Raw genomic sequence first — 224853 nt, forward strand, 5'->3', positions numbered from 1 at the left:
GCCCACCCCTACTGTAGACCGCCATTCGCGCCTTGCCGCACTGGCCTTGGCGCTGGCCCTGCCGGCCGATACTGTACTGTATTTGCTGTTGCCAATGTACGCCGAGCAATTTGGCGTAACCCTGGCTGAGGCAGGTATGTTGTTGGCGGCCAATCGCTTGGTGCGCATCGCCGGCTACGGCTTCGTAGCGCGTTTTTATGCCGTGCGTGGTGACCGCCCCACCTGCACGTTGGCGGTAGTGGCCGCAGCTATTTGCGGGTTGGGCTACGCCACGCTGTCCGGTTTTTGGGCCCTGCTGCCGCTGCGGTTGTTGTGGGGGCTGGCGTTTGCCGCGTTGAACCTTTCAACCCAGGCGTTGGCGACGGCCGATGCGGTCGGCGCTGCGCAACGCTCCGGCCGCTCCAGGGCGTTCAGCGCCCTGGGGCCGGTGATCGCCCTGCCGCTCGCGGCGTTGCTGGCTTATCACTATGGGCCGCGTACTATTTTCTGGGTGCTGTGCATCCCCGCGCTGCTTGGGCTAACGGTCACCCGCGGGCTGCCTTCGCTTCGCCACCCGGTACCCATGCGGCGGGGCCTGAAGCTACCCAATAGCCTTGATGTGTGGTCGTTCCTGGAAGGGCTGACGCTGGACGGATTATTCATCATCGGCTTGTCGTACCTGGGCAGCGACCTGTTACCCGGTGGGGCGGTAATGATCGCTGGGGTGATACTGGCCGTAAGGTACCTCGGCGAAATCCTGCTAAGCCCGGTGGGCGGTAGGCTGGCCGAACGGTTCGGCGCTGAAAGGTTGTTGGTCAGCCTGTCGCTGGTAACCTCGGTGGCCCTCATAGGGTTCGGCGCCGGTTGGCTATGGAGTTGCGCGGCAGCCATCGTGGTACTGCGGGCGCTGCAGTTACCGTTGTTGGCCCCCATCGTGGCGCATCGCACGCCGGGCCCGGAACGGGTGCACGCACTGGCTTCGCGCTCTGTATGGCGAGACATCGGCGCCGGTGCGGGGCCGCTGTTGGCCGGGGTGCTGCTGCCGGTGCTCTCGCCCTTTTGGCTATTCAGCGTGCCTGCCCTGCTGCTGGCGGCGGCTGCCATAGCCTGCGGGCGGCGCCCGGCCGCGGTGCAGCAAGGTTCTGCCGCGCAATAAACCCTGGCATACACCTCATACGCACATGGCGACACCGTGCCGGGGGGGACACTTCGAAGTGCTTTGCAAGGCTGGGGCTTCGGGAAAGGAGCCACATGGGAGCGTTCTCTATCGCAGATGATGGTCAGTAACAGCCTTGCTGACCACCGTGGCCCAATCAGTGGCAGCACATGATTTTCTGCACATATTGTCGGGCGCGCCTATCCCTCACCATGGCCAACGCCGATCCTCGTAGTCCAGGTAGAGGTGCTCCCCACTGTGGCGATGGTGCTCCACCACATCGGCCACGCCGCGCACGCTGGCGTCCACATCGATCTCGGCCTCCACTGTGCCATCGAGCGTACCCATAGAGGTGGCAGCCCAACCGGGGTGGATGGTCAGCACCGTGTTTCCCTGCTCGCGGATATCGGCGTAAATGCCCCGCGCGAGGATGTTCAGGGATGCCTTGCTAGCCCTATACAGCTCCAGGCCACCTTCGACGTTGGCTGCAACGCTGCCGCGATGCGAAGACATGAAGGCCAACGCGCCTGGCGTCTTCAGGTGGCCGAGCAGGTTCCGGGCTAGTCGGATCGGGCCAAAGGCATTGACCATCATGATTTGCCGCAGCTCTTCCGCAGTGGCCTGTACCACCGACTGATGCAGCGGGCCAAAAATGCCGGCATTCAGGTAGATCACGTCGAACATGCGTGAGCCCAGGCGCTTCTTAAGCGGCTCGATTTGCTCGGGATCAGTCACATCGATATGACCGACCTGCAGGCGGCCCGGCGCGATACGTCTCACTTCTTCCATGCCCGCCAAGTCCGAGCCGGGAAAGGCCGTGGCAAACACGCTCCAGCCGCGCTGGAGGAATTGTTTGGTGAGTCCAAGGCCCAAGCCACGCTCGGCGGCTACGATCAAGATATCGGGATTGGCCATGATGCATTGCTCCTCAGGTGATAAGTCAAAGCGCTGTATACCCACCGTCGGCGATCAGCACAGTGCCGGTGATGAAACTCGCGCGTGGCGAGGCGAGATAGGCGATGACATCCGCAATCTCATCTGGCCGTGCCACACGGCCGATCGGATGCAGATGGCCGTAGCTCGCCAAGGTGGCGTGGCTGTCTTCCACGATGCCCCTGAGGATATTGGTTTCCACCACACCAGGCGCTACGGCGTTGGCGCGAATGCCGCGACCTCCATATTCAACAGCCAGCACCTTGGTGAGCTGCGCGATGGCCCCCTTCGAGGCGGCATAGGCCGCTAGGTCCGGCATGCCGACCACGCTGACCACCGAGGCCACATTGACGATGGCGCCTTCGCCACGCTCGACCATAATCCGCAGCGCCTCGCGCGAATGCAGGAAGTTGCCGCGGGCATTGGTCGCCATGATCGCGTCCCAGTCCTCGACGGTGGTGTTGAGCATGGGCTTGTTGAGCGTGCGCCCGGCGTTGTTGACCAGCACGTCGAGCTGGCCGAAGGCGTCCAGCGCCTGTGCTACCGCGTTTCGCGCAGTCGCCTCAAGGCCCACGTCGCCTTCCCAGGGCACGACTCGGCCTGCCTCGGCCAAGTCTCGCACGGCCGGGTTGATGTCTTCGGCGACCACGCACATGCCATGCGCGCGCAGCAACATAACGGTCGCGCGGCCGATATCACCGGCCGCGCCTGTGACCAGGGCAACTTTGCCTTGCAGCCCCAGGCTGGTGCCGATGTGCTTTGTGAAGGTGTCCGCGTTGGCGGTGTTGGAGAAAGTATCCATGAGTGTCTTCCACGTGTTCTACGGTGAAGGCTCATGGTAGAGACGGCATCCCTTTTCAGGCTGGCGATAAATCTCTTGATCTTGCCTATTCCTATAAATATATGCCGATGTGCATCATTCTACGCATAGAATGGTGCTCATTCAGGAAGGCATTGAAATGGCCCACTTAACCAGGTCGACACGCCCTGAGATGGTAGCGCGCCTGCTCCGGCTCGCGCCGCGTGCCGGCTACAGCCGTACGGAGCTCGCCGATGTGCGCCTGTTGCGCGCCGATGCGTCGCTGCCGCACACGCCCGTGCTCTACGACGCCTGCATCGTGATTGTCTGCCAAGGGCGAAAGCGCGCCTTCCTCGGCGACCGAACTTACCTATACGATGCCCAGCATTATTTGGTGCTGTCGGTACCATTACCGTTTATTAGCCAAACCGAGGCCACGCCGGACGAGCCGTTGCTGGCCTTGTCGATACGACTGGACTTGGTGATGCTCGCCGACCTTCTGCTGGTGCTAGAAAGGGATCATCCAGCACCGGCGGCAAAGGCGGTCGGCATGGCTTCGACGCCGATGGATGATGGCCTGGGCGATGCAGTCTTGCGCCTACTGCGTGCCTTGGAACATCCGGTCGAGGCCCACGCTCTCGGCTCCGGCCTGCTGCGCGAAATCCACTACCGGATGCTGATCGGCGAGCAGGGGCCGGCGATGCGCGCAGCCCTGGCTCAGCGGGAACACTTCGGTCAGATCGCGCGCGCCATCCGAACGATCCAGACGCGCTTTGGCGAGCACATCGAGGTCGCCGCGCTAGCAAGCGACGCCAACATGAGCGTTCCGTCCTTCCACAATCACTTCAAGGCGGTGACGCAAACCTCACCGATCCAATACCTCAAATCGATGCGCCTACACCATGCGCGCCTATTGATGATTCGAAGCGGCATATCGGCCATTCAAGCCTCCGATCAGGTGGGCTATGAAAGCCCGTCTCAATTCAGCCGGGAGTTCAAGCGCTTCTTCGGACATACACCCAAGGAGGAGGCTCGGCGCATGAGAGAACTTCTGCTAGTCAAGGCTGAGTTGGCCTGGCCCGACTTCGTACCCGATTCAGGCTAAGGGTTAGTTCGGCTTATCGGGTATTGAGCCGGCCCTGTACACGTCGCGCCTTTATGCGGCGGGTAACATCGCGCGTCCAGGACTCTTCAGCACAGTGACGCGTTACGAAGCCCTCGATAGCCGATCGGTGCGCGGCGAGGCGCCGATCAGGCCAAGGCCTTCGAGGAACATCGTGCGATATCACCGATAGCAGCCGGTTGTTCATCGCGTTCAAGTAGAAGATATCGCCGAAGCTCGGTGCGATCACCGACTCAATGCCGTACTGCCCAGCCTTCACACCGCCTGCCCAGTTTGCCCGTCGCGCTCACAGCGAAGTCCCTGGGTTGAACAACAGCGGTTGTTAGGCCTGTCGGTGCTGGAGCCATCGTGAAATAAAAAAACCGCAGGCACAGACCTGCGGTGTTCTTCGACACGCTGGATAGTTATTTTTCGACGAAAGCACGCTCGATCAGGTAGTCACCCGGCTCACGCATGCGTGGGGAAATCTCCAGGCCGAAGCTGTCCAGCACTTCGCTGGTTTCGTCGAGCATGCTCGGGCTGCCGCAGATCATTGCGCGGTCATCACGCGGGTTGATGGGGGGCAGGCCAATGTCATCGAACAATTTGCCATTGCGCATCAAGTCAGTCAGCCGCCCTTGATTGCGAAACGGCTCGCGGGTAACAGTGGGGTAGTAGATGAGCTTTTCCCGCACCGCTTCGCCAAAGAATTCGTTTTGCGGCAGTACCTGGGTGATGAACTGCTCGTAGGCCACCTCGTTGACGTAGCGCACGCCATGAATCAGCACCACTTTCTCGAAGCGCTCGTAGGTTTCCGGGTCTTGGATCACACTCATGAATGGCGCCAGCCCGGTGCCGGTGCTGAGCAGGTACAAATGCTTGCCTGGGTTCAGGTCGTCCAGCACCAAGGTGCCGGTGGGCTTCTTGCTGATCAGCACTTCATCGCCTTCTTTCAAATGCTGCAACTGCGAGGTCAGCGGGCCGTCGGGTACCTTGATGCTGAAGAACTCAAGGTGCTCTTCCCAGTTGGGGCTGGCGATGGAGTAGGCACGCATCAGCGGCCGGCCGCTGGCTTGCTGCAGGCCGATCATCACGAACTGACCATTCTCGAAGCGCAAACCGGGGTCGCGGGTGCACTTGAAGCTGAACAGGGTGTCGTTCCAGTGGTGAACACTGAGAACGCGTTCGTGGTTGAAGTTGCTCATTGACCCAACACTCCAGAGAAAAGGCTGCGCCGCGTGCAGGCGCGATTGCGCGGTATTCTAGAGGCGCGGATAATATCTGTTAAATGGATTATTAAGATATAGGTAATCGGTTATATAGATATGCGATTCACCCTCAGGCAACTTCAAGTGTTTGTCGCCGTCGCCCAGCACGAAAGCGTGTCCAAGGCCGCGGCATTACTGGCTTTGTCGCAGTCGGCGGCAAGTACCGCGATCGCCGAGCTGGAGCGCCAATCGAGCTGCCAACTCTTCGACCGCGCCGGCAAACGCCTGAGCCTCAATGCGCTGGGCCACCAATTGCTGCCCCAGGCGGTGGCCTTGCTGGACCAAGCCAAAGAAATCGAAGACCTGCTGGGCGGCAAATCCGGCTTTGGCTCGCTGGCCGTGGGCGCTACCCTGACGATCGGCAACTACCTGGCCACGCTGCTCATTGGCAGGTACATGCAAGTGCACCCGGAAAGCCAAGTAAAGCTGCATGTGCAGAACACCGCCAATATCGTCCATCAGGTAGCCCAGTACGAAATCGACCTGGGGCTGATCGAGGGGGACTGCAACCATCCAGACATCGAGGTGCAGCCCTGGGTGGAAGACGAGCTCGTCGTATTCTGCGCCCCCGGCCATCGGTTGGCGCAGCGAGGTGAAGCCGACCATAAGGCGTTGGCCGAAGAAGCCTGGATTCTACGGGAACAAGGTTCAGGCACGCGCCTGACCTTCGATCAGGCCATGCGCCATAACCGTTTCAACCTGAACATCCGCCTGGAACTGGAACATACCGAAGCCATCAAGCGGGCGGTGGAATCCGGCTTGGGCATTGGCTGCATCTCTCGGCTGGCCCTGCGCGACGCGTTCCGCCGGGGCAGCCTAGTACCGGTGGCGACACCTGGGCTGGACTTGGCGAGGCAGTTCTTTTTCATCTGGCACAAGCGCAAGTACCAAACCTCGGCGATGCGTGAATTCCTCGAACTGTGCCGTAACTTCACCGCCGGTGCCCAGCGCAGCGACGAGATCGTACTGCCGTCGATTGCCTAATGTGGTGTTTCAGACGTCCGCCCAAGCATTGGCGTGTGAACATTGCTATCGGGCAAGGCGCCATTACGCGCCATGCCACCTTCTGGAACACCACCCTGGGCGAACGGCTCGCGGTTAAACCAATATCACTGCCCACACGGCCCCAATCAGCCCCAGTGCCACGAACTGAGCGGCGCTGCCCATGTCTTTGGCATTCTTCGATAACGGGTGGCGCTCCAGGGAAATACGGTCGATCGCCGCCTCGATGGCCGAGTTCAGCAGTTCTACGATCAACGCCAACAGGCAAGCCATGATCAATACGGCACGTTCCACCCGCGTGACCGGCAATAGAAAAGCCAGCGGCACCAGCACGATGTTCAGCCAAACCAACTGGCGAAACGCCGCCTCGCCGATAAAGGCCGCGCGCAGCCCGTCGAAGGAATAGCCGGCAGCATTGAAAATACGTTTAAGGCCGGTTCGGCCCTTATAAGGAGACATACAAGTGCGCCCTAGCGTCCACAAAAGCGCCGGCACAATAGCCAGGCGCACGTCAAAAAACAGTGAAAACCCCGATCAGGCCAAAGGCACCGACTCCATTTGCTGCAGCAACAGCGCGGCCTGGGTGCGGGTGCGAACCCCCAACTTGCGGAAAATCGCCGTGACGTGCGCCTTTACCGTAGCTTCCGACACGCTCAGCTCGAAAGCGATCTGCTTGTTCAGCAACCCCTCGCACACCATCGTCAACACCCGAAACTGCTGCGGTGTGAGGCTGGCCAAGCCCTCGCTGGCGGCACGCGCTTCGGCCGACAGCGCCACCGCCTCGAAGGCCTGGGGCGGCCACCACTCTTCGCCATCCAGCACGTGGCGCACGGCGGCTTGGATCACCTCGAGGGTGCTGGCCTTGGGAATGAAACCACTGGCGCCGAACTCTCGTGCGCGCACCACTACGCTCGCATCATCTTGGGCAGACACCATCACCACCGGGATCTGTGGGTATTGCCCGCGCAACAGCACCAGGCCGGAGAAACCATAGGCGCCGGGCATGTTCAGGTCGAGCAATACCAAGTCCCAGTCGTTTTTTTCCCCCAGCCAAGTTTCAAGCTCGGCAATGCTCGCCGCTTCGACCAGCCGTACATCGGTACCCAGCCCCAGCGTCAGTGCTTGGCGTAAGGCGCTGCGAAACAGCGGGTGATCATCGGCGATAAGAATGTCGTAAGTGGCCATTGGCTGGATTCTGGTGTAGGGCGCGCCAAGCATGCCGACGCTGGCCGGGGTGGTCAAGGCCGAACGACTCGGGCACAGTGTGGCCCCCTGATTAGGAATGGAACCGCCACTGCCATGCGACGCTCGACGCTGCGCTCCGATGCTCTAATGTTGTTGACCGCGACGATCTGGGGCTCGGCCTTCGTGGCACAAAGCGCTGCCATGGCGCATATCGGCCCGTTTTTGTTTTCCGGGCTGCGCTTTGCCTTGGGCGCAATGTGCCTTGTTCCACTGATACTGCGCCCCGGCCAGATGGCCGGGCAACGGGGCAACCACCGCGGTGTGCTGGTGGGCGGCTGTGCAATGGGCCTGGCGTTGGCACTGGGCATCAACCTGCAGCAAGTGGGGCTGCTGTTTACCAGCGTTACCCACGCAGGGTTCATCACCGGGTTGTATGTGATCATCGTGCCGCTGATCGGCCTGTTGCTCGGGCATGCCACCCATGCCGGTACGTGGGCCGGCGCGCTGCTGGCCGTGCTGGGCATGTACTTGCTAAGTGTCACGGCCGGCATCCAGGTGGCCAGTGGTGACTGGTTGCAACTGTTGGGCGCCTTCGCCTGGGCTGGGCAGGTGCTGCTGGTGGCCATTTTCGCTAACCGCTACGATGCGCTGCGCTTGGCCTTCGTTCAATTTGCGTGCTGCGCAGTGCTAAGCCTGGGGCTCGCGCTTGCGTTCGAACCCATCCACTGGGCAGCCATCGTGGCGGCCGGCCCTGCCCTGCTTTACGGCGGCGTCGTCTCGGTGGGGCTGGGCTATACGCTGCAGGTCATCAGCCAAAAAGGTGCCCAAGCCTCCCACGCCGCGGTGATTTTTTCGCTGGAGGCCGTATTCGCCGCCATAGCCGGCGCGTTGTTCCTGGGCGAAAGCCTGAGCGGGCGGGGTTACCTGGGCTGTGCGCTGATGCTGGCGGGCATGTTGCTGGCGCAGCTATGGCCCAACCGCCAGCCGCGTTTGGCCTGACAGCTCAGCGCCGGTATTATGGACAGCGCGCTGGGGCTGCACGGCCTCGCTGGCCCCAGCATCACCAAGGGTATAGGCTGGTTGCATTTGAACGCCCAGGTGCTGGGCCGGTCCAACGGCCTGCCTTTTCGCCGTGCCACAGGAGAGTTTGATGCTGCGCTTTACCGTTCCGATCCTTGCCTGCCTGTTTGCCGCCCCCCTGGCCGCCCATGCGGCGTCTGCCCAGGATTACAACCTCACCCAGATGCTTCAAAAGGTGGCTAAGGACAGCAGCGTAGGCACCCCGAGGGCCATCAATGAAGACATCCTCGACCAGGGCTTTACCGTGCAAGGCAAAGAGCTGATCGACCACTTGGCCGTACAGCCCGGCCACGCCGAGAAAATGCGGGCCAACCCACAAACGGTTTACCTACAACTGGGTGCCAGCGTGTGCCGCGACGAGGGTTTTCGTAAACTCATGGCCCAAGGCGCGATCATGCGCTATGACTTCACCGAATACAAAACCAAGAAACCGGTAGCGACACACCGCTACACCGCACAAGACTGCGGCATGAAGTAGGGTTTCGGGTGGACAATAACGTGCGGCGCGGCGCAGGCCGGGCTCAATCGTCAAACAGCCGCCCGTTAAGCAAGCGTGAAGCTAATTCGGGCGAGTACCCGCGGTAAACGAGAAAACGCAGTTGCTTGGCCCGTTCCTTGGCGTCGGCGGGCCGTAGGCCACCAAACTTTCGCGCCCACGTAGCGTGCAGTTGGGTGGCCCAGTCGAACGCGCTTTCACGCAGTGCCTGTTCTACATCCCCGCGCGGCAAGCCACGCTGCGATAACGCTTCGCGTATGCGCGCAGGCCCGTACCCAGCACGGGCGCGGGTATTTATAAACGCCTCAAGGTAACGGGCTTCGCTGAGCAAACCGTCTTGGGCCAAGCCGTCCAGCGCGGCCTCGATCAACACATCACTGGCACCGCGCTTGCGCAACTTGCGTTCGAGCTCTACGCGGCCATGTTCGCGCCGCGCGAGCAAGTCCATCGCAGCCCGCCGTACCGCGACGGGCGTATCAAGCGTCGCCATGGGGCTTAGAAGTCATTCTCGGCGCCGGCCAGGTCGCCTTCCTTCTCAGCCGCCACCGCTTTTTTATCGGCCTTGTCGGCTGGGGTGCTGGTGTTCAGCAACTTCTCGCGAATTTGTTTCTCGATGGTGGCTTTCACTTCCGGGTTGTCTTCCAGGTATTTGGCGGCATTTGCCTTACCTTGGCCGATTTTGTTGCCTTGGTAGGCGTACCAGGCGCCAGCCTTGTCGATCAGGCCATTGGCAACACCCAGGTCAATGATTTCACCGTTGAGGTAAATGCCCTTGCCATAGAGAATCTGGAACTCCGCCTGGCGGAACGGCGGCGACACCTTGTTCTTCACAACCTTCACCCGGGTTTCGCTGCCGATCACGTCGTCGCCTTCCTTCACCGAGCCGGTGCGGCGGATATCGAGGCGCACCGAGGCATAGAACTTCAGCGCGTTACCACCTGTGGTGGTTTCCGGACTGCCGAACATGACGCCGATCTTCATGCGGATCTGGTTGATGAAGATAACCAGGCAGTTGGCGTTCTTGATGTTACCGGTGATCTTGCGCAACGCCTGGGACATCAGGCGGGCCTGCAAGCCCACGTGCATGTCGCCCATTTCGCCTTCGATTTCCGCCTTGGGCACCAATGCGGCCACGGAGTCGACGATGATCACGTCAACCGCATTGGAACGCACCAGCATGTCGGTGATTTCCAGCGCTTGTTCACCGGTGTCCGGCTGGGACACCAGCAAGTCGTCGACATTCACCCCCAGCTTGCCGGCGTATTCGGGGTCCAGGGCATGCTCGGCATCGACGAACGCGCAGGTGGCGCCGAGCTTTTGCGCCTGGGCGATGACCGACAGGGTAAGCGTGGTTTTACCGGACGATTCCGGGCCATAGATCTCGACGATCCGCCCCCGTGGCAGGCCGCCAATGCCCAGGGCGATGTCCAGACCCAGGGAGCCGGTGGAGATGGCAGGAATAGCCTGGCGCTCATGGTCGCCCATGCGCATGACCGCGCCTTTACCGAACTGACGTTCAATTTGACCCAGAGCCGCAGCCAAGGCACGCTTTTTGTTGTCGTCCATTAGACCCCTCACGAATTCGATGGTGGGGCGCGGCCCCAATTAACTGTATAAGTAGCCAGTATTATACACAGTCCGTTCGCCTCGCCTACCCCTGGCAGGGATTTTCTCCCACCGCCAGTCGCAACAGCCCTTCGAGCGCCGCCAACACGGTTTGCTGGCGAACGGCCTGGCGGTCGCCGTCGAACTGGCGCCGCTCGGCCCAGGCACCCCGCGCCGAAGCCCAGGCCAGCCAAACCGTGCCCACGGGTTTGTCTGCCGAGCCACCACCGGGCCCGGCGATCCCACTGACGGCGACGCCGAACGTCGCCGCGGAACCGGCCAGGGCGCCCTGCGCCATTGCCACGACCACCTCCCGGCTGACCGCCCCAACGCTGTCGAACAGCGCCGGGTGAACGCCAAGTTGGGCCGTTTTTTGCCGGTTGGAGTAGGTGACGTAACCGGCTTCGAACCAGGCCGAGCTACCGGCTATCCGGGTAATGGCCTCGGCGATGCCGCCGCCGGTGCAGGACTCGGCAGTGGTCACGCTGGCCTTGCCGGCCAGCAGGTGTTCGCCCAGGCGCGAAGCGAGATCAGTGAGCGCTTGCATGGTATAGGCCCCCGAGGCTTGGCAAAGAAACGACGGCAACGACTTTCGGCCCTGCCACCGCTTTTGTCCATGGCCAATGCGCAACAGGCGATGACTGAATTGCCGTACCTACCGGCTCAAGTCGTAGCCAATTGAAATACAGCTCACAGAAAATACACTCACTCGGAGATCATGCGATTGTGGGCACTGCCTGAGCGAAGCCGCAAAGTCGTCGAGGAACTGCTGGTGATCCTCACCGAACAGGGCTAACCACCTCCCCTGCATTAAAGCCCCATGGGCCGTGCAAAACGAACAGGCACCTGGCATGGCTTTGCCGCAGCAAACCGACGCCAGGCTGATCATGCCCCCTAGAGGCCCGGCCTGAGGCAAGGGCAAGCCGACCAGCGACAAGGCAATGAACAGCGCCTTGCGCGTCGATTGTGAAAAAGTTTCGGTAGAAAGCGCCACTGAGCACCACCTGCGCGCCAAGTCGCTGGCCGGCACCAAGATATGGGCAACAACCCACAGAACCCCGGCGGCCGCGCCGCTCCGACGGTGAGCGGCGATTGCGTAAAACCGATATTGCCGCGCCCCAGCAATGCCAAAAAAATCCCTGTAGTATTGGATAAGTGTTCATTGTCAAAAAGACGCCACCGGCTAAGTCCTTGAATGTCCGATCTTTCCAACCATACACCGATGATGCAGCAGTACTGGAGGCTCAAGCAGCAACATCCAGAGCAACTGATGTTCTATCGCATGGGCGATTTCTACGAAATTTTTTATGAGGACGCGAAAAAGGCAGCCAAGCTGCTGGACATCACCCTCACCGCCAGAGGCCAATCAGCCGGGCAGTCGATACCGATGTGCGGCATTCCGTTTCACTCGGTAGAAACCTACCTGGCCAAGTTGGTCAAGCTCGGCGAGTCGGTAGTGATCTGTGAACAGATCGGCGACCCGGCCACCAGCAAAGGCCCGGTGGAGCGCCAGGTGGTGCGGATTATCACCCCCGGCACGATCAGCGACGAAGCCCTGCTCGACGAGCGCCGCGACAACCTGCTGGCGGCCTTGCTGGGGGATGAGCGGTTGTTCGGCCTGGCAGTGCTGGATATCACCAGTGGCCATTTCGCCGTGCAAGAAATAAAAGGCTGGGAAAGCCTGTTGGCAGAGCTGGAGCGCATCAACCCAGTAGAACTGTTGATTCCCGACGATTGGCCGCAAGGCCTGCCGGCCGAGAAGCGCCGGGGTTCACGGCGCCGCGCGCCCTGGGATTTCGACCGCGATACGGCGCGCAAAAGCCTGTGCCAGCAGTTTGGTACCCAAGACCTGAAAGGGTTCGGCTGCGAGCAACTGACGCTCGCCATCGGCGCGGCGGGGTGCCTGCTGGCCTACGCCAAGGAAACCCAGCGAACCGCCCTGCCCCACTTGCGCAGCTTGCGCCATGAACGGCTCGATGACACCGTTGTACTCGACGGCGCCACCCGGCGCAACCTCGAGCTGGACGTGAACCTGGCCGGCGGGCGTGACAACACCCTGCAGTCGGTGCTGGACCGCAGCCAAACCGCCATGGGTAGCCGCCTGCTCAGCCGCTGGCTGAACCGCCCGCTGCGCGACTTAAAGGTGCTACAGGCACGCCAAAGCTCGATCGGCTGTTTGCTCGACGGCTATCGGTTCGAGAGCCTGCAGCCACAGCTCAAGCACATCGGCGACATCGAGCGCATCCTGGCGCGTATCGGCTTGCGCAACGCCCGGCCGCGCGACTTGGCGCGACTGCGCGATGCACTCGCGGCGCTGCCCGAGCTACAAAACCAGATGGCGGACCTTCAGGCACCGCACCTGGCGCAATTAGCGACCATCGCCGGCACCTATCCGGAACTGGCGCAATTGCTTCACAAAGCGATCATCGACAACCCGCCGGCAGTGATTCGCGACGGCGGCGTGCTCAAGGCCGGCTATGACGCAGAACTCGACGAACTGTTGGCCCTGAGCGAAAACGCCGGGCAGTTCCTGATCGACCTGGAGGCGCGCGAAAAAGCCCGCACGGGGCTGGCCAACTTGAAGGTGGGCTACAACCGCGTGCATGGCTACTACATAGAGCTGCCGACCAAGCAGGCCGAAAGCGCCCCGGCTGACTACATTCGCCGGCAGACCTTGAAGGGTGCCGAACGCTTCATCACACCCGAGCTGAAAGCCTTCGAAGATAAAGCGCTGTCAGCGAAAACCCGCGCCCTGGCGCGGGAGAAAATGCTCTACGAAGCGCTGCTGGAAACCCTGATCGGCCACTTGGCACCGCTGCAAGACACCGCCGCGGCATTGGCTGAACTCGATGTACTGAGCAACCTGGCCGAGCGCGCATTGAACCTGGACCTCAACTGCCCGGCCTTCGTCGATACGCCGTGCATCCATATCGACCAGGGCCGCCACCCGGTGGTTGAGCAAGTATTGACGACCCCGTTCGTGGCCAATGACTTGGCCTTGGACAACGACACGCGCATGCTCGTGATCACCGGCCCGAACATGGGCGGTAAATCGACCTACATGCGCCAAACTGCGCTGATCGTGCTACTGGCGCACATAGGCAGCTATGTGCCGGCGGCCGCCTGCGAGCTGTCGCGGGTCGACCGCATTTTTACCCGCATCGGTTCGAGTGACGACTTAGCCGGTGGGCGCTCTACCTTCATGGTAGAAATGAGTGAAACCGCCAATATTCTGCATAATGCCAGCGAACACAGCTTGGTGTTGATGGACGAGGTGGGCCGCGGCACCAGCACCTTCGATGGCCTGTCGCTGGCGTGGGCCGCCGCCGAACGGCTGGCGCAATTGCGCGCCTTCACCCTGTTTGCCACCCATTATTTCGAGCTTACCGTGCTACCAGACAGCGAGCCGGTGGTGGCCAACGTGCATCTTAATGCGACCGAACATAATGATCGGATCGTGTTCTTGCACCACGTGTTGCCAGGGCCGGCCAGCCAAAGTTACGGTTTGGCCGTGGCGCAGTTGGCCGGGGTACCCGGCGGGGTGATTACCCGTGCCCGCGAGCACTTGGCACGGCTGGAAACCTCAAGCCTACCGCGCGAGGCGCCCAAGCAAGCCGCCGGAAAAGCGCCGATACCGCACCAGAGCGACCTGTTCGCCAGTTTGCCGCACCCAGTGATCGATGAGCTGTCACATCTTGACATAGACAGTTTGTCGCCCCGCCAGGCGATCGAAATGCTCTACCAGTGGAAAGCGAAAATCTAACCGGTTGGCCTGCAAACTGCTAGAATCCCGCGCGGTCTGGCGTGCCCCAGGTATTTAGCCTGCCTTGGGGCCGACCACCAGACCCAGCGCGCCCTGCAATTCGGGCTCGCGTTTGCCGCCTGAGGAGAGAATTAGAAATGACCTTCGTCGTCACCGACAACTGCATCAAGTGCAAGTACACCGACTGCGTAGAAGTGTGCCCGGTGGATTGCTTCTACGAAGGCCCGAACTTCCTGGCCATTCACCCGGACGAATGCATCGACTGCGCTCTCTGTGAACCCGAGTGCCCTGCGCAAGCCATTTTCTCGGAGGATGAAGTGCCGGAAGATATGCAGGAATTCATCGCGCTTAACGCTGAGCTTGCAGAGATTTGGCCAAACATTACCGAGCGCAAGCCCCCCTTGCCAGACGCCGAAGAAAACGATGGCGTCAAGGGCAAAATCAAGGACTTGGAGCGCTGACTGGCGCCAGCGCCGCCGCGTGACACCTGCGGGGCTGCTAGGCTTGAATTGCCGATAAATAAAGGGGGTGGGTACATGCCCCTCCCCCTTTACCATTTACGTGACACCGCCATCCGTGGCCAGGCCGCTTCCTGCAGTACCTAGGCGCTCGTCCGTGAGGCCGTGCCCCTCCATGGGCACGCCTTGGATAATACTGGCTATGCAGGTGCGGACAAGTGATTAAGTCTTGCAAAAAAAGACACCGCCACCTTCGTAGCGAACGCACAACTGAAACAATAGCCAGCTATGGCGCCAAACTAAAACGCCGCGTGCTCCAAACGAGCAGGCGGCGTTTTAGTGTGGTGCCTCGGAAGTTCTCACGACGGCGTGGGTGAACAGAACGCCCTACTGGAACAACGCATCGCTCGAGAGCCCGTTCTTTTCGAGTATCTCCCGCAAGCGCTTCAAGCCTTCTACTTGGATCTGCCGCACGCGTTCACGGGTTAGGCCGATTTCGAAGCCCACGTCTTCCAACGTGCTACTCTCATGCCCCCGCAAGCCAAAGCGGCGAACCACCACTTCGCGCTGTTTGTCGGTCAATTCCGATAGCCATTGATCGATGCTGTGCGACAGGTCGTCGTCCTGTAGCAACTCGCAAGGGTCTGTGGGGCGGTCGTCGGTAAGCGTATCGAGCAGGGTTTTGTCCGAATCCGGACCCAGTGACACATCGACCGAAGACACCCGCTCGTTCAACCCAAGCATGCGCTTGACCTCACCCACGGGTTTTTCCAACAGGCTGGCGATCTCCTCGGCCGACGGTTCATGGTCGAGCTTCTGCGTGAGCTCACGGGCTGCGCGCAGGTATACGTTGAGCTCCTTGACCACATGAATAGGCAGACGGATCGTTCGGGTTTGGTTCATGATTGCCCGTTCGATGGTCTGGCGGATCCACCACGTTGCGTAGGTGGAGAAACGAAAGCCCCGCTCAGGGTCAAACTTTTCAACGGCGCGGATCAATCCGAGGTTGCCTTCTTCGATCAGGTCGAGCAGTGACAAGCCACGGTTGACGTACCGCCGCGCAATCTTGACCACCAAGCGCAAGTTGCTTTCGATCATGCGCTTGCGGCCAACGGGGTCGCCCTTTTGCGAGAGGCGCGCAAAATGCACCTCTTGTTCTGGCGACAGCAGGGGGGAAAAACCGATTTCGTTAAGGTACAGCTGCGTGGCATCGAGCGCGCGGCTGTAGTCGATGTATTTGTGCTGTTTAAGCGATGTCGCCTGCCGGGCCTTGCCTCGGGCAGAGCCGATAGGTTCTTCCTCCGACATCGAATCCAGATCGATATCGTTCTCCATCACGAGAACTTCATCGTCGATGTCAAACTCCGGCGCTTCTTTGTTGAGGGCCATTGTTGTAATCCCTTGCTGAGTTCGACCTCAAGCTTTGCGCTGCCATTCATCCGTAGGCGTTGCAAATGCCTGTCCCAGCTACGTGCCAACAGGGGCACCCAAGCAGTCAACGTTGAGGCAAGAACTGCAGAGGGTCCACAGGTTTCCCCTGGCGCCGGATCTCGAAGTGAAGCTTGACGCGATCCGTACCGGTAGAGCCCATTTCGGCAATTGTTTGCCCAGCCTTGACCTGCTGCCCCTCCTGAACCAACAGCCTGCGGTTATGACCGTAGGCGCTCACGTAGGTGTCGCTGTGCTTGATGATCACCAGTTCGCCGTAGCCCCTCAAGCCGCTTCCGGCGTAGACGACTGATCCATCAGACGCAGCAAAAACAGGCTGTCCCAAATTTCCGGCGATATCAATGCCTTTATTCAAACTACCGTTTGAAGCAAATTTGCCGATGAGCGTGCCGTTGGCCGGCCATGTCCACCCAGCGGCGTTACGTTCACCCGCAGGCACCGGCACCGGAGCTGGCACACTAGCGACCGAAGGGTTGGCAGCGGCGGGTGGCGCCGGCTGTGTGCCGTTCGTCGGAGCACCCGTTAGCGGTTTGCGAATAACCGTGGTCTTGAACGAAGAAGATGGCGTAGCGCTGGTTTGGTTGACCACCGTGGCCGGTGCGGTGGCGGCCACTACCGGCGCCCGGGCAGAGGAAGCGCTGTCAAAGCGCAACACCTGCCCAGGGTGGATGGTATATGAGGCATCGATATTGTTACGAGCGGCCAACGCTTTGTAGTCCCAGCCATAGCGGAACGCGATGGAATACAGTGTATCGCCAGGCTTGACCCGGTACTGGCCGGTGGTGACCTGCGGGTTGGGGTTGCTCCGCGACGCGCTGCGATCGACGACTCGCACACCGTTGCCCGGCGAACTGGAACAGCCCGCCAGGAAGGTGGAGAGCACCACTGCGGCCGCCAGAAGCTTGAACGCAAACGCATGTGCTGGCTGCCGAAGGGTTGTCGAGCTCACCCACCACTCCCTATCAAGGTGTCGAAGAAATGTACCGGCATTATAACCGAGCAGCGCCGCCCAATCGCCAGAGCTCCGAAATATCTTCACAAACAAAAACCTGCGTGATGAACATCACGCAATTCCTCTGACCGGCGAGCCCCAGGTTAATTCCGGCGCGGTTCAAGCCAGGGGACCATTGAGCAAGGGCACGAAGCGCACAGAGCCCAAGGTATGGCGGTTGAAGCTGCCATCATCCTCGCGCACGATCAACACCAATTGCTGGACTTCACCGGCACCGACCGGGATCACCATGCGCCCGCCCGGGGCCAACTGATCGAGCAAGGCTTGCGGCACATCGGCGGCCACCGCGGTAACGATGATGCCGTTATAGGGTGCCAGCGCCTGCCACCCTTCCCAGCCATCACCCCAACGGAACACTACGTTACGCAAGTTGAGCCCTTGCAGCCGCTCCTTGGCGCGATCTTGCAACAGCTTGATCCGCTCCACGGAAAACACCCGTTCCACCAGTTGTGACAGCACAGCCGTTTGGTAGCCGGAACCGGTGCCGATTTCCAATACCTTGTCCAATGGCCCCGCCGCCAGCAGCAGCTCGCTCATGCGCGCCACCATGTAAGGTTGGGAGATGGTCTGGTTGTTGCCGATCGGCAGGGCGGTGTTTTCATAGGCGCGGTGGGCCAAGGCTTCGTCGACGAACAGGTGCCGCGGGGTACGGCGGATCACGTCCAACACGCGGTTGTCAGCGATGCCCTCTTCGTACAGGCGCTGGATCAGCCGTTCACGGGTGCGCTGGGAGGTCATGCCGATTCCGCGGTGCGTCAAGTCATCTTGCCCATGCATCAATGCAAGGCCTCCAGCCAACCGCCCAGCGTGTCGAATGCCGGGTGGAACGTGCGATCCAGTTGCAGCGGTGTCACCGACACGTAACCTTGCATCACCGCGTGGAAATCGGTACCGCTGCCGCCATCTTCGGCGTCGCCGGCGGCGGCTATCCAGTAACCCGGTTTGCCCCGCGGGTCGACCACCAGCTTTGGGGCCGCCGCGCGCGCCCGGTGGCCCAGGCGGGTCAGGCGAATGCCCTTGATCTGCGCCAGCGGCAGGCCGGGCACATTAACGTTGAGCACGGTACGTGGCGCCAAGCCCAACCGCCCATGCGCCGCAAGCATCAGCCGCGCGAACCACGCCGCCGTGGCCAAGTGCTCGGGCTGGCGCGACGCCAGCGAAAAGGCATAGGACACGCCGCCGAGAAAGCGCCCTTCGAGCGCTGCGGCAACCGTGCCGGAGTAAATCACGTCGTCGCCGAGGTTAGCCCCCAGGTTGATACCCGAGACGACCACATCCGGTACGTCTGGCAGCAACCCGTTGATACCCAGGTGAATGCAGTCGGTAGGGGTTCCATTGACGCTGATGAAGCCGTTTTCCAGCACATTGGGGTGCAGCGGCCGGTCGATGGTCAGGGCGCTGCCACAGCCGCTCCTGTCCTGGTCGGGCGCGATCACCGTACATTGGGCAACCTCCGCCAGCGCATTGTGTAGCGCGGCGATGCCTGGGGCGGTGACCCCGTCGTCGTTGGAAATCAGAATACGCATGAGCTGTCCGCCTGCCCTACCGCGCCCAGATCGAAAAGCTCACGCACCACGACAGTGGCGAAGCATCCGGGCGGCAGGACGAATTCCAGTTGCAGAATGTCAGGCCCGGGATAATGCCACGACATTCGCCCAATGGGCAGTCGAAGAATGCGACGTTCGTGCGACAGTTGCGCCAGCGCCAACCAATCGCGTAACTCGGGGCTGCTATCAGCCACGCGCTGCTCAAGCTGCGCGGTACCGGCCTGGGCAGGGCTCGGCCCCTGCCCCCAGAGCGGACCGGTAGGGTGCAGGTCGAGTATGGCCAGGCGCGGGTCTTCGCATTCGGCGGGCCCTGCGGGAAAAAAACTGTTGCTGTCGGTGAATGCCAGCAGGTCGCCAGGCTGCGCCTGGTCCCAGTCCCCCCGCTGAACGCGCTCGGCCAGTACACGGTTGAACAGTTGGCTGCGGGCCGCCGACAGCAGCCGAGAGCGCAGGTTGCGCTGCTCGGGCAAGCTGGCCCCTCGCGCATAATGCAGCGCCTGCTCCACGTTACCGCCCCCATGGCCAAAACGCTGCAAGCCGAAGTAGTTGGGCACACCGCGCCCACGCAACAGCTGCAAGCGCGCTTCGACCTGCTCCGGGGCAGCCTGCACATTCGCCAAACGCAACCTGAAGCCATTGGCCGAGTGCGCACCACGTTGTAGTTTGCGCCGGTGGCGGCGCACTTGGAGGATGGCCAAGGCGTCGTCTTCGGCGCGGGCAAGGTCTGGGTCTTGTTTGCCAGGCAAGTGCAGACTGAACCACTGGCGGGTCAGCGCTTGGCGATCTTTGAGCCCGGCGTAGCTGACCAGGCGCAGCGGCACACCCGCGGCGCGCGCCAGGCGGCGGGCCGCTTCTTCGGTATTGAGGTTGCGTTTTTCTACCCACAACCACAGGTGCTCGCCCTCGCCTTCAAGCGGAATGTCGAGCACTTCGTCGACCTGGAAATCTTCGGCAGTGACCTTGAGCTGGGCCACGCCCAAGGCGGGGCCATAGGCTCGCGGGCCGAGCAATTCGGCTTCGCTGATCATGCCGGTTGCAACAGCGCCACGGCGTGCGCCGCGATGCCCTCTTCACGGCCAGTGAAGCCAAGCTTTTCAGTGGTGGTAGCCTTGACGTTGACTTGGTCGAGCGCCACGTGCAGGTCCGCGGCGATCACCTGGCGCATCGCCTCTATGTGCGGCGCCATTTTCGGCGCCTGGGCCACGATGGTGGCGTCTACGTTGCCGACTTTCCAGCCTTTCTCACCCACCAGGCCCAGCACGTGACGCAGCAGCATGCGGCTGTCGGCACCTTTGAAACGCGGGTCGGTGTCCGGAAAATGCCGGCCGATATCACCCAGTGCCGCGGCGCCGAGCAACGCATCGCTTAATGCATGCAGCAGCACGTCACCGTCGGAATGGGCCAAAAGCCCCTGGGTATGGGCGACACGCACCCCACCCAGGGTGATGAAGTCGCCATCGCAGAAGCGGTGCACATCGTAGCCGTGACCAATACGCATAAAGAAAAACGCCCCGATCGAGTCAGGGCGTGGATTCTACCTTAGCTTGGCCAGGATCGCTTACTTCAGCGCTTGGGCATGATGGCGCAAATGGTCATCGATAAAACTGGCGATGAAGTAATAGCTATGGTCGTAGCCGGGTTGCAACCGCAGCGTGATCGGGTGGCCTGCAGCCTTCGCGGCCTGGGCCAGCGCCTCGGGCTTGAGCTGTGTTTCCAGGAAGTCATCGCGGTCGCCTTGGTCGATCAACAGCGGCAACCGCTCGCCGGCGGTTTCGAGCAGCACCGTGGCATCCCATTCGCGCCATTTGGCACGCTCCTCGCCCAGGTAGCGGGAAAACGCTTTTTCGCCCCAGGGGCAATCCATTGGGTGGCTGATGGGCGAAAACGCCGACACCGCGCGATAGCGCCCCGGGTTGCGCAGCGCGCACACCAGCGCGCCATGGCCACCCATAGAGTGGCCGCTAATACTGCGGGCTTGCGAGGCGGGAAAATGCGCCTCGATCAATTGCGGCAGTTCATGCACCACGTAGTCGTGCATGCGGTAGTGCTGCGCCCAGGGCGCCTGGGTGGCGTTAAGGTAAAACCCCGCCCCCAGGCCAAAGTCCCAGGCACCGTCCGGGTCGGCCGGTACCTGGGGGCCACGCGGGCTGGTGTCGGGGGCCACGATGATCAGCCCCAACTCAGCGGCCAGGCGCTGCGCGCCGGCTTTTTGCATGAAGTTTTCATCCGTGCAGGTCAGCCCCGACAGCCAATACAGCACCGGCAGCGTGCCGCCCTGCTCAGCCTGCGGCGGCAGGTACACGGCGAACACCATCTCGCAATCGAGCACGGCCGAGCGGTGCTTGTAGCGCTTGTGCCAGCCGCCGAAACTTTTTTGGCACGAAAGGTTTTCCAGGCTCATGGGGGCCCCTATTGGCTGAGGTTCATACGAGAAACCGACACGGCCGGTGGGCGAGCCTTCAAGGCCGGCCCAACGACCCTCCATTTTCCGTAGAAGGTTTAGAAGTGAATGACGCTACGGATGCTCTTGCCTTCATGCATCAGGTCGAACGCCTTGTTGATGTCTTCCAGCGGCATGGTATGGGTGATGAACGTGTCAAGCGGGATTTCCCCCTTGTCGGCCATGTCTACGTAACTCGGCAACTCAGTGCGGCCTCGCACGCCACCGAATGCCGAGCCGCGCCATACGCGGCCTGTTACCAGCTGGAATGGGCGGGTGGAAATTTCCTGGCCGGCACCGGCCACGCCAATGATCACCGACTCACCCCAGCCCTTGTGGCAGCACTCCAATGCGGCGCGCATCAGTTGGGTATTGCCCACGCACTCGAAGGAAAAATCGACGCCGCCATCGGTCAGCTCGACGATCACCTCTTGGATCGGCCGGTCGTGGTCCTTGGGGTTGACACAGTCGGTAGCCCCCAGTTGCCGGGCGATTTCGAATTTGCTCGGGTTGATGTCCACGGCGATGATGCGGCTGGCCTTGGCCTTGACCGCACCTATGATCGCCGAAAGGCCGATACCGCCCAGGCCGAAGATGGCCACGGTATCGCCCGGCTTGACCTTGGCCGTGTTCAGCACCGCGCCGATGCCGGTGGTCACGCCACAGCCGAGCAGGCAGACTTTCTCCAGCGGCGCTTGCTTGGGGATCTTGGCCACGGAAATTTCTGGAAGCACGGTGTACTCGGAAAAGGTCGAGGTACCCATGTAGTGGAACAGGCTCTGGCCCTGGTAGGAAAACCGGCTAGTGCCGTCGGGCATCAAGCCCTTGCCCTGGGTGGCACGGATAGCCTGGCACAGGTTGGTCTTGCCAGACAGGCAGAACTTGCACTGGCGACATTCGGGGGTATAAAGCGGGATCACATGGTCGCCCACTGCTACCGATGTGACCCCTTCACCCACCGCCTCGACCACCGCGCCACCTTCGTGACCGAGAATCGACGGGAAGATGCCTTCAGGGTCGGCACCCGACAGCGTGTAAGCGTCGGTGTGGCAAACACCACTGGCCACTACCCGCAACAGCACTTCGCCCGCTTTTGGCATGGCGACATCGATTTCAACGATTTCCAGGGGTTTCTTGGCCTCGAACGCCACCGCGGCACGGGACTTGATCATCAATGGGGCTCCACTTCATAGGTGTTTAAGTGTTTCAGTGTAATTCATCGCGGTTTAATGAATAATCGGGCGAATCAGAAAACATTATTGCAAGGCAGGGACAATCATGCCGACGCATCGCTGGGACGGGATCGACGAATTCGTCGCGGTCGCCGAGTGCGGCCAGTTCACCGCCGCCGCCAACCGCCTGGGCGTATCGGCTTCGCACGTGAGCCGCCAAGTGGCACAACTCGAAGAGCGCCTGCAAACCCGCCTGCTTTACCGCAGCACCCGCCGTGTCGCACTGACACAAGCCGGGCATGCTTTTTTGCAGCACTGCCAGCGCCTGCAAGACGGCCGCGAAGAAGCGTTGCGCGCCATCCAAGACCTCAACAGCGAGCCGAAGGGCTTACTGCGCCTGACCTGCGCAGTAGCCTATGGCGAACGCTTCATCGTGCCGCTGTTGAACGACTTCATGGCACGCTACCCGCAATTGCGCTTGGAGGTGGAACTGAGCAACCGCACGTTGGATATCGTGCAGGAAGGCCTGGACTTGGCGATTCGCCTGGGCCGGCTAAGCGACTCACGGCTGGTAGCGGCGCGCCTGGCGCCGCGGCGGATGTACCTATGCGCCTCGCCCAGCTACCTGAGCCACTATGGCCGGCCCCATAGCCTGTCGGAACTGGCACGGCACAACTGCCTGGTCGGTAGCTCCGATCAGTGGCCGCTGTGCGCGCAGGGCCGGGAGTTCACCCAACGGGTACAGGGCAACTGGCGCTGCAACAGCGGCCAGGCGGTACTCGACGCGGCACTCAAGGGCATGGGGCTGTGCCAACTACCTGATTATTACGTGCTCGGACACTTGCGCAGCGGGGCGTTGGTATCGCTGCTCGAAGCGCACCAACCGCCCAATACCGCCGTGTGGGCATTGTACCCGCAACAACGGCACCTCTCGCCGAAGGTGCGCGGGCTGGTCGACCACCTACGCGAAGGCTTGGCGCACCGGCCCGAGTACCAAGGTGCCTCGGAAGTTCGCACAGGCATTGAGGTGTGAATGTTGCGATATGAAAAGGCGCCGCGACGAGTGCGGCAAAGGGGCCTAGCAGCAACAGGCACCGCCGGTGCGACACCCGGCTACCGCCGCCAGCGCAGGCGCAACCACTCAAGGTCTTCCGGGCGGGTGATTTTGATATTGTCGGCGCGCCCTTGCACCAGCCGCGGTGCCAAGCCTGCCCACTCCATCGCCGACGCCTCGTCGGTCACTGCAACGCGGGCCACCAGCGCATCGGCGATGGCCCGTTGCAGTGGCCCAAGGCGAAACATTTGCGGCGTGTAGGCGTGCCATATCACGCTGCGGTCGATGGTCTGCGCCACCCGCCCCTGGGTGTCGGCGCGCTTGAGCGTATCGTGGGCGGGCACCGCCAGCAGCCCGCCGACCGGGTCGCCCGCCAGTGTGGCCAACAACTCATCGAGGTCACTGCGCGCCAAGTTAGGCCGTGCCGCATCGTGCACCAGCACCCAGTCGTCTTCGGCAGCGCCTTGAGCGCTGAGTTGCACCAGTGCATTGAGCACCGAATCGGCTCGTTCGCGGCCACCGGGTGCGCGGCTGATGCGTGGGTCAGCGGCGCAGGCCAGGGTGGGCCAGTAGGGGTCATCGGCCGCCAGGCTGACGACCGCCCCCTTAAGGTTGGGGTGATCAAGAAAGCAGGCCAGGGTGTGTTCCAACAGCGTACGGCCAGCCAGTAGCATGTATTGTTTAGGGCGGTCCGCGGCCATGCGCGCACCGACGCCGGCAGCGGGAATCACTGCCCAGAATGCGGGGAGCGGCATCATTGGGTGATCTGGTAGAGGGTTTCGCCGCCCTTGACCATGCCCAACTCGTGGCGGGCGCGCTCTTCGACGGTTTCCATGCCTTTTTTCAGTTCGACGACTTCGGCGTCCAGCACTCGGTTGCGCTCGAGCATCTGTTCGTTTTCCTGATGCTGGTCGGCGATTTGCTGCTTAAGCTCCGCCGCTTGCTTAAGGCTGCCTGAGCCCATCCACAAGCGGTGTTGCAAGCCGGCCAACACGGCGATCAAGACTACAAACAACCAATAGTGACTGCGCATCGAAATATCCAGTGTAAAGACAACCGACCGCCTGAAAGCATAAAGCCCGGCGCGGGCCAGGCTCCATGCATGGGTCATGGGCGCCAACGGGGCAACATGCTCAGCCACCGTAGCGCCTTTTTACCATCTTCGGGTCAGCTGCGAAACTCTTCCCGACCACGGTACAACGCCTTGCCCGCCAATTGTTCCTCGATACGCAACAGTTGGTTGTACTTGGCCACCCGATCGGAACGGCACAACGAACCTGTTTTGATCTGGCCGGCCGCGGTGCCCACGGCGAGGTCGGCGATGGTGGAGTCTTCGGTTTCGCCCGACCGGTGCGAAATCACCGCGGTGTAACCGGCCGCCTTGGCCATCTGGATGGCTTCGAGCGTTTCGGTCAGGGTGCCGATTTGGTTGAACTTGATCAGAATGGAATTGGCGATTTTCTTGTCGATGCCTTCCTTGAGAATCTTGGTGTTGGTCACGAACAGGTCATCGCCGACCAACTGCACCCGCTCGCCAATCTTGTCGGTCAGGGCCTTCCAGCCCGCCCAATCCGATTCGTCCATGCCATCTTCGATGGAGATGATCGGGAACTTCTGGGTCAGCTCGGCCAGGTAGTCGGCAAAACCCGCGGCGTCGAACTGCTTACCTTCGCCGGCTAGGTCGTATAGGCCATCCTTGTAAAACTCACTGGAGGCGCAGTCCAGGGCGAGGGTTACATCGGTGCCAAGGGTATACCCGGCCTTGGCCACGGCTTCGGCGATGGCCGACAATGCCTCGGCGTTAGACTTCAGGTTCGGGGCAAAGCCGCCTTCATCGCCCACCGCGGTGTTCAGGCCCTTGGCCTTGAGCACGGCCTTGAGCTCGTGGAAAATCTCCGCGCCCATGCGCAAAGCCTCAGCGAAGGTCTTGGCACCGACCGGCTGCACCATGAATTCCTGGATGTCGACGTTGTTATCGGCGTGCTCGCCACCGTTGATGATGTTCATCATCGGCACCGGCATTGAATATTGGCCCGGGGTGCCGTTGAGGTTGGCGATGTGCGCATACAGCGGCAGGTCTTGGTCCTGCGCAGCGGCCTTGGCGGCGGCGAGCGAAACCGCCAGGATAGCGTTGGCGCCCAGCGAGGCTTTGTTCTCGGTGCCATCGAGCGCAATCATGATGCGATCCAGCGCCTGCTGGTCGGCCGGGTCCTTGCCCAGCAGCGCGGTGCGGATCGGGCCATTGATATTACCCACGGCCTTGAGCACGCCTTTGCCCGAGTAACGGCGCTTGTCGCCATCACGCAGTTCCAGCGCTTCGCGAGAACCGGTGGAGGCACCGGAGGGAGCGCAGGCGCTGCCGATGATGCCGTTGTCCAGAAGCACGTCGGCTTCCACGGTCGGATTGCCACGGGAGTCGAGAACCTCACGACCTTTGATGTCGACGATTTTTGCCATTGTTGTAAACACTCCAATATTTGGACGAAAACGACGCAACGAGGGGTGACGCAAACTCCAGAGGGCCGCAACGGGCAGCCCCCGGGCGTTGAATGCAACATTGCCCGGCAAGCCGGGCAATGGGGTTAGGCCGTTTCTATGATCGGAAAAGCCTTGACCAGTTCATCCAGCGCCTTCAATTGGGCCAGGAACGGTTCGAGTTTATCCAGCCGCAGCGCGCAGGGGCCGTCGCATTTGGCGTGTTCCGGGTCAGGGTGGGCTTCCAGGAATAACCCGGCCAGGCCCTGGCTGATGCCCGCCTTGGCGAGGTCCGTGACTTGCCCGCGCCGGCCGCCCGCGGAGTCGGCCCGCCCGCCGGGCATCTGCAGCGCGTGGGTAACGTCGAAGAACACCGGGTATTCGAACTGCTTCATGATGCCGAAGCCCAGCATGTCGACCACCAGATTGTTGTAGCCAAAGCTGGAGCCGCGCTCACATAGGACCAACTGATCGTTGCCGGCTTCCTCGCACTTGGTAAGGATATGTTTCATTTCTTGCGGCGCGAGGAACTGGGCCTTTTTGATATTGATCACCGCACCGGTCTTGGCCATGGCCACGACCAAATCGGTTTGCCGCGACAAGAAAGCCGGCAACTGGATGATGTCACACACCTGCGCGACCGGCGCGGCCTGATAGGGCTCGTGCACGTCGGTGATCACGGGCACCTGGAAAGTCTTCTTGATCTCTTCGAAGATCTTCAGGCCTTCGTCCAGGCCCGGGCCACGATAGGAATTGATCGAGGAGCGGTTGGCCTTGTCGAAGCTGGCCTTGAATACATAGGGAATGCCCAGCTTGGCGGTGACCTTGACGTAGGCTTCGCACACCTGCATGGCCATGTCACGGGATTCGAGCACGTTCATGCCGCCGAACAGGGCCATCGGCCTGTCGTTGGCCAGCTCGAGCGTGCCTACACGGATTGTTTTCTGAGCCATTTTCAAGCCTTAGCGCGCTGGGCCAGCGCTGCCTTGACGAAGCCACTGAACAGCGGGTGGCCATCGCGCGGGGTGGAGGTGAATTCGGGGTGGAACTGGCATGCCACGAACCACGGGTGGTCGTGGGCTTCGATAACCTCGACCAGCGCACCATCACCGGAACGGCCGGACACCACCAGACCTGCATCGAGCAACTGCGGTAGCAGGTTGTTGTTGACCTCGTAGCGATGCCGATGGCGCTCGACGATCACGTCTTTGCCATAGCAATCGTGAACGCGGGAACCACGCACCAATTGGCATTCTTGGGCGCCCAGGCGCATGGTGCCACCCAGGTCGGACGTTTCCGTACGGGTTTCGACGCTACCGGTGGCATCGGACCATTCGGTGATCAAGCCGACCACCGGGTGGGTGCTGTTGCGTTCGAACTCGGTGGAATTGGCATCGGCCCAGCCCACTACGTTACGGGCGAACTCGATCACTGCCACCTGCATACCCAGGCAAATGCCCAGGTAGGGCACCTTGTTTTCACGGGCGAACTGCACCGCCCTGATCTTGCCCTCGACCCCGCGCAGGCCGAAACCGCCCGGTACCAGGATCGCGTCGACCCCTTCAAGCAGGCCGGTGCCCTGGTTCTCGATGTCTTCGGAGTCGATGTAGCGCAGGTTGACCTTGGTACGGTTCTGGATGCCGGCGTGGCTCATCGCTTCGATCAGCGACTTGTACGCATCGAGCAGTTCCATGTACTTGCCGACCATGGCGATAGTGACTTCGTGCTCGGGGTGTAGCTTGGCGTCGATGACCTTGTCCCATTCGGACAAGTCGGCGCTGCGGCACTGCAGGCCAAAGCGTTCGACGACGATGTCGTCCAGCTCTTGCTCGTGCAAGCGGCGCGGGATCTTGTAGATGGTGTCGACGTCTTCGAGCGAAATGACCGCGCGCTGCTCAACGTTGGTGAACAGTGCGATCTTGTTGCGCGACGAACTGTCCACAGTATGGTCGGAACGGCAAATCAGCACATCGGGCTGCAGGCCGATGGAGCGCAGCTCCTTGACCGAGTGCTGGGTCGGCTTGGTCTTGGTTTCACCGGCGGTCGCAATGTAGGGCACCAGGGTCAAGTGCATCAGCATGGCACGCTTGGCACCCACTTCGACGCGTAACTGGCGGATCGCCTCGAGGAACGGTTGCGACTCGATATCGCCCACTGTACCGCCGATTTCGACCAGGGCCACGTCGGCGTCGCCGGCACCCTTGATGATACGGCGCTTGATTTCGTCGGTAATGTGCGGGATCACCTGGATGGTCGCACCCAGGTAATCGCCCCGCCGCTCTTTGCGCAACACGTGCTCGTACACGCGGCCGGTGGTGAAGTTGTTGTTCTGGGTCATGGTGGTGCGGATGAACCGCTCGTAGTGGCCCAGGTCGAGGTCGGTTTCGGCGCCATCATGGGTCACGAAGACTTCGCCATGCTGGAACGGGCTCATGGTGCCGGGGTCGACGTTGATGTACGGATCCAGCTTGAGCATGGTGACCTTCAGCCCCCGCGCCTCCAGGATGGCCGCCAATGAAGCCGAAGCAATGCCTTTCCCCAAAGAAGAAACAACACCGCCCGTGACGAAGATGTAGCGCGTCATGAAAAACCCTAGAAGTCTGTTAAAGCGGCCAGGGCCGCCGGGGAAAGCGAAGGTAAATCGCGAGCCACCGCGCCCGGAACGGGCAAACGGAAGCTGTCTCAAGAAGGGAGGGTAGTCTACCGGAAAGCCCCTTTCATCTCAAACGCTGCTCATTCGTCGGCACCGCCCAACATAACGGCGGGTTCTCTCCCGCAGCCAATGGGAACTGCGCCACGGCCAACAGTTCGCCGCCTGCGAACAATAGCGGCAGGCGCCCGCGCAAGAACACCGGCACCCCCTGCTCTTGCATCCAGCGTTTCAGGTCGCGCTGGCCGCGCCCGGGAATTCGGAGCCGTTCGCCGCCCTGGCGGTAACCGATGTGCAACTGGCCGGGCACCGGCGCCTGTAGCCACACGTGCCCATTGCCCGGCAATTGTAGCGGCGTACCCGGCTGAGGCCAGGGCACCGGCTGGGTAGGCCAGAGCTGCAGCCAGGCACCGCTCAACCACCAAAGGCGCCCGCCGGCACGCCGCAGCTCTCCATCGGCCAGGCGCCAACAGGGCTCGCCGGCCAGGCGCGCGTCGCGCAGGTTGTCCCAGCCGTGCCAGTGCTCGGTATCTGGAAGCCGCGTCAGCGGAGCGAGAAAATGCCGCAACGCATTGCGCTGGCGCGCGGGGGACAGCCCAAGCAATGGCGCCAGCGCCAGGCTCGGCAACGGCAACCAGGGCAGCGCAGCGGGCGGTTGGGCAAGGTCGGCCGCCGCCAAATCGCCCAGCAGCGCCTGGGCTTCGGCGCAATGGCCCGCGGCCCGCGCCAGGCTTGCCGGCGCGTGTGGCCAGCGCGCCTGCAGGGCCGGTAATACCTGGTGGCGCAGGTAATTGCGATCCGCTTCACTGCGCGCATTGCTGGGGTCTTCGACCCAGTGCAACCGCTGGTTCGAGGCGTAGGCTTGCAACGTGGCGCGGCCCACCGCCAACAGCGGGCGCACCAGCCAGCCCGCACCGGCACGGCGGCATGCTGGCATGGCCGCGAGCCCGTGCACGCCTGCGCCGCGTAACAGGCGGTAAAGCACGGTTTCGGCTTGGTCGTCGCGATGGTGCGCCAGCAGCAGCACCTCGCCAGGTTCCAGCCGCTGCGCCAAGGCGCAGTGCCGGGCACGGCGCGCGGCCTGCTCCGGGCTGGCGTGTGCGGGCACCTCTACCTTGAGCACTTCAAGCGGCACACCATAGGCATCGCACACCCGCTGGCAGTGCCCAGGCCACGCATCTGCCGCGGGCTGCAGGCCGTGGTGCACATGGATTGCCCTAAGTGGCGGAAGGCCGTGCTCTTTAGCGAGGGCCGCGAGCAGGTGCAGCAGAACGGTGGAATCCAGCCCCCCCGACAAGGCGATGGTCCAGCGTGGAGCGCTAAGCCACCCAGCGAGGGTTTTGAGCAGGTGGTCGGGCAGGTTCATCCCATGGGCCTATGGATACCATAAAGAATGCAAGCCACCCCTTTAATGCTTAATCAAACCCCGTAGCTCATCAGTCGCTGGTAGCGGCGTTCAAGCAAGCTACTGATGTCGAGCTGCTTGAGTATGTCGAGCTGCTCAACCAACGACTCGCTGATGCTGGCCGCCGCTTCGGCGATATCACGGTGGGCGCCACCCAGCGGCTCGGGGATCACCTTATCGACGATGCCCAGCCCCTTGAGGCGTTCCGCGGTAATACCCATGGCTTCGGCGGCATCGGCGGCCTTTTCGGCGGTTTTCCAGAGGATCGACGCGCAGCCTTCCGGGGAGATCACCGAATAGGTGGAGTACTGCAGCATGTTCAACTGGTCGCATACGCCAATCGCCAACGCGCCGCCGGAGCCGCCCTCGCCGATCACGGTGGCGATGATCGGGGTTTTCAGCCGTGCCATCACCCGCAAGTTCCAGGCGATGGCTTCACTTTGGTTGCGCTCTTCGGCGTCGATCCCCGGGTAGGCGCCGGGGGTATCAATGAAGGTCAGGATCGGCATTTTGAAACGCTCGGCCATTTCCATCAAGCGGCATGCCTTGCGATAGCCTTCCGGCCGCGGCATGCCGAAGTTACGGCGCACCTTTTCGCGCACTTCGCGGCCCTTTTGGTGGCCGATGATCATCACCGGCTGGCCGTCGAGGCGGGCCGTGCCGCCGACGATGGCCGCGTCATCGGAGAAATGCCGGTCGCCGTGAAGCTCTTCGAACTCGGTGAACAGGTGTGTGATGTAATCCAGGGTGTATGGGCGGCGCGGGTGGCGCGCCAGCCGGGCAATCTGCCAACTGGTAAGGCTACCGAAAATGCTTTCGGTCAACGTGCTGCTTTTTTCTTGCAGCCGCGAGATTTCGTCGCCGATGTTCAGCGAATTGTCATTGCCGACGAGGCGCAGCTCTTCGATCTTGGCTTGCAGGTCAGCGATCGGCTGTTCGAAATCTAGAAAATTCGGGTTCATAGCTTTCCGTCTTGGGTCGACGGCCAGGCGGCCGGCCGGTTGATCCGTTTGGCGCCATACCATACGGAAATGGCGCCTTGAGGTCGAGATTAAATTCCGTGCTGTCAGTGCGCGGTTTCAGAAGTTGGCTGCGCACCGTGGCGGTGCCTTTCGCTGGCGGCCCGCGTTACCGCGCGCGAAACCTCAGCAGGCCCTACCGATACTGCAGGAAGACGTTCTCCCGGCCGAACTGGTCACGCAGGGCTTGGATCAGCGTATCGCCCGGGTCGATGCTCCAGCCCTCGCCCAACTGCAACAAGGCCCTGGCATCGCGGCCGGTATAATCGAGGGTCACCGGGCAACCGCCGCGGTGGTTCTTCAGTACGTCCCCTAGCCATTTCATACGCGCCTCGAGCGCTTGCCCGTGCACTTTCAAACGCAGGCTTTCGGCCAACTGGGTGCGCGCCTGCTCGATGGTCATCAGCCGTTTGACCCGCAAGCGCAGCCCGCCGGAGAAGTCATCGTTGCTGACCTCCCCTTCGACCACCACCACCGCATCGTTTTGCAACAGGTGCTGGGCCCCGGCAAACGCATCGGCGAACAGTGAGGCTTCGATACGGCCGGAGCGGTCGTCAAGGGTGATGAAACCCATCTTGTCGCCCTTTTTGTTCTTCATCACCCGCATGGCCACGATCATCCCGGCGATGGTTTGCACGTCGCGGGCCGGCTTGAGGTCAACGATCCGCTGGCGAGCGAAGCGGCGTACTTCGGCTTCGTATTCGTCGATCGGGTGGCCGGTGAGATAAAGGCCCAGGGTGTCTTTCTCACCCTTGAGGCGGTCTTTCAAGCTGAGGGCGCGCGCTTTGCGGTAGCTTTGGTACACATCGATGTCCTCGGCTTCGAACAACCCCCCGAAGAGGTCGATGTGGCCGCTGTCCAGGGTGCGCGCCGCTTGTTCGGCGGATTTGATCGCTTCTTCCAGGGCAGCCAGCAACACCGCGCGGTTCTGGTCGACGGTGGCTTGGTAGGCTTTGAGCTCATCGTTGAAGAACGGCCCGAGGCGGTCCAGGGCGCCGCTGCGCACCAGGGCGTCGAGGGTGCGCTTATTGATGCGCTTGAGGTCGACCCGGCTGCAGAAATCGAACAGGTCCTTGAACGGGCCGCTGGCCCGCGCCTCGACAATCGCCTCGACGGGCCCCTCGCCCACCCCTTTGATGGCACCCAAGCCATAGACAATGCGCCCGTCGAGGTTAACGGTGAACTTGAAGTCGGAGGTGTTCACGTCGGGCGAGTCCAGGCGCAGCTTCATACTGCGCACTTCCTCGATCAAGGTCACCACCTTGTCGGTGTTATGCATATCGGCCGACAACACCGCCGCCATGAATGCCGCCGGGTGGTGCGCCTTGAGCCAGGCGGTTTGGTACGACACCAAGCCATAGGCGGCCGAGTGGGATTTGTTGAAGCCGTAGCCGGCGAACTTTTCGACCAGGTCGAAGATGTTACCGGCCAGGTCTGGCTCTATGTTGTTCTGCGTACAACCCTCGATGAATGCCCCGCGCTGCTTGGCCATTTCTTCGGGTTTTTTCTTGCCCATGGCACGGCGCAGCATGTCGGCGCCGCCGAGGGTATAGCCGGCCATCACCTGGGCGATCTGCATCACCTGTTCCTGGTACAGGATGATGCCGTAGGTGGGCGCGAGCACTGGTTTGAGCCCGTCGTATTGGTAATCCGGGTGCGGCCAGGCCAGCTCGGCGCGGCCGTGCTTGCGGTTGATGAAGTCATCGACCATGCCAGACTGCAGCGGGCCGGGGCGGAACAGCGCCACCAAGGCGATAAGGTCTTCGAGGCAGTCGGGCTTGAGCTTTTTGATCAGCTCTTTCATGCCACGGGATTCAAGCTGGAATACCGCGGTGGTCTCGGCCTTCTGCAACAACGCGTAGGTCGGCTTGTCGTCCAGGGGAATATGGGCAATGTCCACCGGCTGCTCGCCGGTTTTCGCACAGTCGCGGTTGATGGTTTCCAGCGCCCAATCGATGATGGTCAGGGTGCGCAGGCCGAGGAAGTCGAACTTCACCAGCCCCGCGGCTTCGACATCGTCCTTGTCGTACTGGGTCACCAGGCCATCGCCGAATTCATCGCAATAGATGGGGGCGAAATCCGTGAGCTTGGTGGGGGCAATCACCACCCCACCGGCGTGCTTGCCGACGTTGCGGGTAATGCCTTCGAGCTTAAGTGCCATGCCCCAGATTTCGGCTGCTTCTTCGTCGCTGGCCAGAAAATCGCGAAGCATTTCTTCCTGTTCGAAGGCTTTTGCCAAGGTCATGCCCACTTCGAACGGGATCATCTTCGACAGCCGGTCGGCCAGGCCAAAAGACTTGCCCTGGGCACGCGCCACGTCGCGCACCACGGCCTTGGCCGCCATCGAACCGAAGGTGATGATCTGGCTCACCGCGTTGCGGCCATATTTATCGGCCACGTAGTCGATCACCCGGTCGCGGCCGTCCATGCAAAAGTCGACGTCGAAGTCGGGCATCGACACCCGTTCGGGGTTGAGGAAACGTTCGAACAGCAGATCGTATTCCAATGGGTCGAGGTCGGTGATCTTCAGCACGTAGGCCACCAGCGACCCCGCGCCCGACCCCCGGCCCGGGCCCACCGGCACGCCGTTGCTCTTGGCCCACTGGATAAAATCCATGACGATCAGGAAGTAACCGGGAAAGCCCATCTGGATGATGATATCGAGCTCGAAGTTGAGCCGGTCTACATACACCTGCCGGCGCGCTGCGTGATCCTCGGCGTCCGGCGCCAGCAAAATCGCCAAGCGTTCCTCGAGGCCGTCGAAGGACACCTTGCGAAAAAACTCATTGATGGTCATACCTTCCGGAATGGGGTATTCAGGCAAGAAGTTCTTACCCAACTGCACATCAATGTTGCAACGTTTGGCGATCTCCACGGTGTTCTGCAGCGCATCGGGCAGGTCGCTGAACAACTCGGCCATTTCCTCCGGGCTTTTGAGGTATTGCTGGTCACTGTAGTTGCGACTGCGTCGTGGGTCGTCCAGCGCCCGGCCCTCACCGATGCACACGCGGGTTTCATGGGCCTCGTAATCCTCGGCCTTGATGAAGCGCACGTCGTTGGTGGCCACCAGCGGCGCGCCAAGCCGGTCGGCCAGCGCCACGGCGGCATGCAGGTATTGCTCGTCGTTGGCGCGCTGGGTGCGCTGCACTTCCACGTAAAAACGCTCCGGAAACACTCGCATCCATTCAGCCAACAGGGCGTCGGCCTCTTCAGGGTTGCTGCCCAACAGCGCCTGGCCAATATCGCCCTCTTTCGCCCCGGACAACGCGATCACCCCGGCGCTGGCCTCGGCTACCCATGCGCGCTGCAGCACCACTTGGCCACCCTGTTGGCCTTCGAGGTAACCCCGGGAAATCAGTTCGGTGATGTTGCGGTAGCCCTCGCGGTTCATCGCCAGCAAGGTGATGCGCGCCAAGGGCGCGTCGGCGTCCTTACCGGCCAGGAACAGGTCGGCGCCGCAAATCGGCTTGATGCCCGCGCCCATGGCGGTTTTATAGAACTTGACCAACGAACACATGTTGTTCTGGTCGGTTACGGCCACGGCGGGCATGTTCATGCCGGCCAGGGCCTTGACCAAGGGTTTGATCCGGACCAAGCCGTCGACCAGGGAATACTCGGTATGAAGGCGCAGGTGAACGAATGAAACCGACATAAGCGTTATCCAGGTAGTCGAAGCTTGGGAAGCGATTGTAACGAGGTTGGCCGCGCCCGGCGATCCGGCGCGCTCAGTCGAGCTGCGCCGGGCCTACCACCGCGCCTTCCGCCGTGCCGAAGATCAAGCCGGCGGTTTGCGCCTCGAGCGCCGCGCGTACCGGGGCGAACGAGCGCCGATGGATCGGCGTCGCCCCCAAGCGCGCAAGGGCTTCGAGGTGCACTGGCGTAGGGTAGCCCTTGTGCGCGGCCAGGCCGTAGCCGGGATAGATCAAATCGAACGCGGCCATTTCGCGGTCGCGGCTCACTTTAGCCAGGATCGATGCCGCGGCGATCGCCGGCACCTTGGCATCGCCCTGTACCACAGCCGTGCTGGGTACGGCCAGCTTCGGGCAGCGGTTGCCGTCGATCATGGCCATGCGCGGGGTTATGTGCAGCCCGGCGACCGCACGCTGCATGGCCAACATCGTGGCGTGCAGGATGTTCAATTGGTCGATCTCGTCCACTTCGGCACGGGCGATGCACCAACTGAGGGCCTTGTCGCAAATTTCGCCGAACAACGCTTCGCGGCGCGCCTCGGTGAGCTTCTTCGAATCGTTCAGCCCGGTAATCGGGCGCGCCGGGTCGAGGATCACCGCGGCGGTCACCACCGGCCCGCACAGTGGGCCACGGCCCACCTCGTCGACGCCAGCGACCCGTTCCTCGACCAAGTCGAAATCCAAGCCTATGGGTAGTTGTTTCGGTGGCATGGCGGCAGCGTCCTATCAGCGGGCCAACAATTGCAACACCGCATCGGCCGCCTGGTTGGAGGCGTCGCGGCGCAGGGTGCGGTGTATCGCATCGAACTTCTCGGTTTGCCGCTCGTGCCCATCGAGCAAAGGCGCCAGTTGGGCGGCCAGGCGTTCAGCTGTGGCGTCATCCTGCAATACTTCTGGCACCACGGCTTGTTGCGCCAACAGGTTAGGCAGCGATATGTACGGGCTGTTGACCATACGTTTGAGCAACCAGAACGTCAACGGCGCCAAGCGGTAGGCGACCACCATCGGCCGTTTGTACAACAGCGCCTCCAAGGTGGCCGTACCCGAGGCGATCAGCACCGCGTCGCAGGCCTCCAACGCCAGGTGCGATTGGCCGTCGAGCAGGGTAACCGGCAATGAACGGCCCTCCAGCAGGGCTTCGAGCTGCTGGCGGCGCTGCCCATTGGCGCTGGGCACCAGCAAGCGCAGGCCCGGGCGGTCGGCCAGCAGCCGCTGCGCGGTGTCAAGGAACAGCGCACCCAGGCGCTTGACCTCACTGCCTCGGCTGCCCGGCATCAGCGCCAGTACCTGGGCATCGGCTGGCAGCCCCAATTGGGCACGTGCCGCCGTGCGGTCCGGCTGCAAAGCGATAGCGTCGGCCAGCGAATGCCCGACAAACCGCACCGGCACCCCTTTGGCTTCGTAAAATTGCGCCTCGAAGGGAAACAGCGTGAGCATCAGGTCGCAGCCCTCGCGAATCTTCAGCACCCTTTTTTGCCGCCACGCCCACACCGAAGGGCTCACATAGTGCACGGTCTTGATACCGGCATGACGAAGCTGCAACTCGATATCAAGGGTAAAATCTGGCGCATCGATGCCAATGAACACGTCTGGCCGGGCCTGGAGCAAGGTCTGCACCAGCGCCTTGCGCCGGGCCAGCAATTCCCGTAGCCGGCCAAGCACTTCGACCAACCCCATCACTGCCAGGCGCTCCATGGGAAAGTACGATTGCAGGCCTTCGGCCTCCATCAGCGGGCCACCCACGCCAATGAAGCGCACATCGGCCTGGCGCGCCTTGAGTGCGCGCATCAAGCCACTGCCGAGAATATCCCCACTGGCTTCGCCTGCTACCAGGGCGATGCACAGTGGCTGGGGCGGCGCCATCAGCGGGTAATACCCCGGTTGGAGGCCGCCACCGAGTCACGGAACAGCGCGACTTCCGCGTACTCGCCGGCCAGTTCTCCAAGCTCCAATAGCGCTTGGTCGCGGGTCAACCCTTGGCGATACACCACCTTGTAGGCGCGCCGCAGTGCCTGCATGCAGTCCTCGCTGAAACCACGCCGGCGCATGCCTTCGAAATTCATGCTGCGCGCCTGGGCCGGATTGCCGAACACCGTCACGAACGCCGGCACGTCCTTGCCGATCGCCGTGCCCATGCCGGAAAACGCATGGGCACCGATATGCACGTACTGGTGCACCAGGGTGAAACCGGACAAGATCGCCCAATCTCCCACATGCACATGCCCGGCCAATGCGGTGTTATTGACCAAGATGCAGTGGTTACCGATAACGCTGTCGTGGCCGATATGGGCGTAAGCCATGATCAGGTTGTGGTCGCCCAAGGTGGTTTCGCCACGGTCCTGCACAGTGCCACGGTGAATGGTGGCACCTTCGCGAATCACATTATGGTCACCGATGACCAACGTGGTCGGTTCGCCTTGGTATTTGAGGTCGGGGGTGTCTTCGCCCACCGAGGCAAACTGATAGATACGGTTGTGCTTGCCAATCCGGGTTGGCCCACGCAATACCACATGAGGACCAATCACCGTGCCCTCGCCGATTTCCACACCTGCACCGACGATCGACCAAGGGCCCACCTCGACACCGTCGGCAAGTGTTGCCGTAGGGTCGATGATTGCACGAGGGTCGATCACACTCATAGTTTCTGTTCCGCGCAGGTAATTTCGGCCGAGCAGACGACTTTGCCAGCCACCGAGGCCGTGCAATTGAACTTCCAGATTTGCCGCTTGCTGCTCAGGAATTGCGCTTCGAGTATCAGTTGGTCGCCTGGCAGCACCGGTTGGCGGAAGCGCAGTTTGTCTGAGCCCACGAAATAATAGAGGGTGCCGTCGGCGGGTTTCACGCCCATCATCTTGAAGCCCAGAATGCCGGCCGCCTGGGCCATGGCTTCGATGATCAGCACGCCTGGCATGATCGGATGGGCAGGGAAGTGGCCATTGAAGAAAGGCTCGTTGATGCTGACATTTTTGTACGCACGAATGCGCTGGCCCTCGACGTCCAGCTCCTGAACACGGTCCACCAACAGGAACGGGTAGCGGTGGGGCAGGTATTCGCGAATCTCGTTGATGTCCATCATGTTCAGGAAGAGCCTTAATAAGAGAATGGAGCACCGCTGCAGGGGCGGTGCTCCTTATATGATCAAGACGACAGTTTAAATGCAGCGCGTGCTTGATAGTGAGCGTTTGTCAGCCTTCTGATGGCGTATCCGCGCTACGGGTCACCGCATCGACGCGCTTTTCCAACTGGGCCAGGCGCCGCGACATGTCGTCGAGGTGGCGGATACGGGCCGCGCTCTTACGCCATTCGGCCGCGGGCTGCATGGCGGTACCGGACGAATAACTGCCCGGCTCGGTGATCGAACGGGTCACCATCGTCATGCCAGTGATGAAAACGTTGTCGCAGATTTCGATGTGCCCCACCAAGCCAACCCCACCGGCGAGCATGCAGTGCCGGCCGATTTTGGTGCTGCCGGAAATCCCCACACAGGCGGCCATGGCGGTATGGTCACCGACCTGCACGTTATGCGCGATCTGGATCTGATTATCGAGCTTGACGCCGTTACCTAACACCGTGTCGGCCAGGGCCCCGCGGTCAACCGCGGTGTTCACGCCGATTTCGACATCGTCGCCCACTTGCACGCCGCCGACCTGGGCAATTTTTTGCCATACGCCTTTCTCATTGGCGAACCCGAAGCCCTCACCGCCGAGTACCGCGCCCGACTGTATCACCACGCGCTTACCGATGTGCACGTCGTGATAAAGCGTGACCCGCGGCGCAAGCCAACCGCCCTCGCCAATCACGCAGCGCGCGCCGATGTAGCCATGGGCGCCGATGGTCACACCGGCGCCAATATGGGCGCCGCTTTCAACCACCACGAATGGCCCGACGCTGGCGCTAGGGGCCACCGTCGCATCGGCGGCGACCACGGCGCTGGGGTGGATACCGGCCGGGGCTCGGGGCTTGGGGTCGAACGCATGGGAAATACGCGCATACGCAAGGTACGGGTCGGCCACGATCAATGCGTTGCCGGTGAAGCCTTCGGCATCGGCCGCTTTGAGCAGCACGGCACCGGCTTGGCTGTGATCGAGAAACTTGCGGTACTGCGGGTTGGCGAGAAAGCTCAGTTGAGCGGGGCCGGCTTCCTGCAAGGTAGCCAGCCCGGTGATTTCCAGCGCCCGGGTGCCGCGCAGCTCGGCGCCCAGGGTATCGGCCAATTGGCCGAGGGTCATGCTCAAGGGTCTAACTCACTTAGCCTGGTTCATGCGTTCGATCACCTGGCGGGTGATGTCGTATTGCGGTTTTACGTCCACCACTGCACCGCGCTCCAGTACCAAGTCAAAGCTACCTTGCTTGATCACGGCCTCTACCGCGCCGTCAAGCTTGGGCTTGAGCTGCTGCAGCATGTCACGGTCAGCCGCGGCCTTGGCTTCGTTCAGCTCTTTGGATTGGAACTGGAAGTCCCGGGCCTTTTGCTTGAAGTCCAGCTCCAGGCGCTCGCGCTCGCCTTGTTGCATTTTGTCGCCGCCACTGACCAAGCGGTCCTGGATGCCCTTGGCGCTGGCTTCCAGGGCTTTGAGCTTGGTCAACTGCGGGCCGAATTTCTTTTCGGCGTCGACGGCGTATTTCTTCGCGGCATCGGATTCGAGCAAGGCCATCTGGTAATTCAGGACGGCGACTTTCATTTCAGCGAATGCCGGGGTAGCGATCATGGCGGCCGCCACGATAAGCAATTGGGTGAACTTACGCACGTTGAGCTCCTGCAGAATCCCTGTGTGGTGTAGTACGGCCAGCGCTTAGAACGTCTGGCCGAGCGAGAATTGGAAAATCTGGGTTTCGGCGTCGTCCGGTTTCTTCACCGGCATCGCCAGGCTGAAACTCAGCGGGCCAAGGGCGGTGATCCACGTTACCCCCAGGCCCACAGACGCCGCCATGTTGGAGAGGTCGATCGAACCGCAGTCCCTGTTATTGACCGGGTGATCACCTGCCGAGTTGGTACGGTACTGGCACTTGGAGTCGAACGTATTACCCACGTCCCAGAACAAGGAAGTACGCAGCGACTTTTGGTCCTTGATGAACGGCATCGGGAACAGGACTTCCGCACCGCCAGTGATCAGCACGTTGCCGCCGAAGGCCACATCGTCCTGGTCCGGGTCGTTCGTCGCTGGAGTACCGCGCGGCCCCAGCGTGCTGTCCTTGAAGCCACGCACCGAGTTGAAGCCCCCGGCGTAGTAGTTTTCATAGAACGGCAGGCCGTCGGTGGAACCATAACCGTCGCCATACCCCAGCTCGGTGTGGAAGCGCAGCGTATAGGTATCGGTCAGTGGCGCGAAGATCTGGCCGCGGTAGTCGATCTTGTAGAACGACAGGTCGCTGCCCGGCGTGGTGGTTTCCAGGGTCAAGCTCTGGGCATGGCCACGGGTAGGCAGGGTGCCACGGTTGAGGGTCGAATCCGACCAGCCTACCGAGGCCTTGAAGTTGGTGAAGCTGTCGCCTTCGCGGTCGATGAAGTCATAGATTTCGCCGACCGTGTAGGTGCCGGTGTTGATTTCGTCACGTTGCACGGTCAGGCCGAAGTTCAGGCGCGACGTCTCGCTGATCGGGTAACCGAAGTTCAGCCCGGCACCCAGGCTGTCCACCGCATAGCTGGCCACGTCGACATCCAACTCGTCGTAGTCGGTTTTACGGTAGAAGGCGTTGTAGCCCAGGCTTACGCCGTCTGGCGTGTAATACGGGTTGACGAAGCTGAAGTTGTAGCGGGTTTGGTACTCCGAACGGGTCAGGCCGATACCGACCTTGTTACCCGACCCGAGGAAGTTGTTCTGGCTGATCGAACCACCGAGGATCAAACCAGCGCTCTGGGCAAAGCCCACGCTGGCGGTGATGCTGCCGGACGGTTGCTCTTCGACCGTGTAGTTCACATCGACCTGATCGTCGGTGCCCGGCACCGGTGGCGTCTCGACGTTGACTTCCTTGAAGTAACCCAGGCGTTCCAGCCGCGTCTTGGACTGGTCGATCAAGTAGGTCGAGGCCCAGCCGCCTTCCATCTGGCGCATTTCGCGGCGCAGTACCTGGTCGTCGGTTTTGGTGTTGCCACGGAAGTTGATACGGTCGACATAGGCGCGCTTGCCTGGGTCCACCACGAAGGTGATGTCGACGGTGTGGTCGTCATCATGGGGCTGCGGCACGCCGTTGACATTGGCGAAGGTGTAGCCCTCGTTGCCTAGGCGCCGCGTGATGAGCTCGGAGGTGTCGGTCATCACTTTACGTGAGAACACCTGGCCCTTTTGCACCAGCATCAGTGCCTTGATCTGCTCTTCGGGCACCTTCAGGTCACCGGTGAGCTTCACGTCGCGCACATTGTACTTGGCGCCTTCGTTGATGTTCACGGTGATGTAGACGTGTTTTTTGTCTGGTGTGATGGACACCTGGGTGGAGGCGATGTCCATGTTGATGTAGCCGCGGTCGAGGTAGTAGGAGCGCAGCCGCTCCAGGTCACCGGACAGCTTTTCGCGCGCGTACTTGTCGTCGTTCTTGAAGAAGGACAACCAGTTGGTGGTCTTGAGTTCGAACAGGTCCTTGAGGTCTTGCTCGGGGAATACGGTGTTACCAACGATGTTGATGTGCTGGATCGCCGCCACGGTGCCTTCGTTGATCTTGATCTTCAGGGCCACACGGTTGCGCGGTTCGGTGACCACCTCGGTGTCGACCGTGGCCGAGTAGCGGCCCTGGGCCACGTACTGGCGTTGCAACTCGTTACGCACGCCTTCGAGGGTGGCGCGCTGGAAGATCTCGCCTTCGGACAGACCCGACTGGCGCAAGCCCTTGAGCAGGTCGTCGGAGGAAATGGCCTTGTTGCCTTCAATTTCAATGCTGGCGATCGACGGGCGCTCAACCACGTTGATGACCAGGACGTTGCCATCACGGCCCAACTGGATGTCCTGGAAAAAACCGGTCTTGAACAACGCCCGGGTGGAATCCACCAGGCGGCCGTCATCGGCGGTGTCCCCCACGTTCAATGGCAGCGCACCGAATACGCTACCGGCGGAGACCCTTTGAAGGCCGTTTACACGGATATCGGAGATAGTGAAGGACTCGGCGTGAACTTCGGCGATCATCAGTGCGGACAGCACCGCGGTAAGCAGCAGACGTTTCATGAAGTCCTTTCTTATTCCTTACGGCAATAAACAAACTGCCGCGTAGGCGGCAGGTTCGCAATTGAGCGATGCATTATTACAACCGACCCAAATCGTTGATCAGGGCGAGCAACATCACCCCGACTACCAGACTGATACCGATCTGGATCCCCCAGCCTTGCACCCGGTCAGAAACGGGCCGGCCCCGCACCCACTCGATCAGGTAAAACAACAAATGGCCCCCATCCAGTACTGGAATGGGCAGCAAATTAAGAACGCCCAGGCTTATGCTCAAATACGCCAGGAAATTCAGGAAATCCCCCAGGCCCGACTGGGCCGAAGCGCCCGCCACTTTAGCAATCGTTATCGGTCCACTCAAGTTTTTTACAGAGAGCTCGCCGAACAGCATTTTCTTTAGTGAATCAAGGGTCAAGGCGGTCATGGCCCAGGTCCGCCGGGCGCCTTCAGCGATCCCGTCAAGCGGCCCGTAGCGCACTTCGCGCAGCATATCGGCTGGCCATTGCGCAGGTTTTACCCCCGCCCCCAGGTACCCCGCAGCCTCTTTGCCTTCGCCGCGGCTGGCCAAGGTCACCGGCACCTGCACTTGGGCACCGGCGCGCAGTACCGTAAGGGTGACCGCGGCGCCCGGCTGCTCGCGCACGGTGTCGACCAACTGCTGCCAGTCGCCTAGGGCCTTGCCATCCAGCGCCACCAGCCGGTCGCCGGGTTGCAAGCCGGCGGCCTTGGCCGGCCCGTCTGGGTCTAGCTCGGCCAGTACCGGCTCCAGCGCCGGGCGCCAAGGCTGCAGGCCGAGGGAGCGAATCGGATCGGGTTCGTCGCTGCCTTTTAGCCAATGATCGAGTGCCACCGTGTGAACCTGAGGCGCGCTGCTGCCTGGCTCGATCACACCCATACGCAAGTGGCCGGATTCGCCCAATCGGCCGACCAGGGCCATGTTCACTGCCGACCAGCCGGGCGTGGCATCGCCATCGACCGAGACGATTTCCTGCCCAGCGGCCAGGCCCGCTACTGCCGCCAGGCTGCCGGGCTGTACTTGGCCGATGACCGGGCGCACCTGCTGGCTGCCCAGCATGGCGACAACCCAGAAGAACACCAAGGCCAGCAAGAAGTTAGCGACGGGGCCCGCCGCTACGATCGCGATGCGCTGGTGCACGGGCTTGCGGTTGAACGAAAGATGCGCCATTACAGCCGGCACCTCGCCCTCTCGCTCGTCGAGCATTTTGACGTAGCCACCTAGCGGAATGGCGGCCACCACGAACTCGGTGCCGTGCCGATCGTGCCAGCGCAGCAGCGGCATGCCAAACCCCACGGAGAATCGCAGCACCTTGACCCCGCAACGGCGCGCGACCCAAAAATGGCCAAACTCGTGGAAGGTAACCAGCACCCCCAAGGCGACCAGGGTGCCGACAATCATGTAGAGCGCACTCATTACATTCTCCGAAGTGGCAGCAGGCAGCCATTCATCATGTGGCGACCATCGGACCTCATCGCCCCTGGCGAGTCAACCATTGTTTGGCCCGTTTCCGGGCCCGCGCATCGGCCTCGAACACCGCTTCCAGGCCGTCTAGCGCATTGGCCGGTTCCTCGGCCAGCACCTGCTCGATGATACTAGGGATCTCGGTGAAACGGATGCGCCGTTCGAGAAAGGCCGCCACCGCCACCTCGTTGGCGGCATTGAGCGTGGTCGGCGCGCTTCCCCCCGCGCGCGCGGCCTCCACGGCCAGCCGCAGGCATGGAAAGCGGCCCGGGGCCGGCGCCTGGAAATCCAGGCGGGCAATGCTGAACAGGTCGAGCGCGGCCACCCCCGAGTCGATGCGTTGCGGCCAGGCTAGCGCATTGGCGATCGGTGTGCGCATGTCGGGGTTACCCAACTGGGCAAGCACCGAGCCATCGACGTAATCGACCAGCGAGTGAATTACGCTCTGCGGGTGCACCACCACCTCGACTTGCTCAGGGCGAGCATCGAACAGCCAACAGGCCTCGATCAGCTCCAGGCCTTTGTTCATCATGCTGGCAGAGTCGATGGAAATCTTTCGCCCCATCGACCAGTTGGGGTGGGCGCAGGCTTGCTCGGGGCTGGCCTCGGCCAGCTGCTCGGCAGGCCATTCGCGAAACGGCCCACCACTGGCGGTGAGCAGGATCCGTCGCACGCCAATCGGTGCCAGCCCGCGCGCATAGTCGCTGGGCAGGCACTGGAATATAGCGTTGTGTTCACTGTCGATCGGCAGCAGTACCGCGCCGCTGGCACGCACCGCGGCCATGAACAGCGCACCAGACATCACCAGCGCTTCCTTGTTGGCCAGTAACACCTTTTTGCCGGCATGCACGGCCGCGAGCGTCGGCGCAAGGCCCGCCGCGCCGACGATGGCCGCCATCACCGCGTCTACCTCCGGTGCCGAGGCGGCCTCGCACAGCCCCCGCTCCCCTAGCAAAACCTCGGTGCCAAGGCCGGCCGCGGCCAGGCCCTGGCGCAACCTGGCCGCGCTAGGTTCATCCGGCACTACCGCCAACGTGGGGCGGTGCGCGCGGCATAACTGCAGCAATTCATCGATGCGGCTAAAACCGCTAAGCGCGAAGACCTCGAAGCGGTCCGGGTGGCGGCTGATCACATCCAGCGTGCTCAGGCCGATCGAGCCTGTGGCGCCCAATACGGTCACACGTTGTGCACGGCTCACATCACGCCCCAGCCAGCGGCCCACAGCAGCACGGCGAACAATGGCACCGCCGCGGTCAAGCTGTCGATGCGGTCCATCGCGCCGCCATGGCCCGGTAACAATTGGCTGCTGTCCTTGATGCCGGCACGGCGTTTGAACATGCTTTCCGTGAGGTCGCCCACCACCGAGGCGGCCACCACCAGCACCGCGCCAAGCAAGGCCATGATCAATTCGCCCAGGCTCAAATGCCGGCCGATGCCGACCCCCAGGGTGACCACGAGGCTCAGCCCCAGGCCGCCATACACGCCTTCCCAGCTTTTACCCGGGCTGACCTGCGGCGCCAGCTTGCGCCGGCCGAAGGCACGGCCGGAGAAGTACGCGCCGATGTCGGCGGTCCACACCAGCACCATCACCATCACGATCAACCAATTGCCCAGCGGCCACTGCTTGAGCAGCACCAACCCTTGCCATGCCGGTAACAACGTCAGCAGCCCGATCACCGCCTTGCTGGCGACGTTGTCCCAGTGCGATGCGCTGGCCGGGTACGTCAGCACCAGCCAACTGGCCAACGCCCACCAGATTACCGCCAGGCCCAGCAGCCACGGTGCCACGCCCGGCGCCAGGTAAAACAGGAACAACATCAGCGCCACTAACGCTGCGTAGGCCACCCGTTGCCACTGCCATTGCAACCCGGCCAGGCGCGCCCATTCCCACCCGCCGAGGGTAACCACCGCGCCGATGAACAGCGCGAACCAGCCACCGTCGAGCAAAAAGAAACCACACAGTGCGAGTGGCAACAGGACCAGGGCGGTAAGGATGCGTTGTTTAAGCATTAAGCTCGGGCTCCAGCCTCGACTTGCTCGCTGGTCTTGCCGAAGCGACGCTGCCGTGAGGCGAAATCGGCCAGCGCGATGCGCATGGCCTCGTGTTTGAAGTCCGGCCAGTACAGGTCGGAAAAATACAGCTCGGCGTAGGCTAGCTGCCAAAGCAGAAAATTGCTGATGCGGTGCTCCCCGCCCGTGCGGATGCACAGGTCTGGCAGTGGCAATTCGCCGGTGGCCAGGCAGTTCTGCAGCAGCTCCGGGGTGATGTCCTCAGGCCGCAGGTGCCCGGCTTGCACCTCCCGCGCCAGCCGCTGGGCGGCCTGAGCGATATCCCATTGGCCACCGTAGTTGGCGGCGATCTGCAGGATGAAGCGGTTGTTGCCTGCGGTCAGCGCCTCGGCTTCACGCATGGCGGCCTGCAAGTCGGGGTGAAAGCGGCTGCGGTCGCCAATGATGCGTAGGCTGATGCGGTTCTCGTTGAGCCGCTTGGCCTCACGCCGCAACATGGTGAAAAAAAGCTCCATGAGCGCGCCCACTTCATCCGCGGGGCGTTGCCAGTTTTCGCTGGAGAAGGCGAACAAGGTCAGCACCTCGACCTTGGCCTCGGCACAGACCTCGATCACCGCACGCACCGCGTCCACGCCGGCCTTATGCCCGGCCACGCCGGGCAGCAGGCGCTTCTTGGCCCAGCGATTGTTACCGTCCATGATAATCGCTACATGACGCGGCACCGAAGGCGGTGCCGCTAGCTTGGTCTTTTCCATTAAAGAAAGTCCGACCTTAAATGGCCATGAGGTCCTTTTCTTTTGCCTTCATAGCGACTTCGATCTCTGCCACGAACTTATCGGTCAGCTTCTGGACGTCGTCCGCGGCACGCCGCTCCTCGTCTTCGCTGATTTCTTTTTCCTTGACCAGATCTTTCAACTGGGTCAATGCATCGCGGCGAATGTTGCGCACCGCGATCCGGGCATCCTCCGCCGCGTCGCGGGCTTGCTTGGTGAAACCCTTGCGGGTTTCTTCGGTCAGTGCCGGCATCGGGATCAACAGCAGCTCACCCAGGTTGGTGGGGTTGAAACCCAGCCCGGAGGATTGGATGGCTTTATCTACCGCCTCTAGCAGCTTTCGCTCAAACGCAACCACCTGCAGCGTGCGCGCGTCCTTCACCGTGATGCTAGCCACTTGGTTGATCGGCGTATCCGTACCGTAATAAGGCACCATCACACCCGCCAAAATGCTTGGGTGGGCAGTGCCGGTACGAATACGGCCAAACGCGTGCTGCAGGGACTCCAGGGATTTCGCCATCCGATCCTGAGCGTCTTTCTTGATGTCGTTGATCATGCTTCGCCTTCCTCGATCAATGTGCCTTCGGCGCCACCCACCACGATGTTCAGCAGGGCACCAGGCTTGTTCATGTTGAATACCCGTAGCGGCATCTTGTGGTCGCGGCACAGGCAGATGGCCGTGAGGTCCATAACACCGAGTTTGCGGTCCAGCACCTCATCGTAGGTGAGGCGGTCGAACTTCTCGGCATGCGGATCCTTGAAAGGGTCGGCCGTATACACGCCATCGACCTTGGTCGCCTTCAACACCACGTCAGCATCGATTTCAATGGCGCGCAGGCAGGCGGCCGAGTCGGTGGTGAAGAAGGGGTTGCCGGTGCCGGCGGAGAAAATTACCACATCGCCGGTCTTGAGGTGGCGAATGGCTTTGCGACGATCGTAATGGTCGGTCACGCCGACCATCGAAATGGCGGACATCACGATCGCCGAGATATTCGAACGCTCCAGCGCGTCGCGCATGGCCAGGGCGTTCATCACGGTCGCGAGCATGCCCATATGATCGCCGGTGACCCGGTCCATGCCCGCTGCACTGAGGGCCGCGCCACGAAACAGGTTGCCGCCGCCGATGACCAGGCCGACTTGCACGCCAATACCGACCAACTGGCCGACTTCCAACGCCATGCGGTCGAGCACCTTCGGGTCGATGCCGAAGTCTTCCGACCCCATCAGCGCTTCGCCGCTAAGTTTGAGCAGAATGCGTTTATAGCGAGGTTGCCGACCACTCACCTGCTGGGCCATTTGCGTGTCTCTCCTGCGGCGTTTGTGTAAGAAAACAGTACGGGCGTTTTTCGCCCGTGGATAACTCTAGCCCTATCGCGCCTTGGCTTCCTTGCTGAATGGGCCAGGTGTACGGTACGTCGGTTGAAAAAGAGGCTGCGCGCGTGAGCGGGCAGCCTCCTTGGGGCGACAGAGATAAACCCGTCTTATTGCTTGTTGGCAGCAGCGACCTGGGCGGCAACTTCGTCGGCGAAGTTGTCGACGGGCTTCTCGATGCCCTCACCCACCGCAAAGCGGGTGAACGAAACGATCTCGGCGCCGCCTTGCTTGGCCAAGGCGCCTACGGTGAGCTCGGGGTTCTTGACGAACGCTTGCTCCACCAGGCTGGCTTCGGCCAGGAACTTCTTGATACGCCCGCCCACCATGTTTTCCACGATGTTTGCCGGCTTGCCCTTGATTTTCTCTTCGTTGAGGGTCAGGAACACGCCTTTTTCGCGCTCGATGGCCTCGGCGGAGACTTCTGTAGGCAGCAGGAACTCCGGGTTGCTGGCCGCGACGTGCATGGCAATGTCTTTGGCCAAGGCGACGCTGCCGCCCTTGAGCACCACGGCCACGCCAATTTTGTTGCCGTGCAGATAGGTACCCACCACGTCACCCTCGACCCGCGCCAGCCGGCGGATGTTGACGTTTTCGCCGGTTTTACCGACCAACACCAGGCGATCGGCCTCTTGGGCGGCGATCAGCGGCTCTACGGTGGTCAGCTTCTCGGCGAAGGCTTTGTCAAGGCTGGCGGCAACGAATGCCTTGAAGTCCTCTTGCAGGGCGAGGAAGTCGGTCTGCGAGTTCACTTCGATCAGCACGGCGACCTTGCCGTCGTCCTTGATCGCGATAGCACCTTCGGCAGCGACGTTACCGGCTTTCTTCGCAGCCTTGATTGCGCCGGAAGCACGCATGTCGTCGATGGCTTTCTCGATATCGCCGCCGGCCTTGGTGAGGGCCTTTTTGCAGTCCATCATGCCTTCGCCAGTGCGCTCACGCAGTTCTTTGACCAACGCCGCAGTAATTTCTGCCATTTGAAAAAATCCTCTCGAACAGGTTTTCGGCCATACCGCCCGCGTATCACGGGCATTGAATTCGGGCCTGCCGGGCGCCGTAGCGCCTCGGCGGGTGGCAAAAAGGGGGCCTAGCCCCCTTTTTTCTTATCGAGCCATTGTCAGGCGCGAACGATTCAACCTTCTACAGCCTCTTGGGTAGCGCCCTGGGCGAATTCACCCGTGCCGCCAGCAACGTTGTTGCGACCACGGATCACGGCATCGGCCATGGAGGTCATGTACAGCTCGATGGCGCGGATGGCGTCATCGTTGCCCGGAATCACGTAGTCGACGCCGTCAGGGCTGCTGTTGGTATCGACAATGCCGATCACCGGAATGCCCAGCTTGTTGGCTTCGCTGATGGCAATGCGCTCGTGGTCGACGTCGATCACGAACAGCGCGTCCGGCAGGCCGCCCATGTCCTTGATACCACCCAGGGAGCGATCCAGTTTTTCCAGGTCGCGGGTGCGCATCAGGGCTTCTTTTTTGGTCAGCTTGGCGAAGGTACCGTCTTCGGCCTGGGTTTCCAGCTCGCGCAGGCGCTTGATCGACTGGCGAATGGTCTTGTAGTTGGTCAGCATGCCGCCCAACCAGCGATGGTCGACGTAAGGCGAAGCGCAACGCGCGGCCTGTTCGGCAACCAGCTTACCGGCGGAACGCTTGGTGCCGACGAACAGGATTTTGTTCTTGCCCTGGGCCAGGCGCTCTACGAACGACAGGGCGTCGTTGAACAGCGGCAAGGTTTTTTCCAGGTTGATGATGTGGATTTTGTTACGCGCGCCGAAAATGTATTTGCCCATTTTCGGGTTCCAGTAACGAGTCTGGTGGCCGAAGTGCACACCGGCCTTCAGCATATCGCGCATGTTGACTTGAGACATGGTAGTTCCTTGATAAGTTGGGTTAGGCCTCCACGCACCCCAATGATCCAACCCTCGGCCTATGGCCAAGGGCACCCAGGTCATCGTGCCGGTGCATGTGTGGGTTCATGCCCTCGCGGTTACCCCCCGCGGAGCGGCGCACTTTATACCACAACCGGGCTGCGGATGAAACCGCCGGCTGTGAATGCACGCACCATTTTGCGCCTTTGCTCAAATCGCGCAACAATGCACCCACCAGCCCTAAGCCCTATATATAAAGGATGCGGCGGGCCCTGCCCTGGCGGCTCTGATAGAATCGCCCAATCCGCACCGAATACCTGCGCCCGCGCAAAGAGAGCCTTGAATGACCGTAAACATCAAAACCCCCGAGGACATCGAGAAAATGCGCATCGCTGGCCGCCTCGCCGCCGACGTGCTGGAGATGATCGAACCCTACGTAAAGCCCGGGGTCACCACCGAGGAACTGAATCGCCTCTGCCATGACTACATCGTCCATGAGCAGAAGGCCATCCCCGCGCCGCTGAACTACAAGGGCTTCCCCAAGTCGATCTGCACCTCGGTCAACCATGTCGTGTGCCACGGTATCCCGAACGAGAAGCCGCTCAAGGAAGGCGACGTACTGAATATCGACATCACCGTGATCAAAGATGGTTACCACGGTGACACCAGCCGCATGTTCCACGTGGGGAAGGTCGCCGAATGGGCCGCGCGGCTGTCGAAGGTCACCCAAGAATGCATGTACCTGGGCATCGAAGTGGTCAAGCCCGGCGCGCGCCTGGGGGATATCGGCGAGGTGATCCAAAAGCACGCCGAGAAGAACGGCTTTTCGGTGGTGCGCGAGTACTGTGGCCACGGCATCGGCAAAGTGTTCCACGAAGAGCCCCAGGTACTGCACTACGGCCGCGCCGGCACGGGCATCGAACTCAAGGAGGGCATGATCTTCACCATCGAGCCGATGATCAACCAGGGCCGGGCCGAAACCCGCTTGCTCGGCGATGGTTGGACGGCGATTACCAAGGACCGCAAGCTCTCGGCACAATGGGAGCATACCGTACTGGTCACGCCCACCGGCTATGAGGTGCTCACCTTGCGCAGCGACGACACCATCGCTCACACCGGCTGAATGGCCGCGTTACATACACTGAGGGAAGTGCATCCGATGCCGCAGGTGGATCCGGAGTTGTTCGATCGCGGCCAGTTCCAGGCGGAACTGGCGCTTAAGTCGAGCCCTATCGCCGCGTTCAAAAAGGCCATTCGCCAGGCCCGCGAAGTGCTTGACGCACGTTTTTCCAGCGGCCGTGACATCCGCCGGCTGGTCGAAGACCGTGCCTGGTTCGTCGATAACATCCTGGAACAGGCCTGGGCGCAATTCGAGTGGAGCGACGACGCCGATATCGCCCTGGTGGCGGTTGGCGGGTATGGCCGAGGCGAGTTGCATCCTTATTCGGACATCGACCTGCTGATTTTGCTCGAATGTGCCGACCATGAGCTGTTCCGCGATTCGATCGAGCGGTTTCTCACCCTGCTCTGGGACATTGGCCTGGAGGTGGGGCAAAGCGTGCGTTCGGTCCAGGAGTGCGCCGATGAAGCCCGCGCCGACCTCACGGTGATCACCAACCTGATGGAATGCCGTACCATCGCCGGCCCCGACCGGCTGCGCCGGCACATGATCGACGCCACCAGCCCCGAGCACATGTGGCCCAGCCGCGAGTTCTTTCTGGCCAAGCGCGAAGAACAAAGGGCGCGCCATCGCAAATACAACGACACCGAGTATAACCTGGAGCCGAATGTGAAGGGCGGGCCGGGCGGCCTGCGCGACATCCAGACCATCCTGTGGGTGGCACGGCGCCAGTTCGGCACGCTAAGCCTGCACGCGCTGGCCAGCCAAGGCTTTTTGGTCGAAAGCGAAATCAACCTGTTGGCTTCCTCCCAAGAGTTTCTCTGGAAGGTGCGCTATGCCCTGCACATGCTCGCAGGGCGCGCCGAGGACCGCTTGCTGTTCGACCACCAGCGCAAGATCGCCGAGTGGCTTGGCTATCGGGATGGCGATGCCAAGCTCGCCATCGAGCGTTTCATGCAGAAATACTATCGAGTGGTGATGAGCATCGCGGAGCTCAGCGATCTGATCACGCAACACTTCGAAGAAGTGATTCTCGAAACCAACGGCGGCCATTGCCTCCAGCCCCTCAATTCGCGCTTCCAGTTGCACGATGGCTACATCGAGGCCACCCACCCCAACGTTTTCAAGCGCACCCCGTTCGCCATGCTCGAGGTGTTCGTGCTGATGGCGCAGAACCCGCAGATCAAGGGCGTGCGCGCCGACACCATTCGCCTGCTCCGCGAGCACCGGCACCTGATCGACGATAACTTTCGCAACGATATTCGCAACACCAGCCTGTTCGTAGAGTTATTCAAGTGTGAAATGGGCATCCACCGTAACCTGCGACGGATGAACCGTTACGGGGTGCTGGGCCGCTACCTGCCGGAGTTCGGCCACATCGTGGGGCAAATGCAACATGACTTGTTCCACATCTACACGGTAGATGCGCACACCCTTAACCTGATCAAGCATTTGCGCAAACTGCAATACACACCGGTGTCGGAGAAGTTCCCGCTGGCCAGCAAGTTGATGGGCAAGCTACCCAAGCCCGAACTGATCTACATGGCCGGGCTGTATCACGACATTGGCAAAGGCCGCGGCGGCGACCACTCCGAACTCGGCGCCGCCGATGCCGAGGCGTTCTGCAAGCGCCACCAGTTACCGGCGTGGGACAGCCGGCTGATCGTATGGCTGGTGCAACACCACCTGGTGATGTCTACCACCGCCCAGCGCAAAGACCTCTCCGACCCGCAGGTGATCCATGACTTCGCCCAGTTCGTCGAAGACCAAACCCGCTTGGATTACCTCTACACGCTCACCGTGGCCGACATCAATGCCACCAACCCGAGCCTGTGGAACTCTTGGCGGGCCAGCCTGCTGCGCCAGCTCTACACCGAAACCAAACTGGCATTGCGCCGCGGCCTGGAAAACCCCCTGGACCGCGAAGGGCAGATTCGCCAAACCCAGCACGCGGCCCTCGACACCCTGGTGCGCAGCGGTATCGACCCCGACGAAGTGGAACAGCTATGGGCCCAATTGGGCGATGACTACTTCTTGCGCCACACGGCCGGCGACGTGGCTTGGCACACCGATGCGATCTTGCAGCAGCCGCGCGGCGGCGACCCGCTGGTACTGATCAAGGAAACCACCCAGCGTGAGTTCGAAGGTGGCACGCAGATTTTCATCTATGCCCCTGACCAGCACGACTTCTTTGCCGTGACCGTGGCGGCCATGGACCAACTAAACCTGAACATCCATGACGCGCGCATCATTACCTCCAGCAGCCAGTTCACCCTCGACACCTATATTGTGCTCGACAGCGAAGGCGGCTCGATCGGCAACAACCCTGACCGGGTCGAGCAAATCCGCCTTGGGCTCACCGAGGCGCTGCGCAACCCCGACGAGTACCCGGCCATCATCCAACGCCGGGTACCACGCCAGCTCAAGCACTTCGCCTTCGCCCCGCGCGTGACCATCCACAACGACGCGCAGCGCCCGGTGACGGTATTGGAGCTGGCCGCCCCCGATCGCCCGGGCCTGTTGGCACGCATCGGCAAGATCTTCCTGGAGTTCGACTTGTCTTTGCAGAACGCCAAGATCGCCACCCTCGGCGAACGGGTGGAAGACGTTTTCTTCATCACCGATGCGGCCAACCAGCCGCTGTCCGACCCCCAACTGTGCACACGGCTGCAAGACGAAATCGTGCTGCAATTGTCGGTCGAACGGCCCGAACTCACGCGTATCAGCATCTGACCTGCGACCCTTCATATGAACGACGCCCTCAACCTGCTACAACCCTACCCGTTCGAAAAGCTGCGCACGCTGCTGGCGGGTGCCCGACACGCCGGCCAACTGCGCCACATCGCATTGTCGATCGGCGAGCCTAAACACCCCTCGCCGGCCTTCGTCGCCCAGGCGCTGTGTGACAACCTCGAGCAGTTGGCCGTTTACCCCACCACCGCGGGCCTGCCGGCGTTGCGTGAGGCCATTGCCCACTGGTGCGAGCGCAGGTTCGGCGTCGCGCCCGGCTGGCTCGACCCTAACCGCCACGTGCTACCGGTCAATGGCACCCGCGAAGCATTGTTCTCCTTCGTGCAAACCGTGGTGCAACGGGGCCAGAATGGCTGGGTGGTCAGCCCCAACCCGTTCTACCAAATCTACGAAGGCGCGGCCGTGTTGGCCGGCGCCGAGCCCCATTACCTGCCGTGCTTGGAAAGCCACGGCTTCAACCCCGACTTCGACGCGGTGCCGGCCGAGGTATGGCGCCGCTGCCAAGTGTTGTTCCTGTGCTCGCCAGGCAACCCCACCGGCGCGCTGGTGCCGCTGGCCACGCTGAAAAAGCTCATCGGCCTGGCCGATGAATACGACTTCGTGATTGCCGCCGATGAGTGTTACAGCGAGCTCTACTTCGATGAAGCCAGCCCGCCACCGGGCCTGCTCAGCGCATGCGCGGCGCTGGGGCGCAGCGACTTCAAGCGCTGCGTGGTGTTCCACAGTTTGTCCAAGCGCTCCAACCTGCCCGGCTTACGCTCGGGCTTCGTAGCCGGGGATGCCGACATCCTCAAGGCCTACCTGGTGTACCGCACCTACCACGGCTGCGCCATGCCGGTGCAAACACAATTGGCCAGCATCGCTGCCTGGAACGATGAAGCCCATGTGCGCGAGAACCGCGCCCTGTACCGCGCCAAATTCGACGCGGTGCTGGACATTCTCACGCCGGTACTGGATGTGCACCGCCCGGACGGCGGCTTTTACCTGTGGCCGAATGTGGGCCGGGACGACACACGGTTTTGCCGCGAACTGTTCGAGCAACAGCACGTGACCGTAGTGCCGGGCTCGTACCTCTCGCGCGAGGTCGATGGCCTAAACCCAGGTGCCGGCCGCGTGCGCATGGCGCTGGTGGCGCCCCTGGCCGAATGTGTGGAAGCGGCGCAGCGCATTCGCCGCTTCGTGGAGCATGCCTGACACTGCCGGTGGTGAATAGGTAGACGCGTGCGCCGCGGCTGGCTGTTTAGCATGGGGCTCCCTTTCAAAGAGCCCCAATCATGCCCCTATTGTGCCAACCTCCTCGCACCATCGACCCCGACCTGGCCTATGCCGCAGCCGTCGAAGAACGCACCGATAATGCCCCCGCCAGCCGTGGTGGGCGCCACAAACGCTCGGTCGGTGTTCACACAAAATTCTGGGCCACCGGGCGCACACTAACGGTCGCCTGGGTCGATGACCCCCTGGATACCGAGCATTGGCAGGCCATCCAGCGCGCAATCCTGCAGTGGCAGCCCCATATCAACCTCGACCTGCAGTTCATCGATGGCCGCGAAGGCCGACCCGGCGAGGGCCGGGGCGATGTCAGGATCACCACAGATTCGAACCGCAACTACTCGCTGATCGGGACCGATGCCAAGCACAACGACCCCTGGACGCCCACCATGGTGTTGGGGGTCAAGCCGCAGGCTTCGGACTTCGAAGCCACGGTAATGCATGAGTTCGGCCATGCCCTAGGCCTAGAGCACGAGCACCAGCACCCCGAGGCGAACATCCCGTGGGACTTGGCCAAGCTCTACCGCCACTACGCCAAGGCCGGCCACAGCGAACAGGACGTAAACGAACAAGTGCTGGCGAAGCTGCCTAAGGCGGATACTCGCTACACCGCGTATGACCCCGAGTCGATCATGCACTATCCCGTTCCCAATGACCTGACCCTGGGTGATTGGGAAGTCGGCCGCAACACCCGGCTCAGCGACCGAGACAAGGCGCTTATCGCCAGCATCTATCCGCGTTCTTGAGGCAGCTTGCCCACACTCGCCTCACGCAGGTCCAACTCGCCCAACACCTCACGCAGTACGTCATCGCCAACCTTTCGGTCACGGTGCATCGCGTAGAGTTCCAGGCGCTGTGCTCGCAGCGCCAAGCGGCGTAAGCGGCGCTCGAACAGGTCAGCCTGCTGCGCCAACGCCTGGGCTTCGACGGAGTCTTCGAACATATCGAGTTGGTGGCGGTATTCGTTCATCACCCGCGCTTTTGCCTCGGTGGCCAGCGCTGCCTGGGCCGCCCCGACCTCAGCCGACGACTCCTCCGGTTGCGCCACCTCCAATGCCACGATGGCCGCTTGAGCCGTGCGTTTCCAGGTATCACGCAACTCCTGGCGGTGCTGGTCATCCTGCGGCTGCGCTAACCCCCGCAGTAATAGCGGCAAGGCGATGCAGGCGGCGATCAACGACATCAGGATCACACCAGCAGCGATGAACAACAACACATCGCGCTCAGGAAACGGCTGCCCGGGCGCCAGCAACAAAGGCACCGACATCACGCCCGCCAGCGTGACCGCACCGCGTACACCGCCCAGCGACAATAGCCAGGCCGACCGCGCCGTGGGCACCCTGTCGATTGCGTGCTGGCCACGCCAACGGCGAATCCGCGCCAGCACACGCCAGGAACCCTGCACCCAGGCAAAGCGCAACAGTACCAGCACCACGAAGATCGCCAGCACCTGGAACAGCCTTAGCGGCAACACCTCCCACAACCCTGCGCCGGCACCCGCGGCGCGGACGATCGCGGGCAACTGCAGGCCCAACAGCAGGAAGATCAGCCCGTTGAAGGCGAATTCGAGCAACGACCACACGCTGCGGTTGAGCAAGCGCGTGCTGGTCTGGCGGGGCAACAAATCGACCCAGCTTTGCATCATCCCCGCCGCCACCGCGCCGAGAATCCCCGACACGCCGATCCGCTCGGCCAATACGTAGGTGGCGAAGGGCAGCAATAGCATGAACACCACATGGGTGGCCGGGTCGTCCCAGCCGCGGGCGATCATCCAACTGCGCCCACGCCCCACCAGCCAGCTCAGCGCCACCCCCAAGGCCAACCCCCCCAGGGCCACGATCAGGAACGACACACTGGCTTCGGCCAGCGAAAAATACCCGGTCACCGCCGCGGCCAGGGCAAACTTGAACGTGACCAAGCCCGAGGCATCGTTCATCAACGCTTCGCCTTGCAACACATGCATCAACGTCGCGGGCAAACGGTCCTGGGCAATCGCCGACACCGCCACCGCATCGGTAGGCGACAATACCGCCGCCAGAGCGAAGGCCACGGGCAACGGAATGGTCGGGATCAGCCAGTGGATGAAATACCCGGCGCCCACCACGGTGAACAGCACCAGCCCCACCGCCAATGTCAGGATCGGTGTGCGCAGCCGCCAGGCCTCGCGCTTGGGCATGCGCCAGCCGTCAGAAAACAACAACGGCGGCAGGAACAGGAACAAAAACAGCTCTGGGTCCAGCGCCACGTGTAGCCCCAGGCTCGGCCAGGCCAACACGGCGCCGGCGACGATTTGCACCAACGGCAGCGGCAGGGGAATGACACGGGAGGCCAGCTTCGAGGCGCTGACCAGCAGCAGCAGGATCAAAACGGTATACGCGGTTTGCATGGGCATCGAGTAAACGTTACGGGTGGTGTACGCAGTCTAACCCGAGGCGAAGCGGTTGCGGATGAACGATAGTCGAAGGTGACGCCCGAAGGTTTTAACGCCTGAGCGGCGGCGTAAGCTGTGCCATCTGGGCGAAGCGCCTTTTTGCCGGCAAGCGCAGCGCCCAGAAATCGCGGGGTAAGGCAGGTGTTCAGGCGATATCGGGGACCGTGGGATCTACACCGACGATACCGACCTCATGTTCGACGACGCTGCCGGTGTCGTTGCTGGCGAAGATCACACTGCCTTGGCTGAGTTCGCTGCGCAGGTTGCCATTGAACAAGATTTCGAAGCTGCGCCCTTCGGCATCGGCGTCCAGAGACTTAAGCGCCGTTTGTGTGCCCGCCGCGTTGACTGTGAGCTTCAGGGTGCCATCATGGCCATTGCCCAAGCCCGTGAAACCCAGCGTAGACAGGTCTATCAAGTCACCGTCGGCGGCATTGAAATCCGTGATCAAATCGCGGTGGCGCACATCCGTGGTGTCGGTGCGGTAGCTGTCACCCACTGCTGAGAAAAAGAAGGTGTCGGCGCCGCTGCCACCGGTCAGCCAGTCGCCATCCGCCCCGCCGTCGATGCGGTCATCGCCCTCCGCACCATCGAGGGTATCGCGCCCACCCTCACCGGACAGCGTTTCTTGGCCCGCGTCTGTACCGGTCAAAGTGTCGTCGAAAAGATCCCGCTCCTCCAGGTGCCAGAAGTTGGCATCTGTGAGGGTGGTTCGCTAGTCGCCCTGCAAGGCGACTTGAAACAATTTCGGATCGCCACCCGGCGTATAGTCGTAATCGTAGCCTCGCAGGTAGGTGCGGTCCAACGCTTCGTTATAGATCAGCTCAAGCCTGCCTCCATAGCCATGGCCGAGGCCGTCGTAGCCCACGGCGGTGAGGTCCAACAGGTCGTGGGCCGGATCAAAACCCACGATCAGGTCGCTATGGCCGCCGGTACTGTCGTAGTAACTGTCGCTCTCCGCGGTGACGCGAAAGGTATCGCTCTGGCTCCCGGCCACCAGCCGGTCTTTCCCCTCACCACCAATCAGCACGCTGACGCCATCACCCTCGCCGGCCGTGAGCACGTCGTTACCGGCGTTTCCGTAGAGAATGTTATTGCCATCATTGCCATTGATCGCATCGCTTTTGGCAGTACCGTACCAATCGGTACGTTCAGTTATCGACGGCATCCTGCTTCCCCTTCAGTTATTTATTCATTGAGGGAGCAAGAATAGGAAAGGATCGCGATACCGACAGGCAAAATAGATAAACGGTGCCGCGAGCGCCTTGCGCCAAAAGCAGCCACGGCCTTGTAGCGCAACAGCCGTGGCGCTGAGCGGATCGATGCCGCATAATTCGCCGATCAGTTTTTCGGGAGATCGTGGGGGTTGGGGGAGACTCAGCCGCCCCTATTACATCAATGGCTTACATTCTTTACGGCATCAAGGCCTGTGACACCATGAAAAAAGCCCGCACCTGGCTCGATGAGCATCGGGTGGCCTATAGCTTTCATGACTACAAAACCCAAGGCATCGCCCGCGAGCACCTGCAGCGCTGGTGCCAGGAACACGGTTGGGAAACAGTGCTCAACCGTGCCGGCACCACCTTTCGTAAACTCGACGATGCCGCCAAGGCCGATCTCGACCAAGCCAAGGCTATCGAGCTGATGCTTGCGCAGCCATCGATGATCAAGCGCCCGGTGCTAGACCTGGGCGAACGTACCCTGATTGGCTTCAAGCCCGACCGTTACGCCGCGGCCCTCTGACGCCCGGCGCCCCATTCGTAGATATCGAGGTAACCCATGCCCACTACCCTGTTCAGCCTGGCTTTCGGCGTCGGCACCCAGAACCGCCAGGGCGCCTGGCTGGAAGTGTTCTATGCCCAGCCTTTGCTCAGCCCCGCCCCAGCGTTGATCGAGGCCATCGCGCCGCTGCTGGGGTACCAAGGAGGCAACCAGGCCATCGCCTTCAGCAACACCCAGGCCACCCAACTGGCCGAGGCGCTGAAGAACGTCGACGCCGCCCAGGCCGCGCTGCTGACCCGCCTGGCCGAGAGCCACAAGCCGCTGGTGGCGACCCTACTGGCCGAGGATGCCGCGCTTACATCCACGCCGGAGGCGTACCTGAAGCTACACCTGCTCTCGCACCGCCTGGCCAAGCCGCACGGCCTGAACCTGGCCGGTATCTTCCCGTTACTGCCGAACGTAGCCTGGACCAGCCACGGCGCGGTAGACCTCGGCGAACTGGCCGAGCGGCAACTGGAGGCCCGCCTCAAAGGCGAACTGCTCGAAGTGTTCAGCGTCGACAAGTTTCCGAAAATGACTGACTACGTGGTCCCGGCCGGCGTGCGCATCGCCGACGCTGCCCGTGTGCGCTTGGGCGCCTACATCGGCGAAGGCACCACAGTGATGCATGAGGGTTTCGTTAACTTCAACGCTGGTACCGAGGGCCCAGGCATGATCGAAGGCCGCGTTTCCGCCGGCGTATTCGTCGCCAAGGGTTCGGACCTGGGCGGCGGTTGCTCGACCATGGGCACGCTCTCCGGGGGTGGCAACATCGTGATCAAGGTTGGCGAAGGCTGCCTGATCGGCGCCAATGCCGGTATTGGCATTCCCCTGGGCGACCGCAACACCGTCGAAGCCGGCCTGTACATCACTGCCGGCACCAAGGTGGCGCTGCTCGACCAAGCCAACCAGTTGGTCAAGGTGGTCAAGGCGCGGGAGTTGGCCGGCCAGCCAGACCTGCTGTTTCGCCGCAACTCCGAAACTGGCGCGGTGGAGTGCAAAACACACAAGTCGGCCATCGAGCTGAACGAAGCGCTGCACGCCCATAACTAAACTAAGGATACTGGCCGGGGCAGCGGGCCCCGCCAGCGACCAAGGGCACCTGCACATGTTCCATGCCTCACCCTGGCGGGCGGATTTTCCCGCCATCGCCGCGCTCCAGCGCCAACGGCAAACCTACCTCGACAACGCCGCCACTTCGCAAAAGCCCCAGGCAATGATCGATGCGCTGGCCCATTACTACAGCCATGGAGCAGCCAACGTACACCGGGCCCAGCACCTACCCGGTGCCCTGGCGACCCAAGCCTTCGAGGCCAGCCGGGAAAAAATCGCGCAGTGGCTCAATGCGCCCGGCCCGAACCAGATCCTGCTCAGCCATGGCGCCACCTCTGCGTTCAACCTGCTGGCGTATGGCCTGGAGGCCAGGCTCAATGCCGGTGAACAGATCGCCGTGAGCGCACTCGAGCACCACGCCAACCTGCTGCCATGGCAACAGTTGGCCCAGCGTAAGGGCTTGGAGCTGGTGGTGTTACCGCTCACCGCGGCCGGCCATGTCGACCTCGACCAAGCCCGCGAAATGATCGGGCCGCGCACCCGCCTGCTGGCGGTGAGCCAACTGTCCAACGTACTGGGTACGCTACAACCGCTGGCGGCGCTGCTGGCCCTTGCCCGCGAACAGGGCGCGCTCACCGTGGTTGATGGGGCCCAGGGGGCGGTTCACGGCCGCCAGGATGTTCAGGCGCTGGGCTGCGATTTCTATGTGTTATCGGGGCATAAGCTGTATGCGCCTGAAGGTGTCGGCGTGATCTATGGCCGCGGCGAAGCGCTGGGCCAACTCAGCCATTGGCAGTTCGGCGGCGAGATGGTCCACCAGGCGGACTACCACCGGGCCACCTTCCAACCGGCCCCCTTGGGCTTTGAAGCGGGCACTCCGGCCATCGGCGCTGTGCTGGGGCTGGGCGCGGCGCTTGACTACCTGGGCGCGCTCGACACGGCCGCCGTCCTGGCCCACGAGGCGGCCCTGCATGCCCAATTGCTGCGCGGCCTACGCGACCGTGAGGGCGTCGTGCTATTAGGTGAGCCGGAGCAGGCACTGGCCAGCTTCAATGTGGCCGGCGTACACCCGGCCGACCTTGCCCAACTGCTCAGCGAACAGGGGGTGGCGGTACGCGCCGGCCACCATTGTACGATGCCGCTGATCAAACGGCTGGGCGTTCAGGGCGCCATTCGCGTGTCATTGGCGCTGTACAACGACTCCAGCGACCTGCAGTGCTTTTTCGATGCCCTCGATAATGCCCTGGGCCTGCTGCGATGAGCCTACCCAGCGCGGCCGCCCAGGCGTTGGCCGAATTCGAAGTGCTACAAGGCTGGGAGGCGCGCGCGCGGCTGCTGATACAGTGGGGCGAGCGCCTCGAGCCGCTGAGCGAGGCCGAAAAAACCGAAGCCAATCGCGTACACGGCTGTGAAAGCCAGGTATGGCTGGTGGCCCACGCCCATGGCGGTACTTGGCACTTTCGCGCCACCAGCGATGCACGGTTGCTGCGCGGGCTGCTGGCCCTGCTATTGGTGCGGGTGAACGGCGCCGACTCGGCGCAGTTGGCGCAACTCGATGTGGCCGGTTGGTTCCAAGCGCTGGGCCTTGGCCGGCAGCTATCGCCGTCGCGCAGCAATGGCTTGAACGCGGTGCTCAAGCGCATGGCGCAGTTATCTGCGCGCTAGCGCCTGGCGCTCGGCCGGCCGCCGGGCACCAGCCACCAATTTCTCCACCACCTTGCTCGCCGCCACCAACCCAAAGGTGGCCGTGACCATCATCGCCGCGCCGAACCCACTGGCGCAGTCGAGGCGTACACCCTCGCCCACAAAGCTTTTGGACAGGCACACGCCGCCGTCGGCCTTGGGGTAACGCAACTGTTCGGTGGAATATACGCACGGCACGCTGTAGTGCCGGGAGGTGTTGCGCGAAAAGCCATAATCGCGCCGCAGCAACGAGCGCACCCGCGCCGCCAATGGGTCGTTGTAGGTACGGTTGAGGTCGCCGACTCGCACCTGGGTGGGGTCGACCTGGCCACCGGCGCCACCGGTCACGACAACCTGGACCTTGCGCCGTTTGCACCAAGCGATCAACGCCGCCTTGGCCACGACGCTGTCGATGCAGTCGATCACGCAGTCCAATTGGTCCGTTATGTGTTCGCCCAGGGTGTCGGCGGTCACGAAATCAGCTACCGGATGCACCACGCACGCGGGGTTGATCGCGCGCACCCGCTCGGCCATCACCTGCACCTTGGCCCGGCCCAGGTTGCCTTGCAGCGCGTGGGCCTGGCGGTTGGTGTTGCTCACGCACACATCATCCAGATCAAACAGCGAGATCTCCCCCACCGCACTGCGCGCCAGCGCTTCGGCTGCCCAGGAACCTACCCCGCCGAGGCCCACCACCGCCACGTGGGCCGCGCGCAGGCGCATGAGCCCTTCATGGCCATACAGGCGGGCAATACCGCCAAAGCGGGGGTCATCAGCAGTCATGGGTTGGGCCTAGGGCAAAAAACGGCGGCCATTATAACGATAGCCAAGCGCATTTGCGCACCGTGGCGGGCAAGACCGGCCACGCATTTTGCATTACCATACCCGCCCTGCCCGTTACCCCTTTCGTCGGAGTGCCCTTATGACGGCTGCCACCGCGCTTTCGCCCACCTTGCAACTTGCCTGCGACCTGATCCGCCGCCCCTCGGTGACGCCGGTCGATGCCGATTGCCAGGCACTGCTGATGCGCAGGCTCGGCGCCGCTGGCTTCAGGCTTGAGCCGATGCGCATCGGGGAGGTCGATAATTTTTGGGCCACCCACGGCGAGGGTGGTGGCCCGGTGCTGTGCTTCGCCGGGCACACCGACGTGGTGCCCACCGGCCCGGTGCAAGCCTGGCAACACGAACCGTTCGCTGCACAAATCGACGAAAACGGCATGCTCTGCGGGCGAGGTGCGGCCGACATGAAAGGCAGCCTGGCGGCGATGGTGGTCGCCACCGAGCGTTTCGTGCGTGAGTACCCGCGACACAAAGGCACCCTCGCCTATTTGATCACCAGCGACGAAGAAGGCCCGGCCCAACACGGCACCAAGGCCGTGGTCGAAGTGCTGCGGGCACGTGGTGAACGCCTGGACTGGTGCATCGTCGGCGAGCCATCGAGTACCGCGCTGGTCGGTGACGTGGTCAAGAACGGCCGCCGCGGCTCGCTCGGCGCCACCCTGACCGTGAACGGCATGCAGGGCCATGTGGCCTACCCGCACCTGGCGCGCAACCCGATCCACTTGGCCGCACCGGCGTTGGCCGAGCTTGCCGCCCAGCATTGGGATGATGGCAATGCCTTCTTCCCACCGACCAGCTTCCAAGTGTCGAACCTGAATGCGGGCACCGGCGCCACCAATGTGATCCCGGGTACCCTTACCGCCCAGTTCAACTTTCGTTTCTCCACCGAATCGACGGTGCAAAACCTGCAGCAACGGGTAGCAACGATCCTCGATAAGCACGGCCTGGACTGGCACATCGAGTGGTCATTATCAGGCCTGCCGTTTGTCACCGAGCCGGGTGAACTGCTCGATGCGGTGGCGGCCAGCATCAAGGCGGTGACCGGCCGCGACACTCAGCCATCGACCAGCGGTGGCACCTCCGACGGGCGCTTCATCGCCACCCTCGGCACCCAGGTGGTCGAGCTGGGCCCTGTGAACGCCACCATCCACCAGATCAACGAGCGGGTGCTGGCCAGCGACCTTGAGCAGTTGGCCGAGATTTACTATCACACGCTGGTGAGGCTGCTGGCGTGATGCTCACCTGCCCCCTGTGCACAGCGCCACTGCACAACGCCGCAAACGGTGTGCAATGCCCGGCGGGGCACCGCTTCGACCGGGCCCGCCAAGGCTACCTGAACCTGTTACCGGTGCAGCACAAAAACAGCCGCGCCCCGGGCGATAACCAGGCGATGGTCGAGGCGCGGCGGGGGTTTCTCGACCAAGGCCACTACGCCCCTGTGGCCCGGCGGTTGGCTGAACTGGCCGCCGAACGGCAGCCGGCCAACTGGCTCGACATCGGTTGTGGCGAAGGTTACTACACCGCGCAGTTGGCCCAAGCGCTACCGCGCAGCACCGGCTATGCCCTGGACATTTCCCGCGAGGCGGTCAAACGTGCCTGCCGGCGTGCGCCCCAGGTCACCTGGCTGGTCGCGAGCATGGCGCGCATTCCGTTGCCAGTAGGCAGTTGCCAACTACTCACCAGCGTATTCAGCCCACTCCACTGGCAAGAGGCGCAACGCCTGCTCAGCCCCGGCGGTGGCCTGTTGCGTGTAGGGCCCACCCGCGACCACCTGCTGGAGCTGCGCCAGCGCCTGTATGACGAAGTGCGTGAGTACACCGACGACAAGCACTTGGCGCTCGTACCGCCCGGTATGGCGTTGGCGCACAGCGAAACACTCACCTTCAAGCTGAAACTGATCGACCCCGGCTCCCGGGCGCAACTGCTGGCCATGACCCCCCATGGTTGGCGTGCCAGCGCCGAGCGTCGCGCTGCGGTGGTCGACCACCCTGGCCCCTTCGGCGTCACCGTATCGATGCGTTACGATTACTTCGTAGCCCATTAAACCCGTTCCCAGAGAGTGCCCATGCGCCAGCCCGACATCGAGATCTACCTCAAAGACACTGACGTAGACCACAAGGCCATCACCGCCTGGTTGGGCGACACCCTAGGGGCTTGCAGCCCCTGGGTGCAGAAGGGACAAAGCTGGAAGTGCAGCGCCGGCGGCACCCCGGTTACATGGGTACCCAATGCAGTGGGCAAATGGAACAGCCTGTACCTGGAGAGCGACAGCACGCCCTGGGAGGATGACCTTGCCTGCGCCCGCGCGGCCCACGCCGCATTGGCCGTGGAGGTTCGCTGCGCACCGGGTGGCTGGGTGGAAGAAGACGGCGAGGAAAATGCCGACCGCTGGCTGCGGGTAAGCGCAGACGGCGAAGAAGAAATCACCTGGCGCACCTGACGCCGAGCGGTTGATACCGCTGGGTGCCGCCGCTTTACCTGTGCCATCACCGGGCCGCGTATTCGCCGCGGCCCAACCCTTCGGCTGCCGGGCCTGGCATTTCTGAATGCCTAAGGCGAGCTGCCTACGCGCCGGCATAGCAAGCCCACCCCAGCGCAAACCTCAGCACCTTGACCAATATAAGCTATCGACCTAATATCCAATGGTTCAACCATAGAAATGATCATGCATTGGGCCATAACGCATGGCTGCTGCCATTTGGCGCATCATAAAAACTATAAGAAAGGACCTCCCATGAACCCTGTTCCCGAAAGCGTGCACATTCAGGCGATTGACAGTGCCGTGGCCAAGGTCAAACGCCACGTACTGCCGTTGTTCGTACTGATGTTCATCGTCAATTACATCGACCGCGTCAATATCGGCTTTGTGCGCACCCATATGGAAGTCGACCTGGGTATCGGGGTGGTTGCCTATGGCTTCGGCGCAGGGCTGTTTTTCGTTGGCTATGCGCTATTTGAAATCCCCTCCAGCATACTGATGCAACGTTTCGGGGCCCGTATCTGGCTGACCCGTATCATGCTGACCTGGGGTGCAGCCGCGATGGCGATGGCCTTTGTACGCAACGAGACGGAGTTTTATATCTGCCGTTTTCTGCTAGGCGCGGCAGAGGCGGGGTTTTTCCCTGGTGTGGCCTATTACTTCACACAGTGGCTACCGTCGAGGGAACGCGCCAAGGCCATGGCGATCTTCATCGGCGGCTCCGCCGTGGCCTCGGTCATTGCCGGGCCTGTTTCAGGGGCGTTGTTGCTGCTTCAGGGGCTGGGCCTGCGTGGCTGGCAGTGGATGTTCCTGGTCGAGGGTTTTGCTTCCATCGCCCTGTGCGTGGTGGTGTGGAAGGTTTTGCATTCTTATCCGCGCCAGGCCAAGTGGCTGACAGCACCGGAAAAACAAGCGCTGGCAGAGGTCATCGCGCAAGAGCAACGCGAGCGTGAGGCAGCCTATACCGCCCCACCCTCGGTGTTCAAACTGTTGATGGACCGGCAAATCCTGCTGCACTGCTTCCTGTTTTTTACCATTGCCCAGATGGTCTATGGCGTAACGTTCTGGCTGCCCACCATGATCCGCCAAATGGGCGCCTTGAGCGACTTGCAAGTGGGCCTGCTGAACTCAATCCCCTGGGTGATCGCTGTGATTGCCATGTATTCGTTTGCGGTGTTGGCCGGCCGCTGGCTGAACCAGAAGGCCTGGCTGGCGATCACCTTGGTCATTGCCGGGGTGGGCCTTTTCGTATCGACCCTGGGCGGCCCCTTGTTCGGGTTTATCGCCACGTGCTTCGCGGCAATCGGCTTCAAATCGGCGACTGCGATGTTCTGGCCGATCCCCCAACGCTACTTGGATGCGCGAATTGCCGCGGGCATTCTGGCGCTGATCAATTCGGTTGGCACCCTGGGCGGTTTTATCGGGCCCAGCGTGTTCGGCCTGCTGGAGGCCCATACCGGCACCATCGAGGGTGGGCTGTACACCCTTTCCGCGACCTCGATCATTGCCGCCGTGATGGTTTATTTCGCGCGTTCCGTACCCCGCGGCGATTCGCCCGCCACCACGCCAGTGGCCATGGGGCAAAGAGGCTAGGCCCGTTCGCACCAGCATTAGCAGGCCGATGGCGAAGGGCGGTAGCCCGGCCCGGCGCTGTCAATGCTGTGCAGCCAACGTCTGAGCCCCCCAATCGCTGGCGGCACCGCGCGGTCCATTAACCATAACCGGCACCGCTTGACGCATCGGCTCAAGCGGTGAGCTGCTGCGTCGGTCACCGGGGCAACCGAAAAACCCAAGAACAACAATAATAGGTATGCACTATGACAACGGGCGTTCTTCGCCGCTGTATTCCCTTCATGGGCGTTCTGCTGAGCTGCCCAGCCCTGGCCGATGAGCAATCCTCGGCCGCGGGGTTCCTCGAAGGTAGCCACCTGCAATTGCTTAACCGAACGTATTACCTGAACCGGGACCTGCGCAACGGCGCCTCCAACAGCCTGGGCGCGAATGCCCATAAACCGGTAAGCGCACGTAGCGGCTACCGTGAAGAGTTAGCCCAAGGCGCCATGTTCTTTTACCAATCAGGCTATACCCAGGGCACGCTTGGGGTGGGCGCCGACCTGCATGCGCTGTTCGGCTTACGCCTGGATGGCGGCGGCGGCCGCACAGGCACCAGCCTGATGCCTTGGGGCAACGACGGGCCGCCTACCGACTACAGCAAAGGCGGTGCAGCCTTGAAACTGCGTTTTTCCAAAACGCAATTGATGTACGGCGAACAGTTTCCGCTTACCCCGGTATTTGGCTTCAATGACTCACGGCTGCTACCGGGCTCGGCAACCGGGCTGAGCCTGCGCTCGAACGAGTTGCGCAATATAGAGCTCCAAGCAGGCCACTTCACCGCAACCAGCGGCCCAAAGTCGTCCAACCACGACGGCGAGCTGAACACTAACCTGATGCAGCTACCGGGTTCGCGCAGCGTCGATTACCTGGGCGGCACCTATGCGCCCAGCAAAAACCTCAGCCTGTCGTTGTATACGTCGCGGCTGGCGGATATCTGGTGGCAGCATTATGCAGGTGCCAAATACCGCTATCCCTGGGCGCCAGGGCGTCTTATCAGCATGGATGCGAACCTATACAGCACCCACGACACGGGAGCCTCCAAGGGCGGGCCTATTGATAACCTCACCGGTTCGCTCATGCTCGGGCTTACCTGGAAGGCACACAAAGTCTCGGTGGGTTACCAAAAGGTAGATGGCGACGAACCTATGGATTGGGTGTCACTGGACGGAACCTTGGGGAATGTCGCGCTGGCCAACATCATGCAAGTCAGCCATTTTACCGAGCCGAATGAAACGTCCTGGCAACTGCGCTACGACCTTGACCTGGCCTCGTTTGCCGTGCCCGGCTTGACCTTCATGGTGCGCTATACCCGTGGCGCTGGCGCCAGCAATTCCCATAGCGACAATGTCTTCTATACGCAGCAGGGCAAGCACGTTTACGACGATGACAAAGACAATAAACATTGGGAGCGGGATATCGAAATCGGCTACGTGGTACAAAGTGGCGCGGCGAAGAACCTGGCCTTGCGGGTCAAGCAGTCAGTGCACCGATCAACGAGCGGCGGGCGTTATCCCGACCACGACGAAACACGCCTGATCGCCGAATATCCGATAGATATTTTCTAGTGGGGTGTTTCAGAAGTTCGCACGAGCATTGACGCGTGAATGTTGCTATCGGAAGGCGCCGTGACGCGTCATAGCAGGGCGATGGCGAGGAACCGCGACGCAGGCCAGCAGCAAAAGGCACCGCCAACATTGTGCCGCCCAACTTCCGAAACACCCCGTCCGTTGAAAAACCGCCCCGCGCCGCTTTTGCAGGGAAATCTGGCACACTGTAGGCCTTTTCGAGGACGTTGACGCCGTATGCCCCTTTCGCCTCTGCGCCGCTTGGTTTTCAGCCTGTTGCGGCGAGTGCTTTATTTCTGGGTTCGCTCGGAAACCACCGGCCCTTCGCCCGCCCAGCTTGGCATCGACCGCAGCAACCCGGTGTTCTATGTGCTGCAAACCCCGGCACTGAGCGACCTGGCGGTGGTCGACCACGAATGCACCCGCGCAGGCTTGCCGCGCCCGGTGCTGCCCGTGGCCACCGGTGCCGTGCTGGAACCGGCGGCGTTCTTTTACCTCACCCCAGCGCCGGATTGGCTCGGCCTCCACGACAAGCGTGGCGCCCCGCCAACGCTGCAGCGCATGCTCAGCCTGTGCGCCGAGGATGCGACCGCCGATGTGCAGATCGTGCCGGTCAGTGTGTTCTGGGGCCAGTCACCCGCCAGCGAAAGCAGCCCGTGGAAGCTGCTGTTCGCAGACAGTTGGGCGGTGACCGGGCGGCTGCGCAGGCTGGTGACGATTTTGATCCTGGGGCGCAAAACCCGCGTGCAATTCGCCCCGCCACTTCACTTGCAAGCGCTGGTGGCCCACAACAAGGGCCACGCGCGCACCGTGCGCATGGCCCAGCGCCTGCTGCGGGTGCACTTTCGCCAGCAACGCAGCGCGGTCATCGGGCCAGACATCCCACCGCCGCCACTTGGTCAAGGGCCTGCTGCATGCGCCGTGGGTTCGCCAAGCCATCCTCGATGAAGTGCAACAGGGCCACACCAGTACGGAAAAAGCCGAAAAGCTAGCGCTGCGCTATGGCAACGAAATAGCCTCGGACTACACCTACACCGCCATTCGTTTTCTCGAGGTGGTGCTCAGTTGGTTCTGGAACAAGATCTACGATGGCATCAAGGTGGGCCATATCCAACAAGTACAAGCTATCGCACCGGGGCACGAGGTGATTTACGTACCCTGCCACCGCAGCCATATCGACTACCTGTTGTTGTCTTACCTGTTGTTTCGCAATGGCCTTACGCCGCCGCACATTGCGGCGGGTATCAACCTGAACATGCCGGTGATCGGTGGGCTGCTGCGCCGCGGCGGCGCCTTCTTCATGCGCCGCACGTTCAAGGGCAACGCTTTGTACGCGGCGGTGTTCAACGAATACCTGCACACCTTGTTTACCAAAGGTTTCCCGGTGGAGTATTTCGTCGAGGGTGGCCGCTCACGTACCGGGCGCATGCTACGGCCCAAGCCAGGTATGTTGGCGATCACCCTGCGCAGTTATCTGCGCTCCTCACGCACGCCCATCGTGTTCGTGCCGGTATACATCGGCTATGAACGGGTACTGGAAGGCCGCACCTACCTGGGTGAACTGCGCGGGGCGAGCAAGAAAAAAGAATCTATTTTCGATATCTTCAAGGTCATCGGCGCGCTCAAGCAGCGTTTCGGCCAGGTCGCGGTCAACTTCGGCGAGCCGATCCGCCTCTCGGCCTTCCTCGATGAAACCCACCCTGGCTGGCGCGTGCCGCCCTCCTCGCCCGGCGAACGCCCCGCCTGGCTGCACGGCGCCACCCAGCGCCTGGGCGAGCGGGTCGCACAACGCATCAACGCAGCGGCGGCAATCAACCCGGCCAACCTGGTGGCACTCGCGCTGCTGTCCACCGGCCGCCAGGCATTGGACGAACACGCACTGGCACGGGTGCTGGACCTGTTCTTGGCGCTACTGCACAAGGTGCCGTACTCACCTTACGTGACCGTGCCCGAGGGTGATGGCCGGGCGATGATCGAACACGCCCGCGCATTGGGGCTGGTAGCCGAACAACGGGATGCACTGGGCAGGATCCTCTACCTGGACGAAGCCAACGCGGTACTGATGACCTATTACCGCAATAACATCCTGCATATATTTGCCCTGCCGGCGTTGCTGGCGAGCTTCTTCCAGAGTTCATCGCGCATGAACCGCGAGCAGATCGTGCGCTTCGTCCGCGCGTTGTATCCGTTTCTGCAGGCCGAGCTGTTCATCCGCTGGCAACTAGACGAACTGGATGCCGTGATCGACCAATGGTTGGCCGCGTTCACCGACCAGGGCCTGCTCACCCTCGACGGCGATACTTATGTACGCGCCGCGCCCAGCTCCCGGCAGTTTGTACTGTTAACGCTGCTGGCGCGCGGCATCACCCAAACCCTGCAACGCTTTTACATGGCCATTGCCCTACTGCTGGACCACGGCCAGCACGAACTCACGGCGGAGCAACTCGAAGCGCTGTGCACAACCATGGCCCAGCGCTTATCCATCCTGCATGGGCTCAATGCGCCGGAATTCTTCGACAAAACGCTGTTCAGGCATTTTATCGAAACGTTATTGGAGGTAGGCGTAGTGTTCAAAGATGCGCAAGGCCGGCTCGGCTACCAGGGCCGCCTCGGCGAATTGGCCGAAGGTGCCGCCAAACGGGTGCTGTCCGCGGAAGTGCGGCTGTCTATCCGCCAGGTGGCCCTGCAGCGTGATCACGATATTGAGCCTGAGCCGCCCACCGGCGTGGGCGAAAACAGCAAGCTGTAACGGGTAACGGCCGCGTGCAGGACCGCCCCCAGCCCTGGCGTGCCTGGGATGCCGCAGCGGCCAAACTCCACTGCCGCTGCGCATCAGCGCCGATACGGTGCATACTTCAAAACCCGCCATCCATTGCCCCAAGGACCGCCCCATGTTTCGTCCCCTTGCTCCCCTCGCCGCGCTGTGCGCCGGCCTTCTATTGTCCAGCGCTGCCAACGCCTTGTCGCTGGGCGACCTGTCCCAATCCGACGCCACGGGTGGCCTGAAGGATGCCCTGGCGCAAGGTGCACAGGTCGCGGTCAAGCAATTGGGCACCCCGGGCGGCTTCAACAACAACCCACAGGTGCGTATTCAACTGCCGGCCAAGTTGGAAAAAGCCAATAAACTACTCGGCTCGCTGGGTATGGGCTCGCAGGTACAAGAACTGGAAACCGGCATGAACAGCGCTGCCGAAGCTGCAGTGCCGCAAGCCCAGGCGATCCTGGTCGATGCGGTGAAAGGCATGACCGTGGCCGATGCCAAGGGCATCCTCGCCGGTGGCAACGATTCGGCCACCCAATACCTGAACAAAACCAGCCGTGAACAAATCCGTGCCAAGTTCCTGCCCATCGTCAAGGCCAATACCGACAAGATCGGCCTGGCCCAACGCTTCAACAGCGTGGCTGGGCAAGCCAGCGCCCTGGGTGCCTTGAACAGCAAAACCAATACGGTCGAAGGCTACGTGACCGAAAAAGCATTGGACGGCTTGTTCAAGATGATCGCTCAACAGGAAGAAACCATCCGCAAAGACCCAGCAGCGGCCGCCAGTAGCCTGGCGAAGAAGGTGTTCAGCGCGCTGTAGGGCCGTTTGGCTTTACCAACGCAATCGGCGGCGGTTGTTTGCCGCCCGGTTTGCCACGGCCTTAGGGCTGGATGGCGCCCTGCCGCTGGCGAAATCGCCGAGGCCAGAGTACCAGGCAGGTGGCTTGGGCAGCCACGGGCAGCGCATAGGCAATGAACATTAACGCTGCAGCGTGCAACAGGATAGGCTGAACGTTAGCTATGTAACGCATCGGTTGGCCGGCGCGCCAGTGTAATGGGCGCCTCCGCTTGCCTTCCAGGATGCCTGCACATGCCAGACCTTAACCTCATCGAGCACTTGCCCGCGCTTTCCGACAGTCCCGCCGCCCTGCTTGAAAACGGACACACCCAGGCCGCAATGGCGGTGCAGCGCGAGTTGATCCTGGCCTGCCTGGTCAATGGCGGCGATGGGCTGGATACCTTGCTGAACGACTGCCTGGATTACGAAAAGGCTCGCAACACCAGCCTGAACCTGGCCCAGCAACTGATCAGCGGCCTGGATAAAAACAGCGTGGTTCAGCGCGGCGACACGGCCGTTACCGCGCTGCTCGACCAGCAGTTGCGCGGGCTCGACCTTGAAGCCCGTATCCAGAAAACCCTCGGCGCCATCGACGCCGACGAGCAGCGGATGGTGCTTGACACCGTTAACGCCCTACTCAAGGCCGACCGGCTGCCCTCGGCCTACGTGCTGGGTGGTTTGGTCCACGAGGGCGAACCGGCGCATCGAGTGCTAGGGGCCGTATTACTGACGCACCGTGATGGGTTAGCCGAGCCCCAGCATACCGTCACTACCCTGATGGCCTGGCACCGGTTACCGGGGGGGCTGATGCGCTTCGCCAGCCCGGCTGCCGCCAGGGTGTACGTTGAACAAGAATTGGGCCTTCCGGCCACGGCGGCCACGCGCTGGCAACCCGAAGGCAGCAGCCTATTCGAAGAAGCGCTGATCGATGTGCTGAACAATGCCATTACGCAGTCCGCTCATCAGCAGGACAGCGACCGAACCTGGCTGGAAGTGATCGATGAAATCACGCTGCCAGCGCATTGGCCACGCGACCTGGCCCTAGCCGAGGTGCTCGGTAACCGCGACGTGGCCAAGCTCAAACAGCAAAACAACGATTGGCTAACCCAGCTACCAGGCGCCCAACGACAGAAACTCATCGACCTGATAGCGCATTACTGCCAGGCCCAACAAACCGCCCGCTTGCATACCGAACGCCACCTTCCCTCACGGGACATCTATGTGCGCGAGGCGGTGGCGAAAAAACTGCACAGTAGTTTCGGCATCACGGGCCAATGCGATGTGACGATCAACCTGCCTGCCAGCCTCGAACAATAGCTATTGCCCAGTGGGCCTGCACCCATCCGGCAGTTTCCCAGCCTGGAGGCGGTGCCTTCGGCCGAACGCGAACAGTGGTCACTTGAGCGACTGCTACTGCGTAACATCGACGACGACTTGGCCGGCCGGCTGGCTTTTATGCGGGTGTGCGTGGACGCGCCAGGCAGCGCCGCCATTGGCGCGGTGGCCGGCGGCATCGACCGCCAGTGGCTACTCGACACCGCCAAGGAGCTGGACCTGGCCAAGGCCTATGAGCAAGCTTTGTGGGCACACTACCACCCTGCCGCCGAGCACGAACATCCGGCACTGACCCTGCTACGCCGTCCGTACGAAATAGGCCTGGAGCTACAACTGGCATTGGCTTACCAACAGGGCCAGATCGACGAGCAGGACGCCGTGATATTCAAAACCGCGATCCATGCCCACGACGCCCAAAGTTGGGGCGCCGTCACACTGCAACCGGTGGCCTTTACGCTGTTCGACGAAACCGCCGAAAGTGCCGGCGCGCAGATCGAAGGGGTGATGCTGCTCCACGACGCCAACCAGGGTAGAACCCTGCTGTACCTGCCACAGGCCCCGGGCCCAACATTGAGCCGCCACGCCAGCGTGGCGGCTGCGCTGGGCTACCTGGCCGACCGGTGCCTGGCGCCGGCCATGCGCGAATACCTGGCCGCCCGTGCGCTGGCCGGCGACCCGCAGTGGTTGGCCGCGCGCCTGGACCAAGCATTGCTGGCAGGCTTTCGGGCATTGTTTCAAAGCCGCGAAGCGTGGCCCCCTGGCCGTTCCATGGCGCAACAAGTACTCAACGAGCATACCGGCCGCTACATCCGCGAGCACCGGCAGTTTGCACGCAGCAACGCCGATTTACGGGCGCAGAACATCGAGCTTTCGCGCCAGCAGGTGGTGGATGCCATACGCTTTGCCCTGGGCATGACGCCGGTGATCGGCACGCTGGTCGATATCGCTGAAGGGCTGTTTAGCTTGCACACCGCCGTGCGCCACTTCCAGAACGGTAACGTCTCCGATGGCTTGGTCGAGGTCCAGATGGCCCTGCTCTCGGTGCTGGGCGCGTACATCGACTACCTTCCAGCCGGCGCCGTGATCAGCGCGCCCGGCCGCCGCGCCGTGGCACGCGCCAGCCGGGCCGCAGCGCTACAGCCGCTGGACCGGCAGCGCCTGGCGAGCCAGCAACTGCGTAGCGACGCGCCCTTCGAAGGCTATGCACTGGCGCGTACCTTACCGGTGGCATCGGCGCCTGGCAGCGGTGTGCTCAACGGGGTGTACCGTACCGATGGCGGGCATTTCATCCAGCGCAAAGGCCATGTCTATGCCGTGCAGTGGGACCGCACCTTACACACCTGGCGGCTAGTACCCCATGGCCGGAAGGGCTATCGCCAGCCCATCGCCCTCAGTGGCGACGGGCAATGGGAATCCCATGGTTTTTTGTTCGGGCGCAATGTACTGGGTGGCGGCCTGGGTGGCGGTAACGTGGTGCAGGGCATGGCCGATAGTGCGAAGGGGCGCCTACCACTGTGGTTGCGCCGCTACCTGCCGCAGCGCCTGTTGGCGCACGTCGAAAGCCGCCAACAGCATTTCGAGCGCGCGCTCACCGACTACCATCAACTGCGCGGTAAGGCATTGGATCACTTGCGCCATTACAAGCAACACCCCCAAGGCGAGGCCAACTATCAACGCTGCATCGACGCCTTGAATCAGGAAATCAGAGCCGGCTGGGCGCTAGAAGAGGCGCTGGACGAATTGTCGCCGCGCCAACGCGAACACATATTCAATAACCCCCGCCACATGCAGAACCAACTGCGAGCCTATGGCGCCAGCGCCGAGTGGAACCGGGCTCAGTTGATCGAGGCCCGCCGTGCGGGCTTGGTCCGGGCGATTACGGCCATCGATGCCGAGCTGGTTCCACGGCGCCAGCAGTTGGTGCAGTTGTCCCAACGCCTGAATGCTGCATTGGACAACGATGCGCCGCAAGCCACCTTGCTATCGCTCAAGCAGCAAATCGAGGCGTGCATTGCAGCGGTGTTGAACATCCACCGCAGCAAACGCGTGCTCTATATCCGGCAACTGGCCGAAGAAGACGCGCTCAGCGATGTGTTACAGGCGCTGCGCAAAGTGCCTGGCAAGGTGGGGCTTAAAGGCATAGACGAACAAATCGCCAGAACCACCGGCGCGCAACAGGCCGAATGGGAAAAAGTCAAACGCATCGTCATCGCGATCCAGGAACGTTTAGAACATCGCGCGCCACAGGTATTGGAAGTGCTCAAAACCTATACGCTGCTCAACCTGGTCATACTCGATGAAGGCAGCCCAGGCTGGGCGCAGGTGCGCGACCACCACTTGAGCGCGGTGAAACATATCGACCGCGCCACGGATATCTACGTTGAGCTGCCCAAGGCGAAGCTCTCACGTAAGGAGCGCGCCTTGGTGGTCGAGCAGATGAACGATGATCTGGATGCCTTCACCCGCAAGCTCAAAGCGTTGGCGCGTTTGTATCCGGCCTTGATCGAACCGCGCACCTACCAGCGCCTGCTCGATCAACTGACGATTCTGCGCGGTAAACACGTCGGGGCGAAGCTGCCGGAGCGGCCACCGCATTCGCCACGCCGAATCACCCGGCCGTTCCAGGACGCCGACGGCTATTGGTGGTTGGGCCGCCGGCAAGACGATGGCAGCATGACCGTCGAACGCCTGGAGCGGCCCAACGAAACCTGGATAGCAGACCACTCCAGCGGCCGCTTCGTCCGGCGCGACCGCCCGCGACCGCAAGCGCCGGCAGCACCCCCACGAGCGGCCAGCGAGTTGCGCGCCGACGCCACCGAAGCGCTGCGCACCGCCGACGGTGCCTTGAGCCGAGCCGAGCTTTACCAAAATGCATCCACCACTACCGGTGCCGACCTTGAAGACCTGCTGGCCCTGGAGGCCGTGCCCTTGGAGAAGCTTGCCGAGCAGCTACAGGCGCTGCCTGCAGCCGGCGATAAGGCGCTGGCCCAGCAATTGCGCGCCAAGGCCGAACAACTGCGCAGGCAAGGCCGTAGCCTGCGGCTGGCGTACAGCCTCGATGCGAACCAGCCTTCGGCATCGCGGCTGGCTTACCTGCTCGAACAGAACCAGGCGAGCATCCGCCGTACCCAGCCACGCCGGCGCCTCAGTGGCCCAGACGGCACGGACTACCTCGACGAATTCGAGGTCACCGCGCTTGATGGAACCCCGCTGTGGTACGCCCATTTTCATTTTCAGGGGGCCCACACGCCGCTGGTGGACTTCAGCAAAGCCCACCTTAAAACAGTCGTGCAGCGCGGCCTGGGGCTGAACTGGCAACGCCAGCAGGGCGACGCGGCGCCTACGATCCTGCGCGCTGACCTCGGGCCCGCCTTCGTGTATCGATTCCAGCATCGGTTCGAAAACACCTAGTGTGGTGTTTCAGCCGTTCGCGCAAGCATTGGCGGGTGAATGTTGCTGTCGGGCCAGGCGGGGCGCTCACGCCATCTCGGCGCGCAACTGCTTGGCCGCCACCACCATGTTCTGCAAGGCCGCCTGCGTTTCTGGCCAGGCCCGGGTTTTCAGGCCGCAGTCGGGGTTGACCCATAGACGTTCGGCCGGCACCCGCCCGGCAGCCTTGCGCAGCAGCGCGAGCATTTGCTCCACGCTGGGCACCTGCGGCGAGTGTATGTCGTACACGCCCGGGCCAATCTGGTTCGGGTAGGCGAATGCCTCGAACGCTGTGAGCAATTCCATCGCCGAGCGCGAGGTTTCAATGGTGATCACATCCGCATCCATGGCGGCAATGGCCTCGATCACATCGTTGAATTCGCTGTAGCACATATGGGTATGGATTTGCGTGGCGTCCTGCACACCACTGGCGCACAAGCGAAACGCTTCCACCGCCCAGCCCAGGTACGCCTGCCATTGCGCCTTGCGCAGTGGCAGGCCTTCACGAAATGCCGCCTCGTCGATCTGGATAATGGCCACGCCCGCCGCTTCCAAGTCGGCTACCTCATCACGCAACGCCAACGCCAACTGCCGGGCCTGGGTTTCACGGCTCACATCCTCGCGGGCAAACGACCACATCAGCATGGTAACCGGGCCGGTGAGCATGCCTTTAACGGGCTTGTGGGTAAGGCTTTGCGCGTAACGAATCCACTCTACGGTCATTGCCCTGGGCCGCGACAGGTCGCCATAGATAACCGCCGGTTTCACACAGCGCGAACCATAACTCTGTACCCAGCCGAAACGGGTGAACAGGTAACCGTCGAGCTGCTCGGCAAAGTACTCGACCATGTCGTTGCGCTCCGCCTCACCGTGCACCAGCACATCCAGGCCCAGCGTTTCCTGTACCTTGACCGCATGGCGAATTTCACAGCGCATGGCGTCTTGGTAGTCATTCGCCGACAGCTTGCCCTGCTTCCAAGCCTGGCGCGCCAGGCGGATAGCCGCCGTTTGTGGGAACGAGCCAATGGTGGTGGCGGGGAACGCCGGTAGCCCCAGGCGTGCTTGCTGTAGCGCGGCGCGCTGGGCGAATGGTGCGTGGCGCTGGCTGTGTTGCGCCGTGACCGCTGCCACGCGCTGCTGCACCTGCGGTTTATGAATACGTGGCGAATGGCGCCGCTGTGCCTGCAGGTCGCGGTTGGCCGCCAGGGCGGCCTGTACCGAGGGGCTGTCGGGCGCGTCGAGCGCAGTGGCGAGCAATGCAATCTCCTCACATTTTTGCCGGGCGAATGCCAACCAGCTTTTCAGTTCAGGGTCCAGGCCATCTTCACGGGCAAGGTCCACTGGGCTGTGCAGCAGCGAACAGGAGCCGGCCACCCAGAGGTTCTCGCCAAAGCGCTGCCGCGCTTGCTCAAGCTGGGCCTTGGCGGCGTTCAAATCGCAGCGCCACACATTACGGCCATCGACCACCCCCAGCGACAACACCTTGTAGGTGGGCAGGCGGTCGAGCAGCGCCGGCAGTTGGTCTGGCGCCCGTACCACATCCACATGCAGGCCATCGACCGGAAGGCTGGTAGCCAAGCCCAGGTTATCGTCCATGCCACCGAAGTAAGTGGCCACAAGCTTTTTCAGCGGGGAATACTGCAAAATGTGGTAGGCCCGTTCGAACGCGTTTTTCCAGGCCTGAGGTAGGTCCAGCACCAGAATAGGCTCGTCGATCTGCACCCATTCCACGCCCAAGTGTGCCAGGCGCGACAGAATTTCCCCATACACGGGCAATAGCCGCTCGAGCAGTTCGAGCTTATCGAACGGGGCCTGGCCCGCCTCGGCCTTGACCTTACCCAACCACAGATAGGTGAGCGGGCCCAGCAGCACCGGCTTTACCCGGTGGCCCAGAGCCAGGGCCTGCTGCACGTCGTCAAACAGTTGTTCCCAACTGAGCACAAAGCGTTGGCCGGCGCTGAACTCCGGCACCAGGTAGTGGTAGTTGGTGTCGAACCACTTGGTCAACGCCTGCGCCTCACCCGCCTCGCCAGGGCAGCTGCGGCAGGTGCTGGCGCCACGGGCCATGGCGAATAGCGTCTGCAGGGTAGGCAAGCCATCGGCCTTGCAGGTATGGGCAAAGCGGCCGGGGATGGCGCCGACCATCAGTGAATGGGTCAGCACCTGATCGTACCAGGCGAAATCGCCGACCGGCAGCATGGCCAGCCCTGCGTCTTTCTGCAACTGCCAATGGCGTTCCCGCAATTCGCGGCCCACGGCCTCCAGGCCGTGCTCGGGCAAGTCGCCTTTCCAGTACGCCTCGAGGGCTTTTTTCAGTTCGCGGTCCGCGCCGATGCGCGGGAAACCAAGGTTATGGGCCAGGGCCATTGTGCAGATCCTTATCATGAGCGATGGCAACAGTGTCCCTGGCGCAGGTATCATGAGACAAACTCAATATTTTCTGGTTCTTCACAAATTTCTCTCATGGAGGCCGCCGTGCTCGAGTTTCGCCACCTCAAAACCCTGCATGCCCTACGCGAAGCCGACAGCCTGGTGGAAGCCGCCGAACGCTTGCACCTAACCCAGTCAGCGTTGTCCCACCAGTTCAAAGAATTGGAAGAGCGCTTAGGGCTGGGGTTGTTTATCCGTAAAACCAAGCCGGTGCGCTTCACCAGCGCAGGCTTGCGCCTGTTGCAATTGGCTGATGCCGCGCTGCCGCTGATGCGCACGGCCGAGCGCGACTTGGCGCGCTTGGCCGGCGGTACGGCGGGGCGGCTGCACATGGCCATCGAATGCCACAGCTGCTTCCAATGGTTGATGCCCACCATCGACCAATTTCGCGACGCCTGGCCAGAGGTAGAACTGGACCTCGCCTCTGGCTTTGCCTTCGCGCCGCTGCCAGCATTGGCACGTGGCGACCTCGACCTGGTAGTCACCTCGGACCCTATGGACCTGGCCGGCATCACCTACGTGCCACTGTTTACCTACGAAGCCATGCTGGCCGTGGCCAACCAGCATCCGCTGGCCACCAAGCCTTTCATCGAGCCGGAAGACTTACGCACCCAAACCCTGATCACTTACCCGGTGGAGCACGACCGCCTCGACATTTTCACGCGCTTTTTGGAACCGGCCGACATCGAACCTGCCGCGGTACGCACCGCCGAGCTGACGGTGATGATGATGCAATTGGTCGCCAGCGGCCGTGGCGTATGCGGCATGCCGCATTGGGCGCTGCACGAATACAGCGCGCGGGGTTATGTAAAGGGTAAGCGCCTGGGCGAAAAGGGCCTGTTCGCTACGCTCTATGCGGCGGTGCGTAGCGACACGCTCGAAGCGCCGTTCATGCGCGACTTTTTACTCACCGCCAAAGACACCTCGTTCGCCACACTCGATGGCGTGAGCGCGGTCAAGGCGTAAAACCGCGGGTAAGCCGCGCGCCATAGCGCGCGGCCGTGAGGTGTATCAGAAGCCGCGCGCCGCCAAGATTGTGCAGCCGGCGTCTTAAACCGACATCAGGGCCTATCCAAGGCTCTCGTCGACGATCAGTACGACCTTCCCGCTGACCTGGTTGCCAGCCAGTTCGTTGAAGGCCTCTTCAGCCTCGGTGATCGGGAAGGTGGCCGCGATGCGCGGGTCGAGGCGGCCTTCGCTGAACAGCGGCCATACCTGCTGCGCAAGTTCGGCGAGCAGTTCGGCCTTGAACACCTCGTCACGAGAGCGCAGGGTCGAGCCCATCAGATGAACCCGCTTGGCCAGCACCTGGGCCAGGTCGATCGCCGCGTCCTTGCCACCCATAAGGCCGATCAGCACCCAGCGCCCGTCGCTGGCAATGCACTTGAGGTTGAGCTCGGCGTATTTGCCGCCTACCGGGTCGAGGATCACGTCGAACGGGCCGAAGTCGGCCAACCCACCCAGCCCTTCACCGCGAACCACCCCGCCTTGGGCACCAAGCCCTTCGCAATACGCCAGGCGTTCGGCAGAGCCAACGCTGACCCACACCGGGTTGCCGAAGGCCTTGCACAATTGGATTGCCGCCGAGCCTACGCCGCTAGCACCGGCGTGCAGCAACACTTTTTCGCCTGGGCGCAGCCCGGCGAGTTGGAACAGGTTGAGCCAAGCCGTGGCATACACCTCGACCATCCCTGCGGCCTGCTGCAGGCTCAGCCCGCTCGGCACCGGAAGCACGTGGCGGGCATCGACCACCACCTGTTCGGCCATAGCGCCACCGGCAAGCAAGGTACACACCCTGTCGCCGACGTTCCATGGCGCGCCAGCACCCACTTCGCTGATCACCCCGGCGCATTCCAAACCTAGGATATCCGTGACACCCGGCGGCGGCGGGTAAAGCCCGGCCCGCTGCAGCAGGTCAGCGCGGTTCACCCCGGCGGCGGCGACACGGATGCGTACCTGGCCCACATCACAGGCCTGTTCGGCATGTTCGCGCCACTCGACATGTCCTTCAACGCCTTGCAATGCCTTCACGCTACCTCCATAGTTGAGCCAAGAGTGAGCCCCGCGCCCTGGCGCGGGGCTTTGCATTATGCGACCGGATTGCAAGCGTGCAGGATGAAAACTGCATTATCAAGCTGCCAGCATGGAACTCGGTCTCCTTCAAGACGGCCTAATATGCGTTATCAATTGCCCCTACGTCGAATGAGCATGAAGCATTTTCTAGCGCGCAACGCTTTGCCGCGCAACGTTTTGCCCCGCACCGCGCTAGCGTTGGCATTAGGCTTAAGCCTGCTGCCCATGGCCAGCCCTACCTTCGCCGCCAACAGCTGGGACACATTGAAGCCTGATCGCGACGAAGTGATCGCCAGCCTCAACGTGGTGGAACTGCTCAAGCGCCACCATTACAGCAAACCGCCCCTGGACGATGCACGCTCTGTCATCATCTATGACAGCTACATCAAGCTGCTCGATCCCGCACGCAGTTACTTCCTCGCCAGCGATATCGCCGAATTCGACCAGTGGAAGACCCAGTTCGACGATTTTCTCAAAAGCGGTAACCTCGACCCGGGCTTCACCATCTACAAGCGCTACCTGGACCGGGTGAAAGACCGCCTGGATTACACCCTCGATGTGTTGAACCAGGGCGTGGGCAAACTCGATTTCACCACCCACGATACCTTGCAGGTCGACCGCAAGGATGCCCCTTGGGTCGCCAGCAAGGCCGACCTCGATACCCTCTGGCATAAACGCCTGATGGACGAGGTGCTGCGCATGAAAATCGCGGGCAAGGACGACGCGCAGATCCAAGACACCTTGACCAAACGCTACAAGAACCAACTGGCGCGGCTGGACCAAACCCGCGCCGAAGACATCTTCTCGGCCTATATCAACACCTTCGCCCAGTCTTACGACCCGCACACCAACTACCTGTCGCCCGACAGCGCGGAAAACTTCGACATCAACATGAGCTTGTCCCTCGAAGGGATCGGGGCGGTGCTGCAAAGCGACAACGACCAAGTCAAGATCGTACGCTTGGTGCCGGCTGGCCCCGCGGAAAAAACCAAGCAGGTGGCCCCATCGGACAAAATCGTCGGCGTGGCCCAAGGCGATAAGGAGATGGTCGACGTGGTCGGCTGGCGCCTGGACGAAGTGGTCAAGCTGATCCGTGGGCCGAAGGGCTCGGTGGTGCGCCTGGAAGTGATCCCGCACACCAATGCGCCGAACGACCAAACCAGCAAGATCGTGTCGATTACCCGCGAGGCGGTCAAGCTGGAAGAGCAGGCGGCGAAGAAGTCGATACTGCACATCGACCAACAAGGCCACGACTACAAGCTCGGGGTGATCGAAATCCCGGCGTTCTATCTCGATTTCAAAGCGTTCCGGGCCGGCGACCCTGATTACAAGAGCACCACCCGTGACGTGAAAAAATTGCTCGGCGAGCTGCAGAAGGAAAACGTCGACGGCGTGGTGATAGACCTGCGAAACAACGGCGGCGGTTCGCTACAGGAAGCAACCGAGCTGACCAGCTTGTTCATCGAAAAAGGCCCTACGGTATTGGTGCGCAATAGCGATGGCCGCGTCGATGTGCTTGAGGATGAAAACCCCGGTGCGTTCTATAAAGGCCCAATGGCGCTGTTGGTCAACCGACTATCGGCCTCGGCATCGGAAATCTTTGCCGGCGCCATGCAGGACTACCACCGCGCGTTGATCATCGGCGGGCAAACCTTCGGCAAGGGCACGGTGCAGACCATCCAGCCGCTCAACCACGGCGAACTCAAACTGACATTGGCCAAGTTCTACCGTGTATCTGGGCAAAGCACTCAGCACCAGGGCGTGCTGCCAGACATCTCCTACCCGTCCATTATCGATACCAAGGAGATCGGCGAAAGCGCGCTGCCCGAGGCGATGCCGTGGGACACCATCCGCCCGGCTGTGAAGCCAGAGGTAGACCCCTTCAGGCCGTTCATCGCGCAGCTTAAGCAGTTGCATGCGCAACGCACCGCCAACGACGCCGAGTTCACTTACATCCGCGACCGCTTGGCACTGGCGCAAAAGCTTAACGAAGAAAAAACGGTGAGCCTGAACGAGGCCGAGCGGCGCGCGCAGCATGCCACCATCGAGCAGCAGCAACTGGCCTTGGAAAACACCCGGCGCAAAGCCAAGGGTGAAGAACCGCTGAAGGAGCTGAAAAAGGAGGAGGAAGACCCAATGGGCGCCGCCCCCGATGACAGCAAGCCGGAGAACGACGCCTACCTCAGCGAAACCGGGCACATCCTGCTCGACTACTTGCGGCTTAACACCCAGGTCGCGAAACATTGACCGGCTAGCCATTCACGAGCTGCCACGGTACGGCCTGCGTAGTGGGGTGAAACAGGGGCTGGGCGCCACAAGCGCCCGGCCTTTTTTTCGGCCCAGCGACCGGTAGCCCTGCAATGAATGCCGCCGCTAATGGGCGGCCTGGCGCCCCGGCTCGGGATAGGCGTAGTCGAACACCCTGGCGACTTCAGAGGCATGCCACGATGCCGCCGCGGTGCCATCGACCGGGCCAGAGAAGCGCCCCAGCCGCTCGACACACTCGAAAAACCCGGTACGGGGCAGGCGGCTTGCCCCCTGGCTGATCACCAGGGAACTGCGCAGCGGCTGTTCGGCCTTTACGTCGAGGGCGGCGAGGTATTCGAGGGCGGCGGTGAGTGTTTGCATGGCAGGGCTGGGTAGCTGCAGGCGTTCGAGCAGAGCGCGGTAGGTCACCAGGTGGCGCTGGCGGCGGGCTACGTCAAGTTCGGTGAGCAAATTGTTCCAATGCTGGCGGCTGATCCGCACACTCATGAGCGGCGCTCCTTGTCGGGGCTGGCGCCCCCGGGGTGAATATCCATGAACGCGACCTCTAGTGTTGCGAGGGCCAGCGCCTAATCTAGGGGCTTTGAATGAAGGCATAGGGCCATCTCAGCGACCCAGGTATTCGCCCTCCAACGCCGACGCCCCCTCCGGCACCCGCTCAACCACCTGCAGCGCCGCGGGGTCCTGGGCCTGCCGCCAGGCTCTGAAAGCATCCAGTTCACCGGCCAGCACCTTGGTCACCCAGCCCAGTACGGCCAAGTCGTCGAGCATGCCCACCCCGAGCAGCCAATCGGGGATTACATCGATAGGGCTTACGAAATACAACAGCCCGGCGACCACCGATAACATCGCCTTACCGCTGATGGCGCGGTATTCGCCCTTCCAGTAGGCACTGCACAACGCCACCAGCAACCCGGCGTCTTCCCGTAGCTTAGCCGGCCCGCGGCCCTTGAGCTTGTGGCTGGCGGCCAGCACCAGGGCGGGCAAACGCCCGCGTTTGAGCAGGCGCGCGGCCAATGGCAGGAAACGGGTAAAACCCAACGGTGTTTTCATGAAGCCTCCCGATCAAACCCACAAGGGAGGTTATCCACAATATTTGTGGATAACCATGTGAACAGCGGCGCGCTTTTTACCTAAAAAGCCCGCCCCCCGTGGGGTATTCTCAAATCGCACGTTTTTCACACAGTAGTGTCTGCCCGTGGCGCGGCGGCTTTCCTACCCCCCGCTTTGCGTTTTCATGGCAGGCCTGCATGCGCCGGGGCAGCATCGCCGCGCATGCACACTTTATGCAGACAGTGCAGAGGGTGAAACATCCCAAGCGCAATGTCGACCCTGAAAAGCACAACGCCCCGCTGGGCGGGGCGCTGGGTGGCAGCTGTTTACTTACTTCTTGGCCGGAGCGTCGTCGGCCGGCGCGGCTTGTTCGGTATCGCCTTCTTCGCCTTGGGCGGCGCTGCCAGCCTGGGCTGGGTCTTTGATACCCAGCAGTTCCAGGTCGAACACCAGTACCGAGTTGGCCGGGATGGCCGGGCTCGGGCTCTGCGCACCGTAGGCCAGGTCGCTAGGGATGAACAGCTTGACCTTCTCACCGACGTGCATCAACTGCAGGCCTTCGACCCAACCTGGGATTACACCACTGACCGGCAGGTCGATGGGGCTGCCACGGTCTACGGAACTGTCGAACGTGGTGCCGTCGATCAATTTGCCGGTGTAGTGCACGGTGACCACGTCGGTCGGCTTGGGCTGGGCGCCGTCGGCCTTGTTGATGACCTGGTACTGCAAGCCAGAGGCGGTGGTGACCACGCCGTCCTTCTTGCCGTTTTCCTCAAGGAATTTTTTGCCGGCCGCCAGGGCGTCCTCGCTCTTCTTGGCCATACGCTCTTCAGCGCGCTTTTGCAGCTCAGCAAAAGCCTGGACCAGTTCATCGTCTTTAAGCTTCTGCTCTTTTTTGCCGACCGCGTCTTCAATGCCCAGGGCGACAGCCTTGGAGTCGAGGTCGGCCATGCCTTCTTGCGCCAGGCTTTTGCCCATGTTCAGGCCGATGCCGTAAGAGGCCTTCTGGGCAGGGGTTTTCAGCTCGACACTGCTGGTCTGCTTGTCGCAACCGGCGAGGACCAAACCTACGAGGGCGATAGCCGCCGCCAATCGATGCTGTTTCATGCTGTTTCCTTCAATGATGCGCCATGAATGGGCAGTCGGGATAAAGCCGCGAGCTTAGCAGGCACTCCCGACCGCTGGCTACCGGCATGAGAGCAGCAAAGGCTTTATAAGTTCAAGTAACTCAATGGGTTTCATGGGTTTTCGTTCAAGCTGCGTTCAGTTACGCCATAGCCCCACTTAGCCGCACCACTCTTTCATACACTGTGCCTGCAACCGCATTGCGCAGCCACGGCATCAAGGGCAGGTAGCGGTTAGCCGTCGCGCCGCGCCCGCGCCAACCTGTGCAACCGGGCCATGCCGAGCAGGCATGAAGGGGCGCGCAGGTGTGCCGAGGATCAGCGGGCACCGCCACAGGCTGCCTGCGGCTACCGGACCACGCTGTGGGCGGTCGGCTGCAAGCAGGCGGCGCGTGATGGGCTATCAGCTTTGGATCTCGACCCAGTCGCCATTGAACCGCACCGGCCAGGTACGCAGTATTTCACCCGGCCGTTCCAGGCATTGGCCATCGCGCAGGCGATAGTGCTGTTTATACAACGGGGCGGCCACGACCAACTCGCCCATCAGGTGGCCCACCAGGCCACGGCCGATCACGTTGGCGCCCGATTGCGGGTCATGGTTGTCGATCGCGTGCAGTTCCTGGGCTTGCCCAGGCAGGTAGAACAGCGCCACTTGGGCGCCGCCGTGCCAGGCCACGACCCCGGAGTGAGCCACCAGGTCCTGGCGTGTGCAGAGGGTTTGCCAACGGTTGGCGGTACTCATCAGATGGCCTCCTCGACCAGGGGCGGGTTATCGGCCTGCGGGGCCGGGCGGCGCTGGCCACGCTCGTCGACGAAGCGCACACCAGGGTCCGGGCGCTGGTCGTTGACGAAGGTGCGAAAGCGCTTGAGTTTTTCAGGGTCCTTCAGTGCATTGGCCCATTCGCATTCGTAGCGATCGACCACGTGCTGCATTTGCGATTCAAGTTCCGCGCCAAGCCCCAGGCTGTCATCGATGATGACCCGCTTGAGGTAATCCAGGCCGCCTTCGAGCTGTTCGCGCCACACCGAGGTGCGTTGCAGTTTGTCGGCGGTGCGAATGTAGAACATCAGCAAGCGGTCGATGTAGCGGATCAGCGTTTCGTTATCCAGGTCGGTGGCGAACAATTCGGCATGGCGCGGGCGCATGCCACCGTTGCCTGCGATGTAAAGGTTCCAGCCCTTCTCGGTGGCAATAACGCCCACGTCCTTGCTTTGCGCCTCGGCGCACTCACGGGTACAGCCGGACACCGCGAACTTGAGTTTGTGCGGGGTGCGCAGGCCCTTGTAACGGTCTTCGATACGCAGGGCCATGGCCACGCTGTCTTGCACGCCATAGCGGCACCAGGTGCTGCCCACGCAGCTTTTCACCGTCCGGGTCGATTTGCCGTAGGCATGGCCGGTTTCAAAGCCGGCGGCGATCAGTTCGGCCCAAATGTTCGGCAACTGGTGCAGTTGGGCGCCGAACAGGTCGATGCGCTGGCCGCCGGTGATCTTGGTGTACAGGGCGTACTTCTTGGCCACCTGGCCGATCACGATGAGTTTCTCAGGGGTGATTTCGCCGCCGGGGATACGCGGCACCACCGAATAGGTGCCGTTCTTTTGCATGTTGGCCATGAAGGTGTCGTTGGTGTCTTGCAGCGGCACCAGCGAGGGGGCCATGATCGGCTGGTTCCAGCACGAGGCGAGGATCGAGCCCACCACCGGCTTGCAGATGTCGCAACCCAGCGGGCCTTCGCCGTGGCGTGCCAGCAGTTGCTCGAAGGTCTCGATGCCCTCGACGCGCACGATGTGGTACAAGTCTTGGCGGGTGTGGGCAAAATGCTCGCACAGGCGCTTATCCACTGCCACGCCACGGGCGGTGAGTTCATGCTCGAACACCGACTTGAGCAGACCGGCGCAGCCGCCGCAACCGGTGCAGGCGCGGGTGTCGGCCTTCAGGCTGGCCAGGTCGGTGCAACCACCATCGATCGCCGAGCAAATCGCCGCCTTGGTCACGTTGTGGCAAGAGCAAATGGTCGCGGTGGCGGGCAAGCTATCACCACCCAGCGCGGGCACGGCCTCACCCTGCGGCAGAATCAGGCTGGCCGGGTCGGCCGGCAAGGCAATGGCATTCTGGGCATACTGCAACAGCGTGTCGTAGTAGCTGTTATCGCCCACCAGCACCGCGCCCAATACCCGCTTGCCGTCGGCGTCTACCACCAGGCGGCGATAGCTGGCGTTGGCCTCGTCGATGAAACGGTAGCTGCGCGCGCCGGGCGTAGCGCCATGGGCGTCGCCGATCGAGCCCACATCCACGCCGAGCAGTTTGAGCTTGGTCGACAGGTCGGCGCCGCCGAAGGCTGCGCCCTGCTCGCCCATCAAGTGGGCGGCGGCGGTACGCGCCATGGTGTAACCCGGGGCGACCAAGCCGAAGACGCCGCCGTTCCAACTGGCGCATTCGCCAATCGCCAACACCGCCGGGTCGCTGGTCACGCAGCGGTCGTCGATCGCCACACCCCCGCGCGCTCCGAGCGCCAGCCCCGCTTCACGGGCCAAGGCGTCTTGTGGGCGGATGCCCGCTGAGAACACCACCAGGTCGGTTTCCAAGTATTCGCCGCCGTCGAAGTTCATCCGGTAGCGATACGTTTCACCCGGTACGATCGCCTGGGTCGCCCGCGCCACGTGCACATTGACGCCCAGCGCTTCGATGCGCGCACGCAATGCGGCGCCGCCGTCAACGTCGAGTTGCACCGGCATCAAACGCGGCGCGAACTCCACCACATGGGCTTGCAGGCCCAGCAATTTCAGGGCATTGGCCGCTTCCAGGCCGAGCAAACCGCCGCCGACCACCACCCCGCGGCGCGCCCCAGCGGCCGCCTCACGGATGCGGTCCAAGTCCTCGAGGGTACGGTATACCAACCTTGAGCAACCCTCCGCGCCTGGCACCGGTGGCACAAAAGGGAATGACCCGGTGGCCAGCACCAGGTGATCGTAGCGGTAGCGGCCGGCGGCGGTGACCACCTCCTGGGCAGTGCGGTCCAGTTGCAGCACCGCTTCGCCGATATGCAGGTGCACGCCGTGCCGGCCATAGTAATCGGCCGGGCACATGGCCAGCGACTCGGCGTCGGCGCCGGTGAAGTAAGCGGACAAATGCACCCGGTCATAGGCGCGCAGCGGTTCCTCACCGAACACGTGGATGTCGTAGCGGGCCAGCGCGCCACGCTCGACCAACTGCTCGACACAGTGGTGCCCTACCATGCCGTTGCCCACGATAACCAAGGTTGGCTTGGGCTGCGGCGTCACGATCGCATTCATACAGGTACCTCGTTCGAGCCTTGCACGGTTTGGTCGGCCAAAAAAAAACGCCCGGAGCTTTTACAAGCTCCAGGCGCCTTTGCCCGATATTCAATTGTGGTGTATCCACCCGGCCGCCATTGGCCGGAATACTGATGCGATGTAAGAAGCAGGGACTGTGCCAACCCGTATAACGCCCGGTGCAGCGGTGTTCAAGCCGCGCCAGCAGGCTTGAAGCGACCCAAGGCGGTGCGACCGGCACCGCCTTGGGGCATCAATAGACGTCGCGCAGGTAGCGCTTGTCGCGCAGCATCTGGCGCACGTATTCGCTGGCCTGTTCGGCATCGAGCCCACCGTGGTCGCGCACCACTTGATGCAGCGCGGCATCGACGTCCTTGGCCATGCGCGCGGCGTCGCCACACACATAAAAGTACGCACCGGCCTGCAACCATTGCCACAGTGCCTGGCCCCGTTCGAGCATGCGCTGCTGCACGTAAACCTTTTGCGCCTGGTCACGGGAGAACGCCGTGTCGAGGTGATGCAAATGGCCCTGGGCGTGCCAGCGCAGCAGTTCATCACGGTAATAGAAGTCGCTGGCGGCGTGCTGCTCGCCGAAGAACAACCAGTGCTGGCCACGGGCAGCTTGCGCCAGGCGCTCTTGCAAAAAGGCGCGAAACGGCGCCACACCGGTGCCTGGGCCGACCATGATCATGGCGGTGGCGGGGTTGGCCGGCACGCGGAAGTGCGCCGAGCGCTGCACGAAGATCGACACCCGCTCGGCCCCGGCGCGGTCGGCCAAAAAACCCGAACACAGCCCACTGCGTGCGCGCTCATGGCAGTGATAACGCAGGGTCGATACGGTGAGGTGAACGTGATCTGGGTGCGCCAGGGCGCTGGAGCTGATCGAATACAACCTGGGCTGCAAAGGCTTGAGCAGGCCGAGCAACTCCTCGGCGGTCATCTGTACCGCGAAGGTTTCCAGCAAATCGACCAGTTGCCGGCCATGCAGCCACTGCGCCAGTTGCCCGTGGTTATCCGCAGCCAGTAATGCCTGCAACGGCGCCGCGCCGCTGCGCTCGGCCACGAACCGCAACCACTGCGGGGTGATACGGGTAATGTCGAAGTGGCGCTGCAAGGCCTGCGCCAGGGGCATATCACCCTGATCCGGCACCTTCACCGGCAAGCTGCTGTCCAGGCCCACGCAGGCAAGCACCTCCTCGATCAGGCTTAGGCAGTTGGTGGGCCACACACCCAGCGCATCGCCCGCCTGGTAGGTAAGCCCGCTGCCTTTGAGGTCGAATACCACTTGGCGGGTTTCCTTGCTGGCACCGGGGCCATTGAGCACGGTGTTACTCAGCAGCGCGGCCTTGTAGGGACGCTGGCGGCTGTAAAGCGCGCCGCTGGCGGGGGCTGCTGGGGCGGCCAGCGGGGTGGCCGGCGTGCCCGCCAGTGCCGTGGCGATGCGTACCAGCCAGCCCTGCGCCGGGCCCAGGTCATGGGCTTCACATTCGACCCGCTCTGCCAGGGCGGTGCCGCCCAGGGCCTTGAGGCGCTCATCCAGGCGCCGGCCAAAGCCGCAAAACTGATCGTAGCTGCTGTCACCAAAGGCCAGCACGGCATAGCGCAGCTGTTCCAAAGCGGTTGCCGCCTGCAATTGCTGCCAAAAGTGCGCGGCGTTGTCGGGCGCCTCACCGTCGCCAAAGGTGCTGGCCACCAGCACTACGCTGGCCGCGCTACGCAGCGCCTCCATGCTGGCCTCGTTCATCGCCAAGCTGCGCACCGCCAAGCCTTGCTCAGCCAAATGGCTGGCGCAACGCGCGGCGAAGCTTTCGGCATTGCCGGTTTGCGAGGCCCACAGCACTAGGTGAGCGGGGCCCGCCGGTGCCGCGGCCGACACTGCCTGCTCGCGGGAATAGACGCCGGCAAGGATACCGTCGAACAACAGGCGCCGCGCCGGGGCCAGCGGCGCGCTGGCCGGCAGTACCGGTACGCCGGCTTGGCCCCGCCCTGGTTCACTGGCAAGGCCCAGTAAATAGCCTTTAAGGTATAAGGCCTCATCGGCTTGCAAGCCGTCGATGGCCGATAGCAGGTCAACGGCAGGGGGCATGGTGAGGTTCATGGCGGCAGCCGCCTCCACACGGCTCAGGGCAATAGCAGCCACTTTCAGTTCAGGCTGCAGCGAGGCACTGTCTACCGCATCGCTGGTGACGGCATTCACACACAGGGCGTCGCCGTGCAGGTCATTCCAATGGAACGGCGCAAAGCAGTTGCCCGGCAACACACGGTCGCTGATCCGCGCCGGCAGCACCGCCTCGCCTCGCCGCGAGCGCAGCCGCACCGGCGCACCTTCGGCCAGCCCAAGCACGCTCGCGTCGGCAGGGTGCACCTCAATGAACGGCCCCGGGTTGAGCTTGTTGAGCGCCGCCACCTTGCCGGTTTTGGTCAGCGTGTGCCATTGGTGCTGCACACGCCCGGTATTGAGGACCAGGGGAAACTGCTCATCGGGCACTTCCTCCGGCAACCGATGCGGGCGCGGGTAAAACTGGGCCCGGCCGCTGGCGGTAGGGAAGTTCAGCGCAGGGCGCTCGCCACCCGGCAACAGCCGGATCACCTGGCTCACCCCATCGTTCAGGTAACGCACCGGGTTGCGCCCTGGGCCATCATCTCGGGGGCAGGGCCATTGCAGCGGCGCCTGGCGCAAACGTGCATAGCTTGCCCCGCGCAGGTCATAGCCGGTGGCCGGGTTATAGCACTGGCGGATCTCGTCGAATACCTGCTCAGCGCTGTCATAGTTGAAGGCCTCGGCGTAGCCCATCGCGCAGGCCACCTGGGCGATCAGTTGCCAGTCTGGCAGGCTTTGCCCAGGTGGTTCCACCGCCTTGGGGGCCAGGGTCAGGTTGCGCTCGGAGTTGACCATCACCCCATCGCCTTCGGCCCACAGCGCACCCGGCAACAGGATGTCGGCGTAGCGGTTGGTGTCAGTGTCGAGGAAGGCGTCCTGGGCGATGACCAATTCAGCGCGGCGCAGGCCTTCGATCACCGCCTGCCGGTTGGGCATACTTGCCACCGGGTTGGTGCAGATGATCCAGCACGCCTTGATAGTGCCTGCGGCCATGGCTTGGTACATCGCCACGGTGCCCTGCCCACCTTCACTGCGCAGGCGCCCTTCGGGCAAGCCCCATAAGCGCTCGATGAACTGCCGGTCTTGCGCCACCAAGGCCGAACGCTGGCCAGGCAACCCAGGGCCCATGTAGCCCATTTCGCGGCCACCCATGGCATTCGGTTGGCCGGTCAAGGAAAACGGCCCGCTGCCCGGCCGGCAGATCGCGCCGGTGGCCAGGTGCAGGTTGCACAAGGCATTGGTGTTCCAGGTGCCGTGGGTGCTCTGGTTCAGCCCCATGGTCCAGCAACTCATCCAGTTCGGCGCCAGGCCGATCCAGTCGGCGGCCTGGTGGATGGCCGGCTCGGCAAGGCCGGTGATTGCCGCCACCCGCTCAGGGCTGTAGTCGGCCAAGAACCCTGGCATCGCCTCCCAACCTTCGCAGTGCTGGGCGATGAAGGCCTCGTCGATGCGACCCTGGCAGTACAGCAAGTGAAGTAGGCCGTTGAGCAGGGCCAGGTCCGTACCGGGTTTTATCTGCAGGAACAGGTCGGCTTTTTCGGCCGTGGCGGTGCGCCGTGGGTCGACCACGATCAAGCGCGCACCGGCCTTGATGCGGTCCAGCATGCGCAGGTAAAGGATGGGGTGGCAGTCAGCCATGTTGGCGCCGCTGACGAAAAACAGGTCGGCCTGGTCGAAATCCTCATAGGAGCCTGGTGGCCCATCGGCACCCAACGATTGCTTGTAACCGGTGCCTGCGCTGGCCATGCACAACCGCGAGTTGGATTCGATATGCTGCGTACCGATAAACCCCTTGGCGAGCTTGTTGGCCAGGTATTGGGCCTCCAGCGACATTTGCCCAGACACATATAGCGCCACCGCATCTGGCCCATCCCGCTCGATGATGGCGCGCAAGCGCTCGGCGGCGGCCTGGATCGCGCTTTGTAGCGGCACCCGAACCGGGTCGTGGCTGCGCTCATGGCGCAGCCAGGCATCACACAGGCGCCCGGCGTCGGCCAATGGCAGGTGGCTGGTCTGGCCCTTGGTGCACAACCGGCCAAAGTTGCTGGGGTGGGCCTTATCGCCAGTGACCCGGGTGACACGGTTGCCCTCGACACTCATGACGATGCCGCAGCCCACACCGCAGTATGGGCATACACTGCGTACGTTCATCGATGACCTCGCATAAAAACAAAACGGCGCCGGGCTGCCAGCGCTCTTTCGAGCGGGGCAACACGGCGCCGTTGTCGTGGGGTTCAGTGCAGCCGCCTTTGGCTGCGTTTGGCGAGGCTGATGCAGGTTTCGTTCCAGCAAAGTCAACCGCCGTGGCAGCGGTGTTTCAGCGAAAAAGTACCACCCTACCGTGCACCGAGACTGTGCCCGGCGCCTTGAAATAGCGCAGCGCCGTCACACCGGTTCAAGCATTTGCCCGTCGATGCCGTCACCGACCACCAAAAAGTGCCCGCCCGCCACATGGTGCAAGGTGCGCAGGGCATCCTGCCCACGAAAGTCCCAGCGCCCATCGCTGAACACCCGGCTGTCGGCATAAGCCGCGGTGACCTCGCCGATGAACAAATCGAACTGTTCCTGGTTGTCCGGTTGCTCGATCAATTTACATTCAAGCCAGGCCACGCACCCTTCGAGCAACGGCAGCCCTGGGGCAAGGCCGGCGAAGGTAGATAAACCGTAGGTGGCGAATTTATCGCGGCCGCCTTCGCTGAGGCGTTTGCCACTGGTATTGCCCACGGTCTGAACGATGTCCCGTTGGGCCACGCACGGTACGTTCAGGGCGAAGGTGCCGCTGGCCAACAGCAGTTCGCGGGTCCACACTGACTTATCGAGCACCACCGTGACTTTCGCCGGGGCGAAATCCAATGACATCGCCCATGCCGCGGCCATGATGTTGCGTTGGCCCTGGTGGGCCGCGCTGACCAGCACGGTGGGGCCGTGGTTGAGAAGGCGGTAGGCCCGGTCCAGCGGGACGGGGCTGCGGTGAACGGGCATGGTGCGCACCTGGATGAAGGTTCAGGGGCCCTATATAGCACGGCGTAGCGCCGATAAACATCAGGCACGGCCCCGGGCCGGCCCCCTGTTCAACGAACTTCGATTCTTTCGCGGCGCAACGAAACCCAAAAGGCCAACTGGGCGAGCACCACCGCCACCAGCAGCACAACAGCAGCGGAGAACGCCGGGTCGTGGCCCACGGAAACGAACGAGGTGCTGATGGCGCCAGCGGTCATTTGCATAAAACCATATAAGCCCGCTGCCGACCCGGTCAGGTGCGGGTTCACACTGAGTGATTTGGTCAGCGCCGACGGGCCGGTCAGGCCGAGCCCACAGGTGTACAGGAAGATCAGCACCAGCACGGCCGCCAGGTTCGCATGGCCGCTGGCGGTCAGGATGACCAACAATACCGCGCTGATCACACTGGCCGTATTACCCCCCAGCAACAGGACGTTAATCGGTACCGTGCGAATCAACCGGCCGGTCAGCGCGTTACCCACCGACATCCCGGCAATCATCAAGCCGAGGTATAACCCCACCTCATGCAGCGGGCGGTGTAGTTCGGTGACGAAAATGAACGGCGCGGCGGCGATGAACGCATAGATCGAGGTGGTCGCCATGCCGCCGCCCACGGCAAACCCTACGAAGCGCGTTGAGCTGAACAAACGCTTGTAGTCGGTCAACATGATCTTGCCGCTGAAGCGCCCCGTGGGCTGGCCCGTTTCCGGCAGCAGCACCCAGGTCGAGGCCAGCGCGATCAAGCCAAGCCCGGCCAGCACCCAGAAAATGGCGCGCCACCCCAACGCCGCGGCAATCACACTGCCGAGGATCGGCGCCAGGCCCGGGCCAACCATCATGATCAGGTTCAGCAGCGCCAGCCGGCTGACCACGGTTTGTGAATCGGAGGTATCCCGCACGATGGCGCGGCCCAAGGCCAACCCGGCACACCCGCCCAGCGCTTGAACCAACCGGGCAGCCACCAGCATCTGCAGGCTGGTGGTGACCGCGGCGGTGACCCCGGCGAGCAAATAAAGGACCAACCCTGCTATCAATGCGGGGCGCCGGCCAAGGGAGTCGGACAACGGCCCATAGATCAATTGCCCCACCGCCAGCCCAATGATGTACATGCTGATGGTCATCTGCGTTTGCGCGACCGTCGCGTGCAGTTCCACGGCAGAGTACGGCAGCGCCGGCACAAACATGTGCATGGCCAGTGTGCCACTCATCGTCACCAATACCAGCAACCACAGCGGTGGTGCAGCCCTGCGCACGGCAGGCGCCTTCATTAGATTTTCCAGCATCGTTCGACGAGCCTCATACTGCGCGCTCCGGCTTTGGGGTTGATGCCGGCAGTCCACATTTAAAAGATGCTGATGGGGTATTCAACGATCACCCGCACCTCATCATGATCGGGCCAGCGCAATCCGCTGCTCGCCCGGTGGGTGGATTGCCTGACGCGAAAACTTAGGTTTTTTGCTTTTCCCGACTGCACAACGTAGCCCACGTCAATATTGCGCTCCCATTCCTTATTGTTCTTGGCGTCCGGGTCATAGGTGCCGATGCGCCGGTAATACGGGTTATTACTGTTGGAGTTGTCCATGCCGTCGCCGCGAATATAACGGGCCATGAAGGTGAGGCCGGGGATGCCAAGCGGCGCCATGTCCAGGTCGTAACGCAACTGCCAGGATTGCTCATTAGGCTCGCTGAAAGGCACCACCGCCCCGGCGTTGCTCAGGTACACCGCACCGCTTTGCGTACCTTCGTAGGCGGCCCAGTCGAACGGCTCATCACCGTCGATTTTCTGGTAGCCCACCGATACCTTGTGGGCGCCAAAGCTGTAACCGGCCATGAACGACCAGGACGTGTTGTCGATCTCGCCCCCTTTGGCCTTGCCATAGTCGTGGGTGTCGAACAGGTTGAAGGCGAACGATAACGCTGTGGTGGCCGTGAGAGGCATCACGTAAGTGGCGTTGACGTACGACTGCCGCCAGATGTCTTTAAGCTGCGAGCCATACAGGATGAAGCTGAGGCGATCATTGACTTGGTACGAGCCGCCCACATAGTCGATGGCACGGGCAGGTGGCAACACCGTGTAGTCGGTGGTGATGTCCCCATCGTTGTGACTGGAGTCGGTGCTACTGGCCGCGGTGAAATGCCCGGCCTGAAGGGTCAACTTGTCCACTTCGTTGCTGACCAGGGTAAAACCGGTGGCCGAGCTAGGCAGCAAGCGGAATTGGTTCGATGAGAACACCGGCACGTTGGGAATCTGTTCACCGTACTTGAGCACTGTCTTGGAGATTTGCATCTTCACCGCCCCGCCCAACTTGGAAAATTCTTGCTCCGGGTGGCCGTCGGCACCCCATGGCATGAGGCTGGTACCGGTGGTGCCACCGCCGCCATCGAGCTTAACGCCGACCATGGCAAACGCATCGAGGCCAAAACCGACGGTGCCCTGGGTAAACCCTGAGCGGTAATAAGACATCAAACCCTGGGCCCACTCCGAGCGGTAGCCATTACGTTCCGAGACGGGCTTGTGCGAATTAGCGCCCAAGTTGTTAACCGAGCCGTTACGCATGCCACGGTAGAAATAAAAGTTACGATTGAGCAGGTCCAGGTGGCTGTCCTCGATAAAGCCCGCTGAATCACTCTGGCTCGCGGCCATGCCCAAGCTAGAGGTGAAAATTCCCACGAGCAGCCCGCAGGCTTGCAAGCCCGACATGCAACGCGCGCGGGCAGGTTGGCGAACATCGAGCTTTTGCATTGTGCTGATTCACTCTTATTGTTATTAGAAAAAAGCCGTGCACGCGGTCATGCGGTTTGCTTTTGCTGCGGTAGTTCCCCTTAAGCGCTAACGTTCGCGGTGGCAGGCAGGCGCGCACCGGCCATGCCCTGTACACACCGCCAGAGCAGCGCCAGCAAATGTCGCTGGGCCACCCCGCTTTGCTCTGCCTGTACGCACATATTCATCATCAACCCGAACAGCATCCGCGCTGTGGTGGCGACATCCGCAATCGATAATTGCCCTTTGGCCTGGCCGGCCCGCAGTACGGCGGCCAGTTCATCGCGGCATTCATCCATAAGCAGCTCCACACGCTGGCGAGCTTGCGCTTCCAACGAACGCAGGTCCCATTGCAAGATCCGTTGTTCATCGCAACGTGATGCCTGAAATTCCACATACACGGCCATGAACACTTGCAGTTGCTTGCTCGGCGACTTGATGCCGCGTTTGCGAAAGCGCCAGCTCTCCAGCAAATCCTCCAGGTACTCCACCACCACCTCGACCAGTAGCTGCTGTTTACTCCGGTAGTGGGTGTAGATCGAACCTGGCTGCAGCCCGCACGCGCTCGCCAGCGCCCGCAGCGACATGCCCTCGAAACCATCATTGGCAATCAACCGCACGGCATGGGTTTTGATCGTCTCGGTCCGGGACATCGTCGTCTCCTTCGTACCCTGCCCAGCGCGGTCGGGCTTAGCGTTGCAGCGGTTCAGTAGGCGCGCGGTGCCCGGGCGTCGGCCTGGACCACGCTCAGGGACATTTCACCAATGGCCTCGATAGCGATCTTGACCCGGTCGCCGGGTGCGAAGGGGCCTACGCCTTCAGGCGTACCAGTGGCGATCACATCACCGGGGTTCAGCGTTAGCACCGAAGAGATCAATTCGATGAGCTCAGGGATGTCAACGATCATGTCGCGGGTGTTGGCGTCTTGCTTGAGCTCATCGTTGACCCACAAGCGATTGCTCAAGTTCTGCGGCTCGGCGACTTCATCAGCGGTCACCAGGTACGGCCCCAGCGGCGTGAACGTGGCGAACGACTTGCGCATGGAGCGCTCTTCTTCGGCTACCCCGGGCTCGATGCGCATGGTGGCGTCGATCAGGCAGCTGTAACCGAACACATATTGCATCGCCTCGGCACGTGGCACATTGCGCGCACGCTTGCCAATGATCACCGCCAGTTCCGATTCGTGATCGAAGCGGCGCTCGGAGCCGTGGGGCAACACGATGCTGCTTCCGGCGCCGACCAGAGAACCAGGCGCCTTGAGGAAGAACCCTTGCTCGCGGGCGGTACGCCCTTTGCTGACCGAGCGCACCCCCAGTTCGCCGACATGCTTGCGGTAATTGGCCGGCGCCGCAAACACGTGCGACGGATAAGGGCTCGGTGGCAATAATTGAACCTCGGCCAAGGCCAGTGGTTGTGCGCCATGTTGTAGCGCCTGGACCTGTTCACGCACGCCCTGCCAATGGCCGATCAACCAGTTCATGCGTTGTTCTGGCATTGCGTCCAGGGCCGCAGGCACCACTGCGGTGATGTCGAACAGTTGATCGCCTGCGATAACACCCAATCGATATTCACCGAACACTGCCAGCTTCATTGTGCCGCTCCTATGACTTGACGGGCCTCGCCTTGCTCCAGCCCTTCTTCTCGGTAATACCCCAGTGCTTTCACGGCCGGCAGATCGTCGACCTCGAACAGCACCGCTTCCTGGGTGGTTTGGTTAACGTGTTGGTGCCACGACCACGGCGCGATGGCCAGAAAGTCACCCGGTGCCCAGTCATAGCGCTGGCCGTCGACAATGGTGCTGCCATGGCCGCGCAGGGCGCAGTAAAGCTTGCTACCGGTGTGCCGCCGAGGCTGCCCCTGAAAACCGGGGCGCAGTTTAAGCAGGCTCATCCCCATGGTTTTCATGGCCGCCCCCCCGTTTACCGGGTCTTGGTACTCCAGCACCACGTCCTCGAACGGGTCGGGCTGCAACCCTTCGGCCAGGGCCAACGCCGCCTCGGCTTGTTGGCGCGGATACACCAGTAGCGGATTGACGGCGTTGGGCCGGGCCGCGCGCGGGCTGCGCATGATGCCGCTGCCGAATGCGCGCCAGGAGTGTTCGGGCACGTCGTTCACCGGTTGCATTTGCCGGTCATAAGGCTCGAAAAATGTGGCATGCAGCGAACGCGAAAGGCTGATATCGAGCACGTCGAGCCAGATCATCGGCTCATCGCCGCGGTGCACATGATCGTGCCAGGCCATGCTCGGGGTCAGCACCAGGTCACCTTCGTGCATCGAATACATCTCGCCGTCGACGGTGGTGGTGCAACCGCTGCCTTTAAGGATAAAACGGAACGCATTGGCGGTATGGCGATGCGCTTCGGCCACCTCACCAGGCAGGATGTACTGGATCGACGCCCAGAACGTGTGGGTGGTACCGAATGGCAGCCCAGGGTTGGCCAGCCGCAAGGTGCGGCGCTGCCCGCCGGAACCGATGGCGATCGCTTGGCCTACGCGCTCCAGCAACGGTTCCAGGTCTGCCCAGCGCCAATGCACGGTGCGCATGTCGGAGCGGGGTTCGCGGGTGAACAGCGGCGGGTCGTCTGGCTGGTGAATACGACAATCGAAACGCGCCAGGTCATCTTTCAAGGCTTTGCGTGCCTGGCCGTCGACCATGGACGGTTCAGCGGTGGGTCCGGTTGCGGGCGAGCTCATTATTGTTATCCTTTTATTTGTAAAAGGTTGAACCATTATAAAAAAACCGAGAAATGATGCAAGGGCCTTTCGGGAAATAACTGGAAACCTTCAACGGTGCAGTTGATACCAGCGCACACCCTGCGCATCGAGCCGAGCGCTGATTTCGCCGCGGTGCAGCAACAGGTTCAGGTGGGAGATAGCCTCCCCGGTGGCCATGCGGTATTGCGTCGGGTTGCTTGAATCGATTGACCGACGAAACAACACCTCGAACAGATCGACCACCCGCGCCGGTGTGCGCAAGGCGTTGCGCAGGTCGGCAAGCCCCTTCACCACCGACTCACGCAGTGTTTCGACACGGCGATGCAAGCCATGGAAGCATTCGTTGTGCGAAGGCAGCACCAGCACATCGTCGGGCACTTGTAGGGCGATACGCCCCAGCGAGCTGTACCAGTCATCCAGCGGGTCCGCCTCGGGCTCATAGGGGTGGGTGGATACGTTCGAGGAGATCCTCGGCAGCACCTGGTCGCCTGCGATGTACAGCTTAAGCTCGGGGCAATACAGCGACGCATGCTCAGGGGAGTGGCCGCAGGTGAGCAAGACCTTCCAGCGGTGCCCACCTATCAGAATGTTTTCACCGTCGCGAAGGCGGCGATAACTGCTCGGCAAGGCGTGAAACTGCTGGGCGTATCGGCCCGCCCATGCCGCGAAGGTGTCAATGGCTTCGGTATCCCAGCCCGCTTGCTGGTAGAACTGCCGCCAGGCATGGGGCAATGGCCGCCCGGCTTCGGCAATGGTCAACCGCGCCTGCAAGTACTCTTGCCGGGCCATCCACAGCGAACAGGCGAAGCGCTCGCAGAACCAACCGGCCATGCCGACATGGTCAACGTGCATGTGGGTCACGATCACCCGGCGTATTGGGCGTGCATCGGGCCAGTTATCCAGAAGCTGCTGCCAGGTTTCGACACTGGCGGTGGAATACAAGCCGGTATCGATCAGGGTCCAGCCGTCGTCGTCCGCCAGCGCCCACACATTGATGTGGTCAAGGGCAAACGGCAGCGGCAGGCGAACCCAATAAATGCCCTGCGCGACCGGCAGCAACTGCCCGGCCGCGGGCAACTGGGCAAATGGATAGCGCAAACCCTGGGCCACGGAGCGCTCACGGTCGCGGTGCCACTTTTCAACGGCAGCGGTCACGGCGCCATCTCCTGAAGCCACTGGGCCAATACCGCCTTTTGCACCTTGAGCGATGCACTGCGCGGGAAGCTGTCGAAATGAGCCACACGCTCTGGCCAGGCATACCGGGCCACCCCTCGGCTTTCGAGCCAGGCACAAAGTTCGGCAAGGGTGATGGCGGCCTTGTCGCAGGTGATCACACAGGCGCACGCCCGTTCACCCAGGCGTTCATCGGGGTAACCGACCAGTGCCACGTGTTCGATACGCGGGTGGCACACCAGCACCGCCTCGGTATCTCCGGGGTAGATATTCACCCCGCCGCGGCGAATCACGTCTTTTTCACGGGCGACGTACACCACATGGCCATCGGCGTCCAGGCGCCCCAGGTCGCCGGTTCGCAGCCAACCGTCGGCGAGCAGGGTTTTGCTCGTCAGTGAAGGGTTGCCGTAATAACCCAGGAAACAACACGGCCCTCGCACCAGGATTTCGCCGACCTCACCGCTAGGCAGTGCTTCGCCCCGGGCGTCGACGATGCGTACTTCATTGCCCGGTAGCGGTGCGCCGTCGGACCCAAGCTGGCTGGCCAGCGTGTCTTGCGGTCGGGAGCTGGCCAGCCCCAGGCATTCGGACATTCCATAGGCGGCGAACGGCTGTGGGCACAGCCGCTCACGCACGGCCAGCCGTTGCTCACGGGATAACCCGCTCATCGAGCAATGCCGAAACGAAGCCACATCGACTTCGCCCAACAGCGGCGAATGCAGCAGGTCATGAACATGGGTGGGCATGAGCAAGCCGTAAGTGATGCGATGCCGGGCAATAAGCCGCAGAGCATCATCGCCGTTCCAACTGCGCATCACCACGGTGGTCAAGCCCAGCACCGCGCAGGCAAGCAACCCAAATACCGCGCTGCCGACAAAACCGAATTGCGCGGCCACCAGGCAGATGTCATCAACACTCACCTGTTGCGCCAGGGCCCGCTGCACAATTGCAAAACGCAGGGTATTGGCCGAGTGCATCACCCCTTTTGGCGTGCCGGTGGTCCCGGAGGAGTACACCAGCAGCGCCAGCGCCTGGGCATCTACCGGGGCGTGGAGCCATTGCCCGGTGCCCGCCGATAGCTGCGACCACGTGCAGGCATGCGCTGCGCCCTGGTAATCGTCAGGCACCACCAGCGTGGTCGTGGTGCCAGCCGCCTGTACGCCTTCTATGGCCCGGGTTATTTCTTTGGGTTCGCCCAGGGCAATCAACATTCGCGCATCGGCGTTGCCGCAAATCGCCGCGATTTGGCTGGCAGAGAACATCGGCGGGATGGGTGCCATGACCGCCCCAAGGCAGGCACAGGCGAGCATGCTCAGCGTAGCGTCGATGGAGTTACGCGCCTGGATCAGCACCAAATCGCCCGGGCGCAGGCCCTGCCGGTGCATGCCGCCAGCAAGCCGGCTGGCCGCGCCGATCAATTGGTCGAATGTCAGCGATCGGTCGTCCTCGATCAGCGCTACTTTTTCCGGGTGCCGGGCGGCGGCTCCGTACACGCTGGCCCATAAATCTTCCGTGCGCCAGAAGCCCCGCCGGTAGTAACTGGCGTGGCGCACATCGCGCTCGTCGGGTACGACGCTCGCCGGCATTTGCTCGACCTGTTTCATAGCCCCTGCCTCAACCTGCTGGCGTTTCGGCCACCGCCGGCCGGGTGATTCCGAACTCGGCGAAGACTTCTTCGGTGTGCTGCCCCAACACCGGCGGCGGGGTGCGGGTGCTGGGCGGGGTCTCGGACAGCTTGATCGGGTTGGTGATCAACTTGAATTTGCCCGACAGCGGGTGATCGACCTCCACCACCAGCTCGCGCTGCACCCGTGGGCTTTCGAACACTTCAGGGAAGGTCAGCACCGGGGAATACATCACACCCGCCGCCAAGAGTTTTTCGTCCCAATACTTCATGGGCCGCTTGGCGAAGGCCTGGGCCACGCCCTGGTCAACGATTTCGCGGTGCGCCAACCGGCCATCCTTGGTCGCCAAGCGCTGATCAGCCAACAACTCCGGCGCTTCCAGCGCTTCGGCCAACGCCCGCCAGAATTTATCGGTATGGGCGATGATCATGATGAAGCGGTCGTCGGCAGTCTGGTAGGTGTTGTAAGGCACGATCTGCCAATGGGCGTTGCCGATCCGCCCGGGGGTTTCCCCGGTGGTGAAATAGTAAGCATCACGGGGGATCATGCTGAAGATGGTGGCATCGAGCATCGACAGGTCGACCAATTGGCCGCAGCCGGTCTTGTTGCGGGATTCCAGCGCCGCCATCACACCGATGGTGGACAACAGCGGGGTGATCAAATCGCTGTAGGGCATGCCGGTTTTCAGCGGCCCGGTGTGCTCATCGCCGGTCAATTGCATGATGCCGCTCATGGCCTGGACCACCGGGTCCATGCCGGGGCGCTTGGCATCCGGGCCGTCGCGGCCGAACGCCGAGGTTGAGCAATAAATCATGCGGGGGTTGAGCGGCTTGAGCGTTTCGTAATCGATGCCCAGTTTCTTCGCAACGCCCGGGCGGAAATTCTCCACCACGATGTCGACCTGCGCCGCCAACTGGTGCGCCACAGCCTGCCCCTCGGCGCTGGTGAGGTCGATGATGACGCTGCGCTTGTTACGGTTGAGGGTCAGAAAGTACACCGCGTCTTCACCGAGGAAGGTTTCCCCCGTTTTGCGCATGGTGTCGCCTTCGGGTGGCTCGACCTTGATAACGTCCGCGCCGAAATCCGCCAGGAGCATGGTCCCGAACGGACCGTTCATCATTTGTGTGAAATCCAGGACTCGCAGCCCTTCCAGTGCACCTGCCATAACGTTGTATCTCCTTGGACGTTCGATACTATTTTTATAAATGGATCATTGGATGAACCATTGATTTCACAATCAAGCAACCTTAGCGGTTTGTCAAGCGACATACCGCGGCTAAGGTGCTTTCTAAAGGATGGGCGACAAATCAGTGGTGGCCTGTGGCTCACCGGCCACAGGCTCAACTGCGCCTTGCGGCGGGGTGTGTGCGGCAAGGATCAGGTCTGAGATGCGTTCGGCAACCATCATGGTCGGGAAATTGATATTGCCACTGGGCAGGCTGGGGAAAATCGATGCATCGACCACCCGTAGCCCTTCCACCTCACGCACCCGCCCCTGCGCGTCGGTCACCGCCATCGGGTCGTCGGCGCGGCCCATACGGCAGGTGCAACCGGGGTGCCATACCCCCACGCAGGCCTTGGCAATGAACTCGCGCAACAGTTGCTCATCGGCCAGCACGTCGGATAGCGTCGGCCCACCCGCCACGACCTTGGTCATCAGGTACTTACGCAGTATGGCCGGCCCGTCCAACAGCCATGCCAACAGTTGGGTGATGATCTTGTTGCGCGTGCTGAGCATGCCTACTTGGCGAACCTTTTCGCTATAGCTGGCCGGGAACGGCTCTGACGTGGCTTCGGCCATGGCCTCGCTGGCCTGGATCGCCGCCATGCGGTGAAAGCCATCGGCCAGGCGATCCATGTCGCGCGGGTCGGCCAGCAGGTTCAGCTCGACCTTCGGGGACGCCTGCCAGTCGCTGGACTCCAAAGTGACCTGGCCGGAGGCCGAATAAGGCTTATTCACGTACATCAGCATGGTGCCGACCCGCTCACCCACGGCGTGCCATGAAGTTTTGCTGACGCCTGCGACGAACATGTCGCCGGCGGGCGCATTGTGCATGCCAGAGGAGTAACGCCAGCCCAGCATGATGTGCCGACGCGTATGGTGGTTGATCCGGGCCGGCTTTTTGATGAACGACGCCAGCGCGATGGCCGGGTGTTCCATGAGGTGCTGGCCCACGCCGGGAACGTCCGCCACCAACGGCACGCCATGTGCCTTCAGGTGCGCCGCGGGGCCCACGCCGGAGCGCATCAGCAATGCCGGCGAATGAATCGCGCCGGCACTGACGATCACTTCCCGGGCCGAGAACTGAACTGGGCCGCCCTCCCCCTGCACCTCGACCCCGCAACAGCGGTTACCGTCGAACAGCAGCCGGCTGACCTGGCTATTGGCGCGGATGGTCAGATTGGGGCGTTGGCGGGTGGGCGCATCCAGGTAGGCCATGGCCGCCGAAACCCGGCGTTCGTTCTCGTTGGAAATGGCAATCGGAAAATAACCTTCCTCGAACACGCCGTTCTGGTCAGGCAGGTATTGATACCCTGCCTGCTCCAGCGCCTCGGCCAGCGCCAGTGGATGGCCCGGCCAGTGGTCTGGCAAGATGCGCCGCACCGGTATGCGCCCCTCTTTACCGTGCAGTGGCCCGTCGAAATCAAGGTCGCGCTCGACCTTCTTGAAGTACGGCAACACCTGGTCCCAGCTCCACCCTTCAGCCCCCAGGGCCTGCCATTCGTCATAGTCGCTGGGGCCGCCCCGGTTGAAGAACTGGCCGTTGATCGACGAGCCACCGCCCATGATCCGCGCCTGCTCATACTTGCGCAGCGCCACCGCGGGCCCACCCCGCCAGGCTTGGGTGGTCACCCGCAGCTTTTGCCAAAGAAAACCCGGGTTCAGGTACGCCGTGCCGGGGTAACTGTCCAAAACGGCAGCGGGCACTTGCCCTTCAGGGGTATCCATACCCGCCTCGCAGAGCAGCACGCTGATCTGCGGGTCGGTAGACAGGCGATGAGCAAGCACGGAGCCTGCCGAACCGCCGCCGATGATGATGTAATCGTACACAGTCGCGACTCCTGCTGCGCTCGCCATCGTCAATCCTGGCCCAGGTTGATGGCGACGCTTTTCAGTTCCGAATAGAGTTCCAGGGCTTCACGGCCGCGCTCGCGCCCCCAGCCCGATTGTTTGAAACCGCCGAAGGGCAACGCAGGGTCATTGACCATGTGCGCGTTGACCGACACGGAACCGGCGCGGATGCGCTTGGCCAGCTTATGGGCCTTGCCGATGTCTTGGGTCCAAATGCCCGCGAACAGGCCGTACTCCGTGTCGTTGGCCAAGGCTGCAACGCTGGCGAGGTCATCGTCGTCGAAGGGCATCGCGCACAGCACCGGGCCAAAGATTTCCTCGCGCACCACACTCAATCGCGCATCGGTGTCGGCCAGCACCGTGGGGGGTACGAAATACCCCCCCTCGATGGCCGGGCGCTGGCTGGACACCACGGTGGCGCCGCCTTCACGCCCGGCTTCGATGTAACGCTGCACGCGCTCCATCTGTACTTTCGAGATCAGCGGGCCAAGGTCATTGCCCGCTTCCATGCCGTGGCCGAGCTGCAGTCGGTCGCCATACGCGGCGATGTCGGCGACCACTTGATCGTAGACCTTGCGGTGTACATAAAGCCGCGACCCGGCCGAGCAAACCTGGCCGCTGTTGAAGAAGATCGCGTTCGCCGCACCCGGTATGGCCGCGGCCAAGTCGGCGTCCGGGAAGATGAACACTGGGGATTTACCACCCAGTTCCAAGGTGACTTTTTTCAGGTTGCCCAACGCGGCTTGAACGATCCGCTTACCGGTCGCCGTCGAGCCGGTAAAGGCCACCTTATCGACGCCCGGGTGCGCGGCCAGCGCGGCCCCCGCATCACCGCCAAAGCCTGTGACGATGTTCACCACACCGGCTGGGAAGCCGGCTTCCATGATCAACTCGCCCAGGCGCAATGCATTGAGCGGCGTTTGCTCGGCCGGCTTGAGTACCACCGTGCAACCGGCGGCCAGCGCAGGCGCCAGCTTCCAAATGGCCATCGACAAGGGGAAGTTCCAGGGAATGATCTGCCCCACCACACCGACGGGCTCGCGCACCGTATACGCGTGCCAGGTGCCCGGCATCGACAGCGGCACCGCCTCGCCCGTGAGCTTGGTGACCCAGCCCGCCATGTAACGCACCATTTCAGCGGTGCCGGTGATGCCGCGGCGGGCGAACGCCAGTGGCTTGCCGTTATCCATCACTTCCAGTTCGGCCAACTCGTCGCCGTGCTGCTCGATCAAGTCGGCCAGGCGCAGCAACAGCCGGGTACGGTCGGCGGGCTTGCAGCGCGCCCAGTCCCCCGCTTCGAACGCCCGGCGTGCCGCAGCCACCGCCAGGTCGATGTCCGCGGCTTGGCCTTCGGCCACACGGGCAATCAGCCGGCCGGTGCCGGGGTCTTCAACGTCGAATTGCTTGCCGGCGCTGGGCGCGACCCAGCGCCCGTCGATCAGCAAGCGGTGTTCACGCTGTATGAATTGGGCGGCGGTCTGGCTCAGTTGCGGATGCAAATTGGACATGAATACATTCCTTATTCTTGTAAGGGGGCTGCTGGCGCCTTACACCGGTTGCGCGGCCAGGGGCTCGGCAACGGGCAGAAGGCTTTTCAGGTCGACATTCAGGTCTTGTGCTTGCTGCGGCTGGACCTCGACCCCAGCGTTGAGCAACCTTCGCGCCGCCATGTGATCGGCAGGCCGCGCCACCGATTCGACGGCGACCAGGCGCCCGGCACGGAACAGGTAGGCAGAAAAACTCAACGTTTGCGCATCACCACGGATCACGCATTGGTCAGCGCCATGGGATAAGCCGGCGATCTGCAGTTTCAGCCCACCCTGGTCGCTCCAGAACCAGGGCGCGGCATCGTAGGGTGCGCGGTTGCCGGTCAGGGTTCTGGCCAGGCAGCGGGCCTGGTCCATCGCGTTCTGTACCGACTCGATGCGGCACAGGCCCAACGAGAAGCGCGACTCGAACGCGGCACAGTCGCCAATCGCCGAAATGGCCGGGTCCTCGGTGTTCAGGAAGGCGTCAACGACGATGCCGTTTTCACAGCGCAAGCCTGCGTCCTGGGCCAGTTCCACATTGGGTTGAACGCCAATGCTGCTGATCAACAAGTCCGCCTCGATCACCTCGCCCTCGCGGGTCACCACCCGGCAACGACCAGGCGCAGGCTCATCCAGGGCCGCCAGAGTGGTTCCCAGTAAAAAGCGCACGCCCAGGGCTTCATGGTGGCGGCGGAACGCCGCCGCCACCGGGGCGCTGATCGCCCTGCCCATCAGCGTTGGCCCCGCCTCGATAACGGTGACGGCCAGGCCTTTTTTGGCGGCCACCGCGGCAAACTCCAGGCCTAGAAAACCTGCACCGACGACGACGACCTCACGGGCGCCACCGAGGCGCTCGCGCATGTTGCCGGCGTCGTCGAGGCCACGCAGGTTGACCAGCCACGGGTAGGGTTTATCCAGGCCCGGCAGGTTGCGGTTGCGGGCACCGGTGGCCAACACCAGGTGGCTATACGGCAAGCGCACGCCCGTAGCGGTTTCGACGAACCGGCTGGCACGGTCGATGCGGGTGACCCTCGCGCCCAGATGCAGCTCGATGTCACGCTTTTGAAAGTGTTCGCGAGACTGAAAGAACAGGCTGTCGATTTCGCAATCGCCGTTCATGAAGGCCTTCGACAACGGGGGCCGCTGATAAGGCAAATGCGCCTCGTCACCGACCAGGCGAATGGTCCCGGCATACCCCTCATCCCGAAGAAAACCCACGAGTTGAAACGCAGCCTGGCCAGTGCCGACCACCACGATTCCATCATCAGCCATGACATCCCTCCCGGCGCCACCCAGGGCGCCATGCTTATTTGTCGATATGGATGCACAGCGCAGGGCATAGGCGGGCGGCTTCACGGATGTTTTCGTGTTCCTCGGCGGGCGGGTTGTCGTCGAGCACAATGACCAGCCCATCGTCTTCGTTTTGCGCGAATACCTTGGGCGCGGCCATCACACACAACCCGCCGCCGACACAACGCGAATAATCGACACTGAAGAACTTTTGCATTTTCGGCTCCCACTTCAATGGCAGGGATTTGATCCCATAAACGAAGGCGTCGCTGTTGAACTTCAGCTCCTCGACGGGCACCGCCAACTCCAGGCTAGGCAAGCGCTGGAACAAGGTGGTGAAGACGATGCTCAGTTCCAGGCGCGCCAGGTGCTGGCCCAGGCACTGGTGCACGCCGTAACTGAAGGCCACGTGGTGCCGAGCTTCACGGCGAATGTCGAACTTGTCCGGGTCGGGGAATTTTTCAGGGTCGCGGTTCGCCGCGCTGATCATCGCCATCACACCTTCGCCTTTGCGGATCAACTGCCCGGCGACTTCCACATCTTCCATGGCCACTCGCGGGCCGTTGTAATGGACGATGGTGTGGAAACGCAGCATTTCTTCGATGGCATTCTTGACCAGCGAGGGGTCGTCGATCAGCGCCTGTTTTTGGTCTGGGTTGGTCAATAACGACAAGGTGCCCAGGGCGATCATGTTAGCGGTGGTTTCGTGCCCGCCCATCAGCAGTAATTCGATAGTGGCCAGCACTTCTTCACGGCTCAGGTGGCCGGGAACCAACTGGGTACCGATCAAGCGGCTGATCAGGTCGCTGCGGTTGCCGGGGTTCGCCATTTTTTCAGTGATCAGCGTGTCGAGGTACGCACGCATCTCCTCGCCGGCCTTCAGCGGCACCGATGGGTCGGCGGTCAGGTCGAGCTTGGCTTGGGCGCGCTCTTGGAAGAATTCGCGGTCCTCATAGGGCACGCCCAACATGTTGGCGATGACCGCGGTCGGCAGCGCCAGGGCAAACTCTTCGGCGAAGTCGCAAGCATCACCTTTGGCAATCATCTCGTCGAGCAGTGCGTCGACCGTTTCCTGGATGAAGGGGCGCATGGCCTCCACCTGGGTGATCATGAATTCTTTGGTCAGCATGCGCCGGTGCTTGGTGTGCTCCGGTGGGTCAAGGCGAATCAGCGTCGCCGGTTTTTCGTATTTCAGCAGCGAGGCGCGGGCCGGCGAGATGAACGGGTAGCCGTCTTTGGCCGGGTCGGTGGAAAAGCGGTTGTCGCCCAGTACTGCCTTGACGTCGTCATAGCGGGTGAGCAACCAGGCTTGGCTGCCGTCGGGCATCGTCACTTTGGACACCGGCGCTTCGGCGCGGATTTGCGCATATTCCGGCGGTGGGGAGAACGGGCAGCGCTTCATCGGGAATGCTGGCGCGTTGGCGTGGTCATGGCTCATGGGTGTCTCCTTATTGTTATTAGCAAGGCCACGGCCGCAGCCATGGCTGGAATCAATGTGCGGCGGGGCCGCAGCGGCTGGGTTCGTTCATGGCCGTGACCGCGCCGCGGCGGCAATGAAATCTTCAACTTGCTCGTCGTGCTCGCCGATGGCAGGGGGGCCAAAGCGCGGCGTCATCAGCCGCCCATCGAAACTCGCCGGGTAGCGCGCGGCCCTGATCATCCCGACGGGCGATTCGATCAGGCTGTGAACCTGGTTGTTGATCACTTGCGCGTCATTGAGAAACTGGTCCAGGTCAAACACCGGCGCGGCGGGCACATCCATCTCCAAAAAGCGCTGTAACCAGAACGCCGTGGTTTTTTCCTTGACCACCGCACCCACGCGGCGAAAGAACTCTTCGGCCATCAGTACCGGGTCGGTCATTTGCTTGAACTCGTCCTTCCACTCTGGCCGTTCGACTGCGCTGAGCGTCTTGGACATCTGTGCGCCATTGGCAGGCGAGATGACCACATGGCCGTCAGATGTTTCGAGCACCTGCGATTGCGGCGGTTTCCAGCCACTGGTATCGCCTTCGAAGGTGCGATGCTGGAACATGTCGGGGAAATTGAAATAGCCCATCACGTCGAGCATCGGCAGCTTCACATGGGCGCCTAGGCCGGTTTTTTCGCGTTCGTAGAGGGCGGCGATGATCGCTTGGCTGCCAAAAATCCCAGTGACTTTGTCGACCATGTTGTAAGGCGTGACCGCAGGCGAGCCATTGTTGCGCCCTTCGGCCAGTACGATGCCGGTACGGCCCTGGATCAGTGAATCGAACGCGGGCGCATTGGCCAGCGGCCCGGTATCGCCAAAACCGGTGATGGACAAGCGAACCAGCCGTGGGTTAAGTGCGGTCAGCACCTCTTGCCCCAGCCCCAGGGAAGTCGCCACCCGTGGCCGCCAGTTTTCGATCAGTACATCGGCTTTTTCCAGCAGGCGTTTGAAACGCGCCAACCCCTGCTCGGACTTCAAATCCAGGGTAACACTGCGCTTGCCGCGGTTGGCGTTGGTCCAGGACGCACCAAACCCGCCGCGGGAATGGCCAAAGCGGCGGAAACCATCGCCCCCCGGGGGTTCGACCTTAATCACCTCGGCGCCCAGATCGGACAACATCATCGATGCGAACGGGCCGGTGAGGAAACTCGAGGTTTCGATGATCACCAGCCCTTCGAGCGGCCTTCCGGATTGTCGTGGCGATTCACCGCTGTGGGCCGGCGTTTCAACAGTGCTCATGGCGTCCCTCTTTTTTATTGTAGTGAGGCAGATCGAGTATACACGACCAATGGCCTTACTATTGATTGGATCATTGGCTGAACCTTTGAATGAAAAGTTAGACCTCCGGGGTCGGCCTTGTCAAGGGTATTTTTGGCCCTATACATTCCCTACCGCGGGGCTCCAGCGCCGATATACAGCACAGACAGCGCCCAAAAATGGGGCTAAAATCGCAATGGCTTAACCAATTGAAAAAAAAGGCCCAGCGTTCAACACCGGGCCGCAAGAGGAAACTAGCTTTGGACAAAGACCCGCAACGCGCCCGGCCTTCTTATTTGCCGATCCAGACCAAGCGCGCATTCGAAGAAGTCGCGGAGCAAATCCGCGAGCAATTGTCTCAAGGCTTGCTCAAACCAGGCGATCGGCTGCCCCCGGAGCGGGACTTGGCCGAACAATTCAACCTGTCGCGCAACACCGTGCGCGAGGCGCTCAGGGCCCTGGAGATGTCGGGCCTGCTGGAGTTTCGCAAAGGTGCTACGGGCGGTGCGTTTATCCGCGAAGGGCAAAGCGACGCGGTGGTGTCGGGCTTTTCCGACCTGTATCGGTTGGGCTTCATTCTGCCAGGCGACCTGGCCGAGGCCCGTTTGCTCATCGGTGTCGAAGTCACCCGGCTGGCGTGCCAACGGGCTACGCAAACCGAATATGCTGAACTGGAAGCCAACCTGGATGCCAGTGAGCAAGCGTTCGCAGACGGCGACGGCAAAAAGCGCTTGGTGCTTAACCTTGATTACCACATCATTTTGGCAAGGGCGGCGAAAAATCCGGTGCTGATCATCCTCATGGAAGCGCTGAACGAGCTGATTTTCAGTAACCTGTTCAAGGCACCGGTGCATGCCGAGAACAAGAAAATCGTGGCCTCGCGCCGGCGAATCTTGAAGCACATGCGTGCCCGTGACGAAGAAAAGGCCGTGGCGGAAATGCACAAGCACCTGACCGCGCTGCGCAAGCACTACAAGGCCCAGGAACAACCCGAGGCCGTGGCGCCCACTGGCAAAGCACCCAGCGAGGCCTGAGCGCCTGCGCCGCAGGTGCGCAACGTCATCGCGGGGTGCAGCGATGACGCGCGCTGGCCCTCGGCGATCAAGCCCCGCGGACAGTATCAATCACCGCCAGCGGGTCCGCCGGCAACTCATCCCCGCGCCAAGCCACTTGGCCGTCCGGCCGCACCAAGACAAACCGGCGTTCATAAACCTGGGCAGCTTCCTGGTTATCGATATCCACCACCTTGAATGGCAATTTACGCTCGCTCGCCGCCGCTTCGAATGCGCTGGTCTCGCCGCCGGCGAAGCGCAACAAAACGAACTCGCGGCCGAACAGATCCAGCGTCGATTCGCCGGGCTTGAGCCACACGTGGGGCGCCCTGGAGCCTGGCCGGGCGGTTTGCACATAGGTGGAGACCGAATCCTCGGGGCGCGGTGTGCCGTCAGGCACGATAATCGGCGAGCCCTCGAACACATAACCCAAATGGATGCCAATGGAGAACCACTCGCGCTTCATTTGCTCGGTGTAGGCATCGCCGAACGCCTTGCGCGCTTCATCGCTGCCCGGCCCGTCTTCGAACACCGCCGGTGAAGGCGAGCTGACCCGGGGCGAAAGCATGCGCTTAAGGTTGCCGGTGGCTTCGGCGACGTTACGCAGCGCCACTGGGCGCATCTCGATCTCGTAAGAGTCCAGTAGCGTGCGCCCGCCCCAACCCTGCAGGTAACCGGCGAGTTTCCACGACAGGTTGACCGCATCCTGGATACCGGTGTTCATGCCGAAGCCACCGGTCGGTGAGGTCAGGTGCGCGGCGTCGCCGGCCAAGAACACGCGCTCGGTGCCATAGGTATCGGCCACCAGTTGCCGGCGGATCCACGGCAACATCGAGAGGATCTCGAAATCGAACTCACGCCCCACAGCCCGCTGGATAGCGGCACGCATATGCGCTTCGTCATGGGTCGCTTTGTTGTCGTCGCCCACCAGCGAAAAACGCCATTGGTCGCGACCGTTAATGGCCACCAGGGTCGCCCAGGTGCCTTCAGGCCCGATGAAAATGTAACGATAAGCCTTGGGCTTGTTGTGCAGCGCTTCGAGGTTATCGGTGCGAAACACCACGTTGGTGGTGTAAGTCAGGGTGGGTTCCCCGGCCATCTGAATGCCCAACCCCTGGCGTACGGCGCTGGCACCGCCATCGGTGCCCACCAGGAACTGCGCTTCGATCTCCCGAGTTTCACCGCTGATAACATCCCGTACCGTGGCGGTGACACCCTCGGCATGCTCCACGAACGATACCAGTTCGGTATTGTAAGCCAGCGTCACACTGGGGTACTGGCTGGCAAAACGGCGCAGCACCGGGTCGAAAAAATTCTGCGGGCAGCGCTCGCGCTTTTGTGGGCTTTGCGGCGGGTACTTTTCCTCCCGTGGCGAGGCAAACACTTCGCGGCCAAACTCGTGCCCGTTCAGCGTGGTCACCCAGGCACAATCCTGCGGATAATCGCGATTGTACCCGGCACTTTCTACCCATGGAACGATGCCCCAGCGGCGGCAGAATTCCATGGTCCGAACACCGACCATGTCCATTCGCGGCTGCTGCACCACACCGTCGGTACGCTCCAGCAACGTGCACTCCATCCCCCTAAAGCCCAGGTCTCCAGCCAATGCCAGGCCGATGGGGCCAGCGCCAACAATCAATACAGGCGTTTTCATTTTATTGTTCTCCCTCATGCGCGGACGAAGCGCCATGTGTTTTCACGTTTGCCGTCGAGCGGCCGGTTGTTACCGGGTTATGCCGGCTCAGGCGAGCAAGCGCCGGCCGATGATCATTCGGTGGATTTCGTTGGTGCCTTCGATGATCTGGTTGACCTTGGCGTCGCGCATCATGCGCTCCACCGGGAACTCCTTCGAATAGCCATAGGCGCCGAGTACCTGTACCGCTTCAGTGGTCACGGCCATTGCCATGTCGGTGACGAAACACTTGGTCATCGACGACAACACAGTCATCCGGCTGTGATCGCCGGAGTCGATTTCCTCTGTGCAGGTGCGCAGCAACGAACGCGCCGCTTCGATCTGGATCGCCATATCAGCGAGCTTGAATTGCATGCCCTGAAAATGGCCGACGGGTTTGCCGAACTGCTGGCGCTCCTTGCAGTATTGAATCGCCACGTCCAACGCCCCTTGCGCCAGCCCGAGCGAGGTGGCGGCGATGGTGGGGCGGTTGAGGTCCAGCACCTTCATGCAGGCCTTGAACCCCTCGCCCTCTTGCCCGAGCAAGCAATCGGCGCCTACCCGCATGTTTTCGAAGTACAGCTCATGACTCGGGGAGCCATGCCGGCCCATCTTGTGCTCCTGGCGGCCGACGACGAAACCTGGGGTCTTGGTGTCTACCATGAACGCGCTGATGCCGTCCGAGCCCGGCGCATCGCTGGTGCGGGCGAACACCAAGACAAAATGCGCGTGGCCACCCCAGGTAATCCAGCTCTTTTGGCCATTGATCACGTAGCTGTCGCCATCGCGCACCGCCCGCGTGCGCAACGAGGAAACATCGGAGCCGGTTTGTGGCTCGGTGATGCCGATCGCCGACACCAGCCGCCCTTCGGCTGCCAGCGGCAGCCAGCGTTGCTTCTGCTCTTCGGTGCCGTAATGCAGGATTGGCAGCACAAACGAGATCGAGTTATTGCCGCACAGGGTGGCCGCGGCCAGGGACACTTTGGCGATTTCTTCCTTGGCGATGCAAACAGTGGTCAGGTCGCCGCCGGGGCCGCCGTACTCTTCCGGTAACCACAGTTGCAGCAGGCCCATATCGCCAAAGATGGGCACCAGTTCGTGAGGAAAACGATCAGTTCCCTCCATGGATGGAACCAGGGGGGCGACATCCCTTGCGACCATGCGCCGTATCGACTCACGGAGCATTTGGTGTTCTTCGTTCACGGGCATGGTGCGCCCTCCTTTATTGTTATTGGACGGCCCAAGCTCAATAGCTGGGGAAGGACAACCCGCCGTTGATACTCAACGTAGAGCCCGATACCTGATCCGAATCAGGGCTTGCGAGAAACAGGATGTACTGCGCAAGGTCTTCGGCGGTGTTCAGGCGGAACTTCACCCGTTGTTCGGCTTTGGTGAACGCCTTGACGATCACTTCTTGCGAGCCTTGATCCCGGGCCGTCAGGAAGCGGTCGTGGGCTGGGGTGCCAGTGGTCAAGGTGGTGGCCACCGCGTTGACGCGAATACCCAGGCCGGCCAGTTCGGCCGCCAACGCACGGGTCAAGAACATGATCGAAGCACCGGCGGCGCCGATCATCGATTCGCTCGGCGTCGGAATGCGTGCCGCATCGGTGGTGACCAGCACCACCTTGCCGTAGCCCTGCCCCTTCATGTACTTGACCGCCGCGTGCAAGGCGTTAAGCCGTGGCATCAGCCGGCTCTGCAGGGTGGCGATGCCCTCCTCCGGCGCCATGTCGACGAACAGCTTTGGCTTAGGCTCACTGGGCCCGCCGCTGGCGACCACCACATCGACCTTGCCAAAGCGCTCCTTGGCGAAACCGACTGCCTGGTCGATCCCGGCGTAGGTCAGCAGGTCACTTTGAACGAACAGCCGCTCACCTGGATAATTCGCGCAGTCATCGATCAGGCTTTGCGCGGCGCCCGCGTCGCGCCCCTGGATCACCACGCTGGCGCCGCTCTGGGCCATTTTGCGCACGCTTTCGCGGCCAATCCCTTTGGTGCCACCGAGCACCACGGCAACCATTCCAGCCATTTCAGCAATCATGGGCCGTCTCCTCAGTTAGCGTCAGTGGGTGCGTCGGTGGCGCTCTGCTCGCCACCCGCTTGGTAATGGCTTTCACGCGCATGGGCGGCCTGGGTGGTGCCTTTGTTCTTACGTTCCTTCATGAAATTGACTTCATCGGATTCGTAACGAATGTTGGTACCCAGCGCATGGCCGATGTAGCCGTGGACGAACTGCGAGGTCATGCCCAGCGAATCCATCGCCAGGTGCGTCGCCGCCTTGCCGATGGCGATCGCGTCACGCGGCAAGCGCACGATCCGCTCGGCCCACTCCTCGCCAGCGTCGAGCAATGCCTCAGGTGGCACTGCCTTGTTGATCAGGCCGATGCGCGCCGCCTCGTTGCCGTCTACCACCTCACCCAGCAGCAACATCTCACGGGCCTTGCGCGGGCCCATGGCGAGGATGTTCCAACTGGTCATGTAGGCCGCACCGGCCAACCCCATTTTTTGCTCGGGATGGCCGATTTTGGCGTCGCTGGCGGCGATCGCCAGGTCACTGGCCTCGACGATGTACAGCCCGGCACCGACGCACCAGCCCTGCACCAGCGAGATAGTGGGTTTGACGCAGTAAAAAATCTGCCGGAATTGCTCGACATGGCGCTTATCGAAATGCAGGCGCGCGCGCTGGCTGGGCCGGCGCGCACCTGGGTCTTTGGAAAAGCCGTATTCGGCGCCGCCGACTTGGGCCAGGTCATGGCCGGTGGAAAAATCCCGGCCCTCACCTTTGAAAATAATCACCCGCACGTCATCGTCGCGCTCGGCCCGGTCAATGTGCTCCATCAGGCGGTCGAACATTTCATAGGTCAGGGCGTTGCGTTTCTCGTCGCGGCAGAACGTGATGTACGCCCGGCCGTTGCGCGCTTCATAGCGCACCAGGTCACGAAGATCCTGTTGGTCTTGTTGTGATTCCATGACTGACTCCACTTAGGCTCATTGGATGAACCATTGAGATAATGGTGAGTGATGTTTTCTTTGTCAAGCGCGCAAACGAGGCCGTGTGGCGGCGCCCGGTGCGTTAGAACAGGTTGAGTGGGTATTCGATAATGATCCGCAACTCATCGACATCCGGGTGGCGGATACCGGTGGTGGCTCGCTGTGAGGCGTGGCGTAGGCGCAGCGACAGGTCTTTTGCCGGCCCGCTCTGCACCACATAGGCGGCTTCCAGATTACGCTCCCAGTGCTTGTTGTTTTTGTCGGGGTCGTAGACGAAGCGGCGCGTGTAGAAAGGGTTGCCGCTGTGGGAGTTGTCCATGTGGTCGCCCTTCGTATAGTTCACCATGAAGGTCAGCCCGGGGATGCCGAACGCGACCATGTTCAGCCGGTAGCGCAATTGCCAAGAGCGCTCGTTGGGCTCCGCGAAGGTCGAAAACTGGGAGGCGTTGGTGAACGTAACGTTGCCGCCCATGGTGCCGAAACCCACCCAATCCAGTGGCTCATCGCCGAAGATCTTCTGGTAACCGGCGGTGAAGGTATGCGGGCCTACCCGGTAATCCACTGCCAGGGAAAACGCCTTGTTGTCGATGCTGCCACCCAACCGCTTGCCGTAGTCGTGGGTGCGGTAAGCGTTGAGGGTGAAATCCAAAGCCTGGTTGTCGCTTAAGGGTAAGCCGTACCTCAGGTAGCCGTAGTACTGGTGCCAGACGTCTTTGAAATCCGATGCATAAAAACTCAAACTCAATCGCTCATTGACGTTGTAAAGGCCGCCCAGGTATTCGACTTTCCGAGAGGTAATGCCCACGCCGTAGTCCGTGGTCAGTTCAGCGTCATGGTTGCTCGAGTCCACGCCCCGCACCGAGGTAAAACGCCCATAGTTGATCGTCAGGCCTTTCAACTCATTGGACGCCAGGCTCCAACCGGTTGCCGATGAGGGCAACAAACGCACCGTACTGGTGGAAAAGATCGGCACGTTGGGCAACTGTTGGCCGTATTTGATGACGGTGTTGGAGACACGCCCCTTCAACGCCGCTCCCAGCGCTGAGAAGTTGTCTTCGGGGTGCCCGTCACCGTCGATCGGCATCAGTGCCAGCCCCGCCCGCCCCCCGCCGCTGTCGAGTTTCAAACCTAGCAGCGCTTGAGCATCCAACCCCACACCGAATAGCCCTTGGGTAAAACCGGAGGTGTAGTTGGCGATGAAACCCTGCGCCCACTCCTCGGCATAACCATTGCGCGCGCCTACCGACTTGAACTGGTTCGCCCCGGCGCTGTTGGCGCTGCCATGGCGAAAGTCTCGGTTGAAGTAGAAATTGCGTGCCAGCAGGCTCAAATGTGAATCTTCCACCAGGCCCTTGGCCTGCTCTTGCCCCGCGACCGCCAAGCTGTTCGAAAAACAGCCGGCACAGCAAAACAGCGCGCAGATCGATGCGCACACAGAACACTTAGGCATAGTAGGTTTCTCTTGTTTTTGTTTTATCAAACACGCCGTCGTTTTTACTGCTTTGCAAACGGGTAAATCGGGACTCTGGGCAGCACGTTCCTCGGTTGCGGGATGGAATAAGTAGGGGCCACTCGCTGCACATGCGTGGTGGGGCACGCCTGGGCTGTTCGCCCAAGCATTGGCGCGTGGTTGTTACTGCTGGGCAAGGCGCCGCGGCCCGGCCCGGCAGCAACAGGCAATGTCAAAAGAGCGTGGCCAACGGCTCAGCTGGTGAGGGGTTCCGCTGCAGCGACGCTGATCGCGTTCTCGTCGATCACGCTTTGTGCGGCACGCAAACCGAACACCAAGGCCTTGGCAAGGCCACCGACATAGCCGCTGCGCGGCCCGCCTTCGATCCCGCCAGTGGCGGCACCGGCCGCGTAAACGCCGGGAATGGTTTGCCCCTGCATGTTCAAGACGCGGCAATGCTCATCGATCGCGATGCCGCCCATGGTGTAGGTGATGCCCGCGCTCAGGCGCATGGCCAGGTAAGGCGGCTGGTCGATCTTGTGCATTTCGCTGCCCAGCAGCGTGCTCGAATGGCTACGCGCCGGCTGCAATTGGTCGCAGCGGCCCTGGTCGACCGCCAGGTTGCAGGCTTGCACCGTTTGCTCAAGGTTTGCGCCGGGTATGTTCAGTTGCGCCGCCAATTCTTCGAGCGTTGGCGCGCTGTACAGCTGGGCCCCGCGCTCCAACAGCGTCGGGTTGGGCGGCAACAGGTAGGCGCGGCCGACCTGCTCCCAGATTTTCTGGTCCATGATCACGAACGACGACAGCGGTTGCTCCAGGGCGGCGATGGCGTTGGCCATGGCCACGCCGCCCAGCCCTTCCTCGCAAAAACGTTGGCCCTCGGCGTTGATCACGATACCTGCGGAGGCAACGATATCCAGAATGGGGTATGGCCAAAGGCTGGGGTCATTGACCGCTTCGGCGCATTGAACGTGGCCGTAGAACTTATCCAGCCCCACCAGTTGCGCACCAATGGCCTCGGCCATCAACAGCCCGTCCCCCATCCCGGTGCCGGCCCCCCGTACACACAGGTCTTGCGGCCGTGGCGAAATATAGCGGCGAACCAACTCGGCGTTGCCTTGGAACCCACCATCGGCGATCAACACCGCGCGGCCGTCGAAGCGCTTTTGCGCCTCGCCCACCTGCACCTGCAGGCCACTGAAGCGGCCGCCCTCAAGCAGCAAGCGCCGGGCCCTGTGGCCCCGTAACAAAGTGCCGCCAAGGTTCGACAATTGCTGCTCCAGGTTATCGAGCAAGCGGTCTGCACCTTTGTCTGGCCAGTGGTTGTGAAACCCCGGCTCCCGCAGGCTGAAGGGGACCAACATGCTGCTCATGAACGGGAACTCGCCACCCTTGCCGAACACCGCGCCGTGCTCACTCAACCAGGCGACCGCAGCGGCGCCCTGGTCGGCCAACACGTCGGCCAGGGTGCCCGGGCAGTAGCCACCGGTGGCAGCGTCGATCGCTTCGCGCAACTGGGGCGCCGGCGCATGAATATCCTCGAAGGCCAGGTGAAACACGCCCCCGGTATAACGTGAGTTAGCCGGGTATTTACTGGCTTCGCCCGCTTCGAACACCACCACGCGCGCGCCCAGTTCGGCAGCACGCACAGCCGCTACCAGCCCGCTCAGCCCCGCGCCGACCACCAACAGATCATATGTATTCATGATGCTTTACCTACTGTGCTCAATGCGGGGCTTTCCCCCAGGTAAGATTGATGCAACGAAGGGCTGTCGAGCAGTTCCCTGGCTGCGCCGTGGGCGGTGATCGCGCCGGTGCTCATCACGTACCCGTACTCGGCCAGGCGCAACGATTCCTCGGCGTGCTGCTCGACCAACAGCATCGTCAAGCCACTGTCGCGCAGCTTGGCCAGCACGCTGAACAACAGCTCGACGATCAACGGCGCCAGGCCAATCGAGGGTTCGTCCAGCAGTAGCACTTTTGGGTCTGCCATCAGGGCACGGCCCATCGCTACCATCGACTGCTCGCCACCGCTCAGGGTAACGGCCCGCTGGCCGGTACGTTCGCGCAGCTTGGGAAACAGCTCGTGCACGTAGTCCAAACGTTGCTTGAACAACGCCGTGCGGTTAGCACTGCGGCGCAACCGATGAAAGCCCAACCGCAGGTTTTCATCCACGGTCAATGGCCCGAATAACTGCCGCCCTTCCGGGACCTGCACGATGCCCAGGTCGACGATGTCCGGCGCCGACAAGCGGGTGATATCGGCGCCTTCGAAATAAATCGAGCCGGCATGGACCTCAGTCAAACCGCAGATGCTGTTGATGAGGGTCGATTTACCCGCACCGTTTGGCCCCAGCACCGTGACCACCTGCCCGCGAGGCACCTTTATCGAAACCGAGCGAATGGCATCGGAGCCCTTATACCCGGCACGTAAATCAGCAACTTCAAGCATGGCTGGCCCTCCGGCCGAGATAGGCCTCGATAACGTTTTCATCGACCTGAATCTGCTGCGGCGTGCCTTCGGCGATTTTGCTCCCGTGGTCCAGCACGGCGAGGCGATGGCAAAGCCCCATCATGAAATCGATATTGTGTTCCACCAGCACGATGCTCAGCCCCTCGCTGTTGAGTTTGCGCAGCAGTTGGCCCAGGTTTCGGGTTTCCAGGTCGTTCAGGCCCGCCGCCGGTTCATCGAGCAGCAACAGCGTGGGGCCGCTGGCCAACGCCCGGGCGATTTCCAGCAAGCGCAACTGGCCGTGGGGCAGGTGCTCGACCCTATCCTCGGCGCGGGCCGCCAGGCCGACAAACGCCAGCAGGGCCATGCCTTCCTCGCGCAACTGGCGTTCGCGGCGCAACACACGTCCGGCCATGAACATCGACGGCAGCAGGCCGTCGATCAGGGTGTGGTGGAACCCCATCAAGACGTTATCGAGCACACTCATGCCGTGAAACACCCGCACGATCTGAAAGGTGCGCGCCATGCCCAGTGCGCTGCGCCGGTGCAGCGCCAAGGTCGACACGTCCTGGCGGGCAAACCCGATCTGCCCCGCCGTAGGTACCAACACACCGGTCACCAGGTTGAACAGCGTTGACTTGCCCGCGCCGTTGGGGCCGAGCAAGCCATATACCTGCCCTTTGCACACCTGCAGCGAAACATCGTTGACGGCCACCAGCCCGCCGAAGCGCATCGTCGCCCCTTTGATGTCCAGCATCACCTCGCCCGCGGCCGCGCCAGGTTGTTGTTTGAAAGCATTCATGGCTTGGCCTCCCCGGCCTGGGCGGCGCCGATGGCAGGGGCAACCGCCTTGCGCCGCAGCCGGCGGAACAGGGTGGGAAACAACCCAGAAAGGCCATGGGGCATGAACATCAGGAACAGCAGCAGGCAGACCCCATAAATAACCGTTTCCGACTCACCGAACGCAGTCAGCCCCTGGGGGGCTATCACCACCACGCAGGCGCCCAACAGCGCGCCGTAGCGGGTGCCCAGGCCGCCGACCACGGCGATGGTGAGGATGCTCACCAAAATCGGAAATTCGCTGAAACTGGGGTTAACCTGCCGGCTGACCAGCGCCGAGGCGATACCGGCCAACCCGGCCAACACGGCCGACAGCACGAAGATGCGCAACTTCCACGCGGTGACGTTGACCCCCAGCGACTGCGCCGCGGTTTCGTCGCCCCGCAGCGACATCAGCGCACGCCCCATGTGGGTGGAAACAATGAAGTTCTGCAGCAGCAGTACCAGCACCATCAGCAGCAACAGGGCGTAGTACAGCTCGGTACGGCTCACGATATGGCCCGCGAACTTCAAGCTGGGCACCATCATCCCCGCGGTGCCGCCGGTGAACTCGATCCAGCGGCTGGCAACCCCGGCGAACACCAGGCCGAAACACAAGGTTGCCATCGCCAGGTAGTGGCTGCGCAGCCGTAGCAATGGAATACCGATCAGCAGCGCCACCACGGCACAAATCACCAAGGCTGCGGGCAATGCAGCCGAGAACGACCAGCCGGCCGTGGCCATCAACAGGGTGAAGCCATAGGCGCCGAGCGCAAAGAAACCCTGCTGGCCCATGGAAATCTGGCCGGCATAGCCATAGAGCAAATTGAAGCCTGTGCAGAGGATCGTATAGATGCAGATGATACTGACCAGCCGCAGATGGAACCCGCTGGTCAATAGCAACGGCACCAGCGCACCGATCAACAGGATCAGTGCCGGCCCGCCGAGCATCGAGCGGACGGTATTGGCGTTTTTCATGTTCAGCGCCTCCCGGCTTCGAAATCGCCCAGCAAGCCATAGGGCCTGAAGAACAGCATGGCGAGGATGAGTGAAAAGATGATCGGCTCTGCATACAGGCTCGAACCGTACCCGGCGACCAATGCTTCGACGACCGCGATCATCACGCCCCCCGCCGCCGCCGCGAACGGGCTACCCAACCCACCGAGGATCGCCGCCATGAAGCCTTTTACGGTCAGGGTCACGCCCATGCCGACCTGGCCACCGAGCAGGGGGCCGATCAGTATTCCGACGATGCCGCTGACCAATGCACTGAAGATGAAACCAAAACGCACCACGCGGTCTGCGCGAATACCCATCAGCGAGGCGACCCGGGCGTTCACGCCGGTCGCGCGGATGCACAAGCCGAACGGGGTGCGATACATCAAATACCACGTCACCAGCAATAAACCGGCGAACACGCCGATGATCGCCAACTGCTGTGCGTTGGTTACCAGCGGGCCGAGGTTCAGCGCCTGCAGTGAAAACACATTCGGCACCGCCAGTTGCAGCGGCCCCCAAATCAGCAGTGCGATGCCGCTGGCGATGATGGCGGCGGCCAAGGTACCGATCATGATGGTCAGGGGCGCCGCGCCGCGCCTCATCAGCGGCTGATAAACGCCGAGCTCCAACACCAGCGCCGCCAGGATCGCCACGATGAGGATCGCACCGATGGCCGCCCAGGTCGGTAGATGCAGCGTGACCATGAACAGGATCGCGGACATCACGCCGAGCATCACAAACTCACCCTGGGCGAAGTTGATCACTCGGTTAGTCCCGTAAATAAGTGAGATCGACAGCCCCACCAGGCCATAGACGCTGCCATTGGTTAGCCCAGCCAGAAGAATGACGCCTATCTGTTCCATAGAAATGTTCCTTTGGGGGAAAGCTGGCCGCGTAAGCACGGCCGCGCAGGCAGGTTCAGGAGCCAGGCTTGAAGGTCGACAGGTCGGCGGCCACCAGGTGCTTACCTTTATCCGTCACTGCAACGAAGACGAACCAATTCTGGTCGGGCGGGCCATGGTGGCGCTCGGCGCTGAATTGGTAGGTGGCGCCGGCACGGCCCTGCAAACCCTGATAGTTGCCGTTGCGAACCAACGCGTCGCGGATCGCCACACGGGCATCGGCCAATTCGTCCTGGGCCAAGGCTTTTTGTACGTCAGGTTCGGCGAGCGCCTTAAGCACCATCTTCGCCGCGTCGTAGCCGAGCACCGGGTACATGGTCGGCTGCGCCTCACCGAAGCGGGCCCCATAGCTGTCGAAGAACTGCTTCACGTCGGCACGTTGCATGTCGACCGTGTTGGGTATCAGCACGCCATCGCTGGCATCACCGGCCAGATCACGCAGGGTACTGAGCAGCGCGCTGCGGGCGACCACCCGCGGCACGCTCATCCCTTGCTGCTGCAACGTGCGTAACACCCGAGCGCCGTCGGCAGCGTAGGGAAACACGATGACCACGTCCGGATTGGCACTGCGCAACCGGCCAATTTGCGGCGACAGGTCGGTGGCGTTGATATCGTAGGTTTGCTGGATCACCACGGTTATGCCACTGGCCTTCAACGCGGCCTCAGCGGCGTGGGCGCTGTCGGTACCGAACGGCAACGAGTTGTTGATCAGCGCGACCCGTTTGAACCCCTGCTTGGCCACCAACTCGGCGATGGCGGCGGCATCCTGGGAATTACGTGGGCCTACGCGAAAATGAAACGGTGCCGGCATATCCGTGAGGTTGTCAGTGCCGGCCGAGAGCATCAGGTAGGGGATCTCATACTCTGATGCAATGGGGATCATGGCTGCGGCAGGTGCGGCAGGGTTACCGCCAATGATCGCCAGCGCCCCGTCATCTTCAGCGCAACGGCTGGCAAAGGTCGCAGTCAGCTCAGGGTCGGTTTTCCCGTCGTAAGCCACCACCTCGACCTTTTGCCCATTGATACCGCCGGCATCGTTTACTTCGGAAACAGCGATCTGAAACCCGTTGAAGCTTTGGATGCCGGTGTCGGCGGCGACCCCGCTACGGTCGTCGACATAGCATAGCTTCAGGGGTTGCCCGGCCCATGTCGCACTGCCCATGGAAGCCAGGACACAGAGCAAAATAGCGCGCCAGGTAGTAGATGGAGTGCGGACCACAAAAGGGTCCCGGTGTAGGGCGTTGTTCATTGTGACTCCATTTATTGTTATTGGATGTTTCACAACAGAATGTGGCGTGCCAAAGGATCATTGGCTGAACCTTTGAAAAGGATGCGACAGGTGCATAGGGTTGTCAACCACCAGAACGTTACCCAAGCGGCCCGACCACACCAGCAACCAGCTATACCGCTGGAGTGCCCGGAGGGCGAACCTCTCGCGGGCCGTGGCCGGGCGCCTCGTTCCCAGTGATGGTAGGCAACGCTGTACAACCGCCAGCCTGTATCTACTCATCAGCCCAAACCGACAAGTAAATGTTTTTTAGCTATAATACAATGGATCAACCAATGAAAAACCTCAAAGGTTATCGTCTTTCTGAACGAGGAAGTAACACTTGAACAACGATTCGTCACGCACGCTACCGGTTTACCTACCTGTTCAGACCAAGCGCGCCTTTGAAGAAGTCGCTGAACAGATTCGAGAACAGCTATCGCTGGGCTTGTTGAAACCTGGCGACCGCCTACCACCGGAACGGGAACTGGCCGAACGCTTCGGGCTGTCGCGCAATACCGTGCGTGAAGCCCTGCGGGCGCTGGAGATGTCCGGGTTGCTGGAGCTGCGCAAAGGGGCCACCGGCGGGGCGTTCATTCGCGAAGGCCAAAGCGATGCGGTTATCTCCGGCTTCAACGACCTCTATCGGCTGGGCTATATACGCCCGGATGATTTAGCTGAAGCCCGGCTGATCGTCGGCGTGGAAATCGCCCGGTTGGCCTGCCACCGGGCCACCGAGGAAGAGTTGTCGGCACTGGAGGCCAACCTCGATGCCAGCGATACCGCCGCGGCGAATGGGGATGATGCGCAACGGTTGCAAACGAACCTGAACTTCCATGCCCTACTGGCAAAAGCGGCACGAAACCCTGTGCTGATCATCCTCATCGATGCGCTCAACGACATCCACCAACGTTTGCTGCGGCTGATGGTACCGGCGGAAAACACCCGCATCGTCGAAGCGCGCCGCAGGATCGTGCGCTATTTACGCGAAAAGGACGAAGAAGGCGCGGTCAGGGAGTTGCGCGAACACTTGATTGGCTTGCGCAGGTATTACAAGGCACAAGAAGCGCAAAGCGCCGACCAGGCCATTGAAACGACCGATGCGGCGGCAGAAACCAATATGTGAAACGGCGCCCGGGCCGCCGGTCATACAGTTCAAGTGTGAGCGCCAGCTGCCCGATCGACAGTTAAATGATTGCCGGCTTCGTATAAGTAGTTCGCTGGCGCATAAAATTCCTGATTCAAAGGAAATGGCGTCCACTTAAAAATAGGCCACATCATTAATGCGGGCGTTAGAAAGGCTAATCAGCGAGCGCGCGCTCGTACGCTGGTCCCGGGGTGCTGGCTTTGCGGCTGTATGCGCGTATTGAGCGCATGGCTGAGATACCTTATGCCGGCATTTATTTCGAGACACTGCGTGTGATGCGGGTGAAGTGTGGATATGCCCAGCGAGCACAATGACGGCTAGTACACTCAAGGACGACGACCCTGCAAGATGGAAAACCGTTATTTATTTTTCGTTTTGTGTTTGGCCGCGCTGGCTGTGGCAGACCCATGCGCAGGCTATCAGCGGGCAAATCCAGGCACGTCTGGTTATTAGCGCCAGTTGCGAAGTCAGCAGTGGAAACTCGTAGTCCGGTGGCAACATCGACGGCTTCGGCATGGTCGGCTCCGGTGTACAGGGCCGGCTCTGGAATGAGCGGGCTCAAGCCGATCTGGCAGGTGTCAGTACCAACACACTCTCGGTGACCTGCAACCGTTCGGTGACCGGATTTATGGTCGCCATAGATCGCGGTGTGAACGGGGACGGCAGCAATCGCCGGCTGAGTAACGGCACTCGAATGGTTCCTTACAAACTCTATCTCGATGCCGCCCGACAAAACGACCACAGCATCGGGCAACGGGACAATTTGCTGTCAACCCTGGCGTGCACGTATCGATCCCCGTCTATGGCGCCTTGGAACCGAATCTCGGCATTACCGGAGGGCGTCTATCTACACACCCGGATGGTGATGTCGGATTGGTATTAATCAGGAGCAGGTCAACAGCCTGCAAAGGGAGTAATGATCCAGGAAGATGAGTATGAAAACGATGACTTCGTATGTAATAGCTTTGGTAATGAGCGATATCTATGGCAAAGCGCTGGGAGCCCCTGGCTTACCGGCCGGAACGTATACCGATACGGTGGCCATGGAACTCAGGCTCTGAATGACATGGGCATGCTTGCAGCGCCGCAGGTTAGGCAGTACCTCCGTAGCGCAGTAATGCTATTGCTGGCCGGCCTGACCGCGCCACTGCAAGCGGCGACCAATGCGCCGATTCAACTCAGTGCCACCGTGACTGCCGGTTGCCTGGTGGTGAGAGGAACCAACGATTTCGGTACGCTCAACTTCGGTAATTATTCGGCGCTGGCCATCGCGACCGTAACGGTGCAGCAAGTTGGTATCAGCCTGCAATGCACGCCCGGCGTGACGATGAACCTGACGGTGGTATCACGATCGCCAGCCCAGCCTTCGGCGTTTTACGATGGCACGACGGGTGTACGGCATCTACTCAAGGCCCGGCGGTCGTTCGGCCAGGAGTCCAATGATGGATGCACAGGACTTGGTGAGGCCTTGGCAAGACTGGCTGTTACTGATGCTGCTAAGTGGCTCAAGCCTGATCGCGATAACGCCTGGCTGCGGAGCAGCCGATGTACTGCCAGCTTCGCTGACCAACCTGGATAACGTGTTGCTGGGCGTACAGTTTTAATAGAAGAGATCTCAAGGCGCTGCCAGGCGTTCATCGGATGGCCGCCGGACCATTAGGGGAATATGAGCCATCTCAGTACGCCGCTTGATCCCGGCTTCGAACCGTTGTCCAGTGGGGTGGTGCCGTACAACGGTCGAGACAACCCGCTTCCCACCCTGCAAGCCATGTCGCATCAAGCTGCTCAAGAATCCGCGTGGAACGGCTCAGCTTCCGAAGGGCCGGCACGCGTTGAAAACCGATGGTGGCTGCACCGCGCAGTAACCCGGCTTTTTTTGCCAATTCGCCAGTACTAATTCCATTTTGTTATTTCAGATAATTTATTTATATCCAAGAGAATTAATCCACCTTTCCCGCTATCTCCCGGGCAACTGTTAACAGGCTAACAGTTGATCAACAGATACTCAGCCAAGCAACAGCAGTAGCGTCGAAAAAAACTCTTAAACGCCCTTTTCGGGCGCTTTGGGCGATTGGTACGGGGATTGCTCCGGTGGCCTTACCTGTCCACAGCAAGCTGAGCAATAGCCAAGGATTCAAACATGTCTCATGCGCTGCAAGTCGTCGCAGTCTCTGGTGGGGCTTTCAGTCCTTCGCGCACGCTGGTGCTGGCCGAGGCCATTCTCGCCGAACTGAACACCCGCATACCCCTCGAGAGCCATCTGATCGAGTTGGGTGATATCGCCCGCCCCTTGGGTGGCGCCCTGTCACGCCGGGAGTTGAGTGCCGACATCGAGACCCAATTGCAGATCATCGAGAACGCCGATCTGCTGATTGTTGCCACGCCGGTCTATCGCGGTTCCTACCCGGGCCGGCTCAAGCACCTGTTCGACCTGGTCGACATCAACGGGTTGATCGACACGCCAGTCCTGCTGGCGGCCACCGGCGGCAGCGAGCGCCATGCGTTGGTGCTCGATCATCAACTCAGGCCATTGTTCAGTTTCTTCCAGGCGCTGACGCTGCCTGTTGGGGTGTATGCCAGCGAAACCGACTTCGCCAATTACCAAATAACCAGTGAGCCCTTGAAGGCTCGTATCCGCCTTGCCGCAGAACGCGCCGCGCCGCTGTTCAGTGTGCCTTCCAAGCCTCTGCGGAAAACCGCTTAAGGATTTTGTCATGGATGTGTTCTGGTTTCTTCCCACCCATGGCGACGGCCACTACCTGGGTACCACCCAAGGCGCACGCCCGGTTAGCCTTAACTATCTGAAACAGATCGCCCAGGCCGCCGACAGCCTCGGCTACTACGGCGTGCTGATTCCCACCGGGCGTTCCTGCGAAGACAGCTGGGTGGTCGCCTCGGCCCTGGCGCCGCTGACCGAACACTTGCGGTATCTGGTAGCAATCCGTCCCGGGATTATCTCGCCGACCGTCTCGGCACGGATGGCCGCAACCCTCGATCGCCTGTCCGGCGGGCGGCTGCTGATCAACGTGGTCACCGGCGGCGACCCGGACGAGAACCGTGGCGACGGCATTCACCTGAGCCACAGCGAGCGCTACGAGGTCACTGACGAGTTCCTGCGTATCTGGCGCCGCGTGTTACAGGGCGAAACGGTGAACTTCCAGGGCAAACACTTCAAGGTGGAGAACGCCAAGGCGCTCTACCCTCCCGTACAGGCCCCCTACCCGCCACTGTACTTCGGTGGCTCTTCTGATGCCGCCCATGACCTCGCCGCCGAGCAGTTGGATGTCTATCTGACCTGGGGTGAACCCCCCGCTGCGGTCGCCGAGAAGATTGCCGATGTACTCGCCCGCGCCGCCAAGCATGGCCGCACCGTGAAGTTCGGCATCCGCCTGCATGTGATTGTGCGCGAAACGGCCGATGAAGCCTGGCAGGCCGCCGACCGATTGATCGCCCATATTTCCGACGACACTATCACGGCCGCGCAACAATCCTTCGCCCGCTTCGATTCCGAAGGGCAACGGCGCATGGCCGCACTGCACGGTGGACGGCGCGACCAATTGGAAATCGCCCCTAACCTCTGGGCCGGCGTCGGTCTGGTGCGCGGCGGTGCCGGCACCGCCCTGGTGGGTGACCCGCAACAGGTGGCCGAACGCATCATGGAATACGCCGACCTGGGTATCGACAGTTTCATCTTCTCCGGCTACCCCCACCTGGAGGAGGCCTACCGCTTCGCCGAGCGGGTCTTCCCGCTGTTGCCGGAGCCCTACGCCAGCCTGGCTGGACAAGGCATGACCAATCTCACCGGACCATTCGGCGAAATGATCGCCAACGATGTGCTGCCACAAGCGCAGAAGGGCACGAGCGACTTATCCATCATCTGCCCCGCAGCCACTTTAGGACAATCGAGGAAACTCGTGTGAGCTCACACCCTCCCCAACCCACCGTACTCAACCCACTGCAGACCGCGCGCAAGCTGGCCGCCGAGTTCGCCGAAACCACCAGCGAACGCGACGAGCGTGGGGGCACGCCAAAAGCCGAGCGTGATGCTATCCGCCAGAGCGGCTTGCTCGCCCTGAGCATACCTACCCAGTTCGGCGGAATAGGTGCCAACTGGAGCGAAACCCTGAACATCGTGCGCGAATTCGCCAAGGTTGACAGCTCCATCGCCCATGTCTTCGGCTTCCATCACCTGATGCTCGCCACCGTGCGTCTGTTCGCCCGCCCGGAACAGTGGCAGCCCTGGTTCGAACAAACCGCGCGCAATAACTGGTTCTGGGGCAATGCACTGAACCCGCTGGATACTCGCACGGTGGTCAGAAAATTCAGCGGCTGGCGCGAGTTCTCCGGTAAAAAAAGCTTCTGCTCCGGCGCCAGCGACTCGGAAATGCTGATCGCCTCGGCAGTCGACGAAGGTGCCGGCGGCAAACTGCTGATTGCCGCCATTCCCAGCGGGCGTACGGGTATAACCCTGCATGGCGACTGGAATAACATGGGCCAGCGCCAGACCGACAGCGGCAGCGCCACCTTCGAACGCGTACGGGTCGAAGAGTCGGAACTGCTACTCGACCCCGGCCCGCTGAGCAATCCGTTCGCGTGCCTGCGCCCACTGATTGCACAACTGCACTTCACCTATATTTTCCTCGGCATCGCCGAAGGCGCGCTGGAAGAAGCTCGCCAATACACCCTCAAGGAAGGCAGGCCGTGGTTCAAGTCCAAGGCTCAGCACATTAGCGAAGACCCATACATCCTGCGGCACTACGGCGAATTCTGGATCGGTCTGGAAAGTGTGCGAGTGCTGACCGAACGGGCCTGCGCACAACTCGACAAGGCTTGGAACAGGGGACCTAATCTCGGCAGTGAAGAGCGCGCTCAATTGGCGCTATCCATTGCCACAGCCAAGGTGGCAGCAACTCGTACCGGTCTGGATCTATGCAGCCGCTTGTTCGAGGTTACCGGCGCACGGGCCACCCATGCCTCGCTGCGCTTCGATCGCTACTGGCGCAACCTGCGCACCCAGACCCTGCATGACCCGGTGGACTACAAGATCCAGGAACTGGGTGAATGGGCTCTGAACCAGAAGCGCCCCACTCCGTCCTTCTACTCATAAGGGATGTCCATGCAACTGTTGACGCTTCCTCCGTCCCCCACACTGGCTACCTCGATCCGGGCGACCGCACAGGTCTTCGAAGACCCCAAATCGCAGGCCCTTCTCGCTCACTTGAAACAGGTCGCTCCGAGCGAGGCCAGCGTCCTGATCTTTGGCGAAACCGGTACGGGTAAGGAACTGGTGGCGCGACACATCCATAACCTCAGCGGGCGGCGCAATGGGCCGTTCATCGCGGTTAACTGCGGTGCATTCACCGAGTCATTGGTGGAGGCCGAGCTGTTCGGCCACGAGAAAGGCGCCTTCACCGGCGCCCTGGCGGCCAAGGCCGGCTGGTTCGAGGAGGCCAACGGTGGCACGCTGTTCCTCGACGAGATCGGCGACCTGCCCATGGCCATCCAGGTCAAACTGCTGCGCGTGTTGCAGGAGCGTGAGGTGGTGCGCCTGGGCTCACGCAAGAGCATCCCGATCAATGTGCGCGTGCTGGCCGCAACCAACGTGCAACTGGAAAAGGCGATCAATGCCCGGCATTTTCGCGAGGATTTGTACTACCGGCTAAATGTGGTCAGCCTGCAGCTCCATCCGCTGCGCGAACGCCCCGGAGATATCCTGCCGCTGACCCGCCATTTCATCAACAGCTACAGCGACCGCCTCGGCTATGGTGAGGTACGCTTGACCAGCGAGGCCGAACACAAGCTGGCCAGCTACGATTGGCCAGGTAATATCCGCGAGCTGGAAAACGTCATCCATCACACGCTGCTGATCTGTCATGAGAGCCTGATCCGCCAGGAAGACCTGCGCTTGTCCAACCTGCGCATCGAACGGTCGGAAAGCACCCCGGCCCTCGACGAGTCCGCCGATGCCTTGTTGCAACGCGCTTTCCAGAGACTCTTCGAAGAGGAAACCGGCGCCTTGCATGAAAAGGTCGAGGAAGCGCTGCTACGCAGTGCGTACCGCTTCTGCCACCACAACCAAGTGCATACCGCCAGCCTGCTCGGCCTTAGCCGCAACGTCACCCGCACCCTGCTGATCAAGATCGGCGAGTTAGTGGTGAACAAGCGCCGGCCGGGGAAAAGCCTAAAGGGAGATCGAGTGATCAACCTGTCGATTTAAATGCATAGCCGGTTTGAAGCCTTACGAACTCGGTTCTGGTATGAAAGTTGCCGAGCCAGGTCAAACGACGCAAAGATCGCTGAGGACAGTACCTGGGCCTAAAGGCTACAGTCACACCGTGGCGGTTCCCGGTTCGCCGGCGGGTGCACCGAATACCCCCTGATATTGTGCTGCCGGGTTGCGCTCGTTGACCCGATCACGGCCGAGGATCTTGCCCCCGGTAGGAGCCCTCCGTGTACTCCGTCTTGGCCAAACCGCGCTTGCGCAGCTCCTCCGCGATCTGCGCCTGAATATCGACCACCGGCTGGATCCACATTTCCCATGCAAGGTCGGCCACGCCGGGTTCGCCGCGTCCGATCTCAGCCCGAGCACCGCAAATCTTCGGCGGATCGGCGTACGCACGTCTGTCTCTGTCCACGATTACCGCATCATGCGGAAAACACTCGCTTCTCTTTGCGACGGATTTGCGTCATCTGGGAAGCACCGGCTTATCCAGTCAGACTAATTGTGAGGACAATGCCTGAGTGTCGATTGCTCCCCAGCTGTGTAAAAAAAAACACTGATACAACAGTTTGTTTAAACGCCAAATCATCCTCTTGCCGGAAGTTATCTGTAACCCATTGTTTAATAAGCACCTTTTGTTTTGGCACAAAATCTGCCTTCTACGTGAGCGGAGATTAGGTATCAGAATAGATCGTCCGCTTCTTCAAAACATTTTTAGCAGTTTTTTAATGCATATGGGGGGTGGGGAGTGAGTCGATACAACACGCATACCGGTCGGACTATTTATAATTTTAAAGAGCGCCCATTACGCTGCGCCGTAAGCGCCGGTATTTTATTACTCGCCTGCGGGAATGTGGCGCAGGCTGAATCCACGGAAACAGACAGCGACCAACGTCTGGACACTGTAGTGGTTGAAGGCCAGAAAGAGGGCGCTGAGCAAGCCGCCAGAAATGCGCTAAAGGAGGTGCCGGGAGGTACCAGCCTGGTCAGCTTGGATGACGTGGGGAAAGGTAGGGTTTCCACCAGCGAGGATATCTTCGCCTACCAGCCTGGGGTCTATGCACAGTCCGTAGGTGGGTCGGATCTCATGAAAATCAATATTCGTGGTTCTTCGGTTAACCGAGGTGCCGACGGTTTTCGGGATGGAGTCTTATACTTATTTGATGGCCTGCCCGTAACCGGGCCCGGCGGCACGCCCTATGAGTTGTTTGAACCCTTGGGCCTAAATTATACCGAAATTTTTAGAGGTGCAAACAGCTTTGACTTAGGTTCGGTGGCATTAGGTGGGGCGGTAAATTATGTAACTCATACCGGCCATGATTCCGCGCCATTTCAGGTTCGCTATGAAGCCGGTAGTTATGGCTACCGGAAGCGGCAGGTGAGCTCTGGGCAAACCATAGGTGCGTTTGACTATTACGTAAGTCTTACAGACTCCGATCGAAGCGGATATGCAGATAGAACCGACTCAAACACTAAGGGAGTGGCAGCAAATTTTGGATACGTCTTCAACTCGCAACTGGAAACCCGCTTCTATGTGCGCTATCGCGAACTCGAGCAAAGTCTTCCTGGAAGAATAACCATATACAATGCAACGCATCATTCGAGAAACCCACAAGGTAGCTACGGAAATGATGGAGTCCGGAAACACCCCGGTTCGACCTGGGTTGCGAACAAAACCACCTGGCATATCGATGAAAATCAAACCTTGGAGGTCGGTTTTACTTATCATGACTATCCTCTTGATGCCACGTATAGAACTGTACGGGGCAAGTCCCACTATACCGACATTAGCGGGCAGATAAATTATAAGCGTGAAGATACTATCTATGGGCGAGATAGCGTCACTAAAGTGGGTTGGAGATCGATAAAGACCAACCCTGACACCAACGGAGACAACACTTATGCTGCCGCTAGTGGGCGGCCCGTTGGATCCGAATATGCAACAATGAAATTTGGAGGTGCGGATCACACCTTGTTTGCCAGCAATGAGCTAGAGTTAGTGCCTAAGCTTTGGTTAATAACTGGCTTATCGGCGCTTTATGCACAGCGCGATGTTGATCTTTACTATCCCGTGAGAACGCAAAACAAGTTAAATACAGACGAATTGGATTTTTCTCCCCGCATCGGTCTGCGTTACGAGCTAAGCCCCAGCGTGCAACTTTATGGAAACATAAGCCGCTCGGTACAGCCGCCAAATACCTGGGCTCTGGTAAGTACTTCTTATAACACGATATTGAACCTGAAAAATCAGAAAGCAGTGACCCTTGAGGTGGGTGGCCGCGGCGATAGCTGGATCGGTCAATGGGACGTTTCAGTGTACCGTTCGCAAATCAAGGACGAGTTATTGGCAGTGGCCAATACCACGGAGTTAGGGACATTTACTGATCTGTCAAACGGTAGCGACACTATCCATCAAGGTTTGGAAGCAGGGTTAACCAGTGAACTCTGGAAAGGCAGCAACGGTCGCCTATCGGTTCGCCAAGCATATACGTTCAACGATTTTAAGTATAAAAATGACCCGGTGTTTGGTTCCAATCGCTTGCCTGGTATCCCTAAGAGCTTCTACCAAGGTGAAATTCGTTACGACCACCCAAGTGGACTATATGCCAGTTTGAATACGCAAATATCCTCAAAAATCGAAGTAGACTATGCCAACTCCCTTAGCACGGACGGTTACCAACTATTTGGAGCCACATTAGGCTATTCTTCACCGAAAAAAGACTGGGAAGCATATTTGGATTTTCGCAACCTAACGAACAAACATTACGTGGCTATTATCAACCCGGGTTACGACGATGCAGGAGCTGATGTGGGAAGAGTGGCTGCGCCGGGAGAAGGCTTCGCCGTATATACGGGAATTTCCTACAGCTTTCGCTAAGCAAATATAACCATAGACAAAAGGACCGGGGCATCCCATTCCGGGGTGTCTCTAGGTTTGTGAAGGTCGAAAACTTATGCTGACTATTGATCTCTCGCTATTGACCAATTCCGCAGAGAGCGTTGAGCTCATTGAGTACTTTAATCCAACCTTTACGCGCATTGCCGAGGGGGCGATACAGCGTGAACAAAACCGTGAATTGGCTTTTGCGGAAGTGGGTTGGTTACGGGAGGTAGGGTTTGGAGCATTGCGCGTACCGCGTAAATATGGTGGTTTTGGGGTAACTCTCCCTCAGCTTTTTGAGCTATTGACCTTACTGGCTGAGGCAGACTCGAACCTGGCGCAAATTTTTCGTCCACACTTCGGTTTCGTCGAGGAGCTGCTAAATGTTCCTAACCCAACCCTGTGCGAACATTGGTTCAGCAAGGTCGTGGCTGGCGATCTGATTGGCGCGGCCATGTCAGAACCCGCCAGTGCTAACCCCTCCCAGAAAACCGCATTTCTCACTTCAGAAAAAGATCATTGGCTGCTGAATGGAGAAAAGTTCTACAGCACGGGCAGCCTATATAGTGACTGGATATCTGTCACCGTCCTTAGTCCAGACGGAGGGGAGATAATTGCTGCTTTGGTTTCCGCCACCGATCCAAACGTAGTACGAGTAGACGACTGGGACGGTTTCGGCCAGAGGCTAACTGCTAGCGGAACCACTCGCTTCGAGAACGTGCATATCAAGCCTCAGCAAATCTATAACCGGTATCTAGTCACTGACTTCCCCCCTAAAGAGTCGTACCTGATCAGTTTTTATCAAACAGTGCACCTTGCTACGCTTAGTGGTATCGGCCGAGCCGTCTTACGAGATGGGCTAGCGTTTGTGCAGCAGCGAAATCGTACCTACGGGACGCCCGGCATATCGAGGCCGCGGCTCGATCCACTTGTACAGCGAGTAGTCGGTAGACTCGCGAGTCTTTCCTTTGGTGCTCAGAGCCTGGTCACTATAATCGTTGGTACCCTGGAACATACTTACCAGGCCCGCATAGCCGGTAATGCAGACGAAGCGTTGTATAGCGCTACCGACGTACAAGTGTTCAAGGCGCAGCAGATTATTATAGGCCAAGTGTTAGAGGCAACGACCCTGGTCTTCGAAGTGGGTGGATCGTCTGCGGTGAGCGGTAGCCGCCAACTTGATCGGCATTGGCGCAATGCTCGTACAGTGGCAGCACACAATCCAGCAATTCTGCGTGAAAGGGCGTTGGGTGATTTTTACTTGAATGGGGTGCGCCCACGAGAGTCCTATGCCAAAAAGAGCGACGAAACTACCCGAGACAAACAACCGTGAACACCGGCACAGTATGAAATTGGACAATCGGGATAGTCTATCGAGTTCGCCGAAATCTAGATGGGGATGTGCTAATGAGGAAACGTTATTTTTCTGGTCAGATGATTTTCCTTCTGGCAACGATAATCGCGTTAACTGGGTGTGACGGGAAAGAGTCTGAGCAGACTTCCGACCATACCAACTCCGGCCCAGTTTTTGGGGGGGCCCTGACCTATGCTACGGATCGAGAGCCCCTCTGTTTGGATCCGCATACTCTCGGGGATATACCCCAGGTATTGATTTCTCAACAGTTTCTTGACTCCCTGGTATCTATGGATAACGAAGGGCACATCCGACCTTGGCTGGCGAAGAGCTGGGACATTTCCCCCGATGGGCTAGTCTATGTTTTCCACCTTCGTGGTGATGTGTATTTCACGGACGGAACACGATTTGACGCCGCTGCACTCAAAGCTAATCTTGACCATATGGTTGATCCAAAAACCCAATCTTCAACCGCCAGCAACTATCTACGGCAGTATCAGAGTACCGAGATAGTCGATAAGTACACTGCCGCCGTTCACCTTTCCCGCCCCTATACGGCTTTTCTAGAGGTGCTAGCGCAGGGGTTTCTAGGCATCGAATCTCCTACGGCAATCAAACGCACACGCGAGGAAAACTGCGCTGCCCCGGTGGGCTCGGGACCATTCAAGGTCGTGCGTTGGGACCGGCAAAGCCAAGTTGTACTAGAGCGCAACCAGAACTACGCCTGGGCGCCACCGACTGCCCTGCATCAAGGGCCAGCATACCTGGATCGAATTATCTGGAAGTTCATCCCGGATCCAGTAGTACGTTTTGCTTCGCTGCAATCCGGTGAGGTCGACGTCATCGATTCTTTGCCGCCTGAGGCACATGGTCCTGCTCGACAAAATCCAGACATAACCTTGCTTTTGCGCGACCGACCAGGTAACCCTACCCATGGGGCCTTTAATACGACCCGTGAACCCTTTAATGATCTGCGTGTACGAGAGGCCTTTATACGCTCCGCTAATGTGGACGGTGCGTTGAAGAGTGTATTTTTCGGCGAATTTACCCGCGCAAGTGGCTCCCTTAATCCTGCCACACCTTTTTATAGTGCCGACTTTGAAGGCACACAAAACTATGATCCAACGCGCGCCAATCAATTGCTAGATGAGGCCGGTTGGGACAAGCGGAATGGTGATGGATATCGGATTAAAGGTAGCCAAAAATTAGTAGTAAAAATTCCTCTGGGGACATTTCTATCCAATGCTGACCGGGCGCTCTGGGAGCAGATACAAGCATCGACCAAGCAGGTTGGATTTGCTGTGGACTTGGAGCCTATGAGTACAGCCGAAATGATCAAATGCTGCTATTCAGGTTGGGACTATGACGTGAGGATCGGTTATTGGAATACGAATACTGCAGATGTACTTCGATACTTGTTTAGCTCGTCGTTTTTGAAGGTTGCCAGTATTTTCCGCCCTAACAGCACCGGTTTTAATCAACCAGAATTCGACAAAATTGTCTCGCAAGCATTGGAAGCACAAGATGAAGTTGCCCGTCGGGGCCTTTACTACAAAGCACAGGCGATCATCGCGCAAAATTATCTGCAACTCTCCCTTTACCCACAAAGTACACGTCTCGCCATCTATAAAACAGCGCGAGATGTACGCATCGAGTCTTCGCTGTCGATCAGCTACCTCTACGATGCCTGGATAAAAAAATGAACTTAATTATTACCATGGGGATCAGGAAATTATGGCGTGTAACCTGTTCAGTTGCCCCCCGGGCCTTAGGCGCTTTTTTGGTATTGTGGATGATAGCGACGCTAACTTTTTTTGCCCTACGGCAGATGCCTGGAGACCCGGCATTGGCAATTTTTGGCGGGATTGGTAACCCAACTACGGAGTCGCTCGCTATGATCACCCAGGAGCTTGGGTTGGATAAACCGCTAATTGTGCAATATGCTGTTTACTTGGGGAAGCTCCTCCACGGGGATCTTGGTGTCTCTTACTCACAACACTTGCCAGTTACCAAGGTCCTCGCAGATCAATCGGGTGCTACGTTGCAGTTGATGGTTTGCGCAATACTGCTTGCTTGGTCGTTAGTGCTCACCTGGACAGTTTTGACGGCGGGGCGCCGCTCTTGGATCAGCACGCTGGGTTCGTTTGTCGAGACCATGGCAGCTGCGCTACCCCAGTTCTGGTTGGCTATAATACTGGTTTCGGTTTTTGCTTTTGGCATGCATCTCTTTCCACCAACGGGTAGCAATGGAATACGTACGCTTATTCTACCCTCCCTGGCATTGGCAATACCCTTGGCAGGTTTCATTGGCCAGGTAACTCGGGAATCTCTGGAAGTTGTACTAGAGGAACCTTTTGTGCTATCTGCCAGGGCGCGGGGGCTTAGCGATTTGGCAGTTCGCTATCGGCACGCGCTCCGTCATTCGGTTTTACCGGGTATTTCATTATCGGCTTGGGCTATAGGTTCGTTGGTCAGCGGTGCTGTCGTCGCAGAGCTGATTTTCTCTAGAGAAGGTCTGGGCCGCCAGCTGTTCCAAGCGGTCCAAAAGCAAGATATGCCACTCACCGTTGGTATCACGTTGGTAGTCTCGGTAGGTTATATAGCCGCCAATTTCCTGAGTGATGTGGTTTACCGCCTAGTTGATCCAAGAATCAGCAGAGGTGCGCCGTGAGCTTTGTTGCCACCCGTAGCCGGTTTGCCTATCGTCCCGGAGCGCGGTCCATACATTGGGGGGCGCTGCTGGCAGGGAGCTTCCTTGCATTTTTGCTGATTTCAGCATCTTTCCCCCATCTTTTAGCTTCCTTGGATCCGCTAGAAACCATGCCAGAACGTGCGTTTCTATCTCCTGGTTGGGGGCATTGGTTTGGTACCGATCAGTCCGGCCGCGATGTCTTTTCCAGAATCGTCCATGGCAGTCGTCAGTCTCTTTCTATCGGTTTATTTGCAATTACGTTGTCGATGTCTGTTGCCATTCCTCTGGGGCTGTTGTGCGGCTTAATCGGCGGTTGGCTTGACCGCGCCGTCGGTTGGCTATTAGAGATACTCTTCGCCTTTCCTACGCTGGTCTTAGCATTACTTTTCGTTTCCATCTTCGGCAGCGGCATTACCCCCCTCATCGTGGCGACTGGATTAAGCATTTCCCCTGGTTACACCCTACTGATCCGTGGCCAGGTGCTGGTAGTACGCAATGCAGGGTATATCGAGGCTGCCCGCGCCTTGGGTCATTCCCCTTGGCGAATCATCCGCCGCCAGGTCCTGCCAAACGCCATACGCCCGATAGCAGTGATCATAACCATGGGGGTCGGCCAGGCGATAGTCTGGGCATCTGCACTGAGTTTTCTCGGCCTTGGCGCGAAACCACCAGCGTCAGAATGGGGAACAATGCTCTCCTTGGGGCGCGACTTCATTGCTAATGCATGGTGGCTGACCTTCTTCCCCGGTCTATTTATCGTACTGACTACGCTATCTACAACGATAGTTGGACGTTACTTGCAATATCGACTAGAGAAGCGTTTATCATGACCTGTCAACGGCCACTTTTGCTCACGGACGAGGTGGGGTTAGCGTTCGCTGTCGTCTTGCGTAAGATGGACAATCACCTTGTGGAGCTGTGAGCATGAATAAAATCAGGAAAAAACTACATTTCAATGCCTTTGTCATGAACACGGTGTCGCACATCCACCACGGGCAATGGCGTCGCCCGGACGCTAAACAGAGTGAGTTCAATGATGTGAATCTATGGATAGAACTGGCAAAACTCCTTGAAGCGGCAAAATTTGATGCTATATTTTTTGCCGACGTCACTGGACTGTATGGGGACGCAGATTCAGAGTTTGATATCTATGCCAAGGAAGGGCTTCAGATTCCTAGCAACGATCCAATCGTACTGTTGAGTGCATTGGCTGCTCATACCAAAGATATTGGCCTTGCGCTTACGTCCAACATCCTGCAAAGCCACCCTTTCCATTTTGCTCGACAGCTGTCAACGCTCGATCACATATCGAATGGGCGTGTAGGCTGGAACATAGTCACTGGTGTGCAAGATAACGGTTCTCGTAATTTCGGGCTTGGACAGCTTACTGATCATACTGAACGCTATGAGTGGGCTGAGGAATATGTGAACGTAACCTATAAACTATGGGAGGGATCATGGGACGAAGGAGCGGTGCTCAAGGACCGTATAAATGGAATTTATTCTGATCCGTCCAACATTCACAAAATACATCATCGCGGCAACCGCTATAGTGTAGAGGGCCCCCACTTATCGTCGCCTTCCCCGCAACGGACTCCTGTGCTTTTTCAAGCAGGATCATCCGAGTCGGGGCGTAAGTTTGCGGCGAAAAACGCGGAGGCAGTATTTATTGCGGCTCCTAGTCCCGAAGTTGCAGCAACGCAAATCGCAGAAACGCGCCGGTTGGCAAGGGACTTAGGGCGAAATCCTGAAGATCTCAAATTTTTCCAGGGGCTTAGCTTTATTATAGGTGACACCTCCGAAGAGGCCGTCGCCAAGTCCAAGGAATATGATCGTTACGTTAGTGTCGACGGGTACCTGGCACACACTGCAATTGTTGACAAGAACGGCCGTGTGTATGACCGGAATACGCCGATCAAAGACATTGAAACAAATACCGTACGAGGGGCTCTTGAATTGGTTTCTAAATACATCACAGACCGAGAGCCAACCATAGCAGATCTTGTTTATCTTAGAACTCACAACCCTCACACATGCATAGTCGGTACGGCCGAACAAATTGCCGATAAAATTGAAGAGTGGCAAGAAGCGGGCATCGATGGAATCAATGTGGTGAACTGGGTGATCCCTGGTTCTTTTGAAGAGTTTGCAGACGAGATATTACCAGTTCTTAGAACACGCGGGCTTGCGCAGTCAGAGTATGTTTCAGGATCGTTTAGGGAAAAGATTTTTGGTAGTGCATTTCTGAATGAACGGCACCCGGCGGCACGCTACAGAGGAGCGTTCAGGGGGCATGATAAGTTGCGCGGTTAAATTATAATAGGCTGCCTTTCGCGCTAGCAAGGCATTTAGCTCCATTGGGACTCTGGGAAAATTTACCCAGTGCGCCGGATACCGCGCGCGCCAGCATCGGAGTGATGCTTACATATTTCTGCTTTCTAAATTAGAGAAGTCTTTTATGCGCAGCGCTATTCACACAACTTTCGGCGAGCCCGCCGATGTCCTAAAACTGAACGACCGTCAAATGCCCGTACCCGGTGCTGGCGAAGTTCGCATCAAAACATTGCTTTCACCGATCCACAATCACGACTTGTGGACGATCCGGGGCCGTTACGGCTACACACCACAACTTCCCGCAATTGGCGGCAGTGAGGCTGTCGGCATCATCGATGCACTCGGTGAAGGTGTTGAAGGCTTGGCCACTGGCCAGCGTGTAGCAGTCGCTTCGGTGCAGGGTACTTGGGCGGAATACTTCCTCGCTCCAGCACACCTCCTTGTACCTGTGCCGAAGGCCATCTGCGACGAAACCGCAGCGCAGCTCATCGCCATGCCGCTGAGCGCACTGCTGCTGTTGGAGTTCCTCCACGCTAAGCCTGGTCAGTGGATCGTGCAGAATACAGCCAACGGTGCAGTCGGCAAAACCCTGGCGATACTGGCGGCTGCGCGCGGGGTCAATGTGCTGAACTTGGTGCGCCGCGATGCGGCGGTGGACGAGCTGGCTGCCTCGGGCATTGGCCATGCAATTTCCACAGCGGAGTCGGAATGGCAGGAGCGTGCCCGAGTCACGCTTGGCCCAGGGCTAGCACATGCGGCCATCGACTCCATCGGAGGCGTCGCCAGCGCTGAGCTCTTAGGGTTGCTAGGTCAAGACGGGACGCTCGTCTCCTTTAGTATGATGGCCGGAGAGCCGGTGCAGATCGACACCGGCGCACTCATCTTCAAACAAGCCACTGTCAAAGGCTTCTGGGCCAGCGCGGTCAGCCGGGCCCTGTCGGCGAGTGACAAGCGCCGTTTGATCGCTGAGCTATTGCACCGCACGCTAGCGGGCGAGTTGACACTCCCGACGGAGGCCATCTATGACCTGGCTAATGCCGCCAAAGCCGCGGCGGCCAGCTTGCAGCCCGGCCGCAAGGGCAAGATATTGCTGGGGCCGTGAATAGGGTAAGAGAACACTGAGCGAGGTTACCGAGCACACCTCGCGGCCAATTGCAGCGTGTCTATTTGCCCCGCCAGCGTGCTGGACTTTTTCCATTCAATAGCATTGCAGCCCAAGTTGCGTGCAGCAGAACATTTGGGGAGTGTCGTCGATCAGAAGTAGCTGCTGGCCGCAATGCAGACAATTAGTTGACCTTTTCATAAAAAAACGGGGCTTGGCTTTCGACAAGGCAGCACTGCTGAATAAAAAATACCGCCGAAATACCGATCCGGGCCAAGCGACTCCAGCAAAAGCCTTACATGAAGGTGGTCCCGATTGGTCGCAAGATACGCGTTGACGCTGATATTGGTCGAAATTAGCCAGCAATATCAGGTCCGGGCATCGTTCTTAAGCCAATACTGCAGTAACATTTTTGCAGAAAGGCCCGGTGCGTCGCCCGGCGGCACGGATTTCAGCGTATCCGCCAAGCTTAATTTACCGGTTACTATGTCTTACCAATGCGGCTCGAAGAGCACTGCGTGAAGATTTGTGAACGGGCCCCTGAAAGAAAGGACACCGTTCCCTCTTAAGATAATGGATAGGCAAGCCGGTATTATGTCTATGACTAACAGCAACGGGTAGCGAGCTGCTGGGCAAGCGCTTAGCAAGCAGCGACAGCATGGGGCCGTGCCTGGCTATGTTCGTTAAGTTGTCCGATGCTGGTCGATTCATTGGCCTGCTGGTCGCCGTCGCAGCAATCCTCTCGACCTTGATCACCTTGGGCGCCAACATCGACACGGTCTCTGAGGCGCTGCATGATTTGCCTCATGATAATCGGCGTGACAAACACCGGCACCACTGGCTATAGCGTTGTAGACAATGGTTCCGGACACCACGAGGTTGGCTACTGTTGATAGCGGTCGTGCTCATCGCTTGTTCTCCACATAAGGAGACTAAGGATGAACCAGCCATAAGCGACGGCCGCTGACGGCCTATTGCTACCTCGTCATTGGTGGCAACCTGTCATTGTCCTGCAACAACTGTTGCCTCACGAACACTTGTTGCACAGATTGTCGTTTTCGATACTTCTCACGAGCCGATTGATCAAGTAACCAAGCGTAAATAATCTGGCATGCTTTGTGCTCTAACTTTATTGTCGACTCTAAGCATAAGGACCTATGCGAGAACTGGCGCCGTACTTGCGCCCCCTAGGCATGCGATACCGTTCGTTTTTGCTGAACAAGCTGTTTGTCTGTATCGCCGCGATCTGCAGCTGTTTGATCAGCTATGGTCCGAGCGCGTCGGCCGTAACAAAGCGTTCGGCTAGGCACACGCGGTGCGCAGGTGAGTGTTAGCAGCCAGCAATGCAGGCTACATCGAGCAGGCAAAAGCCTTGGGGCGGATCTCGCCCAGGCCGCTCCGGTTTAACACCATGCCAATACGAATTCTTGCCCTGAACATGGGTGCCAATCTGGTCAGCGTCTGGATGCTTGCCCTGAGCTTTTGGCCGTGGAGCATATGCTGGACGCTGGAGCGGGGAACGATGCTGTCTATGGAACGTGATTATGCTGCCAACGCTTGGTGGCCGAAGCTTTGCCCCTGGGTTAGCTGCCGTGCTCGCCTACTTTCAACCGCGGTCGATAGCCGTTATCTGGAACGATGCCTGGAGGGCTGTCTCACATGAGAGCTAAACACTTGATCGTCAAGGACCTCTCCATCGAATTCGCCGGCCAGCCTGTGGTGCGCAATTTGTCGTTCACCCTCGCGCCCGGTAAGACTGTGGCGTTGGTAGGTGAGTCCGGTTCTGGAAAGAGTGTAACTGCCCGCAGTTTGATTGGTCTTCCGGGCATAGGAGCGCGAGTAACCGCAAGCACCCTTACTTATGATGGGCTGGATTTACTGAGCTTGTCCGAACGTGGTTGGCGCGCCCTGCGCGGCAAAGGCATTGGTTTCGTTTTGCAGGACGCACTGGTGTCGCTTGATCCGGTGCGCCCAGTCGGCAAAGAAATCCTCGAGGCGCTAAAAGTCCACGGCTGGGGCGATCGACGCAGCCGGGCAGAACGAGTCATTGAGTTGCTGGAAAAGGTCGGCGTGCCCGAACCGCAGTTGCGTGCCCGACAACGTCCCGATCAACTATCCGGTGGCCTTCGCCAACGCGCTCTGATTGCCTGTGCGCTAGCGTTGAGTCCCGGCCTGGTCATCGCCGACGAACCGACCACTGCGCTGGATGCCACGGTGCAGGCGCAGATTCTTGAAGTGCTGCAAGAAATCAAAGCACGCGGAGACTCACTGTTGATCATCAGCCATGACCTGGCGGTGGTGGCGCAGTTGGCCGACGAAGTGTTGGTTTTGCGTCACGGCGAGGTTGTCGAGCAGGGTCCAATGGATCAGGTGCTGCGCAATCCACATCACGCCTATACCCGCGCGCTGCTGGATGCCGTACCCGCCGAACATGCACGCGGCACACGCCTGTCGCCAGAGCCCAGTACTCTTGCCGCGCATGCACAGCCACGGCCAGGCATCAACTCGCCTGTGCTGCTAAAAGCATCGCAACTGGGCAAACGCTATATCGGCCCCGATAAGCAGTCGCGTCAAGTGGTCGATGACGTCAGTTTTGAGCTGCGGGCTGGACGTACGCTGGGAATCGTTGGTGAATCTGGCTCGGGCAAGACCACCGTGGCGCGCATTGTGCTCGGTCTTCTGGAGCCGGACGCAGGTCAGGTGAAGTTTCTTGATCAGCCTTGGACGGGGGTCGGCAATAGCCGTGTTGCCGAGAGAGAGCGCCGTTTATACCGTCGCAATATCAGCGTCATCTATCAGGACCCCTTAAGCTCATTCGATCCGCGCTGGAGTGTAGGGCAGATTCTCGCGGACGCGCTGGATGTCGCTGGCATCGCCGCAGACCAACAGTCCGCGCGGATTGCTCAATTACTGGATCAGGTACGCCTGCCAACAGCCCTGGCGCTAACGCGGCCATTGCAGTTGTCTGGCGGGCAGCGTCAGCGCGTGACCATCGCCCGCGCGATTGCGAGCAATCCGAAGGTCATTATCTGTGACGAGCCGGTTTCGGCGCTGGACATTTCGGTGCAGGCCCAGGTGCTGGATCTGCTAGCCGATCTGCAAGCGTCGCTGGGGTTGGCGTACCTTTTTATCTCTCACGACCTGGGTGTTATCCGCCACGTCAGCGACGAAGTATTGGTGATGCATCACGGCAAAGTCATTGAAAGAGCCGATGTCGAGAGCCTGTTCCAGAATCCGCAACATGAATACACCCGTCGCCTGTTGGGCGCGGTGCCGCGTCTGCCTGGGAGCGGGAGCAAACTGGTCGTGCCGCCGCTGGAACCGGAAAGCGCTGTGTAGCTATTCGATAGATCCTGACTATGGAAAATCGCCCTTTAAGTTCGAGTACCGGCAAGGAACCGAGATGAGTAAGTCATCTAGTGCACCAAAATCACCGATTGCTTCGCTAGAAGAGCTCAATGCCCCTGCCCACCGGCCGCTGCCGGACATCGCTGCTGTGATCAACAACTGCCGTATGAGGCCGTAGCGCGGATCGTTAAAGCAGGCTTATTTACCGTCAGGATTCCCACTCGGTTTGGAGGCGCCGGTGGCTCGGTCAAGGATGCTATTGCATTGCTGATTCCCATCGCGTCCGTTGATTCGAACGTGGCTCAGGCGCTGCGCCCTCATTTCGATTTGGTCGGGGGCTGCTAGCGTCAGGTGCCAAGGATGCGGAAGCCGAGCGTGAACGATGGTTCGAGTGCTATTTGCGAGGCATTGTAATAGGCAATACAGGCTGGGAGGTTGGCGGTGCGAACGGTTCGACCAGCGCGCGTATTCTGCGCGACGAAGAGAACCATTGCGCCACAGGCAGCAAGTACTACAGCACCGGATCGTTGTGTGCGGACTGGGTCAGTGCTGTCACGCTAGACAAAGACTATCAACCGGTATCATTCATCCTGCCGCGTGATCGAAAAGGACAGGAACTGCTGGACGGCTTCGATGCGATGGGCCAGCGTCTGACGGCGAGTGGCACCACTCATCTGCACGATGTTGTGGTCAAAGCGGATGAGATCCCGCCACGTACAGTGGAAGAAGGGGAGCGCATAACCGTCACACCGTTCCTGCAGTTATTTCTCGCGGAGACCCAGGCGGGTATCGCGGGCAGTCTTAGCGCTCGCTGAAACGTCCTCGCCGCCGCAACTGCCCTACTGTCTCATCCAGGTTGGCCCAATGGAGTAGTCCCCAACTCGCATCTTTCGGAACGACATCCCCCAGACGGGTCTCTGGCGGATAAGCGGTGAAGTCGATAGGCGACTGCATGTGCACCAGCGAAGCCCCGATGCTTTGCAATGAATGATAGGTCTGCAGTTTCTCCTGCACCTCGGCATCGGTACGCCGGACTATCACGCTGGCGGGTACGAAAAACTTGATGCCGGCCGGATCGCTACCGGTGTGGGGATCGCCGCCGCAGTGCCTGCGGTGCTGGTTTACAACTACTTCCTGCGTCGCCTGAAACTGACGGCTGCCGACCTCGATGATTTCGCCCATGACTTCTACAGCCTGGTGCAGAAAAATTCGTTCCATGTGCCGCCGCATCCCGCGTTGAACAACGCCGCTGCCGGCAACCCGCAGAACGTGAAGGAGGCGTCCTGAGATAGCCTTCTCGACCCAAGACAGCGACAAGGTGCTGAGCGAGCTTAACGTCACGCCCCTGGTGAAGCCCCATTGCTCGGAGCCACAAGGTACCTCTTGTGAAAAGGCCTACCAACGAAGAACCGGGCATTCGCGATGTACTAGCTAACGTACTAAAGATGCTTGGCTACGGGTGGATTCCGAAGGAACGCTATAGAAGGAACGCTATAAACGAAAAAAGCGGCCAAAAGCCGCTAGTATCGGTGCTTCCAGGCATTCAGAGAGGCCTGCTGGAAGCAAATATGGCGCAGCGGACGGGACTCGAACCCGCGACCCCCGGCGTGACAGGCCGGTATTCTAACCGACTGAACTACCGCTGCGTAGGGTGGGCTCTCGCCCTTTTGACGCGACTGACCAGTGCGGGGTAGGCCCTGGTCTCAGGCTGTTCAGGTGAACGGCCTGGAAGAAATGGCGCAGCGGACGGGACTCGAACCCGCGACCCCCGGCGTGACAGGCCGGTATTCTAACCGACTGAACTACCGCTGCGCGTCGGTTGGGCTTTTGCCCAAGGGTGTTGCCAATACTCACGAAGTGGTGGGTGATGACGGGATCGAACCGCCGACCCTCTGCTTGTAAGGCAGATGCTCTCCCGGCTGAGCTAATCACCCTTTGCTTCGCTGAGGTGGCGCATTTTGGGCATCCGCCCAACGTAAGTCAATAGCCTGCTTGAAGTTTTTTAAAAGCCTAGGGAAAGCAGCGGTTATCCCGGGGCATAAATCATCTTGCGCGCCATACCGCCATCGACCAGGTATTCCTGCCCGGTCACGAAGCCCGCCGCGCTAGACAACAACCAGGCAACCAGCGCTGCCACATCCTCGACCGTGCCCACCCGCCCCGCCGGGTGCTGGGCGTGGTCCTCGGCCGTCAACGGCTCGGCACGCCGCTGCGCCGGGTCGCGGGCATCGATCCAGCCGGGGCTGACGGCATTTACGCGAATCTCCGGCCGCAGGCTAACGGCCAGTGCGTGGGTCAGTGCTACCAAGCCGCCCTTGCTGGCCGCATAGGCTTCGCTATTGGCTTCGGATTGCCGCGCGCGGGTAGAGGCAATGTTCACGATCGCCCCCTGGCGCGCCCGCAGGTACGGTGCACAATGCTTGGCCAGCAGCATCGCCGCGGTCAGGTTGACCGCCAGCACTCGGTTCCAATGTGCCAGCGGTAGGGTTTCAAGCGTTCGGTTGTGTGGGTCCGCGATCGCGGCATTGTTCACCACGGCATCAAGCCGGCCGAATTGCCCCAAGGCCTTGGCCACCACACCGACTACCTGGGCTTCATCCGCCACGTCGGCCGCAACGAAAAAGGCCCGTTCGCCCAGCGCCTGGGCCACCGCAGCCCCTCGCGCTTCGTCGATATCGGCCAACACCACCTGCCAACCTTCGCAAATCAACCAAGCGGCCACACCCAGGCCAATGCCCCGCGCCGCGCCGGTGACCAGGGCGACACGGCCTTCATGGAAACTGCCACCGGCAGTGCCCAACTCGATCACAGCGCGGCCAGGCCGCGGGCCATGTCGGCCTGCAGGTCGGCGATGTCCTCAAGCCCCACCGCCACGCGGATGAGGCTGTCACGGATACCGGCCGCTTCACGTTCCTGCGGGCTAAGGCGGCCATGAGAGGTCGTTGCCGGGTGGGTGATGGTGGTTTTGCTGTCCCCCAGGTTGGCGGTGATCGACACCAGGCGGGTAGCGTCGATGAAGCGCCAGGCACCCTCTTTGCCGCCCTTGACTTCGAAGCTCACCACGCCGCCAAAACCGCGCATCTGGCGCTTGGCCAAAGCGTGCTGCGGGTGGCTTTGCAGCCCGGCATAGTGAACCTTTTCGATGCCGGGTTGGCGCTCCAGCCATTCGGCCAGGGCCTGGGCGCTGGCGCAGTGGGCGCGCATGCGCAGGTTCAGGGTTTCCAGGCCCTTAAGGAAGACCCAGGCATTGAAGGGGCTTAACGAAGCGCCGGCGGTACGGACCACGCCGACCATTTCCTTCATATGCTCGGCACGCCCGGCGACCACCCCGCCCATGCAACGGCCCTGGCCATCGATGAACTTGGTGGCCGAATGCACGACGATGTCCGCCCCCAGCTTCAGCGGCTGCTGCAGCGCCGGGGTGCTGAAGCAGTTGTCGACCACCAACAAGGCGCCTTTGGCGTGGGCGATGTCTGCCAACGCGGCGATATCGACCAACTCGGCCAGAGGGTTGGAAGGCGATTCGACGAACAACAGCTTGGTGTTGGGCTTGATTGCCGGCCCCCAGCCCTCAAGGTTGGCCAGCGGCACGTAGTCCACTTCGATGCCGAACCGCTTGAAGTATTTATCGAACAGGCTGATGGTCGAGCCGAACACGCTTTGGGATATCAACACATGGTCGCCCATGCTGCACAAGCCCATGGCCACGGCGGTAATCGCGGCCATGCCGGTGGCGAAGCCTACCGCCTGCTCGGCCCCTTCCAAGGCGGCGATGCGCTCTTCGAAAGCGCGCACGGTGGGGTTGGTGTAGCGTGAATAAACGTTGCCCGGTACCTCGCCGGCAAAGCGTGCCGCGGCATCGGCGGCGGTGCGGAACACATAGCTGGAGGTGAAAAACAGCGGGTCGCTGTGCTCGCCTTCAGGGGTGCGGTGCTGGCCGGCACGCACGGCGAGGGTGTCGAAGGCCACGCCTTCGAGGTCGCTGTCCAGGCGCCCGGCGTCCCATTCCTGAGTCATTGGCAGCTGCTCCTTCAGTTGTTGTAAAGGTCGATGATGGCGCTGACCGCCTGGGTCTTGACCTTGGCCAAATCGTTACGCGCCTGATCGATCTTGGCCAGGTAGCGCTCGTCGATATCGCCGGTGACATAGTGACCGTCGAATACCGCGCAATCGAAGTGATCGATCTTGACCTTGCCCCCCCCGACCGCGTCGATCAGGTCGGGGAGGTCCTGGTAGATCAGCCAGTCGGCGCCGATCAGGTCGGCTACCTCCTGGGTGCTGCGGTTGTGCGCGATCAATTCATGCGCACTCGGCATGTCGATGCCGTAGACGTTCGGGAAGCGCACCGCGGGGGCCGCGGAACAGAAGTAGACTTTTCTCGCACCTGCATCCCGGGCCATCTGGATGATCTGCTTGCAGGTGGTGCCGCGCACAATGGAGTCATCGACCAGCATCACGTTCTTGCCACGGAACTCCAGTTCGATGGCGTTAAGCTTCTGGCGCACGGATTTTTTGCGCGCGGCCTGCCCAGGCATGATGAAGGTACGGCCAATGTAACGATTCTTGACGAAACCCTCGCGGAATTTCACGCCCAAGTGGTTGGCCAGCTCCAGTGCTGAGGTACGGCTGGTGTCGGGGATGGGGATCACTACGTCGATATCGTGCTCCGGGCGCTCGCGCAGAATCTTCTCAGCCAGCTTCTCACCCATGCGCAGCCGCGCCTTGTACACCGAGATGCCGTCGATGATCGAATCCGGGCGGGCCAGGTACACATGCTCGAAGATGCACGGTGCGTACTGCGGGTTGGGCGCGCATTGGCGAGTGTGCAGCTTGCCGTCTTCGGTGATGTAAACCGCTTCGCCCGGCGCCAGGTCGCGGATCAGGGTGAAGCCCAGCACATCGAGGGCGACGCTTTCGGAGGCGATCATGTACTCCACCCCTTCGTCGGTGTGGCGCTGGCCGAATACGATCGGGCGGATCGCGTTGGGGTCGCGAAAGCCGACGATACCGTAGCCGGTGATCATTGCCACCACCGCGTAGCCACCCCGGCAGCGCTTGTGCACATCCTTGACTGCGGCGAACACGTCTTCCTCGGTGGGCTGCAACTTGCCACGCACGGCCAGCTCATGGGCGAACACGTTGAGCAGCACCTCGGAGTCGGAGCTGGTGTTCACGTGGCGTAGGTCTGACTCGTAAATTTCCTTGGCCAGCTGTTCGACGTTGGTCAGGTTGCCGTTATGTGCCAGGGTGATGCCATAGGGCGAGTTGACGTAGAACGGCTGCGCCTCGGCCGAGGTAGAGCTGCCTGCGGTGGGGTAACGCACATGGCCGATACCCATGTGCCCGACCAGCCGCTGCATGTGCCGCTGCTGGAACACATCACGCACCAGGCCGTTGTCCTTGCGCAAGAACAACCTGCCATCATGGCTGGTGACAATACCGGCAGCGTCCTGGCCGCGATGCTGCAGGACGGTTAATGCGTCATACAGCGCCTGATTGACGTTCGACTTACCGACGATACCGATGATGCCACACATGCGACACGACCCCTACTTAGTGAACCTGAACGGCCTGCGGCTGCTCCACCTTGTGGGCGGGGAACCACTGGTCCTTGAACGGAATATCGACCGGCGTGGTGACCCCACCGGCCAGCCACTGGCTGGTCATCCCCAGAACGAGGTTTTTGGACCAGTCGGCGACCAATAAAAAACGCGGCAATAACTGCGACTGCTGCCACCAGGGATCCTGTTGAACCGGCCCCAGGCTCAACAGCCCAGCGGCCACCACCACCAACAAGCCGCCCCGCGCGGCACCGAACACCATGCCTAGAAAACGGTCGGTGCCAGACAAACCGGTCACGCGAATAAGCTCGCTAATGAGAAAATTGACCAACGCCCCCACCAACAAGGTAGCGACGAATAAAATGGCGCAACCGGCTATCACACGTGCCGAAGGCGTTTGAATGTAGTTTTCGAGGTACTGCGACATCCCGCCGCCGAACATCCAGGCCACGGCGCCCGCGATGATCCAGGTAAGCAGCGACAGGGCTTCCTTGACAAAGCCCCGCTTCAAGCTGATCAGAGCGGATACGGCGATGATCGCCACAATCGCCCAGTCGACCCACGTAAATGCCACGGTGCAGCCCGATGACGGATAAGGCGGCGCATTTTACCAGAGCCTGTGGGGCAGCGCAGCTATGCTGGGCGATAGTGGGGCTATTAACCTGCCCGGCGGCCCTTATGGCTCGAAACGCACCACGAAGCCTTTCATCTGCTGCTGGCGGTTAAGGGTATCGCGTAAGCGTTCGGCTTCAGCGCGTTCGATCACCGGGCCGACGAATACCCTATTCTTGCCATCGGCCGACCGCACGTACGCATTATAGCCTTGGGTACGTAAACGGCCCTGCAATGCATCGGCGCTGGCACGGGTCGACAGGCTGGCCAACTGCACCGCCCAGCTGAGCGGCACGCCATTAGGGTCTATTTTCGACGCGCTGTCAGGTTTCGCCGGTACCCCGGCCACGGGCGCGGCGGGTAGCTCAGGGATAGGCTTGGCCGGGGCAGCAGGTGCGGCCGCCTTGCCGGCCTGGGCAGGTGGCTGGGCCGGCGCCGGCGCGGTCGCCAGGGCCGTGGCGGGTTGTTCCGCCGCGGCAGGCTCTGGGGCGGGCGACGGTACGGGTTGGTTCACCGGCACTTCAACCGGCTCTACCCGCACCTGCGGCATGCTCGGTGCCTGCGGCGCGGCTGGCGCATCCACCCGCACCCGGCGCACTTCATCCGGGCGGCTGAAGAGCATGGGCAGGAAAATCACCGCAAGGGCTACCAGCACCAGGGCACCGACCATCCGTTGTTTGACCACGCTATCGAGCATTGCCCAAGGGCCTCCTCACGCCGCGCGCCCGGCCAGCCACCGAAGGGCCTCGGCCACGCAGAAAAACGAACCGAACACGACTATTTCATCTTCACTGCCCGCGGCATTGCATACCTGCTCCAGCGCTTGGGCAACACTGCCATGAGACGCTGCCGACACGCCAAGGTTCGCCAGGGCCCGCGCCACCTGAGTCGCCTCACGGCTGCGCGGGCTAGGCAAGGTCGCCACGGCCCACTGGCTGAAGGTGCCCGCCAGTGGTGCGACCACGCCGGCCAGGTCTTTATCGGCCAACAAGCCGAACACCGCAAACCGGCGCCCGGCCACCGGCCGCGCGGCGAGCCGCACGCTCAGGTATTGGGCAGCCTCAGGGTTATGCCCCACATCGAGCAGCAGGTGAAGCACCTTGCCTTGCCAGGCCAGCTCTCGGCGGTCGAGGCGCCCGGCCAAGCGGGTACCCTGCAAGGCACCGGCCAGTGTACCCGGCTCGAACGGCAAGCCCAGCAGGGCATAGGCTTGCAGGGCAAGCGCTGCGTTTTCCATGGGCAGCTCGAGCAGCGGCAATGCCGGCAACGTTAGGGCTACACCCTGGCGATCGTGACCGCGCCATTGCCAATGGTCGCCGGCCGGTGCCAGGTCGTAGTCGTGCCCGCGCAGCGACAGCGGGCAACCCAGCGCCTGGGCCTGTTGCAACAGCGGTAACGGCGGCGCCAGGTCGCCACACAACACGGGGCGCCCAGCGCGAAAAATGCCGGCTTTTTCGAAGGCTACAGCCTCGCGGCTATGCCCCAGGTATTCGCCGTGGTCCAGGGCAATGCTGGTCACCAGGGCAAGGTCGGCATCGGCCAGGTTGACCGCGTCCAGCCGCCCACCCAAGCCGACCTCAAGCACCACCGCGTCGAGCCCAGCGCGGGCGAATAGCCAGAACGCCGCCAGGGTGCCCATCTCGAAATAGGTCAGCGATACTTCGCCACGGGCCGCTTCCACGGCCGTGAACGCCTCGCACAAGGCGGCATCGCTGGCTTCGAGGCCAGCCAAGCGCACCCTTTCGTTGTAACGCAGCAGGTGAGGCGAACTGTACACCCCCACTTTCAGCCCCTGGGCTTCGAGCAGGCTCGCCAAAAAGGCGCAGGTCGAGCCCTTGCCATTGGTGCCGGTGACTAACACTTGGTAGCGGGCCAAGCGCCCCAGGCCCATGCGCTCGAACACCTGGCGCGAGCGCTCCAGGCCCATGTCGATAGCCGAGGGGTGCAACTGCTCGAGGTAGGCGAGCCACTGGGCCAGGGTGCGCGCAGTCATGCTTGGGCGGCCACCGGCACCTGTGCGGCCACGGGGGTGGCGACGTTGGTCATTTGTGCCAGCAGCCGCGCCAGGCGCGGGCGCAATTCCTGGCGATGGATGATCAGGTCGATGGCGCCGTGGTCGAGCAAGAATTCGCTGCGCTGGAAGCCTTCCGGGAGTTTCTCCCGCACGGTTTGCTCGATCACGCGGGGGCCGGCGAAGCCGATCAGCGCCTTGGGTTCGCCTACGATCACATCGCCGAGCATGGCCAGGCTGGCCGATACGCCGCCGTATACCGGGTCGGTGAGCACGGAGATGAACGGGACGCCCTCCTCGCGCAGGCGCGCCAACACCGCGGAGGTCTTGGCCATTTGCATCAGGGAAATCAGCGCTTCTTGCATGCGCGCGCCACCAGAGGCGGCGAAGCAGATCATCGGGCAGCGGTTCTCCAGCGCATAATTGGCAGCGCGCACGAAGCGTTCACCCACCACCGCGCCCATCGAGCCACCCATGAAGCTGAACTCGAAGGCGCTGCACACCACCGGCAGGCCCATCAGGGTGCCGCTCATGGAGATCAGCGCGTCTTTTTCGCCGGTTTGCTTCTGCGCGCCGACCAGGCGGTCCTTGTACTTCTTGCTGTCGCGAAACTTCAGGCGATCGACCGGTTCCAGCTCGGCGCCGAGCTCCTCCCGGCCTTCGGCATCGAGGAAGATATCCAGGCGATGGCGCGCGCCGATGCGCATGTGATGGTTGCACTTGGGGCACACATCGAGGGTTTTTTCCAACTCAGGGCGGTACAACACTGCCTCGCAGGACGGGCACTTGTGCCAGAGACCCTCGGGCACCGAGCTTTTTTTCACCTCGGAACGCATGATCGAGGGGATCAGTTTGTCTACCAGCCAGTTGCTCATAGGTGCTTCTCTCCAGTATCCGGGCCGCTATCGGCGCCAGGCAGCCCGTGCTTGGTCTTACCATTCAGGTCGAAACGGCGGCGCCCGCAGGCGCTCACCCTGACATTTGTGCCGCATTAAAGCGTGTGGACGGCGGCCAGCGTTTTGCCGTCACATCACCCTATGGCGCGGCCGCGCCGCGCACAGCGGCGATGAATGCGGCCACCTTCGCCGCATCCTTGATACCCTTGCTGGCCTCTACGCCGCCGCTGACATCCACTGCCCAGGGCTTCACCTGGGCAATCGCAGCGGCCACGTTGTGCGCACCCAGGCCACCGGCCAACACCACCGGCTTGGGCAACCCCGCCGGCACCAGCCCCCAATCGAACGCCTGCCCAGTGCCGCCGGGCACGCCGGCGACGAAGGTATCGAGCAGGACACCCTGGGCGCCGGCATAGGCCCGGCACGCAGCGACCAGGTCATCGCCCGGGCGCACGCGCAAGGCCTTGATATAGGGGCGGCGCGCGCCTTCGCATTGAGCTGGGGTTTCGTCACCATGAAATTGCAACAGATCGAGCGGTACCGCTTCGAGGGTTTCGTCCAGCTCCCGGCGGCTGGCGTTGACGAACAAGCCCACGGTGGTCACGAAGGGTGGCAACGCGGCCACGATGGCGCGCGCTTGCTGCACGCTGACCGCACGTGGGCTTTTGGGGTAGAACACCAGGCCAATGGCATCGGCCCCGGCGTTAGCGGCGGCCAGGGCATCTTCGATGCGGGTAATACCGCAGATTTTGCTGCGAACAGCGGCCATAAGCAGGCGACCTTGCAACGGTTGAAGGGGCGGATAGTAGCAAACCCCGGCCAACCCGTCAGCCCATGAGGCCATCGAACCCGGTGAGAAAGTGTGGCCCGAGGTAACGCGCTGGAAGGTCGAACGCAGGCGGGTACTCCACCTGCACCAGGTAAAGGCCAAACGGGTGCGCCGTGACCCCGCCAGCCTTGCGGTCCCGGCTCAGTAGCACCTGCTCGGCCCAGTGCGGGGGCTTATCGCCCGCGCCAATGGCCATCAGCACACCCGCCAAATTGCGCACCATATGGTGCAAAAACGCGTTGGCCCGCACGTCGATCACCACCATGCTGCCGTGCTGGCTTACGCGCAGGTGATGCAGTTGCTTGATCGGCGATTTGGCCTGGCATTGGGTGGCCCGAAAGGCGCTGAAGTCGTGGGTGCCTACCAGTGCTTGCGCGGCCTCGCCCATGCGCGCCACGTTTAGCGGCCGGTAATTCCAGGTCACTTCCTGGCCCATGTGTGCCGGGCGAATGGGGTCGTTGTAGATCACATAGCGATAACGCCGGGCGGTCGCCTTGAAACGGGCGTGGAAGTCCGCTGGCACCTCCTTGGCCCAGGTCACGCTGATATCGTGGGGCAACTCACTGTTGGCGCCCATCACCCAGGCCTTGTTCGGCCGCGCGGCGCGGGTGTCGAAGTGCACCACCTGGCCACAGGCGTGTACCCCTGCATCAGTGCGCCCAGCGCATACCACCGACACGGGGCTGGCGGCCACTCTGGCCAAGGCGGTTTCCAGCGCCTGCTGCACGGTGGGCAAGCCGCTGGCTTGGCGCTGCCACCCGGCGTAGCGCGAGCCTTTGTATTCCACACCCAACGCAATGCGCGTGTGGCCTTCGGCGGCCACTTCAGTGACCGCGGTTTCGAACGTGTTCACAACTCACCTGGGGTTGAATAACGAAAGCGGCAGCCCATTGGGCTGCCGCCTTGGGTTACAGCGAGCGTTCAGCCGAGGTCGGCCAGCATGCGCCGGGCCTCATGCTGTTGCGCATCGGTACCTTCCTTGAGTACCTCGTCGAGAATGTCACGGGCGCCGTCGGCGTCCTTCATTTCAATGTAGGCTTTGGCCAAGTCCAGCTTGGTGCTCACCTCATCGGTGTCGGCGAGGAAATCGAAATCGTCCGGCGCCGGGTTTTGCTCATTCGTCTCACCAGAGAGGCTCCCCAGCCGTGGGGTGACGTCTTCCCGGCCAGCGGCGACCTGGTCGCGCCCTGGCGAAGCTTCGCCAGGTGTCGACAGGTCGAAATCACCCGGCAGGCCATCGCCTTTTTCAGGGTCGGCCAGCGCTTCTAGTGCAAGGTCATCGAGGTCGTCGACCGGCGACGGTGCTGGCGCATCGGCGGCGATGTCCAGGTCGAAGTCGGACAGGTCAATGTCGCGGGCCCGCTCGGCTTCGGTCTCGCGCAGCAACGCGTCGAAATCCACATCGTCGCGTTTGGCGGGGTCGGCTGCTTTCTCCGCCTCGCTGGCGGGCTTAGCCGCCGCGCCGGCGCCTACCGGGTCGATGCCGTCGAGGTCAAGGTCGAAATCGGTGTCGAACACCTCCCCAATCGGCTCCGGGCCATCGGGCTCATCCTGCAGCAGGTCTTTGACGTACTGGGCATCGAGTTCGGCGGCGACCGCGGCGGCACTCAGGCCCACGCCAGCCAATGCCCCAAGCATGGCCGGGAAGCGCGACTTCAATGCCTCGACCTCGGCCTGGTTGGCGCCGCTGGCCAGCAAACGCCGCTCATTGGCGACGAATGCATCCCGATCGCCCTGGTTGGCATACACCTCCATGAGCATCAGGCGCAATTCGCTGCGCTCGGGCTGCGCCTCGACCGCAGGCTCGAGCAGGTCGGCGGCCTGGTTGAAACGGCCAGCGGCGACAGCGGCTTGAGCCTGGGTAAGCACATCGTCAGCGGCCGGTGCCTTGACCAGGCTCGCCACGCTCGGCACCTCGTTGCGCGGGGCTGGCTCAACCGGCGCCGCCAGGGGGGTACTACTGGCCGACGCCTGGGCCGCTGCGGCAGAGGCGGCCACCATGGCCGGTGCGAGTTTCACGTTTGGCGCTTGCGGGGCCAACCCTTCGAAACTGTCCGGCCCAAAATCGAAATCATCCGGTGGGAAATCACCCTCTTCGGCCAACGCCTTGGCCATCCGCACATGCTTCTCGGCCTCTTGGTCCGCCTTGCGCTTGCGCGCGAGCAGCCAAGCGGCGAGCAGCACGGCAATCAACGCGATGCCGCCCGCGGCGCCCAGCACCGCCGGGTTGCTGGCGCCTTGAGAGGTAGGCGGCGCCGCGGGCGCTGGGCTTGGCGGTGCGCCCGCGTTGGCCGGGGCCTGCCCGGTGGCCGCTTCAGAGGGGGCGGCGGGCGCTGCTAGCTGTGCGCCGATGGCCGGGCTGCCCGCGCGGGCGGGCGTACCCGGCGGCTGCGGCGCCCCAGCGCTGGCTTCGAGCTTGGCCAATTGGTCGTTCTTAAGTTGCAGCAGGCGCTGCAGTTTGTCGAGCTGGCTCTGCAGGTCGTCGTTACGGCTTTTTAGCTCCGCGTTTTCGCGGCGCGCCGAATCGAGGCTCTCCTGAGTGCTAGCCAACTGGTCACGCACTGCTTGCTGGTCTGCCACGGCGCCTTTGCGGTTACGCGCCTGGCCCGACACCAAGCTCAGGTTGTCGCCCGGCGCGGGCGCCGGTGCCTTGCTACCAGGCGCCCTACGGGTGGCATCGACCTGCTGCGCCCGCGGACCCAAGCGCCGGCCTTCGTGCCAGGCGGCATTTTGCCTGGCCACTTCCGCCACGGCCCGGGGCTGGGCCAGCGCCGTAGCGTTGGGTGCATCCGGCAAGCGCAACACCTGGCCTGCGCGCAGCCGGTTGATGTTGCCATCGATAAACGCGTCGGGGTTCAGCGCCTGGATCGCCAGCATGGTTTGCTGTACCGAGGCCCCGGCCGGGCGCGCGCGGGCCGCGATCTCCCAAAGGGTATCCGGGCTCTTGGTGGTGTAGTGCTCGGCCTGGCGATTGGCCGTGGCCACCGCCGGTGCCGGTGTGTCACGCCCGGGCTCGCCCGCTGGCGCTGCGAATTTGGCCGGGTCGACCAACACGCTGTAGTCACGCAGCAGGCGGCCACTGGGGTACACCACCTGAACCAGGAACTTCACCATCGGGTCGGGCAATGCCGTGGGCGACGTCACCTGGATGACGCTACGCCCGCCCGGGTTGATCACCGGTGTGAACTGCAATTGCCCCAGGTAGGCCTGGCGGTCGACCCCAGCCTTGGTGAAATCCTCGGGTGAGGCAAGGCTCGGCACGATCTCCGGGGCGGCAAGGTTGCCCACATCGCGCAACTCGATTTCGGCCGCCAGCGGCTGGCCGGGCGCGGATTTGAGCGTGACTTCACCCAGTTCAAGGGCTTGCGCCAGCCCCGACGCCAGTGTCGATGCCGCGGCAATCGCCAATGCCAGCTTGCGAAGATGAACCATGGCCAATTCCTTTGTGAACTTACGGGGTGAAGCCCGAAACGCAACGAACAAGTTCGCCCAAGTATCTTTTAGGTAAGGTCTTTTATCAACAATTCGGCTATTTGCACAGCATTCAAGGCTGCGCCTTTGCGCACGTTGTCCAGCACCAACCATAGATTAAGCTCACAAGGGTCATCCAAGCCGGGGCGCAAGCGCCCCGCGTACACCACGTCCTGGCCCACCGCATCGCCGACGGCGGTAGGGTAGTCGCCCGGCTCCTCGACCAGTTCCAACCCTGGTGCGACCGACAGCACAGCGCGCACCTGGGTGATATCGACGGGGCCCTGGGTACGGATGCACAGCGCCAGGCTGTCACCGAAAAACACCGGTGCCTGTAGGCAGGTGGTCGATATGCTTAGTAAAGGCAGCCCCAGGGTTTCGCGCAATTGCTCGGCGATGCGCTTTTCAAGGGTTAGGTGGCCTAATGCATCAGGGGCGCCCACCTGGGCCAGCAGGTTGAAGGCCACCTGGCGGTCGAAGAACGCCGGTTCCAACGGCCGCACGTTGAGCAGTTCGGCGGTTTGCCGGGCGAGTTCGGCCACCCCTTCACGGCCCTGGGACGACACCGCCAGGCAAGCGGTGACCGTTACCTGTTGCATCGCCAGCATCCCGCGCAACGGAGCCAATGCCACGGCCAGCGCGATAGCCGGGCTGCAAGGGCTTACCGCCTTGCGCCCGGCCAAGAATGCCTGGGCATTGGCTTCGGGTACCACTGCCGGCGCCTGCAGCGCGCCGGCAAGGTCCACCACGGCGCAGCCGGCCTCGATCGCGCGGGGCGCGAAGGTATGGCTCACCGCTTCGCCGGCGGCGAAGAACACCAACCCCACCTGCTTGAAATCGAAGCTGTCCACTTCACGAACGCGCACATTCTTGCCACGAAACGCCACGGCCTTGCCAGCCGATTCCATGCTGGCCAGCAGGTGCAGGTCGCCCACGGGGAAGGCCCGCTCTTCGAGGATTTCAACCAGCGCCTCGCCCACGCTGCCGGTGGCGCCAACGATGGCGATGTTCAGGGGGGTCTGCATGATAGAGCGCCTTTGGGTAGGGGGCTTGTAAAGAATAGGAGCCTGCGTGCCACCCAGTCACCGCACGGTCAAGCGGTGAACAGGGCAAGCGGGGTGGATGGCCGAGGCCAAATAGGAAAGGTGCTGCCGTCCATGGCCTGCAGGGCGCTGAAATGGCTGCACATGGGATTGCCCACGAGCACCGCCGGCGTTCCCCGCGGGATAAACCCGCTGTTCGGCACCTGGGGATGGCCGCTGGCGGGGCAATGCCGTGTATCAGCGCTCCAGCAGGATGCGCAGCATGCGCCGCAGCGGCTCGGCCGCGCCCCATAGCAGTTGGTCGCCGACCGTGAAAGCGCCCAGGTACTGCGAGCCCATGTTCAGCTTGTGCAGGCGGCCCACCGGAACGTTCAGGGTGCCGGTGACCTGGGTGGGGGTCAGCTCTTGCATACTGGCATCACGGTGGTTCGGCACCAGCTTCACCCAAGGGTTGTGCTGGCTGATCAGCCCTTCGATGTCGGCAATCGGCACGTCTTTGTTCAGCTTGATCGTCAAGGCCTGGCTATGGCAGCGCATCGCCCCTATGCGCACACAGATGCCGTCAATGGGGATCGGGCTCTTGAAGCGGCCGAGTATTTTGTTGGTTTCGGCCTGCCCTTTCCATTCTTCGCGGCTTTGGCCGTTGGGCAGTTCCTTGTCGATCCACGGGATCAGGCTGCCTGCCAGCGGTACACCGAAGTGCTCGGTGGGGTACCCATCGCTGCGCATGGCTTCGGCGACTTTGCGGTCGATGTCGAGGATGGCGCTGGCCGGGTTGGCTAGGTCATCGGCAACCGCTGCGTGGCTAACGCCCATTTGGCGGACCAGCTCACGCATGTTCTGCGCACCGGCACCGGAGGCGGCCTGGTAGGTCATGGCGCTCATCCACTCCACCAACCCGGCTTCGAACAACCCACCCAGACCCATCAGCATCAAGCTTACGGTACAGTTCCCGCCGATGTAGTTGCGGGTACCGGCGTCAAGCTGATGGTCAATAGCCTTGCGGTTGACCGGGTCGAGAACGATGACGGCGTCATCCTGCATGCGCAGGCTCGACGCCGCATCGATCCAGTAGCCTTGCCAGCCGGCTTCGCGTAACCGAGGGAACACTTCTTGGGTGTAGTCGCCGCCCTGGCAGGTCAGGATCACGTCGAGTGTCTTGAGCTCGTCGATGCTGTAGGCGTCTTTCAGCGGCGCCACGTCCTTGCCGATGGCCGGCCCTTCGCCGCCCACGTTGGAGGTGGTGAAGAACACCGGTTCGATCAGGTCGAAGTCTTGCTCTTCCAGCATCCGCTGCATGAGCACAGAGCCAACCATACCGCGCCAACCGATCAGACCTACACGTTTCATCGCACACTACACCTTGGTTAGAAGTGGGCCACCGCGCCCGGGGGTACTTTGCGGTGGGCCCGAGAGATTACAGATTTCGCAGGGCCGCGACTACAGCGTCGCCCATTTCCCGCGTACCGACCTTCTTGCAGCCTTCGGACCAAATGTCTCCGGTACGCAGGCCCTGGTCGAGCACCCGGCTCACCGCCTGCTCGATAGCCGCAGCGGCTTCGGTTTGGGCGAAGCTGTAACGCAGCATCATCGATACCGAGAGGATGGTCGCCAGCGGGTTGGCGACCCCCTGCCCGGCGATGTCCGGCGCCGACCCGTGGCACGGTTCGTACATACCTTTGCCATTGGCGTCCAGCGACGCCGACGGCAGCATACCGATAGAGCCGGTGAGCATGGAGGCTTCATCCGACAGGATGTCGCCGAACATGTTGTCGGTAACTATCACATCGAACTGCTTGGGCGCGCGCACCAGTTGCATGGCGGCATTGTCCACATACATATGGCTCAGTTCTATGTCCGGGTAGCCCTGTGCCACCTGCTCGACCACTTCACGCCACAATTGGCTGGAGGCCAACACATTGGCCTTGTCGACCGAGCACAGCTTCTTGCCCCGCACCTGGGCCATCTCGAAGCCCACCTTGGCGATCCGACGGATCTCGCTTTCGCTGTAAGGCAGGGTGTCGTAGGCCTGGCGCTCGCCGTTTTCCAGTTCACGGGTGCCCCGTGGGCTACCAAAGTAGATACCGCCGGTAAGCTCACGAACGATCAGGATATCCAGCCCGGCGACGATGTCGCGCTTAAGGCTGGAGGCATCGGCCAATTGCGGGTAAAGGATGGCCGGGCGCAGGTTGCCGAACAGGCCCAACTGCGAACGGATCTTCAACAGGCCGCGCTCGGGGCGGATGTCACGCTCGATCTTATCCCACTTCGGGCCGCCCACGGCGCCCAGCAGCACGGCATCGACCTTGCGTGCCAGCGCCAGGGTCGAATCGGCCAATGGCACGCCGTGCCGGTCAATCGCCGCACCACCGATTACATCGTGGTGCAATTCGAAGCCCAGGGAAAACTTCTCGCTGGCCAGTTCCAGCACCTTGACCGCCTCGGCGGTGATCTCGGGGCCGATACCGTCGCCGGGAAGAATCAGGATCTGCTTGCTCATGCTTTCCTCTTATCAAAATGTGGCAACCCACCGAAGCGCACAGCCGTGGGGCCGCGGCGGCTTAGTGAGTTGCCCATGTCATTAGCGAAACAGCCAGGGCTGTTGCTGGCGGTGGCGTGCTTCGAAGGCACGGATGGCGTCTGCATCCTGCAGGGTCAGGCCGATGTCATCCAAGCCATTGAGCAAGCAGTGCCGGCGGAATTCGTCTATTTCGAAAGTGTACGCCTTGCCATCGGGGCGGGTCACGGTGCCGGCGGCCAAGTCGATGGTCAACCGATAACCGTGCTCAGCCTCGACCTGCTGGAACAGCTCATCGACCTCGGCCGCGCCGAGGATGATCGGCAGCAAGCCGTTCTTGAAACTGTTGTTGTAGAAAATATCGGCGAAGCTCGGTGCGATCACGCAGCGAAAGCCATATTCGTCCAAGGCCCAGGGCGCATGCTCCCGGCTGGAGCCGCAACCGAAGTTTTCCCGCGCCAGCAACACACTGACCCCCTGGTAGCGTGGTTGGTTGAGCACGAAATCCGGGTTGATCGGGCGCTTGCTGTTGTCTTGATACGGTTGGCCAACATCTAGGTAGCGCCATTCGTCGAACAAGTTGGGGCCGAAGCCGGTGCGCTTGATCGATTTCAAGAATTGCTTTGGAATGATCTGGTCGGTGTCGACGTTGGCGCGGTCCAAAGGCGCCGCCAAGCCGATGTGCTGGGTAAAGGCTTTCATGCTGCGCTCCCTTGGGTCAATTCACGAACGTCGACGAAATGGCCGGCTACCGCGGCGGCGGCGGCCATCGCCGGGCTCACCAGGTGGGTGCGGCCACCGGCACCCTGGCGCCCTTCGAAGTTGCGGTTGGAGGTGGAGGCGCAATGCTCGCCGGATTCGAGCCGGTCCGGGTTCATTGCCAGGCACATGGAGCAGCCCGGCTCACGCCATTCGAAGCCGGCGGCGATGAACACCTTATCGAGCCCTTCCTGCTCGGCTTGCGCCTTGACCAGGCCCGAGCCGGGCACCACGATCGCCTGTTTGACGCTTGCTGCCACCTTGCGACCCTTGGCCACTTCAGCGGCAGCGCGCAGGTCTTCGATCCGCGAATTGGTACACGAGCCGATGAACACGCGATCGAGCTGGATCTCGGTAATCGGCTGGTTGGCACGCAGGCCCATGTACTTGAGTGCCCGCTCGATCGAGCCGCGCTTGATCAGGTCGGGCTCGCGGGCCGGGTCCGGCACGTTCTGGTCCACGGCCAGGACCATTTCTGGCGATGTGCCCCAACTGACCTGTGGCTTGATCTGCGCCGCCTCCATGCGCACCACCGTGTCGAACACGGCATCGTCGTCGGACTTCAAGCCTGACCACGCCGCTACCGCCTGCTCCCATTGCTCACCGCTGGGCGCGAACGGGCGGCCCTTGACGTAGGCGATGGTCTTGGCGTCGCAGGCAACCATGCCCACCCGGGCGCCCGCTTCGATCGACATGTTGCACAAGGTCATCCGGCCTTCCATCGACAGCTCGCGGATGGCGCTGCCAGCGAACTCCATGGCGTGGCCATTGCCGCCCGCGGTGCCGATCTTGCCGATCACGGCCAGTACGATGTCTTTGGCGGTCACGCCCACTGGCAGCGCGCCTTCGACCAGCACCTGCATATTTTTCATTTTTTTGGCGACCAGGCATTGGGTGGCCAACACGTGTTCGACCTCGGAGGTGCCGATACCGTGCGCCAGCGCGCCAAATGCTCCATGGGTGGAGGTGTGCGAGTCGCCGCAGACCACGGTCATCCCCGGCAGCGTCGCGCCCTGCTCCGGGCCGATTACGTGAACGATGCCCTGGCGCGGGTCGTTCATCGTGAACTCGGTGATGCCATATTCTTCACAGTTGTCGTCGAGGGTTTGTACTTGAAGGCGCGACACCTCGTCGGCGATGGCCTCGATGCCCCCTTTGCGGTCGGGGGTGGTCGGCACGTTATGGTCAGGGGTGGCCACGATCGAGTCGACCCGCCACACCTTGCGCGAGGCCAGGCGCAGGCCCTCGAAGGCCTGCGGCGAGGTGACTTCGTGCACGATGTGGCGGTCGATGTAGATCAGTGAAGAGCCATCGTCGCGCTGCTTGACCACGTGTGAATCCCAGAGCTTGTCATACAGGGTCTTGCCGGCCATTTGCGATTCCTCATCAGGACTTTCTATGCCTTTTCTCTCTGGCGATACAGAGAGGGCTTGTAGCTTAGAATGCTATAGCGCTAAATTGAATAACTCAAATTCATACTTTTTATGAACCGCATAACACAAAGGAATTTCGCCCGTGGATGTGGCCAACCTCAGCGCCTTCATCGCCATTGCCGAACTGGGCAGCTTTTCGGCGGCCGGGGAGCGCCTGCACTTGACCCAACCGGCGATCAGCAAGCGCATAGCCAGCCTTGAAGCGCAGTTGGAGAACCGCTTGTTCGACCGCCTGGGGCGGGAAGTGAGCCTGACCGAAGCAGGCCGCGCGCTGTTGCCGCGTGCGTACCAGATCGTCAATGTGCTGGATGACACCCGCCGCGCCCTGACTAACCTCAACGGCGAAGTCAGCGGCAGGCTTACCCTTGCCACCAGCCACCATATCGGCCTGCATCGCCTGCCGCCAGTGCTGCGGGCATTCACCAAGCGCTACCCGAACGTTGCGCTGGATATCCAGTTTCTCGACTCGGAAGTGGCCTACGACGAAATCCTCCATGGCCGCGCCGAAGTCGCAGTGATCACCCTGGCGCCAGAACCCTATGGGCTGATCAAGGCCGTACCGATATGGGACGACCCGCTGGACTTCGTCGCCGCCCCGGAGCACGCGCTGGCGCGCCAGGTCCACGTTACACCGGCGGACATCGCCGGCCACCCGGCTGTGTTTCCGGGCAACAACACATTTACGCACCATATCGTACAACACTTGTTCCGTGCCCAAGGCCTGACGCCCAATATCGCCATGAGCACCAATTACCTGGAAACCATCAAGATGATGGTTTCTATTGGTATCGCCTGGAGCGTGCTGCCGCGCACCATGCTCGATGATCAAGTCGTGCGCCTGGCGCTGCCGGGGATCCAAATGAGCCGCCGGCTGGGCTACATCGTTCACACCGAGCGCACGCTGTCGAACGCCGCGCGAGCATTCATGGCTTTACTTGAGGCGGAAATCGTCTTTGCTTGACGACTGGAGACACTCACGCCGCCTGAAGGAAGCCCGCACCGATGCCTGAATACGACGCCCCTTCGCCGCGGTCACCACACCGGGCGCCGCCGCAGGAAGACCCCAGCCTGATGATAATGGCGCTGGAGGGCGCCAACCTTGGGGCCTGGCGCTGGGACCTGGCCAGCGGCTTATGGCAAGGCTCTGCCAGGGCACTGGCGCTGTTGGGCCTGGCGCCAGGCACCCCGCCGCAACAGTACGCGGCTTATATACAACGGGTTCATGAACAAGACCGCGCCCGCGTTGAGCGTGCCCTGAACCGCGCCGCGCAGGGTGAAGCCGGGCCAATGCCGTTGGCACACCGTGTGGCCGGCGAGGGCGGCACGCTGCAATGGCTAGAGCTCGACGCCCGGCTGCTGGAGCAAGCCGGCCATCGCGTATTGGCCGGCGTAATACGCCCGCTGCGCCCGCTGGCCACCGCCGAAGACCGCTTCGCCCGGTTGTTCCAGGCAAGCCCCTACCCGATCAGTGTCATCGAACGGGCCAGTGGCCGTTTCATTGAGGTGAACCCGTGTTTCAGCGAAACCTTTGGCTGGCCCAGCGAAGACATACTCGGGCATACCGCCGAAGAGCTGATGCTATGGGGCGATGGCCTGCAGTGCCAGGCGTTGCTGGCCGACATCGAACGGTACGGGCGGGTTACCCACCGGGAAATCGTCGCCCGGCGCAAGCACGGTGAGCGGGTAAGCCTGGAAATGTCGGCCGAGCCGATCACCCTGAACGGTATCGCCTGCCTGCTGTTCACGGCCCGCGACGTCACCCAGCTCAAAAGCGCCCAAGCGCAGATCCAGCACTTGGCCTACCACGACCCGCTCACCAACTTACCCAACCGCGCTCTGCTGATGGACCGCATCAGCCAGCAAGTCACGCACCTCAAGCGCAACAACCAGCGGGGCGCCCTACTCTTTCTGGACTTGGATCACTTCAAACACATCAACGACTCGCTCGGCCACCCCGTCGGCGACGCCGTGCTGAAGATCATCACCGCACGCCTGGAGGCCAGCGTGCGCCTGGAGGACACCGTTGCCCGCCTGGGCGGCGACGAGTTCGTGGTGCTGATCAGCGGCCTGGAAGGCACTCGCAGCGAAGTCACCCTGCAGGTGCGCCAGGCCGCCGACGGCCTGCGCGAGCTGCTGGCCGAACCCATGACCCTCGACGGCCACCGCCTGCTGGTCACCCCGAGTATCGGTATGGCACTGATTCCGGACCATGGCACACAGCCGGCCGACCTGCTCAAACGCGCCGACATCGCCCTGTACCGGGCCAAGGATTCCGGGCGCAACACCGCACAGTTGTTCCACAGCACCATGCAGAAGGTCGCCAGCGAACGCCTGCGCCTGGAAAACGACTTGCGCTTGGCCATGGCCCGTGGCGAATTTCATTTGCACTTCCAGCCCCAGGTGGACGCCCGCGAGGATCACATCGTGGGGGCCGAAGTGTTACTGCGCTGGTTGCACCCGCAACTGGGCCAGCAATCGCCAGCGCAGTTCATCCAAGTGCTGGAAGAAAGCGGCATGATCCTCGAAGTCGGCAATTGGATTCTCGACGAAGCTTGCGGCGCCTGTGCCCGCCTGCTGCATGAGGGGCTTATCGATGCCAGCGACTTCAGCCTGTGCGTGAATATCAGCCCTCGGCAGTTTCGCCAGGTAGATTTCGTCGAGCGCGTCGAGCGCAGTCTCAGCCACAACCAATTGCCGTGCAGCCTGCTCAAGCTGGAAATCACCGAAGGCATCGTGATCCAGAACCTGGAAGACACCATCAGCAAGATGCGCGCCTTGAAAAAACTTGGGGTCAGCTTCGCCATGGACGACTTCGGCACAGGCTATTCGTCGCTGACCTACCTCAAACGGTTGCCGGTGGACGCGCTGAAAATCGACCAGTCGTTCGTGCGCGACTGTACCAGCGACCCCAACGATGCCGAGATCATCCGGGCGATCGTCGCGATGGCGCGCAGCCTTGACCTCACCGTGATCGCCGAGGGTGTGGAGCTGTCCGAACAATTGGAGTTCCTCGAACGCCTGGGCTGCCACTTGTACCAGGGCTACTTGTACAGCCGGCCGGTACCCTGGCCGGCGTTCCGGGCATTACTGACCGGCGAGGGGTAAACGCTGCCGCAGCGGCGTCCGCCCTTGTGGCCAAGCTGGAATAAAAAGGGGGGCGCCCCACCAGGCGCCCCCCCTTTTTACAGCCACATCAAGCGATCAATGTTGCAATGCCGGCGCAGTGCTCCCGATCGGGATGCGTTTGGCCTTAGCCTCTTCCGGCACAACCCGCAGCAGGTCGATATTGAGCAGCCCATTCACCAAGGCTGCGCCCTTGACCTCGATATGGTCGGCCAAGCGGAAGGACAACTTGAAGCCCCGCTGGGCAATGCCCTGATGCAAGTAGGTCACGTTCTGGGCCTCGGCGTCACGCTGCTTGCCGCCGCTGACCGTCAGCACACCTTTTTCGACCTCCAGCTCAAGGTCCTGTTCTTCGAACCCTGCGGCGGCCACAACGATGCGGTAGTGTTCATCGCCATGCTTCTCCACGTTGTAGGGAGGGTAACCGCTGCCCGATTCGTTGCGCGCGGCAGACTCGAACAGATCATTGAACCGGTCGAAACCGATGGACTGGCGAAACAGTGGAGCCAGGGAAAAAGCAGTAGTCATGGTCATTCTCCTGAAATTCAGCGAGTAGGTTCATTACGCGACCCGTCTTCGGCATCGCGTACTCACTAAATGGAGATGGCCTCGCGCCTTTCAAGACCGTTCGTCGGGCTTTTTTCATCCAGCCCGATCAGCCTGGCGATACGCTGGCAATCGGTTTCCCGCCGCAATTGTTCGAATAGCGTGCTCGCCTCGGGGTAACTGCGGGTCAGCATCGCTACCCATTGCTTGAGGCGCCCCGGCGCATAGCGCGGCGACAACTTATCGGTGGCCAACCGCCAAAAGCGCTGTAGCAGCGGCAGCGCCTGCTCCCAGGCCATCGGCGCTAACGCTACGCCCTGCTCGGCAGCGGCGATCTGCCGCGCCAGGTCTGGGCGCGACACCAGCCCGCGGCCCAGCATCACATCATGGGCGCCGCACACCTGGCGGCAACGTTGCCAGTCGGCCACCGACCAGATGTCCCCATTGGCGTACACCGGCACCTTGACCGCACCCTGCACGCGCGCGACCCACTCCCAATGGGCCGGCGGCTTGTAACCGTCGAGTTTGGTACGGGCGTGCACCACGATCTGCTCGGCACCACCGCTTTCCAACGCCCGGGCGCAATCCAGGGCGCCATGGGGGCTGGCATAACCCAGGCGCATCTTCGCGGTCACCGGCACATGGGCCGGGGTGTGGCGGCGCACGCTGCTGACGATGGCGTGCAACAGCTCCGGCTCGTTCAGCAACACCGCACCGCCACGGGAACGGTTCACCGTTTTGGCGGGGCAGCCGAAGTTAAGATCGATCACCGGCGCGCCCAGCTCGCAGGCGGCGGCCGCACTCTCACCGAGCAGCGACGGGTCGCTGCCGAGCAACTGCACGCGCAGCGGCACGCCGGCACGGGTGCGGCTGCCCCGCGCAAGCTCGGGCGCAAGCTTGAGGAACGCCGGCGGCTGCAAGGCGCGGTCCGATACCCGTATGAATTCGGTCACACACCAGTCGATGCCGCCGACCTCGGTGAGCACCTCACGGAGAATGTCGTCGACCAGGCCCTCCATCGGTGCCAGCGCAATCTGCATGGGGGCCTTCACCCGTGGCGCATCAGGGCGGCGCCGTAGCCACTGAGGAATGCCCCAGGCATGCGTTTGGCCTTGCCACTGGAGAGCTCGATACACACGAAGGTGGTCTGTGCCCGCAGCACGGTCACGCCGTCGGCGGGGCGCACCAATTGGAAACGGCGGTTCATGCGGATTTTTTCGTCCCAGTCGGCGATCCACGTGGCCATCACCAACGCGTCGCCTTCATAGGCTGCTGCCAGGTAGTCGATTTCGTGGCGCACCACCGCCATAGCCCGATCAAGGCGGCGGTATTCAGCCAAGTCCAGACCGAGTTGCTGGGAGTGGCGCCAGGCGCAGCGCTCCAGCCAGGCCACGTAAACGGCATTGTTGGCGTGGCCGAGGCCGTCGATGTCGTCGGGGCCAACTGCCAGCGGCAAGGTGAAAGGTTCAGGTGCGTCCCAGTTCATGGGTACTCCTTTGGCAAACGTGCGGTCGCCGCACACGCCCGCTGGATAGTTTGCCGCCGAAAAAAACAAAAGGCCCATTCAATAATCGAATGAGCCTTGATTCCCGGAGATCGGGGCAACAGTGGCGTCCCCTAGGGGACTCGAACCCCTGTTACCGCCGTGAAAGGGCGGTGTCCTAGGCCACTAGACGAAGGGGACGCAAACCTTCGCGCGGGCTCGTTTCAGCGAGCCTGGGCAGAATTGGTGGAGCTAAACGGGATCGAACCGTTGACCTCTTGCATGCCATGCAAGCGCTCTCCCAGCTGAGCTATAGCCCCGATTTTACGCCTGTCGGCGCGTACCCCTTACCGGCGATACGATGTGAAAGTGGCGTCCCCTAGGGGACTCGAACCCCTGTTACCGCCGTGAAAGGGCGGTGTCCTAGGCCACTAGACGAAGGGGACATGACCTTCTACCACGGACCAGTCTGGTGGCTGATCCTTCCGAAGTCAAAAAACCGACTGCGAAACTTGGAATGTGGTGGAGCTAAACGGGATCGAACCGTTGACCTCTTGCATGCCATGCAAGCGCTCTCCCAGCTGAGCTATAGCCCCACAGGTCGACACCGTGATTTCGGCGCCGTGTCGTGGACGGGGCGCATATTAAGGGCCCCGCCCTACCCTGTCAAACAGAATTTCAAAAAACCCTTAAATTTTTTTCAAAGGCTTTCAATGAGTTAGGGCAGCGCCTGGGGCGAGGCCGCGGTACCCTTACCCCAGTTGCGACGGCCGGCACGTCAGAGCGCGGCGAACAGCTTCTCCCACTCCTTGTTTTCCCTCTTCGATACCCCGCCGAGCAACTCCAGCGCCTGGCGCAGGCGGTATCGGGTCAGGTCTGGCCCGAGAATCTCCATGGCGTCGAGTACCGACACGGAATTGGCCTGGCCAGTGATGGCAGCGAACATCAAGGGCATCGCATCACGCAGCTTAAGCCCCAGCGCCTCGGCAACCTGCTGGATGCAGGCGGTGATGCGGTCTTTTTCCCAGGTGCGCAAGGCTTCGAGCTTCCACAAAATCCACTGCATCATCTGCCGCACTTGGTCCGCATTGAGCTTCTTATGGGCGAACAGGGCCGGGTCCGGCTGTACCCCGCCCTGGAAGAAAAACCCGGCCAGGGGAGCAATTTGCGAGAATGTTTCCACCCGCCCCTGCACATGCGGGGCGATGCGCATCAGGTAGTCATTGTTGAACGCCCATTGCCGAGCACGCTCGGCGAATTGTTCCACCGGCAGCTCGCGCAGCCATTGGCCATTGAGCCAGGAGAGTTTCTCGATGTCGAAAATCGGCCCACCCAACGACACCCGCGAGAGGTCGAAATGCTCGACCATATCGGCCAGCGAGAACTTTTCACGCTCATCGGGCATGGACCAGCCCATGCGCCCCAGGTAATTGAGCATGGCCTCAGGCAAAAAGCCCATGCGCTCATAGAACGTGACCGAGGTAGGGTTCTTGCGTTTGGAGAGCTTGCTCTTGTCGGGGTTGCGCAACAGCGGCATGTAGCACAGCTTAGGCTGCTCCCAGCCGAAGTATTCGTAGAGCTTTATCAGCTTGGGTGCCGAAGGCAGCCATTCCTCGCCGCGCAGCACGTGGGTGATGCCCATCAGGTGGTCATCGACCACATTGGCCAGAAAGTACGTAGGCAGCCCGTCGGCTTTCATCAGCACCTGCATGTCCATGCGGTCCCACGGGATCTCCACGTCGCCACGCAGCAGGTCGGGCACGATGCACACGCCTTCGCTCGGCACCTTCATGCGAATAACATGCGGCTCACCGGCGGCTAGGCGGCGCTGCACCTCGTCCGCCGACAGCAGCAATGCGCGGCCATCGTAACGTGGGGTCTCGCCACGCGCCTGCTGCTCGGCGCGCATCTGCTCCAGCTCCTCGGCGGTGCAAAAGCATGGGAAGGCATGGCCGGCGTCGACCAATTGCTGCACGTAGCGCTGGTAGATCTGCCCCCGTTCGCTCTGCCGATAGGGCCCATGGGGCCCGCCCACGTCCGGGCCTTCGTTCCATTCGATACCCAACCAACGTAGGGCATCGAAGATCTGCTGTTCCGATTCGCGGGTCGAGCGCAACTGGTCGGTGTCTTCGATACGCAGTATGAATTCACCACCATGCTGCTTGGCAAAGCAATAGTTGAACAAAGCGATGTAAGCCGTGCCAACGTGGGGGTCGCCGGTAGGCGAAGGCGCGATACGGGTACGAACGGTGCTCATGGGCAATCTCAAGCAAACAGAACAAACCGGCGATGTTAGCAGGTTTTGGCGGGGCCTTACCCCACCATCAACCGCTCGCGCAGCTTGCCGATTTCGTCGCGGGTTTGCGCCGCCGCCTCGAACTCCAGATCTCGGGCATATTGCAGCATCTGCTCTTCGAGGCTACGGATGCGCTTGGCGATGTCTTCCGGTGTTCGCAGTTGCGCCTGCCTGGCATTGGCAGCCTCTTCGGCCTTGGCCGCCGCCTTACGCTTCTTGCTGCGCCCGCCCGGCACCGTGGCGCCTTCGAGGATATCCGCGATGCCCTTGACCACGCCCTTTGGCACAATACCGTGGGCCTGGTTGAAGGCGACTTGTCGCTCCCGCCGGCGGTCTGTTTCGTTGATCGCCCGTTCCATGGAGCCGGTCATGTGGTCGGCGTACAGGATGGCTTTGCCATGCAGGTTGCGCGCGGCCCGGCCGATGGTCTGGATCAACGAGCGTTCCGAACGCAGAAAGCCCTCCTTGTCGGCATCGAGTATCGCCACCAACGCCACCTCGGGCATGTCGAGGCCTTCGCGCAGCAAGTTGATGCCGACCAACACGTCGAAGGTGCCCAGGCGCAGGTCACGGATAATCTCCACCCGCTCTACAGTGTCGATGTCCGAGTGCAGGTAGCGCACCCGCACGTCGTGATCGGCCAGGTAATCCGTGAGGTCTTCGGCCATGCGCTTGGTCAGCGTGGTCACCAGTACGCGCTGGTCGAGTGCCACGCGCGTACTGATTTGAGACAGTAGGTCATCGACCTGGGTGCTGGCCGGGCGCACTTCCACCTCGGGGTCGACCAACCCGGTGGGCCGCACCACCTGCTCGATCACACGCCCGGCATGGGCTTGTTCGTAGGGCCCGGGGGTGGCAGAGACGAAGATGGTTTGCGGGCTGACAGCCTCCCACTCGTCGAAGCGCATCGGCCGGTTATCCAGCGCCGAGGGCAGGCGAAAGCCGTATTCGACCAGGGTTTCCTTGCGCGAGCGGTCGCCCTTGTACATGGCCCCCACTTGCGGAACGCTGACGTGGGACTCGTCGATCACCAGCAGCGCGTCAGCGGGCAGATAATCGTACAGCGTGGGTGGCGGGGCGCCCGCCGGCCGACCCGAAAGGTATCGCGAGTAGTTCTCGATGCCGTTGCAGTAACCCAGTTCGAGGATCATCTCCAGGTCGAAACGGGTGCGCTGCTCGAGGCGCTGGGCCTCTACCAGCTTGTTGGCCCCGCGCAGGTACTCCAGCCGCTCCTGCAGATCGAGCTTGATCTGCTCGACCGCCTCCAACAGGGTTTCACGCGGGGTCACGTAGTGGGTTTTGGGGTAAAAGGTAAAACGCGGCAAACGGCGGATAACCTCGCCAGTAAGGGGGTCGAACGCCGAAATGTTCTCTACCTCATCGTCGAACAGCTCCACGCGAATGGCTTCGAGGTCCGACTCGGCCGGGAACACGTCGATGACGTCGCCGCGCACACGAAAGGTGGCGCGGGCGAAGTCCATTTCGTTGCGGGTGTATTGCAGCTCAGCGAGCCTGCGCAACAACTCGCGCTGGTCCATTTTATCGCCACGGTCGATGTGCAGCACCATGCGCAGGTAGGCATCGGGGCTGCCCAGGCCGTAGATGCATGAGACGGTGGTCACGATGATGGTGTCTTTACGCTCGAGCAGTGCCTTGGTCGCCGACAGGCGCATTTGCTCGATATGGTCATTGATGGAGGCGTCTTTTTCGATGAAGGTGTCCGACGACGGCACGTAGGCTTCGGGCTGATAATAGTCGTAATACGAAACGAAGTACTCCACCGCGTTGTGCGGGAAAAACGCCTTGAACTCCCCATACAACTGCGCCGCCAATGTTTTGTTGGGGGCCAGTACCAGAGTCGGGCGCTGCACTTGCTCGATCACGTTGGCGATGCTGAACGTTTTGCCCGAGCCGGTGACCCCGAGCAGGGTCTGGTGGGCAAGCCCGGCCTCGATGCCTTCGACCATCAGGCGGATCGCCTCGGGTTGGTCGCCCGCGGGCGTATAAGGGGTAACGAGTTGGAATCGGGACATCGTGACCTCATCGGCAGCCAGGGCGAAACGCCTGGCTTAAACTGTATCGATAAACAGTACTGCCGAAGCCGGCCGGCGTCAAACCACCGTACAGGCCCCGGCCGCTTCATGGTGCCGTGCAAAAAACCGGGTAAAACCAGGTGCAACCCGTCGCGAACCGGCCACCTGCCCTCTATACTCTCGTACCGTTCTCATGCGCTCTCTGCGCCTCACCTCTCCAAGAGCCACGGTCATTTAAATGAGCCTGTTTTCCGCTGTCGAATTGGCACCCCGCGACCCTATCCTGGGCCTTAACGAAGCCTTCAATGCCGACCCCCGCGCCTACAAGGTAAACCTGGGCGTAGGTGTTTACTGTGATGAAAACGGCAAGGTCCCCTTACTGCGAGCGGTGAGCGAAGCCGAAAAAGCCCGTGTGGCGCAACAAACTTCCCGCGGCTACCTGCCCATCGACGGCATCGCCAGCTACGATCACGCCGTGCAGCGCCTATTGTTCGGTGAAGCCTCGCCCTTGCTGGCCGACGGCCGCGTGGTCACCGTGCAGGCCGTTGGTGGCACCGGCGCGCTGAAGCTCGGCGCCGATTTCATCAAGCAGCTTGCCCCAGGGGCCGTGGTCGCGATCAGCGACCCCAGTTGGGAAAACCACCGGGCGCTGTTCGAGCGCGCCGGCTTCCCGGTGCGGGACTACCGCTACTATGATGCGACCAGCCACGACGTGAACCGTTCCGGCATGCTCGAAGACCTGCTCGCGCTGCCAGCAGGCTCTGTGGTGGTGCTGCACGCCTGTTGCCATAACCCCACCGGGGTCGACCTGGGCACCGACGATTGGCAGAACGTATTGCAGGTCGTGCGCGAGAAGCAGCACATTCCCTTCCTCGACATCGCTTACCAGGGCTTTGGTGACGGTATCTATGAAGACGCCGCTGCCGTGCGGCTGTTCGCCGAGTCGGGCCTTGAGTTCTTCGTCTCCAGCTCATTCTCCAAGTCGTTCTCGCTGTATGGCGAACGTGTGGGCGCGCTGTCGATCGTCACGGCCTCCAAGGGCGATGCGGGCCGAGTGCTGAGCCAAATCAAGCGGGTGATCCGTACCAACTACTCCAACCCGCCTACCCATGGCGCCAGCATCGTCGCCGCGGTGCTTGGCAACGCCGAATGGCGGGCATTGTGGGAAGCGGAACTGGCCCAGATGCGCGAACGCATCCAGGGCATGCGTAGCGCCATGGTCGAGCGCCTGGCCGCCCATGGCGATTTCAGTTTCGTCGCCCGCCAGCGGGGCATGTTCTCCTATTCCGGGCTGTCGGCAGCGCAAGCGCAGCGCTTGCGCGACGAATTTGCCATCTACGCCTTGGACACCGGGCGTATCTGCGTGGCCGCGCTGAACACCCATAACATCGAAGCGATCACCGCCGCCATCGCCCGCGTTTTATAGCGCGCCAAAGGCAAGGGGAAGGTTGACTTCCCTTTGCCTATCAGTAACATACGCAGCAGTGTTCCGCGATAGCTCAGTCGGTAGAGCAAATGACTGTTAATCATTGGGTCCCTGGTTCGAGTCCAGGTCGCGGAGCCAATTCCCCTTCTCCCGCCGTTGCGCCCCCGCTTGTATCGTTCATTCTGACCAACCAGCTTGCCATTAAGGCGAACCTAAGCCACAGTTACCCGCATCGACGGTGGGATGCCAGTGGGATGTCTCGGAACTTCGCACAAGCATTGGCGCGGGAATGTAGTGGCCGACAAGGTACGGCAACACGGCCTGGCATCCCCCGAAAAAGTGCAACCGACATTTGAGACACCCTACCAAAACAACAGGCCAACCCGGCGCCCACGGGTGCTCGATGAGCGCATGGCCCTTGGCCAAGCTCGCACTTTTGCTACTTCGCTTTACGTGGAGCGGTTGACCCATGCTAACCAGCCGGCAGGCAGGCATCAGCTTCGCCAAACGTATCATCGGCCCCCGGGCACTGGGGTGCGCGCTAAGCTTCATCTACATCGCGGTAGTGGCCCACGAACAGGGCGTGCCCACCTGGGTATGGGGGTGGATGCTGCTCAACGGTTTCGCCTGGCCCTGGCTGGCCCATACCCTGTCGCAACGGGCGGTAAAGCCCTACCGCGCCGAACTTCGCAATTTCCTGCTCGATTCCGTGTTCGCTGGCGGATGGATCGTGGTGATGCAGTTCAACCTGCTGCCCTCGGCGCTGCTGTTGTCGATGGTCACCATGAACAACGTGGCGGCAGGGGGCTTGGGGTTCATGCTGCGTGGCCTGCTCGCCAACGCCACCGGGGTACTGGTGATGGGTGCGCTGGTAGGCTTGCAGGTACATTGGCAAACGTCGGCCAACGTGGTGATCGCCAGCGTACCAATGCTGGTGATATACCCCTTCAGTGTGGGCTGGACGAGCTATATCCTGGCCGTGCGGCTGTTCGAACAGCGCAAGGCCTTCGACATCATCAACAGTTACGACGAAAACACCCGCTTGCACAGCTTCAACCGCTGGATGGGTGAACTGGCGGCCGACTACCAGCGCTGCCGACGCAGCAATGGCCACTCCACGCTGGCGGTGATCTACATCGATAACCTTGCCTCTTTGCATCGCCGCCACGGGTACTGGGTGGCACAGGCCGTCACCGGTCGCCTGGGCCATATCATCCTGGCTGAAGCGCGAAACCTCGACGTTATCGGCAGCAATAGCGCCGATGGGTTCTTCGTGCTGTTCCCCACCCAGCGCGAGCGCGCGGCCGCCCAGTGCCTGGCGCGGATCAGCGAGCAGTTCGGCCACTTTGGCAGCACCGCGGCAGAATTGCCGAGCCTGTCGATCAGCATGGGTGTGGCCGAATACAATTACCAGCAACACGACGAACGTGACTGGTTCGACGCGGCGCAGCAGGCCCTGGAGATGGCCCGCCAACAGCGTATGGCGCTGGCAAAGGCTGGGTAAGGCCGGGCGCTTCGCCCGCCCGGCGTTCAGGCCCACCTGGGGAGCGGGAATTTACCGCCGTTATTGCGCCCGCCCTAACAAATACAACGCCCCATCGCTCCACACCCCTAGCCACTGTTCACCGTGTCGCTCAACCGGCACGGCCAGTGCGACCAGGTGGTAGAACACGCTGCGCTGAATCCGTGCCTCGAACTCGCCCCGCACCCGCACATAGGGCGAAGGCGCGTCGGTGGCCGGGTTAATACTGACCCGCAAGGGGTGCTCCGGGCCTGCCGTAAAGCGGTTCTCGCAGTTATCGGTGAAGTGCAGGCGTTGCCCCTCGCCCGTGCCTTCGACATCGACCAGCACCGCCACGAAGGGGGCATCCTCGACCTGGATGCCGACCTTCTCTACCGGCGTGACCAAAAACCAGCGCTCGCCTTCTTTTTTCAAGATGGTAGAGAACAGCTTGACCATCGCCTTGCGCGTGATCGGCGTGCCCAGGTAATACCAGGTGCCGTCACGGGCGATGCGCATGTCGATGTCACCGCAAAAGTCCGGGTTCCACAGGTGCACGGGGGGCAGGCCCCGGGTCGCTGGAATTTGCCCCAGTAAGTCGTTGGCCTTGGCTGGGCCGCTCATGCTGCCTCCTTATTGGCTTACGCCTAACAGGCTACGAGCGTAATCCCGCATGGGGGGCCCAAGCAAATCGGCCGGCTTGTGGTTGTACAGCGTCAGCAGGCCGCCACGGGCACGGATCGTGGCCGAGTCGATAAGGTAGCGGGTGGTGGTTTCGATCACCATCATCTGCACCACCCCGCTGTCGATGCCAAGGCGGTCGGCGTTTTGGTCCTGAAACTCGTCGGTATTACCCACCCGGTCGTCGCTGGCCGCGAAGCGGGTATACAGCAGGTAGTTGGCGCCATAGCCACGCGCCTCGCTCAGTGCCTCTTCCAAACCCAGCGGCTGGGGCGCGCGGCGCACCATCGGGAAATACTGGATAAACGCGCTGAAAGCTTCCTCAGCCACCACGTTCGGCCGCGGGTAAGTGCCGCCAGGGGGCACGAACGGGCCTTGGGCTATATACATGAACGAGTCCGGTTGCAGGCGGAAGTTGTTCAACCGCCGCGTCTGGCTGTGGTCGAGCACGCCCGCGTCGCTGAGTTGATCATGGGCCACCTGCCCCATGTCGCTGACACTCATGCAGCCGCCAATGGCCAACGCTACCCATATAAGCCACAACCTGCACATCGTTCCTCCAGGGGGCCGGCGTCGGAAAACCGGCGAATGCCCGGACGATGCAGCTTTCACGCCAACGCCTCAAACCGGCGTATCACCTTCGCGCTTGCGTTTGTTGCCCATGCGCACGCCGATGTCCATCAAGAACTGGAAAAAGCCTTCCTGGTCTTCGAGCACGTTGCTCCAGAAGGGCGAGTGATACAGCGCCACTGCCCCGTGTACCAAGGCCCAGGCGGCGCAATAGTGGAAGTACGGCGGCACGTCTTCGAGCTTGCCCTCGTCGATACGGCCTTTGATCAGCTGCGTCAGCCGCTCGAAGTTCGAAGCGCGAATGCTGTGCAGTTGCGCGACCATGTCGGGCACCTGGTTGCCCTTGACCACTTTCTCCTCGAGCCGGTCGAACAACCGGTAGCGCTGCGGGTCACGCATGCGGAACTCGAAATAGGCGCGCGACAGGGCTTCCCTATCACGGTCCACATCGGCCGAATGCAACAACGTGTTGAGGTCGCGCTCATAGTCGAGCATCAAGCGCAGGTAAATTTCGGCCTTGGATTTGAAATGCTTGTAGATAGTGCCTTTGCCGATGCCTACAGCGTCGGCAATCATCTCGACCGTCACGCTGTCTTCGCCCTGTTCAAGGAACAGTTTCAACGCAGTGTCGAGAATTTCTTGTTCTCGGCGGCGGAATTCACGGACCTTACGGGGTTCTTTGTGCATTGTTTGTGGGGAACATTGTCGGAAAACAAGGCGCCATTATGCCTATCTGGAGCGAAATTGCACGGATACCCCCGGATGTTCAGCGGGATGTAGCGTTGCCCCAGGCCCGCGGATTATCAGCCCAATCACGGCCACAGGGGCCCGCTGGAGCCCAGTGGTCAATTTACATAGCGCATCATCTGGGTCAACTCGGTGGCACTGCGGCAAACGTTCTGCACGATAGCGTCCAGGCGCCCACGGTCGATGTGGGCCGAGGGCACCATTACCCCCCAGCACACGATGATCTCTCCGCGCCGGGCGTCACTGGCGTGCATCAGACAGCGCACGATTATCATAGCCAGCCCTGCCGCCGGGCCGCCTGCCAGTCACCGTGCGATGCAGCCAGTTTGCCGCGACCCTTCATCGGAAAGTGGCGCAGGCCGCAGCGCAGCGCCCTGGCCGGCAGGATGGAATGGGCTAAGCCGCATTGCTATACGAAACCGCAGGTTATGCAAATAACCTTAACGGTTACCGGATACGTGATGCCCCACCCAGTACTCTCGGGGCGGCAGTTGATTCCAAAACTGTTTAAAAAACGACCAACCGTAACTGGCAAGGTGCCCACTGTCGCCAATACTGACAGTGTTGGCGGGCTATATCCCCCAAGTGGCCAGCCAATAAAGGTGTCGATGGACCGCGCACCTTTGTTTTACTCCTAATGGTCTTAACCCGGAGTCCTCCCCCAGAGTCCGGGTTTTTTTTAACGCCCTCGCCCGGCCCTGGCCATTAAACCCGCGCCAGCGGGAATAACCGGCGAAAATTCGCCGTGGTTTGCTCGGCAAAACGCGCCAACGGCACCCCACGCAGCGTCGCCAGGTATTCAGCCACTTCGCGTACGTATTGCGGCAGGTTCGGCTTACCCCGATAGGGGATGGGCGCCAGGTACGGTGAGTCGGTTTCCACCAGCAGGCGGTCCGCGGGCACTTGCTGCGCAACCTCGCGCAGTGAAGCGGCATTGCGGAAGGTGACGATGCCCGAGAGGGAGATGTAATAGCCCATGTCCAAGGCGGCCTTGGCCATGCCCCAGTCTTCGGTAAAGCAATGCAGCACACCCGCTTGCGCCAGGTCGGCCTCACGCAGCAACGCCAAGGTGTCGGCGCGGGCGGCACGGGTATGGACGATCACCGGTTTGCCGGTGGCTTGCGCCGCCTGCAAATGCAAGCGGAACGATGCTTGTTGTACCTCGCGCCCCTCGGGCTCGTAGTGGTAATCCAACCCGGTTTCACCGATGGCTATGGCGTGGGGGTGCGCCAGTTCGCCTACCAGCCAATCGAGCGTTGGAACACCGGCGGGGCTTACATCCAGCGGGTGTACACCGACCGAGCAGTCGACGTCGGCATAGCGTTCGCTCAAGGCCTTGACCACCGCGGCGTTGTCGGCGCTCACCCCAATACATAGAAAATGCCCGACCCCGCGGGCACGGGCGGCGGCCAGGGCGTTATCCAGGCTGCCCTGGTGGGCGGCAAGGTCAAGCCGGTCGAGGTGGCAATGGGAGTCTACCAACTGCAAAGCGGTATCGGGCATGGGGCTACATCGTGTGGGTGGGGCGGTCAGACGCCAGGGCGCCGGCCAGGTAGGTTTCAATCTTGTTGCGGGCCGTATCGTCACCGTCATTGAACTGCACGCCCACCCCCGCGGCGCGGTTGCCTTGGGCCCCGCGCGGCGTGATCCAGGCGACCTTGCCGGCCACCGGGATCTTCTCTGGCTCATCCATCAGGTTCAACAGCATGAACAACTCGTCGCCAAGCTTATAGCTTTTACTGGTGGGAATGAACAAGCCACCGTTCTTCAAAAACGGCATATAGGCCGCATACAGCACGGCTTTGTCCTTGATGGTCAGCGACAAAATACCATTGCGCGGGCCAGGTGAAACGGGTTGGTTCATGAGGCTTCCTTACTGCTGGACGGCGGCCGTGCCGGGCCTGGCAAGCCCGCCCAGTGAATCAGAAGCGCCTCGAGCAGCAGTGGCCGGTTGAGATTGGCCTTGGCCAACACCTTTTGACGCTGCTGAAGTATCCAGTCTTGGGCGTGCAACACCCGTGGCTGCGGGCTCTTCTGCGCCAGATATTGCAGCACCTTGCGCATATCGTTCAAGCCCAGGCCGCTTTCGTCTTCGGTCAGTTGATAGCGCAGAATGGCCTGCGCCCACTCGCAAAACCAGTCGAACAACAGCAGTAAGGGCACATCGCTCCAACTGTCGGCCAATTGGCTAGGCCCTTGCTGCTGCTTGAGTAGCTTCTTCACCCCTTCGACCACCCGTGTCCGCTGCTCGCGCACCCCTTCGCCATACAGACGCAGCGCTACCAAGGGCGAGCCGGCTGCCAGCACCAGCAACTCAGCGCGCTCATCGGCGGCTACCTCAGGCAGCGCGCTGGCCAACCACTGCTCGCTATGGGCCTTGGAGGGCAGCGGGCAAGCCTGCTGCACACACCGGCTTTTCAGGGTGGGCAGCAACCGGCTGGGCTGGTGGCTCACCAGCAGCAATACGGTGCTACCGGCCGGCTCTTCCAAACTTTTGAGCAAGGCGTTGGAGGCATTCACATTCATTGCCTCCGCCGGCTCTATCAGTACGACCTTGTGGCCGCCCAATTGTGCGGTTTGGCTGACGAAATCGACCAGTTCACGCACTTGGTCTACGCGGATGGCTTTATCGGGTTCATCCGGTTGCAACAAAAAACGGCCTGGGTGCGTGCCGGCGGCCAGTAGCAGGCACGCCTTGCATCGCCCGCAGGCGTCCAGGGCAGGCTGTTGGCACAGCAGCCGGGCCATCAGCCGCTCCGCCAGGGCGCGTTTGCCAATCCCCGCCGGGCCATGCAGCAGGTAGGCGTGGGCGTGTTGCGCGCGCCCGGCCCATTGCTGCCACAGGCTCGCCTGCCATGGGTAGGCCTCAACCACGGGCACGCTCCAGCAAGCCTGGCATTAGTTTATCCAGGTCGGCCTGCACTTGGGGCAAGGGCCGCCCGGCATCGATAATGCGGTAACGCACCGGGCTGGCCGCCGCGCGGTCCAGGTATGCCTGGCGCACCGCCTCGAAGAACGCCCGCCCCTCACGCTCGAAACGGTCCAGTTGGCCCCGTGCCGCGGCCCGTGCCAAGCCCGTTTCAACCGGCAGGTCGAACAGCAGGGTAAGGTCTGGGCGCAGTTCACCCTGCACGAATTGCTCAAGGGTGGCAATGCGTGCGGGCGCAATACCCCGGCCGCCGCCCTGGTAGGCATAGGTGGCGTCGGTGAACCGATCGCACAGCACCACGTCACCGCGCGACAATGCCGGGCGGATCACCTGCTGCAAATGCTGCGCACGCGCGGCGAACATCAATAACAACTCGGTATCGATGCTCATCGGCTCACTTGCGGTGGCCAGCAGCAGTTCCCGAATGCGCTCGGCCAGGGCCGTACCGCCCGGCTCGCGGGTCAGCACCACCGCCAGGCCGGCTTCGCGCAGGCGTGCGGCCAGGTATTCGCGGTTGGTGGTTTTGCCGGCGCCTTCGGGGCCTTCCAGGGTAATGAACAAACCGTTCAAAGGTCGATCCTCATGGTTGCTCCGGTGCCGGCTCGCCTTCGCCCGAGGGCTCCGCTGCCGAGGGCGCCGGCTCGGGTAGCGGGGCGGGACTGGAGCGGTAATCGCCGCGGCGTTTGAGCTGGTATTGGCGTACCGCTTCGTTGTGCGAGTCCAGGTCATCTGAAAATACATGGCTGCCGTCGCCCCGGGCGACGAAATACAAGCTGCTGCCTGGCGCCGGATTGAGTGCGGCGTGGATCGCCTCCCGGCCGACCATGGCGATCGGGGTGGGAGGCAAGCCTGGGTTCATGTAGGTATTGTAGGGCGTAGGCTCTTTGAGGTCGGCGCGGCTGATTTTGCCCGTATAGCGTTCGCCCATGCCATAGATCACCGCGGGGTCGGTTTGCAGCAACATGCCGGCCTGCAGCCGCCGAATGAACACCCCGGCAATCTCGCCGCGCTCCTGTGGCACACCGGTTTCTTTCTCGATCAGCGAAGCCAGGATCAGCGCCTGGTAGGGCTCGGTGTACGGCGTACTGCCGTCACGCTCTTCCCACTCCTGGGCCAGCACCGCGTCTAGCCGAGTGTATGCCTGTTCGAGCAACTCCAGGTCGCTGGTGCCTTTCACGTAACGGTAAGTGTCGGGGAAAAACCGGCCTTCGGGAAACACCCCAGGGTGGCCCAATTTGGCCATTACCTCGTCATCACTGAGGCCGGTGAGGGTTTGGCGTAGTTTTTCCTGGCGAACAAGCGCCGCGCGCACCTGGCGGAAGGTCCAGCCCTCGACCAAGGTGAGGTTGTACTGGACCACCTCACCGCGCTGCCATAAGCCGATCATGTCTTGCACGGCCATGCCCGGCGCCAGACGATACTCGCCCGCGTGCAAGGTAAGGCCACCGGCGTTGAAGCGCCAATACCAGCGCAGCCAGAAGGCATCACGCAGCACGCCGTCAGCCTCCAGGCGGTGGAACATGCCCACCGGGGTGGCTCCGGCGGGTACATCGATCAAGCGCTCGGCAGGCAAGTTCAGGGGCTGCTCTACCGACGAGTGGACCTTCCAGGCGGCAATACCCAAGGCGAGCCCCGCCAGCACCAGCAATGTCTCGACCAAAACGAGCAATTTACGAATCACGAATCAGCTATCCAGTAACGCACGGACAAGGCGTTGCAGTGTACGGGTCACCACGCCCACCGGCCACTTCAGTTCGCCACAAGCAATGACCGGCCAGATGCCGTACACGCTGTTGCACACGAACACCTCATCGGCCGCGGCCAAATCGCCCAGCGTCAGGTCAGCGACGCGGGCAACCCAGCCTTCACTCCCGGCGCGGGCCAGCAGTTCCGCGCGAAGGGTGCCGGCCACCCCACAGCGCGACAGGTCTGGGGTATACAAAGTGCGCCCCGTGACCAGGAACACATTGCTGAATACCCCTTCGATCACTCGCCCTTCGGTGTCGCACATCAGCCCCTCGGCGAATGCGCCGCCTTGCCATTCGGCGCGGGCCAGCACCTGCTCAAGCCGGTTCAAATGTTTGAGGCCGGCCAACGCCGGTTGCAGCGCCAGCCGGGTAGTGCAGGGAAACAGCACCACGCCCGTGCTGGCGTGGCTGGGCGGGTAAGCTGGCAAGGCGCTGGCCTGCAGAATACGCTGGGGCTGCGCCGCCGGGTCGGTGGCATAGCCGCGCGGGCTGTCGCCGCGGGTAACGATCAGCTTGAGCACGCCCTCGCCCATGGCCTGGGCATAGCGGGCGATTTCATGCTCGACCTGTGCAAGGTCCAGAGGCAACGCCAGCCGCCGCGAGGCCTCGGCCAGGCGCTGCAGGTGGCGGCGTAGCAAGCGCGGCTGGCCCGCCGTGACCCGCAGCGTTTCGAACATACCGTCACCATAGGCCAAGCCCCGATTGCCCAGCCCCAGTGTCGCCTGGGGCCGGCCATCGACCCATGCCTGCATCAGGCCGGGAACCGGCGAAATACCAGCGAGCCGTTGGTACCGCCAAAGCCGAACGAGTTCGACACCACCACGTCTATGGGCATTTTGCGGGCTTCGTGGGGCACGAAGTCGAGGTCGCAGCCGTCGCCCGGGTCGTCGAGGTTGATCGTCGGCGGCGCCACCTGGTCGCGGATCGCGAGCACGCTGAAGATCGCCTCGACCGCCCCGGCCGCACCCAATAGGTGGCCAGTCATCGATTTGGTCGAGCTCACTGCCAGGCGGGTGGCATGCTGGCCGAACACCTGTTTGATGGCGTTCACCTCGGCCAGGTCGCCGGCCGAGGTGGAGGTGCCATGGGCGTTGATATACTGCACTGCTTCCGGGACCAATTGCGCATCGCGCAGGGCGTTGGCCATGCAGCGCGCGGCACCGGCACCGTCTTCGGGTGGCGAGGTCATGTGGAAGGCATCGCCGCTGGTGCCGAAACCTACCAGTTCAGCGTAGATGGTCGCCCCGCGGGCTTTCGCGAATTCAAGCTCCTCCAACACCAGCACGCCGGCACCGTCAGCCAATACGAAACCGTCACGGGCTTTGTCCCATGGCCGGCTGGCACGGGCGGGCTCATCGTTGCGGGTGGACAACGCCCGGGCCGCGCCGAAACCGCCCATGCCCAAACCACACGCCGCCATTTCGGCGCCGCCAGCGATCATCACGTCGGCTTCGCCATAGGCAATGTTGCGCGCAGCCATACCAATGCAATGGGTGCCCGTGGTGCAGGCGGTGGAGATGGCGTAGTTCGGCCCCTGCACGCCCAAGTGGATCGACAGAAAACCGGAAATCATGTTGATGATCGATCCCGGCACGAAGAACGGCGAGATGCGCCGCGGCCCTAGCTCATGCAACGTGCGGCAGGTGTCTTCGATGTTGGTCAGGCCACCGATACCCGACCCGATCGCCACGCCAATGCGCTCACGGTTGCCGTCGCTGATGCGCAGCCGCGCATCGCGCACGGCCTGGAAGCCCGCTGCCAGGCCATACTGGATGAACAAATCAAGCTTGCGAGCTTCCTTGGCAGGGATATATTGCTCAACGTCAAACCCTTTGACCGAGCCTCCGAAACGGGTAGAAAAGGCAGACAGGTCCGTGTGTTCAATAGGACCTATGCCACTGCGGCCTTCCAGGATGCCCTGCCAACTGCTGGGCACATCGGTACCCAGGGGCGACAACATTCCCATCCCGGTGACCACGACGCGTCTACGCGACACAGTACTCTCCTTCAAAACGTGCTTTGCGCCACCTTACGCCACCGCCAAAGAAAAAACCGCACGCCGGCTGGGCAGTGCGGTTTTCCCTGACAACAAGCGTCAACGACTGGCGATCAGCCCTGGTGGCTGGTGACGTAGTCGATAGCAGCTTGAACATCCGTGATCTTCTCGGCTTCTTCGTCAGGGATTTCGGTTTCGAATTCCTCTTCCAAGGCCATCACCAGCTCAACGGTGTCAAGGGAGTCGGCGCCAAGGTCATCAACGAAGCTGCTCTCATTTTTGACTTCTTCTTCTTTGACGCCCAGTTGCTCGGCGACGATTTTCTTGACGCGTTCTTCGATGGTGCTCATACCTAATTTTCACTCCTAATGTGCATATGTCAGGCAACTGGCCGAGGGGTAAGTGTATAGAATGGCTTCGGCTTTTCAAGTTGAACGCGTCAGCTTCCCTACCCAACGGCCAATCGCCTCGAATTCGGGTTTCGCTTTATAACGGATTTTCGAGCCGGGCGCCCGAGTTTTTTCGAACACCCGTTCTTCAGCCACTACATATACATGCCGCCGTTGACGGGCAGCGTCGCGCCAGTCATGTAGCCTGCGCCTTCGCTTGCCAGAAAGGCAACCACACTGGCGATTTCCGCCGCCTGGCCCAAGCGGCCCGCCGGGATCTGCGACAACAGCGCTTCACGCTGGGCGTCAGGCAACTCGCGGGTCATATCGGTGTCGATGAACCCCGGCGCCACCGCGTTCACGGTGATGTTTCGCGAGCCCACCTCACGCGCCAATGCGCGGCTGAAACCTTCAAGGCCGGCCTTGGCGGCGGCATAGTTTACCTGGCCGGCATTGCCCATGGCACCGACCACCGAGCCGATGTTGATGATCCGCCCCCAACGCGCCTTGGTCATGCCCCGCAATACGCCCTTGCACAAACGAAACAGGCTATTGAGATTGGTATCGATCACCTCGTTCCACTCATCGCCCTTCATGCGCAGCATGATGTTGTCGCGAGTGATACCGGCATTATTGACCAAGATCGCCGGCGCCCCGAAGCGCTCGCTCACCGCGGCCAGCACGGCCTCCACCGATGCATCGTCGGTCACGTTAAGTGCCATGCCCGTGCCTTCGACAGCGTTTTCCTTGAGCGTGGCGGCGATCCGCTCGGCGCCACTTGCAGTGGTGGCAGTGCCGATCACGGTGGCGCCTTGGCGCCCTAATTCCAGAGCAATCGCTTGGCCGATGCCACGACTGGCACCGGTTACCAAAGCCACTTTGCCTTTCAGGCTCATGCCAGTTTCTCCTGTTTCAAGCCAGCGCCGCGCGGGCGGCGGCGAAGGCGTCTGGGGTATCGAGGTTAAAAGTGTTCACGCCTTCGGCGCAGCGCTTGTTCAGGCCTGCCAGAACCTTGCCGGGGCCACATTCGACCAACTGGGTGGCGCCCTGCTGCGCCAGCCAAGCCACCGACTCGACCCAGCGCACCGGCATGTACAGTTGCGCCAGCAGGTTTTGTTTGAGGTCGTCGAGGTTGCCAGCCACCTGCGCGGTGACGTTCTGCACCACGGGGATGGCCGGGGGTGCCCAACTGAGCCCCTGCACGGCCGCGGCGAATTTTTCGGCGGCGGGTTTCATCAACGCGCAGTGCGACGGCACGCTCACCGGCAACGCCAGTGCACGCTTGGCGCCCTTTGCCTTGCAGGCATCGATCGCACGGGCGACCGCCGAGGCAGAGCCGGCGATCACCACCTGGCCAGGGGAATTGAAGTTCACCGCACTGACCACTTCACCGTTGGCCACCTCTTTGCAAGCGGCGATCACGTCATTATCTTCCAAGCCCAGAATCGCCGCCATACCGCCCTGCCCGGCCGGTACGGCCTCTTGCATCAGCTCGCCACGGCGCTGTACCAGGCGCACGGCATCCGCCAGGCCGATACTGCCGGCGGCCACCAGCGCACTGTACTCACCCAGGCTGTGGCCCGCCACATAGGCCGGCCGCACGCCCCCCTCGGCCTTCCATAGCCGCCAAAGGGCCACCGAAGCGGTCAGTATCGCCGGCTGGGTTTTATCGGTTTGGTTCAGCAGTTCGGCCGGGCCACGCTGGCACAGCGCCCAGAGGTCATAGCCCAAGGCGTCAGACGCTTCCTGGAAGGTATCGACCACGCCTGTGTGCTGCGCGCCCAGGGCGGCCAACATGCCCAAGGCCTGGGAGCCTTGACCTGGGAAGACGAATGCGAGGGATGCAGACATTGGAACACGCCCTTGTTGATGTTGCTGTGGGTGACACCGTGCTTGCTCGGGTGGGGGTGTTTCAGAAGTCGGCGGCACAACCATGGCAGTGCCCTTTGCGGCCGGCGGCAACACTCACGCGCCCATGCTTCTATGACTTTTGACCCCCCAACCGGGGCCTGCACGAAAAAACCGATTGTTGGATGCGGCTGGGCCAGCACCGGTCACAATTGCCCGGTTTGCCCCGCCCGCCCCGCTAACGCAAAAGTGATTCGATGCGGCCATGCAAGCGTTGCGGCAGGCCTTCACGTATCTCGACGCAGGCGCGGTGGATGGCGCTTTGCAAACCCTCCACGCCGGCGCTGCCATGGCTTTTGACCACGATGCCCTGCAAGCCCAGAAAGCTCGCCCCATTGTGCCGCGCAGGGGCCAGGTCCTGGCGCAAGCGCTTGAGCAAAGGCATGGCCATGGCACCGGCCATGCGCGCCACCACCCCAGTATTGAACAGTTCTTCAATGCGGCTGGCGATCATAGAGGCCAGCCCTTCGCTAGCCTTGAGCAGCACGTTGCCGACGAACCCGTCGCACACCACCACGTCCGCCTCGCCCCGATACAAACCGTCGCCTTCTATATAGCCGATGTAGTTCAGCCCGCTGGCCTGCTGCAACAGCGCAGCGGCCGCCTTGACCTGCTGGTTGCCCTTGATGTCTTCGGTACCCACGTTCAACAGCGCCACCCGCGGCCGCGCTATACCCAGCGCTTCGGCTGCTACCGAGCCCATCACCGCGAACTGGTAGAGCTGTTCAGCTGTGCAATCGACATTGGCGCCCAAGTCCAGCAGGTGGCAATGCCCACCCCGCGTGGGGATCGCCGCGACCATCGCTGGCCGGTCGACCCCGGGCAAGGTTCTCAGCACATGGCGGGACAGCGCCATCAACGCGCCGGTGTTACCGGCGCTAACCACCGCCTGGACCTTGTCGTCACGCAACAGTTGCAACGCTACGCGCATGGAGGAGTCGGGCTTGGCACGCAATGCCAGCGAGGGCCTGTCGTCCATGCCAATGACTTCGCTCGCCGCTACCACCTGCAGGCGCGACCGGTCCACCAGGGCATGGCTGGCAATGAGGGTTTCGAGCAATTGCGGTTGACCGACGAGGGTCAGGTAGAGCGAGGGGCATTCAGACAAGCAGGCGATGCAAGCCTCGACAATGAGGCGGGGACCGAAGTCCCCGCCCATTGCGTCGATCGCGATGATTTGAGCGGACAAGGATTACTCGTCGGCGCCCTTGTCGATCACTTTGCGCCCACGGTAAACGCCTTCTGGCGAAACGTGGTGGCGCAGGTGCACTTCACCCGTGGTCTTCTCGACCGACAGAGCGCTTGCGGTGAGGGCGTCGTGCGAACGGCGCATGTCACGTGCAGAGCGGGATTTTTTGTTCTGCTGAACAGCCATGATTGATTAACTCCTATACGTTTGGGTCACGCTTTAACTGCGCCAAAACACTGAACGGGTTGGGCCGCTGTACCTCGGCCGCGCCAGATTCGGGCGCGTTGGCGCCCGCCGGCGGCTGGCATTCTTCCGGATGATGAGCAGGGACGATCGGCAGCGCGAGCAGTAGCTCGTCTTCCAACAAGTCCCGCAGATCCAAAGGATCCTCGCCCAGTTCCAGCACCTCGTAACCTGTCGGTAGCGATTGGGTATTCGCACCCAGCTTCACCACGGCGTAGGTACATTCGCTGTGGATAGGCAGGGTGACCGGCTCAAGACAACGCTGGCAAACCATTTGAACCTCGGTAGAGAGGTCGCTGTGGATTACCACGGTGCGATCTTCGTCTCGGTCAAAGACGAATCTGGCCTGCACCGTACCGACACTGTCGGAAAGCGGGTCGCAGAGTCTCGGCAGGTCGGCCAATGGCACGCTACCTTCCAGGGTAGTGTTGCGATCGGCCAACTTGCGCGGGTCAACGTGAAGTGGAATCGGGTCATTCAACATAGGCGCGCCATTCTAGGGATGCCCCTTGCAGGTGTCAAAGGAAATTCGGCCATCGGTTAAGCCACCCAAGCGCGGTAGAATCTGCCTTTTCCGCCCTTGACAATATAAAAGCAGGAGGCCTGCATGCCCCCGATCATCCTCGCGTCAAGCTCGCCGTACCGGCGCGAACTGCTGGCGCGCCTGCGCCTGCCCTTTACCTGTAAGGCGCCAGACCTCGACGAAAGCCGCCTGGCCGGGGAGCCGGCCCTGGCCATGGTCATGCGCCTGGCCGAAAACAAGGCCCGGGCCCTGGCGCAAGCCTACCCGCACCACTTGATCATCGGTGCGGACCAAGCTGCGGTGCTGGGCGAGCAGGTACTGGGTAAACCTGGGGCATTCGAGCCCGCACTGGAGCAACTCAAAGCCTGTAGCGGCCGGGCTGTCACGTTTCTCACCGGCATCGCCCTGCTCGACAGCCGCGCCGGTGAATGCCAGGTCGACTGCGTGCCGTTCACGGTGCACATGCGGCCACTGGACGCCGCCACGCTGGCGCGCTACCTGCGCGCCGAACAACCTTACGACTGCGCTGGCAGCTTCAAGGCCGAAGGCCTGGGGGTGAGCCTGTTCGAACGCACCGAAGGCGAAGACGCCACCAGCCTGGTCGGGCTGCCGCTGATCAGGCTGGTACAGATGCTGCACCACCGTGGCGTGCAGCTACCCTGAGCCTCAACGTAGGGTCGGGCCACTGAACCCGGCCCACAGCGCGATGTGTTCAGCCACGCTGGCGCCAAGGCGCTTGGAAAAGCGGTCCAGCGGCGACTGTTCGGTGGTGAAGTCGACGATGTCGTCGGCCTTGATCAGGTCGCGGGCCACAAAGCTGCTGCTGCCCAACCCGTCGATCAAGCCCAGTTGCAGCGCCTGCTCACCCGACCAGATCAAGCCGGAAAACAACTCCGGGTGGTCTTTGTCCTTGAGCCGCTCACCACGCCCCTGTTTGACCTGGGCGATGAATTGCTTATGGGTTGTGTCTAGCACCCCCTGCCAGAACCGGGTTTCGTCTTCGCGGGCCGGCTGGAACGGGTCGAGGAACGCTTTGTGCTCGCCGGAGGTATAGGCGCGCCGTTCAACGCCGAGTTTTTCCATGGTGCCCACAAAACCGTAACCGGCGGCCGTGACCCCGATCGAGCCGACCAGGCTGGCTTTGTCTGCGTAGATTTCGTCAGCGGCGCTGGCAATGTAATAAGCGCCAGAGGCGCCCAGGTCGGTGATCACCGCGTAGACCTTCACCTGCGGGCGCTGCGCGCGCAACCGGCGGATTTCGTCATACACGTAGCCGGCCTGCACCGGGCTGCCACCGGGGCTATTGATGCGCAGGATCACACCCTTGACCTTGGAGTCCTCGAACGCCTTGCGCAGGCTGCCGATGATATTGTCGGCGCTGGCGTCTTCCTTGTCGGCGATCATGCCGCGAACGTCGATCAGCGCGGTGTATTGGTCGCCCTTACCGGCGGCCTTTTCCCAGTTGGCCAGGGGGGAGAACAACGCAAGCATGCCCAACAGGTAGATAAACGCCAGCAGCTTGAAGAAAATCCCCCAACGCCGCGAACGGCGTTGTTCCTGCACGCTGGCCAGCAGCGCTTTTTCGAGCAGTTTCCAGCTACGCTCGTCCCCTGTGCCACCATTATTCTGCTCGGTGTTCGGGGCTTTCCATTCATCAGCCATTCATGGCTCCTGCGGTTCAATGTGTTACGTAGGTTGCGCCTTGCAGCCAGGCTTCGAGCTCGGCAAACGCCGAGATTTCCACGTGTGGGCGGTATTCGCGCAGGGTCGCCAGGTCGATGGCGCCATAGCCCACGGCCACGCTCAAGACGCCGGCATTATGCGCCATCTGAATATCGAAGGCCGAATCCCCCACCATCAACGCCCTCTGCGGCGCTACCCCGCAATGGCTAAGGATCTCGTGCAACATGCGCGGGCTGGGCTTGCTCTCGGTTTCATCGGCGGCGCGGGTAATGTCGAAAAAATCTTCCAGCCCGTGGGCGCGCAACACCCGGTCCAGCCCCCGCCGGGCCTTGCCGGTGGCCACCGCCAAGCGATAGCCCTGGGCCCGAAAGCGCTCAAGAGCCTGCGCCACGCCAGCAAATAACGGCGACGGCGTGGCGTCCATGAGCGTGTAGCGTTCGGCATAGCGGCCACGGAAAAAAAGCAACTGCTCAGCATCGAGTGTGGGGTACAGGGCAAGGATCGCCCGCGACAGCTCAAGGCCAATGATGCCCTTGATCGCCGCTGGATCGCGCGGTTCGTGCTGGCAGGCCACGGCGGCATGCTGCATGGCATCGACGATACGGCCGATGGAGTCGGCCAGCGTGCCATCCCAGTCGAAAATCAGCAGGTCGAATTCACGCACCGGCCAGGGCCTCCACGGTTGCCTGCCACGTCTGATCGACCGGCGCCTGCAAGCTCAGCAACTGGCCACCCGGCAAGGGCACCGACAGCGCATAGGCGTGCAGGAACAGCCGCTTACCGCCCAACTCGCGAATTTCACGGGTGAACTGCTCATCGCCGTACTTGTTGTCACCGGCAATGCAATGCCCGGCATGCAGGCTATGCACGCGGATCTGGTGGGTACGGCCGGTGATCGGGCGTGCCTCGATCAACGTTGCGAAGTCGCCAAAGCGGCGCAGCACCTTGAACAGCGTTAGGGCTTCCTTACCTTCAGGGTTGACCTCGACCATTCGCTCGCCGGACCGCAGGTTGCTCTTGAGCAAAGGGGCATTGACTTGCTTCTTGGCCGTTGGCCAATGGCCACGCACCAGCGCCATGTAGCGTTTATCGACACCGTCGCCACGCAAGGCTTCGTGCAGGTGGCGTAGCATGCTGCGCTTTTTCGCAATCATCAGCAGGCCCGACGTGTCGCGGTCGAGCCGATGCACCAGTTCCAGCTCAGCCGCTTGCTGGGGGCGTAATTGGCGAAACGCTTCGATCACCCCGAAGCTCAGCCCACTACCGCCATGCACGGCGATGCCCGCCGGCTTGTTCAGCACGATCAGGGCTTTGTCTTCATGGACAATGGCCGCTTCGAGCCGCTGCAGCAGCCCCTGGGCCACAGGCACCGGCTCATCGCGCTCGGGTAGGCGGATGGGCGGCACGCGAATCACGTCGCCGGCCTGCAGTTTATATTCGGGCTTGATCCTTCCCTTGTTGACGCGCACCTCGCCTTTGCGCAGGATGCGATACACGAGCGTTTTAGGTACACCCTTGAGCGCCGTGAAAAGGAAGTTATCGATGCGTTGGCCGGCAAGTTCCGGTGCTACTTCAAGCAGTTGCACACCTGAAGTGGGAGGGGCATGAGTGGTCATGCCGCGCATCATAGCAATTTTTCATGCAATTGAAGCACTTAAACATTGCTGATATAGTCGCGAACGCCGCCAAAAGCGGCCGGGGAGTGATAAGCGGTCGAAAGCCTGCGCCTACCCCAGCGATTGTCCAGGACGTAAGGCCGTCCTACGGAGCTTGCAAGCTGCGACGCCATGGGGCGCGTAGCCGCGGCGAATCACCGAAAACGCTACCCACCCATAGGCCATCCACGTTTCACAGCCATGGGCAGCGAGCCGGCGGTTGCGTTGTTAAACCGCCGTTTTCGAAGGTTCCCGCCGCACGTTTCGGAAAATGCAGAGCCTTGGTTTTTCCCGAGCGCGAAGCCTGAGCAGGCCTCGCGATAATTGCCAACCCGTTGCGGATTCAGCGCGCGGCAGCACCCGAATTATCAGGGATACGTGTAGGGTGGAGATGCACAAGCGAGGGGCCGTGTAGCACGCGCCCCGCCATGAAGCGGCCAAGGGCCCTCTGGCGGCGCAGCAAGCGACCAGACACCCCGGTGTCCACGCCACCATCGTTTGATTCCTCCTCCTGGCTGAGTGCTTTTTGCCAAACACAGAAAGCAGGACGCGTCGAAGTGAAAACGGCCCCGTTGGCCGCTTTCTACCGTGTGGGAGCGCAACTTGCTCCCGACGCACCTGACACCGACCGTGAGAAGTCGTGTGTGCCGAACGCCGTTTCCGGCAGCCCGGAAACCGACGGTACTACATGAAAAGAATGCTTATTAACGCAACTCAACCCGAAGAGTTGCGTGTTGCCCTGGTAGATGGCCAGCGCCTTTACGACCTGGACATCGAGTCCGGGGCACGCGAACAGAAAAAGGCCAATATCTACAAAGGCCGTATCACGCGCATCGAGCCGAGCCTCGAAGCGGCGTTCGTCGACTTCGGCTCCGACCGCCACGGCTTCCTGCCGCTCAAGGAAATCTCCCGCGAGTACTTCAAGAAGGCACCCGAAGGCCGGGTGAACATCAAGGAAGTGCTCAGCGAGGGCCAGGAAGTCATCGTCCAGGTCGAGAAAGAAGAGCGCGGCAACAAGGGCGCGGCCCTGACCACGTTCATCAGCCTGGCTGGCCGCTACCTGGTACTGATGCCCAACAACCCGCGTGCTGGCGGCATCTCACGGCGCATCGAGGGCGAAGAGCGCAATGAGTTGCGCGAAGCCCTCAACGGCTTGCAGGCACCGGCCGACATGGGCCTGATCGTGCGCACAGCGGGCCTGGGCCGCAGCAGCCAAGAAATGCAGTGGGACCTCGACTACCTGCTGCAGCTGTGGAACGCCATCAAGGACGCCTCCCAAGGTCGCGCCGCGCCTTTCCTGATCTACCAGGAAAGCAACGTTATCATCCGGGCGATCCGCGACTACCTGCGCCAGGACATCGGCGAGGTGCTGATCGACAGCATCGAAGCCCAGGAAGAAGCCCTGACCTTCATCCGCCAAGTGATGCCGCAGTACGCTAGCAAGGTCAAACTCTACGAAGACAGCGTACCGCTGTTCAACCGTTTCCAAATCGAAAGCCAGATCGAAACCGCCTTTCAGCGCGTGGTCGAGTTGCCATCCGGCGGCTCGATCGTGATCGACCCCACCGAGGCGTTGGTGTCCATAGACATCAACTCGGCGCGTGCCACCAAGGGCAGCGATATCGAGGAAACCGCGCTGCAGACCAACCTCGAAGCCGCCGAAGAGATCGCCCGGCAACTGCGCCTGCGCGATATCGGCGGGTTGATCGTGATCGATTTCATCGACATGACGCCGGCCAAGAACCAACGCGCGGTCGAAGAAAAAGTGCGCGAATGCCTGGAAGCCGACCGCGCTCGCGTGCAGGTCGGGCGCATTTCCCGTTTCGGCTTGCTCGAAATGTCGCGCCAGCGCCTGCGCCCATCCCTGGGCGAAAGCAGCGGCATCGTCTGCCCACGTTGCAGCGGTACCGGCATCATTCGTGACGTCGAGTCGCTATCGCTGGCTATCCTGCGGTTGATCGAAGAAGAGGCCCTGAAAGACCGCACCGCTGAAGTACGGGCCTTGGTGCCGATCCCGGTGGCAGCGTTTTTGCTGAACGAAAAACGCAATTCCATTACCAAGATCGAACTGCGCACCCGCGCTCGCATCATTATCCTGCCGAACGACCACCTGGAAACCCCGCATTTCGAAGTCCAGCGCCTACGCGATGACAACCCGGACGTGCTGGGCAGCCGTTCGAGCTACGAAATCACCGCGGCGGAAACCGAAGAGCCGCAACCGGTCGCCGCTACCCGCACCCTGGTCCGCCAGGAAGCCGCCGTTAAAACAGCACCACCACGTGGCAATGCCCCTCTGCCCAGTGAGCCTGAAGCGGCCCCTGCACCGGTAGCCAGCGCCGCACCGGCCACCGCCGCCAGCAGCGCTACCGAGCCTAGCCTGTTCAAGGGCCTGGTGAAGTCGCTGGTCAGCCTGTTCGCCGCCAAGGAAACACCGGCCCACCCGGCCGTGGTCGAAAAGCCCGCCGCGGAAAAACCTGCGCGCAACGAAGAGCGCCGCCACGGCCGCCAGCAAAGCCGTAACCGCAACCACCGCCGAGATGAAGACCGCAAGCCGCGGGAAGAGCGTGCCCCACGCGAAGAACGCGCACCCCGCGAAGACCGCGCCCCACGCGAAGAACGCGTGCCCCGTGAAGAACGCGCCCCACGCGAAGAACGCGCACCCCGGGAAGAACGTACCCCACGCGAAGAACGCGCACCCCGTGAAGAACGCGCACCCCGTGAAGAACGCGCGCCCCGGGAAGAGCGCCAGGCCCGTGACGAAGCAACCCCCGTTGCGATAGCGCGCGAAGAGCGTGCCCCGCGCAACAATCGAGACGAGCGCCCACGCCGCACCCGCGATGACCGCCCACGCGAATTGCGCGAGCCGTTGGACGGCCCAAGCCCGCAGGCCGCTGCCGCGGTAGTGGCGCCAGGCGAGCCCGTGGCCGAAGAGCGTGCACCGCGTGAAGAACGAGTACTGCGCGAACACACGCCACAGGAAGAGCGTGCACCGCGCGAAGAACGCCCCGCGCGCGCGCCCCGCGAAGAGGCTCGTGGCGAAGCGCCCGCCACGGTAGACGAAGAGCAACTGGCCGAGGACAACCTCGACCAAGATCAAGACCAAGACGGCCATGAGGGCGAACGCCCACGTCGCAGGTCCCGCGGCCAGCGCCGCCGTAGCAACCGCCGTGAACGCCAGCGCGAAGCCAATATCGACGGTGTAGACGGCGAGAAGCCCAGCAGCCCTGACACGGACGACGACAACCGCCCCGCAGGCGCCGAGCCAGTAGCCCCCGTGGTGGCCGCCGCTGCCGGCGCGATCAGCGTCGCCGCCGAAGCGCAAGCCAACGCCGAAGCCGAGCGCGCCAACGCCAGCAACGAAGAAACCACGGGCGACAGCACCGTGCCGGTAGCGGCTGCGGAGCCTACGCCGGAATTGGCTGCGCCGGAAATCGTCGCCACGCCGGTAGAACAGGCGGCCACGGTGCTGGAGGCCGCCGCGCAGCCCGAGCAGCCGCCCCGCGAGGACACCGCCCCAGAGCCGCTACCGGGCCATGCAGAAGCGTTCGAGCCAACACCGGCTATCGAGCAACCGGCCCCACCACAACCGACAACCGAGGCCAGCGCCGAACCCGCCGCACAACCGGAGGCCGCGGCGGTTACACCTGTCGCTACGCCCGAAGCCATAGCCGAAGCTACGCCAGTAACTGAACCCGTCGTTGAAGTGCTAGACCCCACCGCCGCCGTGCCGGCCCAGGCCATCGCAGCCGAGCAGCCTGCACCTGGCTTGCCTGCGGCAAGCAGCGGCCGCGCGCCGAATGACCCGCGTGAGGTGCGCCGGCGCAAGCGTGAAGCGGAGCTTGCCGCCGCCGCGGCCCGTGAAGCCGAGCAGGCCGCCCAACTGGCCGATGCCAAGGCGCTGGCCGAGGTACATGCACCGGTCGACACCGTGGTGCAGGCACCTGTCGAGTTCACCCCGCCGGCAGAGGCCGCCCCCGCGCCAGCCGATGAGCCACAGGCGCAGCCGCGCCCAGAGCCAGCCCCAGAGGCAGGCACCGAGGCACAGCCGGCTTCGGTTGAACCTGTACGGGCAGAAAGCGAGCAGTTACTGCTGATTGACGAAAACCTAAGAACCTCCGAGGAGGTCAAGGAACACGTCGAGAAGGCTGAAGCTGAGAACAAGGAGCACAAGCCCCTGGCTTGATGCCTCTGGCCAACCAAAAGCCCCGCGGTCGCAAGGCCTCGGGGCTTTTTATTGCCTGCGAGGGTTGGCGCCACAATGCAGCCGTTCACGCCATACCCGCCTGTGGCGCAAAAACCGCTCAGGCGCTTATCGGTACATCCACATCCAGGTAGATACCTTCGTCGCTCACCGGCACCGGCACCAGCACATCCGCGCGGAACAAACGCCGGGCGCCTTGATCACCGCACAGGCCCGCCAACACCCCGCCCCAGGCGCGGCCAAACCCTACCGGGTGGCCAAAACCCTGTGGCCCAGTAGCCACCGCAATCGTAGCCGGCGCCATGGCGCCGGCCACCGCGGCCACGGTAGCGGCCCGTAACCTGGGCATATCGCCCAACAGCACCAGCCAGCCATCGGCCTGGGAACGCTCGCGCACGCCAGCCGCCAACGAGTCGCCCAACCCAGGGGACTCCAGCACCAGCACGTCGAAGCCGTGGCGCTGCGCCAGGGCCTCGACGGCGAGCTTACCCGGGCGCGTGATCAATAACCGCTGCGCATCCAGTCCCTGGCAGGCTAACAACGCATGTTCGAGCATCGGCCGCACACTGCCGTCCGCGCCTGCGCAGGGCACCAGCAACTTGTCGATATCGGCCTGGGCCGCCGCCCGATAGCGGGAGCCGTTGCCGGCGGCCAATACCAGCACACAGGGTTTCATTGCACACCGTTCCTGACCGCAACGATTTGGGCCATCACCGACACGGCAATTTCCGCCGGGCTATGGCTACCGATCGGTAACCCAACCGGCCCGTGCAGGCGGGCGATGGCCTCAGCTCCCAGGCCCAGTTGCGCTAGGTTCTGCCGGCGTTTGTCGTTGTTGCGTTTCGAACCCAGGGCGCCGATATAGAACGCGGGGGATTCCAACGCCGTGAGCAAGGCCATGTCATCGAGCCGCGGGTCATGGGTCAGGGCAACGATCGCGGTGCGTTCGTCGGCAGCGATGGCCAGTACGGCGTCATCAGGCATGCCATTGACAAACCGCACCGGTTCGCCTTCCCAGCCCTGCCTGAATTCCGCGCGCGGGTCGCACACCAGCACGTCGAAATCGAGCATCTGCGCTAATGGCGCGACGCAACGCGACAACTGCCCGGCACCGATCAACAGCAGCCGCCAACGTGGCCCGTAGACCGCGCGCAAGCGCCGCTCATCGAACGCCAGCGCCTGCCCCGGCGCGGCCGGTGCCAATGCCACGGCGCCACTGGCGAAGTCGAGCTCACGCACCACAGTGCGTTGCGCCTGGCACTGCGCAAGCAGCGCCTGCACCCAGCCGGCATCAGCCACGGGCTCTTCGACCAAGCGCAGCGTACCGCCGCATGGCAAGCCAAACCGCGCCGCCTGTTCGCGGCTGACGCCATAGGTAATGAGGTTGACCCCCTTGCCCAGGCGGCCGTCGTGCAAACGGCTGATCAAATCGGCCTCGATGCAGCCGCCCGACGCAGACCCGCAAACCACGCCATCTTCGCGTAGCACCATCATCGCGCCGGGCTGGCGTGGCGCGCTACCCCAGGTTTGCGCCACGGTATAGAGCACGCAGCGGCGCCCTTCGAGGCACCAGTCAAGAAGGTTCTGCAACACCTGCAGGTCGACGCTGCCCATCAGCGCCCACCCGCCAGGCAGAGCGTAAACGTGTTCATCAGTTGGGTCCCGCAACGCAAGGCACGGGGCACGGTGGCCGGTGCGGTGTAGTGATATTAGCCGGTGAAATACCACACCGTGTGACCCGCCTCCACGTACAAGGGTTCAGAGCAGGTTCGGCTCTATCTCAAGGCTCACGCCAAAACGCGCCTGGATATCAGCCTGAATCCGCCGGGCCAGGGCCAGCACCTGCTCGCCCGTGGCGCCGCCATAATTGACCAACACCAAGGCTTGGTCAGCATGCACCCCGGCGGCACCGTCGCGCACGCCGCGCCAACCGGCCTGGTCGATCAGCCAACCGGCGGCAAGCTTGGCAAACCCCTCCCCGGCCGGATAGCTCACCAGGCCCGGGAAACGCTGGCGCAGCGCATCGGCTTGGGCCTGGGGCAACACCGGGTTCTTGAAAAAGCTGCCAGCGTTGCCAAGCACCGCAGGGTCCGGCAGCTTCTCCCGACGAATGGCGCAGATCGCCTGGCTAACCTGCGACGCGCTGGGCTGTTCGATACCTTCAGCCGCCAGGCGCTGGCGCACCGGGCCGTAATCCAGGTGCAGCGGCGCGTGCCGGCCCAAGGCAAAGCGTACCCGTAAGATCACCCAACGCCCTGGCTCTTGCTTGAAGCGGCTATCGCGGTAGCCAAAGGCGCAGCCTTGGGCGCCCCATTCGTGGATTTCGCCGCTGTGGCGGTCCAAGGCGCTGAGGCCGGCAAACACGTCTTTGACTTCAATGCCATAGGCCCCCACGTTCTGTATGGGTGCAGCGCCCACCGTCCCCGGGATAAGGCTCAGGTTCTCAAGGCCCACCAAACCTTGCGCCAACGACCACTGCACGAACGGGTGCCACGGCTCGCCGGCCTCAGCTTCGACCAGCACCTGCTCGCCGGCCTCACGCAGAATGCGCTTGCCTTGGCTGGCCATGCGGATCACCAGCCCGGGGAGGTCGGCCGTGAGCAACAGGTTGCTGCCCCCACCGATGATCTGCACCGGCCAAGCACGCTCGGCGGCCAAGGCCAAGGCTTGGCGCAATTCGGCGTCGCTGTGCACGGCGGTGAAATACTCAGCCCGCGCCTGGATGCCGAACGTATTGAACGGTTGCAGCGAAACCGCTTCGCGCACGGCCAGGGTCATGGCTGCCCGCCCAGCTCGGCGACCAGCTGATCGCAGCCAGCCTCGATCAGCGCCAGCACCTGTTCGAAGCCCTGGCTACCGCCGTAATAAGGGTCTGGCACATCGTCCACAGGGCCGCCGGTATAGCGCAGGAACAGCGCAACGGGCGTTTGGTTCGCCGTGGGGCGCAAGCGCTCCAGTTGGGCGAGGTTGGCATGGTCCATGGCCAGGATCAGGTCATAGTGGTCAAAATCCGCTGCCTTGACCTGCTGGGCGCGCTGGCCAGCCAACTCATAGCCTCGCTGGCGCGCCGCCACCTGGGTACGGGTATCGGGCGCCTTGCCCACATGCCAGTCGCCGGTACCGGCCGAAGCCACCTGCACCCGCTGGCCCAAACCGGCCTTTGCCAGCTTCTGGCGCATCACCCCCTCGGCGGTGGGCGAGCGGCAGATGTTACCCAGGCAGACGAACAAGATACGCATCAAGCCTCCAGGATGCGACGAACGCGTTCGAGGTCTTCAGGGGTATCCACCCCAGTCGGCGGCGCGATCAGTGCGTCGCCGACATGGATGCGCACGCCTTGCCACAGTGCGCGCAGTTGCTCCAGCGATTCCACCTGCTCCAGCCAGCAAGGGCCCCAGGCGACGAAATCATGGAGAAAACCCGCCCGATAGGCGTAGATCCCAATATGGCGGCGGTACGGCACCCCCGCGGGCAACACCCCCGGCTGGGTAGCCAGCGCGTTGCGCGCCCAGGGCAAGGTTGCACGGCTGAAGGTGAGTGCGAGTCCGGTTTTGTCGGTCACCACCTTGACGATGTTGGGGTTGAACAACGCCGCGGCTTCTTCGATCGGTTCGGCCAACGTGGCCATGCGCGCGTGGGGGTTGGCGGCCAGGTTAGCGGCCACTTGGTCGATGATCTGCGGTGGCACCAATGGCTCGTCGCCCTGCACATTGACCACGATCGCCTCGGGCGGCAGCGCCAGCGCGATGGCCACTTCCGCCAGCCGATCGGTGCCGGACTCATGATCAGTACGCGTCAGCAGCGCTTCGGCGCCGAAGCCCTGGCAGGCCTGAACGATACGCACATCGTCGGTGGCCACCACCACCCGGGCCGCGCCGCTTTGCCGCGCCCGCTCCCATACCCATTGCACCATGGGCTTACCGGCGATCAGTTGCAGCGGCTTGCCGGGCAGGCGGGTGGACGCGAAGCGCGCAGGGATAACAACAGTAAAGGCAGGCGTCATTTCTCCAGGCGCTCGTCATCGGTGAGGGTGCGGGCTTCGCTCTCAAGCATCACCGGAATACCCTCGCGGATCGGGTAGGCCAAGCCTGCGCCCTTGCTGATCAGCTCGGTTTTGTCTTCGCTGAGCTTGAGCGGGCCCTTGGTGATCGGGCAGGCGAGGATATCGAGTAGTTTGGTGTCCATGGGAAGTCCCTGCGGGTTATGGCCGGCGCGCCACGCGAGAAGGCAGCATGGCCGCCAGCCGCGTGTCGAGCCAAGCCTGGAAAGCTTGGGAGGGTTGCGCATCCACCGCCAGGTACCACCAGCTTGGCTGGGCGAAGGCGCGGCACTTGACCGCGTCTTTTTCGGTCATGACCAACGGCAGCGGCGGCTCGAAAGCCAGGGCGGCAGCGCTGAAGGTGGCGTGGTCGGCGAAGGCGTGCTCTACCGGGCGCCAGTTTAACCCTTCGAGGGTGGCGAAGAAACGCCGTGGGTTGCCGATCCCGGCCACCGCGTGCAGCGCTTGGCCGGGCGGGAAATAATCGAGGCCATGGCGCTCACCGGTGGCCAGGTTCACCAATGCCTTTGGTTGCAGGGTAAAACCGTAGCCGCCGCTGCGGTCTTCGGCGCTACCATTGAACAGCACTGCATCCACACTGGCCAAGCGCTCGGCTGGTTCGCGCAAGGGGCCGGCCGGCAGGCAGCGGCGGTTGCCAAGGCCACGGGCTGCATCGACCAACACCAGTTCCAGGTCGCGCGCCAGGCGGTAATGCTGCAAGCCGTCGTCGCACAGCACCACATCCAGCGCTTCGGCGGCCAGCAGGGCCTGGACCGCCCGCGCACGGTCGGGGTCGATCATCATCGGCACGCCGCTGCGCTGCACAATCAACAGCGGCTCGTCACCGGCCTGTTGCGCGGCATCGCTGGGCGTTACCCGCCACGGCAGGCGTGGCGGCCGGGCGCCATAACCACGGCTGACCACCCCCACACGCAACCCCTGTGCCCGGCAGTGCTCGATCAGCCACAAGATCATCGGCGTTTTGCCGGTGCCACCTACCGTGATGTTACCCACTACGATCACCAAGCACGGCGCGCGGTAGGCCGGGGCCTTGCCGCTGAGGTAACCGGCGCGTTTGCGCTGCGCCACCTGGCGGTAGAGCGCTTCTAAGGGCGCCAGCAGGCCCAGTGCCGGGTGGCCCTCATACCAGGCGCGCAACAGGCGGTCAGCCAGCCCCATCAGTGGCCTTGAGCTTCGACGGTGGTAATCGACAGCCGGCTAAAGCCCAACTGGCCAGCCGCATCCATGGCGGTGATCACCGCTTGGTGCGGGGTTTTGCCATCGGCGCTGATGGCCATCGGTAGCGTGGTATTACCGCCGGCCTCGGCCTGGATCGCCCCCATCAAAGTGTCTAGGTCGCTTTTCGGCAGCCTCTTGTTGTTCACCGCATATTCGCCGTCGGCGTTGATGGCGATATCGATGTGCTTCACGTCGGGCTCTTGCGGGGCACCGCTGACCGCTTGGGGTAATTCGATGCGCAGTTGGGTTTCGCGGGTGAAGGTGGTGGTGACCACGAAGAACAACAGCAGCACGAAGACGATGTCGATCAGCGAAGCCAGGTTGATATCGATCTGCTCACGCGGGCGACGACGGCGGAACTTCACGCGGCCACCCCAGCCAGGTCGACGTCACGATCGCCCTGCACCACCTCGACCAGCTTGATTGCCTCCTGCTCCATGCTCACCACCAGTTCATCGACCCGGCGCAACAGGAAGCGGTGGAAAAACACCGCCGGGATGCCGACCATCAGCCCCGAGGCCGTGGTGATCAGCGCCTTGGAAATACCGCCGGCCAGCACTGAAGCATTGGCCGACATGCCACTGGAGGTGAACGCGCTGAAGATGTCGATCATGCCCAGTACCGTGCCCAGCAGGCCCAGCAGCGGGGCCATCGCGGCGATGCTGCCCAGGGTGCTGATATAGCGCTCCAATTCGTGGATCACCCGCGAGGCCGCCTCTTCGATGCACTCTTTCATGATTTCGCGGCCATGGCGGGAATTGGCCAAGCCCGCGGCGAGGATTTCACCGAGCGGCGAGTTGGCGCGCAATTCCTTTAGGCGCTCTTTGTTCAGTTGCTTGTCTTTGATCCAGCGCCACACCTGGCCCACCAAGTGGTTGGGCGCTACGCGGCTGGCGCGCAAGGTCCATAGGCGCTCCACGGTGATAGCGAATGCCGCGATCGAGCTTAGAATGATTGGCAGCATCATCCAACCGCCGGCTTTGACCAGTTCCCACACAGTGAACGCCCCCCTCGAAAATGCTCGCCACTCTATCACAGCGGGCCGGGTGAACCGAACGCGGCGGCGCTCACATCAGCGCAGCCGCCAAAAGCGCCGTTGCTCACGCAGCCCACGCACGCGGTCATAACTGCCCAAGTGCAGCTGCAGCGCGCCGTGCAAGGCCGTGTCGTGGATACGCAGCCCGCGCGCCTGATAACGGGCCAACACCTCGGCATGGGGGTGGCCAAAACGGTTGCCGGTGCCGCGCGGCACCAGCACGCCGGTGGGCTGCAAGTGGTCGAGCAACGCTGCGCTGGAAGAGGTGCGGCTGCCGTGATGGGGCGCCTGTAGCCAGTCGGCGCGCCACGCCGGGCGCTCGGCGACCAACGCGCGTTCGGCGGCCGCGTCGATGTCGCCGGCCAGCAGCAGGCGCTCGCCGCCCGCTTCGATCAACAACACGCAGGAGGCTGGGTTGCTTTCCCGTGCGTCGGCCCAGCGCCACTGAGAAAAGCGCACGCCATCCCAGGCCCAGGCATGGCCACTCTCACACGGCTGTAACCGCCACTGGGGCGGCAGGTGTTGCGGGTCGCCGGCTACCCGGCGCGCCACCGGCACACTGGCCAGCACCGTGGCGGCGCCCCCATAGTGGTCCAGGTGGGCGTGGCTGATCACCAGCGTATCCAGCGCGCCGACGCCCAGCGCACGCAAGCTGGGCAGCACCACTTGGCGCCCAGCGTTGCGCTCGCCACTGCCCGGGCCGGTGTCGTAAAGCAGTGCATGCTGGCGGGTGCGCACCAACACCGCCAGGCCCTGGCCCACATCGAGCTGCCATACCTGTGCCTGGCCGTGCGCCACCTGCGGCGCTGGTGCCCACACCAGCAAAGCGAAGGGCGCCATACCCAGCCAGCGCCCTGGCAGCCCTGCCGGGGCGAGCAGCAACACGCTGCCCGCCGCGATGGCCGGCCAAGCCCAGGCGGGGGGCGCGGGCACATACAGCGCCGGCGAAACCGCCGCCAGCGCACCGAGCACCCTGAACAGCCCCGCCAACGACACCCCCACGGCCCACAGCAGCCACTCACCCACCGGCCCCAGCGCCAGCAACGCCGTGCCCAGCAGCGCCCAAGGCAACACCAACACGCCCACCCACGGCACCGCCAGCAGGTTCGCCAGCGGGCCGGTAGGGCTGACTGGCAAGCCCCACGCCACCAGCAACGGCATCAGCCCGATCGCCAGCACCCACTGCGGGCGCGACCAGGCTTGCCAGGGCTTCCAGCCGCCCAGCCGGCCACCCAACGCCAGCAGCAGCACGGCAACGGCCATGAACGATAACCAAAACCCTTGGCGCAGGCTGGCCAGCGGCTCGAACACCAACACCGCACACAGCGCCCCGAGTAACGGCTGGGCCAGCCCCAACCGGCGAAAGCGCAGGCGCCACAGCAGCACCACGAACAACATGGCGCAAGCCCGCTGCACCGGCACCGCGAAGCCGGCCAGGCAGCCATAACCCAACGCGCCGGCCATGGCCGCGGCACACGCCACCGGCAACCAGGGCCAGCGTAGCGGCCACAGGCCCAGCCGGGCCAAGCCTGCCACCGCGCCATACAGCAAGCCGGCGAACAGCCCGATATGCTGCCCGGAAATCACCAACAAATGCACGGTGCCGGTGTCTTGCAGCATTTGCCACTGCGCCACCGACAAGCCGCGGGTATCGCCGAGCACCAAGGCGGCAATCACCGCTTCGTAGCCGAAGGCATCGACCTGGCGCAAACGCTCGCCCAGCGCGCCGCGCCAGCGGCCACTGGCGGCCTCGGCCAAACGGTGGCCATCCTTCACCGCCCCCACTGCGCCAATGCGTTGGGCCAGTAACCAGGCCTCATGGTCGAAGCCGCCCGGGTTGACCTGCCCCCGAGGGGCGCGCAGGGTAACGGCCAGGCGCCAGCGCTCGCCGCTGCGCACCTCGGGGCCAGCAAACCACGACAGCCGCAGTGAGGCTGGCAAGCGCGCGCGGCGCGCCTGTACGTGGTCCAGTTCGAAGCGCACGCTCTGCCCATCGTGGCGCGGCAGGCCTACCACACGCCCCTCCAGCCATAGGGTTTGCCCATCCAATGCGGGCGCCAGGCGGTCGTCCAGCGCACGCTGGGCGCTGAAACACGCCCAGCACAGCCCCAGCAAAAACAACCCGGGGGCCCACCAGCGCCGAGCCAGGCACAGCCCCGCCAGGCCCACGCCGAGCGCCAGCATCCACGCCGGTGGCAGCGCGGGCAACCCGCACAGCGCCAGTAGCCCAGCCGCCAACGCAGCCATCCTCAACACCATTGCCGTTCATCCTTGAACCCTGGGACCGCTGTGGTGTTTAGCCCAAGGTGGCGGGGCGCGCTTTAAATAATTGTCACAAAAAGCACAGGGCAATGCTGCCACAGCGGGGCATACTGCCGGCCGACCTGCCGCCTGTGTAAACACCATGGCCCGCCGCCTGTTACGCCGCTACTTCCCTGCCCCGGCTGCGCTACGCGCGCATCGCTCACTGCGTTTTCTCGGCCCGCTGCTCGAACGGCCCAGCCTGTGGCACCTTAACCGCCGCGCAGTGGCCCGGGGCACCTGTATCGGCCTGTTCGCAGCCTTGTTGCCGCTGCCCATGCAAATGCTGCTGGCCGCCACGCTCGCCGTGCCGGCGCGCGCCAACCTGCCCATCGCCGTAGGCCTTGTGTGGTTGACCAACCCACTGACCATGCCCGCGGTGTTCTATTGCACATACAAGCTGGGCGCCTGGCTGTTGGGCGTGCCCCCCCGGCAGCTCCCCCAAGGTGTGACGTGGGAATGGCTCAGCAACCAACTGGCAACGATGTGGCAACCTTTTTTGTTGGGCTCGGTGGCCAGCGCCACGGTGCTGGCGCTGGCCGGGTACTACGCCACGCTGGGGTTCTGGCGTTGGCGGGTGGGGCGGCAATGGCGGCGCCGGCATAAACCGCCGCCGCCGTCACGAGCCTGAAGGGGGTTACGAGCGCATACCCCGGCCGCTGACCAGCAAGCGGGCGCAGAACACATACAGCACCACCGCAGCCACCAGCATGAAGCTGATCGCCACACCGATACGGATGTCCGATACACCCAAGATGCCATAGCGGAACGAGTTGACCATGTGCAATACCGGGTTGGCCAACGACAGCGTTTGCCAGATCGGCGGCAGCAGGTTGATCGAATAGAACACCCCACCCAGGTAGGTCAGGGGCGTAAGCACGAAGGTCGGGATAATCGAGATATCATCGAAATTGCGCGCGAATACGGCGTTGACGAAGCCCAGCAGCGAGAAGATGGTGGCCGTGAGCAGTACCACCAACACCGTGATGCCCAGGTGGTGCACCTGCAGGTCGGTGAAAAACAGCGACAGCAGCGACACGATCAACCCCACCGCCAAGCCACGCAGCACGCCGCCCAGGGCATAGCCGATAAGAATGGTGTGAGGGGACACCGGCGAGACCATCAGTTCTTCGATCGAGCGCTGGAACTTCGCACCGAAGAAACTCGACACCACGTTGCCATACGAGTTGGTGATCACCGACATCATGATCAGCCCGGGCACGATGTACTGCATGTAGGTGAACCCGCCCATGCCACCGATCTGCCGGCCAATCAGGTTTCCAAAGATCACGAAGTACAACACCATGGTGATCGCCGGCGGCAGTAGGGTTTGCGGCCAGATCCGCATGAAGCGGCGGATTTCACGGTAGACGATGGTCTGCAGCGCCACCAGGTTGGCGGAAAACTCGCTCATAAAGCTATCCTCGCCAGGTTTCTTTCCACCAGTGCCACGAACAGTTCCTCCAGGCGGTTGGTTTTGTTGCGCAGGCTGGCCACTTCGATGTTCTGTAAAGCCAGTTGCCCAAACAGGCTGGTAATACCGGCCTCTTTGTCGACCTGTACCTCAAGGGTGTGGGCGTCTACCAGGCGGCACGGGTAGCCGTTAAGCACCGGGGGCGCTTGTAGGTCTTGGCGAAGGTCGAGCAGGAAGGTTTCGACGTTAAGCTTACCGAGCAGCTGGCGCATGCTAGTGTTCTCAACGATGGTGCCACGGTCGATGATACCGATATGGCGGCACAGCTGTTCGGCCTCTTCCAGGTAGTGGGTGGTGAGGATGATCGTGGTGCCCTGGCGATTGAGCTCGGTCAAAAACGTCCACATCGAGCGGCGCAGCTCGATATCAACGCCTGCGGTGGGCTCATCGAGAATCAACAAGCGCGGCTCATGCACCAACGCGCGAGCGATCATCAAGCGCCGCTTCATACCGCCGGAGAGTGAGCGCGAAGGGGTATCGCGCTTGTCCCATAGGCCCAATTGGGTCAGGTACCGTTCGGCCCGCTCCTTGGCCTGCTTCACCGGGATACCGTAGTAACCGGCTTGGGTCACGACGATGTCGAAGGTTTTTTCGAACTGGTTGAAGTTGAATTCTTGCGGCACCACACCGATGCAGCGTTTAAGTTGCGCGCTCTGGCGGTCCAGGTCATGGCCGAACACACTTACGCTGCCGCCGGTTTTATTGACTAAGGTGGAGAGCACGCCAATGGTGGTGGACTTGCCGGCACCGTTGGGGCCGAGCAAGGCGAAGAAATCGCCTTCGGCCACGTCCAGGTCGATGCCCTTCAGGGCTTGGAAACCGTTACCGTAGGTTTTGGCAAGCTGCCGGATGGACAGGGCTGAGGTCATGTCAGGCTTCACTTGTTGTTCGCTTTAAAGCAATTCGTTGCCCGGAGATGGGGGCGAATGTCACCTTTGCAACGTTTGCGCCTTATTAATGTTCCGGGGGTTCGGTAAATAAGTACAGCCAAGGCGATTGATAGTCACTATCGATGCGGCACGGCCAGAGCGCAGGGCGCGTCGCTTCCGGGTATTTCCGGCGCCCATGCCATGCTTCGAGGCGTGGCGCGGCCAGGCGTTCGATTGGTATTTCATACCCTGTACGTGCCAAGCCACTGCGTGGCGGCGGGGCCGTTTAGCCCGCCGCGTTGGCACGAACGCCCATGGCCGGCGCCAGTCATTAGGCCCGCACCCAGCGAACCGACTAAGCTGCTGGGACGAACCGAGCGCGGGCCCGAGGAGGCTGCATATGCTGTTGTTGTGGATCGTGGTACTGCTGTTGGGCATCACCTGGCTCGGCCACCGCCGGGCGGCCGCCGGCCCAGCGCTGGGCATCGTGGCCGTTTACCTACTGGTATGGGGCCTGCTGGGCAAAGGCCCAGGGGGGCTATTGCTGCTGTGCTGGTTGCTGTGGGCCGCGGTGGCGGGGTTTGTGTTTCTGCCTGGCCTGCGCCAGCGCCTGTTCACCCGCCGCTTGTTCGCCTGGTTTCGCAAAACCCTGCCGCCGATGTCGAGCACCGAGCGCGAAGCCATCGACGCCGGCACTGTGTGGTGGGATGGCCAACTGTTCAGTGGCCGCCCTGACTGGCATACCCTGCTCAATTACCCCAAGGCGCAATTGAACGCCGAAGAACAAGCCTTCATCGACGGCCCCACCGAGGCGCTGTGCGAAATGCTCAGCGATTGGCAAGTGGGGCAGGATCTGGACCTGCCCCCCGAAGCCTGGGCGTACATCAAGGAACAGGGTTTTTTCGCCCTGATCATTCCCAAGCAATACGGCGGCAAGGGCTTTTCGGCCTATGCGCATTCACAGGTGGCGATGAAACTTGCCACCCGCAGCGGCGACCTGGCATCCACGGTCATGGTGCCCAACTCGCTGGGCCCTGCCGAGTTGCTGTTGCACTACGGCACCGACGAACAACGCGATTATTACCTGCCGCGCCTGGCCCGCGGCGAAGAAATCCCCTGCTTCGCCCTCACCGGCCCCATGGCCGGTTCCGATGCCGGCGCCATGCCAGATGTGGGCATCGTTTGCACCGGCCAATGGCAAGGCGAAGAAGTACTGGGCCTGCGCCTGACCTGGGAAAAACGCTACATCACCTTGGGGCCGGTGGCGACCCTGCTGGGCCTGGCTTTCAAGGCCTACGATCCCGACCACCTGTTGGGCGATAAAACCGAGCTGGGCATCAGCCTGGCTTTGATCCCCACCGCCACCCCCGGGGTGGTCATTGGCCGCCGCCACTTGCCCCTGGGCGCGGCGTTCATGAACGGCCCCAATAGCGGCAAGGATGTATTCGTGCCGTTGTCGGCGTTGATCGGCGGCCAGCCCATGCTCGGCAAGGGCTGGATGATGCTGATGAACTGCCTGTCGGTGGGCCGTTCCATCTCGCTGCCGGCAGTGGGCACGGGCATGGCCAAATACACCAGCTTGGTCACCGGGCAATACGCCCGCATTCGCGAGCAGTTCAACGTGCCGCTGAGCGCATTCGAGGGTATCCAGGAGGCCATGGGCCGCATCGGCGGCAATGCCTGGCTGATGGACAGCGCGCGGATTCTTACCGCCAACGCAGTCGACCTCGGTGAGAAGCCCTCGGTGCTGTCGGCGATTCTCAAGTACCACCTCACCGAGCGCGGCCGCGAGTGCATCGCCCATGCCATGGACGTGCACGGCGGCAAGGCGATCATCGCCGGGCCGAATAACTACCTGGCACGCAACTGGCTGGCCGCGCCGATTTTCATCACCGTGGAAGGGGCGAACATCCTCTCGCGCAACCTGATGATCTTCGGCCAGGGGGCGATCCGCTGCCACCCCTTCGTGCTCCGGGAAATGGCCGCGGTGCAAGAGCCAGATCGGCAACGCGGCCTCGAACGCTTCGATGGCCTGTTGCTTGAGCATATCGGCTTCGCCTTCGGCAACGCCTGCAGCACGCTGGCGCTGAACCTGGGGCTTGGGCATTTCGAGCGCCAGCCAGGCGATGCCCTGAGCCAGCGCTATTTCCGCGCGCTGAACCGGCAGGCGGCGGCCTTCGCCCTGGTGGCGGACGTGGCCATGATGCTGCTCGGTGGCACTCTCAAGCGCCGGGAACGGCTGTCGGCGCGCCTGGGTGATGTGCTGAGCCATCTGTACCTGGGCAGTGCCGCGCTCAAGCGTTACCACGACCTGCAAACACCGGAGCATTTGCAACCCCTGGTGCGTTGGGCCATGGAAGAAAGCCTGGGCAAGGCCGAAGAAGCCTTGAACAAGCTGCTCGACAATTTTCCCAACCGGTTGATTGGCGGCCTGCTGCGGGCACTGGTGTTCCCCTTCGGCCGGCGCCAGCGTGGCACCCGCGACGCGCTGGACGCGCAGGTCGCCGAACTGATCGGGCGACCCAGCGGCGACCCTGCCCTGGAAGCGCTGCTCGAAGGCTGCTACCGCCCGCAATCGGCCGACGACGCGGTGGGCGCGTTGCAAGCGGCCTGCGACCTGCTAGATGCCGCCGGGCCTGCACAGCACAAGCTACAGGCGGCACTGAAAAGTGGCCAACTGCGGCCGTTACCGGGGCAAGACCCAGTAGATGCCGCCGTGGCTGCAGGCGTGCTGCAGCTTGCCGAGGCGCAACGCCTGCAACAGGCCCATGCCGCCCGGCGCAAGGTGATCGACGTGGACGACTTTTCCAAGGAGCAGCTGTTGCCCAGCGCGGGCAAAGTGCGCTGAACGCCGGCCAGTCAAGCCGGCATGCGCACCTCGGCCAGCCCCAACCAGTCGGCCAGTGCCTGCAATTGCTCACCCAGGGCCGCCCTGCCAGCGGCATCCAGGCCCACGCTCTCTTGGTGCAGCGCGTGGACCACCAGGGCACCGCTGGCGCGGTCCGCACGCACGTCCACGCGGGCTTCGATGCGTTCTTGGTGCAGGAACGGCATCACGTAATAGCCAAAGGTGCGCTTGGCCGGCGGCAAGTAGAACTCCAGCCGGTAGCGGAATTCGAACAAACGCTCCACGCGCTCACGTACCCACAGCAGTGAATCGAACGGTGACAGCAGCGCACTGGCCGCCACCTTGCGCGGCACCTTGACGGCGGGCAGGCACCAAGCCGGTTGGCGCCAATGCTCGACCTTGCAACGCAGCAAGGCACCCTCTTCTTCAAGCTCGACCAAGCGCGCCTTGGTGTCGGCGGGGGCCAAGCGAAAATACTCGCGCAGGTCTTTTTCCGTGGCCACGCCCAGCGCCTGGGCGGCATGCAGCAGTAAGGCGCGTTGGGCGTCTGCCTCGGTAGGGGTGGGCTGCGCCAGGATCGACGCGGGTAATACCCGCTCGGGCATATCGTAAAGGCGCTCAAAACCTCGACGGCTGGCCACGCATAGCTCACCGGCGGCGAACAGCCACTCCAGTGCCTGTTTTTCTTCACTCCAGTCCCACCATGGCCCGGCTTTGCCCTCACGGGTGCTCAGCGCGCCCGCACCCACGGGCCCACGGGCCGCCACTTGGCCCAGCACGCGGTTGAGTACGCCGGTGTTTTCCCGGCCAAAACGTGCCAAACCCTGATAGATGCCCGCACCTTGGGCAGCGCGGGCCTGCCGCCAACGCAACAATGGCTGCAGGCACAGCGGCAACAACGACGCCTCATGGCCCCAGGCTTCGAACAGCTGCTGGTGGCGGCGGCCGCCCCAAGCCAACCGGTCTAGGGCCTCGCGTGGGTAGGGCCCAAGCCGGGAGAACAGCGGCAGGTAGTGCGACCGCACCACAGCGTTGACCGAATCCAATTGCAAAGCGCCAAGGCGCTCAAGCATGGCCAACAGGTGGCGCGCGGTCACGCCGCGGGCACGGCCACCGAAACCCTGGGCGCTGAGGCCGATACGGCGGGCTTGGGCAATGCTCAGTTCGATAGGGGCCAAGCGTGTGCCTTACTGAATAGGAAAATGTGAGCCTAGTGTAGTGGTCCGGACCTTCGCACAAGCATTGACCTGAGCATTTTGTTACCGGGCAAGGCCGTAGCGCGTCATGGCAGGGCTATGGCCAGGCGCGGCCATGGGCACCGGCGCCTGCACCCGTTTCATTTGCGCAGCGGGTCATCCCAAAACGGCCGCGCGCTTTCAGCATAAGTATCCGCACGGGTCAGGCCCAGGTCTTTGAGGGCGGCATCGCCTAATTGCGCCAAAAGGTGGCGCTGCTGGTACAACTCGTACCACCGGCGCAACCGGCTTATCCCCGCCAGGGCGGCCAGCTGCTGGGGTGCTACGGTGGCATAGCCTGCTTGACGTTTCATGGTGGTGCCCTCCTGAAGTGGATGGCGCCAGTCTGCTAGCAGGTGTAGGATCAAACTAACGAATGTTTCTGATGCGACCCATCTCGGAGTTTGATCCATTGTCCAACTACCAAAGCATCGACTCCGAGGTATTACGCACCTTTGTAGCCATCGCCGACGAAGGTGGCTTTACCAAAGCGTCGGAAAAGGTCAACCGCACCCAATCGGCCGTAAGCATGCAAATGAAACGGCTGGAAGAAGACGTGCTGCAGCGCCGCTTGTTCGAGCGTGATGGCCGGCAGATGCGCCTAACAGCCGAAGGCCAGGTACTGCTCGGCTACGCGCGGCGGATTCTTAAACTGCACAGCGAGGTGATCAACACCCTGCGCGAACCGCAGATGGTCGGCACCGTACGCATTGGCACACCCGACGACTATGCGATGCGCTTTCTGCCGGGCATCCTCTCCGGGTTCGCCCAAGCCTACCCGCTGGTGCAAGTGGAGGTGCACTGCGAAACGTCGCGGCAATTGCTGCAACGCAACGACCTGGACTTGAGCATCGTGACCCGCCAGCCCGGGGAAGAAATGGGCCAGTTACTACGCCAAGAACGCTTGGTCTGGACCGAAGCGGAAGGTTTCGCCCCCCACGAACAAGAGCCCATGCCGCTGGCGATGTTCAACGGCGACTGTTTTTGCCGGCTGTGGGCATGCAATGCCCTGGAAGTTAGCCAGCGCGCCTACCGCCTGGCATACACCAGCCCGAGCCTGTCGGCGATCATGGCGGTGGTCAGCACCGGGCTGGCGGTCACCGCGCAATTGCAAAGCCTGATCACGCCGGGGTTGCGCGTGCTCGGGGCGGCCGAGGGTTTGCCGCAATTGCCACTGGCCAATGTGATGCTGGTGCGCAACGCGGCTAGCCAGTCGCCGATGATCGACGCGTTGGCTGGGCACATCGCCGAAGGGTTCAAGCTTTGAAGGCCAGCAGCACGGCGCACAGCACCAGGAACAGGCAAAACGCCCGGCGTAGTGTGCGCTCGGGCAACGCATAGGCCAACCGCACGCTCCAACTGATGCTGGCCAGCCCGCCAATCGCCATGGGCACACCCATGCGCCACAGCACATGGCCGTGCAGTGCGTAGGTGACCAGCGTGATACCGGTGCTGGGCAGCGCCAAGGCCAGCGATAAACCCTGCGCCACCACCTGGGTGGTGCCGAATGCGCCGGTGAGTACCGGCGTCGCCACGACAGCACCACCTACACCGAAAAAACCACCCAGCGCACCGGACACCCCGCCGAGCGCCGCCAGCCGCGGCCATGGTTGGCGCAGCGTGGCGGTGGGCGGGGCCCCGGCGGTGAACGTGCGCCAGGCATTGAATGCAGCCAGCACGATAAGAAACACGATGAACCCCCAGCGCATCGCCGTCGCATCCAGGCCCACGGCCACCAGCGAGCCGACCCAGGCGCAGACCAAACCCGCGGCGCCCAATGCCAGGGCGTGGCGCGGCTCGATGCGATTGCGTTGGTGGTAGCGCCACAGCGCCAACACTACATTCGGCACCACCATCACCAACGCCGTGCCCTGGGCCAATTGTTGGTCAAGGCCGAACCACAACCCCAGCACCGGTATCGCGATCAACCCGCCGCCGATGCCGAACAAGCCACCCAGGGTGCCCATGGCCACCCCCAGGGCGAGGTAAAGCAGGATATCCACGCACACGCCCTCTATTTGCACAGCGCTGCATCGTAAAGCAAAACAACATTTAGCGAACTTCTGAAGCGCTGCACCAATCGAATTTTCAAGCGACCTATGTGCATACATGGAACCGAGTCGCCTTAGCCATCACACTAAATACCTTAGCGTTAACCAAGGCATTCGAAACAAAGGATCAGCATGAAAGCCGAGCATCTTTCCACGGCCGCCCCGGGCGGCGACCCGCTGGCGCTGGATAACCAGTTATGTTTTGCCTTATATTCGACGTCGCTGTTGATGACCAAGGTGTACAAGCCTCTACTTCACGCCCTGGGGCTTACGTACCCGCAATACCTGGCCATGTTGGTGTTATGGGAGCGCGACGGCCTGACCGTGGGCGAAATCAGCAACCGGCTGCTTACCGACCCCGGCTCGCTTACCCCCTTGCTCAAACGCCTGGAAAGCGAGGGCCTACTCAGCCGTACCCGCAGCAAAGACGACGAGCGGGTGGTCATCGTCAACCTCACCGAACAAGGGCAAGCCCTGAAAACGCGCGCCCAAGAGCTGCCCCATAGCATCCTTAGCGCCAGTGGCATGACGCCTGAAACGCTCCGGGCATTACAGCATGAGTTGCTCGACTTGCGCGGGCACCTGCAAGGCAAGATATAGCCCTGCGGGCCGCCACCATAAGCAACGCTTGCAAAAAACCCGCGGGTTAGGCGGGTTTCGTGGCGGCTAGGGAAGTTGCTGCAGGCTTGGGGTGCCTGTTACTGCCGGGCCCTGGTACCGACCCTTTGCCATAGCCCTGCTATGACTCGACTCGGCGCCTTGCCCGACAACCCCCTTCAACACGCCATTCTCATGCGAACTTCTAACGCCCTTAGAAACGCAACCGCTATTTTGTACGGCCCTTGAACGAACCGTCGCGGGTATCGATGTCGATGAACTCACCGATTTCGATAAAGTCAGCGACTTGAAGTGTGGTGCCATTTTTCAACTTGGCAGGTTTCATGACCTTGCCGGAGGTGTCGCCGCGTGCGGAGTTCTCGGTGTAGTCGACTTGGCGGCTGATGGTGGTTGGCAGCTCGACGGACACCAGGCGGTCTTCGAAAAACACCGCTTCGCATATGTCGGTCATGCCTTCTTCGACGTACGGCAGCACGGCTTCGATGTCTTCGGCGTTCAACTCGTACATGGTGTAGTCGGTGGTGTCCATGAACGTATAGGAGTCGCCGCTGATGAACGACAGGGTCGCTTCCTTGCGGTCAAGGATCACGTCGTCAAGCTTGTCGTCGGCGGAATAGACAGTTTCAGTCTTGTAACCGGTCAGCAGGTTCTTCAGCTTGGTCTTCATGATCGCGCTGTTGCGACCCGACTTGGTGAACTCGGCCTTTTGTACCAGCCATGGATCGTTGTCGATGCGCAGTACGGTACCGGGTTTCAGCTCTTTACCAGTTTTCATTACACAATTCCGGATGCGGTGGGGTGATGACAAATTCAAGCCGCATATCATAGCCAATTTCGGTAAAACTGCACCAGCGCCGTGGCAAGGTCCGGCCGAGCGGCAAGGCTGGCGCACCAGTGTTCGGCATGGGCGGTCAGTTCCGCCCGGTGTGCCACCAACCCCTGCCACGCCAGCCCCATGTTGCCGCCGAAGTTCCAGGCCCGGTGTAAACCGCCCAGCGCTTGGCGCGCCGGCGCATCGAGGCCGGCCAGGTACAGTTCGAGGAATGCCTCGAGCTTGATACGGTGGGCGTCCTCTTCTTGCGGGTAGATATGCCAAAGCAACGGCCGCCCCGCCCATTGGGCGCGCACGAACGAGTCCTCACCCCGCACCGCATTGAAATCACACGCCCAGAGCAAGCGGTCGTAGTCGCTTTGCGCGACGAACGGCAACGGCTGCACCGCCAAGGCGCCGCGCCGGTATGGCTGGCCCACTTGCGGCACTTCACCCAGCCAGGCCGCCAGCTCGCCTTGGATGCGCCCCTGCGGCACTAGCAAATGAACCGGGCACGCTCCGCTGGCCATGGCCTGCAACCATGCAGCCAGGCCGGGGTTTTCGTAAGCGAACAGCGAACACAACAGGGCCCCTTCGGCGGGCGCTACGCCCAACCGGGCGAGAAACGCCGCCCGCTCAGCGGCTTGAAAACCCCGGCGCTGCGCCAACAGGTCACGTTCGCGCAGCAGCCCACCGGTGTCGGGGCGAAAGCCGGGGAAAAAGAAAGACTTTTGGTAACCCGGCCCACCATGGGAGGGCAAGCCGTGGCAGCCGCCCACCCAAGCCTCTGCGCTCAAATACTCAAGGTTCAGCCATAACGTGCGCCCCGCTTGGGCGTGCAGCGCGGTGACGTAGCCAGGCGGCAGCTTACAGCCGAACGCTTCGATCACCACGGCGGGCATGTCTGTAGCGACCCACTTGGGGGCCCAATGGCGCACTTGCACGCCAGCCTGCCACTGCCGCGCCAAGCGTGGGTCAGCCTCCGGGCACAGCGGGGTGAAGGCCTGCAGGTTATCGACCCATAGGCGAACGGCCAAGCCGTGTTCGGCCACCAACTGCCGTGCCAGGCGCCACGCCACGCCGATGTCGCCATAGTTGTCCACGACTTTGCAGAAAATGTCCCAATGCTGCTTCATGTAGTTGCATGCCCCCTTGATGCCCGGCATTGTGCCGCCTGGCCGACCCTGGGCCAAGCCAATGTGGCCGGCTGTGCCACACTAGCGACCCGCGCACGCCCCTTGGAGCACGCCATGAGCACGCGTCTGTCTTTCCTGCAATTAACCCTGGGCGTCGCCCTGGGGTTGTGGCTGGGCTTCGTTGCCATCGCCTTGAGCGGCTGGCTGGCCTGGCGCCATTGGGGCCCGTTAGCCCTACCACTGGCAACCTTGGGCGGCGCGCCACCGGCCGCGGTGCTGTTACCGGCACCCGCTCCGCCCACTGGCAGCAGCGCGCTGTTCGAGCAATACCAGCAGAACCTGCACCGCCAGCAATTGCGCCAGGCTGAGCAGGCGGCCCGCGCCGATGCCAGCAACCAGGGCAACCCACAGTGCCAATTCTGGCTGGAGCAAACGCGCACCGCGCCGACCGACGCAAACCGTGAGAACGTCGCCAGGTTTTGTAACTGATGATGAACAAACCATTATTGATTGCGCAGATCATCGCAACCCTTGAGCAAGACCACCAAGTGGCCCTGCGCTCGGTGCAAACGGCACGCGAAGCGGCCACCCACGAACAAAGCAAGGCAGAGAACAAATACGACACCCGCGGCCTGGAGGCCTCTTACCTCGCTCATGGCCAAGCCCGCCGGCTCGAAGAAATCAGCCAGGCACTGGCCCGTTATCGCACCTGGACGCCGGCCGAGCATGATCCCGCCCTCGGCATTCGCGTAGGCGACCTGCTGCGCCTGGCCGGCCCCGGTGGCCAGCCCCAGTGGCTGTTCCTCGGTCTGGACGCGGCGGGCCTTACGCTGGTTGCCGAGTTCGGGCCATGCACCGTGATCACCACCCAGTCGCCGCTGGGCCAAGCGTTGCGCGGCCAGGGTGAAGGCGACAACGTGTCGCTGGCGCTGGCCGGCGGCGTGAGGGCCTACTCGATACTGGAGGTGTATTGAGCCGGTAGCGCCGGGCGATTGTCCTACAGGGCATCTGTCCGGCATCATGCGCCCACCGAACGGTAGCCCAAGGACCCCCCATGAACCTGCCCCCCCGCCAACAACATATTCTCGAACTGGTCCGCGAACGCGGCTATGTGAGCATCGAGGAGATGGCCCAGCAGTTCGTGGTCACCCCGCAGACAATCCGCCGCGACATCAACCAATTGGCCGAAAGCAACTTGTTGCGCCGCTACCATGGCGGTGCCGCATACGATTCAAGCATCGAGAACACCGCCTACGCCATGCGCGCCGACCAGATGCGCGACGAGAAACAGCGCATCGCCGAAACCGTTGCGGCGCAGATCCCCGACCACGCTTCACTGTTCATCAACATTGGCACCACCACCGAATGCATCGCCCGCGCACTGCTCAACCACAACCAGCTCAAGGTCATCACCAATAACCTGCACGTGGCCTCGATCCTGAGCGGCAAGGATGACTTCGAGGTGCTGCTGGCCGGCGGCACCGTGCGCCGGGACGGCGGCGTGGTGGGCCAGGCCAGCGTCGACTTCATCCAGCAGTTCAAGGTCGACTATGCGCTGGTGGGCATCAGTGGCATCGATGAAGACGACGGCAGCCTGCTCGATTTCGATTACCAGGAAGTGCGGGTTTCCCAGGCGATCATCGCCAATGCCCGCCAGGTGATTCTGGCAGCCGACTCCAGCAAATTTGGCCGCAACGCCATGGTACGCCTGGGTTCGATCGGCCTGGTCGATTGCCTGGTCACCGACACCGCCCCTACCCCCGCGCTGATCCACGTACTCAGCCAGCACAAGGTCCGCTTGGAAGTCGCTTAACGGGGTGTTCGCCCCCAATGGCCCGTACATTTCGTGGCCGGGCCGCGTTGGCCATCGGCACCCTTCATCTACAACGGGTGCATACGCTTCCCACGCGCCCCCCGCCCATCCCGGATGGCATCAGTGTTCGTTAATGTTCTTTTTTTCGCACGGCGATCAGACTTTTCAATCGAAACTGACTGGCGGCCCTCGTTTTATTGGGCTAACATTTTCGAAAATGAACATTGATGTTCGGTTTCACTGAAAACGAAGCCGACCGCACAGTGAACCGCTGAGAGGCCCGCCCGATGTCTCGACATACAAACCCCAACCCACCCTTGGCTGAAGCCTATGACCTTGCCGTGATCGGGGGTGGCATCAATGGCGTGGGTATCGCCGCCGACGCCGCCGGGCGCGGGCTGTCTGTGTTTCTTTGCGAAAAAGACGACCTGGCGCAGCACACGTCTTCGGCCAGCAGCAAGCTTATCCATGGTGGCCTGCGCTACCTGGAACACTATGAGTTCCGCCTGGTACGCGAGGCGCTGGCCGAGCGCGAGGTGCTGCTGGCCAAGGCGCCGCACATCGTCAAGCCATTGCGTTTCGTGCTGCCGCACCAGCCACACCTACGCCCGGCATGGATGATCCGGGCGGGGCTGTTTCTTTATGACCACCTGGGCAAGCGTGAAAAACTGCGCGGTTCCACCAGCCTACGCTTTGGCCCACGCAACCCGCTAAAGGCCGAATTCAAGCGCGGTTTTGAATATTCCGATTGCGCGGTGGACGACGCCCGCCTGGTGGTGCTCAACGCGATGGCCGCGCGGGAACACGGCGCGCACATCCACACCCGCACCCGCTGCCTCAATGCACGGCGCATCAAAGGGCTGTGGCACCTGCACCTGGAGCGTACCGACGGCAGCCTGTTCTCGATCCGCGCCAAGGCGCTGGTGAACGCTGCAGGGCCGTGGGTTGCCCAAGTGATCCGCGAAGACCTGCAATTGCCTTCGGCCTATGGCATTCGCCTGATCCAGGGCAGCCATTTGATCGTGCCACGGTTGTACGAGGGCGAACATGCCTACATCTTGCAGAACGAAGACAAACGTATCGTATTTGCCATCCCCTACCTCGGGCGCTTCACCCTGCTCGGCACTACCGACCGCGAATACACCGGCGACCCGGCCAAAGTGTCGATCACCGAAGCAGAAACCGACTACATCCTGGCGGTGATCAACGGCCACTTCAAACACCAGTTGTCGCCCGAAGATGTACTGCATACGTATTCTGGCGTGCGGCCACTGTGTAACGATGAGTCCGACAACCCGTCGGCCATCACCCGCGATTACACGCTCGCCCTGAGCGCCGAGGCTGGCGAACCGCCGTTGCTGTCGGTGTTTGGTGGCAAGCTGACCACGTACCGCAAACTGGCCGAATCGGCCATGGCCGACTTAAAACCGTTCTTCAGCCAAATGAAAGGCAGTTGGACGGCGCAGGCAGCCCTGCCTGGCGGCGAGGCGATGACCACCCCACAAGCGCTGGCCGAACAGATCGTAGCGCGGGCGCCGTGGGTGACATTGTCGCTGGCACAGCGTTGGGCCAGCACCTATGGTTCGCGCAGTTGGGCGTTACTCGACGGGGTAAGCGATGCTCGCGGCTTGGGCGAGGACTTTGGCGGCGGGCTGAGCGCCCATGAAGTGGATTACCTGTGCGAACAGGAATGGGCGGCCAGCACCGACGACATACTCTGGCGCCGCACTAAACTCGGCTTGTTCACCACCGCGGCGCAACAACAGGCATTGGCCGCGTACTTGGTAAAGCGCCAAGCCGCCGCGGGTAAAACCGAAGCGGCCTAAGCCCCGATCAAAAGGTGTGGCTGTAGAACAGCGAGTACGATTCAATGCCGTCGTTCGGCTCCTTGATACCGGCGTTGGAGTAGTGAATGGCACGCAGGCCCACGCGCTGCGTGTCGCCCAGTTTCACGCCCAAGCCGATGCGGTCTTCGAAGTTAAACGCCGAACCAAGCTTTTGGTCGCCGACGGCTGAGCCGGAAAATACCGATACGCCGATGCCGCCCTCGATAAAGGGTTTGTAGTAACCACTGCCGAACTCATAGACAAACACCGGCGCGAACGACAGCGAATGGCGGCCCGGCGCTTGGTCGCCACCTTCCCAGTAGGTGTACCCCAGGTCCCAGTAACCGGTTAAGTGGCCGGTAGTGGATTGCAACCATTGTTTGTCCCAGTTCCAACCCAGGCCCAGGCGGTACGTCATGTCACCTTGCCCTGTTACCCCCACAGCCCCGGAAACCTCGGCTGCCTGGGCTGGCCCCAGTAATGCCGCCCCCAGCGCCGCGCCAGCCAGCCAGAAAGCCGATCAGCTTATTGTTCATTCAGACGAGTCCTTATTCATCAGGCAATGCACCCTGTGGTAGGGCGAACGATAGCAGGCTAATTGTTCATTGCGCCGACATAAACGCCACATCCGGGAAAGAGTCTTTCCATTTTTGTAAAAATTTCGTTACTTACGCGTGGAGGCAGGGTGATCATCCGCCAGGCTTAAGCGACTTGAGCGGGTAGACGTCGTAACGGCTGGATTTGCCCTCGATTACCAACCCAGGTTTCAGGCCCTCGATAGCAGGCGCCTTGCGCGGGCGCTTGACAACCACCCGGTGGCTGGCCAATGCGAGCGCCGCGCGCAACAACGCCGGGGCGTCGTGGTCGTCCCCCACCAGCGGGCGGAACAGGCGCATGTCCTTCTTGACCAAGGCGCTCTTGTCACGGTGCGGGAACATCGGGTCCAGATACACCACCTGCGGTGGGGTACCTTCCCACCGCGCCATCAGCTCGATGGCATTGCCCTGGCGCAACTGCATGCGCGCCACGATCAGCGCGGTATCGGCGTGCGCCGCCGCCCGCGCCAGACCGTCTTCGAGCAGTGCGGCCACCACCGGCTGGCGTTCGATCAACTGCAATGGGCAACCCAGGCATGCCAGCACGAAGGCATCCCCTCCCAGGCCCGCGGTAGCATCGAGCACCGTGGGCCGCATGCCCGGCTGCACACCCACGGCCTTAGCGATCATTTGCCCGCTGCCGCCCCCGAATTGCCGGCGGTGCGCGGCCCCCCCTTCGACAAAGTCCACCCGCACCGGCCCCGGCGCCTGGGGGCCGAGCTGCTGCAACTGCAAGCCCCGTTCGCCCACTTGCAGGGCCAATTCGGCTTCGCCGGTATACAGCGGCAATCCCAGCCGCTCAGCCCACGCCGCCGCGCCCGTGGCGAATGCCGGCGCCATGGCCTGTACCTGAAGGCGGCAGGCCGCCTGTTGCGCTTGCATTAAATTAACCACCCTGACTAAAGCCCCGGCCGCCATGGCCGATAGCAACACTGACCGGTATTTTGCCAGAACCTACGCGCCTGAACGCCATGCCCGATTTCGTTTCCGCCCCAGTAGGCTTCATTTCCCCGAAGGGGAACTACAGCCAGCGCAATGTCCAGACCCTGGGCGGCAGCAGCACGCTGTGGCAAGACTTCTTCACCCGCGCCCAAGCCGAGCGCCACGGCGACCTCGATGCCGGCGTATCGGCACACTCGTTCAGCCTGGCGGCGGCGACCAGCGCCGAGGGCGAACCCCTGGGCGGCAGCGTGGTGCTCGAAGCCATCCACACCCAGCGCGGCCTCCCCATCAGCGAGCGCCCGCTGGTGCCCCCCGAACCGTTGTTTCTGCCCAAGGCAGAACTGGACAACGGCCTGCTACCGCCACCGAACACCCCCTACCCGCCCGAGGCGATTGCCCAGCAACAATACGCCCTGCAATTCGACGAAGCCTGGGCACGGCCTGTGGCCATGAAGTATGGCAAGCCCATGCCGGTGCCAGGCCCGGGCCCGGCGCCACGCACGCTATACCTGCCCATCGCCGAGTTCGACAGTAGCTTGCTGCCGCCACCGAACACACCTTACCCGCCCGAAGAAATGGCGCAGCAACAGTACGAACTGCAGTTCGACGAAGCCTGGGCAAGGCCGGTGGTGTTAGGGAATATCCGGCTGGCGGCATAAGTTAATATTAAACGGCCACTGCGCAACTTTATGCACAGTTGCCAGGAAACTCTTAATCTGCAACTTGAAAACTTAAGTAATATATATTTATTAACTCATAGTTTGCGCACTGGTTAAAGTCGTTGCCGTTCATGGATCCCATTTCCCGGCAAAAGGACTTCACCATGCACATGCGTTGTGTTGCCCCCGCGCCAAGCCAGCCGAGGGCAAGTGCTGATGTTCAACCCCGCCAACCAACCTTTGTTTACCTTGAACCTGCCAGGGGCCGAGCACAGCCTTCAGGTGCTGGCGTTCACCGGCCATGAAGCCATCAGCCAGCCCTATACCTTCGAGCTGGAACTGGTGAGCGACGACCCCGGCCTTGACCTGCACAGCCTGCTGAACCAACCGGCGTTCCTCGCCTTCGATGCCCACGGCGCGGGCGTGCATGGCAGCGTGCAGCACATTGCCCAAGGCGAAAGCGGCCCGCGACTCACGCGCTACTACCTCACCCTGGCGCCAACGCTGGCGTACCTGGCCTACCGCAGCAACCAGCGCATCTTCCAGCAGCGCAGCGTGCCGCAGATCGTTGCCCAGGTACTCAGCGAGCACGGCATTCTCGCCACCACCCACCACCGCTTCCAACTCGGCCCCACCGCGTACCCCCAACGCGAGTATTGCGTGCAGTACGGCGAAACCGACCTGCACTTCGTTCAGCGGCTGTGCGAGGAAGAGGGTATCCACTACCACTTCCAGCACAGCCCCGGCGGGCACATGCTGGTGTTCAGCGATGCATTGGAACCGCTGCCGCGCCTGGCCCCGTTGCCCTACCACCCGGACACCGGGCAGGTGACCGAACAGCCGGTGATCAAACATTTCGGCGCAGGGCTGCATCCCCATACCCGCCATACGGCGCGCCGCGATTACGACTTCCAGCGACCCGGCGTTGCCATGGAGGCCGAATACCACGGCGATCACCCGGCCGACCGCACACTGCAACCGCAATGGGAAGACTACGCCTACCCCGGCCGCTTCACCGAACGCGACCGTGGCAAGCTGCTGGCCAAGCGCGCCTTGGAGCGCCACCGCCAAGGCGGTGAGCAGGCCAATGGCAATAGCGACGCCGCCCTCCTCGCCAGCGGCCACTACCTGGAACTGGCCGAGCACCCGGTCAAGGCCTGGAACCAACAGTGGCTGCTGACCGAGGTGCACCATGAAGGCAAGCAGCCGCAGGTGCTGGAAGAAAGCACCCCCGACGGCACAGCAGCCGCAGGCGGCTTCCAGCAGGGCTACCGCAACCGCTTCCGTGCCATCCCCAGGGGTACGCCCTATCGCCCACCGTTGGCGCACCCCAAACCGCGCCTGCTCGGCAGCCAAACGGCCACGGTCACCGGCCCCGAGGGCGAAGAAATCCACTGCGACCGATACGGCCGGGTCAAGGTGCAATTCCACTGGGACCGCGACGGCCAGGGCGATGACAAAACCAGTTGCTGGGTGCGGGTCGCCAGTGCCTGGGCCGGCGACCGCTACGGCGCCATCGCCTTGCCCCGGGTGGGCATGGAGGTGCTGGTCAGCTTCCTGGAAGGCGACCCGGACCAACCGCTGGTTGCCGGTTGCCTCTACCACGCCGCCCACGAGCCCCCTTACGACCTGCCGGCGAACAAAACCCGCAGCGTGTTCAAAACACTCAGCAGCCCCGGCGGCGAAGGCTACAACGAGCTGCGCGTCGAAGACCGCGCAGGCGCCGAGCAGCTTTACATCCATGCCCAACGCGACTGGGCGCAGAACATCGAGCACGACCAGCACATCCGCGTGGGCCATGAGCGCCACGACACGGTCGAGGGCGCTAGCCACAGCTATTTCAAGGCCGACGAACACCGCACCACCGACGGCGAGCGCAAGGTCCAGGTCAAGGGCAGCGACCACTTGAGCGTGGAGCACAGCCAGCATGTGCGCCTGGGTGAGGGGCAGTTCATCGAGGCCGGGCAGCAGATCCACCTGTGCAGCGGGCAGTCGCTGGTGATCGAAGCCGGGATGGAGATTACCCTCAAGGCCGGCGGTAGCTTCATCAAGCTCGACCCAGGCGGCGTCACCCTGCTCGGGCAGATCAAGGCCAATGGCGGCGGCGCGCCGGGCATGGG

The 224853-nt window shown here is 61.9% G+C and carries 199 protein-coding genes, 8 tRNA genes and 2 pseudogenes; 64 read left to right on the plus strand and 145 right to left on the minus strand.

The window, feature by feature from the left end; all coding sequences use genetic code 11:
- On the plus strand, positions 1 to 1135 hold a 1135-nt coding region (locus HAQ05_RS04695), incomplete at its 5' end, for an MFS transporter (RefSeq protein WP_202988039.1).
- 207 nt (positions 1136 to 1342) lie between these two features.
- On the opposite strand, the gene HAQ05_RS04700 is transcribed toward HAQ05_RS04695, so the two are convergent.
- Both HAQ05_RS04700 and HAQ05_RS04705 read right to left on the minus strand, forming a co-directional pair.
- Positions 1343 to 2050, minus strand: coding sequence for an SDR family oxidoreductase (locus HAQ05_RS04700; RefSeq protein ID WP_190417921.1), 708 nt, complete (start codon positions 2048 to 2050; stop codon positions 1343 to 1345).
- A gap of 25 nt (positions 2051 to 2075) precedes the next feature.
- Positions 2076 to 2870, minus strand: a complete 795-nt coding sequence (locus tag HAQ05_RS04705; RefSeq protein WP_190417923.1) for an SDR family NAD(P)-dependent oxidoreductase — start codon at positions 2868 to 2870, stop codon at positions 2076 to 2078.
- 157 nt (positions 2871 to 3027) lie between these two features.
- Here HAQ05_RS04705 and HAQ05_RS04710 point away from each other — a divergent pair, with 157 nt between their 5' ends.
- Positions 3028 to 3972: an AraC family transcriptional regulator gene (locus tag HAQ05_RS04710; RefSeq protein WP_238935157.1), complete on the plus strand. Its 945-nt coding sequence runs from the start codon at positions 3028 to 3030 to the stop codon at positions 3970 to 3972.
- A gap of 13 nt (positions 3973 to 3985) precedes the next feature.
- Here the strand turns inward: HAQ05_RS04710 and HAQ05_RS04715 are convergent, their stop codons facing one another.
- Entirely contained in the window at positions 3986 to 4249 is a 264-nt protein-coding gene (locus tag HAQ05_RS04715) for a hypothetical protein (protein WP_338050120.1), read from the minus strand.
- Between the two features lie 145 nt (positions 4250 to 4394).
- Positions 4395 to 5174, minus strand: coding sequence for a ferredoxin-NADP reductase (fpr, locus tag HAQ05_RS04720; RefSeq protein WP_190417926.1), 780 nt, complete (start codon positions 5172 to 5174; stop codon positions 4395 to 4397).
- 120 nt (positions 5175 to 5294) lie between these two features.
- On the opposite strand from fpr, the gene HAQ05_RS04725 reads away from it, so the two are divergent.
- The gene (locus tag HAQ05_RS04725) at positions 5295 to 6221 is read left to right on the plus strand and encodes a LysR family transcriptional regulator (protein ID WP_190417928.1); all 927 of its coding nucleotides are present in this window, start codon (positions 5295 to 5297) and stop codon (positions 6219 to 6221) included.
- 114 nt (positions 6222 to 6335) lie between these two features.
- On the opposite strand, the gene HAQ05_RS04730 is transcribed toward HAQ05_RS04725, so the two are convergent.
- On the minus strand, positions 6336 to 6698 hold the full coding sequence (locus HAQ05_RS04730; protein WP_190417930.1) for a diacylglycerol kinase: 363 nt from the start codon (positions 6696 to 6698) through the stop codon (positions 6336 to 6338).
- Between the two features lie 75 nt (positions 6699 to 6773).
- Positions 6774 to 7424, minus strand: a complete 651-nt coding sequence (gene erdR, locus HAQ05_RS04735) for a response regulator transcription factor ErdR (RefSeq protein ID WP_190417932.1) — start codon at positions 7422 to 7424, stop codon at positions 6774 to 6776.
- A 114-nt stretch (positions 7425 to 7538) separates the two neighbouring features.
- Here erdR and HAQ05_RS04740 point away from each other — a divergent pair, with 114 nt between their 5' ends.
- Positions 7539 to 8423, plus strand: a complete 885-nt coding sequence (locus tag HAQ05_RS04740; RefSeq protein ID WP_190417934.1) for a DMT family transporter — start codon at positions 7539 to 7541, stop codon at positions 8421 to 8423.
- A 151-nt stretch (positions 8424 to 8574) separates the two neighbouring features.
- Positions 8575 to 8982, plus strand: a complete 408-nt coding sequence (locus tag HAQ05_RS04745; RefSeq protein ID WP_190417936.1) for a quorum-sensing-regulated virulence factor family protein — start codon at positions 8575 to 8577, stop codon at positions 8980 to 8982.
- Between the two features lie 43 nt (positions 8983 to 9025).
- Here the strand turns inward: HAQ05_RS04745 and recX are convergent, their stop codons facing one another.
- The 4 genes from recX to HAQ05_RS04765 form a co-directional block, all read right to left on the minus strand.
- Positions 9026 to 9490, minus strand: a complete 465-nt coding sequence (gene recX / locus HAQ05_RS04750) for a recombination regulator RecX (protein ID WP_190417938.1) — start codon at positions 9488 to 9490, stop codon at positions 9026 to 9028.
- A 5-nt stretch (positions 9491 to 9495) separates the two neighbouring features.
- Entirely contained in the window at positions 9496 to 10566 is a 1071-nt protein-coding gene (gene recA / locus HAQ05_RS04755; protein ID WP_190417940.1) for a recombinase RecA, read from the minus strand.
- A gap of 85 nt (positions 10567 to 10651) precedes the next feature.
- Positions 10652 to 11152: a CinA family protein gene (locus tag HAQ05_RS04760; protein ID WP_190417941.1), complete on the minus strand. Its 501-nt coding sequence runs from the start codon at positions 11150 to 11152 to the stop codon at positions 10652 to 10654.
- Positions 11153 to 11260: 108 nt separating this feature from the next.
- On the minus strand, positions 11261 to 11599 hold the full coding sequence (locus HAQ05_RS04765; RefSeq protein WP_190417943.1) for a hypothetical protein: 339 nt from the start codon (positions 11597 to 11599) through the stop codon (positions 11261 to 11263).
- A 201-nt stretch (positions 11600 to 11800) separates the two neighbouring features.
- On the opposite strand from HAQ05_RS04765, the gene mutS reads away from it, so the two are divergent.
- A complete protein-coding gene (gene mutS / locus HAQ05_RS04770; protein ID WP_190417945.1) occupies positions 11801 to 14368 on the plus strand; it encodes a DNA mismatch repair protein MutS in 2568 nt (855 codons plus the stop codon).
- A 137-nt stretch (positions 14369 to 14505) separates the two neighbouring features.
- Positions 14506 to 14829 (plus strand): ferredoxin FdxA, encoded by a 324-nt coding sequence (gene fdxA, locus HAQ05_RS04775; RefSeq protein ID WP_190417947.1) that lies wholly within the window; start codon positions 14506 to 14508, stop codon positions 14827 to 14829.
- 384 nt (positions 14830 to 15213) lie between these two features.
- Here the strand turns inward: fdxA and rpoS are convergent, their stop codons facing one another.
- The 8 genes from rpoS to HAQ05_RS04815 form a co-directional block, all read right to left on the minus strand.
- A complete protein-coding gene (gene rpoS, locus HAQ05_RS04780) occupies positions 15214 to 16215 on the minus strand; it encodes an RNA polymerase sigma factor RpoS (protein WP_190417949.1) in 1002 nt (333 codons plus the stop codon).
- A gap of 106 nt (positions 16216 to 16321) precedes the next feature.
- Positions 16322 to 17224: a peptidoglycan DD-metalloendopeptidase family protein gene (locus HAQ05_RS04785; RefSeq protein ID WP_190417951.1), complete on the minus strand. Its 903-nt coding sequence runs from the start codon at positions 17222 to 17224 to the stop codon at positions 16322 to 16324.
- A gap of 162 nt (positions 17225 to 17386) precedes the next feature.
- Positions 17387 to 18025, minus strand: coding sequence for a protein-L-isoaspartate(D-aspartate) O-methyltransferase (locus HAQ05_RS04790; protein ID WP_190417953.1), 639 nt, complete (start codon positions 18023 to 18025; stop codon positions 17387 to 17389).
- Between the two features lie 38 nt (positions 18026 to 18063).
- Positions 18064 to 18813: a 5'/3'-nucleotidase SurE gene (gene surE, locus HAQ05_RS04795; RefSeq protein WP_190417955.1), complete on the minus strand. Its 750-nt coding sequence runs from the start codon at positions 18811 to 18813 to the stop codon at positions 18064 to 18066.
- On the minus strand, positions 18801 to 19859 hold the full coding sequence (gene truD / locus HAQ05_RS04800; protein WP_190418302.1) for a tRNA pseudouridine(13) synthase TruD: 1059 nt from the start codon (positions 19857 to 19859) through the stop codon (positions 18801 to 18803). Before truD ends, surE begins: the two co-directional genes overlap by 13 nt.
- A complete protein-coding gene (ispF, locus tag HAQ05_RS04805) occupies positions 19859 to 20332 on the minus strand; it encodes a 2-C-methyl-D-erythritol 2,4-cyclodiphosphate synthase (RefSeq protein WP_190417957.1) in 474 nt (157 codons plus the stop codon). Before ispF ends, truD begins: the two co-directional genes overlap by 1 nt.
- Positions 20333 to 20392: 60 nt before the next feature.
- Positions 20393 to 21235 (minus strand): S-formylglutathione hydrolase, encoded by an 843-nt coding sequence (gene fghA, locus HAQ05_RS04810; protein WP_190417959.1) that lies wholly within the window; start codon positions 21233 to 21235, stop codon positions 20393 to 20395.
- 98 nt (positions 21236 to 21333) lie between these two features.
- Positions 21334 to 22446 carry an S-(hydroxymethyl)glutathione dehydrogenase/class III alcohol dehydrogenase gene (locus tag HAQ05_RS04815; RefSeq protein ID WP_190417961.1) on the minus strand — a complete coding sequence of 371 codons (1113 nt, stop codon included), beginning with the start codon at positions 22444 to 22446 and terminating at the stop codon, positions 21334 to 21336.
- A 106-nt stretch (positions 22447 to 22552) separates the two neighbouring features.
- Here HAQ05_RS04815 and HAQ05_RS04820 point away from each other — a divergent pair, with 106 nt between their 5' ends.
- Entirely contained in the window at positions 22553 to 23479 is a 927-nt protein-coding gene (locus HAQ05_RS04820; RefSeq protein WP_190417963.1) for a LysR family transcriptional regulator, read from the plus strand.
- Positions 23480 to 23559: 80 nt separating this feature from the next.
- On the opposite strand, the gene ispD is transcribed toward HAQ05_RS04820, so the two are convergent.
- The 23 genes from ispD to rpsB form a co-directional block, all read right to left on the minus strand.
- Entirely contained in the window at positions 23560 to 24258 is a 699-nt protein-coding gene (gene ispD / locus HAQ05_RS04825) for a 2-C-methyl-D-erythritol 4-phosphate cytidylyltransferase (RefSeq protein WP_190417965.1), read from the minus strand.
- Positions 24255 to 24533: a septum formation initiator family protein gene (locus tag HAQ05_RS04830; protein ID WP_190417967.1), complete on the minus strand. Its 279-nt coding sequence runs from the start codon at positions 24531 to 24533 to the stop codon at positions 24255 to 24257. The genes ispD and HAQ05_RS04830 overlap by 4 nt, the downstream gene beginning before the upstream one ends.
- Before the next feature lie 134 nt (positions 24534 to 24667).
- The gene (eno, locus tag HAQ05_RS04835) at positions 24668 to 25957 is read right to left on the minus strand and encodes a phosphopyruvate hydratase (protein WP_190417975.1); all 1290 of its coding nucleotides are present in this window, start codon (positions 25955 to 25957) and stop codon (positions 24668 to 24670) included.
- Positions 25958 to 26082: 125 nt separating this feature from the next.
- Complete coding sequence (kdsA, locus tag HAQ05_RS04840) at positions 26083 to 26928, minus strand: 3-deoxy-8-phosphooctulonate synthase (protein ID WP_190417977.1); 846 nt, start codon at positions 26926 to 26928, stop codon at positions 26083 to 26085.
- 2 nt (positions 26929 to 26930) lie between these two features.
- Entirely contained in the window at positions 26931 to 28559 is a 1629-nt protein-coding gene (locus HAQ05_RS04845; RefSeq protein WP_190417979.1) for a CTP synthase, read from the minus strand.
- Positions 28560 to 28692: 133 nt separating this feature from the next.
- A complete protein-coding gene (gene tilS, locus HAQ05_RS04850) occupies positions 28693 to 29991 on the minus strand; it encodes a tRNA lysidine(34) synthetase TilS (protein WP_190417986.1) in 1299 nt (432 codons plus the stop codon).
- A 53-nt stretch (positions 29992 to 30044) separates the two neighbouring features.
- Positions 30045 to 30992: an acetyl-CoA carboxylase carboxyltransferase subunit alpha gene (locus HAQ05_RS04855; RefSeq protein ID WP_190417988.1), complete on the minus strand. Its 948-nt coding sequence runs from the start codon at positions 30990 to 30992 to the stop codon at positions 30045 to 30047.
- Positions 30993 to 31185: 193 nt separating this feature from the next.
- The gene (gene dnaE, locus HAQ05_RS04860) at positions 31186 to 34701 is read right to left on the minus strand and encodes a DNA polymerase III subunit alpha (protein ID WP_190417990.1); all 3516 of its coding nucleotides are present in this window, start codon (positions 34699 to 34701) and stop codon (positions 31186 to 31188) included.
- Between the two features lie 73 nt (positions 34702 to 34774).
- Positions 34775 to 35449, minus strand: coding sequence for a ribonuclease HII (gene rnhB / locus HAQ05_RS04865; RefSeq protein ID WP_190417992.1), 675 nt, complete (start codon positions 35447 to 35449; stop codon positions 34775 to 34777).
- A gap of 15 nt (positions 35450 to 35464) precedes the next feature.
- Entirely contained in the window at positions 35465 to 36601 is a 1137-nt protein-coding gene (lpxB, locus tag HAQ05_RS04870) for a lipid-A-disaccharide synthase (protein WP_190417994.1), read from the minus strand.
- Positions 36601 to 37377, minus strand: coding sequence for an acyl-ACP--UDP-N-acetylglucosamine O-acyltransferase (lpxA, locus tag HAQ05_RS04875; protein ID WP_190417997.1), 777 nt, complete (start codon positions 37375 to 37377; stop codon positions 36601 to 36603). Before lpxA ends, lpxB begins: the two co-directional genes overlap by 1 nt.
- Complete coding sequence (gene fabZ, locus HAQ05_RS04880; RefSeq protein ID WP_190417999.1) at positions 37374 to 37814, minus strand: 3-hydroxyacyl-ACP dehydratase FabZ; 441 nt, start codon at positions 37812 to 37814, stop codon at positions 37374 to 37376. The genes lpxA and fabZ overlap by 4 nt, the downstream gene beginning before the upstream one ends.
- A gap of 109 nt (positions 37815 to 37923) precedes the next feature.
- Positions 37924 to 38967, minus strand: coding sequence for a UDP-3-O-(3-hydroxymyristoyl)glucosamine N-acyltransferase (gene lpxD, locus HAQ05_RS04885; protein ID WP_190418304.1), 1044 nt, complete (start codon positions 38965 to 38967; stop codon positions 37924 to 37926).
- A 15-nt stretch (positions 38968 to 38982) separates the two neighbouring features.
- On the minus strand, positions 38983 to 39486 hold the full coding sequence (locus HAQ05_RS04890; RefSeq protein ID WP_190418001.1) for an OmpH family outer membrane protein: 504 nt from the start codon (positions 39484 to 39486) through the stop codon (positions 38983 to 38985).
- 45 nt (positions 39487 to 39531) lie between these two features.
- The gene (gene bamA, locus HAQ05_RS04895; RefSeq protein WP_190418003.1) at positions 39532 to 41892 is read right to left on the minus strand and encodes an outer membrane protein assembly factor BamA; all 2361 of its coding nucleotides are present in this window, start codon (positions 41890 to 41892) and stop codon (positions 39532 to 39534) included.
- A gap of 76 nt (positions 41893 to 41968) precedes the next feature.
- Entirely contained in the window at positions 41969 to 43321 is a 1353-nt protein-coding gene (gene rseP / locus HAQ05_RS04900) for a sigma E protease regulator RseP (protein ID WP_190418005.1), read from the minus strand.
- Between the two features lie 55 nt (positions 43322 to 43376).
- Positions 43377 to 44567, minus strand: coding sequence for a 1-deoxy-D-xylulose-5-phosphate reductoisomerase (gene ispC / locus HAQ05_RS04905; RefSeq protein WP_190418007.1), 1191 nt, complete (start codon positions 44565 to 44567; stop codon positions 43377 to 43379).
- Positions 44564 to 45379 (minus strand): phosphatidate cytidylyltransferase, encoded by an 816-nt coding sequence (locus HAQ05_RS04910; protein ID WP_190418009.1) that lies wholly within the window; start codon positions 45377 to 45379, stop codon positions 44564 to 44566. Before HAQ05_RS04910 ends, ispC begins: the two co-directional genes overlap by 4 nt.
- Positions 45379 to 46134, minus strand: a complete 756-nt coding sequence (gene uppS, locus HAQ05_RS04915; protein WP_190418011.1) for a polyprenyl diphosphate synthase — start codon at positions 46132 to 46134, stop codon at positions 45379 to 45381. The genes HAQ05_RS04910 and uppS overlap by 1 nt, the downstream gene beginning before the upstream one ends.
- 16 nt (positions 46135 to 46150) lie before the next feature.
- Positions 46151 to 46708: a ribosome recycling factor gene (gene frr / locus HAQ05_RS04920; RefSeq protein WP_190418013.1), complete on the minus strand. Its 558-nt coding sequence runs from the start codon at positions 46706 to 46708 to the stop codon at positions 46151 to 46153.
- Complete coding sequence (gene pyrH / locus HAQ05_RS04925; RefSeq protein ID WP_190418015.1) at positions 46705 to 47448, minus strand: UMP kinase; 744 nt, start codon at positions 47446 to 47448, stop codon at positions 46705 to 46707. The genes frr and pyrH overlap by 4 nt, the downstream gene beginning before the upstream one ends.
- Positions 47449 to 47633: 185 nt before the next feature.
- The gene (tsf, locus tag HAQ05_RS04930) at positions 47634 to 48500 is read right to left on the minus strand and encodes a translation elongation factor Ts (protein WP_190418016.1); all 867 of its coding nucleotides are present in this window, start codon (positions 48498 to 48500) and stop codon (positions 47634 to 47636) included.
- Between the two features lie 155 nt (positions 48501 to 48655).
- Positions 48656 to 49396: a 30S ribosomal protein S2 gene (gene rpsB, locus HAQ05_RS04935; RefSeq protein WP_190418018.1), complete on the minus strand. Its 741-nt coding sequence runs from the start codon at positions 49394 to 49396 to the stop codon at positions 48656 to 48658.
- 343 nt (positions 49397 to 49739) lie between these two features.
- Here rpsB and map point away from each other — a divergent pair, with 343 nt between their 5' ends.
- The 4 genes from map to HAQ05_RS04955 all read left to right on the plus strand — a co-directional run bounded on the left by map (position 49740) and on the right by HAQ05_RS04955 (position 55282).
- Entirely contained in the window at positions 49740 to 50519 is a 780-nt protein-coding gene (gene map, locus HAQ05_RS04940) for a type I methionyl aminopeptidase (RefSeq protein ID WP_190418020.1), read from the plus strand.
- Positions 50520 to 50555: 36 nt separating this feature from the next.
- Positions 50556 to 53249, plus strand: coding sequence for a [protein-PII] uridylyltransferase (locus HAQ05_RS04945; protein ID WP_190418022.1), 2694 nt, complete (start codon positions 50556 to 50558; stop codon positions 53247 to 53249).
- 15 nt (positions 53250 to 53264) lie between these two features.
- Positions 53265 to 54461: a succinyldiaminopimelate transaminase gene (dapC, locus tag HAQ05_RS04950; protein WP_190418024.1), complete on the plus strand. Its 1197-nt coding sequence runs from the start codon at positions 53265 to 53267 to the stop codon at positions 54459 to 54461.
- An 80-nt stretch (positions 54462 to 54541) separates the two neighbouring features.
- Positions 54542 to 55282, plus strand: coding sequence for a M12 family metallopeptidase (locus tag HAQ05_RS04955; protein WP_190418025.1), 741 nt, complete (start codon positions 54542 to 54544; stop codon positions 55280 to 55282).
- On the opposite strand, the gene HAQ05_RS04960 is transcribed toward HAQ05_RS04955, so the two are convergent.
- The 3 genes from HAQ05_RS04960 to HAQ05_RS28550 form a co-directional block, all read right to left on the minus strand.
- Positions 55267 to 56922 (minus strand): Na+/H+ antiporter, encoded by a 1656-nt coding sequence (locus HAQ05_RS04960; RefSeq protein WP_190418306.1) that lies wholly within the window; start codon positions 56920 to 56922, stop codon positions 55267 to 55269. The two genes, HAQ05_RS04955 and HAQ05_RS04960, sit on opposite strands and share 16 nt — an antisense overlap.
- 190 nt (positions 56923 to 57112) lie before the next feature.
- Entirely contained in the window at positions 57113 to 57619 is a 507-nt protein-coding gene (locus HAQ05_RS28545) for a calcium-binding protein (protein WP_238936460.1), read from the minus strand.
- Between the two features lie 63 nt (positions 57620 to 57682).
- A complete protein-coding gene (locus HAQ05_RS28550) occupies positions 57683 to 58135 on the minus strand; it encodes a calcium-binding protein (RefSeq protein ID WP_238936461.1) in 453 nt (150 codons plus the stop codon).
- 230 nt (positions 58136 to 58365) lie between these two features.
- Here HAQ05_RS28550 and HAQ05_RS04970 point away from each other — a divergent pair, with 230 nt between their 5' ends.
- Genes HAQ05_RS04970 through HAQ05_RS04985 form a run of 4 tightly spaced genes read left to right on the plus strand, consistent with a single transcriptional unit; the run spans position 58366 to position 61446 of the window.
- A complete protein-coding gene (locus HAQ05_RS04970) occupies positions 58366 to 58710 on the plus strand; it encodes an ArsC family reductase (protein WP_190418027.1) in 345 nt (114 codons plus the stop codon).
- A 36-nt stretch (positions 58711 to 58746) separates the two neighbouring features.
- A complete protein-coding gene (dapD, locus tag HAQ05_RS04975) occupies positions 58747 to 59781 on the plus strand; it encodes a 2,3,4,5-tetrahydropyridine-2,6-dicarboxylate N-succinyltransferase (RefSeq protein WP_190418029.1) in 1035 nt (344 codons plus the stop codon).
- A gap of 55 nt (positions 59782 to 59836) precedes the next feature.
- Positions 59837 to 61042 (plus strand): aminotransferase class V-fold PLP-dependent enzyme, encoded by a 1206-nt coding sequence (locus HAQ05_RS04980; RefSeq protein ID WP_190418031.1) that lies wholly within the window; start codon positions 59837 to 59839, stop codon positions 61040 to 61042.
- Positions 61039 to 61446: a SufE family protein gene (locus tag HAQ05_RS04985; RefSeq protein ID WP_190418033.1), complete on the plus strand. Its 408-nt coding sequence runs from the start codon at positions 61039 to 61041 to the stop codon at positions 61444 to 61446. The genes HAQ05_RS04980 and HAQ05_RS04985 overlap by 4 nt, the downstream gene beginning before the upstream one ends.
- Here the strand turns inward: HAQ05_RS04985 and tcdA are convergent.
- Positions 61432 to 62247: a tRNA cyclic N6-threonylcarbamoyladenosine(37) synthase TcdA gene (gene tcdA, locus HAQ05_RS04990; RefSeq protein ID WP_190418035.1), complete on the minus strand. Its 816-nt coding sequence runs from the start codon at positions 62245 to 62247 to the stop codon at positions 61432 to 61434. The genes HAQ05_RS04985 and tcdA overlap by 15 nt on opposite strands.
- A gap of 139 nt (positions 62248 to 62386) precedes the next feature.
- Here tcdA and dapE point away from each other — a divergent pair, with 139 nt between their 5' ends.
- From dapE to HAQ05_RS05035, 9 genes and pseudogenes are all read left to right on the plus strand, one after another.
- On the plus strand, positions 62387 to 63538 hold the full coding sequence (gene dapE / locus HAQ05_RS04995) for a succinyl-diaminopimelate desuccinylase (RefSeq protein WP_190418037.1): 1152 nt from the start codon (positions 62387 to 62389) through the stop codon (positions 63536 to 63538).
- A complete protein-coding gene (locus HAQ05_RS05000; RefSeq protein ID WP_190418039.1) occupies positions 63538 to 64347 on the plus strand; it encodes a putative RNA methyltransferase in 810 nt (269 codons plus the stop codon). Before dapE ends, HAQ05_RS05000 begins: the two co-directional genes overlap by 1 nt.
- 21 nt (positions 64348 to 64368) lie before the next feature.
- Positions 64369 to 64743 carry a hypothetical protein gene (locus HAQ05_RS05005; RefSeq protein ID WP_190418041.1) on the plus strand — a complete coding sequence of 125 codons (375 nt, stop codon included), beginning with the start codon at positions 64369 to 64371 and terminating at the stop codon, positions 64741 to 64743.
- 294 nt (positions 64744 to 65037) lie between these two features.
- Positions 65038 to 66375: an MFS transporter gene (locus HAQ05_RS05010; RefSeq protein WP_190418043.1), complete on the plus strand. Its 1338-nt coding sequence runs from the start codon at positions 65038 to 65040 to the stop codon at positions 66373 to 66375.
- Between the two features lie 260 nt (positions 66376 to 66635).
- Positions 66636 to 67961, plus strand: coding sequence for an OprD family porin (locus HAQ05_RS05015; RefSeq protein ID WP_190418045.1), 1326 nt, complete (start codon positions 66636 to 66638; stop codon positions 67959 to 67961).
- A 237-nt stretch (positions 67962 to 68198) separates the two neighbouring features.
- Positions 68199 to 70710: pseudogene (plsB, locus tag HAQ05_RS05020) on the plus strand (glycerol-3-phosphate 1-O-acyltransferase PlsB).
- A gap of 142 nt (positions 70711 to 70852) precedes the next feature.
- Positions 70853 to 71542: a DUF4197 domain-containing protein gene (locus HAQ05_RS05025; protein ID WP_190418047.1), complete on the plus strand. Its 690-nt coding sequence runs from the start codon at positions 70853 to 70855 to the stop codon at positions 71540 to 71542.
- A gap of 270 nt (positions 71543 to 71812) precedes the next feature.
- Positions 71813 to 72877: a hypothetical protein gene (locus HAQ05_RS05030; RefSeq protein ID WP_190418049.1), complete on the plus strand. Its 1065-nt coding sequence runs from the start codon at positions 71813 to 71815 to the stop codon at positions 72875 to 72877.
- Positions 72878 to 72880: 3 nt separating this feature from the next.
- Entirely contained in the window at positions 72881 to 76306 is a 3426-nt protein-coding gene (locus tag HAQ05_RS05035; protein WP_338050122.1) for a dermonecrotic toxin domain-containing protein, read from the plus strand.
- A gap of 66 nt (positions 76307 to 76372) precedes the next feature.
- On the opposite strand, the gene metE is transcribed toward HAQ05_RS05035, so the two are convergent.
- Positions 76373 to 78691 (minus strand): 5-methyltetrahydropteroyltriglutamate--homocysteine S-methyltransferase, encoded by a 2319-nt coding sequence (metE, locus tag HAQ05_RS05040; protein ID WP_190418053.1) that lies wholly within the window; start codon positions 78689 to 78691, stop codon positions 76373 to 76375.
- Positions 78692 to 78799: 108 nt separating this feature from the next.
- Between metE and metR the strand changes: the two genes are divergently transcribed.
- Complete coding sequence (gene metR, locus HAQ05_RS05045) at positions 78800 to 79720, plus strand: transcriptional regulator MetR (RefSeq protein WP_190418055.1); 921 nt, start codon at positions 78800 to 78802, stop codon at positions 79718 to 79720.
- Between the two features lie 102 nt (positions 79721 to 79822).
- On the opposite strand, the gene HAQ05_RS05050 is transcribed toward metR, so the two are convergent.
- Positions 79823 to 80785: a zinc-binding dehydrogenase gene (locus HAQ05_RS05050; RefSeq protein ID WP_190418057.1), complete on the minus strand. Its 963-nt coding sequence runs from the start codon at positions 80783 to 80785 to the stop codon at positions 79823 to 79825.
- 177 nt (positions 80786 to 80962) lie between these two features.
- On the opposite strand from HAQ05_RS05050, the gene HAQ05_RS05055 reads away from it, so the two are divergent.
- Positions 80963 to 83074, plus strand: a complete 2112-nt coding sequence (locus tag HAQ05_RS05055; RefSeq protein ID WP_238936462.1) for a carboxy terminal-processing peptidase — start codon at positions 80963 to 80965, stop codon at positions 83072 to 83074.
- Positions 83075 to 83200: 126 nt separating this feature from the next.
- On the opposite strand, the gene HAQ05_RS05060 is transcribed toward HAQ05_RS05055, so the two are convergent.
- From HAQ05_RS05060 to HAQ05_RS05155, 20 genes are all read right to left on the minus strand, one after another.
- Positions 83201 to 83581: a hypothetical protein gene (locus HAQ05_RS05060; RefSeq protein WP_190418060.1), complete on the minus strand. Its 381-nt coding sequence runs from the start codon at positions 83579 to 83581 to the stop codon at positions 83201 to 83203.
- 117 nt (positions 83582 to 83698) lie between these two features.
- Positions 83699 to 84145 carry a YkvA family protein gene (locus HAQ05_RS05065; protein ID WP_190418063.1) on the minus strand — a complete coding sequence of 149 codons (447 nt, stop codon included), beginning with the start codon at positions 84143 to 84145 and terminating at the stop codon, positions 83699 to 83701.
- Positions 84146 to 84475: 330 nt separating this feature from the next.
- Entirely contained in the window at positions 84476 to 85252 is a 777-nt protein-coding gene (locus HAQ05_RS05070; RefSeq protein WP_190418065.1) for a BamJ family beta-barrel-assembly machinery protein, read from the minus strand.
- Positions 85253 to 85672: 420 nt separating this feature from the next.
- Complete coding sequence (gene nirD / locus HAQ05_RS05075; protein WP_190418067.1) at positions 85673 to 86011, minus strand: nitrite reductase small subunit NirD; 339 nt, start codon at positions 86009 to 86011, stop codon at positions 85673 to 85675.
- Complete coding sequence (gene nirB, locus HAQ05_RS05080) at positions 86011 to 88563, minus strand: nitrite reductase large subunit NirB (RefSeq protein WP_190418069.1); 2553 nt, start codon at positions 88561 to 88563, stop codon at positions 86011 to 86013. Before nirB ends, nirD begins: the two co-directional genes overlap by 1 nt.
- A gap of 253 nt (positions 88564 to 88816) precedes the next feature.
- Positions 88817 to 92815: a bifunctional nitrate reductase/sulfite reductase flavoprotein subunit alpha gene (locus tag HAQ05_RS05085; RefSeq protein WP_190418071.1), complete on the minus strand. Its 3999-nt coding sequence runs from the start codon at positions 92813 to 92815 to the stop codon at positions 88817 to 88819.
- 234 nt (positions 92816 to 93049) lie between these two features.
- Positions 93050 to 93646, minus strand: coding sequence for a flavin reductase family protein (locus tag HAQ05_RS05090; RefSeq protein WP_190418073.1), 597 nt, complete (start codon positions 93644 to 93646; stop codon positions 93050 to 93052).
- A gap of 89 nt (positions 93647 to 93735) precedes the next feature.
- The gene (locus HAQ05_RS05095; protein WP_190418075.1) at positions 93736 to 94932 is read right to left on the minus strand and encodes a multidrug effflux MFS transporter; all 1197 of its coding nucleotides are present in this window, start codon (positions 94930 to 94932) and stop codon (positions 93736 to 93738) included.
- A 74-nt stretch (positions 94933 to 95006) separates the two neighbouring features.
- Entirely contained in the window at positions 95007 to 96407 is a 1401-nt protein-coding gene (locus HAQ05_RS05100) for an OprD family porin (protein ID WP_238935159.1), read from the minus strand.
- Positions 96408 to 96487: 80 nt separating this feature from the next.
- Entirely contained in the window at positions 96488 to 97078 is a 591-nt protein-coding gene (locus HAQ05_RS05105; protein ID WP_190418077.1) for a TetR/AcrR family transcriptional regulator, read from the minus strand.
- Positions 97079 to 97131: 53 nt separating this feature from the next.
- Positions 97132 to 98016, minus strand: a complete 885-nt coding sequence (locus tag HAQ05_RS05110) for a fumarylacetoacetate hydrolase family protein (RefSeq protein WP_190418080.1) — start codon at positions 98014 to 98016, stop codon at positions 97132 to 97134.
- Entirely contained in the window at positions 98013 to 99119 is a 1107-nt protein-coding gene (locus HAQ05_RS05115) for a cupin domain-containing protein (RefSeq protein WP_190418082.1), read from the minus strand. The genes HAQ05_RS05110 and HAQ05_RS05115 overlap by 4 nt, the downstream gene beginning before the upstream one ends.
- Positions 99120 to 99209: 90 nt before the next feature.
- Positions 99210 to 100295 carry an MBL fold metallo-hydrolase gene (locus tag HAQ05_RS05120; protein ID WP_190418084.1) on the minus strand — a complete coding sequence of 362 codons (1086 nt, stop codon included), beginning with the start codon at positions 100293 to 100295 and terminating at the stop codon, positions 99210 to 99212.
- The gene (locus tag HAQ05_RS05125; RefSeq protein WP_190418086.1) at positions 100292 to 101917 is read right to left on the minus strand and encodes a class I adenylate-forming enzyme family protein; all 1626 of its coding nucleotides are present in this window, start codon (positions 101915 to 101917) and stop codon (positions 100292 to 100294) included. Before HAQ05_RS05125 ends, HAQ05_RS05120 begins: the two co-directional genes overlap by 4 nt.
- A 10-nt stretch (positions 101918 to 101927) precedes the next feature.
- Positions 101928 to 103103: a CaiB/BaiF CoA transferase family protein gene (locus HAQ05_RS05130; RefSeq protein ID WP_190418088.1), complete on the minus strand. Its 1176-nt coding sequence runs from the start codon at positions 103101 to 103103 to the stop codon at positions 101928 to 101930.
- A 123-nt stretch (positions 103104 to 103226) separates the two neighbouring features.
- Positions 103227 to 104990: a GMC family oxidoreductase N-terminal domain-containing protein gene (locus HAQ05_RS05135; RefSeq protein WP_190418090.1), complete on the minus strand. Its 1764-nt coding sequence runs from the start codon at positions 104988 to 104990 to the stop codon at positions 103227 to 103229.
- 29 nt (positions 104991 to 105019) lie between these two features.
- Positions 105020 to 106519 (minus strand): aldehyde dehydrogenase family protein, encoded by a 1500-nt coding sequence (locus HAQ05_RS05140; protein ID WP_190418092.1) that lies wholly within the window; start codon positions 106517 to 106519, stop codon positions 105020 to 105022.
- Between the two features lie 39 nt (positions 106520 to 106558).
- Positions 106559 to 107812 carry an NAD(P)/FAD-dependent oxidoreductase gene (locus tag HAQ05_RS05145; RefSeq protein WP_190418094.1) on the minus strand — a complete coding sequence of 418 codons (1254 nt, stop codon included), beginning with the start codon at positions 107810 to 107812 and terminating at the stop codon, positions 106559 to 106561.
- 34 nt (positions 107813 to 107846) lie between these two features.
- A complete protein-coding gene (locus HAQ05_RS05150) occupies positions 107847 to 109268 on the minus strand; it encodes a cytochrome P450 (RefSeq protein ID WP_190418103.1) in 1422 nt (473 codons plus the stop codon).
- A gap of 87 nt (positions 109269 to 109355) precedes the next feature.
- The gene (locus HAQ05_RS05155) at positions 109356 to 110537 is read right to left on the minus strand and encodes a CaiB/BaiF CoA transferase family protein (protein WP_190418105.1); all 1182 of its coding nucleotides are present in this window, start codon (positions 110535 to 110537) and stop codon (positions 109356 to 109358) included.
- A gap of 278 nt (positions 110538 to 110815) precedes the next feature.
- On the opposite strand from HAQ05_RS05155, the gene HAQ05_RS05160 reads away from it, so the two are divergent.
- Entirely contained in the window at positions 110816 to 111589 is a 774-nt protein-coding gene (locus tag HAQ05_RS05160; RefSeq protein ID WP_190418107.1) for a FadR/GntR family transcriptional regulator, read from the plus strand.
- A 67-nt stretch (positions 111590 to 111656) separates the two neighbouring features.
- On the opposite strand, the gene HAQ05_RS05165 is transcribed toward HAQ05_RS05160, so the two are convergent.
- From HAQ05_RS05165 to HAQ05_RS05215, 11 genes are all read right to left on the minus strand, one after another.
- Positions 111657 to 113261 (minus strand): FAD-dependent oxidoreductase, encoded by a 1605-nt coding sequence (locus tag HAQ05_RS05165; RefSeq protein ID WP_238935160.1) that lies wholly within the window; start codon positions 113259 to 113261, stop codon positions 111657 to 111659.
- 87 nt (positions 113262 to 113348) lie between these two features.
- Complete coding sequence (locus tag HAQ05_RS05170) at positions 113349 to 114488, minus strand: acyl-CoA dehydrogenase family protein (protein ID WP_190418109.1); 1140 nt, start codon at positions 114486 to 114488, stop codon at positions 113349 to 113351.
- A gap of 37 nt (positions 114489 to 114525) precedes the next feature.
- Positions 114526 to 115320, minus strand: coding sequence for an SDR family NAD(P)-dependent oxidoreductase (locus HAQ05_RS05175; RefSeq protein WP_190418111.1), 795 nt, complete (start codon positions 115318 to 115320; stop codon positions 114526 to 114528).
- A gap of 11 nt (positions 115321 to 115331) precedes the next feature.
- Positions 115332 to 116249, minus strand: a complete 918-nt coding sequence (locus tag HAQ05_RS05180) for an enoyl-CoA hydratase/isomerase family protein (protein ID WP_190418113.1) — start codon at positions 116247 to 116249, stop codon at positions 115332 to 115334.
- 103 nt (positions 116250 to 116352) lie between these two features.
- Entirely contained in the window at positions 116353 to 117720 is a 1368-nt protein-coding gene (locus HAQ05_RS05185; protein WP_190418115.1) for an OprD family porin, read from the minus strand.
- A 254-nt stretch (positions 117721 to 117974) separates the two neighbouring features.
- Complete coding sequence (locus HAQ05_RS05190) at positions 117975 to 119426, minus strand: FAD-dependent oxidoreductase (protein ID WP_190418117.1); 1452 nt, start codon at positions 119424 to 119426, stop codon at positions 117975 to 117977.
- Complete coding sequence (locus HAQ05_RS05195) at positions 119423 to 120172, minus strand: ABC transporter ATP-binding protein (protein WP_190418119.1); 750 nt, start codon at positions 120170 to 120172, stop codon at positions 119423 to 119425. The genes HAQ05_RS05190 and HAQ05_RS05195 overlap by 4 nt, the downstream gene beginning before the upstream one ends.
- Positions 120165 to 120974 carry an ABC transporter ATP-binding protein gene (locus HAQ05_RS05200; protein ID WP_202988040.1) on the minus strand — a complete coding sequence of 270 codons (810 nt, stop codon included), beginning with the start codon at positions 120972 to 120974 and terminating at the stop codon, positions 120165 to 120167. Before HAQ05_RS05200 ends, HAQ05_RS05195 begins: the two co-directional genes overlap by 8 nt.
- Positions 120971 to 121969 (minus strand): branched-chain amino acid ABC transporter permease, encoded by a 999-nt coding sequence (locus HAQ05_RS05205; protein WP_190418121.1) that lies wholly within the window; start codon positions 121967 to 121969, stop codon positions 120971 to 120973. Before HAQ05_RS05205 ends, HAQ05_RS05200 begins: the two co-directional genes overlap by 4 nt.
- A 2-nt stretch (positions 121970 to 121971) precedes the next feature.
- On the minus strand, positions 121972 to 122853 hold the full coding sequence (locus tag HAQ05_RS05210; protein ID WP_190418122.1) for a branched-chain amino acid ABC transporter permease: 882 nt from the start codon (positions 122851 to 122853) through the stop codon (positions 121972 to 121974).
- 55 nt (positions 122854 to 122908) lie between these two features.
- Positions 122909 to 124141: an ABC transporter substrate-binding protein gene (locus HAQ05_RS05215; protein WP_202988041.1), complete on the minus strand. Its 1233-nt coding sequence runs from the start codon at positions 124139 to 124141 to the stop codon at positions 122909 to 122911.
- Between the two features lie 361 nt (positions 124142 to 124502).
- On the opposite strand from HAQ05_RS05215, the gene HAQ05_RS05220 reads away from it, so the two are divergent.
- From HAQ05_RS05220 to HAQ05_RS05250, 7 genes are all read left to right on the plus strand, one after another.
- A complete protein-coding gene (locus HAQ05_RS05220) occupies positions 124503 to 125285 on the plus strand; it encodes a FadR/GntR family transcriptional regulator (RefSeq protein WP_190418124.1) in 783 nt (260 codons plus the stop codon).
- 535 nt (positions 125286 to 125820) lie between these two features.
- Positions 125821 to 126189 carry a spore coat protein U domain-containing protein gene (locus HAQ05_RS29375; RefSeq protein WP_190418126.1) on the plus strand — a complete coding sequence of 123 codons (369 nt, stop codon included), beginning with the start codon at positions 125821 to 125823 and terminating at the stop codon, positions 126187 to 126189.
- 234 nt (positions 126190 to 126423) lie between these two features.
- Positions 126424 to 126885 carry a spore coat protein U domain-containing protein gene (locus HAQ05_RS05230; RefSeq protein WP_190418128.1) on the plus strand — a complete coding sequence of 154 codons (462 nt, stop codon included), beginning with the start codon at positions 126424 to 126426 and terminating at the stop codon, positions 126883 to 126885.
- Positions 126886 to 127446: 561 nt separating this feature from the next.
- A complete protein-coding gene (gene msuE, locus HAQ05_RS05235) occupies positions 127447 to 128010 on the plus strand; it encodes an FMN reductase (RefSeq protein WP_190418130.1) in 564 nt (187 codons plus the stop codon).
- 10 nt (positions 128011 to 128020) lie between these two features.
- Entirely contained in the window at positions 128021 to 129226 is a 1206-nt protein-coding gene (ssuD, locus tag HAQ05_RS05240) for an FMNH2-dependent alkanesulfonate monooxygenase (RefSeq protein ID WP_238936463.1), read from the plus strand.
- A complete protein-coding gene (locus HAQ05_RS05245; protein ID WP_190418132.1) occupies positions 129223 to 130413 on the plus strand; it encodes an acyl-CoA dehydrogenase family protein in 1191 nt (396 codons plus the stop codon). The genes ssuD and HAQ05_RS05245 overlap by 4 nt, the downstream gene beginning before the upstream one ends.
- Positions 130414 to 130422: 9 nt before the next feature.
- Positions 130423 to 131523, plus strand: coding sequence for a sigma-54 interaction domain-containing protein (locus tag HAQ05_RS05250; RefSeq protein WP_190418134.1), 1101 nt, complete (start codon positions 130423 to 130425; stop codon positions 131521 to 131523).
- A gap of 196 nt (positions 131524 to 131719) precedes the next feature.
- On the opposite strand, the gene HAQ05_RS05255 is transcribed toward HAQ05_RS05250, so the two are convergent.
- A complete protein-coding gene (locus HAQ05_RS05255) occupies positions 131720 to 131860 on the minus strand; it encodes a hypothetical protein (protein ID WP_190418136.1) in 141 nt (46 codons plus the stop codon).
- Positions 131861 to 132274: 414 nt separating this feature from the next.
- Between HAQ05_RS05255 and HAQ05_RS05260 the strand changes: the two genes are divergently transcribed.
- From HAQ05_RS05260 to HAQ05_RS05310, 12 genes and pseudogenes are all read left to right on the plus strand, one after another.
- On the plus strand, positions 132275 to 134404 hold the full coding sequence (locus HAQ05_RS05260) for a TonB-dependent receptor family protein (RefSeq protein ID WP_338050125.1): 2130 nt from the start codon (positions 132275 to 132277) through the stop codon (positions 134402 to 134404).
- Between the two features lie 76 nt (positions 134405 to 134480).
- Positions 134481 to 135740 (plus strand): acyl-CoA dehydrogenase family protein, encoded by a 1260-nt coding sequence (locus HAQ05_RS05265; RefSeq protein ID WP_190418138.1) that lies wholly within the window; start codon positions 134481 to 134483, stop codon positions 135738 to 135740.
- 74 nt (positions 135741 to 135814) lie between these two features.
- On the plus strand, positions 135815 to 137464 hold the full coding sequence (locus tag HAQ05_RS05270) for an ABC transporter substrate-binding protein (protein ID WP_238936464.1): 1650 nt from the start codon (positions 135815 to 135817) through the stop codon (positions 137462 to 137464).
- Positions 137461 to 138432 carry an ABC transporter permease gene (locus HAQ05_RS05275; protein ID WP_190418140.1) on the plus strand — a complete coding sequence of 324 codons (972 nt, stop codon included), beginning with the start codon at positions 137461 to 137463 and terminating at the stop codon, positions 138430 to 138432. The genes HAQ05_RS05270 and HAQ05_RS05275 overlap by 4 nt, the downstream gene beginning before the upstream one ends.
- Before the next feature lie 50 nt (positions 138433 to 138482).
- Entirely contained in the window at positions 138483 to 139283 is an 801-nt protein-coding gene (locus HAQ05_RS05280; protein ID WP_420825745.1) for an ABC transporter permease, read from the plus strand.
- Between the two features lie 94 nt (positions 139284 to 139377).
- Positions 139378 to 140766 (plus strand): LLM class flavin-dependent oxidoreductase, encoded by a 1389-nt coding sequence (locus HAQ05_RS05285; protein WP_190418142.1) that lies wholly within the window; start codon positions 139378 to 139380, stop codon positions 140764 to 140766.
- Positions 140767 to 140911: 145 nt separating this feature from the next.
- Positions 140912 to 141889 carry a zinc-binding dehydrogenase gene (locus HAQ05_RS05290; protein ID WP_190418144.1) on the plus strand — a complete coding sequence of 326 codons (978 nt, stop codon included), beginning with the start codon at positions 140912 to 140914 and terminating at the stop codon, positions 141887 to 141889.
- Positions 141890 to 142565: 676 nt separating this feature from the next.
- Positions 142566 to 142736: a hypothetical protein gene (locus HAQ05_RS05295; RefSeq protein WP_190418146.1), complete on the plus strand. Its 171-nt coding sequence runs from the start codon at positions 142566 to 142568 to the stop codon at positions 142734 to 142736.
- 812 nt (positions 142737 to 143548) lie between these two features.
- Positions 143549 to 145228, plus strand: coding sequence for a dipeptide ABC transporter ATP-binding protein (locus HAQ05_RS05300; RefSeq protein ID WP_190418148.1), 1680 nt, complete (start codon positions 143549 to 143551; stop codon positions 145226 to 145228).
- Positions 145229 to 145396: 168 nt separating this feature from the next.
- Complete coding sequence (locus tag HAQ05_RS28555; protein WP_238936471.1) at positions 145397 to 145582, plus strand: acyl-CoA dehydrogenase family protein; 186 nt, start codon at positions 145397 to 145399, stop codon at positions 145580 to 145582.
- Between the two features lie 53 nt (positions 145583 to 145635).
- Complete coding sequence (locus tag HAQ05_RS28560; protein ID WP_238936465.1) at positions 145636 to 146052, plus strand: acyl-CoA dehydrogenase family protein; 417 nt, start codon at positions 145636 to 145638, stop codon at positions 146050 to 146052.
- Between the two features lie 259 nt (positions 146053 to 146311).
- Positions 146312 to 146524, plus strand: a pseudogene (locus HAQ05_RS05310) (MotA/TolQ/ExbB proton channel family protein); the annotation flags it as partial.
- Positions 146525 to 146806: 282 nt separating this feature from the next.
- On the opposite strand, the gene HAQ05_RS05315 reads toward HAQ05_RS05310, so the two are convergent.
- The 18 genes from HAQ05_RS05315 to leuC form a co-directional block, all read right to left on the minus strand.
- Positions 146807 to 146883, minus strand: a tRNA-Asp gene (locus HAQ05_RS05315).
- An 89-nt stretch (positions 146884 to 146972) separates the two neighbouring features.
- Positions 146973 to 147049: transfer RNA gene (locus HAQ05_RS05320), tRNA-Asp, on the minus strand.
- 46 nt (positions 147050 to 147095) lie between these two features.
- Positions 147096 to 147171: transfer RNA gene (locus HAQ05_RS05325), tRNA-Val, on the minus strand.
- 92 nt (positions 147172 to 147263) lie between these two features.
- Entirely contained in the window at positions 147264 to 148046 is a 783-nt protein-coding gene (locus tag HAQ05_RS05330; RefSeq protein WP_190418150.1) for an SDR family oxidoreductase, read from the minus strand.
- Entirely contained in the window at positions 148043 to 149254 is a 1212-nt protein-coding gene (locus HAQ05_RS05335) for an O-succinylhomoserine sulfhydrylase (protein ID WP_190418152.1), read from the minus strand. The genes HAQ05_RS05330 and HAQ05_RS05335 overlap by 4 nt, the downstream gene beginning before the upstream one ends.
- A gap of 14 nt (positions 149255 to 149268) precedes the next feature.
- On the minus strand, positions 149269 to 150774 hold the full coding sequence (gene purF, locus HAQ05_RS05340) for an amidophosphoribosyltransferase (protein WP_190418154.1): 1506 nt from the start codon (positions 150772 to 150774) through the stop codon (positions 149269 to 149271).
- 16 nt (positions 150775 to 150790) lie between these two features.
- Positions 150791 to 151372, minus strand: coding sequence for a CvpA family protein (locus HAQ05_RS05345; RefSeq protein WP_190418156.1), 582 nt, complete (start codon positions 151370 to 151372; stop codon positions 150791 to 150793).
- A gap of 102 nt (positions 151373 to 151474) precedes the next feature.
- Complete coding sequence (locus HAQ05_RS05350) at positions 151475 to 152107, minus strand: SPOR domain-containing protein (RefSeq protein WP_190418158.1); 633 nt, start codon at positions 152105 to 152107, stop codon at positions 151475 to 151477.
- 15 nt (positions 152108 to 152122) lie between these two features.
- A complete protein-coding gene (gene folC, locus HAQ05_RS05355; protein ID WP_190418160.1) occupies positions 152123 to 153403 on the minus strand; it encodes a bifunctional tetrahydrofolate synthase/dihydrofolate synthase in 1281 nt (426 codons plus the stop codon).
- A complete protein-coding gene (accD, locus tag HAQ05_RS05360) occupies positions 153400 to 154296 on the minus strand; it encodes an acetyl-CoA carboxylase, carboxyltransferase subunit beta (protein WP_190418162.1) in 897 nt (298 codons plus the stop codon). The genes folC and accD overlap by 4 nt, the downstream gene beginning before the upstream one ends.
- A gap of 160 nt (positions 154297 to 154456) precedes the next feature.
- Complete coding sequence (locus tag HAQ05_RS05365) at positions 154457 to 155086, minus strand: phosphoribosylanthranilate isomerase (RefSeq protein WP_190418164.1); 630 nt, start codon at positions 155084 to 155086, stop codon at positions 154457 to 154459.
- A gap of 58 nt (positions 155087 to 155144) precedes the next feature.
- Positions 155145 to 155999 (minus strand): tRNA pseudouridine(38-40) synthase TruA, encoded by an 855-nt coding sequence (gene truA, locus HAQ05_RS05370; RefSeq protein WP_190418166.1) that lies wholly within the window; start codon positions 155997 to 155999, stop codon positions 155145 to 155147.
- Between the two features lie 68 nt (positions 156000 to 156067).
- Positions 156068 to 158578, minus strand: a complete 2511-nt coding sequence (locus HAQ05_RS05375; protein ID WP_190418168.1) for a FimV/HubP family polar landmark protein — start codon at positions 158576 to 158578, stop codon at positions 156068 to 156070.
- A gap of 68 nt (positions 158579 to 158646) precedes the next feature.
- Entirely contained in the window at positions 158647 to 159642 is a 996-nt protein-coding gene (locus HAQ05_RS05380; protein ID WP_190418170.1) for an aspartate-semialdehyde dehydrogenase, read from the minus strand.
- A 255-nt stretch (positions 159643 to 159897) separates the two neighbouring features.
- The gene (asd, locus tag HAQ05_RS05385; protein ID WP_190418172.1) at positions 159898 to 161010 is read right to left on the minus strand and encodes an aspartate-semialdehyde dehydrogenase; all 1113 of its coding nucleotides are present in this window, start codon (positions 161008 to 161010) and stop codon (positions 159898 to 159900) included.
- A gap of 67 nt (positions 161011 to 161077) precedes the next feature.
- Complete coding sequence (gene leuB, locus HAQ05_RS05390) at positions 161078 to 162160, minus strand: 3-isopropylmalate dehydrogenase (RefSeq protein ID WP_190418174.1); 1083 nt, start codon at positions 162158 to 162160, stop codon at positions 161078 to 161080.
- 81 nt (positions 162161 to 162241) lie between these two features.
- Entirely contained in the window at positions 162242 to 162880 is a 639-nt protein-coding gene (gene leuD / locus HAQ05_RS05395; protein ID WP_190418176.1) for a 3-isopropylmalate dehydratase small subunit, read from the minus strand.
- Positions 162877 to 164310: a 3-isopropylmalate dehydratase large subunit gene (gene leuC, locus HAQ05_RS05400; RefSeq protein ID WP_190418178.1), complete on the minus strand. Its 1434-nt coding sequence runs from the start codon at positions 164308 to 164310 to the stop codon at positions 162877 to 162879. The genes leuD and leuC overlap by 4 nt, the downstream gene beginning before the upstream one ends.
- A gap of 142 nt (positions 164311 to 164452) precedes the next feature.
- Here leuC and HAQ05_RS05405 point away from each other — a divergent pair, with 142 nt between their 5' ends.
- Positions 164453 to 165331, plus strand: a complete 879-nt coding sequence (locus HAQ05_RS05405; RefSeq protein WP_190418180.1) for a LysR substrate-binding domain-containing protein — start codon at positions 164453 to 164455, stop codon at positions 165329 to 165331.
- Positions 165332 to 165372: 41 nt separating this feature from the next.
- Complete coding sequence (locus HAQ05_RS05410) at positions 165373 to 167475, plus strand: putative bifunctional diguanylate cyclase/phosphodiesterase (RefSeq protein WP_190418182.1); 2103 nt, start codon at positions 165373 to 165375, stop codon at positions 167473 to 167475.
- A 96-nt stretch (positions 167476 to 167571) separates the two neighbouring features.
- On the opposite strand, the gene HAQ05_RS05415 is transcribed toward HAQ05_RS05410, so the two are convergent.
- The 9 genes from HAQ05_RS05415 to uvrB form a co-directional block, all read right to left on the minus strand.
- Positions 167572 to 168021: an Hsp20 family protein gene (locus HAQ05_RS05415; protein WP_190418184.1), complete on the minus strand. Its 450-nt coding sequence runs from the start codon at positions 168019 to 168021 to the stop codon at positions 167572 to 167574.
- Positions 168022 to 168086: 65 nt separating this feature from the next.
- Positions 168087 to 169079, minus strand: coding sequence for a tRNA dihydrouridine synthase (locus HAQ05_RS05420; RefSeq protein ID WP_190418186.1), 993 nt, complete (start codon positions 169077 to 169079; stop codon positions 168087 to 168089).
- Between the two features lie 8 nt (positions 169080 to 169087).
- Positions 169088 to 169525, minus strand: a complete 438-nt coding sequence (locus HAQ05_RS05425; protein WP_190418189.1) for an acyl-CoA thioesterase — start codon at positions 169523 to 169525, stop codon at positions 169088 to 169090.
- Between the two features lie 122 nt (positions 169526 to 169647).
- A tRNA-Glu gene (locus tag HAQ05_RS05430) sits at positions 169648 to 169723 on the minus strand.
- A 43-nt stretch (positions 169724 to 169766) separates the two neighbouring features.
- A tRNA-Ala gene (locus tag HAQ05_RS05435) sits at positions 169767 to 169842 on the minus strand.
- A 50-nt stretch (positions 169843 to 169892) separates the two neighbouring features.
- Positions 169893 to 169968: transfer RNA gene (locus HAQ05_RS05440), tRNA-Glu, on the minus strand.
- A 74-nt stretch (positions 169969 to 170042) separates the two neighbouring features.
- Positions 170043 to 170118: transfer RNA gene (locus HAQ05_RS05445), tRNA-Ala, on the minus strand.
- A gap of 182 nt (positions 170119 to 170300) precedes the next feature.
- On the minus strand, positions 170301 to 171779 hold the full coding sequence (gltX, locus tag HAQ05_RS05450) for a glutamate--tRNA ligase (protein WP_190418191.1): 1479 nt from the start codon (positions 171777 to 171779) through the stop codon (positions 170301 to 170303).
- A gap of 56 nt (positions 171780 to 171835) precedes the next feature.
- On the minus strand, positions 171836 to 173851 hold the full coding sequence (uvrB, locus tag HAQ05_RS05455) for an excinuclease ABC subunit UvrB (RefSeq protein ID WP_190418193.1): 2016 nt from the start codon (positions 173849 to 173851) through the stop codon (positions 171836 to 171838).
- Between the two features lie 238 nt (positions 173852 to 174089).
- Between uvrB and HAQ05_RS05460 the strand changes: the two genes are divergently transcribed.
- The 3 genes from HAQ05_RS05460 (at position 174090) to HAQ05_RS05470 (ending at position 176781) form a co-directional block, all read left to right on the plus strand.
- A complete protein-coding gene (locus tag HAQ05_RS05460) occupies positions 174090 to 175277 on the plus strand; it encodes an amino acid aminotransferase (protein WP_190418195.1) in 1188 nt (395 codons plus the stop codon).
- A gap of 62 nt (positions 175278 to 175339) precedes the next feature.
- Positions 175340 to 175415 (plus strand) — tRNA-Asn (locus tag HAQ05_RS05465).
- Between the two features lie 331 nt (positions 175416 to 175746).
- The gene (locus HAQ05_RS05470) at positions 175747 to 176781 is read left to right on the plus strand and encodes an MASE2 domain-containing protein (protein WP_190418201.1); all 1035 of its coding nucleotides are present in this window, start codon (positions 175747 to 175749) and stop codon (positions 176779 to 176781) included.
- A gap of 60 nt (positions 176782 to 176841) precedes the next feature.
- On the opposite strand, the gene HAQ05_RS05475 is transcribed toward HAQ05_RS05470, so the two are convergent.
- The 17 genes from HAQ05_RS05475 to HAQ05_RS05555 all read right to left on the minus strand — a co-directional run bounded on the left by HAQ05_RS05475 (position 176842) and on the right by HAQ05_RS05555 (position 189662).
- Positions 176842 to 177402 carry a DUF1285 domain-containing protein gene (locus HAQ05_RS05475; protein ID WP_190418203.1) on the minus strand — a complete coding sequence of 187 codons (561 nt, stop codon included), beginning with the start codon at positions 177400 to 177402 and terminating at the stop codon, positions 176842 to 176844.
- A gap of 9 nt (positions 177403 to 177411) precedes the next feature.
- Positions 177412 to 178011, minus strand: coding sequence for a DUF4823 domain-containing protein (locus tag HAQ05_RS05480; protein ID WP_190418205.1), 600 nt, complete (start codon positions 178009 to 178011; stop codon positions 177412 to 177414).
- Positions 178012 to 178080: 69 nt separating this feature from the next.
- Positions 178081 to 178716, minus strand: coding sequence for a TetR/AcrR family transcriptional regulator (locus HAQ05_RS05485; protein ID WP_190418207.1), 636 nt, complete (start codon positions 178714 to 178716; stop codon positions 178081 to 178083).
- A 158-nt stretch (positions 178717 to 178874) separates the two neighbouring features.
- On the minus strand, positions 178875 to 179051 hold the full coding sequence (locus HAQ05_RS05490) for a hypothetical protein (protein WP_190418209.1): 177 nt from the start codon (positions 179049 to 179051) through the stop codon (positions 178875 to 178877).
- A 430-nt stretch (positions 179052 to 179481) separates the two neighbouring features.
- Positions 179482 to 180279, minus strand: coding sequence for a TatD family hydrolase (locus HAQ05_RS05495; protein WP_190418211.1), 798 nt, complete (start codon positions 180277 to 180279; stop codon positions 179482 to 179484).
- Positions 180280 to 180283: 4 nt separating this feature from the next.
- Entirely contained in the window at positions 180284 to 180640 is a 357-nt protein-coding gene (locus HAQ05_RS05500; RefSeq protein ID WP_190418220.1) for a PilZ domain-containing protein, read from the minus strand.
- Positions 180637 to 181650 (minus strand): DNA polymerase III subunit delta', encoded by a 1014-nt coding sequence (locus tag HAQ05_RS05505; protein ID WP_190418222.1) that lies wholly within the window; start codon positions 181648 to 181650, stop codon positions 180637 to 180639. The genes HAQ05_RS05500 and HAQ05_RS05505 overlap by 4 nt, the downstream gene beginning before the upstream one ends.
- Positions 181643 to 182275 (minus strand): dTMP kinase, encoded by a 633-nt coding sequence (gene tmk, locus HAQ05_RS05510; protein WP_190418224.1) that lies wholly within the window; start codon positions 182273 to 182275, stop codon positions 181643 to 181645. The genes HAQ05_RS05505 and tmk overlap by 8 nt, the downstream gene beginning before the upstream one ends.
- 10 nt (positions 182276 to 182285) lie before the next feature.
- On the minus strand, positions 182286 to 183386 hold the full coding sequence (gene mltG, locus HAQ05_RS05515; RefSeq protein WP_190418226.1) for an endolytic transglycosylase MltG: 1101 nt from the start codon (positions 183384 to 183386) through the stop codon (positions 182286 to 182288).
- Between the two features lie 3 nt (positions 183387 to 183389).
- Positions 183390 to 184205 (minus strand): aminodeoxychorismate lyase, encoded by an 816-nt coding sequence (gene pabC / locus HAQ05_RS05520; protein ID WP_190418228.1) that lies wholly within the window; start codon positions 184203 to 184205, stop codon positions 183390 to 183392.
- Positions 184205 to 185449, minus strand: a complete 1245-nt coding sequence (gene fabF, locus HAQ05_RS05525) for a beta-ketoacyl-ACP synthase II (protein ID WP_190418230.1) — start codon at positions 185447 to 185449, stop codon at positions 184205 to 184207. The genes pabC and fabF overlap by 1 nt, the downstream gene beginning before the upstream one ends.
- A 113-nt stretch (positions 185450 to 185562) precedes the next feature.
- Positions 185563 to 185799, minus strand: a complete 237-nt coding sequence (gene acpP / locus HAQ05_RS05530) for an acyl carrier protein (protein WP_190418232.1) — start codon at positions 185797 to 185799, stop codon at positions 185563 to 185565.
- A gap of 194 nt (positions 185800 to 185993) precedes the next feature.
- The gene (gene fabG, locus HAQ05_RS05535) at positions 185994 to 186734 is read right to left on the minus strand and encodes a 3-oxoacyl-ACP reductase FabG (protein WP_190418234.1); all 741 of its coding nucleotides are present in this window, start codon (positions 186732 to 186734) and stop codon (positions 185994 to 185996) included.
- A 16-nt stretch (positions 186735 to 186750) separates the two neighbouring features.
- Positions 186751 to 187689: an ACP S-malonyltransferase gene (gene fabD, locus HAQ05_RS05540; protein WP_190418236.1), complete on the minus strand. Its 939-nt coding sequence runs from the start codon at positions 187687 to 187689 to the stop codon at positions 186751 to 186753.
- A 235-nt stretch (positions 187690 to 187924) separates the two neighbouring features.
- Entirely contained in the window at positions 187925 to 188935 is a 1011-nt protein-coding gene (plsX, locus tag HAQ05_RS05545; RefSeq protein WP_190418237.1) for a phosphate acyltransferase PlsX, read from the minus strand.
- Between the two features lie 3 nt (positions 188936 to 188938).
- Positions 188939 to 189121, minus strand: coding sequence for a 50S ribosomal protein L32 (gene rpmF, locus HAQ05_RS05550; protein ID WP_190418239.1), 183 nt, complete (start codon positions 189119 to 189121; stop codon positions 188939 to 188941).
- 13 nt (positions 189122 to 189134) lie between these two features.
- Complete coding sequence (locus tag HAQ05_RS05555; RefSeq protein ID WP_190418241.1) at positions 189135 to 189662, minus strand: YceD family protein; 528 nt, start codon at positions 189660 to 189662, stop codon at positions 189135 to 189137.
- Between the two features lie 123 nt (positions 189663 to 189785).
- Between HAQ05_RS05555 and HAQ05_RS05560 the strand changes: the two genes are divergently transcribed.
- Positions 189786 to 190364, plus strand: coding sequence for a Maf family protein (locus HAQ05_RS05560; protein ID WP_190418243.1), 579 nt, complete (start codon positions 189786 to 189788; stop codon positions 190362 to 190364).
- Between the two features lie 3 nt (positions 190365 to 190367).
- Here HAQ05_RS05560 and HAQ05_RS05565 read toward each other — a convergent pair whose 3' ends face one another.
- From HAQ05_RS05565 to rluC, 3 genes are read right to left on the minus strand one after another with little or no spacing between them, the layout of a single operon-like run.
- Positions 190368 to 191363: a S49 family peptidase gene (locus tag HAQ05_RS05565; protein WP_190418245.1), complete on the minus strand. Its 996-nt coding sequence runs from the start codon at positions 191361 to 191363 to the stop codon at positions 190368 to 190370.
- A 16-nt stretch (positions 191364 to 191379) separates the two neighbouring features.
- Positions 191380 to 192048, minus strand: coding sequence for an HAD-IA family hydrolase (locus HAQ05_RS05570; protein WP_190418247.1), 669 nt, complete (start codon positions 192046 to 192048; stop codon positions 191380 to 191382).
- Positions 192041 to 193000, minus strand: a complete 960-nt coding sequence (gene rluC / locus HAQ05_RS05575) for a 23S rRNA pseudouridine(955/2504/2580) synthase RluC (protein WP_190418249.1) — start codon at positions 192998 to 193000, stop codon at positions 192041 to 192043. The genes HAQ05_RS05570 and rluC overlap by 8 nt, the downstream gene beginning before the upstream one ends.
- Positions 193001 to 193727: 727 nt before the next feature.
- Between rluC and rne the strand changes: the two genes are divergently transcribed.
- The gene (rne, locus tag HAQ05_RS05580; RefSeq protein ID WP_190418254.1) at positions 193728 to 197222 is read left to right on the plus strand and encodes a ribonuclease E; all 3495 of its coding nucleotides are present in this window, start codon (positions 193728 to 193730) and stop codon (positions 197220 to 197222) included.
- Positions 197223 to 197340: 118 nt separating this feature from the next.
- Here rne and HAQ05_RS05585 read toward each other — a convergent pair whose 3' ends face one another.
- From HAQ05_RS05585 to HAQ05_RS05630, 10 genes are all read right to left on the minus strand, one after another.
- Entirely contained in the window at positions 197341 to 197916 is a 576-nt protein-coding gene (locus HAQ05_RS05585; RefSeq protein ID WP_194719561.1) for an NTP transferase domain-containing protein, read from the minus strand.
- A complete protein-coding gene (locus HAQ05_RS05590) occupies positions 197913 to 198854 on the minus strand; it encodes an XdhC family protein (RefSeq protein ID WP_190418256.1) in 942 nt (313 codons plus the stop codon). Before HAQ05_RS05590 ends, HAQ05_RS05585 begins: the two co-directional genes overlap by 4 nt.
- Before the next feature lie 144 nt (positions 198855 to 198998).
- A complete protein-coding gene (gene murB / locus HAQ05_RS05595; RefSeq protein WP_190418258.1) occupies positions 198999 to 200018 on the minus strand; it encodes a UDP-N-acetylmuramate dehydrogenase in 1020 nt (339 codons plus the stop codon).
- A complete protein-coding gene (locus HAQ05_RS05600; protein ID WP_190418260.1) occupies positions 200015 to 200479 on the minus strand; it encodes a low molecular weight protein-tyrosine-phosphatase in 465 nt (154 codons plus the stop codon). Before HAQ05_RS05600 ends, murB begins: the two co-directional genes overlap by 4 nt.
- Positions 200479 to 201243, minus strand: coding sequence for a 3-deoxy-manno-octulosonate cytidylyltransferase (kdsB, locus tag HAQ05_RS05605; RefSeq protein ID WP_190418262.1), 765 nt, complete (start codon positions 201241 to 201243; stop codon positions 200479 to 200481). The genes HAQ05_RS05600 and kdsB overlap by 1 nt, the downstream gene beginning before the upstream one ends.
- Complete coding sequence (locus tag HAQ05_RS05610) at positions 201240 to 201425, minus strand: Trm112 family protein (protein ID WP_190418263.1); 186 nt, start codon at positions 201423 to 201425, stop codon at positions 201240 to 201242. The genes kdsB and HAQ05_RS05610 overlap by 4 nt, the downstream gene beginning before the upstream one ends.
- A gap of 16 nt (positions 201426 to 201441) precedes the next feature.
- Positions 201442 to 202458, minus strand: a complete 1017-nt coding sequence (gene lpxK / locus HAQ05_RS05615) for a tetraacyldisaccharide 4'-kinase (protein ID WP_190418264.1) — start codon at positions 202456 to 202458, stop codon at positions 201442 to 201444.
- A complete protein-coding gene (locus HAQ05_RS05620) occupies positions 202458 to 202883 on the minus strand; it encodes a biopolymer transporter ExbD (RefSeq protein ID WP_190418265.1) in 426 nt (141 codons plus the stop codon). The genes lpxK and HAQ05_RS05620 overlap by 1 nt, the downstream gene beginning before the upstream one ends.
- Positions 202880 to 203515, minus strand: coding sequence for a MotA/TolQ/ExbB proton channel family protein (locus HAQ05_RS05625; RefSeq protein ID WP_190418266.1), 636 nt, complete (start codon positions 203513 to 203515; stop codon positions 202880 to 202882). The genes HAQ05_RS05620 and HAQ05_RS05625 overlap by 4 nt, the downstream gene beginning before the upstream one ends.
- Positions 203516 to 203590: 75 nt before the next feature.
- Complete coding sequence (locus tag HAQ05_RS05630) at positions 203591 to 205813, minus strand: DNA internalization-related competence protein ComEC/Rec2 (RefSeq protein WP_190418267.1); 2223 nt, start codon at positions 205811 to 205813, stop codon at positions 203591 to 203593.
- A 145-nt stretch (positions 205814 to 205958) separates the two neighbouring features.
- Between HAQ05_RS05630 and HAQ05_RS05635 the strand changes: the two genes are divergently transcribed.
- Positions 205959 to 206486, plus strand: coding sequence for a DUF2062 domain-containing protein (locus tag HAQ05_RS05635; protein ID WP_190418268.1), 528 nt, complete (start codon positions 205959 to 205961; stop codon positions 206484 to 206486).
- A gap of 6 nt (positions 206487 to 206492) precedes the next feature.
- On the opposite strand, the gene HAQ05_RS05640 is transcribed toward HAQ05_RS05635, so the two are convergent.
- Complete coding sequence (locus tag HAQ05_RS05640; RefSeq protein ID WP_190418269.1) at positions 206493 to 207269, minus strand: ABC transporter permease; 777 nt, start codon at positions 207267 to 207269, stop codon at positions 206493 to 206495.
- Positions 207266 to 208198, minus strand: a complete 933-nt coding sequence (locus HAQ05_RS05645; RefSeq protein WP_190418270.1) for an ABC transporter ATP-binding protein — start codon at positions 208196 to 208198, stop codon at positions 207266 to 207268. The genes HAQ05_RS05640 and HAQ05_RS05645 overlap by 4 nt, the downstream gene beginning before the upstream one ends.
- Positions 208199 to 208598: 400 nt before the next feature.
- Between HAQ05_RS05645 and HAQ05_RS05650 the strand changes: the two genes are divergently transcribed.
- A complete protein-coding gene (locus HAQ05_RS05650; RefSeq protein WP_190418272.1) occupies positions 208599 to 211046 on the plus strand; it encodes an acyl-CoA dehydrogenase in 2448 nt (815 codons plus the stop codon).
- Positions 211047 to 211057: 11 nt separating this feature from the next.
- Here the strand turns inward: HAQ05_RS05650 and HAQ05_RS05655 are convergent, their stop codons facing one another.
- A complete protein-coding gene (locus HAQ05_RS05655; protein ID WP_238936466.1) occupies positions 211058 to 212224 on the minus strand; it encodes a winged helix-turn-helix domain-containing protein in 1167 nt (388 codons plus the stop codon).
- Between the two features lie 158 nt (positions 212225 to 212382).
- Positions 212383 to 212595, minus strand: a complete 213-nt coding sequence (locus HAQ05_RS05660) for a DUF1127 domain-containing protein (RefSeq protein ID WP_190418274.1) — start codon at positions 212593 to 212595, stop codon at positions 212383 to 212385.
- Between the two features lie 62 nt (positions 212596 to 212657).
- Between HAQ05_RS05660 and HAQ05_RS05665 the strand changes: the two genes are divergently transcribed.
- Positions 212658 to 213548, plus strand: coding sequence for a LysR family transcriptional regulator (locus tag HAQ05_RS05665; protein WP_190418276.1), 891 nt, complete (start codon positions 212658 to 212660; stop codon positions 213546 to 213548).
- Here HAQ05_RS05665 and HAQ05_RS05670 read toward each other — a convergent pair.
- Positions 213538 to 214284, minus strand: coding sequence for a sulfite exporter TauE/SafE family protein (locus HAQ05_RS05670; protein ID WP_420825744.1), 747 nt, complete (start codon positions 214282 to 214284; stop codon positions 213538 to 213540). The genes HAQ05_RS05665 and HAQ05_RS05670 overlap by 11 nt on opposite strands.
- Positions 214285 to 214464: 180 nt before the next feature.
- On the opposite strand from HAQ05_RS05670, the gene HAQ05_RS05675 reads away from it, so the two are divergent.
- Positions 214465 to 214932, plus strand: coding sequence for a MarR family winged helix-turn-helix transcriptional regulator (locus tag HAQ05_RS05675; protein WP_190418280.1), 468 nt, complete (start codon positions 214465 to 214467; stop codon positions 214930 to 214932).
- A 226-nt stretch (positions 214933 to 215158) separates the two neighbouring features.
- On the opposite strand, the gene efp is transcribed toward HAQ05_RS05675, so the two are convergent.
- Entirely contained in the window at positions 215159 to 215725 is a 567-nt protein-coding gene (gene efp / locus HAQ05_RS05680; protein WP_190418282.1) for an elongation factor P, read from the minus strand.
- 47 nt (positions 215726 to 215772) lie between these two features.
- Entirely contained in the window at positions 215773 to 216897 is a 1125-nt protein-coding gene (earP, locus tag HAQ05_RS05685) for an elongation factor P maturation arginine rhamnosyltransferase EarP (RefSeq protein ID WP_190418284.1), read from the minus strand.
- Positions 216898 to 217011: 114 nt separating this feature from the next.
- On the opposite strand from earP, the gene HAQ05_RS05690 reads away from it, so the two are divergent.
- The 4 genes from HAQ05_RS05690 (at position 217012) to glpD (ending at position 220536) form a co-directional block, all read left to right on the plus strand.
- Positions 217012 to 217386 (plus strand): hypothetical protein, encoded by a 375-nt coding sequence (locus tag HAQ05_RS05690; RefSeq protein WP_190418286.1) that lies wholly within the window; start codon positions 217012 to 217014, stop codon positions 217384 to 217386.
- A 2-nt stretch (positions 217387 to 217388) separates the two neighbouring features.
- Positions 217389 to 217871, plus strand: coding sequence for a GreA/GreB family elongation factor (locus tag HAQ05_RS05695; protein ID WP_190418326.1), 483 nt, complete (start codon positions 217389 to 217391; stop codon positions 217869 to 217871).
- A gap of 80 nt (positions 217872 to 217951) precedes the next feature.
- A complete protein-coding gene (locus HAQ05_RS05700; RefSeq protein ID WP_190418288.1) occupies positions 217952 to 218710 on the plus strand; it encodes a DeoR/GlpR family transcriptional regulator in 759 nt (252 codons plus the stop codon).
- Between the two features lie 287 nt (positions 218711 to 218997).
- The gene (gene glpD, locus HAQ05_RS05705) at positions 218998 to 220536 is read left to right on the plus strand and encodes a glycerol-3-phosphate dehydrogenase (protein WP_190418290.1); all 1539 of its coding nucleotides are present in this window, start codon (positions 218998 to 219000) and stop codon (positions 220534 to 220536) included.
- A gap of 7 nt (positions 220537 to 220543) precedes the next feature.
- Here glpD and HAQ05_RS05710 read toward each other — a convergent pair whose 3' ends face one another.
- Both HAQ05_RS05710 and HAQ05_RS05715 read right to left on the minus strand, forming a co-directional pair.
- Positions 220544 to 221044, minus strand: a complete 501-nt coding sequence (locus HAQ05_RS05710) for an acyloxyacyl hydrolase (RefSeq protein ID WP_238936473.1) — start codon at positions 221042 to 221044, stop codon at positions 220544 to 220546.
- 181 nt (positions 221045 to 221225) lie between these two features.
- Positions 221226 to 222014 carry a class I SAM-dependent methyltransferase gene (locus HAQ05_RS05715; RefSeq protein ID WP_190418294.1) on the minus strand — a complete coding sequence of 263 codons (789 nt, stop codon included), beginning with the start codon at positions 222012 to 222014 and terminating at the stop codon, positions 221226 to 221228.
- A gap of 89 nt (positions 222015 to 222103) precedes the next feature.
- Here HAQ05_RS05715 and HAQ05_RS05720 point away from each other — a divergent pair, with 89 nt between their 5' ends.
- Together HAQ05_RS05720 and HAQ05_RS05725 are read left to right on the plus strand one after the other, a co-directional pair.
- A complete protein-coding gene (locus HAQ05_RS05720; RefSeq protein ID WP_190418296.1) occupies positions 222104 to 222733 on the plus strand; it encodes an energy transducer TonB in 630 nt (209 codons plus the stop codon).
- 216 nt (positions 222734 to 222949) lie between these two features.
- Positions 222950 to 224853: type VI secretion system Vgr family protein (locus HAQ05_RS05725; protein WP_190418328.1), on the plus strand; the 1904-nt coding region annotated here is incomplete at its 3' end.

Origin of the sequence: Pseudomonas typographi, assembly GCF_014694385.1 — a bacterium.
Lineage (GTDB): Bacteria > Pseudomonadota > Gammaproteobacteria > Pseudomonadales > Pseudomonadaceae > Aquipseudomonas > Aquipseudomonas typographi.

Bases quoted from the DNA above. Each gene is read 5' to 3' on its own strand.
- ispD (WP_190417965.1), bottom strand. From the start codon at position 24,258: ATGATGCCGCTCCCCGCATTCTGGGCAGTGATTCCCGCTGCCGGCGTC.
- accD (WP_190418162.1), bottom strand. From the start codon at position 154,296: ATGAGCAACTGGCTGGTAGACAAACTGATCCCCTCGATCATGCGTTCC.
- recA (WP_190417940.1), bottom strand. From the start codon at position 10,566: ATGGACGACAACAAAAAGCGTGCCTTGGCTGCGGCTCTGGGTCAAATT.
- HAQ05_RS05175 (WP_190418111.1), bottom strand. From the start codon at position 115,320: ATGATTGCTGAAATGGCTGGAATGGTTGCCGTGGTGCTCGGTGGCACC.
- HAQ05_RS05420 (WP_190418186.1), bottom strand. From the start codon at position 169,079: ATGCAGATTGCGCTGGCACCGATGGAGGGCCTGGTCGACGACATTCTC.
- HAQ05_RS05055 (WP_238936462.1), top strand. From the start codon at position 80,963: ATGAAGCATTTTCTAGCGCGCAACGCTTTGCCGCGCAACGTTTTGCCC.
- rpsB (WP_190418018.1), bottom strand. From the start codon at position 49,396: ATGTCTCAAGTCAACATGCGCGATATGCTGAAGGCCGGTGTGCACTTC.
- leuD (WP_190418176.1), bottom strand. From the start codon at position 162,880: ATGAAAGCCTTTACCCAGCACATCGGCTTGGCGGCGCCTTTGGACCGC.
- kdsB (WP_190418262.1), bottom strand. From the start codon at position 201,243: ATGACGCCTGCCTTTACTGTTGTTATCCCTGCGCGCTTCGCGTCCACC.
- earP (WP_190418284.1), bottom strand. From the start codon at position 216,897: ATGAAGCAGCATTGGGACATTTTCTGCAAAGTCGTGGACAACTATGGC.
- nirB (WP_190418069.1), bottom strand. From the start codon at position 88,563: ATGAATGCGATCGTGACGCCGCAGCCCAAGCCAACCTTGGTTATCGTG.
- tsf (WP_190418016.1), bottom strand. From the start codon at position 48,500: ATGGCAGAAATTACTGCGGCGTTGGTCAAAGAACTGCGTGAGCGCACT.
- HAQ05_RS05675 (WP_190418280.1), top strand. From the start codon at position 214,465: ATGAAAGCCGAGCATCTTTCCACGGCCGCCCCGGGCGGCGACCCGCTG.
- HAQ05_RS05560 (WP_190418243.1), top strand. From the start codon at position 189,786: ATGCCCCCGATCATCCTCGCGTCAAGCTCGCCGTACCGGCGCGAACTG.
- asd (WP_190418172.1), bottom strand. From the start codon at position 161,010: ATGAAACGTGTAGGTCTGATCGGTTGGCGCGGTATGGTTGGCTCTGTG.
- recX (WP_190417938.1), bottom strand. From the start codon at position 9,490: ATGGCGACGCTTGATACGCCCGTCGCGGTACGGCGGGCTGCGATGGAC.
- HAQ05_RS05065 (WP_190418063.1), bottom strand. From the start codon at position 84,145: ATGAAAACACCGTTGGGTTTTACCCGTTTCCTGCCATTGGCCGCGCGC.
- HAQ05_RS05250 (WP_190418134.1), top strand. From the start codon at position 130,423: ATGCAACTGTTGACGCTTCCTCCGTCCCCCACACTGGCTACCTCGATC.
- glpD (WP_190418290.1), top strand. From the start codon at position 218,998: ATGTCTCGACATACAAACCCCAACCCACCCTTGGCTGAAGCCTATGAC.
- HAQ05_RS04730 (WP_190417930.1), bottom strand. From the start codon at position 6,698: ATGTCTCCTTATAAGGGCCGAACCGGCCTTAAACGTATTTTCAATGCT.
- pyrH (WP_190418015.1), bottom strand. From the start codon at position 47,448: ATGGCCCAGCAGGTGAGTGGTCGGCAACCTCGCTATAAACGCATTCTG.
- rluC (WP_190418249.1), bottom strand. From the start codon at position 193,000: ATGACCACTCATGCCCCTCCCACTTCAGGTGTGCAACTGCTTGAAGTA.
- HAQ05_RS04985 (WP_190418033.1), top strand. From the start codon at position 61,039: ATGAGCCTACCCAGCGCGGCCGCCCAGGCGTTGGCCGAATTCGAAGTG.
- HAQ05_RS04820 (WP_190417963.1), top strand. From the start codon at position 22,553: ATGCCGACGCATCGCTGGGACGGGATCGACGAATTCGTCGCGGTCGCC.
- HAQ05_RS04830 (WP_190417967.1), bottom strand. From the start codon at position 24,533: ATGCGCAGTCACTATTGGTTGTTTGTAGTCTTGATCGCCGTGTTGGCC.
- HAQ05_RS04760 (WP_190417941.1), bottom strand. From the start codon at position 11,152: ATGCAAGCGCTCACTGATCTCGCTTCGCGCCTGGGCGAACACCTGCTG.
- HAQ05_RS05290 (WP_190418144.1), top strand. From the start codon at position 140,912: ATGCGCAGCGCTATTCACACAACTTTCGGCGAGCCCGCCGATGTCCTA.
- lpxA (WP_190417997.1), bottom strand. From the start codon at position 37,377: ATGAGTGTGATCGACCCTCGTGCAATCATCGACCCTACGGCAACACTT.
- lpxB (WP_190417994.1), bottom strand. From the start codon at position 36,601: ATGGCGCCGCCCCAGCCACTGTGCATCGCCCTGGTAGCAGGCGAAGCC.
- fdxA (WP_190417947.1), top strand. From the start codon at position 14,506: ATGACCTTCGTCGTCACCGACAACTGCATCAAGTGCAAGTACACCGAC.
- HAQ05_RS05495 (WP_190418211.1), bottom strand. From the start codon at position 180,279: ATGCCCGATACCGCTTTGCAGTTGGTAGACTCCCATTGCCACCTCGAC.
- HAQ05_RS05170 (WP_190418109.1), bottom strand. From the start codon at position 114,488: ATGCCCGTGAACGAAGAACACCAAATGCTCCGTGAGTCGATACGGCGC.
- HAQ05_RS05645 (WP_190418270.1), bottom strand. From the start codon at position 208,198: ATGACCTCAGCCCTGTCCATCCGGCAGCTTGCCAAAACCTACGGTAAC.
- HAQ05_RS05060 (WP_190418060.1), bottom strand. From the start codon at position 83,581: ATGAGTGTGCGGATCAGCCGCCAGCATTGGAACAATTTGCTCACCGAA.
- HAQ05_RS05010 (WP_190418043.1), top strand. From the start codon at position 65,038: ATGAACCCTGTTCCCGAAAGCGTGCACATTCAGGCGATTGACAGTGCC.
- folC (WP_190418160.1), bottom strand. From the start codon at position 153,403: ATGACTGCGCGCACCCTGGCCCAGTGGCTCGCCTACCTCGAGCAGTTG.
- erdR (WP_190417932.1), bottom strand. From the start codon at position 7,424: ATGGCCACTTACGACATTCTTATCGCCGATGATCACCCGCTGTTTCGC.
- HAQ05_RS05350 (WP_190418158.1), bottom strand. From the start codon at position 152,107: ATGCTCGATAGCGTGGTCAAACAACGGATGGTCGGTGCCCTGGTGCTG.
- dapC (WP_190418024.1), top strand. From the start codon at position 53,265: ATGAACGACGCCCTCAACCTGCTACAACCCTACCCGTTCGAAAAGCTG.
- HAQ05_RS05070 (WP_190418065.1), bottom strand. From the start codon at position 85,252: ATGAAACAGCATCGATTGGCGGCGGCTATCGCCCTCGTAGGTTTGGTC.
- HAQ05_RS05000 (WP_190418039.1), top strand. From the start codon at position 63,538: ATGCTCACCTGCCCCCTGTGCACAGCGCCACTGCACAACGCCGCAAAC.
- HAQ05_RS05480 (WP_190418205.1), bottom strand. From the start codon at position 178,011: ATGTGCAGGTTGTGGCTTATATGGGTAGCGTTGGCCATTGGCGGCTGC.
- HAQ05_RS04955 (WP_190418025.1), top strand. From the start codon at position 54,542: ATGCCCCTATTGTGCCAACCTCCTCGCACCATCGACCCCGACCTGGCC.
- lpxK (WP_190418264.1), bottom strand. From the start codon at position 202,458: ATGGGGCTGGCTGACCGCCTGTTGCGCGCCTGGTATGAGGGCCACCCG.
- HAQ05_RS05600 (WP_190418260.1), bottom strand. From the start codon at position 200,479: ATGCGTATCTTGTTCGTCTGCCTGGGTAACATCTGCCGCTCGCCCACC.
- HAQ05_RS05270 (WP_238936464.1), top strand. From the start codon at position 135,815: ATGAGGAAACGTTATTTTTCTGGTCAGATGATTTTCCTTCTGGCAACG.
- HAQ05_RS05365 (WP_190418164.1), bottom strand. From the start codon at position 155,086: ATGGCCGCTGTTCGCAGCAAAATCTGCGGTATTACCCGCATCGAAGAT.
- HAQ05_RS05130 (WP_190418088.1), bottom strand. From the start codon at position 103,103: ATGGCAGGTGCACTGGAAGGGCTGCGAGTCCTGGATTTCACACAAATG.
- frr (WP_190418013.1), bottom strand. From the start codon at position 46,708: ATGATCAACGACATCAAGAAAGACGCTCAGGATCGGATGGCGAAATCC.
- HAQ05_RS05490 (WP_190418209.1), bottom strand. From the start codon at position 179,051: ATGATAATCGTGCGCTGTCTGATGCACGCCAGTGACGCCCGGCGCGGA.
- fpr (WP_190417926.1), bottom strand. From the start codon at position 5,174: ATGAGCAACTTCAACCACGAACGCGTTCTCAGTGTTCACCACTGGAAC.
- HAQ05_RS05155 (WP_190418105.1), bottom strand. From the start codon at position 110,537: ATGAGCACTGTTGAAACGCCGGCCCACAGCGGTGAATCGCCACGACAA.
- metE (WP_190418053.1), bottom strand. From the start codon at position 78,691: ATGGCCCTGGCCCATAACCTTGGTTTCCCGCGCATCGGCGCGGACCGC.
- HAQ05_RS04910 (WP_190418009.1), bottom strand. From the start codon at position 45,379: ATGCTTAAACAACGCATCCTTACCGCCCTGGTCCTGTTGCCACTCGCA.
- HAQ05_RS04740 (WP_190417934.1), top strand. From the start codon at position 7,539: ATGCGACGCTCGACGCTGCGCTCCGATGCTCTAATGTTGTTGACCGCG.
- map (WP_190418020.1), top strand. From the start codon at position 49,740: ATGACCGTAAACATCAAAACCCCCGAGGACATCGAGAAAATGCGCATC.
- HAQ05_RS05695 (WP_190418326.1), top strand. From the start codon at position 217,389: ATGAACAAACCATTATTGATTGCGCAGATCATCGCAACCCTTGAGCAA.
- HAQ05_RS04980 (WP_190418031.1), top strand. From the start codon at position 59,837: ATGTTCCATGCCTCACCCTGGCGGGCGGATTTTCCCGCCATCGCCGCG.
- HAQ05_RS05195 (WP_190418119.1), bottom strand. From the start codon at position 120,172: ATGCTTGAAGTTGCTGATTTACGTGCCGGGTATAAGGGCTCCGATGCC.
- HAQ05_RS05590 (WP_190418256.1), bottom strand. From the start codon at position 198,854: ATGGGCAGCGTCGACCTGCAGGTGTTGCAGAACCTTCTTGACTGGTGC.
- tilS (WP_190417986.1), bottom strand. From the start codon at position 29,991: ATGAACCTGCCCGACCACCTGCTCAAAACCCTCGCTGGGTGGCTTAGC.
- rseP (WP_190418005.1), bottom strand. From the start codon at position 43,321: ATGAGTGCGCTCTACATGATTGTCGGCACCCTGGTCGCCTTGGGGGTG.
- HAQ05_RS05335 (WP_190418152.1), bottom strand. From the start codon at position 149,254: ATGACTCAGGAATGGGACGCCGGGCGCCTGGACAGCGACCTCGAAGGC.
- HAQ05_RS05145 (WP_190418094.1), bottom strand. From the start codon at position 107,812: ATGGCTGATGATGGAATCGTGGTGGTCGGCACTGGCCAGGCTGCGTTT.
- fabD (WP_190418236.1), bottom strand. From the start codon at position 187,689: ATGTCTGCATCCCTCGCATTCGTCTTCCCAGGTCAAGGCTCCCAGGCC.
- HAQ05_RS05140 (WP_190418092.1), bottom strand. From the start codon at position 106,519: ATGTCCAATTTGCATCCGCAACTGAGCCAGACCGCCGCCCAATTCATA.
- ssuD (WP_238936463.1), top strand. From the start codon at position 128,021: ATGGATGTGTTCTGGTTTCTTCCCACCCATGGCGACGGCCACTACCTG.
- rpoS (WP_190417949.1), bottom strand. From the start codon at position 16,215: ATGGCCCTCAACAAAGAAGCGCCGGAGTTTGACATCGACGATGAAGTT.
- nirD (WP_190418067.1), bottom strand. From the start codon at position 86,011: ATGAGTACCGCCAACCGTTGGCAAACCCTCTGCACACGCCAGGACCTG.
- HAQ05_RS05650 (WP_190418272.1), top strand. From the start codon at position 208,599: ATGCTGTTGTTGTGGATCGTGGTACTGCTGTTGGGCATCACCTGGCTC.
- ispF (WP_190417957.1), bottom strand. From the start codon at position 20,332: ATGCGTATTGGTCACGGCTACGATGTGCACCGCTTCTGCGATGGCGAC.
- dapE (WP_190418037.1), top strand. From the start codon at position 62,387: ATGACGGCTGCCACCGCGCTTTCGCCCACCTTGCAACTTGCCTGCGAC.
- HAQ05_RS05555 (WP_190418241.1), bottom strand. From the start codon at position 189,662: ATGTTGAATGACCCGATTCCACTTCACGTTGACCCGCGCAAGTTGGCC.
- HAQ05_RS05475 (WP_190418203.1), bottom strand. From the start codon at position 177,402: ATGAGCGGCCCAGCCAAGGCCAACGACTTACTGGGGCAAATTCCAGCG.
- HAQ05_RS05100 (WP_238935159.1), bottom strand. From the start codon at position 96,407: ATGCAAAAGCTCGATGTTCGCCAACCTGCCCGCGCGCGTTGCATGTCG.
- HAQ05_RS05115 (WP_190418082.1), bottom strand. From the start codon at position 99,119: ATGAGCTCGCCCGCAACCGGACCCACCGCTGAACCGTCCATGGTCGAC.
- HAQ05_RS04970 (WP_190418027.1), top strand. From the start codon at position 58,366: ATGGCTTACATTCTTTACGGCATCAAGGCCTGTGACACCATGAAAAAA.
- leuC (WP_190418178.1), bottom strand. From the start codon at position 164,310: ATGGCCGGCAAGACCCTGTATGACAAGCTCTGGGATTCACACGTGGTC.
- dnaE (WP_190417990.1), bottom strand. From the start codon at position 34,701: ATGTCGGTTTCATTCGTTCACCTGCGCCTTCATACCGAGTATTCCCTG.
- HAQ05_RS05425 (WP_190418189.1), bottom strand. From the start codon at position 169,525: ATGAACTGGGACGCACCTGAACCTTTCACCTTGCCGCTGGCAGTTGGC.
- purF (WP_190418154.1), bottom strand. From the start codon at position 150,774: ATGTGTGGCATCATCGGTATCGTCGGTAAGTCGAACGTCAATCAGGCG.
- HAQ05_RS05265 (WP_190418138.1), top strand. From the start codon at position 134,481: ATGCTGACTATTGATCTCTCGCTATTGACCAATTCCGCAGAGAGCGTT.
- HAQ05_RS05165 (WP_238935160.1), bottom strand. From the start codon at position 113,261: ATGAAAACGCCTGTATTGATTGTTGGCGCTGGCCCCATCGGCCTGGCA.
- HAQ05_RS04960 (WP_190418306.1), bottom strand. From the start codon at position 56,922: ATGCAAACCGCGTATACCGTTTTGATCCTGCTGCTGCTGGTCAGCGCC.
- rpmF (WP_190418239.1), bottom strand. From the start codon at position 189,121: ATGGCTGTTCAGCAGAACAAAAAATCCCGCTCTGCACGTGACATGCGC.
- uppS (WP_190418011.1), bottom strand. From the start codon at position 46,134: ATGGAAAAGACCAAGCTAGCGGCACCGCCTTCGGTGCCGCGTCATGTA.
- HAQ05_RS05030 (WP_190418049.1), top strand. From the start codon at position 71,813: ATGCCAGACCTTAACCTCATCGAGCACTTGCCCGCGCTTTCCGACAGT.
- HAQ05_RS05150 (WP_190418103.1), bottom strand. From the start codon at position 109,268: ATGAGCCATGACCACGCCAACGCGCCAGCATTCCCGATGAAGCGCTGC.
- HAQ05_RS05275 (WP_190418140.1), top strand. From the start codon at position 137,461: ATGAACTTAATTATTACCATGGGGATCAGGAAATTATGGCGTGTAACC.
- HAQ05_RS05610 (WP_190418263.1), bottom strand. From the start codon at position 201,425: ATGGACACCAAACTACTCGATATCCTCGCCTGCCCGATCACCAAGGGC.
- HAQ05_RS05095 (WP_190418075.1), bottom strand. From the start codon at position 94,932: ATGAAGGCGCCTGCCGTGCGCAGGGCTGCACCACCGCTGTGGTTGCTG.
- bamA (WP_190418003.1), bottom strand. From the start codon at position 41,892: ATGAAACGTCTGCTGCTTACCGCGGTGCTGTCCGCACTGATGATCGCC.
- HAQ05_RS05295 (WP_190418146.1), top strand. From the start codon at position 142,566: ATGTTCGTTAAGTTGTCCGATGCTGGTCGATTCATTGGCCTGCTGGTC.
- tcdA (WP_190418035.1), bottom strand. From the start codon at position 62,247: ATGACTGCTGATGACCCCCGCTTTGGCGGTATTGCCCGCCTGTATGGC.
- HAQ05_RS05005 (WP_190418041.1), top strand. From the start codon at position 64,369: ATGCGCCAGCCCGACATCGAGATCTACCTCAAAGACACTGACGTAGAC.
- HAQ05_RS05630 (WP_190418267.1), bottom strand. From the start codon at position 205,813: ATGGTGTTGAGGATGGCTGCGTTGGCGGCTGGGCTACTGGCGCTGTGC.
- msuE (WP_190418130.1), top strand. From the start codon at position 127,447: ATGTCTCATGCGCTGCAAGTCGTCGCAGTCTCTGGTGGGGCTTTCAGT.
- HAQ05_RS05180 (WP_190418113.1), bottom strand. From the start codon at position 116,249: ATGGAATCACAACAAGACCAACAGGATCTTCGTGACCTGGTGCGCTAT.
- HAQ05_RS05485 (WP_190418207.1), bottom strand. From the start codon at position 178,716: ATGCACAAAGAACCCCGTAAGGTCCGTGAATTCCGCCGCCGAGAACAA.
- HAQ05_RS04855 (WP_190417988.1), bottom strand. From the start codon at position 30,992: ATGAACCCGAATTTTCTAGATTTCGAACAGCCGATCGCTGACCTGCAA.
- HAQ05_RS05565 (WP_190418245.1), bottom strand. From the start codon at position 191,363: ATGGCTGATGAATGGAAAGCCCCGAACACCGAGCAGAATAATGGTGGC.
- HAQ05_RS05375 (WP_190418168.1), bottom strand. From the start codon at position 158,578: ATGGTTCATCTTCGCAAGCTGGCATTGGCGATTGCCGCGGCATCGACA.
- HAQ05_RS05215 (WP_202988041.1), bottom strand. From the start codon at position 124,141: ATGAACAACGCCCTACACCGGGACCCTTTTGTGGTCCGCACTCCATCT.
- HAQ05_RS05690 (WP_190418286.1), top strand. From the start codon at position 217,012: ATGAGCACGCGTCTGTCTTTCCTGCAATTAACCCTGGGCGTCGCCCTG.
- HAQ05_RS05110 (WP_190418080.1), bottom strand. From the start codon at position 98,016: ATGAAGCTGGCAGTGTTCGGTGAATATCGATTGGGTGTTATCGCAGGC.
- HAQ05_RS04790 (WP_190417953.1), bottom strand. From the start codon at position 18,025: ATGACCTCCCAGCGCACCCGTGAACGGCTGATCCAGCGCCTGTACGAA.
- gltX (WP_190418191.1), bottom strand. From the start codon at position 171,779: ATGAGCACCGTTCGTACCCGTATCGCGCCTTCGCCTACCGGCGACCCC.
- HAQ05_RS04705 (WP_190417923.1), bottom strand. From the start codon at position 2,870: ATGGATACTTTCTCCAACACCGCCAACGCGGACACCTTCACAAAGCAC.
- fabG (WP_190418234.1), bottom strand. From the start codon at position 186,734: ATGAGCCTGAAAGGCAAAGTGGCTTTGGTAACCGGTGCCAGTCGTGGC.
- fabZ (WP_190417999.1), bottom strand. From the start codon at position 37,814: ATGATGGACATCAACGAGATTCGCGAATACCTGCCCCACCGCTACCCG.
- HAQ05_RS05715 (WP_190418294.1), bottom strand. From the start codon at position 222,014: ATGCAAGCGCAACAGGCGGCCTGCCGCCTTCAGGTACAGGCCATGGCG.
- HAQ05_RS05230 (WP_190418128.1), top strand. From the start codon at position 126,424: ATGCTATTGCTGGCCGGCCTGACCGCGCCACTGCAAGCGGCGACCAAT.
- HAQ05_RS05085 (WP_190418071.1), bottom strand. From the start codon at position 92,815: ATGAACGTACGCAGTGTATGCCCATACTGCGGTGTGGGCTGCGGCATC.
- uvrB (WP_190418193.1), bottom strand. From the start codon at position 173,851: ATGTCCCGATTCCAACTCGTTACCCCTTATACGCCCGCGGGCGACCAA.
- HAQ05_RS05380 (WP_190418170.1), bottom strand. From the start codon at position 159,642: ATGCAGACCCCCCTGAACATCGCCATCGTTGGCGCCACCGGCAGCGTG.
- HAQ05_RS05720 (WP_190418296.1), top strand. From the start codon at position 222,104: ATGCCCGATTTCGTTTCCGCCCCAGTAGGCTTCATTTCCCCGAAGGGG.
- HAQ05_RS05660 (WP_190418274.1), bottom strand. From the start codon at position 212,595: ATGAAACGTCAAGCAGGCTATGCCACCGTAGCACCCCAGCAGCTGGCC.
- HAQ05_RS05185 (WP_190418115.1), bottom strand. From the start codon at position 117,720: ATGCCTAAGTGTTCTGTGTGCGCATCGATCTGCGCGCTGTTTTGCTGT.
- HAQ05_RS05210 (WP_190418122.1), bottom strand. From the start codon at position 122,853: ATGGAACAGATAGGCGTCATTCTTCTGGCTGGGCTAACCAATGGCAGC.
- pabC (WP_190418228.1), bottom strand. From the start codon at position 184,205: ATGCAGGCATGGGTCGATGGCCGGCCCCAGGCGACACTGGGGCTGGGC.
- HAQ05_RS05500 (WP_190418220.1), bottom strand. From the start codon at position 180,640: ATGAACCAACCCGTTTCACCTGGCCCGCGCAATGGTATTTTGTCGCTG.
- HAQ05_RS05635 (WP_190418268.1), top strand. From the start codon at position 205,959: ATGGCCCGCCGCCTGTTACGCCGCTACTTCCCTGCCCCGGCTGCGCTA.
- HAQ05_RS05460 (WP_190418195.1), top strand. From the start codon at position 174,090: ATGAGCCTGTTTTCCGCTGTCGAATTGGCACCCCGCGACCCTATCCTG.
- efp (WP_190418282.1), bottom strand. From the start codon at position 215,725: ATGAAAACTGGTAAAGAGCTGAAACCCGGTACCGTACTGCGCATCGAC.
- HAQ05_RS05285 (WP_190418142.1), top strand. From the start codon at position 139,378: ATGAATAAAATCAGGAAAAAACTACATTTCAATGCCTTTGTCATGAAC.
- HAQ05_RS29375 (WP_190418126.1), top strand. From the start codon at position 125,821: ATGGTCGGCTCCGGTGTACAGGGCCGGCTCTGGAATGAGCGGGCTCAA.
- acpP (WP_190418232.1), bottom strand. From the start codon at position 185,799: ATGAGCACCATCGAAGAACGCGTCAAGAAAATCGTCGCCGAGCAACTG.
- HAQ05_RS04945 (WP_190418022.1), top strand. From the start codon at position 50,556: ATGCCGCAGGTGGATCCGGAGTTGTTCGATCGCGGCCAGTTCCAGGCG.
- dapD (WP_190418029.1), top strand. From the start codon at position 58,747: ATGCCCACTACCCTGTTCAGCCTGGCTTTCGGCGTCGGCACCCAGAAC.
- mutS (WP_190417945.1), top strand. From the start codon at position 11,801: ATGTCCGATCTTTCCAACCATACACCGATGATGCAGCAGTACTGGAGG.
- HAQ05_RS04710 (WP_238935157.1), top strand. From the start codon at position 3,028: ATGGCCCACTTAACCAGGTCGACACGCCCTGAGATGGTAGCGCGCCTG.
- HAQ05_RS04845 (WP_190417979.1), bottom strand. From the start codon at position 28,559: ATGACGCGCTACATCTTCGTCACGGGCGGTGTTGTTTCTTCTTTGGGG.
- HAQ05_RS04700 (WP_190417921.1), bottom strand. From the start codon at position 2,050: ATGGCCAATCCCGATATCTTGATCGTAGCCGCCGAGCGTGGCTTGGGC.
- HAQ05_RS05125 (WP_190418086.1), bottom strand. From the start codon at position 101,917: ATGAAACAGGTCGAGCAAATGCCGGCGAGCGTCGTACCCGACGAGCGC.
- HAQ05_RS05640 (WP_190418269.1), bottom strand. From the start codon at position 207,269: ATGAGCGAGTTTTCCGCCAACCTGGTGGCGCTGCAGACCATCGTCTAC.
- HAQ05_RS05205 (WP_190418121.1), bottom strand. From the start codon at position 121,969: ATGAAAAACGCCAATACCGTCCGCTCGATGCTCGGCGGGCCGGCACTG.
- HAQ05_RS05200 (WP_202988040.1), bottom strand. From the start codon at position 120,974: ATGAATGCTTTCAAACAACAACCTGGCGCGGCCGCGGGCGAGGTGATG.
- leuB (WP_190418174.1), bottom strand. From the start codon at position 162,160: ATGAGCAAGCAGATCCTGATTCTTCCCGGCGACGGTATCGGCCCCGAG.
- HAQ05_RS05190 (WP_190418117.1), bottom strand. From the start codon at position 119,426: ATGAATACATATGATCTGTTGGTGGTCGGCGCGGGGCTGAGCGGGCTG.
- murB (WP_190418258.1), bottom strand. From the start codon at position 200,018: ATGACCCTGGCCGTGCGCGAAGCGGTTTCGCTGCAACCGTTCAATACG.
- HAQ05_RS05470 (WP_190418201.1), top strand. From the start codon at position 175,747: ATGCTAACCAGCCGGCAGGCAGGCATCAGCTTCGCCAAACGTATCATC.
- HAQ05_RS05415 (WP_190418184.1), bottom strand. From the start codon at position 168,021: ATGACTACTGCTTTTTCCCTGGCTCCACTGTTTCGCCAGTCCATCGGT.
- surE (WP_190417955.1), bottom strand. From the start codon at position 18,813: ATGCGTATTCTGATTTCCAACGACGACGGGGTCACCGCCCCAGGCATC.
- HAQ05_RS05585 (WP_194719561.1), bottom strand. From the start codon at position 197,916: ATGAAACCCTGTGTGCTGGTATTGGCCGCCGGCAACGGCTCCCGCTAT.
- HAQ05_RS04725 (WP_190417928.1), top strand. From the start codon at position 5,295: ATGCGATTCACCCTCAGGCAACTTCAAGTGTTTGTCGCCGTCGCCCAG.
- HAQ05_RS05025 (WP_190418047.1), top strand. From the start codon at position 70,853: ATGTTTCGTCCCCTTGCTCCCCTCGCCGCGCTGTGCGCCGGCCTTCTA.
- HAQ05_RS05090 (WP_190418073.1), bottom strand. From the start codon at position 93,646: ATGCCCGTTCACCGCAGCCCCGTCCCGCTGGACCGGGCCTACCGCCTT.
- HAQ05_RS05700 (WP_190418288.1), top strand. From the start codon at position 217,952: ATGAACCTGCCCCCCCGCCAACAACATATTCTCGAACTGGTCCGCGAA.
- HAQ05_RS05665 (WP_190418276.1), top strand. From the start codon at position 212,658: ATGTTTCTGATGCGACCCATCTCGGAGTTTGATCCATTGTCCAACTAC.
- lpxD (WP_190418304.1), bottom strand. From the start codon at position 38,967: ATGACCCTCGGCCAATTGGCCGATACCCTGGGCGCCGAGCTGCGCGGC.
- rnhB (WP_190417992.1), bottom strand. From the start codon at position 35,449: ATGCCACCGAAACAACTACCCATAGGCTTGGATTTCGACTTGGTCGAG.
- HAQ05_RS04815 (WP_190417961.1), bottom strand. From the start codon at position 22,446: ATGATCAAGTCCCGTGCCGCGGTGGCGTTCGAGGCCAAGAAACCCCTG.
- HAQ05_RS28550 (WP_238936461.1), bottom strand. From the start codon at position 58,135: ATGCCGTCGATAACTGAACGTACCGATTGGTACGGTACTGCCAAAAGC.
- rne (WP_190418254.1), top strand. From the start codon at position 193,728: ATGAAAAGAATGCTTATTAACGCAACTCAACCCGAAGAGTTGCGTGTT.
- fghA (WP_190417959.1), bottom strand. From the start codon at position 21,235: ATGAGCCTGGAAAACCTTTCGTGCCAAAAAAGTTTCGGCGGCTGGCAC.
- HAQ05_RS05015 (WP_190418045.1), top strand. From the start codon at position 66,636: ATGGGCGTTCTGCTGAGCTGCCCAGCCCTGGCCGATGAGCAATCCTCG.
- HAQ05_RS05105 (WP_190418077.1), bottom strand. From the start codon at position 97,078: ATGTCCCGGACCGAGACGATCAAAACCCATGCCGTGCGGTTGATTGCC.
- eno (WP_190417975.1), bottom strand. From the start codon at position 25,957: ATGGCAAAAATCGTCGACATCAAAGGTCGTGAGGTTCTCGACTCCCGT.
- kdsA (WP_190417977.1), bottom strand. From the start codon at position 26,928: ATGGCTCAGAAAACAATCCGTGTAGGCACGCTCGAGCTGGCCAACGAC.
- HAQ05_RS04745 (WP_190417936.1), top strand. From the start codon at position 8,575: ATGCTGCGCTTTACCGTTCCGATCCTTGCCTGCCTGTTTGCCGCCCCC.
- HAQ05_RS05300 (WP_190418148.1), top strand. From the start codon at position 143,549: ATGAGAGCTAAACACTTGATCGTCAAGGACCTCTCCATCGAATTCGCC.
- HAQ05_RS05410 (WP_190418182.1), top strand. From the start codon at position 165,373: ATGCCTGAATACGACGCCCCTTCGCCGCGGTCACCACACCGGGCGCCG.